Origin of the sequence: Blautia argi (assembly GCF_003287895.1) — a bacterium.
In the GTDB taxonomy this organism is placed as follows: Bacteria; Bacillota; Clostridia; order Lachnospirales; family Lachnospiraceae; genus Blautia; species Blautia argi.
This window is the reverse complement of the sequence record NZ_CP030280.1, coordinates 800,515-1,031,200: the sequence shown is the minus strand read 5'-3', so window position 1 is coordinate 1,031,200 and position 230,686 is coordinate 800,515. Positions and strand designations below refer to the sequence as shown.

General features: G+C 40.8%; 194 protein-coding genes, 5 tRNA genes, 9 pseudogenes and 2 riboswitches (2 of these 210 running past the window's edge). Of the genes and pseudogenes, 27 read left to right on the top strand and 181 right to left on the bottom strand.

All coding sequences use genetic code 11. The features are described from left to right. The 14 genes from rsgA to DQQ01_RS04965 all read right to left on the bottom strand — a co-directional run. Positions 1-764, bottom strand: partial view of a ribosome small subunit-dependent GTPase A gene (gene rsgA / locus DQQ01_RS05030; RefSeq protein ID WP_111918939.1) — the 5' portion only. It extends 115 nt beyond the left edge of the window; only the first 764 of its 879 coding nucleotides appear in the window; it begins with the start codon at positions 762-764; its stop codon lies off the left edge, out of view. 149 nt (positions 765-913) lie between these two features. Next, positions 914-3,127, bottom strand: a complete 2,214-nt coding sequence (pknB, locus tag DQQ01_RS05025) for a Stk1 family PASTA domain-containing Ser/Thr kinase (protein WP_111918937.1) — start codon at positions 3,125-3,127, stop codon at positions 914-916. After that, positions 3,121-3,864, bottom strand: coding sequence for a Stp1/IreP family PP2C-type Ser/Thr phosphatase (locus DQQ01_RS05020; RefSeq protein ID WP_111918935.1), 744 nt, complete (start codon positions 3,862-3,864; stop codon positions 3,121-3,123). The genes pknB and DQQ01_RS05020 overlap by 7 nt, the downstream gene beginning before the upstream one ends. 1 nt (position 3,865) lies before the next feature. Continuing rightward, a complete protein-coding gene (rlmN, locus tag DQQ01_RS05015) occupies positions 3,866-4,912 on the bottom strand; it encodes a dual-specificity RNA methyltransferase RlmN (protein ID WP_111918933.1) in 1,047 nt (348 codons plus the stop codon). Then, positions 4,900-6,264: a 16S rRNA (cytosine(967)-C(5))-methyltransferase RsmB gene (gene rsmB / locus DQQ01_RS05010; protein WP_111918931.1), complete on the bottom strand. Its 1,365-nt coding sequence runs from the start codon at positions 6,262-6,264 to the stop codon at positions 4,900-4,902. Before rsmB ends, rlmN begins: the two co-directional genes overlap by 13 nt. A 3-nt stretch (positions 6,265-6,267) precedes the next feature. After that, positions 6,268-7,200: a methionyl-tRNA formyltransferase gene (gene fmt, locus DQQ01_RS05005; protein WP_111918929.1), complete on the bottom strand. Its 933-nt coding sequence runs from the start codon at positions 7,198-7,200 to the stop codon at positions 6,268-6,270. Then, positions 7,197-7,676, bottom strand: a complete 480-nt coding sequence (gene def / locus DQQ01_RS05000; RefSeq protein WP_111918927.1) for a peptide deformylase — start codon at positions 7,674-7,676, stop codon at positions 7,197-7,199. The genes fmt and def overlap by 4 nt, the downstream gene beginning before the upstream one ends. Before the next feature lie 21 nt (positions 7,677-7,697). Next, positions 7,698-9,929 (bottom strand): replication restart helicase PriA, encoded by a 2,232-nt coding sequence (priA, locus tag DQQ01_RS04995; RefSeq protein WP_111918925.1) that lies wholly within the window; start codon positions 9,927-9,929, stop codon positions 7,698-7,700. Beyond that, positions 9,926-11,401, bottom strand: a complete 1,476-nt coding sequence (locus DQQ01_RS04990; protein WP_111918923.1) for a UDP-N-acetylmuramoyl-L-alanyl-D-glutamate--2,6-diaminopimelate ligase — start codon at positions 11,399-11,401, stop codon at positions 9,926-9,928. The genes priA and DQQ01_RS04990 overlap by 4 nt, the downstream gene beginning before the upstream one ends. Positions 11,402-11,512: 111 nt before the next feature. Next, entirely contained in the window at positions 11,513-12,466 is a 954-nt protein-coding gene (locus tag DQQ01_RS04985; protein ID WP_111918921.1) for a tRNA dihydrouridine synthase, read from the bottom strand. A 66-nt stretch (positions 12,467-12,532) separates the two neighbouring features. Beyond that, complete coding sequence (locus DQQ01_RS04980) at positions 12,533-12,892, bottom strand: YccF domain-containing protein (RefSeq protein ID WP_111918919.1); 360 nt, start codon at positions 12,890-12,892, stop codon at positions 12,533-12,535. A gap of 3 nt (positions 12,893-12,895) precedes the next feature. Continuing rightward, positions 12,896-13,321, bottom strand: a complete 426-nt coding sequence (locus DQQ01_RS04975) for a hypothetical protein (protein ID WP_111918917.1) — start codon at positions 13,319-13,321, stop codon at positions 12,896-12,898. 259 nt (positions 13,322-13,580) lie between these two features. Beyond that, positions 13,581-15,206 carry a sensor histidine kinase gene (locus tag DQQ01_RS04970; protein ID WP_111918915.1) on the bottom strand — a complete coding sequence of 542 codons (1,626 nt, stop codon included), beginning with the start codon at positions 15,204-15,206 and terminating at the stop codon, positions 13,581-13,583. Continuing rightward, on the bottom strand, positions 15,181-15,879 hold the full coding sequence (locus DQQ01_RS04965) for a response regulator transcription factor (protein ID WP_111918913.1): 699 nt from the start codon (positions 15,877-15,879) through the stop codon (positions 15,181-15,183). The genes DQQ01_RS04970 and DQQ01_RS04965 overlap by 26 nt, the downstream gene beginning before the upstream one ends. A gap of 191 nt (positions 15,880-16,070) precedes the next feature. Here DQQ01_RS04965 and DQQ01_RS04960 point away from each other — a divergent pair, with 191 nt between their 5' ends. Next, the gene (locus DQQ01_RS04960; RefSeq protein WP_111918911.1) at positions 16,071-17,933 is read left to right on the top strand and encodes an ATP-dependent nuclease; all 1,863 of its coding nucleotides are present in this window, start codon (positions 16,071-16,073) and stop codon (positions 17,931-17,933) included. A gap of 6 nt (positions 17,934-17,939) precedes the next feature. On the opposite strand, the gene DQQ01_RS04955 is transcribed toward DQQ01_RS04960, so the two are convergent. Beyond that, entirely contained in the window at positions 17,940-21,707 is a 3,768-nt protein-coding gene (locus DQQ01_RS04955; RefSeq protein ID WP_111918909.1) for a phosphoribosylformylglycinamidine synthase, read from the bottom strand. Between the two features lie 259 nt (positions 21,708-21,966). On the opposite strand from DQQ01_RS04955, the gene DQQ01_RS04950 reads away from it, so the two are divergent. Continuing rightward, the gene (locus DQQ01_RS04950; protein WP_111918907.1) at positions 21,967-22,884 is read left to right on the top strand and encodes a LysR family transcriptional regulator; all 918 of its coding nucleotides are present in this window, start codon (positions 21,967-21,969) and stop codon (positions 22,882-22,884) included. An 89-nt stretch (positions 22,885-22,973) separates the two neighbouring features. Here DQQ01_RS04950 and DQQ01_RS04945 read toward each other — a convergent pair whose 3' ends face one another. The 20 genes from DQQ01_RS04945 to DQQ01_RS04855 all read right to left on the bottom strand — a co-directional run bounded on the left by DQQ01_RS04945 (position 22,974) and on the right by DQQ01_RS04855 (position 46,454). Further along, the gene (locus tag DQQ01_RS04945) at positions 22,974-23,120 is read right to left on the bottom strand and encodes a hypothetical protein (protein ID WP_242980586.1); all 147 of its coding nucleotides are present in this window, start codon (positions 23,118-23,120) and stop codon (positions 22,974-22,976) included. Between the two features lie 39 nt (positions 23,121-23,159). Beyond that, positions 23,160-24,104 (bottom strand): hypothetical protein, encoded by a 945-nt coding sequence (locus DQQ01_RS04940; protein ID WP_111918903.1) that lies wholly within the window; start codon positions 24,102-24,104, stop codon positions 23,160-23,162. A gap of 15 nt (positions 24,105-24,119) precedes the next feature. After that, positions 24,120-25,151, bottom strand: coding sequence for a PLAT/LH2 domain-containing protein (locus DQQ01_RS04935; RefSeq protein WP_111918901.1), 1,032 nt, complete (start codon positions 25,149-25,151; stop codon positions 24,120-24,122). Further along, the gene (locus tag DQQ01_RS04930) at positions 25,136-25,504 is read right to left on the bottom strand and encodes a hypothetical protein (RefSeq protein WP_111918899.1); all 369 of its coding nucleotides are present in this window, start codon (positions 25,502-25,504) and stop codon (positions 25,136-25,138) included. The genes DQQ01_RS04935 and DQQ01_RS04930 overlap by 16 nt, the downstream gene beginning before the upstream one ends. A gap of 67 nt (positions 25,505-25,571) precedes the next feature. After that, the gene (locus tag DQQ01_RS04925) at positions 25,572-25,826 is read right to left on the bottom strand and encodes a hypothetical protein (RefSeq protein ID WP_162624249.1); all 255 of its coding nucleotides are present in this window, start codon (positions 25,824-25,826) and stop codon (positions 25,572-25,574) included. A gap of 328 nt (positions 25,827-26,154) precedes the next feature. Next, positions 26,155-28,917, bottom strand: a complete 2,763-nt coding sequence (locus DQQ01_RS04920) for a YidC/Oxa1 family membrane protein insertase (RefSeq protein WP_111918895.1) — start codon at positions 28,915-28,917, stop codon at positions 26,155-26,157. 1 nt (position 28,918) lies between these two features. Next, positions 28,919-30,172, bottom strand: a complete 1,254-nt coding sequence (locus DQQ01_RS04915; RefSeq protein WP_111918893.1) for a CDP-glycerol glycerophosphotransferase family protein — start codon at positions 30,170-30,172, stop codon at positions 28,919-28,921. Position 30,173: 1 nt separating this feature from the next. Beyond that, positions 30,174-30,680, bottom strand: a complete 507-nt coding sequence (locus tag DQQ01_RS04910) for a CPBP family intramembrane glutamic endopeptidase (protein WP_111918891.1) — start codon at positions 30,678-30,680, stop codon at positions 30,174-30,176. 15 nt (positions 30,681-30,695) lie between these two features. Continuing rightward, entirely contained in the window at positions 30,696-31,610 is a 915-nt protein-coding gene (locus tag DQQ01_RS17255; protein WP_330407723.1) for a pyridoxal phosphate-dependent aminotransferase, read from the bottom strand. A 46-nt stretch (positions 31,611-31,656) separates the two neighbouring features. Next, entirely contained in the window at positions 31,657-32,511 is an 855-nt protein-coding gene (locus DQQ01_RS17250) for a phosphocholine cytidylyltransferase family protein (protein WP_330407653.1), read from the bottom strand. A gap of 11 nt (positions 32,512-32,522) precedes the next feature. Then, complete coding sequence (locus tag DQQ01_RS04900; protein WP_111918889.1) at positions 32,523-33,749, bottom strand: DUF1015 domain-containing protein; 1,227 nt, start codon at positions 33,747-33,749, stop codon at positions 32,523-32,525. Between the two features lie 55 nt (positions 33,750-33,804). Continuing rightward, positions 33,805-34,827: an acyltransferase gene (locus tag DQQ01_RS04895; RefSeq protein ID WP_111918887.1), complete on the bottom strand. Its 1,023-nt coding sequence runs from the start codon at positions 34,825-34,827 to the stop codon at positions 33,805-33,807. Positions 34,828-34,857: 30 nt separating this feature from the next. Then, positions 34,858-36,333, bottom strand: coding sequence for a glucosyltransferase domain-containing protein (locus DQQ01_RS04890; protein WP_111918885.1), 1,476 nt, complete (start codon positions 36,331-36,333; stop codon positions 34,858-34,860). Positions 36,334-36,346: 13 nt separating this feature from the next. Beyond that, positions 36,347-36,760 carry a GtrA family protein gene (locus DQQ01_RS04885; protein WP_111918883.1) on the bottom strand — a complete coding sequence of 138 codons (414 nt, stop codon included), beginning with the start codon at positions 36,758-36,760 and terminating at the stop codon, positions 36,347-36,349. A 31-nt stretch (positions 36,761-36,791) separates the two neighbouring features. After that, a complete protein-coding gene (locus DQQ01_RS04880; protein ID WP_111918881.1) occupies positions 36,792-37,727 on the bottom strand; it encodes a glycosyltransferase family 2 protein in 936 nt (311 codons plus the stop codon). After that, complete coding sequence (locus DQQ01_RS04875; protein ID WP_162624247.1) at positions 37,715-40,225, bottom strand: YfhO family protein; 2,511 nt, start codon at positions 40,223-40,225, stop codon at positions 37,715-37,717. Before DQQ01_RS04875 ends, DQQ01_RS04880 begins: the two co-directional genes overlap by 13 nt. Before the next feature lie 9 nt (positions 40,226-40,234). Next, entirely contained in the window at positions 40,235-41,329 is a 1,095-nt protein-coding gene (locus tag DQQ01_RS04870; RefSeq protein ID WP_162624246.1) for an acyltransferase, read from the bottom strand. 112 nt (positions 41,330-41,441) lie between these two features. Beyond that, complete coding sequence (locus DQQ01_RS04865) at positions 41,442-43,670, bottom strand: GH25 family lysozyme (RefSeq protein ID WP_111918875.1); 2,229 nt, start codon at positions 43,668-43,670, stop codon at positions 41,442-41,444. Positions 43,671-43,770: 100 nt separating this feature from the next. Further along, positions 43,771-45,159, bottom strand: coding sequence for a L,D-transpeptidase family protein (locus DQQ01_RS04860; protein ID WP_242980584.1), 1,389 nt, complete (start codon positions 45,157-45,159; stop codon positions 43,771-43,773). A gap of 326 nt (positions 45,160-45,485) precedes the next feature. Continuing rightward, complete coding sequence (locus DQQ01_RS04855; protein ID WP_111918871.1) at positions 45,486-46,454, bottom strand: nitroreductase family protein; 969 nt, start codon at positions 46,452-46,454, stop codon at positions 45,486-45,488. 342 nt (positions 46,455-46,796) lie between these two features. Between DQQ01_RS04855 and DQQ01_RS18505 the strand changes: the two are divergent. Further along, positions 46,797-47,206 (top strand): annotated as a pseudogene (locus tag DQQ01_RS18505) (transposase); the annotation flags it as partial. 105 nt (positions 47,207-47,311) lie between these two features. On the opposite strand, the gene DQQ01_RS04845 reads toward DQQ01_RS18505, so the two are convergent. From DQQ01_RS04845 to DQQ01_RS04805, 9 genes are all read right to left on the bottom strand, one after another. After that, positions 47,312-48,478, bottom strand: coding sequence for a polysaccharide pyruvyl transferase family protein (locus DQQ01_RS04845; protein ID WP_111918869.1), 1,167 nt, complete (start codon positions 48,476-48,478; stop codon positions 47,312-47,314). Between the two features lie 17 nt (positions 48,479-48,495). Further along, positions 48,496-49,539 carry a glycosyltransferase WbsX family protein gene (locus tag DQQ01_RS04840; protein ID WP_330407651.1) on the bottom strand — a complete coding sequence of 348 codons (1,044 nt, stop codon included), beginning with the start codon at positions 49,537-49,539 and terminating at the stop codon, positions 48,496-48,498. 121 nt (positions 49,540-49,660) lie between these two features. Then, positions 49,661-50,698: a glycosyltransferase family 2 protein gene (locus DQQ01_RS04835; RefSeq protein WP_111918867.1), complete on the bottom strand. Its 1,038-nt coding sequence runs from the start codon at positions 50,696-50,698 to the stop codon at positions 49,661-49,663. 27 nt (positions 50,699-50,725) lie between these two features. Continuing rightward, on the bottom strand, positions 50,726-52,564 hold the full coding sequence (locus DQQ01_RS04830) for a hypothetical protein (RefSeq protein ID WP_111918865.1): 1,839 nt from the start codon (positions 52,562-52,564) through the stop codon (positions 50,726-50,728). Further along, the gene (locus tag DQQ01_RS04825; protein WP_111918863.1) at positions 52,548-54,080 is read right to left on the bottom strand and encodes an oligosaccharide flippase family protein; all 1,533 of its coding nucleotides are present in this window, start codon (positions 54,078-54,080) and stop codon (positions 52,548-52,550) included. The genes DQQ01_RS04830 and DQQ01_RS04825 overlap by 17 nt, the downstream gene beginning before the upstream one ends. 46 nt (positions 54,081-54,126) lie before the next feature. Further along, positions 54,127-55,092, bottom strand: a complete 966-nt coding sequence (locus tag DQQ01_RS04820; protein WP_162624244.1) for a glycosyltransferase family 2 protein — start codon at positions 55,090-55,092, stop codon at positions 54,127-54,129. 7 nt (positions 55,093-55,099) lie between these two features. Continuing rightward, the gene (locus DQQ01_RS04815; protein ID WP_162624243.1) at positions 55,100-56,095 is read right to left on the bottom strand and encodes a glycosyltransferase family protein; all 996 of its coding nucleotides are present in this window, start codon (positions 56,093-56,095) and stop codon (positions 55,100-55,102) included. Continuing rightward, a complete protein-coding gene (locus DQQ01_RS04810) occupies positions 56,085-57,089 on the bottom strand; it encodes a glycosyltransferase family 2 protein (protein WP_111918857.1) in 1,005 nt (334 codons plus the stop codon). The genes DQQ01_RS04815 and DQQ01_RS04810 overlap by 11 nt, the downstream gene beginning before the upstream one ends. 22 nt (positions 57,090-57,111) lie before the next feature. Next, on the bottom strand, positions 57,112-58,431 hold the full coding sequence (locus tag DQQ01_RS04805; protein ID WP_111918855.1) for a UDP-glucose dehydrogenase family protein: 1,320 nt from the start codon (positions 58,429-58,431) through the stop codon (positions 57,112-57,114). A 194-nt stretch (positions 58,432-58,625) separates the two neighbouring features. Here DQQ01_RS04805 and DQQ01_RS04800 point away from each other — a divergent pair, with 194 nt between their 5' ends. Continuing rightward, positions 58,626-60,359 (top strand): hypothetical protein, encoded by a 1,734-nt coding sequence (locus DQQ01_RS04800; protein WP_111918853.1) that lies wholly within the window; start codon positions 58,626-58,628, stop codon positions 60,357-60,359. Between the two features lie 54 nt (positions 60,360-60,413). Here the strand turns inward: DQQ01_RS04800 and DQQ01_RS04795 are convergent, their stop codons facing one another. The 25 genes from DQQ01_RS04795 to DQQ01_RS04680 form a co-directional block, all read right to left on the bottom strand. Beyond that, positions 60,414-61,760 carry a hypothetical protein gene (locus tag DQQ01_RS04795; RefSeq protein ID WP_111918851.1) on the bottom strand — a complete coding sequence of 449 codons (1,347 nt, stop codon included), beginning with the start codon at positions 61,758-61,760 and terminating at the stop codon, positions 60,414-60,416. Further along, entirely contained in the window at positions 61,735-62,955 is a 1,221-nt protein-coding gene (locus tag DQQ01_RS04790) for a hypothetical protein (RefSeq protein WP_111918849.1), read from the bottom strand. The genes DQQ01_RS04795 and DQQ01_RS04790 overlap by 26 nt, the downstream gene beginning before the upstream one ends. Before the next feature lie 8 nt (positions 62,956-62,963). Further along, positions 62,964-63,773 carry a glycosyltransferase gene (locus DQQ01_RS04785; RefSeq protein WP_162624242.1) on the bottom strand — a complete coding sequence of 270 codons (810 nt, stop codon included), beginning with the start codon at positions 63,771-63,773 and terminating at the stop codon, positions 62,964-62,966. A 245-nt stretch (positions 63,774-64,018) separates the two neighbouring features. After that, a complete protein-coding gene (locus DQQ01_RS04780; protein ID WP_111918845.1) occupies positions 64,019-65,197 on the bottom strand; it encodes a glycosyltransferase in 1,179 nt (392 codons plus the stop codon). 12 nt (positions 65,198-65,209) lie between these two features. After that, positions 65,210-66,247: a glycosyltransferase gene (locus DQQ01_RS04775; protein WP_111918843.1), complete on the bottom strand. Its 1,038-nt coding sequence runs from the start codon at positions 66,245-66,247 to the stop codon at positions 65,210-65,212. A gap of 7 nt (positions 66,248-66,254) precedes the next feature. Continuing rightward, positions 66,255-67,211, bottom strand: coding sequence for a glycosyltransferase family 2 protein (locus DQQ01_RS04770; protein ID WP_111918841.1), 957 nt, complete (start codon positions 67,209-67,211; stop codon positions 66,255-66,257). A gap of 51 nt (positions 67,212-67,262) precedes the next feature. Continuing rightward, entirely contained in the window at positions 67,263-67,646 is a 384-nt protein-coding gene (locus tag DQQ01_RS04765; protein ID WP_111918840.1) for a glycosyltransferase, read from the bottom strand. Further along, on the bottom strand, positions 67,615-68,412 hold the full coding sequence (locus tag DQQ01_RS04760) for a glycosyltransferase (protein ID WP_111918839.1): 798 nt from the start codon (positions 68,410-68,412) through the stop codon (positions 67,615-67,617). The genes DQQ01_RS04765 and DQQ01_RS04760 overlap by 32 nt, the downstream gene beginning before the upstream one ends. Positions 68,413-68,421: 9 nt before the next feature. Next, positions 68,422-69,606, bottom strand: coding sequence for a beta 1-4 rhamnosyltransferase Cps2T (cps2T, locus tag DQQ01_RS04755; protein WP_111918837.1), 1,185 nt, complete (start codon positions 69,604-69,606; stop codon positions 68,422-68,424). Between the two features lie 14 nt (positions 69,607-69,620). Continuing rightward, positions 69,621-71,030, bottom strand: a complete 1,410-nt coding sequence (locus DQQ01_RS04750; protein ID WP_111918835.1) for a sugar transferase — start codon at positions 71,028-71,030, stop codon at positions 69,621-69,623. Positions 71,031-71,042: 12 nt separating this feature from the next. Continuing rightward, positions 71,043-71,657 carry an MATE family efflux transporter gene (locus tag DQQ01_RS17245; RefSeq protein ID WP_330407650.1) on the bottom strand — a complete coding sequence of 205 codons (615 nt, stop codon included), beginning with the start codon at positions 71,655-71,657 and terminating at the stop codon, positions 71,043-71,045. Then, positions 71,654-72,514 carry an oligosaccharide flippase family protein gene (locus DQQ01_RS17240; protein ID WP_330407649.1) on the bottom strand — a complete coding sequence of 287 codons (861 nt, stop codon included), beginning with the start codon at positions 72,512-72,514 and terminating at the stop codon, positions 71,654-71,656. Before DQQ01_RS17240 ends, DQQ01_RS17245 begins: the two co-directional genes overlap by 4 nt. Before the next feature lie 2 nt (positions 72,515-72,516). Continuing rightward, positions 72,517-73,524, bottom strand: coding sequence for a glycosyltransferase family 2 protein (locus DQQ01_RS04740; RefSeq protein WP_111918833.1), 1,008 nt, complete (start codon positions 73,522-73,524; stop codon positions 72,517-72,519). Between the two features lie 9 nt (positions 73,525-73,533). After that, the gene (locus tag DQQ01_RS04735) at positions 73,534-74,532 is read right to left on the bottom strand and encodes a glycosyltransferase (RefSeq protein ID WP_111918831.1); all 999 of its coding nucleotides are present in this window, start codon (positions 74,530-74,532) and stop codon (positions 73,534-73,536) included. A gap of 8 nt (positions 74,533-74,540) precedes the next feature. Then, entirely contained in the window at positions 74,541-75,647 is a 1,107-nt protein-coding gene (locus tag DQQ01_RS04730) for a glycosyltransferase (RefSeq protein WP_111918829.1), read from the bottom strand. Positions 75,648-75,649: 2 nt separating this feature from the next. Next, a complete protein-coding gene (locus tag DQQ01_RS04725) occupies positions 75,650-77,077 on the bottom strand; it encodes an O-antigen ligase family protein (protein WP_111918827.1) in 1,428 nt (475 codons plus the stop codon). A 23-nt stretch (positions 77,078-77,100) separates the two neighbouring features. Next, positions 77,101-78,198, bottom strand: a complete 1,098-nt coding sequence (glf, locus tag DQQ01_RS04720) for a UDP-galactopyranose mutase (RefSeq protein ID WP_111918825.1) — start codon at positions 78,196-78,198, stop codon at positions 77,101-77,103. A gap of 47 nt (positions 78,199-78,245) precedes the next feature. After that, positions 78,246-79,316: a glycosyltransferase family 2 protein gene (locus DQQ01_RS04715; protein WP_111918823.1), complete on the bottom strand. Its 1,071-nt coding sequence runs from the start codon at positions 79,314-79,316 to the stop codon at positions 78,246-78,248. Further along, positions 79,309-80,532 carry a glycosyltransferase family 4 protein gene (locus DQQ01_RS04710; protein WP_111918821.1) on the bottom strand — a complete coding sequence of 408 codons (1,224 nt, stop codon included), beginning with the start codon at positions 80,530-80,532 and terminating at the stop codon, positions 79,309-79,311. Before DQQ01_RS04710 ends, DQQ01_RS04715 begins: the two co-directional genes overlap by 8 nt. Positions 80,533-80,545: 13 nt before the next feature. Next, complete coding sequence (locus tag DQQ01_RS04705; protein ID WP_111918819.1) at positions 80,546-81,244, bottom strand: sugar transferase; 699 nt, start codon at positions 81,242-81,244, stop codon at positions 80,546-80,548. Between the two features lie 3 nt (positions 81,245-81,247). Then, complete coding sequence (locus tag DQQ01_RS04700; protein ID WP_111918817.1) at positions 81,248-82,450, bottom strand: DegT/DnrJ/EryC1/StrS family aminotransferase; 1,203 nt, start codon at positions 82,448-82,450, stop codon at positions 81,248-81,250. Positions 82,451-82,538: 88 nt separating this feature from the next. After that, entirely contained in the window at positions 82,539-83,642 is a 1,104-nt protein-coding gene (locus DQQ01_RS04695; protein WP_111918815.1) for a DUF362 domain-containing protein, read from the bottom strand. A 30-nt stretch (positions 83,643-83,672) separates the two neighbouring features. Next, a complete protein-coding gene (locus DQQ01_RS04690) occupies positions 83,673-84,716 on the bottom strand; it encodes a ribonucleotide-diphosphate reductase subunit beta (RefSeq protein ID WP_111918813.1) in 1,044 nt (347 codons plus the stop codon). Between the two features lie 83 nt (positions 84,717-84,799). Continuing rightward, positions 84,800-87,064 carry a ribonucleoside-diphosphate reductase subunit alpha gene (locus DQQ01_RS04685; protein WP_111918811.1) on the bottom strand — a complete coding sequence of 755 codons (2,265 nt, stop codon included), beginning with the start codon at positions 87,062-87,064 and terminating at the stop codon, positions 84,800-84,802. A 188-nt stretch (positions 87,065-87,252) separates the two neighbouring features. Continuing rightward, complete coding sequence (locus tag DQQ01_RS04680; protein ID WP_111918809.1) at positions 87,253-87,783, bottom strand: hypothetical protein; 531 nt, start codon at positions 87,781-87,783, stop codon at positions 87,253-87,255. A 152-nt stretch (positions 87,784-87,935) separates the two neighbouring features. Between DQQ01_RS04680 and DQQ01_RS04675 the strand changes: the two genes are divergently transcribed. Beyond that, on the top strand, positions 87,936-89,258 hold the full coding sequence (locus tag DQQ01_RS04675; protein WP_111918807.1) for a uracil-xanthine permease family protein: 1,323 nt from the start codon (positions 87,936-87,938) through the stop codon (positions 89,256-89,258). Between the two features lie 124 nt (positions 89,259-89,382). Here the strand turns inward: DQQ01_RS04675 and DQQ01_RS04670 are convergent, their stop codons facing one another. The 11 genes and pseudogenes from DQQ01_RS04670 to DQQ01_RS04625 all read right to left on the bottom strand — a co-directional run bounded on the left by DQQ01_RS04670 (position 89,383) and on the right by DQQ01_RS04625 (position 103,854). Beyond that, a complete protein-coding gene (locus tag DQQ01_RS04670) occupies positions 89,383-91,743 on the bottom strand; it encodes an N-acetylglucosaminidase (RefSeq protein ID WP_111918805.1) in 2,361 nt (786 codons plus the stop codon). Between the two features lie 181 nt (positions 91,744-91,924). Beyond that, a pseudogene (gene ppdK / locus DQQ01_RS04665) lies at positions 91,925-94,550 on the bottom strand (pyruvate, phosphate dikinase). Between the two features lie 228 nt (positions 94,551-94,778). Beyond that, positions 94,779-95,696, bottom strand: a complete 918-nt coding sequence (locus DQQ01_RS04660) for an aldo/keto reductase (protein ID WP_111918803.1) — start codon at positions 95,694-95,696, stop codon at positions 94,779-94,781. 35 nt (positions 95,697-95,731) lie between these two features. After that, on the bottom strand, positions 95,732-97,072 hold the full coding sequence (locus tag DQQ01_RS04655; RefSeq protein ID WP_111918801.1) for a M20/M25/M40 family metallo-hydrolase: 1,341 nt from the start codon (positions 97,070-97,072) through the stop codon (positions 95,732-95,734). 15 nt (positions 97,073-97,087) lie between these two features. After that, positions 97,088-98,386: an L-cysteine desulfidase family protein gene (locus DQQ01_RS04650; protein WP_111918799.1), complete on the bottom strand. Its 1,299-nt coding sequence runs from the start codon at positions 98,384-98,386 to the stop codon at positions 97,088-97,090. Positions 98,387-98,391: 5 nt separating this feature from the next. After that, positions 98,392-99,570 (bottom strand): helix-turn-helix domain-containing protein, encoded by a 1,179-nt coding sequence (locus DQQ01_RS04645; protein ID WP_242980582.1) that lies wholly within the window; start codon positions 99,568-99,570, stop codon positions 98,392-98,394. Between the two features lie 33 nt (positions 99,571-99,603). Continuing rightward, positions 99,604-99,843: pseudogene (locus DQQ01_RS18360) on the bottom strand (response regulator); the annotation flags it as partial. Between the two features lie 118 nt (positions 99,844-99,961). Then, entirely contained in the window at positions 99,962-100,765 is an 804-nt protein-coding gene (locus DQQ01_RS04640) for a carbohydrate ABC transporter permease (protein ID WP_330407645.1), read from the bottom strand. A gap of 15 nt (positions 100,766-100,780) precedes the next feature. Further along, on the bottom strand, positions 100,781-101,635 hold the full coding sequence (locus tag DQQ01_RS04635; RefSeq protein WP_242980580.1) for a carbohydrate ABC transporter permease: 855 nt from the start codon (positions 101,633-101,635) through the stop codon (positions 100,781-100,783). An 83-nt stretch (positions 101,636-101,718) separates the two neighbouring features. Further along, entirely contained in the window at positions 101,719-102,993 is a 1,275-nt protein-coding gene (locus DQQ01_RS04630) for an ABC transporter substrate-binding protein (protein WP_111918795.1), read from the bottom strand. Between the two features lie 15 nt (positions 102,994-103,008). Beyond that, positions 103,009-103,854: a uroporphyrinogen decarboxylase family protein gene (locus DQQ01_RS04625; RefSeq protein ID WP_242980710.1), complete on the bottom strand. Its 846-nt coding sequence runs from the start codon at positions 103,852-103,854 to the stop codon at positions 103,009-103,011. A 300-nt stretch (positions 103,855-104,154) separates the two neighbouring features. Here DQQ01_RS04625 and DQQ01_RS04620 point away from each other — a divergent pair, with 300 nt between their 5' ends. Next, positions 104,155-105,975 (top strand): sensor histidine kinase, encoded by a 1,821-nt coding sequence (locus DQQ01_RS04620; protein ID WP_111918791.1) that lies wholly within the window; start codon positions 104,155-104,157, stop codon positions 105,973-105,975. A gap of 94 nt (positions 105,976-106,069) precedes the next feature. Here the strand turns inward: DQQ01_RS04620 and DQQ01_RS04615 are convergent, their stop codons facing one another. From DQQ01_RS04615 to DQQ01_RS04585, 7 genes are all read right to left on the bottom strand, one after another. Then, positions 106,070-107,317 (bottom strand): 6-phosphofructokinase, encoded by a 1,248-nt coding sequence (locus tag DQQ01_RS04615; RefSeq protein ID WP_111918789.1) that lies wholly within the window; start codon positions 107,315-107,317, stop codon positions 106,070-106,072. A 126-nt stretch (positions 107,318-107,443) separates the two neighbouring features. Then, complete coding sequence (locus DQQ01_RS04610) at positions 107,444-107,638, bottom strand: hypothetical protein (protein WP_111918787.1); 195 nt, start codon at positions 107,636-107,638, stop codon at positions 107,444-107,446. Between the two features lie 50 nt (positions 107,639-107,688). Next, positions 107,689-109,083 carry a glycine--tRNA ligase gene (locus DQQ01_RS04605; RefSeq protein ID WP_111918785.1) on the bottom strand — a complete coding sequence of 465 codons (1,395 nt, stop codon included), beginning with the start codon at positions 109,081-109,083 and terminating at the stop codon, positions 107,689-107,691. Positions 109,084-109,198: 115 nt separating this feature from the next. After that, positions 109,199-110,065 (bottom strand): YitT family protein, encoded by an 867-nt coding sequence (locus DQQ01_RS04600; RefSeq protein ID WP_111918783.1) that lies wholly within the window; start codon positions 110,063-110,065, stop codon positions 109,199-109,201. Positions 110,066-110,107: 42 nt separating this feature from the next. Further along, complete coding sequence (locus tag DQQ01_RS04595; protein WP_111918781.1) at positions 110,108-111,094, bottom strand: diaminopimelate dehydrogenase; 987 nt, start codon at positions 111,092-111,094, stop codon at positions 110,108-110,110. Between the two features lie 265 nt (positions 111,095-111,359). After that, a complete protein-coding gene (locus DQQ01_RS04590; protein ID WP_111918779.1) occupies positions 111,360-112,544 on the bottom strand; it encodes a phosphoribosylaminoimidazolecarboxamide formyltransferase in 1,185 nt (394 codons plus the stop codon). A 24-nt stretch (positions 112,545-112,568) separates the two neighbouring features. Continuing rightward, positions 112,569-113,282 carry an IMP cyclohydrolase gene (locus tag DQQ01_RS04585; protein WP_111918777.1) on the bottom strand — a complete coding sequence of 238 codons (714 nt, stop codon included), beginning with the start codon at positions 113,280-113,282 and terminating at the stop codon, positions 112,569-112,571. Positions 113,283-113,392: 110 nt separating this feature from the next. Further along, a riboswitch (ZMP/ZTP riboswitch) is annotated at positions 113,393-113,471 on the bottom strand. Positions 113,472-113,597: 126 nt separating this feature from the next. Between DQQ01_RS04585 and DQQ01_RS04575 the strand changes: the two genes are divergently transcribed. Beyond that, positions 113,598-114,047, top strand: a complete 450-nt coding sequence (locus DQQ01_RS04575) for a CYTH domain-containing protein (protein WP_111918773.1) — start codon at positions 113,598-113,600, stop codon at positions 114,045-114,047. 83 nt (positions 114,048-114,130) lie between these two features. On the opposite strand, the gene DQQ01_RS04570 is transcribed toward DQQ01_RS04575, so the two are convergent. Beyond that, the gene (locus tag DQQ01_RS04570; protein ID WP_111918771.1) at positions 114,131-115,147 is read right to left on the bottom strand and encodes an ABC transporter substrate-binding protein; all 1,017 of its coding nucleotides are present in this window, start codon (positions 115,145-115,147) and stop codon (positions 114,131-114,133) included. Positions 115,148-115,247: 100 nt separating this feature from the next. Continuing rightward, positions 115,248-115,511 (bottom strand): toxin PIN, encoded by a 264-nt coding sequence (locus DQQ01_RS04565; protein WP_242980578.1) that lies wholly within the window; start codon positions 115,509-115,511, stop codon positions 115,248-115,250. Positions 115,512-115,709: 198 nt separating this feature from the next. Here DQQ01_RS04565 and proC point away from each other — a divergent pair, with 198 nt between their 5' ends. After that, positions 115,710-116,504 (top strand): pyrroline-5-carboxylate reductase, encoded by a 795-nt coding sequence (proC, locus tag DQQ01_RS04560; RefSeq protein ID WP_111918769.1) that lies wholly within the window; start codon positions 115,710-115,712, stop codon positions 116,502-116,504. A 183-nt stretch (positions 116,505-116,687) separates the two neighbouring features. Here proC and DQQ01_RS04555 read toward each other — a convergent pair. The 9 genes from DQQ01_RS04555 to DQQ01_RS04515 all read right to left on the bottom strand — a co-directional run bounded on the left by DQQ01_RS04555 (position 116,688) and on the right by DQQ01_RS04515 (position 122,544). Next, positions 116,688-116,761: transfer RNA gene (locus DQQ01_RS04555), tRNA-Met, on the bottom strand. 31 nt (positions 116,762-116,792) lie between these two features. Continuing rightward, positions 116,793-116,865 (bottom strand) — tRNA-Val (locus tag DQQ01_RS04550). A 25-nt stretch (positions 116,866-116,890) separates the two neighbouring features. Further along, positions 116,891-116,964, bottom strand: a tRNA-Met gene (locus tag DQQ01_RS04545). Between the two features lie 31 nt (positions 116,965-116,995). Then, positions 116,996-117,068, bottom strand: a tRNA-Val gene (locus DQQ01_RS04540). A gap of 35 nt (positions 117,069-117,103) precedes the next feature. Further along, positions 117,104-117,265, bottom strand: coding sequence for a hypothetical protein (locus DQQ01_RS04535; protein ID WP_207657639.1), 162 nt, complete (start codon positions 117,263-117,265; stop codon positions 117,104-117,106). 224 nt (positions 117,266-117,489) lie between these two features. Continuing rightward, positions 117,490-120,150 carry an ABC transporter permease gene (locus tag DQQ01_RS04530; protein ID WP_111918765.1) on the bottom strand — a complete coding sequence of 887 codons (2,661 nt, stop codon included), beginning with the start codon at positions 120,148-120,150 and terminating at the stop codon, positions 117,490-117,492. Beyond that, positions 120,150-120,830 (bottom strand): ABC transporter ATP-binding protein, encoded by a 681-nt coding sequence (locus DQQ01_RS04525; protein ID WP_111918763.1) that lies wholly within the window; start codon positions 120,828-120,830, stop codon positions 120,150-120,152. Before DQQ01_RS04525 ends, DQQ01_RS04530 begins: the two co-directional genes overlap by 1 nt. Positions 120,831-120,949: 119 nt before the next feature. Further along, the gene (locus tag DQQ01_RS04520) at positions 120,950-121,867 is read right to left on the bottom strand and encodes a sensor histidine kinase (protein WP_111918761.1); all 918 of its coding nucleotides are present in this window, start codon (positions 121,865-121,867) and stop codon (positions 120,950-120,952) included. Next, positions 121,867-122,544 carry a response regulator transcription factor gene (locus tag DQQ01_RS04515; protein WP_111918759.1) on the bottom strand — a complete coding sequence of 226 codons (678 nt, stop codon included), beginning with the start codon at positions 122,542-122,544 and terminating at the stop codon, positions 121,867-121,869. Before DQQ01_RS04515 ends, DQQ01_RS04520 begins: the two co-directional genes overlap by 1 nt. Positions 122,545-122,924: 380 nt before the next feature. On the opposite strand from DQQ01_RS04515, the gene sigG reads away from it, so the two are divergent. Both sigG and DQQ01_RS04505 read left to right on the top strand, forming a co-directional pair. Next, the gene (sigG, locus tag DQQ01_RS04510; RefSeq protein WP_111918757.1) at positions 122,925-123,704 is read left to right on the top strand and encodes an RNA polymerase sporulation sigma factor SigG; all 780 of its coding nucleotides are present in this window, start codon (positions 122,925-122,927) and stop codon (positions 123,702-123,704) included. A 102-nt stretch (positions 123,705-123,806) separates the two neighbouring features. Continuing rightward, positions 123,807-124,643: an AraC family transcriptional regulator gene (locus DQQ01_RS04505; protein WP_111918755.1), complete on the top strand. Its 837-nt coding sequence runs from the start codon at positions 123,807-123,809 to the stop codon at positions 124,641-124,643. Between the two features lie 76 nt (positions 124,644-124,719). Here DQQ01_RS04505 and gnpA read toward each other — a convergent pair. The 4 genes and pseudogenes from gnpA to DQQ01_RS16350 form a co-directional block, all read right to left on the bottom strand. Next, positions 124,720-126,886 (bottom strand): annotated as a pseudogene (gnpA, locus tag DQQ01_RS04500) (1,3-beta-galactosyl-N-acetylhexosamine phosphorylase). A 209-nt stretch (positions 126,887-127,095) separates the two neighbouring features. Continuing rightward, on the bottom strand, positions 127,096-128,715 hold the full coding sequence (locus DQQ01_RS04495; protein WP_111918753.1) for a Na+/H+ antiporter NhaC family protein: 1,620 nt from the start codon (positions 128,713-128,715) through the stop codon (positions 127,096-127,098). A gap of 116 nt (positions 128,716-128,831) precedes the next feature. Further along, a riboswitch (Lysine riboswitch) is annotated at positions 128,832-129,002 on the bottom strand. Between the two features lie 117 nt (positions 129,003-129,119). Continuing rightward, on the bottom strand, positions 129,120-130,088 hold the full coding sequence (locus tag DQQ01_RS16355) for an LCP family protein (RefSeq protein WP_242980577.1): 969 nt from the start codon (positions 130,086-130,088) through the stop codon (positions 129,120-129,122). Continuing rightward, positions 130,001-130,651, bottom strand: coding sequence for a hypothetical protein (locus DQQ01_RS16350; RefSeq protein ID WP_242980575.1), 651 nt, complete (start codon positions 130,649-130,651; stop codon positions 130,001-130,003). The genes DQQ01_RS16355 and DQQ01_RS16350 overlap by 88 nt, the downstream gene beginning before the upstream one ends. Before the next feature lie 171 nt (positions 130,652-130,822). Between DQQ01_RS16350 and DQQ01_RS04480 the strand changes: the two genes are divergently transcribed. Next, complete coding sequence (locus DQQ01_RS04480; protein ID WP_111918749.1) at positions 130,823-131,416, top strand: cytidylate kinase-like family protein; 594 nt, start codon at positions 130,823-130,825, stop codon at positions 131,414-131,416. 60 nt (positions 131,417-131,476) lie between these two features. Here DQQ01_RS04480 and DQQ01_RS04475 read toward each other — a convergent pair whose 3' ends face one another. Genes DQQ01_RS04475 through DQQ01_RS04465 form a run of 3 tightly spaced genes read right to left on the bottom strand, consistent with a single transcriptional unit; the run spans position 131,477 to position 135,288 of the window. Then, a complete protein-coding gene (locus DQQ01_RS04475; protein ID WP_111918747.1) occupies positions 131,477-133,141 on the bottom strand; it encodes an amino acid ABC transporter ATP-binding/permease protein in 1,665 nt (554 codons plus the stop codon). After that, the gene (locus DQQ01_RS04470; RefSeq protein ID WP_111918745.1) at positions 133,138-134,889 is read right to left on the bottom strand and encodes an ABC transporter ATP-binding protein/permease; all 1,752 of its coding nucleotides are present in this window, start codon (positions 134,887-134,889) and stop codon (positions 133,138-133,140) included. The genes DQQ01_RS04475 and DQQ01_RS04470 overlap by 4 nt, the downstream gene beginning before the upstream one ends. A gap of 3 nt (positions 134,890-134,892) precedes the next feature. Then, the gene (locus DQQ01_RS04465) at positions 134,893-135,288 is read right to left on the bottom strand and encodes a YbaN family protein (RefSeq protein ID WP_111918743.1); all 396 of its coding nucleotides are present in this window, start codon (positions 135,286-135,288) and stop codon (positions 134,893-134,895) included. A gap of 267 nt (positions 135,289-135,555) precedes the next feature. Between DQQ01_RS04465 and DQQ01_RS17225 the strand changes: the two genes are divergently transcribed. After that, on the top strand, positions 135,556-135,780 hold the full coding sequence (locus tag DQQ01_RS17225) for a nitroreductase family protein (RefSeq protein WP_308778848.1): 225 nt from the start codon (positions 135,556-135,558) through the stop codon (positions 135,778-135,780). 337 nt (positions 135,781-136,117) lie between these two features. On the opposite strand, the gene DQQ01_RS04455 is transcribed toward DQQ01_RS17225, so the two are convergent. From DQQ01_RS04455 to DQQ01_RS04395, 13 genes are all read right to left on the bottom strand, one after another. Then, positions 136,118-137,029 (bottom strand): hypothetical protein, encoded by a 912-nt coding sequence (locus DQQ01_RS04455; RefSeq protein ID WP_308778849.1) that lies wholly within the window; start codon positions 137,027-137,029, stop codon positions 136,118-136,120. Positions 137,030-137,312: 283 nt separating this feature from the next. Next, a complete protein-coding gene (locus DQQ01_RS04450) occupies positions 137,313-138,143 on the bottom strand; it encodes an acyltransferase domain-containing protein (protein WP_111918741.1) in 831 nt (276 codons plus the stop codon). A 1-nt stretch (position 138,144) separates the two neighbouring features. Further along, positions 138,145-138,819, bottom strand: coding sequence for a deoxyribose-phosphate aldolase (gene deoC, locus DQQ01_RS04445; protein WP_111918739.1), 675 nt, complete (start codon positions 138,817-138,819; stop codon positions 138,145-138,147). Between the two features lie 22 nt (positions 138,820-138,841). Next, entirely contained in the window at positions 138,842-140,029 is a 1,188-nt protein-coding gene (locus DQQ01_RS04440) for a phosphopentomutase (protein WP_111918737.1), read from the bottom strand. Positions 140,030-140,082: 53 nt separating this feature from the next. After that, entirely contained in the window at positions 140,083-140,511 is a 429-nt protein-coding gene (locus DQQ01_RS04435) for a cytidine deaminase (protein WP_111918735.1), read from the bottom strand. Then, a complete protein-coding gene (gene udp, locus DQQ01_RS04430; RefSeq protein WP_111918733.1) occupies positions 140,508-141,290 on the bottom strand; it encodes a uridine phosphorylase in 783 nt (260 codons plus the stop codon). The genes DQQ01_RS04435 and udp overlap by 4 nt, the downstream gene beginning before the upstream one ends. 81 nt (positions 141,291-141,371) lie before the next feature. Continuing rightward, positions 141,372-142,409: a sulfate/molybdate ABC transporter ATP-binding protein gene (locus DQQ01_RS04425; protein WP_111918731.1), complete on the bottom strand. Its 1,038-nt coding sequence runs from the start codon at positions 142,407-142,409 to the stop codon at positions 141,372-141,374. 76 nt (positions 142,410-142,485) lie between these two features. After that, positions 142,486-143,190 (bottom strand): molybdate ABC transporter permease subunit, encoded by a 705-nt coding sequence (gene modB / locus DQQ01_RS04420; protein ID WP_111918729.1) that lies wholly within the window; start codon positions 143,188-143,190, stop codon positions 142,486-142,488. A 10-nt stretch (positions 143,191-143,200) separates the two neighbouring features. Further along, positions 143,201-144,106, bottom strand: coding sequence for a molybdate ABC transporter substrate-binding protein (gene modA / locus DQQ01_RS04415; protein WP_111918727.1), 906 nt, complete (start codon positions 144,104-144,106; stop codon positions 143,201-143,203). Continuing rightward, positions 144,103-145,038, bottom strand: coding sequence for an MOSC domain-containing protein (locus DQQ01_RS04410; protein WP_111918725.1), 936 nt, complete (start codon positions 145,036-145,038; stop codon positions 144,103-144,105). The genes modA and DQQ01_RS04410 overlap by 4 nt, the downstream gene beginning before the upstream one ends. Before the next feature lie 9 nt (positions 145,039-145,047). Further along, positions 145,048-146,013, bottom strand: a complete 966-nt coding sequence (moaA, locus tag DQQ01_RS04405; RefSeq protein ID WP_111918723.1) for a GTP 3',8-cyclase MoaA — start codon at positions 146,011-146,013, stop codon at positions 145,048-145,050. Continuing rightward, entirely contained in the window at positions 146,014-146,508 is a 495-nt protein-coding gene (gene moaC / locus DQQ01_RS04400; RefSeq protein WP_111918721.1) for a cyclic pyranopterin monophosphate synthase MoaC, read from the bottom strand. Next, the gene (locus tag DQQ01_RS04395; RefSeq protein WP_111918719.1) at positions 146,509-147,543 is read right to left on the bottom strand and encodes a molybdopterin-binding protein; all 1,035 of its coding nucleotides are present in this window, start codon (positions 147,541-147,543) and stop codon (positions 146,509-146,511) included. 172 nt (positions 147,544-147,715) lie between these two features. Here DQQ01_RS04395 and ilvB point away from each other — a divergent pair, with 172 nt between their 5' ends. Both ilvB and ilvN read left to right on the top strand, forming a co-directional pair. Then, positions 147,716-149,434 carry a biosynthetic-type acetolactate synthase large subunit gene (ilvB, locus tag DQQ01_RS04390; RefSeq protein WP_111918717.1) on the top strand — a complete coding sequence of 573 codons (1,719 nt, stop codon included), beginning with the start codon at positions 147,716-147,718 and terminating at the stop codon, positions 149,432-149,434. Positions 149,435-149,445: 11 nt separating this feature from the next. Then, entirely contained in the window at positions 149,446-149,955 is a 510-nt protein-coding gene (ilvN, locus tag DQQ01_RS04385; protein ID WP_111918715.1) for an acetolactate synthase small subunit, read from the top strand. Positions 149,956-150,047: 92 nt separating this feature from the next. On the opposite strand, the gene DQQ01_RS04380 is transcribed toward ilvN, so the two are convergent. From DQQ01_RS04380 to DQQ01_RS04355, 6 genes are all read right to left on the bottom strand, one after another. Beyond that, a complete protein-coding gene (locus DQQ01_RS04380; RefSeq protein WP_111918713.1) occupies positions 150,048-151,955 on the bottom strand; it encodes an FtsX-like permease family protein in 1,908 nt (635 codons plus the stop codon). Beyond that, positions 151,952-152,707, bottom strand: a complete 756-nt coding sequence (locus DQQ01_RS04375) for an ABC transporter ATP-binding protein (protein WP_111918711.1) — start codon at positions 152,705-152,707, stop codon at positions 151,952-151,954. The genes DQQ01_RS04380 and DQQ01_RS04375 overlap by 4 nt, the downstream gene beginning before the upstream one ends. Positions 152,708-152,826: 119 nt before the next feature. Continuing rightward, positions 152,827-153,822: a sensor histidine kinase gene (locus DQQ01_RS04370; protein ID WP_111918709.1), complete on the bottom strand. Its 996-nt coding sequence runs from the start codon at positions 153,820-153,822 to the stop codon at positions 152,827-152,829. Further along, complete coding sequence (locus DQQ01_RS04365; protein ID WP_111918707.1) at positions 153,819-154,490, bottom strand: response regulator transcription factor; 672 nt, start codon at positions 154,488-154,490, stop codon at positions 153,819-153,821. Before DQQ01_RS04365 ends, DQQ01_RS04370 begins: the two co-directional genes overlap by 4 nt. Before the next feature lie 194 nt (positions 154,491-154,684). Continuing rightward, a complete protein-coding gene (nifJ, locus tag DQQ01_RS04360) occupies positions 154,685-158,224 on the bottom strand; it encodes a pyruvate:ferredoxin (flavodoxin) oxidoreductase (RefSeq protein WP_111918705.1) in 3,540 nt (1,179 codons plus the stop codon). Positions 158,225-158,382: 158 nt separating this feature from the next. Beyond that, a complete protein-coding gene (locus DQQ01_RS04355; protein ID WP_111918703.1) occupies positions 158,383-158,805 on the bottom strand; it encodes an RrF2 family transcriptional regulator in 423 nt (140 codons plus the stop codon). Positions 158,806-158,980: 175 nt separating this feature from the next. Between DQQ01_RS04355 and DQQ01_RS18060 the strand changes: the two are divergent. Continuing rightward, a pseudogene (locus tag DQQ01_RS18060) lies at positions 158,981-160,614 on the top strand (ABC-F family ATP-binding cassette domain-containing protein). Positions 160,615-160,680: 66 nt separating this feature from the next. On the opposite strand, the gene DQQ01_RS17205 reads toward DQQ01_RS18060, so the two are convergent. The 3 genes from DQQ01_RS17205 to DQQ01_RS17195 are packed head-to-tail and all read right to left on the bottom strand — an operon-like array spanning position 160,681 to position 161,582. Then, positions 160,681-160,944, bottom strand: coding sequence for a helix-turn-helix domain-containing protein (locus tag DQQ01_RS17205; protein WP_334293937.1), 264 nt, complete (start codon positions 160,942-160,944; stop codon positions 160,681-160,683). Positions 160,945-160,996: 52 nt separating this feature from the next. After that, positions 160,997-161,431 (bottom strand): AraC family ligand binding domain-containing protein, encoded by a 435-nt coding sequence (locus DQQ01_RS17200; protein WP_330407638.1) that lies wholly within the window; start codon positions 161,429-161,431, stop codon positions 160,997-160,999. Position 161,432: 1 nt separating this feature from the next. Further along, positions 161,433-161,582, bottom strand: a complete 150-nt coding sequence (locus DQQ01_RS17195; protein WP_330407637.1) for a hypothetical protein — start codon at positions 161,580-161,582, stop codon at positions 161,433-161,435. Between the two features lie 154 nt (positions 161,583-161,736). Between DQQ01_RS17195 and uxuA the strand changes: the two genes are divergently transcribed. Next, the gene (gene uxuA / locus DQQ01_RS04340; RefSeq protein ID WP_111918701.1) at positions 161,737-162,807 is read left to right on the top strand and encodes a mannonate dehydratase; all 1,071 of its coding nucleotides are present in this window, start codon (positions 161,737-161,739) and stop codon (positions 162,805-162,807) included. A gap of 67 nt (positions 162,808-162,874) precedes the next feature. After that, positions 162,875-164,485, top strand: a complete 1,611-nt coding sequence (locus tag DQQ01_RS04335) for a mannitol dehydrogenase family protein (RefSeq protein WP_111918699.1) — start codon at positions 162,875-162,877, stop codon at positions 164,483-164,485. Between the two features lie 55 nt (positions 164,486-164,540). On the opposite strand, the gene DQQ01_RS04330 is transcribed toward DQQ01_RS04335, so the two are convergent. The 16 genes from DQQ01_RS04330 to DQQ01_RS04255 form a co-directional block, all read right to left on the bottom strand. Beyond that, on the bottom strand, positions 164,541-165,914 hold the full coding sequence (locus DQQ01_RS04330) for an MATE family efflux transporter (protein ID WP_111918697.1): 1,374 nt from the start codon (positions 165,912-165,914) through the stop codon (positions 164,541-164,543). Continuing rightward, positions 165,895-166,395 carry a MarR family winged helix-turn-helix transcriptional regulator gene (locus DQQ01_RS04325; RefSeq protein WP_111918695.1) on the bottom strand — a complete coding sequence of 167 codons (501 nt, stop codon included), beginning with the start codon at positions 166,393-166,395 and terminating at the stop codon, positions 165,895-165,897. The genes DQQ01_RS04330 and DQQ01_RS04325 overlap by 20 nt, the downstream gene beginning before the upstream one ends. A 174-nt stretch (positions 166,396-166,569) precedes the next feature. Then, positions 166,570-167,562, bottom strand: coding sequence for a zf-HC2 domain-containing protein (locus tag DQQ01_RS04320; protein ID WP_111918693.1), 993 nt, complete (start codon positions 167,560-167,562; stop codon positions 166,570-166,572). Further along, on the bottom strand, positions 167,555-167,980 hold the full coding sequence (locus DQQ01_RS04315; protein ID WP_242980573.1) for an RNA polymerase sigma factor: 426 nt from the start codon (positions 167,978-167,980) through the stop codon (positions 167,555-167,557). The genes DQQ01_RS04320 and DQQ01_RS04315 overlap by 8 nt, the downstream gene beginning before the upstream one ends. Before the next feature lie 121 nt (positions 167,981-168,101). Then, positions 168,102-169,667, bottom strand: coding sequence for an ASKHA domain-containing protein (locus tag DQQ01_RS04310; RefSeq protein WP_162624240.1), 1,566 nt, complete (start codon positions 169,665-169,667; stop codon positions 168,102-168,104). Continuing rightward, positions 169,664-170,302 (bottom strand): hypothetical protein, encoded by a 639-nt coding sequence (locus tag DQQ01_RS04305; RefSeq protein ID WP_111918687.1) that lies wholly within the window; start codon positions 170,300-170,302, stop codon positions 169,664-169,666. The genes DQQ01_RS04310 and DQQ01_RS04305 overlap by 4 nt, the downstream gene beginning before the upstream one ends. A gap of 87 nt (positions 170,303-170,389) precedes the next feature. Beyond that, a complete protein-coding gene (locus DQQ01_RS04300; protein WP_111918685.1) occupies positions 170,390-171,409 on the bottom strand; it encodes a uroporphyrinogen decarboxylase family protein in 1,020 nt (339 codons plus the stop codon). Positions 171,410-171,427: 18 nt separating this feature from the next. Beyond that, a complete protein-coding gene (locus DQQ01_RS04295) occupies positions 171,428-172,066 on the bottom strand; it encodes a cobalamin B12-binding domain-containing protein (RefSeq protein ID WP_111918683.1) in 639 nt (212 codons plus the stop codon). Positions 172,067-172,097: 31 nt separating this feature from the next. Continuing rightward, positions 172,098-173,513: an MFS transporter gene (locus DQQ01_RS04290; protein WP_111918681.1), complete on the bottom strand. Its 1,416-nt coding sequence runs from the start codon at positions 173,511-173,513 to the stop codon at positions 172,098-172,100. A gap of 21 nt (positions 173,514-173,534) precedes the next feature. Further along, positions 173,535-174,677 carry a uroporphyrinogen decarboxylase family protein gene (locus tag DQQ01_RS04285; RefSeq protein WP_111918679.1) on the bottom strand — a complete coding sequence of 381 codons (1,143 nt, stop codon included), beginning with the start codon at positions 174,675-174,677 and terminating at the stop codon, positions 173,535-173,537. Beyond that, positions 174,674-175,072 (bottom strand): hypothetical protein, encoded by a 399-nt coding sequence (locus tag DQQ01_RS04280; RefSeq protein ID WP_111918677.1) that lies wholly within the window; start codon positions 175,070-175,072, stop codon positions 174,674-174,676. Before DQQ01_RS04280 ends, DQQ01_RS04285 begins: the two co-directional genes overlap by 4 nt. Before the next feature lie 222 nt (positions 175,073-175,294). Then, complete coding sequence (locus DQQ01_RS04275; protein ID WP_111918675.1) at positions 175,295-176,341, bottom strand: substrate-binding domain-containing protein; 1,047 nt, start codon at positions 176,339-176,341, stop codon at positions 175,295-175,297. Between the two features lie 21 nt (positions 176,342-176,362). After that, a complete protein-coding gene (gene metA, locus DQQ01_RS04270) occupies positions 176,363-177,283 on the bottom strand; it encodes a homoserine O-acetyltransferase MetA (protein WP_111918673.1) in 921 nt (306 codons plus the stop codon). Between the two features lie 30 nt (positions 177,284-177,313). After that, entirely contained in the window at positions 177,314-178,801 is a 1,488-nt protein-coding gene (cls, locus tag DQQ01_RS04265; protein ID WP_242980571.1) for a cardiolipin synthase, read from the bottom strand. A gap of 83 nt (positions 178,802-178,884) precedes the next feature. Continuing rightward, the gene (gene ligA, locus DQQ01_RS04260; RefSeq protein WP_111918669.1) at positions 178,885-180,837 is read right to left on the bottom strand and encodes an NAD-dependent DNA ligase LigA; all 1,953 of its coding nucleotides are present in this window, start codon (positions 180,835-180,837) and stop codon (positions 178,885-178,887) included. After that, entirely contained in the window at positions 180,830-181,669 is an 840-nt protein-coding gene (locus DQQ01_RS04255) for a pseudouridine synthase (RefSeq protein WP_111918667.1), read from the bottom strand. Before DQQ01_RS04255 ends, ligA begins: the two co-directional genes overlap by 8 nt. A gap of 195 nt (positions 181,670-181,864) precedes the next feature. Between DQQ01_RS04255 and DQQ01_RS16345 the strand changes: the two genes are divergently transcribed. Both DQQ01_RS16345 and DQQ01_RS16340 read left to right on the top strand, forming a co-directional pair. Next, a complete protein-coding gene (locus tag DQQ01_RS16345; protein ID WP_242980566.1) occupies positions 181,865-182,413 on the top strand; it encodes an N-acetylmuramoyl-L-alanine amidase family protein in 549 nt (182 codons plus the stop codon). Then, positions 182,352-182,996 carry an N-acetylmuramoyl-L-alanine amidase family protein gene (locus tag DQQ01_RS16340; protein ID WP_242980564.1) on the top strand — a complete coding sequence of 215 codons (645 nt, stop codon included), beginning with the start codon at positions 182,352-182,354 and terminating at the stop codon, positions 182,994-182,996. Before DQQ01_RS16345 ends, DQQ01_RS16340 begins: the two co-directional genes overlap by 62 nt. Positions 182,997-183,153: 157 nt before the next feature. Here DQQ01_RS16340 and DQQ01_RS04245 read toward each other — a convergent pair whose 3' ends face one another. From DQQ01_RS04245 to aroF, 8 genes and pseudogenes are all read right to left on the bottom strand, one after another. After that, a complete protein-coding gene (locus tag DQQ01_RS04245) occupies positions 183,154-184,062 on the bottom strand; it encodes an SH3 domain-containing protein (protein WP_111918665.1) in 909 nt (302 codons plus the stop codon). Between the two features lie 51 nt (positions 184,063-184,113). Next, positions 184,114-184,186 (bottom strand) — tRNA-Arg (locus DQQ01_RS04240). A gap of 117 nt (positions 184,187-184,303) precedes the next feature. Beyond that, a complete protein-coding gene (locus DQQ01_RS04235; RefSeq protein ID WP_242980562.1) occupies positions 184,304-185,089 on the bottom strand; it encodes a DUF5688 family protein in 786 nt (261 codons plus the stop codon). Between the two features lie 373 nt (positions 185,090-185,462). Continuing rightward, complete coding sequence (gene efp / locus DQQ01_RS04230) at positions 185,463-186,020, bottom strand: elongation factor P (protein WP_111918663.1); 558 nt, start codon at positions 186,018-186,020, stop codon at positions 185,463-185,465. Positions 186,021-186,104: 84 nt separating this feature from the next. Further along, on the bottom strand, positions 186,105-186,617 hold the full coding sequence (locus DQQ01_RS04225) for a YqeG family HAD IIIA-type phosphatase (RefSeq protein WP_111920824.1): 513 nt from the start codon (positions 186,615-186,617) through the stop codon (positions 186,105-186,107). An 83-nt stretch (positions 186,618-186,700) separates the two neighbouring features. Then, on the bottom strand, positions 186,701-188,065 hold the full coding sequence (locus DQQ01_RS04220) for a citrate/2-methylcitrate synthase (RefSeq protein WP_111918661.1): 1,365 nt from the start codon (positions 188,063-188,065) through the stop codon (positions 186,701-186,703). A 119-nt stretch (positions 188,066-188,184) separates the two neighbouring features. After that, positions 188,185-190,365: a DNA topoisomerase III gene (locus DQQ01_RS04215; protein WP_111918659.1), complete on the bottom strand. Its 2,181-nt coding sequence runs from the start codon at positions 190,363-190,365 to the stop codon at positions 188,185-188,187. Further along, positions 190,362-191,388 (bottom strand): annotated as a pseudogene (gene aroF, locus DQQ01_RS04210) (3-deoxy-7-phosphoheptulonate synthase). Before aroF ends, DQQ01_RS04215 begins: the two are co-directional and overlap by 4 nt. 222 nt (positions 191,389-191,610) lie before the next feature. On the opposite strand from aroF, the gene DQQ01_RS18355 reads away from it, so the two are divergent. The 3 genes from DQQ01_RS18355 (at position 191,611) to DQQ01_RS04195 (ending at position 192,830) form a co-directional block, all read left to right on the top strand. After that, positions 191,611-191,937, top strand: coding sequence for an AAA family ATPase (locus DQQ01_RS18355; RefSeq protein ID WP_330407636.1), 327 nt, complete (start codon positions 191,611-191,613; stop codon positions 191,935-191,937). A 25-nt stretch (positions 191,938-191,962) separates the two neighbouring features. Then, a complete protein-coding gene (locus DQQ01_RS04200; protein ID WP_111918657.1) occupies positions 191,963-192,229 on the top strand; it encodes a hypothetical protein in 267 nt (88 codons plus the stop codon). 247 nt (positions 192,230-192,476) lie between these two features. Then, positions 192,477-192,830 (top strand): hypothetical protein, encoded by a 354-nt coding sequence (locus DQQ01_RS04195; protein ID WP_111918655.1) that lies wholly within the window; start codon positions 192,477-192,479, stop codon positions 192,828-192,830. A gap of 162 nt (positions 192,831-192,992) precedes the next feature. Here the strand turns inward: DQQ01_RS04195 and DQQ01_RS04190 are convergent, their stop codons facing one another. The 8 genes from DQQ01_RS04190 to DQQ01_RS04155 form a co-directional block, all read right to left on the bottom strand. Beyond that, positions 192,993-194,228, bottom strand: a complete 1,236-nt coding sequence (locus DQQ01_RS04190; protein WP_111918653.1) for an ROK family transcriptional regulator — start codon at positions 194,226-194,228, stop codon at positions 192,993-192,995. A gap of 146 nt (positions 194,229-194,374) precedes the next feature. Next, the gene (locus DQQ01_RS04185; protein ID WP_111918651.1) at positions 194,375-195,229 is read right to left on the bottom strand and encodes a DMT family transporter; all 855 of its coding nucleotides are present in this window, start codon (positions 195,227-195,229) and stop codon (positions 194,375-194,377) included. Positions 195,230-195,239: 10 nt separating this feature from the next. Next, a complete protein-coding gene (locus DQQ01_RS04180; protein WP_111918649.1) occupies positions 195,240-196,067 on the bottom strand; it encodes a ChbG/HpnK family deacetylase in 828 nt (275 codons plus the stop codon). After that, positions 196,064-197,431, bottom strand: a complete 1,368-nt coding sequence (locus DQQ01_RS04175) for an MFS transporter (protein ID WP_111918647.1) — start codon at positions 197,429-197,431, stop codon at positions 196,064-196,066. Before DQQ01_RS04175 ends, DQQ01_RS04180 begins: the two co-directional genes overlap by 4 nt. A gap of 52 nt (positions 197,432-197,483) precedes the next feature. Next, positions 197,484-198,146 (bottom strand): beta-phosphoglucomutase, encoded by a 663-nt coding sequence (pgmB, locus tag DQQ01_RS04170; protein ID WP_111920823.1) that lies wholly within the window; start codon positions 198,144-198,146, stop codon positions 197,484-197,486. 4 nt (positions 198,147-198,150) lie between these two features. Then, positions 198,151-199,857, bottom strand: coding sequence for a glycoside hydrolase family 3 protein (locus tag DQQ01_RS04165; protein WP_242980559.1), 1,707 nt, complete (start codon positions 199,855-199,857; stop codon positions 198,151-198,153). After that, positions 199,817-200,566, bottom strand: a complete 750-nt coding sequence (locus DQQ01_RS04160; protein WP_162624238.1) for an MBL fold metallo-hydrolase — start codon at positions 200,564-200,566, stop codon at positions 199,817-199,819. Before DQQ01_RS04160 ends, DQQ01_RS04165 begins: the two co-directional genes overlap by 41 nt. Positions 200,567-200,689: 123 nt before the next feature. Beyond that, a complete protein-coding gene (locus DQQ01_RS04155) occupies positions 200,690-201,538 on the bottom strand; it encodes an MBL fold metallo-hydrolase (protein WP_111918643.1) in 849 nt (282 codons plus the stop codon). 436 nt (positions 201,539-201,974) lie between these two features. Between DQQ01_RS04155 and DQQ01_RS04145 the strand changes: the two genes are divergently transcribed. After that, positions 201,975-202,313, top strand: a complete 339-nt coding sequence (locus tag DQQ01_RS04145; RefSeq protein WP_111918641.1) for a hypothetical protein — start codon at positions 201,975-201,977, stop codon at positions 202,311-202,313. Positions 202,314-202,781: 468 nt separating this feature from the next. On the opposite strand, the gene DQQ01_RS04130 is transcribed toward DQQ01_RS04145, so the two are convergent. Genes DQQ01_RS04130 through DQQ01_RS04120 form a run of 3 tightly spaced genes read right to left on the bottom strand, consistent with a single transcriptional unit; the run spans position 202,782 to position 207,249 of the window. Then, positions 202,782-204,617 carry an ABC transporter ATP-binding protein gene (locus DQQ01_RS04130; RefSeq protein WP_111918637.1) on the bottom strand — a complete coding sequence of 612 codons (1,836 nt, stop codon included), beginning with the start codon at positions 204,615-204,617 and terminating at the stop codon, positions 202,782-202,784. Further along, complete coding sequence (locus DQQ01_RS04125; RefSeq protein WP_111918635.1) at positions 204,610-206,778, bottom strand: ABC transporter ATP-binding protein; 2,169 nt, start codon at positions 206,776-206,778, stop codon at positions 204,610-204,612. The genes DQQ01_RS04130 and DQQ01_RS04125 overlap by 8 nt, the downstream gene beginning before the upstream one ends. A 27-nt stretch (positions 206,779-206,805) precedes the next feature. Continuing rightward, a complete protein-coding gene (locus tag DQQ01_RS04120; protein WP_111918633.1) occupies positions 206,806-207,249 on the bottom strand; it encodes a MarR family winged helix-turn-helix transcriptional regulator in 444 nt (147 codons plus the stop codon). Between the two features lie 240 nt (positions 207,250-207,489). On the opposite strand from DQQ01_RS04120, the gene DQQ01_RS04115 reads away from it, so the two are divergent. Then, on the top strand, positions 207,490-208,032 hold the full coding sequence (locus tag DQQ01_RS04115; protein WP_111918631.1) for a shikimate kinase: 543 nt from the start codon (positions 207,490-207,492) through the stop codon (positions 208,030-208,032). Positions 208,033-208,095: 63 nt separating this feature from the next. Here the strand turns inward: DQQ01_RS04115 and DQQ01_RS18045 are convergent. The 4 genes and pseudogenes from DQQ01_RS18045 to DQQ01_RS04095 form a co-directional block, all read right to left on the bottom strand. Next, positions 208,096-209,461: pseudogene (locus tag DQQ01_RS18045) on the bottom strand (MATE family efflux transporter). A gap of 24 nt (positions 209,462-209,485) precedes the next feature. After that, positions 209,486-210,705 (bottom strand): annotated as a pseudogene (locus tag DQQ01_RS18040) (aminotransferase class I/II-fold pyridoxal phosphate-dependent enzyme). A 59-nt stretch (positions 210,706-210,764) separates the two neighbouring features. Then, a pseudogene (locus tag DQQ01_RS04100) lies at positions 210,765-212,085 on the bottom strand (replication-associated recombination protein A). 9 nt (positions 212,086-212,094) lie between these two features. Then, positions 212,095-212,763, bottom strand: a complete 669-nt coding sequence (locus DQQ01_RS04095) for a polysaccharide deacetylase family protein (RefSeq protein WP_111918629.1) — start codon at positions 212,761-212,763, stop codon at positions 212,095-212,097. A 123-nt stretch (positions 212,764-212,886) separates the two neighbouring features. On the opposite strand from DQQ01_RS04095, the gene DQQ01_RS04090 reads away from it, so the two are divergent. Next, positions 212,887-213,927: an FAD:protein FMN transferase gene (locus tag DQQ01_RS04090; RefSeq protein WP_111918627.1), complete on the top strand. Its 1,041-nt coding sequence runs from the start codon at positions 212,887-212,889 to the stop codon at positions 213,925-213,927. Positions 213,928-214,002: 75 nt separating this feature from the next. Here DQQ01_RS04090 and DQQ01_RS04085 read toward each other — a convergent pair whose 3' ends face one another. The 5 genes from DQQ01_RS04085 to DQQ01_RS04065 form a co-directional block, all read right to left on the bottom strand. After that, positions 214,003-214,773 carry a hypothetical protein gene (locus DQQ01_RS04085; protein WP_111918625.1) on the bottom strand — a complete coding sequence of 257 codons (771 nt, stop codon included), beginning with the start codon at positions 214,771-214,773 and terminating at the stop codon, positions 214,003-214,005. 19 nt (positions 214,774-214,792) lie between these two features. Further along, the gene (locus DQQ01_RS04080; protein WP_111918623.1) at positions 214,793-216,097 is read right to left on the bottom strand and encodes an FMN-binding protein; all 1,305 of its coding nucleotides are present in this window, start codon (positions 216,095-216,097) and stop codon (positions 214,793-214,795) included. Then, positions 216,094-217,062 (bottom strand): RnfABCDGE type electron transport complex subunit D, encoded by a 969-nt coding sequence (locus DQQ01_RS04075; protein WP_111918621.1) that lies wholly within the window; start codon positions 217,060-217,062, stop codon positions 216,094-216,096. Before DQQ01_RS04075 ends, DQQ01_RS04080 begins: the two co-directional genes overlap by 4 nt. Beyond that, complete coding sequence (gene rsxC / locus DQQ01_RS04070; protein ID WP_111918619.1) at positions 217,059-218,438, bottom strand: electron transport complex subunit RsxC; 1,380 nt, start codon at positions 218,436-218,438, stop codon at positions 217,059-217,061. The genes DQQ01_RS04075 and rsxC overlap by 4 nt, the downstream gene beginning before the upstream one ends. Positions 218,439-218,550: 112 nt before the next feature. Then, a complete protein-coding gene (locus DQQ01_RS04065) occupies positions 218,551-219,693 on the bottom strand; it encodes a glycerate kinase family protein (protein ID WP_111918617.1) in 1,143 nt (380 codons plus the stop codon). 219 nt (positions 219,694-219,912) lie between these two features. Here DQQ01_RS04065 and DQQ01_RS18350 point away from each other — a divergent pair, with 219 nt between their 5' ends. Further along, positions 219,913-220,266: a Fic family protein gene (locus DQQ01_RS18350; RefSeq protein ID WP_330407630.1), complete on the top strand. Its 354-nt coding sequence runs from the start codon at positions 219,913-219,915 to the stop codon at positions 220,264-220,266. 219 nt (positions 220,267-220,485) lie between these two features. Here the strand turns inward: DQQ01_RS18350 and rplT are convergent, their stop codons facing one another. From rplT to infC, 3 genes are read right to left on the bottom strand one after another with little or no spacing between them, the layout of a single operon-like run. Continuing rightward, complete coding sequence (gene rplT / locus DQQ01_RS04055) at positions 220,486-220,842, bottom strand: 50S ribosomal protein L20 (protein ID WP_111918615.1); 357 nt, start codon at positions 220,840-220,842, stop codon at positions 220,486-220,488. Positions 220,843-220,884: 42 nt separating this feature from the next. Next, positions 220,885-221,082 carry a 50S ribosomal protein L35 gene (gene rpmI, locus DQQ01_RS04050; protein WP_004223312.1) on the bottom strand — a complete coding sequence of 66 codons (198 nt, stop codon included), beginning with the start codon at positions 221,080-221,082 and terminating at the stop codon, positions 220,885-220,887. A 30-nt stretch (positions 221,083-221,112) separates the two neighbouring features. Further along, positions 221,113-221,607, bottom strand: a complete 495-nt coding sequence (gene infC, locus DQQ01_RS04045) for a translation initiation factor IF-3 (RefSeq protein ID WP_111918613.1) — start codon at positions 221,605-221,607, stop codon at positions 221,113-221,115. 500 nt (positions 221,608-222,107) lie between these two features. On the opposite strand from infC, the gene DQQ01_RS04040 reads away from it, so the two are divergent. Continuing rightward, positions 222,108-223,463: a sodium-dependent transporter gene (locus DQQ01_RS04040; protein WP_111918611.1), complete on the top strand. Its 1,356-nt coding sequence runs from the start codon at positions 222,108-222,110 to the stop codon at positions 223,461-223,463. 93 nt (positions 223,464-223,556) lie between these two features. On the opposite strand, the gene DQQ01_RS04035 is transcribed toward DQQ01_RS04040, so the two are convergent. The 7 genes from DQQ01_RS04035 to DQQ01_RS04005 form a co-directional block, all read right to left on the bottom strand. After that, entirely contained in the window at positions 223,557-223,874 is a 318-nt protein-coding gene (locus DQQ01_RS04035; RefSeq protein WP_111918609.1) for a DUF1540 domain-containing protein, read from the bottom strand. A gap of 59 nt (positions 223,875-223,933) precedes the next feature. Then, the gene (locus DQQ01_RS04030; protein ID WP_111918607.1) at positions 223,934-225,265 is read right to left on the bottom strand and encodes an MATE family efflux transporter; all 1,332 of its coding nucleotides are present in this window, start codon (positions 225,263-225,265) and stop codon (positions 223,934-223,936) included. Between the two features lie 13 nt (positions 225,266-225,278). Further along, positions 225,279-227,255 carry a threonine--tRNA ligase gene (thrS, locus tag DQQ01_RS04025; protein WP_111918605.1) on the bottom strand — a complete coding sequence of 659 codons (1,977 nt, stop codon included), beginning with the start codon at positions 227,253-227,255 and terminating at the stop codon, positions 225,279-225,281. A 394-nt stretch (positions 227,256-227,649) separates the two neighbouring features. Further along, positions 227,650-228,405, bottom strand: coding sequence for a YdcF family protein (locus tag DQQ01_RS04020; protein WP_111918603.1), 756 nt, complete (start codon positions 228,403-228,405; stop codon positions 227,650-227,652). Positions 228,406-228,455: 50 nt separating this feature from the next. Further along, on the bottom strand, positions 228,456-229,595 hold the full coding sequence (locus DQQ01_RS04015) for an MGDG synthase family glycosyltransferase (protein ID WP_111918601.1): 1,140 nt from the start codon (positions 229,593-229,595) through the stop codon (positions 228,456-228,458). A 3-nt stretch (positions 229,596-229,598) separates the two neighbouring features. Beyond that, positions 229,599-230,222, bottom strand: a complete 624-nt coding sequence (locus DQQ01_RS04010; RefSeq protein ID WP_111918599.1) for a glycerol-3-phosphate acyltransferase — start codon at positions 230,220-230,222, stop codon at positions 229,599-229,601. Between the two features lie 4 nt (positions 230,223-230,226). After that, a protein-coding gene (locus DQQ01_RS04005) for a CDP-alcohol phosphatidyltransferase family protein (RefSeq protein WP_111920821.1) crosses the window boundary here: on the bottom strand, positions 230,227-230,686 show its 3' portion. The gene runs 116 nt beyond the window's last position; the window shows 460 of its 576 coding nt (coding positions 117-576); its start codon lies beyond the right edge, outside the window; its stop codon occupies positions 230,227-230,229.

Sequence of the window (230,686 nt, the reverse complement as noted above, 5' to 3'; positions counted from 1 at the left end):
GTATGGGTGCAGCCCTGAAACCTGCACTGTCCCTCATATTTCTGGAATTCCGGGAAATAGTACCGCAGTTCTTCCTTCTCCATATTTTCCACATAAAAGGAAGTAAAACCCGGAGTGTCCATAAGATAAGTGCCCCCGAAAATTTCTATGAGCTGAGAATGTCTGGTAGTATGCCGTCCCCTTCCCAGTTTTTTGCTGATTTCTCCGGTTTCCATGTCAATGCCCGGCGCCAGAAGATTGGCAAGAGAGGATTTCCCCACTCCGGAGGGGCCTGCCACAGTTGTGGTTTTCCTCTGCAGACACTGTTTCAGCTCTTCTATGCCCTCTCCCTTGCTGGCGCTGGTAAACAGCACCTGATATCCGCAGGCTTCATAGCAGTCCCGGATCTTCTGCGCTTCCTCGTTATCTGCCAAATCCTGCTTGTTGATACAGATAAGCACTGGTATTTCCTGTCGTTCCATGGTTACCAGAAAACGATCCAGAAGCGAAAAATTCGGTTTCGGCTCCTTTGCCGCAAAAATTACCAACGCCTGATCAATGTTTGCCACCGCCGGACGAATCAGCATGTTTTCCCTGGGCAGCACATTTATAATATTTCCGGTTCTGTGTTCCTGATCCAAAACCTCAATCTCTACATAATCTCCTACCAGAGGCTTTAATTTTTCCTTTCGGAAAATCCCCTTTGCCTTGCACTCATATATCTGTGTGTCCTCTGCCGCAATATAATAAAATCCGGCAATTCCTTTTATAATTCTTCCCTGCATGTAACCTACCTTATATTTTCAGAACTTTTTATTTTTCCCACATCATCTGCATACTGTACCTATTATATACTTTTTAAAATTTAAAGGCAAGAAAAAAGAATACCCCTTTTGACATAAGTTCCTGTCAGAAGGAGCATTCTCTGTTTTTCTTATTCTACTTCTGTAAAGGTCAGAGGATAAGACCACAAGGTCTGGTATTCTCCATTCTCCTGCTGCTCTGCCAGATACAGAGTTCCGCTTTCCATGCCCTCTTTTCCTACAATACTTCCTACGGAATAATAGCCGCCATTGGAATCAAAATCAATGGGAGAGCCTTCCATAATCACAGTACCTCCGCTGGTTTCATCGCCATCGTCCTGTACCAGACGAAGCTGTACGTTGCCGCCCTGGTAATTGTCCGGCTTTTTCAGCTTTGGCTCTACCGCCGCCCACTGTCCGGCTTCTACTTTGTTTCCATCAGCCGTTGTACCTGCATCGGAACCGGCGCCTTCTTTTCGCACCTTAATGGTAACCGTGGTTCCTTTTTCCACACGGTTTCCTGCTTTTGGTGTCTGTGCATAGACTTCCCCGTATGCTACATCAACCTCATCGCCGTCAACCTCTTCGATTTCTACAATCAAGCCCTGTGCTGTCAGAGTTGCCTCCGCCTCTGATGCATCAATTCCGCGTACATTGGCAACGGATACCATATCGTTTCCTTCACCTGTGCTGACCGTTATCACAACCTCTGTATCCTTTGCCACAGAAGTTCCTTCTCCCGGATTCAGAGAAATAACAGCTCCTACTTCCACGCTGGAGCTCTGTTGCTTTTCTACATTGGTTTTCAATCCCAAATCCTGAAGTGTGGACTGTACATGGCTTAAAGACTGACCCACCAGACCGGAAGGAATGGTCACATTGGTATCTTCCTCCTGAGCCTTTCCGGTGCTGATGTAATATACAACTGTTGTATTTTTGTCTACCTGTGTGCCTGCTGCCGGTTCGGTTCTGGTAATCATACCTTCCGCTACGGCATCAGACGCTTCTTCTCCGCCCTTTTTCTTACCCAGGTTCAAAGCCTGCAGCTCTGTGCCTGCCTGCTCTTCGCTCTTTCCCGTCAAATCCGGAACAGCTACCTTATTTGCTGCTTCGTCTGTCTGCTGCTCCTGCTGTACCTGAGGCTTCTTATCTTCTTTATCCTTACCGCCGAACTTCACCAGTCCTGCTGCAGAAGCTACCATATAAATCAGAATGCAGATAATCACGCCGCCAATAATCAGACCGCCGATAGTCATGGCTTTTTCCAGCTTTGTATTCACTCCGCCTCTCTCGTCATCATCATCGTCGTCTTCCTCATCGTCCTCGTCCTCATCTTTTCGACGATGTTTTCTGGAAGGCTTTTCGTAAATCTCTTCGTCCTCGTCCTCATCGTCATCATCATCTTCCTCCTCATATCTGGAAGAAGCGCTGTATGCTCCGTTCTGAATCTGCTTCATTTCCTCCGGAGTAATCATAATGGTCTGTGCATGATTGCTCAGAGGAGAAAGATTCACAAAGCTGCCGTTTGGATCAATGAGGGAATGCTTTAAGTCATTGATTAATTCTGCCAGTGTGCTGTAACGTCTGTCCGGACTCTTCTGTGTACATTTTAAGATGATTTCCTCCAGACTGTGAGGAAGCTCCGGTACATACTGGGACGGCGCTACCATTTCGTCCTGTAAATGCTTGATTGCAATGGCAACCGTTGTATCTCCGTCAAAAGGCACTCTTCCGGTTACCATTTCATACATGGTAATACCCAAAGAGTAGATATCACTCTTAAAGTCACTGTATCCGCCGCGCACCTGCTCCGGTGAGCTGTAATGCACAGAACCCATGGCATTGGTGCTGATGGTATTGGAAGACGCAACTCTGGCAATACCGAAGTCTGTAACCTTTACCTTTCCGTCTGTTGAAATAATAATGTTCTGAGGCTTGATATCCCGGTGTACAATGTTACGGTTATGGGCTGCCTCAAGCCCCATGGAAACCTGAATGGCAATGCTGGTGGCTTCCTTTACGGTCAGTCTTCCCTTTTTGGAAATATACTCTTTTAAGGTAATCCCCTCAATCAGCTCCATCACAATGTAATTAATGCCCTGGTCCTCCCCTACATCAAACACATTTACTACATTGGGGTGTGCCAGACCTGCTGCCGCCTGGGCTTCTCTTTGAAATTTCCGGATAAAATTTGTATCTGCGCTGAACTCCGGCTTCAGCACCTTCATGGCTACAAAACGATTGAGCTTATGGTCTTTTGCCTTATATACATCAGCCATACCGCCGGAACCTACACGTCCGACAATCTCATACCGTTCGCCTACGATTACTCCCACATTTAACATACTTCCACCTCTTTTGTGTCTGGCTGTACCAGTACCACTGCTATATTATCTTTACCACCGTTTTCATTTGCCAGGGAAACCAGACGCATGCCTGTTTCTCTCAAATCCCTGCTTGTATTTGCAATTCTCCAGATATCCTCATCAGAAACCATGTTGGACAGTCCGTCAGAGCAAAGCAGCAGTGTGCTGTTCTCCTTTAAGTGAATATCAAAGAAATCCACTTCGATTTCCGAACCAATGCCCAGCACACGGGTAATAATATTTTTATCCGGGTGTGTCTTGGCTTCCTCCCTTGTAATTAATCCCCTTCTCACCATCTCTTCTACCAGAGAATGGTCTTTTGTAATCTGAAGAATCTGATCTTCGATTAAATATAGTCTGCTATCTCCCACATTTGCTACATAGGCATAGTCATCAATGACGGTCACGAGTACCATAGTAGTCCCCATGCCTTCCATTTCTTTATGCTTCTTCGCTTCTTCGAGAACTTTCCGATTTGCCTCTTCCACAGCATTGCGGATAATCTTAATGGGATTTTGATTTTCGTCCTCCAAAATCGTATGCAGCAGAATCTGCACCGCATAGCTGGAAGCAAAATCCCCTGCTTTATGACCGCCCATACCGTCTGCAACAACGAAGAGATTCGGCAGATTCCCCACCGGTTCCTCAGAAGCAAATACATAGTCCTGATTCACCTGACGCTTCTGTCCCACATCAGTTACAGAATATGATTTCATCTTACGAGTCCTCTTTCTTATCGATATAACTTTTCCTTAGTTGTCCACAGGCACCGTCAATATCTCTGCCCATTTCCCTTCTAATAGTAACATTTATTTGGTATTTTTCAAGTTTATTTTGAAAATTCTCTATAACTTTTTTCTCGGACTGTACAAAATCCCGCTCCTTTATGGGATTTACGGGAATGAGATTTACATGACAGTTCAGTCCCCGAATCAGCTCTGCAAGTTCTTTTGCGTCCTCCTGGGAATCGTTTTTCCCCCCTACCAGACTGTACTCAAAGGTAAGTCTTCTTCCTGTTTTCTCAAAATAATTTCTGCAGGCGTCCAGCACCTCGGTAATAGAATACTTGTTGGCAATGGGCATCAGCTCTGCCCTCTTTTCCTGATTGGAGGCATGGAGAGAAATGGCAAGGGTAATCTGGAGATTTTCCTCTGCCAGATCATACATACGGGGAACAATGCCGCAGGTGGACACCGTAATATTTCTCTGGCTGATGTGCAGCCCGTTTTCATCAGACAGCATACGGATAAATTTCAAAAGATTGTCATAATTATCCAAAGGTTCCCCGGTTCCCATAACCACTACATTGGAAACCCGCTCCCCGGAAAGCTGCTGTATCCGGTAAATCTGATCCAGCATTTCCGAAGGCAGCAGATTCCTGGTCCAGCCGCCAATGGTGGAGGCGCAGAATCTGCAGCCCATTTTACAGCCCACCTGAGAAGAAATACACACGCTGTTTCCGTGTTTATATTTCATTAATACGCTTTCCACCACATTGCCGTCAGACAGGGCAAAGAGATATTTCTGGGTGCCATCCAGCTTTGAAGTCTGTACCTCCAAAGGCTCCAGTGCGGTCAGCACACACGTTTCTTTCAGCTTTTCCCGGAAAGCTTTGGATAGGTTTGTCATTTCGTCAAAGCTCACTGCCAGCTTCTGATGCAGCCATTCGTAGAGCTGTTTTGCCCGGAAGGGCTTTTCTCCAAGGACTGCTACGGTTTCCTTCAGTTCCTTTAAATTTTGTGATTTAATTTCTATCTGTTCCATTCTGTTTTCCTCTTTAATCTGGCAAGAAAGAAACCGTCGCAGCGGTGTACTCCCGGAAGAAGCTGCAGATATCCTTTTTTCGTCGTTTCTCCTCGCAATTCCTCACAAAGATAAGGGTCCAGACTCTCCAGTTCATAGGGATAATTTTCAATAAACCACTGTACATTGTCCAGATTCTCTTCTTTTGTAATGGTACAGGTGCTGTAAATCAGAGTGCCTCCCGGCTTCACATAGGTAGATGCCTGCTCCAGAATTTTCCGCTGCAAAGCTGCCAGTTCCTGAATTCCTGCCTGACTGATGTTGTACTTAATATCCGTCTTTCGTCCAATCACGCCCAGCCCGGAGCAGGGCACGTCTGCCAGCAGAATATCTGCCTTTTCCAAAGCCTCATAATCCAGCTCTGTAGCGTCCTTTTCTGTCACCACCACATTGAGAAAATTCTGGCGAATGGCATTTTCCCGAATCAAATCCGTCTTCGTCCTGCTGATATCTCTGGCGTCTACCCGTCCGGTTCCTTTTAATTTATCTGCAATACATAAACTCTTTCCCCCGGGCGCTGCACACAGGTCTATGACATAATCCCCTTCTCTGGGGTCTGCCACCTCTGCCACCAGCATAGAACTGACGTCCTGTACCTGAATGCTTCCCATGCGGAAGGCCTCCAGAGCCGGAAGATAGTCGTAATTTTTCAGATAATAGGCATTCTCTACATAGGGCGCCTTCTCCACGGTTACTTTTTGCTTTTCCAGGCTTTCCAGTACAGCCTGCTTCTCCACCAGATGCTCCCGAATCCGAATGGTAGTGGGACTTTCCTCTAAAAAAGCTTCCAGCATTTTCTCTGTTTTCTCAAAACCGTATTCTGCCAGAAACCGCTCCACCAGCCACACCGGCATGGAATACATCACAGACAGATATTCCACGGGCTGGCTCTTTTGCGGAAAACGGATACTGCCGTATTCTCTGGCAACCTTTCTCAACACACCGTTTACAAATCCGGTGAGATTATAGAAGCCTTTCTTTCTTGCCAGCTTCACTGCCTCGTTGCACACCGCGCTGTCCGGTACGCTGTCCATGTACAGCATCTGGTACACGCTGCTTCGTAGCAATTCCCGGATAACCGGCTTCATCTTTCCCGTGGGAACTGTGGAATACTGATTTAAAATATAGTCCAGACGCAGACGATATTCCAGTGTTCCCTCGCAAACTCTGGTAATAAAAGCCCGCTCCTGCTTTTCCAGATACTGGTACTTTTCCAGGGTACTGCGGATAACCAGATGGCTGTGTCTGTCCCCTTTACTGATTTCCAGGAGAATTCCCAGAATCAGTTCTCTTAAGTTTACTTTATTTACCATATTTTATCCTAAAACCTCGTCTTCCAAAACCTCAAAGCCCCGCAAAAAGGAAGAGGTATCCATACGCTTTCTACCCTCAAGCTGCAGCTCCTTTACAGCCAGAATACCGTTTCCAGTCTGTACAAGAAGGGCGTCCTTTTCCACTTTCACAAGCTGCCCCGGCTGTTTCTCGGAAGTTTCCCCTCTTACCTGGGCGCTCCAGATTTTCAGCGTTTTTCCCTGCAGCTTTGTGTAAGCACTGGGCCATGGATTCAGACCACGGATTAACTGTTCGATTTCCTTTGCAGACTTTGTCCAGTCAATATTTCCCATTTTCTTGTCAATCATAGATGCATAGGGAGTAGTGCTCTCCTTGGGCTGTTTTTCTCTCACTGCAGTGCCGTCCTCCAGCTTCTGTAAAACCTCTACACAGAGCTTTGCTCCTGCCATGCTTAATTTGTCAAAAAGACTGCCGCCTGTTTCGTCTTTTTCAAGGGGAACCACTACTTTTTCAATCATATCTCCGGTATCCAATCCCTCGTCCATCTGCATAATGGTTACGCCGGATTCCTTATCTCCATTGATAACCGCCCACTGAATGGGCGCTGCCCCTCTGTAGGCAGGCAAAAGGGAGGCATGGACATTGATGCAGCCGTATTTTGGCATTTCCAGGATTTCCTTTGTGATAATCTGCCCAAAAGCAGCTACTACAATAACTTCCGGCGCAAGTTCTTTTAAGGTTTCCACAAACTCTGCTTCCCGCACCTTTTTTGGCTGAAAAACGGGAATCTCATATTTTAATGCTGCCTCTTTTACCGGTGTAGGCATCAGGGTTTTGCCTCTGCCCTTTGGCTTATCCGGCTGTGTCACCACGCCGACTACCTCGTGTCCGGCTTTTACGATTTCCTCCAGAGTTCCCACTGCAAAATCCGGAGTTCCCATGAAAACTACTCTCATTCGTCGTCCTCCTCATAACTTGTGCGGCGAAGCTCGCCCTCTACCAGTTCTGTATACAGTCTTCCGTGAAGGTGGTCTGTTTCATGGCAGATGGCTCTTGCCAGAAGTTCCTCCCCTTCCAGAATATATTCCTCCATGTTTTCGTCCAGGGCTTTTACCTTTACTACATTAGGGCGTGTCACAGTGCCGGACATTCCCGGAACGCTTAAACAGCCCTCATCTCCTGTCTGGGAACCTGAAGTTTCCAGGATTTCCGGATTAATCAGCACAAGGGGGTCTTCCCCTGTGGTATCAATGACTACAATCTGCTTTAGAATTCCTACCTGGGGCGCTGCCAGACCCACACCGTAAGCCTCGTACATGGTATCAAACATATCGTCAATAAGTTCCCTGATTTTCGGTGTCATTTTGTCTACTTTTCTGCATTCTTTTGTTAAAATACTGTCGCCTTGTGTTCTGATTTTTCTGATTGCCATTTCTGTTCTCCTTTGAATTTCTTAAACATTAAAATCAAATTGTATATAAATGCTCTGAAAGCCTTTATTTACCGCAATATACCGCTCCAGAGCGTCTTTTAACCTGACTAAAGCCGGTCGGCTTTTATGACGCATATAAAGCACCATTTTATAGGAATCCTGTACCTTTGCCACAGTTTCCGGGGCAGGGCCGATGAGAATCAAGTCTTCCTTCGGATAAATCCGTTCCAGATATTTCCTGCAATAGGACATGGCCTCTTTTAACAGTTCCTCGTTTTCACATGCCCCTCTTATGGCAGCCATAGCCGCTGCCGGGGGATATTCCATAAGCATGCGGTACTGAATTTCCTTTTCATAAAATTCTTCATAATTCTGGCTCTTTGCCGCCTGAATGCTGTAATGCTCCGGGTGATAGGTCTGAATCACAGCCTCCCCCGGCCGATTTCCTCTCCCGGCTCTTCCCACTGCCTGCAAAAGAAGCTGAAAGGTCTTTTCCGCTGCCCGGTAATCCTCGCTGCACAGGGACAAATCCGCTGCCAAAACCCCCACTAAGGTGACATTTGGAAAATCGTGTCCCTTTACAATCATCTGGGTCCCGATTAAAATATCTGCCTCTCCCTTTGCAAAAGCAGCCAGAATCCGCTCATGGTCGTCCTTTCTTTTTGTGGTATCCGCGTCCATGCGAAGCACTCTTGCGCCCGGAAAACTTTTCTGCACCAAAGCTTCTATCTGCTGTGTCCCTGCCTTAAACCCGCCGATATAGGGCGAGCCGCATATGGGACAACGCTTTACGTCACGGGTTTCATAGCCGCAATAGTGGCAGATGAGCTTCCCGTTTCTGTGGGAGGTTAAGGAAACATCACAGTGGGGGCATTTCATCACATGACCGCAGGAGCGGCAACTCACAAACCCGGTATAACCTCTCCTGTTTAAAAACAGCATCACCTGCTCTTTTTTCATCAGCCGTTCCCGGATTTTCTCTGTGAGCAGACTGCTGAAGACCGAACGATTGCCTGTTTTTAACTCTTCCTTTAAATCCACCACAGAAACCTCAGGAAGCTGACTTGCTCCATATCTCTCTTCCAGATACAACAGTCTGTATTCCCCTGTTTTCCCCTTATAATAGCTTTCCACACTGGGAGAAGCGGAGCCAAGCACCACCCTGGCGCCTTCCATTTCTCCCCGGCAGATTGCCGTTTCTCTGGCATGATAACAGGGCGTCTTTTCGCTTTTATAAGAATCTTCATGTTCCTCGTCTATGAGAATCAGTCCCAGGTTGGGAAAAGGGGTAAATAATGCGGAACGGGGACCGATGACAATGGAAACCTCTCCCTTTTTTGCCTGTTCCAGCTGGTCAAAGCGCTCTCCTTTGGAAAGACGGGAATTAATAAGAGCCACACAGTTTCCAAAACGCCGATAAAACCGGGATACGTTCTGGTAGGTCAATGCAATTTCCGGAATCAGTACAATCACCTGCTGCCCCTGCTCTAACACATGGGAAATCAGCTTCATATAAACCTCTGTTTTCCCACTTCCTGTCACTCCTTTAATCAGACAGGGGCGGGGATTTGGAGTTTCCCATTCCTGAAAAATCTCCTCACAGACCTGTTCCTGCAAAGGCGTCAGTTTTAAAGGCGACACCTCCTGAACTTCTCCTCTTTTGGCAACCGGATTTCGATAATCCCGCTCCCTTATCACCTGTACCAACCCCTGTTCCCGGAAGCTGCGGATAACCGAAGCCGTGATTTTCAATCTTCCCGTAACATCGCTGTATTCCAGTGTTTCGTTTTCCAGCAGCGCCTGCAAAAGCCGTTCCTTTGCCTTATAATGCTTTCTTTTGTATTCCTCTAAAAGCTCTGCACAGGTTTCTTCTTTTTCCCGCAGACAGAGATACCGTTTCTCCTTTGTCCTTTCCTTCGCTTTTACGGGAAGGACAGTCTTTAACGCCTGGTTCATGGTGGAACCATATTCTCTGGCAATCCAGGCGGCAAGGGAAATCAGACGGGATTCAATTTCCATGCCCTTTTCCTCCACTTTCAGAATGGGCTTAATTCTCTCCGGAGCAATTTTTGCCTCCCCGGAAAGCCCTACAATATATCCAGTTAGTTCCCGCTTCCCGTTTCCAAAAGAAATCCGCACCTGTTTGCCAATCTCTGCCTGCTTCTGCAAAGCCTCCGGCACTTCATACTGAAAGGTTTTATCCAGTTTTTCCTGTGAAATATCTACAATAACATCTGCATAAACTCTGCTCATGAATTCTTTTTATCTTCTTCCAGAATTTCCTGAATCAATACACGCTCGTCCATGGGATATTTCTTCCCTTTGATTTCCTGATAGTCCTCATGCCCCTTTCCTGCCAGAACCACAATGTCCCCCGGCTGTCCGTGATGAATGGCATAAGCAATGGCTTCCTTGCGGTCAATGATTTCCACATACTGTCCTTCTGTTTTACCAATACCCACTTTGATATCATTGATGATTTCCTGAGGCTCTTCGTCCCTTGGATTGTCTGAGGTAATAATGGTTAAATCTGCCAGCTTGCCGGAAACCTCTCCCATTTCGTATCTGCGTAATTTTGAACGGTTTCCGCCGCAGCCAAAAAGACATACCAGACGGTTTGGTTTGTATTCCTTTAAAGTCACCAGAAGACTTTCCAGGCTCATGGCATTGTGCGCGTAGTCAATCATCAGGGTGAAATCCTCTGATACCTTTACCATTTCAATTCTGCCTTTTACCTTTGCAGCCTTCAGCGCCTTCTGAATATCTTCTTTTGAAACACCAAAGTGACGGCATACCGCAATGGCAGTCAGAGAATTGTATACGCTGAATTTACCCGGCAAATCAATTTCCACGGGGAAGTCCAGAAGCCCTTTTAAGTCATAGGCAATGCCAAGGGTTCCCTTTCCTGTCACCAGTCTGGTGTTTTCTGCCCGCAAATCTGCATTTTGGGAAAAGCCGAAGGTTTCCACCTCACAGGTATGTCCCTCTAAAACTTCCTCTACATGGGGGTCATCGCCATTAAAAATGCCCACTTTGCACTGTTTAAACAAAAGAGATTTGCAGTGCAGATAGTCTGCAAAATCCTTATGCTCATTGGGACCGATATGGTCTGGCTCAATGTTTGTAAAAATACCAATATCAAAGACAAAGCCTGCGGTGCGGTGGAGCATCAGACCCTGAGAAGAAACCTCCATAACTACACTGTCGCAGCCCGCTTCTGCCATTTTTGCAAAATATTCCTGCACCAGATAGGATTCCGGTGTGGTATTGGCAGATGGAATCCTGATATCTCCGATAATGGTTTCAATAGTTCCAATAAGTCCTGTTTTGTGTCCTGCATTTTCCAGAATGGATTTCACAAGGTAAGTGGTAGTCGTCTTTCCCTTTGTCCCTGTAATTCCTATGGTTTTCAGCTTCTTTGCCGGATAGTCAAACCAGGCTGCCGCAATACATGCCATGGCGTAACGGCTGTCTTTTACCTGCAGCACGGTTACCTCTTTTGGTACGTCTACCGGATCCTGAACTACCAGCACTGCGGCGCCTTTCTCTGCAACAGAAGCTGCATAGCTGTGTCCGTCAGAAACTGCACCCTTGATACATAAAAACAGACACCCCGGCTCTGCTTTTCTGGAATCGTAGACCACGCCGGTAATTTCTTTATCTGTGGTACCCTGGAGGCATTTATACTCCACATGCTCCAGTAAATCTGTCAATTTTTTCATCATTCATTCCCCTTTCGATTCTGTCGGGTAATTTTAGGTCTTACTATTTAGAATACCATAAAACCAGGCAAAGGGGCAAGTCCTTCGCCTGGTTCAAGTCATATTTTTCCCGTCTTATTGAAAACTTCCCTGAGCGTTAAATTCACACTTTGCAAAAAGCTCGTCGACTGCGTCCCTGTAATCTGAAAGCCGCTGCGCCTTTTTTATTTTTTTCATCTGCTTTTTGTTATCCTCAAACAGATTCCCCATATAAAACCAAAGCTCCTTCATCTTAAACAGCACATTCCGGTCGCCGCTCATGACTTCCCCGTATGCCTGGCACAAGGCATCGTGAAACCTGCGAAGTTCCTGCTTTTCAAGCGCTTCTCCTGTCTGCAGCTCCCTTACCAGCGCCGGGTTGACCAAAAGCCCCCTGCCCAGCATACAGGTATCCACCTTGGGAAACTCCTGTGCAAATGTCCGGCAGTCTGAAAGACTGAATAAATCTCCATTATAACACACCGGATTTTTGCTGTTCTCTACTGCCTCTGCAAACACCTCCCGGTTAGGCGTATTCCGGTAATAATCTGTCTGCACTCTTGGGTGGATAATCAGTTCTTTTATGGGATACTGATTATAAATCTTTAAAAGCTGTTCAAATTCCTCGGGGTCTTCTTTCCCGATTCTGGTTTTTACGGAAATTTCCATACAGGAATTCTGAAAAATCCCGTCCAGAAAAACATTCAGCTCCTCTGTGTATTCCAAAAATCCCGCGCCCTTTTTCTTTGCCGTTACTGTGCCGGAAGGACAGCCCAGATTCAGATTTACTTCCTGATAACCATAATCCTTCAGCACATGAGCTGTGCGGGTAAAGTCCTCTGACCGGTTGGTGAGAATCTGGGGAACCACGGTCATTCCCCGGTTGTGCTCAGGCAAAATATCTCGAATCTCCCGGTCCGTCAGCGCCTTCTTTGGCCCCGGAGAAAGAAAAGGGGTAAAATATTTTTCCATGCCCGGAAAGAATTCGTGATGTACGCTCCGGTAAATATATCCTGTAATGCCCTCCATGGGGGCGAAATAATACTTCATGCTGTGTCCTCCTCGTTTTACGGCAAAAGTATAACACAGTTTTCGTGTTTTTGAAACAGCTTCACCTTAACACACCTCCGCTCCAAACGGCAGCAACGCCAACTTAGCAAGCTTAAACTGCTGCAAACCGAAAGGGATTCCCACAATAGTCATACACAGCCCCACTCCCAACAGCAGATGTTCCAATGCCATAGGCAGACCGGTAATCAGAAGCCAGATGATATTCAAAAGAAAGGAACCTGCGCCTCCCCCATACTGCACGTCCTTCCCAAAAGGGAAAAAACTAAGGGACGCAAATTTAAAACACTGCATACCCACAGGAATCCCCACAATGGTTATGCACCACAGACACCCCATAAATGCCCAGCTTAATCCGCTGACTGCTCCTCCGAACAAAAACCACAGAAAATTTCCCAGACAACCCATATCTTACACCTCCAATTTTCTATACAATTCTTCCAAGATAGTTCTCACATGCAAAATGCCCACCTCAATATCTTCTCTGGCATCTCTAATCTTACTCTGTACCAGATAATCTGTCACAAAACCGTCCAGAAAGAAATCCGCAAAAGTAAGAAAATCTCCGATTTCAATCTGTAAATGCAGGGCTTCTCCCACATCGCTTAGCTCTCTTTGAAATACCTGCAGTTCTTGTTTTGCCTGCTCCAGCAAGGATTCTGCCTCTTTTATCTGAGCATGCTTGATATAGCTGCTGAAAAATCCGCCTGCAAACATATCAAAAATCCCCCATTTTTCTGCACTCCCCAGCTTTTCTCCTGCTCCGTTCAAGCTTTGAAGCGCCTGCTCTCCTGCGCGAATCGCTTCCTGTACTTCCTTCTTCATTTGGTTACACATAAAAAATCCTCCTTCTGTATCAGCAAGTATCTGTGGAAGAGGTGATGAATGAGGAATAAAAAAAGACTTTTATCATGACCTCTGCCACAATAAAAGTCTTGCTTTCTCATTTGCTACGGGTATCTCTCGATACCGGGTGACGGTTACAAAACCATCTTTTACATGTTCTGTCTGTTTGTAAAAGATGTTAAGCTACTCCCTTTTACTTTTGCTTGTGGAAAGAATAACACAAAAAGGGAAAAATTGCAAGCAGAACATTTCATGTTTCTGTACACGGAAATTCCATAATAATCTTAAACAGATCTCCGTCTATCTCTATGTTCAGACTTCCCCCCATATTTTTCACATAGCTGGAGGCAATGGCAAGCCCCAGTCCATGTCCCTTTGTTGTCCTTGCCGCATCTCCCCGGACAAATCGCTCCATAATCTCCTCAGGCGAGAAATTCATTTCATACCCTGCAATATTTTTCATCACTGCCTGTGCCTGATTTCCCTGCTGCTTTACAGAAATATAAATTCTGGTATCAGGAAGGGAATATTTCAAAGCATTTTCCAGGAGATTCTGAACCACGCGGTACATCTTCCCGTTATCTCCCATAAAATACAGACCTTCCTCTGGAAAATCTGTACGGATTTCCCGTTTTTCTTCCTGTATCCGGTCTTCCATATCTGCCAGTATCTGTTCAAACAGCTTCACCATGTCCAGACGCTCCATGTTCAGCTGCTCTGCATTGCTGGTTGCCTTAGACAAATCAAACACGTCCTGTATCATATCCCGAAGCTGTTCCTGTTTTAAAGCAATGACGTCAACATAATCTCTGGCAGTATCGTTTAATTCTTCTTTTTTCAGCAAATCCGTATACCCTATCATGGACGTCAGCGGAGTCTTTAAATCATGGGACATGTTAGTAATTAAGTCCACCTTCAAACGCTCTGCCTGAAGCTGTTTTTCCACACTTTTTGCCATGGAATCACTGACCCCTGCAAGCTGTCTGTCTGTTTCATGGAAAAACGATTTTTCTGAAAGCCGCAATTCTTCCGGTATGGACTCTCCCTCTGACATCAGGGCAATCTGCTCTGCCAGCTTGCCCATATCCCGGAATATACCGCCTTTTCTCCAGGTTCGGATTGTGATTCCTGCCAGCAAAAGGCTGCTCCCTCCCAGTAAGACAGTCAGAAGCGGTGAGGAACTTCTCATTGCATACACAAAACCATATTGATATATTGGAAGCACTGTATAAAAAATCCCCTGTACACAGACAAGTCCCACCAGAAAAACATATCCTCTTTTCTTATTCTGAAGCTGTGTTTCCCAGGGTGTTTTCTCTTTGTAGGTTTTCATTCCTCTCCAGATTGCACTGGTCTGCTTTGTGATTTTCAGACGGATTTTCCGGTATAGCAAAAGAATTCCTGTATAAAAGACAAGACTGACTCCCACGATTTTCAACACAGCCAGAACAATGGATTTTACACTTATCAAAACCATACCGGAAAAATACAGGTCTGCCCCCGGATAACAGACTGCGTCTGCAAACATCACCCCCAACTGCCAGGCGCTCAGCAAAACAACCAGAACTGCCAGTTCTGTGGGAACCCTGTCCACCCGACTTTCTTTTATCTGTTCTTTGGCAGCACATTTCTTCCAGTATAAAAAAGAGAGTGCCAGAAGAAGCAGAAGCGACACGGCTGCAAGCGCCGCTAAAACAGTAGAAGCCATTCTGAACTCTGCACTTTGGTCTTTGGTCCATGCGTATTTCCAAAACTCATGATACCCATAATTCCAAAATTCCATCGCCAGTATCAAAAGCGTCGGAGTCATCAGCCACCCAAAAAGCAAAAAGCCTCCCAGAATCTGTTTCTTATAATTTTTCAATTTTGTACCCAATTCCCCACACCACCTTTAAATATTTTGGATTTTTCGGCGTAATCTCAATTTTTTCCCGAATCCGCCGGATATGTACCATAACGGTATTTTCCACACCGTAGGCCTGTTCCTGCCACACCCGGTCATAGATTTCCTCTGCGGAAAATACATACCCCGGGTGACTCATCAAAAGTTCTAAAATCTTATACTCCGTGGCTGTCAGATGCACCTCCTCTCCGTCCACAGTCAGACTCTTTGTATGTTTATTCAGCGCCAGTCCTCCGTTTACCAGCAGTTCTTCGGAAGACTTTGCTGCTGCCCCAAGGGAAAAATACCGCCGAAGCTGCGATTTTACCCTTGCCATAAGTTCTGCCGTATTGTAGGGCTTTGTCACATAATCGTCAGCCCCCATAGACAGCCCCAGCACTTTGTCGCTCTCCTCTGTCTTTGCAGAAAGCATGATAATGGGAATGTTGTTCTTTTCCCGGATTTTCATCAAAGCTGAAAGCCCGTTCAGCTTTGGCATCATCACGTCCAGAAGAATCAGATGAATCTTTTCCCGCATCAGCATATCCAGAGCCTCCATACCGTCATATGCCCGATAAACGCAGTACCCCTCCAATTCCAAAAGCTTTCCCAGGGACTTTACAATCTCCCTGTCATCGTCCACAATTAAAATGTTGTATGTATCCATTTTCTTTTCCTCTTTGCTTCTCCTCAATTTTATGAGCCTATTATAACAGCAAAAACTGACTTTTTTTGAATGAAATTCTGATATTTTTCTTAAGATTCTGTTTTCGTTTCTTTCTTCTCAGATTCTGTGTTATAGTATTCTTATCTATTTTATAATAACGGTTTTCTATTGGCTGTGAAAGGAGATACCTTATGCAGATTTCTTTTCTTCAGATTAAAAATTTTAAATCTATTCAGAATCTCACCTTTTCCCACATGGAAAACGCCCTGATTCTGGTAGGGCAGAACAGTGTGGGGAAAAGTTCTGTACTGGCTGCCATTGCCGCTGCAGCCGGACAGTATGAAATTCTCCCCTCTGATTTTAATGAGCAAAAGCAAAACATTGAAATTTCCATGTCCCTGATCTTTTCCAGACAGGACTTACATCTGTTGTTCCAAAACAAAAAAGTCAGCCCATACCGACGTTTTGAAACCTGGTTCCGGGATTTTAAAAGCAAACTGCCCTCTTATGAAAACGGAACTCTGACCTTTACCTTTCTGGCAAACCATCAGGGCATCATACGATATCACGACGGTTTTCACAAGCATAACCGGTATATTCAGGAAGTGCTGCCCTCGGTTTATTATCTCAATACCCAGAGGGATTTGGAAACCATTCAAACACACCTGCTGTCCTTTCTGGAAGACGATTTGTTGAACCAGATGCGTATGGACTGCTGTCTTTTTGAGCGCGCCAAGGCCTGTTCCCATTGTTTTTCCTGTATTGGACTGATTAATCAGAAAAAACCGGAGGAATTAAATGCCTTTGAAACAGAAAAGCTTCTGGAATACAAGTTATACCACATGAACTTAAAGGACTTTTCAAAACGGGTAAACGCACATTTTCGAGAAAATAGCCATTCTCATGGCAAAATCTCTTATGAGCTGACCTGTCATACCGGAGATATTTTTCAGGTACAGGGCTATATCCGCCAGCCGAATCAGGAGAAGCCTTCTTCCATCTCCACCCTTGGAAAAGGTATGCGCAGTATTTATCTGCTTTCCCTTCTGGAGGCCTATATGGAAGAAGGCACCCGACTTCCGGCGGTGCTTCTTATGGAAGACCCGGAAAGCTATCTGCACCCCGAACTGCAGAAAATATCCAGTCGGATTCTGTACCGACTGTCCCAGAAATGTCAGGTGATTTTTTCCACCCATTCTCCGAATCTGCTGTTTCAGTTTAACAGTCGGCAGATTCGGCAGATGGTACTGGACAGCCAGGGCTTTCCCTCTGTCCGGGAACACACGGACATTTCTGCCATTTTAGATGATTTGGGATATTCTGCTTCGGATTTGATGAACGTGGATTTTGTCTTTATCGTTGAGGGACGGCAGGACAAAAGCCGCCTTCCCCTTTTACTGGAAAAATATTTTTCGGAAATCCACATGCCGGACAGGGGGCAGTCCCGGGTTTCCATTATTACCACCAACAGCTGTACCAATATCAAAACCTATGCCAATCTGAAATACTTAAATCAGGTGTATTTTAAAGACCAATTTCTTATGATACGGGACGGGGACGGCAAAGACCGGGATATGCTGGTGCGCTCTTTATGTCATTATTACGAAGAACGAAACCGGGAGGATTTGGATAAGCTACCAAGAGTTACACAGAAAAACGTGCTGGTGCTGAAATATTATTCTTTTGAAAACTATTTTCTGAATCCACAGGTTATGACACAATTAGGAATTTTAGATTCTCCGGAACAGTTTTATGAAATTCTGCTGAAAAAGTGGAAAGAATATCTCCACCGTATCCGAAGCGGCAGACAGCTTGTGCAAATACTGGGAAAAGATTTGGAAACCACAGAGGATATCAAGGCACATATGGAGGACATTAAAATTTATCTTCGGGGACATAATCTCTACGATATTTTCTATGGACCCTATAAAAAACAGGAACAGGCACTTTTGCGAAAATATATAGAAATAGCGCCCAGAATCGACTTTGCCGACATTCTGGACGCCATTGAAAAAATCCCCTATTTTGAAAACCGCAAAACCATGCATGCGTAGTAGAGCTTATTTAAAATATTCCACACCGGATTCAAAAATCTTGATATCCTGTTCGCCGTAGATATTCATGGCAACGCCGTCGCCGCGTCTTTCGGAATGTGCCATTTTACCGAGCACACGTCCGTCCGGGCTGGTGATACCTTCGATTGCACAGTAGGAACCGTTTACATTCCACTCTTCGTCCATAGTAATGTTACCGTTTACGTCACAGTACTGTGTTGCAACCTGTCCGTTTTCAAAAAGTTTTTTCAGCCATTTCTCGTTGGCAACAAAGCGTCCCTCTCCATGGGAAGCCGGGTTTGTATAAACCTTACCAAGCTCTGCCTTCTGCAGCCATGGGGATTTGTTGGTTACAACCTTTGTATAAACCATTTTGGAAATATGACGTCCAATGGTATTAAAGGTCAGTGTCGGGGACTGCTCTGTCTGTCCCACAATCTCTCCGTATGGAACCAGTCCCAGCTTAATCAGAGCCTGGAAACCATTGCAGATACCAAGAGCCAGACCATCTCTTTCATTTAACAGACGCATAACTGCTTCTTTAATCTTTGCATTCTGGAAAGCTGTTGCAAAGAATTTCGCAGAACCATCTGGTTCGTCACCTGCGGAAAAGCCGCCCGGGAACATAATCATCTGCGCCTGGTCAATGGCTTTTTCAAAGGTTTCTACAGAATCTCGGATATCTGCTGCGTCCAGATTCTTAAATACCTTTGTGATAACCTTTGCCCCTGCACGTTCAAATGCCTTTGTGCTGTCGTATTCACAGTTTGTACCCGGGAATACCGGAATAAACACAGTTGGCTGGGCAATCTTATGAGAACAGATATGAATATCTTTTGTATCATACACACCTTTATCCATGCTTACGGTTGCATCATCGGTTTCAGAACCGGAGCGTGTCTTAAATACTTTCTCAAGTGGCGCTTTCCAGGTTTCCAGAGCTTCTGCCATAGAGATGCTCATATCTTTATATTCAATGCCTGCGTTTTCGGTCACTTCACCAATCAAAGTGTAAGTCATAGCAAGTTCGCCCACTTTGTCTTCTGCCACTTCGCAAATAATATCGCCAAAGCCTGCGCCAAACAAATCTCTCTCGTCTACATTATGCTCAATTTTCACACCCATCTGGTTACCAAATGCCATTTTGGAAACAGCAGCCGCAATACCCTGACGGTCTAAAGCATAAGCAGAAAGCACGCGTCCTGCCTGAATATCTTCATGAAGTTTTGTATACTGTTCTTTTAATGCTTCAAAATCCGGCAAATCGTAAGCTGCCTTTGGCATACGCAGCCATACCAGCTTGCTGCCTGCTTTTTTCAGTTCCGGTGTAATCACGTCTTTTTGTTTTGCCACGTCTACTGCAAAAGAAACCAGTGTAGGCGGTACGTCGATTTCATTAAAAGTACCGGACATGGAGTCCTTGCCGCCGATAGACGGAAGTCCGAATCCAAGCTGTGCCGCATATGCGCCTAAGAGAGCTGCAAACGGCTGACTCCAACGGTGTGCGTCTTCGGTCATTCTGCGGAAATACTCCTGGAAAGTAAAGCGGATTTTGCTGTAATCACCACCTGCTGCCACGATTCTTGCCACAGATTCTGTCACTGCATAAACGGCGCCATGATATGGGCTCCAGCTGGACAGATATGGGTCAAAGCCATAACTCATCATGGTAACAGTTTCTGTCTTTCCGTTTAATACCGGAACTTTTGCCACCATGGCCTGTGTTTCTGTGAGCTGATATTTACCGCCGTAAGGCATAAATACGCTGCCTGCTCCAATAGAACCGTCAAACATTTCCACTAAGCCCTTCTGAGAACATTCATTCAAGTCAGAAAGGGTATTTAACCATTTTTCTTTTACATCAGAAACTTCTTCTGTATGCTCCAGAACATTGCCTTCTTTGCCCGGAATTTCCACATATACGTCTGTTTCCTGATGTGCACCATTGGTATCCAGGAAAGCTCTGGACAGGTCTACAATGGTTTTTCCTCTCCAGTTCATCAGCAGTCTTGGGCTTTCGGTTACCTCTGCCACCGGAATGGCTTCCAGGTTTTCTTCTTTCGCATAATCTAAGAAAGTTTCCACATCTTTCGGGTCAATCACAACTGCCATACGCTCCTGGGATTCAGAAATCGCAATTTCCGTTCCGTCCAGACCAGCATATTTTTTCGGCACTTTATCCAAATCAATCTTCAGACCAGCTGCCAGTTCTCCGATAGCAACAGAAACACCGCCTGCACCGAAGTCATTACATTTCTTAATAATGCAGCTTACTTCTTCTCTTCTGAATAATCTCTGAATCTTTCTCTCTGTAGGCGCATTTCCCTTCTGTACCTCTGCACCACAGGTTTCAATGGATTCCTCTGTGTGTACCTTGGAAGAACCGGTTGCACCGCCGCAGCCGTCGCGTCCGGTACGTCCGCCCAGTAAAATAATGATATCACCCGGGTCAGAATTTTCGCGGATAACGGCTCTTCTTGGAGCCGCGCCTAAAACTGCGCCGATTTCCATACGTTTTGCCACATAATCCGGGTGGTAAATCTCTTTTACATAACCGGTAGCCAGACCAATCTGGTTTCCATAGGAAGAATATCCGTGAGCAGCGCCCCGCACCAGTTTTTTCTGAGGAAGCTTGCCCTTCATGGTTTCCTGTACAGAAACAGTGGGGTCAGCTGCACCTGTCACACGCATAGCCTGATATACATAAGTACGTCCGGAGAGCGGGTCACGGATTGCGCCGCCAAGGCAGGTAGCCGCACCACCGAAAGGCTCGATTTCGGTTGGGTGGTTGTGAGTTTCATTCTTAAAGTTAATGAGCCACTCCTCTTCTTTTCCGTCTACATCAACCGGCACAACAATGGAGCAGGCATTGATTTCATCAGATTCCTCCTGGTCTTGAAGCTTGCCCTCTGCCTTTAATTTCTTCATTGCCATTAAAGCCAGATCCATAAGGCAGACAAATTTATCATCTCTGTCTTTGTAAATCACCTGACGGTCAGCCAGATATTTTTTATAAGTTTCTTCGATTGGCGCCTTGTAATCCCCTTCGCCAAAGGTTACATTCTTCAATTCTGTGGAGAATGTAGTGTGGCGACAATGGTCAGACCAGTAAGTATCCAACACACGGATTTCCGTCATGGACGGGTCGCGCTTTTCTTCGTTTTTATAATAATTCTGAATGTGCAGGAAATCCTTGAAGGTCATAGCCAGATTCAGGGAATCGTATAATTCCTTTAAGTCTGCTTCTGCCATGTCTGCAAAACCTGTAAAGATTTTTACATCTTCCGGTTCCTCAAAATTTGTCACCAGAGTTTCCGGTTTTTCGGTTTCTGCTTCTCTGGAATCCACTGGATTGATGCAATGGTTCTTAATGGCTTCCAGTTCTTCGTCAGAAATATTTCCTTCAATAACATAAGTAGTCGCGGAACGGATAATCGGCTGCTCGTCCTCTTTTAAAAACTGCACACACTGTACTGCGGAATCTGCTCTCTGGTCAAACTGTCCCGGCAGGTATTCCACAGAAAAAACTCTGTCCCCTTCGTTTTTTTCAAAAGTTTCTTTAAATAAATGGTCAACCGGCGGTTCGGAAAAAACACAGGTACATGCTTTTTCAAATACCTCGTCGGAAATATTCTCAACATCGTAACGAATCAGTACTCTGACTCCTGTTACGTCCTTAATTCCAAGATAGCTCTCAATTTCATGCTGCAATTCTTTTGCCTGTACGGCAAAATCTGTTTTTTTCTCAACATAGACACGCTTTACGCTGCTCATATTGACTCCTTTCTGCCCGACAGGGGCAAATGGTATTTTGCATTGCTTTTTGTATTTCTAGGGATAGTGTAGCATAAGAAACTTTATAAGTAAAATTAATATGACTTATATCTAATATAAGCAAAACTTATTAATTTAATATTCTTTTGACATTCCTTTTCTTTTCTGCCTGATTTGTACGTTGACATCTTTCCTTCCTCTTTATATAGTAGTGTATAGCATACTTTAAATAGGCTATTTTCAGGAAAGGATTTTCTATATGGATATCAGTTTTGAACTTTACAAGGTTTTTTATTATGTCGCTACCACTCTCAGCTTTTCAGAGGCGTCCCGTCAGCTTTACATCTCCCAGTCCGCGGTCAGCCAGTCCATCAAAGCCCTGGAGCAAAAGCTGGGACATGCCCTGTTTCTCAGAAATAAAAAAAAGGTCACTCTGACCCCTGAGGGCGAGTCCCTTCTTCGTCACGTGGAGCCTGCAGTAAACCTTTTATTTGAGGGGGAAAATCAGATTTTAAACTCCCCTTCTCTGGAAGCGCCTCTGCGTATCGGCGCCAGCGACACCATTTGTCGCTATTTTCTGATTCCTTATTTTAAACGGTTTCACAGGGAATTTCCAAATGTGCATATCAAGGTAACGAATTCCACTTCCGGGGGGTGCGTTTCCCTTCTTCACAACAACCGGGTGGATTTTATTGTTGCCAATGCCCCAAACCCTTATCTGACCTCCAAGGATACCTGCTGCGTGATCCGGGAATTTCAGGATATCTTTGTAGCCGGCAAACGCTTCTTTCATCTGGAGGAGCAGCCCCTTTCCCTGGCACAGCTTACCCAATATCCCATTTTGATGTTGGATAAGACCAGTACCACAAGCGGCTTTCTGCAGCAGGTATTTGCCAAACACGGGCTTTCCTTTACCCCGGAAGCAGAGCTTTCCAGCAATGATCTTTTGCTGGATCTGGCAAAAATCGGACTGGGTATCACTGCTGTACCGGATTATGTACTGGAACACCGCAAAAAGGAATTCTATCAGCTTCAGATTAAGGAAAACATTCCCAAGCGAAAGCTGATTCTGGCGTATAATCCACAGCTTCTGACCGCTCCGGCAGCCCAGAAATTTCTGCGGTATCTGGTGCCGGAAACAGAGAAAGAAACAGATAAAATTGAGCCTAAAAAATAATAAATTCTACAGCAAAGGGCTGCGTACTAATTATTTAGTGCCACAGCCCCCTTGCTTTTCCGACTTATCTTCTATACGCAGCGGTCTTTTTATTCCCTTCCAAATACATAGTTCATAAAATCCATAAACTGCTCTTTAGAATATTTCTCTATTTGTATCTTCTGTAGTTCTTCCCATACCTGCTGCTTTTTATAAGGCAAATCTGATATATAAGAACTTCCTGTTCGAATCCTCATATCTTCAAAAATATCTCCCGAAAAAAAGCGGTCCATTTATCACTGGTAACTTTCCTGAAGATTTTTCATCATACGAAGTCTTTCTGCAGGTAATCTCAGTCCGGCTCTTAAAACCCTTCTTTCTTGTCCAGCCTGTGCTGTCCGTACCATATTTTCAGCAATCATTGCATTTTTTTCTTTTTTTGCTCCTTCCAGATAAGCGTGCATCATATCAGAACGCATTTTGTATGCTGTCAATGTTTCCCACTCTACACTCATATCCTGCATCATTTTAAACAATCTCACATCAAATTTTGCCAAATCCTGCTCCATTTGTGCTATTTTTCCTACCAGAGTTGTAATTGTATCCATGGCAGATACAGTGCCAGCCAATGCATAAGAATATATCAGTTTAAACCGGACATAACTTTCTACAATTCTGTCATTCTTCAAAAAACTCTCGTTGGAATATGCAGCAGAATATAAATCCACATGCAGTGTCAACCCTGGCGCAATGGCCTGTGAGGAATAATTATGCTCTGCACTTATCTCCAGCTTGTCACTTAATACATCAAACATTCCGATAATAAAGTTCACTGCTGAAACAGAAGCTAAATTTTTGAAAAATCTGATAATATTTAGCGCTTTTAATACTTCTTCTGACGCTGGTACTGAAACCTTTCCATTTGGAGTTTTATCAATTTCCAGATTTCCCTCTGGTATCTCCCCTTCTGCAACCCCAAAGAAGGCTTCTACCATTTCTTTCACTCGGTTTTTCAACATCGCCACTCCGCATTCTGACATCAGATGATAAGACCACTTATGTCCTTCTGCTACCATAAGCATGTCATAACCAGAGCTGGTATAAAACTCTTGCACTTTCTTCTCAAAGACTTCTTCTTCCCTATTGAATTTTTCTGTCAAATTTTCCTGAATATCCAGTAAAAATTTTCTGAAATCAGCGTTGGCCTTTTCCGCATTTTGTATACTGTTTGATTTTCCCATTTTACCTCTCCTATGTTAATTCAAAGCCTCCCAAAGCTTATCTAATGAAAAAACTTTGCCAAGAGAATTTTTATAAACCAGTTTTCCATCTGTGTTCTGTGTAAGCGGTAAAACGCCCCGCACTCTGCGCCCGATTTTTAATCTGTCACTGCGCTTGATATCAGAGGAAGCGCCTTGCCTTTTTCTCTCTACCTCTACAACGGTTTCCTCATATACAATGGCAAATGTCTGAACTTTGCTTTCTTCTACTGTCACTTTTACAGCGCCGCCATCTTTTGTGTATTCTGTTACTGTATCTCCTGAATTTACAATTTTAATCGTAGTTTCCTTTGACATTCCCTCAGTCATAGAATCCGCCCTTGTTTTTGCAATGGAATATAATGTGCTGTAAGAAAAACCATAACTCAAAGAAGCTTTTCCTTCTCCGCCGCCTTTATCGCCTGCTGCATATCCGCCTTCTATTCCTATGTTCAGGTTATGTGTCATTCCGTTCTCCGTCACTGTACTGGATTCAATTACTTTTGACTTTTCTTTCATAAAAGCCATACTGATTTCATACTCTCCGTTAGGCGAAAGCGTCATTAAATCCCTGCCTCCATACGCCTGAATCAACTTTTCCTGCAGAATAATCTCTTTTAACGGTTTCAAATCCCCCTCAATCAGCCTGCTGTCTTTTCGATGAAATTCCAGGATTGTATCCTTTTTAAAAGTCACCTTCTTATTCACTTCCGGATCCTCTTCCGGGGTTTCCGGACCTTTTCTCTGAATCGTGCACTTATCAAAATACCAGTCATCTAAAAACGTATTGCTTAAACGAAGTTTTATTTTCGTTGGTCTCCCAATATCTTCCCACTGAAACGCTAATCTGTGCTCAGCATTTCTTTCAAATGAATTTCCATTTACCCGTTGTGAAAGATTTATCTCATCTGTATGGACTTCTTCTCCGTCTACTTCTCCATACACTATGATATATACGTCATTATCTGTTCCTGACCACATTTTATTTGCTGTTTTGATGACCAACTCATATTCTACGGTTTTCCCCATATTATTTCTCCTTTTCCATACAATCTGGTTCCCAATAATGGAAGTTCCAGTTCTTCCAACACCTCATTAATCTGCCAGACCAAAGACATTTCTCTGTCCATTTCTGACCTATGTTCCAGAAAATATAACACAACCATATCCATTGGCAATGACTTTGATAACACATAGCCTGCTGTTTTTAATATCTGCTGGATTTCTTCTGTTTCCATTCCAAGTGAAATAACCAATGCTGTCAGACTCTCCTTAGAGGGGTTTCTGTTCGCTTTTATGTAATAAAGCATACGCTCAGTTATATTGGATGCTGCAAACAGCTGGTTCTGTCTTCCGCTATATTGTTCCAATACCTTCTGCATTTCTAACCTTCTGCCGCCTTGTTGTAAAGACAACCCGGCTTTGTTGGCCAGATGTTCCGCCTCTTCGTCAGATAAGCAAAAAATCTCTGCTGCTTTTAATACTGTCAAATACCGTTTTTTTTGTTTGTGTACTGTAGGGATTGGCTGCCCAGTAGGCAATCTGCTGTCTGCTTATACCCATAAGCCTATACACCTCACTCATTGTCTTATAACCATATTGCTCCTTATACTCCTCAACAATTTTTCTGAGACTGTCACAAAAACTCTCTTCCAGAATAAGGGTGTGCTGCTTCAGCCAATTCTTCATTTTTTCATGATTCATATGTAATTCCTTTCTTTTGTCCAAGCTTTCCCGGGAGCTTTTCATTTTCCTGTATTTTGCAACAATCTTGTCACTGTCTGAACTATACCATAGAAAAAATGAAAAAATATGAACTTAATTTTGACACCGGAAAACAAACTCTTTTACTTATTATCCGTAATGGAATTATCAAAAATTATACTGACTGAACAGAAATGCTTTATGAACACCCAATGGTTTCTCTTTTTACACGACCAGGACATATATTACACATGGCTGGGTAATCCATACAAATTACCCAGCCATTCTGCCACTTTCCTCAAAAATTCCCTTTCAGATTTTCCCTAAATTATTCGCTTTTTAACACCCCTTCCTCTTTAATCAATTTCCAGTTTTTATTATCCCTCATATCCTCCTTCACAGAGTACCACCTTCCCGGAAGAAATGTTTTTCCATTATTTACATTCGTATCCCAATCATACGATAACAAAATATACTGTTCATGAGCTGTTTTTTCAGTTGAATCCATTTTCTTTCCTGTAAACGGATTTGTCGGATTTTCAATTAACTCCTTCATCGCCAATGTCGGAACATCCGCATTGGTCATAAATACCTCAGAAGTTGTAAATTCTTTGCTGTTAAAGTCTTTTACCATAAGCAGAGGATTAAAGAAGCTCCTGTCATTTCCATCTTCCAGCATAAATTCATCTGCATGAGCTAAAGGCTGACCATGGTCTGAAACTAAAATAATCCTTGTATTATCATATACTCCGTTTTCCCGTAAAGAATCAAACCATTCCCCTAACTTAAGCAAAGCGGCCATATTCGCATGATAATGTGTTATCTGCATATCATTTTCCATTTTTAAGGTTACTCCATTCACGGTAAAACGATCCTTGTTTTCCATATCATACTCTGTATTGTCCACATGCTCTGCCGGGACATAGTCTGGTGTCTGAAGCAACATCGGATCATGTGTTGTATCATTTGTCATAAACATAAACGTATCTTTTTCTGCTTGGTCTATTTTTGTCATCTCTGACAGATTATCCAGCACATGATACGAATCCATAAAGCTATCATATAATCCGTCTGCAATTGCTGTTCCTGTCAGAGTCTGTCCTGAATAAATTCCATTTGTTTCTGAACCACTATTGCTCTGGTTATAATTTCCCTGGTCATATAAAAGTTCCTGGAAACAGAGTGGCACGGATTTTACAATGCTGTAACAGAAAAATCGTCTTTTATTATTCTGTATCTTTCTTTCCTTAGCTGTTTGGTCAGAAAACTTTCCTTTTGTAATATATGCATCTATATCCGGATATTCATCATAAATACTCAGGTCTGGAATCCACTGATAATTTGCATAAGTCGGATCGCATACTGTAACCTCAAAATCATTCTCATCAAACAGAACAGGCATTACCTTCAAAGCTTCATTCTGTTTTGTCATCAGCGTTTCATCGCTTCTTTTATTCATTTCCATTGGGGTGTATTCATATCCGCCAAATAATGCGGGGGTTCCCACATTTGTAAATCCCCCAAAAGAAATTGCATTTGGATAATAAGTAAATCCTGAAAATGCTTCTTTTAACTCCGGCTTTTCCTGAAAAAGATATGGTATATATGCCCCCATTGCTCTGTCAAGCATAATAACAACAACATTTTTGCCTTTTTGGCTCAAATGAAATTCCGGCATTTTGCTGTTTAATGCAATCTGCTCTTTTACTTTACCAATTTCCTTATTTATGTTGACCATATTATAGACACCCATTCCGCTGACGGCAATCGTTACAATTACCAGCAGATTGAGAACCTGTTTCTTCCAATGCTGTGCAACAAACCAAAGTAATACAATCACTCCCAGCATAAGCAATGCATTCCATGCCTGATCGCGCAGACTAAAATCAAGTCCCTGCTCATACTTCAATTCTGAATTCAGAATTCCCAGATTTTTTCCGAAAAACATGTAATTAACCACTGTGATCCCTGAAAGGATCCAGATTCCCCGGTCAAATAACACTTTTACCGATGGTTTTGCCAACCAATAAAATACCCCTGCCCAAATAACAAAAATTCCTATAGCCAGGCAAAAAGCGCTTACTATAAACCAAAACGGATGGTAGTAATAATTAATATCTATAAATTCCTGTGGAGAAGCATTCATAACTGCTGACGGAATCAAAACACCTGTCAAAACAGACAAAAATATTCCGCCTGCCAAAAAAACCTTTCGATTTGCCTGTCCCAGGTCTGTATAAAACTTACTTTGAATTTTATTTTTAAAGCATGTATAAATAATCGGAAGCTGCAGCAATACACCGCAAAAAACAAAAAATAGCAATCTCTTCGCTGTCGGTACGGGATAGAAGAAGACACCATATACAAAAAGAAAAAGACCCGATATGGAAACTATAACACTCAAAATTTTAGCAGGATTTTTTATTTTATAAAAAATCGTCTTTACTAAAGAAAACACATTATTCAATGTCCAGTAAAATACCAGCCCTGACGGAGATGTATATAAAAACACAAGGAAAAATAAAGCCATTCCATATAACTGTACTTTCTGCTTTATAGAACTTCCCTTTGTGAAAATCACACAGGATATCAAATTAATCGCTGTCATAAGAATAGGCAAAATATTAATCGTAATTTCACCTAATACCAATAATTCATCTGGCTTGGATAAATCAGAAACAGGACCAAAAGACACACCATTTAATAATTGTAGTTCAGAAAGAAAACGATACGCTGCAATAAAAAACGGAATTTCTAAAAATAAGGAAACAGCCCCTCGCAGCACATAGGTAGGCTTATAATTATTTTGCCGATAGTAGGTTTGAAGCATCATCATACGTTCATCTCCTTTGAACGTTTTTTTGATATGCGACACACCATCGCGAAGCTTCATTTCCATATCACGTTCTTCTTCCTGCATGGCATCTGCCCGCTTATACAGAGGAAGCACAAGAAAGTTCATAACCAGGCTTAAAACAATAATGGACATTCCCGGATTATCAATCACCCTGTTTGCAATCATATAAATCACTTCAAACATCAACTGAAGCGGCATCAATAACAAACTGTTTAAAATTTCTCCTAATGACATGTTACTTTTCCTCCTCTGCGGACTTCAACTGCTCATACTTACTCAAAATATAGTCTACTGCCCGCTGTGTTCCTTCTCCTCTGTGTTCCCAGGTTTCTCTGATAACCTCCTGACGTCCCTGTGCATACTTTTCATCAGACAGACAACTGTCTATCATTTCTTTCAAAGAATCCAGATTTTCTTCATTCAATTCCTGCCCGATACGTGGCAATGCCGTAAATGTCCAGTAAGGTGTTTTCAGCCACCATGCGTCATATGGGCCTTTATCAAATTTTGTATCTGTATAAATAACCGGCTTTTCATGCACAAGAGAAAAATCAAAGACAACCCCTGAGAAATCAGAAATCAAAATATCTGCACGTTTCAAAACTTCAAAATTATCATTATCACGATTCCATTCCAGTTTTTCTGAATTTGGATATTTTTCCATCAAAGTATCCAGCATTTCTCTCTCTGAAGTAAAAGACTGCGGGTGGGGACGAATGATAATCGAATATCCCGTTTCTATTAACACGTCTATAATCCTCTCTCCAAACTTTGAAAGAATTGCGCTTTTCCCCCAGGATGGCGCCAGTAATACCGTACGTTCCTTTTTCCCTGACTTTATATCCGCATTCTGAGCCTTATGCAATCTGGCATACATCTCGTCCAAATACGGAATGCCAATCTTTACAATTTCCTTTTCCGGGAGATTCCGAATACTTTCCAGATATCTGACATCTCTCACCTGATATTCCCCCGACAGAAGCAATGCATCATAATAATCCGTTCCAAACATTCGATATCCCGCAATTTCATTTGCCGCATGAAGCATATGTACATAATACTGTACTTTTTTTGAGCGTTTCCACTGATACACATCTAAGCCCGGTGTTGTGGAAAGCACCAAGGTTGCATTTAAAAAATTCAGCTTTGCGAATGCCTTATTATTTTCTCCTATAAACTCTCCTTTTATATGTTCATACGGATTCTTTAAAGCCGGGTCGTCCGGAGAAGCTGTCATATAAACAATATCTACTCCCCTCCTATCAAATTCCCGGCAAAGAGGTTCAAATACTGTCCAATATCTCTTATCATCTGAAAAAATTACAATTGGTATCTTTTTTTCATTCACGTCTGCCTTTTGTCTTCCTCCGCTTAAAAGAAACCTTATTTTTACAATCCAATCTTTTAATAAATAATTTGCTGCACCCAGAATTCCTATAAGAATTGCAAACAGCATACTTCCTGTACCTGGATCAATATAGAGTTTCATCTTATCTTTCTCCTTGCTTGTTCACTTTCTTTTTCCTTCGATACATCCATATCCCATACCCTGCATAAAAAACAGCCGCAGCGCCATAAATCAGCCATTGAATTTCTGATAATTCCAGATTTGCTTCTGTTGATGTAAGATTAATCAACAAATGAAACAGCACACAAAAGAAAATACTCCTTTCCCTGTAAACAATAACGGCAAAGCAAAACCCTATGCACCCTGCACTTATGCACTGTGCAAGCACATAGCCGGGTGAGGCTCCGGAAAACAGATTTATAAAATGCATACCTGAAAATACAAAACTTGTAATCAGGATTCCTCTGAATACTCGATATCTAAAATTCCCTGTCAGTTTTGACAGCAGAAATCCTCTGAAAAAAACTTCTTCCGAAAAAGCAATACCTGCCATCATAAAAAATTCTTTTACGGAAAACTTCCATTCATACAGCATCAGGTTAAGCAGAGGCACTAATAAAACAGGGAGATAAATGATATATTTTTTCATACTTTTTCTTTTGTTTTATTTTAATACTTCTTTTATTGCATCAACCAGTTTCTGATTCTCTTCCGGACGTTTTACTGCAACACGTATATAAGATTTTCCATCAAACCCATTTTTGTTTGATAAATCTTTAATCAAAATGCTGTATTTATCCAATAATTCTTCCGCGAGTTCTTTACTGGTCATAGCACCGGTAAGTTCACACATCAGGTAATTGGCCTGTGAAGGAATCACTCTTAAGTCAGAAATCTGATTCAACATTTCCACATATTCTTTACGGACAACGCGGAACTTCTTCATAGCATCGTCATAATTGGCTTTATATTTTTCAAAAATCTGCATATAAAATTCTGCAAAAGAATTAATATTCCAGATAGAAACATCTTTCTTCATTTTTGCAATCAAATCTAAATCGTCAGACACCAGAAGCCCTAACCTTAAACCTGGTACGCCAAAGGATTTGGAAATACTCTTTATCACGATTAAATTCCTATATTTTTTGATAATATCTTCTTCCAGTAAAGTAGGATTTTCTTCTGTATCTGCAAAATCCACAAAAGATTCATCTACAACAAATCTGATATTTCTGCGCTCTGCCCATTGAGCAATACGAAGCACCTCTCTCTTTTCAATATAGTTTCCGGAAGGGTTATCGGGATTAATCAAAACCAGAATTTGAATTTCTTTATCTTCATAATAATTCATCAATTCATCTGCTGTATATCTGAAATCTCTGTCCTGTATCTGATACGGAACAATATCCTCTTCTTTTCTACGATGGGGATATTCCTCAAAAGTAGGATAAATCATTCCTACTTTTCCCTCTAACCTCTCCATTAAAGCTTTAATCAATTCTGCAGCGCCGTTTCCGACACAAACCTGTTCTCTGCGGAGTCCATAATACTTGGCTCCCAGAAGGCTATTCACATTCATACCCGACGGATAATCACATAATAGCCTGCCGAAATTCGCCTGCATTTCATCTATTAATTTCTGATTTGGATAAAATGGATTTACCAGATAACAGAAATCTATCAGACGGGGATAATCTCCAATACCCACCGAATCTTTTGTTAAACCGTTCCAGCTTTTCTCCTTTTTCAGCAAAAATAGATTCTGCAATATCCAAATCCTGCACATCATCAACCTCATACCAGGCTTCATTTTCCAACCGTTCTGCTTTAATTTCCGGTTTATCCAGCAATGTGATGACCTTTAATACCTGCTCATAGTATTCATTATTTCCGAGTGCTTTGCTATATGCCTCCAAAAAGGGAACATAATGGCTGTTTGAAAACTCCTTACCAAACTTATAAATGTTCACTGTCTTATAGTAATTTGAAATATCACTGAATTTGAAATCCTTTTTTCCTAAAAAGCCAACAATATTATCTTCTTCATCTAATGTCACAACCGTTCCATCCATCCAGCTTTCATATTTGGCTACTAAAGCAAGGCTGGGATAAGGGTTGTCCAATAATCTCTGCAGCACAGCGCTCTCAAAGATAATATCCGATTCCAAAAGCAAAGTATCATCTTCTAAAAGATAATCTTTTGCCAGATACAAAGAATAAATATTATTTGTCTTATAATAAACATCATTATTTACATATTCCACCGGTGTTTGTATATCTAATGTTCCAATATACTCCATTAACTTCTGACCTTCATAGCCTACCACTACTACAATTCTTTCCAGATTTAATGCATCTAATTGAGAAAGGGTTCTCTCAATCATAGTTACACCATTCACTTCAACCATACACTTTGTTGCATTGCTTGTTAATTCCTTTAATCTTTTTCCCATTCCTGCTGCTAAAATAATCGCCTGCATTTTTTCCTCCTCTAAATTTGATGGATAAATAATCCGCTTCTTAACTTGGGTTCAAACCATGTGGATTTTGGCGGCATAAGCATACCTGCATCAGAAACTGCAAACAGCTCTTCGATTGCTGTCGGATACATAGAAAAAGCCACGCCATTTACAGCATCTTTTTCTAATACTTTTAATCCTCTGATTCCTCCCACAAACTGAATTCTCTGATCTGTCCTGGGGTCTGTTATTCCCAAAATCGGTTCCAACACCTTATTCTGAAGAATAGAAACATCTAATCTGCTCACCGGATCTGAAGTATCTGTTTCTCTTATTTTCAATTTATACCAGACTCCCTCTAAAAACATACCAAATGTACCCTTTTCTTCCGGTTTGTACGGTTCTTTGCCATATAACTCCAGCTCAAATACTTCTCTGATTTTTTTCTTAAATTCCTCTGCTGTATATCCATTCAAATCCTTAACCACACGGTTATAATCCATGACATATAGTTCTTCACTTGGAAACAATACTGACAGAAAATAATTAAAGTCTTCGTCACCTGTATAATCCGGACAGGTTTCTCTTCTCATCTGTCCCACTTTGACAGCTGAAGCAGCTCTGTGATGACCATCTGCAATATAAATCTGATTAATGCCTGCAAAGGTTTCTTTTATACCTTCCATATCCTTTTTATTTTCAATTTTCCATACGCGATGTCCCACTCCATCTTCTGCTGTAAAATCATAAATTGGCGCTTCTGTTTTCTTTTTTTCCACAATATCATTGATAGACGCATTTGCTCTGTACGTCAGAAAAATAGGTCCCGTTTGTGCATTACACACATCAATGTGATTTATCCTGTCCAGTTCTTTATCAGAACGCGTATTCTCATGTTTCATAATAATTTTGTTTAAATAATCATCAATAGCAGCACAGCCGACAATGCCTGTCTGAGAACGCCCTTCCATTGTCAGTTCATAAATATAATAGCCAGGCTGTGTATCCTTTATAAATTCGTGGTTATGTATCATTTCCTCTAACGTACATGCTGCCTTCGCATAAACCTCATGACTATAAATGTCAATATCCTCTGCCAGCAATGTCTCCGCACGATCCACTTTTAGAAAGGATTGTGGATTTTTTTTCACTTCTTTTCTTGCTTCCATTCTGTTATACACATCATAGGGAAGCGCTGCAATTTTATGAACCAGACTGCTTTCTGGTCTTACAGCACAAAACGGTTTAATCGTAGCCATAATGTAATCTCCTTCTCTCTTCTTTATTCCTGCCTCGGGCAGCTAAATGGCTAATTTACGGGAATAGTATCTTTCCTCCCGGTATTTTTTTCACTGCCAATACAAGCAATACACACACAGCATATATCAGTATTGTTCCGACCGCCATACCTGGAATACTGTCGTCCTGAACAAACTGAAAAAATTTTTCCACAAAATAAATATGTATTAAGTACACCCCGAAACTGTACTGAGCTATCATTCCGAGAATCTTCTGACCTCGTTCATGGCAAAACTTTTCCCATGGAATATTTTTGCATAGTTCAAACAATCCAATAGCCATACAGAAAGAAAAGCAATATTTATAATCCAAAAACACCTCACTGGCAACTCCATCTCTCACTGTATACCAATCTGTCAGTATCCACATAAAAACAGCTCCTGTAATTCCTCCTGCATAGATGAGATAGCGCACTTTCCTTGAAAACACTGTATGACTCATATAGTATCCAGTCAGGACATACAAGACATACCCTCCTGTTACCGGCAGAAGTAAAGTATCATTATACGGAATCTGTGTCAAAATGCTGCACACTGGCAAAACCGAATAACACAAAAATCCAACACCTATAGCATATTTTAAAATTTTTCTATTCTTTCCTTCTGCCAATACAGAAAGAACAGGTAAAGAAAGATATACTGCGAATAACGGATAAAAAAACCAATAAATTCCAAGAATACCTCCGCTTAAATACTTTCCAATCAAGTCCCGTCCTCCCAGATATTGATGAATTCCGGTTACAAGACCTCGTATCAGAAAAATAGTACTCCAAATCAAAAACGGAACCAATACCCTCTGTATCCTTCTGGAAAATAATTTTTTTGTATCATACTTTTCACGGTATCCCATTAAAGTCGCACCGGTCAGCATAAAGAAAATCGGCACTGCCCAATGTGCCAGAATCTGTACAGCCTCTGTTACCTTCCATGCCGGACTGTCTTCATACTCAAAAAATGAGCCGTGGCAATGCAGCGCTACTACAGCTATACAGGCCATAATATTTAATATATCAAAATAGATGATTCTTTTCTTCTTCATTCCTTCTCCCTTTTCCTTGGTGTATATTTCCTAATAAAGACACAAATGCAGCGTATCCCCTATTAAAACAATCTGCTCGTCATCTAAATAATGCCAGTTTTTCCCCTTAAAATATTTCTCATAAACCTCTGCATCGCTTTCCTCTACAGTCATCTCTCTTCCGGTAAAAATCCGATAAGCATCTGCTGCTGCCCATGAATTAGACATTACCCTTTCATTTACTGCACCATATCCTGTCAGATTATAATAAATTCCTAACGGACTTTCATCTGTATAAATTTTAATTTTAGAAATTTGATTGCCCGTTTCATTTTCATATATCCATACCTGTTGTTCAATATAATTAACATCATAATAGTCAATACCGTTGGAAACATAATGGCTGGTTTCTATCTGGCAAGTATTGAAATATTGAGTTCCTAAAAAAATCCCTGCATATAGAACAACTCCCTGCAGTAATTTCTTTGATAAATTCTCCAAGAGCAACAACAAAATTAAAAGCACTGGAAAACCCGCTCCCAAGACATACACTGTCCGAGGGACAACACTGATATATGCCGTATCCGTCATTAAAAAAGGAGCTACTCCTGCTAAAATAAACACCAAAAATACATATGCAGCATGCAGCAACGCCTTTCCTTTTCGTTTTACTATAATCATGACTAAAACAACCATTCCTGCTACTCCGCATAGTACCAGATACAAGGATTTTGGCATAAAATTAGCTGTAGAAATCAGCAAATCCCCAATTTGCTCCATAGCCGTTTTCAATGCTCCGACAACATCCAGACTTCCTGCTACGCGAGCCGAACCTGCCAACTTTGTCTGAAGCGTATTTGTTAAAGCCGGAACCAAATATGCCATTCCGATTATGATACTGTTTTTTATAAAGTTTTTCACATTGAGAAAGGTATTCTCTGCCAAAAGAATAAGAAGTACCGCTGTAATTCCAAAGGCTCCCTGATGCCCCATAATCCCAAAAATGCCGCAGACCAGTCCCAAAATATAATCTTTTATCTCTCCTCTTTCCAAAAACTTAAGTACCAATCTCACTTCCAAAATATTAAAGAAAATTCCTACGCAGATTGCTCCGGTATACTCGGCAAAAATAAAATATTCTAAAACAAAAAGATTGGAAATCATCATAAATGAAGAAAGAAAAACCAATATATGTTTAATATTCAGAGTTTCTTTTACATGAATTCTTCTCTTTATGATTTCATATAAAAGCAGTTCCGCCAAAGATAAAAAAGAGATTGCTAAAACCCATGATATTGTCTTTTCTGCATGAAATCCAATATGAAACGCCTGACATATTTCGCACAAAAGGGTCATAAGCCATCTGCCATTCTGCCAATACAGCTTAGAAATTTTTTCCCAGCCCCACACTTCTGTTAAATATGTATCCGCTGCGAAATGCTCTACGCAAAAAATACCGTAAAAGCATAAATTAAGTATTGCAAACACTGCCAATAACAAGATTCTTTTTCTTCTTTTCTCTTCCATTTCTTTACCCCATCTACTTTTTAAACACCAGCATTCTCTGCCCCAGATAATTCAATATAACAAAAAGTCCCATTCCTGCCAACATAGAAACATTCCCCTGAACTTTTTCGCTAAATCCTCCTAATGCAAAAGATACAATTGGCTTTGCCAATCCATATGCCAGTAAATAACAGACTGTAATATTTAAGACAAATAGCCCTATCTGTTTCCAGGATTTCTCCTTATTCCGGAATGTAAAATATTTGTTTAAAAAATAACTCACAATGCTTCCTACAACATAATTTGAGGCAGAAGAAATCCAGTAATTTACAGAAAAAATATTGTACAGGATAAACATAAGTCCTGTTCCCACAATTGTATTAATCACGCCTACTATTAAAAACTTAATGGTTGTAATATCGACATATTTTTTTATTTTATCTATCATCGTACCCTCTCTTTCAGCGACTGTTTTCCTTCTAATTATGTATCACCTCAGAAATGATATACACAGGTCTTCTCTTTACTTCTTCATATATTTTTGCGATATAATATCCGACAATACCAAGGCTCATCATAATCACGCTTCCGATAATCAGAAGCAGCAATATCACAGTTGTAAAGCCCTGCACCGCATGTCCCATAAAATACTGAACCAGCGTTTGAATTGCAAGAATCACAGCTCCGAAAAAGGTAAGACCTCCTGCTATGGTCACCAGCTGCATAGGAGCAGTGGAAAACGCAGCTATATTCTTCACTGCATATTTCACAAGCGACCATTTAGACCACTTGGATTCCCCTGCCTCTCTTTCCTGTACATCAAATTCTATCTCTGTCTTTTTAAATCCCACCCATGCAGAAAGACCTCTGAAAAACATATTTCTCTCCGGCATACTCAAAATACTTTTCACTACCTTTTTATCCAGAAGTTTAAAGTCTGAAGCTCTGGACATATCTATTTTCGTTGCCTTTGTCATCAATCTGTAAAATAACTTTGCCCCGGTTTTATAAATAGGATTTTCCTTACCTCTGCTTCTCTTTACACCTTCTACTACCTCATATCCCTGCTGCCAAAGGCTGTACATTTCCACCAGAGTTTCCGGTGGATGCTGCAAATCGCAGTCCATAACAACGCAAGCCTCCCCTGATGCGTTGGCAAGGCCTGCCAGAACAGCTGCCTCTTTACCAAAATTACGGGAAAAATTAATTCCTTTTACCTGTATGGCATCGCTTTTTTCTTTCTTTGCCAATTTGGCAGCTGTACAAATTTCTTCCCAGGTATTATCTTTTGATCCGTCATTCACATATACCAGTTCTGCTGGAATTTCGGCGTTTTCCATGATTTTTTTTATTGCATGATAGGCTTTCATGATATTCACATTTTCATTATAAGCCGGTAAGACTATTGATAACATTTCCTTTTCCTCCTAAAAAACAGATAAACAGTTAAACAACTAATGGACAGCAAAATTCCTTCTATTTTTCCCGGTACTTCATATTCCATTTCAATTTCACATAAGCCAGAAGGCAGATTCAATCCAATAAAGGAATCCAGAGCCTTAAAATATTCTATTTTTTCTCCATTGACTTTTATATTCCATCCCTTTTCGTATGGAATTGTTAATACCGCAGTTTCTGCTTCCCCGCTACTTTTTTCTAATACAATGTTTTCTTTCCTTACTGTTTTTACTTTCAACTGATCAAGCTTTATATCTTCAATAGCACTTTTGAAAACTCCCATATCCAAGGTTCCTGCAGTAATTCCATACTCTTTTTGGTACTGCCCGCTTCCTGCCATAACCTTTATCATCACAGTATCATCTTTTTGGTAAGTTCCCAGATACTCCACCTGATTATTATACCATGTATTTCCTGACACATATTGGTCATTTACATAAATTTCCATTCCTTCCTGACCATTTTCAAAGTATACATACAATGGTCCCGTCTTTTTCACTTTGATTTCCCACTGTGTATAACTGCTCCCATCTGTTTGCTCTGAAAGAGTTTCTGGCAAAACATAGAGCGATACCGGCTTCCCTAAAATTTTTTCATAGAGTATTTCATGGTTTCTCAAAGGACTCTCTTCCCATACAATATCTGATTCTAAATTCTCCGCTCTGTATCCAACTGACAATGCATATGGATTTTTATACAAGTTTCTTCCATCCATAAGATTTTCCTGTATTCGCTCCCCTTCTGTTATACTCTTATCTGAATATATGTATTTGACTCCCATAAGAGCATCTATCGCAAGAATCGGCGAATAAGTAACTAATGTAGTATCTCCCGTATACCCGCATTTTTTCAATAATTCTGCAATTTTCACATTATTCGTAGAGCTGTAATTGGATATAGAACTGTATCCAAAAGCCATTCCTTCATTGTTACAGCCCCCTGTCAGTTGACGCGTAAATGTTTTGTCTATACGGTAATAATCATTATCCTGCTGCTTCAATATATCAACAGACTCCTGCATAATTTTATTATATTCACTGCAAGATGACGCATAAATATTATGACCTTCAAATTCCATATCTGCTTTCTGGTAAAATTCTGTCATCGTGCAAACCAAAATTAATGCATTGGCAAGAAAAATAAATTTCTGCTTTTTTCTTACTTTTTCTAAGAGTCCTACACCTGTAATCACAGCCAGTACTGCACTTAGATAAGCTTTTTCTCTAATACTGTAGCCTTTCGTAACATCCAGCAACAATAAGATTCCTATTATCATAAGAAGCGCATTTCTAACTTCTTTGCCATTCAGTTCTCCCAGTTCCTGCAGACATAAGGCAGCAATGACGACCATAAAAAACGAAAAAATAAAAGCATATCTATAGGTATGTGAAGACGGTATCTTAAATAATGTGAACATATAATTCAGTGGTCTGAAATTAAATATAAGCATAAATCCGCCTAAGTATGCTGCTGCTACATATTTTTTCTTCACTTCTATCTTCTTTGATACAAAAAAGACCGTTGCGGATACCAATACAAAACTTCCGATATAAATAGGAGGATACCCCTCACTCCAGGTTAGTTTATCCGGTTCTAAAAAGAAATCTTTAAATCCTTCTAAAACAGAAAAGCCAAATTTAGGAGTGAAAATAGACCAGTCAAAGGCTTCTCCGTCATTCATCATATGAAGCGTCTGCGGTAAAAACAATACACTGGTACTTCCCACAGCCAATATTGATACAAAGGCAAAACCAAATATGGATTTTATAACCTCTTTTATCTTAATTCTGGTCTTTAAACCAGAATATATCAATTCAAACAAAAAATACAAAACTGCAAAAAGGCACAACATATAACCAATATACCAGTTTGTAAAAACAGCATAAAACAGAGCTATATAATAAAGTCCTGTTTTCCTTTTGTATGTGTATTCATAAATTCCTAAAGCTACCAAAGGCAAAATCAGAACACCGTCTAACCACATAATATTGCTGCATTGCAATATATTATACCCCATAAGCCCATAGCTTACTGAAATAATACAACTATAAAACATCTTTAATTCAAATCTTCTGTTTAAATATATATATGTTGTCATACTGCAAAGCATCAATTTCAATACAATTAAGAGTGTTAAAAATTCTGCCATGTATTCCTCTTTAACAAAGTAACATAATAAATTCAATGGGGAGGCTAAATAATAAGCAACTAAAGAAACTGTATTCCCTCCCTGTCCCATAAAGAAAGAATAAGACGCACTATCTTCTCCATGTAAAACGCCTCTAAACCACATAAAAAAGTCCAAATACTGATATTGCATATCGTTGTATATTAAGGTTTTATCGCCCAGAGGATATATACCCTGCTTCCAAAACACCATTCCCAAAATCAGCAATACAATTCCCATACTGCCGATTCCATATAAAAATTCTTTGTTTTTTTTCAATTTGAACATAAACACATACTACCCTCTCTTTTTCATATTTTTTAAAATACTTTCAATTATTGGTGATATTTTACAAATACTAAATATCTTTACTCGACAGTATTCTATCCCTGCACAGCCTGCATAGATTAAAAGAGTTCCCAAAATCACAACTCCTGTAAATATCAAAGGTGTTTTATTACCGACAGAAGAAAACCTTTTCCATACATATTCTCCAAATAAAGGACTTAAATGTATCAAATATATCCCAAAAGTCAAGCCCGACGATTTCAGCCAAAAACTTCCCTGTTTAATTTTTATCTTACAAAAAAAGCAGAGTAAAAATACGGCTTCCATTATCACTAATGGGGACAAATAGCTGTAAAATATATCTGTACGAACTTCATATTCAAATACCGTCCTATTCAAAATTGTCAATACTAATTTTGTTAAATAAATAAGAATACCGCAACATACTGCCATTCTCAAAAAATATTGCTTTGAATGTTCCTTCCTTTTGAAAGAAATAACAGAATATCCATACTTTCTAATCCCTGCTCCCACTAAATACATAATCGAAAGCCAAAGTGCTGTATATCCTCCTGTTAATCCAAAAGCCCATGTTCCCCATAGTTCTGCTATCCAGGGCATAATTCCAAATATAAGAATCAATCGATATATTAATTTTCTCATTTGGATATACGATAATTTATCTACTATCCAATTAAAAAACGGAATAAACCAAAAAATTGCAAAATATGCAGTAAAATACCAAAAACGCTGACTTAAAACCGGAAAACATGATTTCCATATATCCATTCTACTAACTAATTCAGGCTGCAATTTATTCAAAACTAATATACTTATTACTGAATAACAAAACACCTGTAACCATAGTTCTATAATACGACTGGCTCTACATCTGCTATTCAGCATTACATAGCCGCTAATCATAGCATATATATTAACAGCACAATAGCAAAATCCTTCAAGGAACCAACTTATGTACCAATTTGCTGAAAATGATTCTAATCCTTGATAATTAATTCCAAAATTGAGAATATGCAAAAAGATAACCATAAACATAGATATAATTCTAAGCAATTCTATTCCCATGTTTTTCTCTTTTCTCACGAAACTATTTCCTTCCATATCCAAAACTCTTAAAATTCCATTCCTGTTCCCTCTGTTTTTGTTTAAAGCATTAGAAATAGCCAGCGAAAATAAATTCCACTGGCTATCCTTTCTAATAATAAGGAATATAACTGTCCTCTGTACTTCCAGGTGCGGCAGCTCCTTTATTTACCAATTGTATCTCAATTCCTTCTAATCGATAAGAATATCCACTGGTTCCTGCCGGTTCCCCATTTTTTGCCCAGCCAAGCCAGCCAAAGGTTTCTGCATGCACTCTATAATAAATATCATAATGCTTTGCCATTTCTCCTGTTAGCTTAATCTGTATGGCTTCCAAACGTTTCAACTCGCCAGAAGTTCCGGAAACCTGTCCATTTTTTACATTTTTCAGCCAACCATAATCTTGTACATGAGTATTATACTCTATATCTCCCGTATACTTTTGGTTTGCCAGCTGTATACGAATTCCTTCCAAGCGTTTTGACTCACCGGAAGTTCCCGCCATCTGACCATCTGCCACAAAACTCTGCCAGCCATAATCCTGTACATGGGTACTATATTGTACTACTGCCTGCCGAAAAGGTACATTCGTAGATCCGGGAGCTGACTTGCCCTTTTCTACTAACTGAATCTGAATTCCCTCCAGGCGATAGCTATATCCGGCTGTACCTGCATTTTCACCATTCTTCGCCCAGTCAAGCCAGCCAAAGGTTTCTGCGTGTACTCTGTAATAAATATCATAATGCTTAGCCATTTCTCCTGTCAGCTTAATCTGTATAGCCTCCAGTCTTTTTAATTCTCCCGAAGTCCCTGACATCGCCCCATTAGAAACAAAGTTTTGCCAGCCATAATCCTGTACATGGGTACTGTATGTAATTCCGCCTGAATATTTCTGATTTACCAACTGGATCTTAATCCCCTCCAGACGCTTGGATTCTCCTGATGTACCAGATAAATCCCCATCAAAACTGGAAGACTGCCAGCCATAATCCTGTACATGGGTGCTGTATTGCAAATACGGCTGTCTCCATGGATTTGCCGTATTTCCTGGCGCTGTACCTCCCTTCTCCACCAATACAATCTGATATGCCTGTACATATTTCCCATATCCAACCGTTCCTGCTGTATCACCATTTTTTGCCCAGTCAAGCCAGCCTAAATCCTGTACATGAACACGATAATACAAATCATAATTTCTGGCATACTGTCCAGTCAAACGTATCTGCAGCGCTTCCATTCTTTTTCCTTCCACACCGCTGACCTGTCCGTCCTTTTTCCAGGTATTCTCCCAGCCTTTATCCTGGATATGTGTTCTATATTCAATTCCCGGTGTTGGTATTCCATAATTTTCCAGTCTGATTTTTACGCCTTCCAGTTGTTTGGATTGCCCCTCTGTCCCACTGATAGCTCCATTTCTCACGCCTGACTGCCAACCCTGTCCTTCTACATTTCCCTGATATACTACCTGATTCATATCAACTGTATTCATGAGAAAATTCACATCCACATTTCCATTGATTCCCTTTACACTTCCAGTAGAAGTACATTGCCAGATATCATATTGTCCTTTATACTGGCAGGAAGAATTATACTGTGCAATCCACTTGGACCACGAAGTATTATTAAAAGCTGCATCTGTAAGTTGATTTTCCCACCAGTCCAAATTTGCATAAATACCTGTTTTATATCCGGCTTTAGATACTCTATCGCAAAAAACAGAAGCAAGTTCTCCCTTTTCACGGCTTGACAAAGGCTTTACTTTCTCATCTTCTAAATCATAATATACTGGATAAGCTGGTGAATGTCCCTTTAAAAGTCTGAGAACATGTTCAGCCTCGCTTTTGGCTTTTTCCTTCGTATTGGCATATGAATAAAGATAAACACCATAAGGAATACCCAGACGCTCACATTCTGATATATTATATTCCCAGTATTTATCGTCCTGATTTTTAAGATCGGTTCCGTATCCGCATCTGATGACAGCAAAATCAATTCCGTCTGCCTTTACCTTAGCCCAATCAATCTTCCCATTATGCTCACTGACATCAATTCCTTTTTTAACAGCGCCCTTAATTTGCTCTCCCTTATTGTTTACATAGTAACCATCCACCTTACTCCAGGCATTAGAAATTGCAGTACGGGCATTTCTGCTGATCTCATTCCTATATACAGGTTCTCCCTCTGAATAACGCCAACTGTTTTCTCTGACATCATTTTCCTCTGACTGTATGCTTTCCTTTTGTGCCGCATAAATTTCCATAGAACTCCAGTCTAAACTTACATTCAAAACTGTTGCACAAACAAGCAGGGACAATAACTTCTTTTTTACATTTCTCTTCATGTGTACTATCCTTTTCTTCTTAACGTCCGCATAAACTTCCTTCAAATTTCCGTTCTTATTTTATCATAAGCTTTTCGGCTTTTCAACTCTTGAAGAAACCTCAATATAACCCAATATTGGTTTCATAATCAATAATAATTTTTGCATCGCTTCTCAAATGCTGAAGCAAATAAACCATATTGCTTTCTGGAATGGATATGCAGCCTGCTGTTGTACCCTTTCCCTGACAATGCAGAAAAATAGCGCTGCCCTTCCCCACAACACCTTCTGGATTATAGTCTATAGCAACACAATAATTATATACACTTCCGTAATCTATAATATGTTCTCCTGTTCCTGCAATATAATCAGGAGATTCGGAAATATCTACCATTGTATTATAATATTTATCCGGGCTTCCACCCCAGTAATGGTTTTCTGTGACCTGAAGATATGCCATAGGACAGCCCGGATTTGTTCTAATCCCAAATGGAGTATGTAATCCGTAAATACCAGAAGGACTCTTTTTATCTCCTTCTTTTTCTTTTTGTATTCCTTTTGAACCAGTCCTTCCGATTGTCGCAAAATCTTCCTTCCATCTATCACCATCTTTACTGTACATAGTTACAGATGCATAGGTTCCGTCATAGACAGAAGCTACAACCAACTGAGAACTACTTTTCGCTGCGTCCAATTCTTTTATCCACAAGTCATTTCCCTTATCCACTAATTTAATTTCCAGCCCCTCCAGGCGATAAGAAAGACCTTCTGTTCCTGCTGCTTCTCCATTCTTTACCCAGTCCTGCCAGCCCAGATTTTCTACATGAACCCTGTAATACACATCATAATATTGAGCCATACTTCCCGTCAGACGTATTTTAATAGCTTCCAATCTTTTACACTCTCCGGAAGTTCCCGCCAAACTGTCGTTCCCCACAAAATTCTGCCACCCGTAATCCTGTACATGGGTTGCATATTCGATACCACCTGTATATGGCTGATTCACCAGTTTTATTTTCACACCCTCTAAACGTTTTGATTCTCCTTCTGTTCCACTTGTCTGTCCATCTACTAATGCTGCCTGCCACCCGTAATCCTGTACATGGGTTGTATACTGAATCATGGGTACTTTATAAGCCCCTCTTGTATTTCCCGGAGCAGGATTATTCTTGTCTATCAGACGTATTTCTATTCCTTCCAGGCGATAGCTAAACCCCTCTGTCCCTGCACTTTTTCCATTTCTTGTCCACGCTAACCACCCAAATTCTTCTGCATGAACCCTGTAATATATATCATAGTGTTCTGCCACTTCTCCGGTCAGACGTATCTGAATTGCCTCAAGCCGTTTGCACTCTCCGCTTGTTCCTGACATCTGACCGTTCCCCACAAAGTTCTGCCAGCCATAATCCTGCACATGGGTACGATACTCAATACCGCCTGAATAAGGCTGATTAGACAGTTTTATCCGAATTCCTTCCAGGCGTTTACATTCTCCCTGTGTACCGCTCATTCCTCCCTCTGATTTCCAGTCCTGCCAGCCATAGTCTTGAATATGGGTTTGATATTGAATTTGTGTTGATGATGCATATATAGGGATTGAGTCAAAAGATATCAAATTCTTTCCTAAAAGCAATACTAATATACTTATAATTAAAAGTTTTATGTGTCTAACTTTTTCTTTTATCATTACTCCTCTCTGCTTCAACGTAAATGCCAAATAGGTTTATATTATGAAAGATAAAAAGATAAACTAAAATTCACCCCAAAATTAAGTGCTTACTGTTTTATCGGATAATCAGATTTTTATTGTGTTTTTATGTAAAACTACACTGCCTATCATTTAATAATCAAATAATCTTGTATATCCTTACGTTGAGATTGAGCTACTCTAAATTCATCTTTATAATATCCTATAGCAAGAAATAAAACAATTTTTTCATTACTTGGTATCTCTAATAACTCATGTCTTTTTTTATCTAATTCTTTTCTCTCAGAAGCTTGTAGAAGACAACTTCCCACTCCGTAATAATGTAATGCCAATACTAAATTCATAGCAAATAATGATGCATCAACAATACACTGATTCCTTTCATAACTATCTGTGAATGCTGCATAATTTCCTGTAATTACAAGATACTTATTAACCTCTTGACTAAATCCTCCGCTTCCTTCTAACAAATCTTTTCCAATTATATCATTTATTTCTTTATTTAAATATACATAAACTTTTGCAGATTGGCGATTACATGCTGATGGTGAATTCATTGCCATGGCTACAGCTTTTCTAATAACAGATACATCTACATCTTTATCTAAAAATTGTCTTACTGAATGACGAGATAAAAAGAACTCTGGAAATTCACTATGTTGTGCTTTTTTTAATTCTTCTAATGTTAAAACTTTAACACCGCAATTTTGTTTATCACTATATACATTATACGTTTCTATTTTTTGAGCAAGCTGCTCGTTTTTATATCCTTGCGTTTTAAAAAAATCCAAATATGCTTTTAAGGTTCCCACTGCTTGAGAAATAATTTTAGATTTATTTCCGTATCCTAATTTTATATATTCATCTATATATTCAAGTAATATTTTTATTTTTTCTTGTCCAAATCCCACCCTAGGATTTGATAATGACATTCCCTTCTCTATAATATGCATCTGCCTATGTATTTTTGCCTCCATAGCTATAATATCAGTGTTTTTATAATTACCAAAATTACTTTTTTGATAATTTTTAAAATCACTTAAATAGTCTAAAAGCATTAAAATATCACGTTTCCACTGACCTAACCTTTTTTTCATATATATCCATTCCTTTCGCTTAGGCACAAAACATTATGAAAGTGTTTTCCTGAGCCTATTTTTTCTTTATAATTCTTGTTATAGGGAACTCGGTATACTACAAATCACGGGGCAGTAAATAGACTGTCCAACTTGGGATGACCATATACATATCACACCTTTTCAATCACAAATAAGTACGTCCGTAAGAGCATGAAACCTTATCTTTGTATAAACAATCCCGTTTATGGCTTAGGCGTCCAATCAATGCCGTTTCTCCCTATAATTTTAGCAACCTACCGATTCTGAATCTGAAAGGAGTCCTTATGGCTTTTAAAATCATTTACAAAATCTGCTGTGGCATCGATGGAGGCTTTTCCTTTGGCGAAACACTTATATTCATAGTCTGGTCTTACCCCAACCAACAATGAAAACGCATGAAAGAAAAAATCTGTCCAGGTTTCCAATGCTGGATGCTATATCAAACCACTTTTAGTACAGTGCGCTATCGCTAAAAGTAATAAGCATCCTGAGATTCTTAACCACTATCTCCGTTTCAAAAACGTTACAGTGACAAGAAAGTAATCATTGCCATAGCAAAAATGCTTCTCACTCCACTATACCACATGCTTGAGAATGGCGAAAACTATAATACGGAACTTTACCGAAAATCAAATTGGCCACCCATGAATCGTGAAATCACAATAGAGCAGGCTCTTGTCATAGCACGGAATCAAGGTTACAAGCTCAAGTCAATAACTGCCCAACCTTAACATACTTAATATTCAATTTTTAAAGTAGTCACCGAAAGATGGCTTGTTTGTGATGTAATTAAGAGAATGGATATCCTCTACTTTTCGTTTTCAACCTTTTCCCCTTTATATTTTCTTTAAAAACTCTAACTGTTCTTTAAGTTGAGTTATAAATTTCTCATTTTTCTTCTGCAATATTCCTCTAATAGTTTCTTCATTTTTAACTACCCCTTTAAATTTATCATAAAAATTCTCATAGCAAGACAACTTTTTAGAATCAAATACATATGTTTCATATTCACCAAAAATATCTTGAGCAATTCCTTTCGATTTAATAGAATAGCCTAGTGCCAGTGTTGGAACACCAGAAGAATATGCTGCTATTACGGAATGTGTTCTTGAACCAATAAAAAATCTACATTGAGAAATCAAAAATTTCAGTTGTGAACTATTGTATTTTTTTTCTATTACAATGACTCTATTTTCATCAAAAAATTCTTGTTTTATCTTTTTTAATAGTTGTACATCATTTTCTTCATTCCAATATACATGTGGTATTAATACAACGTCCATTTCTGTACTATCCATTATATTTCTAATAAATCTAACTATGGTTCTGAAATTATCATTCACCTCTAAGCCTTGGTTTGTATAACTACTATAATTAATTCCAATATATTCTTTTTCCTGTGAAAGCTCTAACTCTTTTACATATTCAATAGGTAATGCAAAAGCTGGGTCTGGAAAACGTTTAATATTTGTAAAACCTTTCTCTATCAAATATCTTTCAGTGTAACTTTCTCTCGGAAAAATATAGTTAAACTTTCGTAAAATATTAATTGTATCTTCAGTCAAATGTGCTTTATCAATAGAACACGCCATAAGAAAACATTTCGTCCCTTTTTTTCTCATTTCATCTGTTAAATACTCTATTTTTTTTGCAAGTTCTTGTTCATAGCAAAATACATCTCCTCCCGTTGAAAGCCCAATACTATTCTTATCCACTTCTCTCAATAATTTTTTATACCTATATTTTACACTTCCTAATTTATCTATTTTAAATTTTGTTAAAATCCTAGGAAAAAGGGATCCTATAGGTTTTATTCCAGATATATTAGGCGTATAAAAGACTGATGCATACTGTTCCGTTTTACAAACTTGCTCCTCATCATAATTTTCAGAAAAAATATAATAATCTTCTTTTGAAGTGTTTAATATTTGATATAAAGATTTCGCAGTAGCTTCACATCCTCTATTGCCACTTCCTATATGTGTATATAAATAATATTTCATTTTCCAGATACTCCTTTTTAATATGGAAATTCATTTGTATTAATTAACGCCGTTTTAATTGCTTTTAGTGTTTTTTCTCCGTATTTCTCATCAGGCTCCAAGTATCCACCCTCTCCCCATTCATTCCATGCAAACATAAAAATCATATCTTTTTTATATTCATTTCTAGCATGTATAATTTGTTGTTCTAAGTATTTTTCAAATTTCTCTGGTGTATATCCATCAAATATTCTTGCATACTCTTTATACCGAGGAGTATTATCCCAATCTACAAATGCTCCAGGAATTGATTTTTCATTTTGAGGAAGTGTATGTAAAACTGTTTTCCATACCTTATCATAATTAAATGTATATGTAGAGTATTTAGTTCTTTTAAATCCAAATTTAATAAATGCCCTATTTAATCCTCTTTTTATTAACATTGGTAGTTGTACCTGTAAACTTTTCATTGCTCTATCTGGCTGATATTCTATTCCATAATCAAATAAATACCCTGCGGAATCTGTTTCTATATTATATTCACTTTGTTGAGATATAAAGCATAATCCTTCCAGACCTTCAGCCTTTGCTTTATTATTCCAATATGTAAGCATGTTTTCTAAATTTTCTATCTGTTCTGGTCGATAAATAACCATAATGGGTTTAGAATTCATACGAATATATCTTTTATCTTTAAAAAAAGGTAGAAGATAATTAAAATGTCTATCCCACTCCTTTTCATTACTGTAAGTTTGCTGAATTAAAATCTCTTTACTATGTTGTGCCCATGCCTTTGTCCATGTTTCGTTAGCCCAGCAAATACAATAATTAATTTCAATCGTCGGATCATTTAATAAATTTTCCATTGGCTTCTCCATTAACAATTTTCCATCAAACCAATAATGATAAAAACAAAAACCATACACTCCATTTTCTCTCGCCAATTTAGCTTGCCACTTCAATACATTTGTATCTGTCAAATCATAATAATTATCATTCAAAGGTATTCTTGGTTGATAATGTCCCTTATATTGCGGAAATGCACCTTTTACATTCTTCCATTCAGTAAATCCTTTTCCCACCACTCATCATTTTCGGGAAACGTATGGAATTGCGGTAAATAAAATGTAATAATCTTCATAATCTATTTCTTTTTAACCTTTCTTTTATTTAGTTAAATAATAGTTTTAAATTTGCTGTAATTCATTTTTTTCTTTTAGACGCAATGTAAAACTTAAAATTGAACAAGATATATATCAGAAAAAAACATTTTATCCTCAATAGTAACACTAAAATTGCTGGTTTTTTATCCATTTCATTCAATTTAAGCGTATATATTGCATCTTTAAAAAGATTATTTTCTTGTATTATTTCCCAAGCTTTTTTTCTTTTTACCGAATACTTCTCTTTATTCATAGGGTGACATATTTCTTCTTGCAATATATACAAATATTGCCGTGCAGCAAAATATTTGTATTTTTCCTCTAATTCTGTTTTTTCTACTATCTCCCACACGTTTTCAACCAATTTTTTCATTTGCTCCCCTTTACCTGGATAATATGACAAAATCAATGAACTTTCATTAGTTCTGTAAAAATATCCTACCAATGGAACTAAACATATTTGACTAATATGAGAAAGGTATTTCAAATTAAAACATATATCCTCTCCCCATTTCAAATCATTCGGAAATCTAATGGTAAAGTCATCTATGATTTTTTTTGAATAACACTTTACCCATGGACCATGAAACTGGTATCCTTCTTTAATTAGTTTTTTTATATAAGTCGAATCTACATTCAATATTCCATTTCTAATTTTCTTTACACTACATACATTAATATTATCTTGTATATTTTCAAAAATGTTATCTTTCTCTTTTCGTATATATCTAAAACAAACCAACTCTCTCGAAGAATCCAGTTTCTGAATTATTTTCTCAATGTTTTGAGGGAAAACATAATCATCTCCATCAACAAACATGATAAAATCGCCCTTAGCTTTTTCCAAACCATAATTTCTTGCTGAACTCGGTCCTCCATTTTCTTTTCTATATACATGCAACCTTGAATCTTTATGTTTTAGTAAAATATCATATGTTTTATCTGAAGATCCATCGTCAACAAATATAAATTCTATCTTTTTTATAGATATATTAACAAGACTTTCAACACATTTCGAAATATATTGTTCAATATTATAGCATGGAACTATTATTGACAAAATAACATTTGAACTCATGAACACTCCCTCCTCCAAAATTTATCCTTATTTCAATACTGAATAATTAGCTTTTATTAATATTTTCTCAATATCCTCTGTATTCGTCGCAAGATACTCTTCTGTATCAGAGTTGATTGTATACACTTCGTATCCCCTCTGTTTTAACAAATCCGCCATTTCTACACTATTAACAACAATAATTCCCTTGTCATAACTCATCTTTTTATCATTTATATCTGATAAAGTTATAATTTTTTTATCAAAAAAGCAGAACTGATAAACATAAGATGTTTGATGAGATGAATTTTTCGAGTCACATATCAAAATATTCGCAGGTAATTCATTTTTCCTATCTAGGATTTGCAATGCAGCATATGTATTTTCTACTTCACTAAAACTCTGCTTCATTTGCATAATGTCTTGATAATATCCATCATAACAATATTGATAAATCAAAAAGCACATATAAAATCCTAGAAAATATTTTGTTTTTTTTCTACTGATCATATTCCAAAAAAATATTACTGAAAAAATAATAACTATTGTGCCTGCCAAGTAGGTTCTTAGTCTTGTTGAATCCTCTAAATTATTAATAAATCCAAATGGCAAATAAGCCTCATTCGTAACTTGGTTATGATATATATATGGTAAAATACACACTATCCAATATATATGAGTAACAAAACACGTTACAATTGTTGCTGTTTTAATATTCATTATATCTTCTCTATACTTTATTATATAAGATAAAATTCCCCATATAATAACGCCTAAATATGGACCTGCATAACGAATATAAGTAAATACCTTTAATCCATATGCTTGATTATCCATTCCATTCTTCATTCCCTCAACAGCATATCCTAACCATTCTGAAATAGATTGTCCCAAAATAGTTCCTAAAAAACAGCATGCTGCAAAGCTCAAAACATAAAAATAGGAAACTTTTTTCGCATCGATTCGAAACCTATTCTTTATAACTCGCAAATACTCTCTACATATCCAAACGCACCCAACTAAAACAACGGTACCTGTTACCAGCGAAAAAGTGTTTAACTGTCCTATAATAATATTAAGCCACGCTTGCCAACTTTCCGGAAAAAAAATCAATTCTATCCCGTTAACTGCAATTTGTGTATTAGGAAGCCCTGTCTTTTTATCTGCCAGCCATATAATATCTTGTAGAATATCTACCAATTTTTTCACACATAAATATCCCGGAATTCCTAATATCAAAAATATTCTCATAGAAAACAATGTTCTTTTTTTAGTAACCAAATAAACTATTTGTATAACTGCTGCACTTAACCAGAATATCAAAGTACGTGTATGCAGAGTTAAGCTATATATTAAAATTAATGTAAATATGACCGTAATCATTCTTTTTTTATGATAATCAAACTCACAATTGAGCAACTCAAGTAGGCACCAAATTAGTAACCACATTACTACAATAATAGGTGTTTCATTAAATAACGCTGTATTTCTTGTGACAACTGTATATGATGCAATGATAGATAAAAACATCAGATTTTGTTCTTGTTCTATCCTGAAGTATTTCCTTCCCAGTTTCCAAGCAATACAACCAACCATGGCTTGAAGAATTCCCCATACCCCTATCATAAGTTTATATATTAATATCGGATTTGAAAAAATATAAAATAGAGGAGTAAACAATATCGTAGCGCCAAAACCATAATAGGCAGTTTCTCCTACTAAATCAGACCAATCAAAACCTGCCAAATAAGCCGTCCCTGCAAGTGTCCCTACTTCATCAGCACGAGTACGGAAAGGTAGTGCCTGGCTTGAAAGAATAATACGTGGAATCACACATATTGCCAGCATAATTAAATAATATTTTTTTCGCTTAATTTTCCCCCACATTTTCACTGTCCTTTCTACTAAAACAACGCTTTTTTCCTAAAATTTTATTTAGCAAAATAACAATTATATAACCTACTACTCCTATAAACGCCATAGTAGGAATAAATATTTGCCAATTCATTAATATCACATATTTACTTATTAATTTGTAAATAACTGTAAGAAGCAGCAAGCATAAAATATTCTTTCCTATCGTACCATAAAAAGTATACCATTTCGTTTTTAAAACATAAGCTGCATAAACTGGATTAAAGATTAAATAACGAACTATAAACAATATTGAACTAACCCCCGCTACTGCATACAATCCCAAATTAGTATATTTAATTAAAATAACAACTATAATAATATTAATAAACCCTAAAAATAGACTCACAAAAACTGGTGTTTTTAATTTGTTTGTAACTACGCTTAACTGAGCAATAGAAATTGTCAACATATTGAAAACTGATTGCATCATCATCAACACGGATAAAATCTGTATCATTTCAATTTCATTTATTGTTTTATATGGTAACCATAAAGAATAGAAATGGCTACCAAAAATCATTACCCCAACAATTGGTACACCTAAAACCATTGCCATAACCTGAATAGATTTATTACATGCTAATATCAACTCTTTTCGTTTTCCTTCTGCATATAACTTCACAAAATTAGGAGTAAAAATTACTCCTAATGTTGAAATAGCCAATATTATTGCATTCGGAATAGTCCTTGCAATACCTAAGATTCCCATTGCATCTGCGCCTAACATCTTATTTGTAATAACTGAATCTAAACCAGTCATTAAAATCTGACTCAAATTAGAAATTGCCATCCATATTCCTGATAAAGCCAACACTCTAACACAACCAACATCAAAATTTTTGATATCAAAAGAAAACTCTGGTACTAACTTTTTCGTAAGTTTTATATTAGTTATCGCCAAAAAAATAGTGGAAATAATTGTCGCAAATGCAATATAATACATTTTAACACCAACGCAGTGAAACAATACTACGATAATCAAAAACCGAATAATATATGATATACTATTTCTAAAACCAGCTATATCCAATCTATTAGTTACATATGTACATATAGAAAATACAGTAGTTATCAATATAATAATATAATTCAAAAAAGTTAATATAAATGTTATTTTCACACTAGAATTTAAGGATTCTGGAATGACCAAAATACTTTCCATTTTAGCTACAAAACTCGCACCAATTATAGCTAAAACAACTGCTAATATGCTATTCGCAACTAATAGTGACACATAATATTTATTTGCTTTTTTGTAGTTTTTTTGATACATTTCTATAGTTATAAATCGAGCTGCAACAGAATTTAAAACAGCCGCAATTGTAGAGGCATATGAAACGAAATCATTTGACATTCCCACAAATCCATATGCTGCATCCCCCAGATGCTCACTTAACACTGGAGTAATATAAAAGTTTAATCCTAATGATAATATAAAGGATATACTAGTAAAAAGTAAATTTAACCTCATTTGTTTCACATTCATTGTATTTCCTCAAAACATCTTTGTATTTTATAATAAAAATTTTCATCTATCGTTTTTTACTTATCATATAAATTTTTCTAAGGATAATATGGCCTCCAAAAGTACCCACAAGCAAAATTTTATTTCTCATTCTTACTTTTCTATCAAGAATTACACGTATTCTATATTTACAAATTAGATTTTTCAATTCGCTATATTCTTTTGGATTTTCCTTGGAAGAATCGATTTGAACCCAAAGGTGCAAACAACTCCATAGTAATTTGGATATTGCTCCATTATACAACTGAGGGTAGTTATGCTTAATATATATAGAAAATTCTAATGATTGTTGAACATAATCCATTTTTCTTTTATTAAATTGACTTCTAACAATTCCATCGCTCCTATAAAAATACAAATAATGTATTTGTCCACCACACACCATTTTCTCAGAGTTTTCTAATAATTTATAAAATGTACTTTCATCTTCGTATAACTTTCCATTTGGAAACCGTATACTTTTAAATAATTGTGTTTTATAAAGTTTAGCCCATGCGCTTGTAGTAACGCCTTTCTGATAACATAATCTTTCTAACGCCTCTTCTCTACTGTATATACAAATTCCACATGGTTTGGTCAATTCAAATTCATAATTCTCTTTGTTTGATTCTAAATGCTTACATGCAGAAATATCTGCATCTACGGTTTCTATCAGTCCATACAAATATTTAATATAATCCTTTGAAACATAATCATCGCTATCAATAAAGCTTACATATTTACCGCAAATATGTTCAAGGCCAAAATTTCTCGCATCTGATAAACCTCCATTTTCTTTATGAAAAACTTGTATCCTACTATCCTTCATTGCATACCTATCACATATTTTCCCTGAAGTATCAGTAGAACCATCATCTACTATAATAATTTGCAAATTACTGTAACTTTGATTTAATATAGAATCTAAACATCTCTCTAAATATTTTTCAACATTATATACAGGTATAACTACACTAATTAAATCTGTTTTCATACTAATTTTAACCCAACTTCCATTTTTTATAATGTTCCCGTATACATCTAGCAAGTTCTTTTGAATCACCTCTACTAACAAAACTATATGTTTCATCAAACAATTCTTTATTTGCCTCGCTAGTCCCTAAAATCATTTCTTTCTTCATTGCTTGATATATATATGCTTTTCCCGGTATTGTTCTATTTGCTTTATTTACTGTTGCTGAAAAATGTCCCGCTAAGCACAAGTCGCTAAAAGCAATATATTCTGAAAGAGTTTCCTGTGATAACCACTCTATATATGTAACAGTGTCTAACTCTACTCGAGAAAAATTTTTATTAGTGGGACCTATAATAATAAATTGTATAGACTTTTCTTTGTTTAAGTATTGTATAGCTTCCATTACAACATCTACACCTTGAACGGGTAAAATTGAACCAAAATACAACACTACATATTTATCTTTATATTCTTCGGGTTTTTCCACAAGTCTTGGATAATAAATATTTTTATCCGCTTTCAAATAACATACAAATATATTTTTTTCATTTGCATTGAATTCTTCAGCAAAATAACTTGCGTGCGTTTTCGTATCTGCTACAAGATAATCTGATTTCTTTACAGTATATATATCTATCATTTTACAAAATTTGGCTAGAATAGAATCTTTTTTTATTTTTTTTCTATCAAATACCAAGGTATCATAAATTGAAATAAAAAAGTCAGTAATGACAATATTCTTTCTAAATTTCCAGGGAAATAAAAGAAAAATCATTTGCGCCATAAATCCGACAAAAATTATATCGTATTCCTTGCTTTGAACTTTCAATAGTTCTTTAGCTACGTCTACAATACGTTTAAAATATTTTTTATTTTGGCTAGCAATCACATTTGTATACGAAGCCTTATTTTTTATGATTTCTATTTCTTGATTAACCCTTATATAATCAAGATTTTTTGTTGCTATATACAACACTTTCTTCCCTTTTAAATAATTATTCAAATCTGCTTCATTTCTCATCAGGCATCTTTTCCTTTTTATCATTATCTTTGTTTTTCCTCAACTCTTCATGACCCTTACCATAATCCATTTTTCTCAGTTCAAATTGAATATCCTCTAATAATTTTCTGTTCGCTGAAATCACATCACCCAATAACCCAATAGATTCTGTCACCACCGCAATAATAATCAGCATGGTGCATAATAAAAGAGATTGTACATGCCCTGCTCCATTGCCATTAAAATAATATATAAGAAAACGAATTCCCAAAGCAATACCTGTAATGCCAAAAACACCCGCTATACATGAAAAACAATATAATGGCTTATACATCATCAACGCTCGTCCAATCGTCAACATAGATTTTTTCACATATCCAAACATACTACTAAATAATCTGGAAGGTCTTAACTCAGCATTCGTTCTAATAGGTATCGAAGTAACTGCCATTTTCTGTCTTCCTGCCTGTACAATCGTTTCCAACGTGTATGTATACTCATTAATAACGTTCAGACGCATAGCGGTATGTCTGCTATAAGCCCGAAATCCACTTGGTGCATCAGGAATATCTGTCTTTGATGCCTTTCTCACTACCCAACTGCCTAGATGTTGCAGCTTTTTCTTCAAAGGCGAAAAATGTTCTGTCTGGTCAATAGGGCGTTCCCCTACAACCATACCAGCTTCTCCCCTTAAAATTGGCTGAATTAATTTTTCAATATCCGCTCCGCAATACTGATTATCCGCATCTGTATTGACAATAATATCCGCTCCGTTCCTCAGACATGCATCCAAGCCTGCCATAAATCCTCTTGCCAGTCCTTTATTATTACGAAAGCTTACAATATAATTAACTCCCCAATTTCTAGCTACTTCTACAGTATTATCTTTACTTCCGTCATTAATAATCAGATATTCAATAACATCTATACCGTCTATATGTTTTGGCAAATCATTTAAAGCTACTTCTAATGTTTCTGCTTCATTATAGCAAGGTATCTGAATAATCAGTTTCATATATTTTTCTCTCTTTCCCTCTTTAGTTTTCCTTATATAAATTTGGATTTATTGTTTTTCTACCAATAGAATCATATGTAATCTTTGTATTTTCAAAAGCACTTAAAGAATAGCAATTTCTTCCATCCAAAACAATTGGACACTTCATCAATTTTTGAAATTTCTCCACTTCAAAGTTTTTCACACTCTCCCACTCAGTCAATATCAAACAAATATCTGCACCTTCAATGGCTTGTTCTATACTATCACAATACTGGATTTTATCAGGAAACCTTTTCTTAAAATTCGCTGTGCCTACTGGATCCCAGATACGAACATGAGCTCCATCCTCTAAAAGTAAAGGAACATTAACCAGAGATGGGGCCTCTCTCAAATCATCTGTTCCGGGTTTAAAAGTACACCCCAGAATCGCAACATTCAAAAACAGAAAATCATGATAGTATTTTTTTGCTTTCTTTATCAATTTAAATTTTTGATTCTCATTCACCTCTATAGCCGCACGAATTGTTCTTATTTCATTATCATTAAAATTTGCTAACCAGTTCAATGCCTTTGTATCTTTTGGAAAACAGGAACCACCATATCCAATTCCTGCCTTCAGAAAACGATTCCCAATTCTACCGTCAAATCCCATTCCTTCTGTCACTTCTTCAATATCTGCCCCTACAACTTCGCACAAATTTGCAATCTCGTTAATATAGGATATTTTAAGAGCAAGGAAATCATTAGAAGCATATTTTATCATTTCTGCACTTCTTCGTTCCACTACAAGTTTAGGTGCATCAAAATCTTCATATACTTTTTGGAGAACCTTTGCCGGATATTCTTCAGTCACACCAATTACAATCCTGGAAGCATGAAGAGTATCATGTACGGCTGTTCCCTGAGATAAAAATTCTGGATTTGACGCCACATAAATTTTCACATCATTTATCTGCTTATCATGAATATAAGACTCTATTTTATCATTTGTGCCAATCGGAACAGTAGATTTCAGCACAACTACACAATGTTTTTCCGCATTTTGTGCTATCTGTTTTGCCACTTCATACACATAGGCCAAATTTGCAGAACCATCATATTTTTCCGGTGTTCCCACCCCTATAAAAATCACATCTGCATCTCTGTAAGCTTCTTTATAATCTGTTGTAAAACTTAAGTTTTTCACACTCTGTGCCATCAATTCTTGAAGACCAGGCTCATAGATAGGAGTTTCTCCCCTTTTCATTTTCTCCACTTTTTTCTCATCTACATCTACACACGTAACCTGATGTCCTTTACTTGCCAGACATACCCCTGTAACAAGCCCTACATATCCAGTACCTGCAACTGCTATTTTCATAATCTTACATTCTTCCTTTTTCTTTTTTACTCATGAGCACAAATACCCACTTTTTTAGTTTATCATATTTTTCTTTATAAATCTACATTCTCTCCTATTTTTCAACATACTTTTTGTGTATTTATTCCTATTGTTTCTATTGCTCTTTTTCCCATAGATATGTTATAGTAATAAAAAATCAAAGGAGTATTTTCATGCAACGTATAAATATCAAAAAGTTTTTACTCTCTCCATATTGTCTTCTGTTTATTTGTAGTATCGTCATTTTTTTTCTGTCAACATACAGAATTTCAGATTTAATTCAACCTTCTGTGCTTAATGACGAATTTGGATATTGGGCAAACGCTGCTCATCTTTTTGGATATGATTGGTCTGGGGTTGCCTCTATGTCTCCATATTACTCCTATGGATATAGTTTATTACTAACGCCCTTTTTTATATTAGATTCTCCAAGCCTCATGTATCAGCTTGCTCTTATTTTAAATGCTTTTTTTTATATTTTCAGTTATCTAATATCTTATAAATGTGCTAAACAACTTGTTGAGAATCTATCACCCTCCATGCTTGCTTTGATTTGTATGATTCCTGCTCTTTATAGCAACAATCTTTTACAAGCTCATTTCACATGGACGGAAGCTCTTTTATACCTTTGCTTTTGGATTCTTTTCTATTTAATTTTACAAATTGAAAGAAATCCCAAACCCTTATACTTTGTTTCAACTGCTGTAGTCAGTATATATATGTACACTGTTCATCAACGTACTGTAGGTGTTTTAATTGCTTTAATTCTCAGTCTACTTATATGCAAAGTGTCCAAAAAAATATCTTTAACAAATTTATTTTATTTTTCTATTCCCTTTGTAATTTGTTTTCTACTTGCAATATTAATAAAAACTGACTTTAAAAGCAATGTTTGGTCTTTTGTATCTGCTGATTTGGCAAAAGCCAATGAATACAGTGGGCAGTTTCATAAAATTTTTTCTATTTTAACAGATTTTGAAACTTTTTTATATGCTACAAAGGGTTTTTTGAGTAAACTGTTTTACCTTGTTTCTTCTTCTTGCTTAATTTTTGTTTTTGGAATGTTTTATTTTATAAGAAACTCAAGAAAACATTCGCGAAATTTACTCTTAGGTATGTTTTGCCTGCTTAGTCTTCTTTTTACATTAGGAATTAATACAGTATTTTCAGTAAAAACCTTACGAATCGATGCCATTTTATATGGACGTTATACAGAATTTCTCGTTGGTCCCTTCCTTCTATTTGGCATTTTATTTTTACTAAACACCAAAATTTCTTGGAAATACATTCCTGCTTTTACTATATTCATGTTCCTCATAGCTTTTTTTATTAAAGATTATCTCCACGAGGGCAGTGACTATTTAGGAGCTATGAGTGTAGGGACTAGCTTATTTTATAATATAAAAACAGATCTGTTCATGGTCCGGTATGCAGTAATCGTCCCACTGACTTTAGGAAGTATTATAATTATATTTAAAAATATAATTAAAGTAAAATATATTCGTTTTTTAGCATTTATCCCCTGTATTATCTTTTGGGTTTTATCTGCTAATAATGTATTTGAAAACTGGGTTATGGTTTGGCAAAAAGCCGCATCAGAATTAACTAATATTACTTCTGCCATTCGGGAAACAGATAATAATTATCCTATATATTTTATTTATAATGAAAATTTTTATGGAGATAATTGGAATGCCGAACGTATTCAGTTCCTTCTTCCTGAAAAAAATATTAAACGTATTACTTATGACGATTTAGATTCTGCAGAAGGTGATTACTACGTCATTCATCTTTTAGAAGAGCCTATTGATAGATCAAAATTTTGTAATATTGCTACTGGCGCTTATTTTTACTTATTTGTTCCAGTTCAAAGTACTTTATCTGATTATTCTGCTAGTAATCCATAAAAATAGTAGAAGGAGAATTCTTGGACTAAAATTATTCTCCTTCTACTATTTTATCTATCCTTTTGTTTTTTCATCATACTCTTCCTGACTAACGACTTTAACATCTTTTATTTTCTCAATCTGCCAGCCATTTTCACTTTCTTTTAATTTAAAATCTACAGCATAAATTTTCTTAGCCAGCCAAAAATAGCCTGTGCAGGATTCCTGATTCCATTCCACGACCTTCATCAAATCAAGATAAAACATGTTTTGTGGGTTGATCTGTGTGACAATCTGATCGGCTGTCTTCCCTATTTCTCCCAAAGTTCCTGTGAGTTCTTTTCCTTTGTTCAGAATTGTATAATAAAAATATTGAATATTCTTTGCTGCTGCTCCCTGCTGCTGAATTTTCTCTGCTGTCAGTGAATCTCCCTCCTGCAATACATCTGTGCAGTAATAATTCATAACAGTACTGACATCTCCTTTTTCAATGTTTTTTATGAATCCTTCCATTAAATCTCTGGGATTTTCTCCATAGGCATTATTGCTGACTCTGTAATTTGCCGGAAGAACCACTTCTTCTGTATCAAGCAAATTTTCGATTTTTTTCTTATTTTTTTCTCTTTGCTTGTATTCTGTTTTATAATTCTTATCATACAATTTTTTTTCTAACTTATTAATTGTACTTTTATCAGAGCTTTCTTCTGTACTGGATTCAGAAGCCAGGAAATAAGCCTCCTCTGATGTCCCTGTCAATCCGGAAGTAACCTTTAATACTTTCCAGTATCCATAGTATTTCGCTAATGTAATTCCTGATATATAATTTCCCTCATCATTCTTAAGATTCACCTGCATTTCACATACAGCTTCAGCTCCTGTACTTTCGCAGATATTCTGTTTTTTTACCTCATAAGAAGGTTTCAACTGCTCTGATGCCTGTGCATATTCTACACCTGTAACTTTTCCTCCTCCTGCTTTTTGGTACTCTTCTGCAAAATCTTCGAACATTTGCGTATAGTAAACAGTCAGTTCAGCCGATGCCAGAGGAAAGTAGTCTGCATACTGTTTTGCTGGTGCTATCATAGTATCATTAGAAACTGTTTTCTGATTTTCCAATAGTTTTATCACATCTGCCTTTGTCCCCAATTCATCAATAGGAAATCCTCTCAATGCCTTATCCAAATCTTGATTTTCTACTGCCTGAAAAAAATATTTTACAATATTTTCTGTATCTGTAATGCCTTCTACATTTGATTCCTTCTGTAACTCCGCTGTCTGGATATCATTCACCACCTGCTCTCTGGAAGCCAGAATTTTATACCCAGCAATACTCCCTCCCAAAATCAGTAGAAAGAACAGAAAAAAAATACCAACACCTATGATATAACTATGTTTTTTATAGTCGTTCCATTGTATTTTCATCTTCCAGCCTCCTGCTTTTTCTCGTTGTCCCTTTTATAGATAAATCTGCCAGCAATACCAACCAAAACGGGTTATATGCAATACTTACCATATGATGTTCTACCATACACTGAACTGCAACAAGGGCAATAATCCATAACAATACCCACTGGTGATTTCTATAACTTTTAATTCCTATACACAGCCAGACAAATAAAAGTACAATTAGCATCAACAGTCCGAACTGAAGCAGTATATACAGATAAGAACTATCCAAAAAGAAATAGTAATCTACATCTTCTGTGGTGCTTCCCAGTCCTATCATAGGAATATCCTGTCCCCACAGCGTAAATCCGAAAATATCAATTCCTTTCTTACCCAGCCTCAGCCTGCTGCTCAAAGCTCTATCAAGAAATGATATGACTGCATTATCCGGAGAATACAGCATGGTCAGCCAAATCATAACAGCTGCACAGATTGTTCCGGATCCCATAAGCAGTGCAGAAATCCCTCTATGCATATGATATGATTTTCCCTTCTTTTCAGCGCTGTTTTCCAAGCATTTATGAACAGCAAAAATCACTGCACTACCCAATATACATATCGTGTTCAGTCGCGCGTCACAAAACCAGTATACAACTCCTCCTAAAAGGCCAAAAACTCCTAATTCTATATAAGTAATTCTCTTCCCCCTTAAAAATCCCCAGCACAAAATCAAATAAAAAATATGTGCAGAAAAATCTGTAGGATAATTAATACCGAAAGCATACCGTGTTCTTCTTCCTTCCTGAATATAACTCAGGTTCTCTACATGCCCTGTAAGGGAACAGATAACAGTTCCAAGCAGTAATACCAATATCATGGCTGTATATACTTTGATAATTTTTCTAAAGGAAATATCTTTTGCCCCTATCATAAGCACTAAAAGATAAATATATTCTTCATACCCGTTTCTTTTAAACGCCATTTCAAAAAGAACATATAAGCCTAGAATAAATACTATATCCTGAATCTTACACCTTTTTGAATATGCAAGACGGACTAAAATAAATCCCGTGAGCGCTGTATATAAATCTGTATAAAAATGTTCCGGCCATGTTATCTGAAACATGGTTGTTCCCAGAAAAAAAAATGCAATGTATGCAGCAAAAACCATTAAATATAGATTTTCTAAAATCTCTTCTATCTTTTCTCTTCTAATAATCTTTTCTTCCATTTATCTTCCTATCCCTGACTCTGTATTTGTTCTGCTTTTTCAATTGCCCTTCTCATAAAGTCTCCGGTTCTTACGGCTTCTGCCATTTTTCTGATATTTTCTTTCATATCTGCATACTGTTCTTCTGTGATTCTTCCAAGAACCGCTTCCAGGTCTGCCAGATTTTCAATAGAAATCCCTATCTTGTTTTCTTCCACAAATCCGGCTAATGCCGCTTCTTTCCATATCAGAATAGGTTTCTCTGATGCAATATATAAAGATACTTTATGCGGATTATTGTACTTGACATATTCTCCCGTAGAACCGGCACAGGTTTCTGTTTTCTGTCCGTCCCATACTAAACCAAACTTTCCAGACATCTTGCCCGGAAGAATGTCTGGAGGATATGCGCCCTGATGCTGAAGATTTTCTACTGTCTTTTCTGACTTATAATGAATTCCATAAAGATTTATTTTCAGGTTCGGACATACTTGTGCCAGTCCGTATATATATCCTGATTTCTTTTCGTCCAGATTTCCGGCAATCACAATATCTGCAGCTTCCTTTTCTTTTTCTGGTTCCGGTTTTGCATCTGTCAAATAATCGAATACTTCCAGACATACTATCTTCTTTCTGTCTACTCCATTTTGTTCTATAAGATACTCTGCCATTTTGGAATTATGTACAATAAACACATCGCCTGTTTCGTACATAAGGTGATCCAGCTTTTGAAATAACTCTCCAAACTCTTTAAACATCTTTCTCAGAGATTCCAGGTCATGTATAATAAATATGACTTTATAGCCTTTCCATTTTTTTGCGTTGTGCATCCATTTCATATATCGCGTTCCAATATACAGTGGATGCTGAACTACTAAAGTATCTTCTTTTTTCAAGGAAAAAAATTTAAAAAATTGCAGCTCATTCTGAATCTTGCCTAAGATCCCCTTTGCTTTCTCACAGCGATGAATTCTCAGCAGTCTATAATTCTTTTTTGTTAAAACTGTTTCACAGTCTTTCATTGCCTTTGAGCCTGCATGAAAATCTTCCCCTATATCTAAATGTAATAAAAACCTGGCCATACCTACTTCCTTTCCTTTAACAGCTTGTCTAATTTCTTCATTTCTCCTGCAAAATCCAGATTTTCATTTTCCAGATTTCCTATTATTTTTTCTGTGTGTTCCTTTCCCTGAAGAATCCCTTCTATTCTCTCAGCAAAGGCTTCTCCCTTCAATATCTCCAAATATCCGTTGATTCCTGTTTTGATCTGCTCTCGGTTGCTGGGAATATCAGATGCCACGATTATTTTTTTCAAAACTCTTGCCTCAAAAATGGTTGTTGCATACCCCTCATGTCTGGATGGCTGAACATAAAGATTGCAATTCTTTATATAGGGATACGGATTCGATTTTTTACCTAAAAAAATAATATTTTTTTCAAGCCCTTTCTTTTTTACAAATTTTTCAAGTTCCTGTCTGAGATTTCCGTCCCCCATAAAAAACCATTGAAACGCTATGTTTCGATTTTTCAATATTTCTGCTGCTTCAATTGCTACATCATACCCCTTTTGTTCCTCCATTCTCCCTATGGTAAGAATTTTCCGATTTCCTCTGTATCTCTCATCATTTAATGCATCATCCGCCATTCTTTTGATTCTCTCTGTATCTGTCACATTATAAAAAACTTCCGCTTTTTCTTTGTACTCAGGGAAGTTTTTCAAAAGGCTTGTCTTCACTGCCTGAGAAACACAGAATATTTTATCATATTTTCCAAGGTAGCTTACTACTTTATACAGCCACCAAATATTTTCATCATGAATCCACATAGCCTTTTTCTTTGCTTTTATGCACTCTGCTCCATATGCAGTCAAAAAATAACCATATCCATGAAAGTCCAACAGCAAATCATATTCTCCTTCAAGAGGAGATGTATACTCCAATATTTTTTCATAAAGATGATTTTTTTCTGCATTCTGCTTATATTTAAAATAATAATATTTTTTTTCAATCTTTGCAGCCAATGTTTTTATACTGTCTGTTTTTTCCTTTCTCCCACTGACAAAAATTCTGTACTTGCTTTTCGTAAATAAAAGTTGTTTGATCTTAACGGTTCCAGGTACTTCTTTTAACAGCGGTCCTTCCTTTGTAATCGCCAAAACTGTAATCTGATATTCTTCCGGGTTCATCATTTTAAGAAGAGAGTTTAAGGCTGCTTCTGTTCCCCCTATAGCAAAAGAATTGGTTAATATTAATACCTTTATCATATTCTGCCCTCTTTACTCCAACTCAACAATTCTCTTAAGCATAGCACTGAAAGTATAATTTCTTTCATAAAATGCTCTGGTATGTTCAGGTTTCCATTTTCCTGACAGGAAGCTGTCTATTTTTTCAGCCAGATCCTGGGAATTTCCGCTCTCAAAAAAAAGAACTTCTTTTTCCGTTACATAGTCCTCTACCGCACTGATTCTGTTTACAATCACAGGAACATTTTCTGCCAATGCCTGAAGCATAACCATATGACCCGCAGACAATTCTATGTTTTTTAAAGATAAAATCAAACATTTGGCCTTTCCCAAAACCATTCCAAAATTTTCCACAACCACATCAGAAATCAATTTCACATGTTTTGGCAGCTTATCTGGAAGTAATAAAGGATTTGTTGCTATACATAATGGCAGCTTTTGATTATCTTTCATAATTTCATAGGCATCTAACAGCGTCTTATAATCTCTGTTGCTTCCGCCGCCTGAGAAAAGATATTCTTCCGGCAGTTTCCCATAATATTGCTGGTTTTCAAAATAATCCATACCAAAAGGTACAAAATAAAATTTATTTTTCACCCCAAAAAGTTCACTGTAATAGTTTACTTCCCGAGAACCATACACTACAATCCGATTCATGCCTTCCATTGCTTTTAAAGTAAACTTTTTTCTCATATTATAATAAAGTTTGTTTTTCTTTTCTTCGAACAGAAATCCACACATAGTCAGGTTATATTTTTTCTTTTTATTCTTATTTCCCAGAAAAATTGCAACAATAGGATTAATACATAATACATCACAATTTTCTGCTTTTTTATAAATTTTGCCTGCAAACTGATAGGACAATCCCCAATATAAAAGATGCTGAAGTGCCTTTCCTATAAATTTCCAGCTTCTCACACGACGAATTAATTTATTTTCATAAGTCGTATATACCACTTCAATATCTGCATAATTTTCCTGAAGATATTCTTTTATTTTTTTTTCCTTTTGTATATATTCTTCCCGATCCAACACCAGAATTAGTTTGTTTCGTTTGTTTTCGTTTGTCATACTTTCATCACTTTCTAAAATAACTCACCAGTTTTAAAGGAACATATGCAATCTTAAATTTTGTCTGCCATTCTGAGTTCAGATAATACCAGCCAGTCTTTTTCAGGTGGCCGATGATCTGATTCATAGCATTTTTATCTGCCTCTTTATGATATTTTACTGTCATTTTAAATAACAGCATACATACAGTTGCCAAATAGTTATATGCAGCTTTCTTTATTCTTTCGCTAGCAAAAGTATCCCATGCTTTTTCTATCTCATCAAAGGATTTCAACATAGTATATCTTCGCGGATTATACTGATCTGATCTGGTCGCGCCAAAGCCTGTTTCCTCATAGAAATAACAAACCCTGGAATCATATACAGCTTTTCTTATATGCGAAAAGTACAGAGAACAAAACAACAAGTCTTCACATATAGAAATCTCAGGATTCAGCAACAGTCTTTCTCCTTTGATCACCTCTGTCCGAAACATCTTATTGCACAGAAAGCCCTGATAAGAATCACGATAAAAAAGCCTGCAGATAGCCTCTTCTTTGTTTAGAACTTCGCATTCCCCTTCTATTTCATTTTCCTGTAAACCATTTCTTTTATAATTGCATATAGAAACATCAATTTGTTCTTCTCTCGCCATATTTAGAAACAAGCGTTCTATCATATCATCGCTTATAAAGTCATCGCCATCTACAAAAACCAGATATTTCCCTTCTGCCTTTTCAATCCCCAGATTTCGGGCAGACGATACCCCTTGGTTCATCTGATGAAAAACAAAGATTCGATTGTCTTCTTTCTCATAACTTCTGGCAATGGAAAGGGAGCTATCCTCTGAACCATCATCTATTATAAGAATCTGCAAATTTATATAGCTTTGTTTTAAAATACTTTCTATACATCTTCCCAGTTCTTTTTCTGCATTATATACAGGTATGATAACACTTATCAAATCTTTTTCTATTTGCTCCATTTTCCGTCTTCCCCCAGTACCCCGACATATATTTCTAATAACTGTTTCACATTATCTTCGGGTACATATTTTTTTTTCATAATCAGTCCTGGCATTTTGTCCCATTTCCTGCACTTTTTCAGGATTTTCCCAAAAATTCATTATAGCTTCTCTGAAGCCCTGAATATCACCCAAAGGGATTTTTATTCCATTCTTTCCGTTTTGAATCGCCTCTTTGAAAAAACCAATGTCTGTTGTAATTAAAGGAATTCCCAGACTTTCTGTTTCTATTGCCACCATGGAGCAGCCTTCATACCAAATAGAGGGCATCAGAGCAAAATCTGCTCTCTCTGCTATAGCCATACACACCTCATGAGGTACATACCCAAGATAAAATACATTTGCTTTCTTGTCTGCCCACACTCTAAACTCTTCTTCTAATGGTCCCCCGCCCATCACTACGAGGGGGAATATCTTCGATTGTATCCCAAACCTTTTGAAGTATCCGAATGCCTTTTTCTTCCCCTATTCTCCCGTAAAATACGGCAAAATGTTCAGGAAGCGTATAGTTTTTTGGTATTTCTGCTACAGAGAGTCCTGCGTCGGATACAAAGTTGTATTTTTTGACAATTTTCTCTTTATCAAAACCAATATTCTCCAGCAATTCAATCTGCTCGTCATTCAGACAAATATATTTATCAATTTGTTTATAAAAGGATTTTTTGATCCTATGATATTTAAAAATAGTTGCCACTACTAAAGACATAAACCTGGAATTTTTAAAACAGCCATACTTGACCATTCTGAAATATTTTCCATCGCCGCAAAGATTACATATTTTTCCATTCCTTAAAGACGTTGCGCAAGGACAGATAAATCTGGTGTCATGCAGCGTCGCCACTACTTTTACCTGATATTTCTTTGCTGCATACAAAATAGACGGAGAAAGCAGTGGAAAAAAAGTATGCACATGCATAATATCCGGCTTCTCACGTTTTATAAGTTCTTCTATTTTTTTATAATTTTCAAATGACCACATCATGCCAAGTGTCATTAATATTTTCCCGACTGCCCCAGCCTGATCAAATTTATCATTAATAACAGTATAGGGGATAACCTCTATCCCCTTTTGCTGCAATAGCTTTGTTTCATTTTTAAATACCTGATCATCTCCACTGGCAGAACCGGTTCTGTGAAGATTATGTACAACTAATATTTTCATCTATTCTATCTACCTTTTAAACACTTTCTCATATCTGTCCACAATAATATCCCAACTATATTCCTGTTCAACTCTTTCTTTTGCTTTTTTCTCCAGTTCTAGGATTTCCTGCTCTTTCATCTTATCTGCCTCTTCTATTACTTTTGCCAGATTTCCTATTTCCTTGCTCCAGTATAAAGCGCCATCTTCTCCTACTTCTCTGTTAAATCCCACATCCAGAAGTAAATTCAGCTTTGTACTCCCAAGAGCTTCTAACAAACTGGGGTTTGTACCGCCAACTTCATGTCCATGAAAATAACCATACGCATTTTCACGTATTTTCTTCAATAATTCACTGTCATATACGGTTCCCACAAACTTGATTCTTTTATCTTTATCAAAATGAGTAGTTTCTTTTAACTTCTGATAAAATTTATTATGTTCCACGCCTGTGATAATCACAAAATCTTTATCCGTTTTAGAACACATAAATTCTCTGACCATAGTTTCATAATTATTTTCCGGTACAAATCTTCCCACTACCAAATAATACTTGCCCGGTTTTACCTGTTTTTCCCGGCACCAGGATATCCATTTTTTATCCTGATCTTCTAATTTGGATTGCTTGGTTTCCGAACCATATGCAATAAAAGTGGTCTTTGGCTGAAATTTTCTGTAATCTTCCTGTATATATTTTTCTATATTCTTACTGTCGCAGATGAGCAAATCTGCATGTTTTACCATATATTTTTCAGATATTTTCCAGTATTTTCTTACAGGAAGACTCCATTTTGCCCGTTTCCACTCATGTCCGTCCGGATTTACATACAAAGTAACTCCCAGCTTTTGCAACTGTTTTTTATAATAGCCAATAAACGGTCCTATTCTGCATGCTAAAATATAGATAATTACATCTTCTAATCCTTTCTTTCTAATATAGCGAATACAATACCTCAATGCCTCAATATCATAAACAACAGCTTTTGCCGGTCCGATATTTCTCGGTGTTACATAAAAACAGTTTGCATCATTATATTTAAAAGTCCTGGGCATTGTATCATACACTTCTTTTGTGGGAATACAAGATACATAATATTGTATTTCTTTATCTTTTCTATATTTTGTCAGATTCTCCACAAAAGATTCAAATCCGCCATATTGTGCGGGGATTCCTTTAGAACCGATAATAAACACATGTTTTTTCTTATTTTCCATCTTTTTTTCTCCCTTTACACAGACCCTTTTCCAGTCAAAACTACTTTTACTGTTTCCAAAAGAATTCTGATATCCAATCCTATATTCCACTCTTCAATATATTTTTTATCTAAGGCTACTACTTCTTCAAAATCCACAATATCACTTCTTCCACTGACCTGCCACATTCCTGTTAATCCTGGTTTTGCAGCCAGACGAACTCTATGGTGTGTTTCATACTGTTCATATTCGTCTACTGTGGGCGGTCTGGTTCCTACCAGGCTCATATCGCCTTTCAATACATTGAAAAACTGTGGGAACTCGTCCAGTGATGTTTTTCGAATAAATTTTCCAATCGGAATAATTCTGGGATCATCGTCCATTTTAAACATCAGTCCCTGCATTTTATTTTTTTCCATCAGTTCTTTTTTTCGCTCTTCTGCATCTGGATACATAGAACGGAATTTGTAAATCTTAAATTTTCTTCCATTCCGTCCTACTCTTTCCTGAGAAAAGAACACAGGTCCAGGACTCTGGATATAAATAATAGGAGCAAGAATAATGGTTAAAATTCCGGTTAATATCATTCCAATAATTCCACCTGCGATATCCATCAGCCTCTTAAGAAACAGCTGTCTGGAGTCTGCAAATTTAATACTGGAGGTAAGAACAGCAAATCCACCAAAATTTTCCACCATGGATGTTTCAGAAAGCATATCATTGTTTCCCAGATTATAATGTGTTGTCAATCCCATCTCCCTGCAGGCAGACAGAATTCTCTTTACTAAAGGATTTCGTGTGCTGCAATCCAGAAACACTTCATCTACAATACTGTTTTGAATCCCCAAAATTGCATCTTCTCCACAGGAAATCACCGGAATTCCTAATATTTTTTCTATATCTGTTTTCTCTAATAATATAATCCCGCTAATATAGTAATTTTTATACTTTTGTTTTTCCAGCTCTTCAATGGTTGTTTTTACTTCCCGCCCTGTAGAAACAAGAATCAATTTCTGCAATTTTTCTTTATTCCTTAAGACTTTTCTAACCCACAATTTTAATAAGACTCTTCCCATATATGTAATCATTATAGCAAGTATCCAGAGTCTTAAAAAAACTGCTCTGGAAAAAACCTCAGAAGACTTTGTCATAAACAAACTTGCAATCACAATACCCAGAACTACTGTAATCTGCAATACAACTCTTTTTGCCTCTTCAAAATATCCTCTTCTGATAACATCTTTATAACTTTCTAAAAAGAATCCTGCACATAATTCTATCAGGGCCAAAATAACTCCCAAATCTTTATATGCTTCCAATTTATAAGGAAAAATCCACCCATGTCTAATCATAAAAGAAATCACATAGGCGATCTGAAGACATATAATATCTAAGACAATAAAATCCCAGTGTTTCCACCAGCTGCTTTTCTCTGTCTGATACATATTTTTCCTCCTCTATTTTTTTCTTTTCAGCATATTAATCCCCATTTCCTTCATTTCCATAATCAAAGGCTCTTTCATCAAAAGAAGGCTTCCTCCATAAAGAGCAAAAAATACGATTGCCTCCGCTGCCATAATTACTAAACGCATAAAGGTGGAGCTTCCATCAAAATTCATATTTACTTTTAACAAAATAGCCCCCGCGCTTCCTAAAATTAGTGCTGCTATAATTTTGAAATACTGGATATTCTTCAATAATCCTTTCAATATATCTCTTAAATATATGAATTGTACAATCACAACTATAGTTTCTGCCATAACTGTTGCAAATGCAGCTCCTGTAGACGCATATCTGGGAATCAATACCAGATTCAATGTAAAATCCACAACTGCTCCGGCTACGATTGACTTCAATACTTTATCCTCCTGCCCCATAGGGGTAAGAATCTGCATCCCTGTAATATTAGACAGTCCAATAAGCAAAAGTGTTATCATTAGCAGCTGCATAGGCAAAATTGCCGGTAAAAATGCATCTCCTGATAAAATCAGAATGGATTCTTTTGCAAAAATCATAAAGAAAATCATCATTCCTGTTGCTGCTACTGTAACAAACCGAAAAGCTTTTGTCACAGTATCTTAAAGGCTTCCTGCTCTCCTTTTTCTATGTAAAAAGACATTCTTGGAAGCAAAACTGTGCCCAGAGAGGTAACTAAGTTTACCAACACCGTCTTAATTTTAATTGCTGCATTATAGATACCAGTATCCCAATTTGTCTTCATCAGCCAGAGCATAACCATGTCCAGATTCAAATAAATACTGGTTGCTGCAGACATAAAGAAAAATGTAAACAGCGGTTTCATGTGTCTTTTAAAATCGTAAAATTCTGTCTTTTTTAATGACACATATTTTCTCATATTAATAAAATTCATAATGCCAGATCCGTAGCTGGAAATTGCACTAATTGCCCCATATTTTAAATAATCATCAGGTGAATGAATCATGGCGAACATCAATATGATTCCCAAAACCTTAAAACTCAACGAACAGACTGTAATATAACTATACTGTTCCAGTGCATTATACAACCATTGCATTCCCATGGTGTTTAATATAATAGATATACTGACTACCATTAAGAGCTCTTTCTGCCCATTGAATTTTGGTACAACTGCAAGACAGCCAAAAAAAATCAGATATATAGCTGCTGTTGTTACTGCATTAATGATCAAAAGTTCCTGGACGGTCTGCGATAACTTTGCTTTATCGTCTCTTACCCGTGCACAAGCTCGAATACCATATGTAGGCACTCCCAATGAAGCAAACATCGTAAAGTAGGAAACTGTTGATAATGCTGCCGCTACATCTCCGCTTCCTCTTACTCCTAACACTCTCGATATGTATGGGAATGTAATAATAGGAAAAATAACAGACGATAAAGTCAGCAAAGCATTCATAATAAAATTGAATTTAATAGAATGTGTCTTCATATCTAATCTTCTCCTATGTGATTCCGTTTTTTACACATTTTTGCAATCCACGGATAGCATTTAAAATTCATCTTCCGAAATAAGCGAAGCGTCCCGCTTTCTTCACCAGAACGATGGTAAATCTCCGGGCTGGCTGCTTTTAATGCTCTGTCAAATTCCATAAATTTCTTTTTCATCTCTTTATCTTTCTCTGAGAAACTCATGAAAATCGTAATCTGATCTCCCACCATCTGAGCAATTCTTTTTCCAATATAATCTATTTTTTCTTTTTCACCATATTTCTGATATTTATTAAAAAATTCTGTCAGGTGCAAAATAACATCTATATGATTCTGCATATGTTTCTGATATCCTGCCAGACTCACACTCTGGGTTGTAACAGCCAGACGATACATATACACAAACAAATTCAGATACTGTACGGTTTCCACATAAGGCACTGGATATAAAATATATTCAACGTCCACATAAAAGCAGTGTTCATCTAAACGAATCTGATTCTTTTTTAAAATTTCTGTTTTGATTACCAAAGGGTGCATTCCTATTTGCTTTACCTGGGCTGCTTCTGAAAATTTCCAGATATCCTTTTTTTGAAATTCCCGATATTCCCTTGGAGTTTTTTCTCCGGTTTTATCATTTACTTCATAATAATTTGTGACAATATAGTCTGCATTACAGGTTTTTAAAGCCTTTACCAACTTTATGAAGTCTTCTGTATATACCCAGTCATCTCCATCTACAACCTTGAAATACTTTCCTTTTGCCTCCTGTATTCCCCTGTTAATGGTAGAACCATGTCCTCCGTTTTCTTTGGATATCACGCGAAAAGTATCCGGATATTTCTCTTCATATGCTTTTCCTATCGTTGCTGTTCTGTCTTTTGAACCGTCATCTACAACAAGTACCTCTATGTCATTTAAAATCTCATCATCTATAAAAGAATCCAGGGTCTGCTGTAAATACTTTTCCACATTATAAGAAGGAATTGTAATTGTCAGTATTTTTTCCATAGTTTCTCATTACTCCTTTTTCCAACTGTCTTTTTGCTTTCTGGCGCCGGATAGCAGATTCATAATTCTGTACCATTTTCTCCGCATAAGAAACAGCAAAATTTTATCTTTACCTGACATTTGTTTTATGTAAGGATTCTTAAACATTTCCGGATAGTTCTTCAAAGCAAAGCTTCTGAATTCCTTTAGCCACATACTTCCTGTATCTGCCAGAATAATCTCTTTGGAGGGAACAAAATATCCGTGTTCGAAAAATAAATATTCCATTTCTTTTTCATAGCGCTGTTCCTCTCCCTGTTCCTGAAAATATTCTTTCAAATAACTCAAAACATATTTTCTATCCTGATAACTTCTTTCAAAATTATTACTTCGCATAATGGAACCTTCTCTCAGCATATAAAAATATAATGGTTTGTCCCCTACATATGCAATCTTCTTTGCCTTCAAAATCAAGCGCGGAGTTGTTGCCAAATCTTCATATTGAATTTTCTCAGGATAACGGATACCTGAGCAATCCCAAAATTCTTTTTTATACATTCTGCACCAGGCAGCCGGTGTCTTAAGAATCAGTTCAGGGGTTGTTTTGACATTCGTACTTTCCGGCAAATCAAAATGATACAAATCTCTCCGTCCGGTATCCTCTTCTACAGATTCAAAATCAAAAATAACCATATCTGCATTTTGTATTTCTGCACACAAAACGGTTTTCTCCACCAAATCCGGAGCCACACGGTCATCTCCATCTACAAAGAACAGATATTCCCCAGACGCAGTCTGAGCGCCTTTGTTTCTTGCATCACTCAGACCTCCGTTTTCTTTATGAATCACTCTGATTCTGCTGTCCCTCTTTGCATACTCGTCGCAGATCTTGCCACTGTTATCCAAAGTTCCATCATCTACCAGAATAATTTCCAAATTCTGATACGTCTGTACACACAGACTTTCTATACAATTCTTTATATATTTTTCTATATTGTACACAGGTACAACAATACTGGCCAGCTTCATTTTTCACCTTATCCTCTTATTAACTGTATCTGTTGTTCTTTCAAATCTTCCAGGCTGTATTTTTTCGTTTTCTCTATCCAGGAAACAGAAGTTCTGTCCATGTTTCTATGTTGTAAAATAAAATCAGCCCACTTTTCCGGTGTATCATGCAACGGTAAAAACCAACAATTTCCTGTAATTGCTGCTTCCTGCGTTACATTTTCGCTCATAAGACAGGGCAGTCCTGTACATTGTGCTTCTATACTGACGGTCGGTAAACCTTCAAAATAAGAAGGAAGGACAAAAAAATCCATTCCCTGAAACAGCCTGTTCACATCTTTCCGGAATCCCAGAATTCTCACACTGTCTTCCATACCCCTGTCCTTCACTATATTTTTTACCATTTCCAGGCGTTCCCCCTGTCCTGCCAGCACTAAAACAGACTCCGGACATTTTGCTTTCAATTTTTCAAATATATCAATCAAAAAGTAGTGGTTTTTGGGATAAGAAAAATTTCCCACATGGCCTACTACAAATTTATCTTCTAAATTCAGTTCTTTTCTTACTTGCTTTCTGAGTTCTTCATTATATGTATACTTTTCTAAATCCACTGCATTAAAAATGGTTTGAAATCTATTGCTTTCCACAATCTTCTTCGGAAACAACCAGACTCCCGCCTTTTTAGAACAGCCATAATATTCTGTAGCTATTCTGTACAAAAATGTTCTGCAAATTCTATGTATCCCGTTAAAAATCATTCTCTTTATGTGATTCTCACAGTCATTTCCACTGGAATGACTGTGAATCATAATCCGTTTTACCTTACAGCTTTTTGCTGCCAAAGCTGCTATGCAATCAATTGCTGTCGAAATATTCAGATATACCATATCGTATTTCTGTTCTTTTATAATCCTGCAGACCTGGCGGTACTGGGTTATTGGATGTTTTAAATTTGCAATAGCAAAAATACGGGAATGGTATTTCTTTAAATATTCTTCCAAATCAGCATCTATTTCATTTGTCAGGAAGTCTATTTCTACCTCTTCACCTGCTGTATTCTCAAGAAAATTCAACAGATACTTATCCACTCCTCCGCCATTTCCATCCATAATAAACCCAACCAGCATTTTTTTCATCTCTATGGCTCCGCCTTTCCTGTCTTTCTGCAATAATGTGCAATATATCCGGCAAAACTCCATAAAATAAAAGTCCCCGGAGAATTTGTGTATAATCCTTCTAATAAAAACACCATGGATACACCAATGGCTAACACACATGCGCTTAAAACTGCTATGTAATCCCGATCTTTTTCTTCTATTTTTCTTATTACTTTTGCCCACAGCAGGAACAGCAATAGGATAAATATCAGGAAAACTCCAATTCCTAAAATCCCCTGATACGCCAGAATATTGATAAATTCATTATGCAGACTGACGTAATTCGTTCCCTGAGAATTATGAACCGCATATGTTTCCGGCAAATTTTTCAAAACATATGGAATAAAGGAATTGTAACCAACACCTAACACTGGACTGGTTTTCCAGACCTCCACTCCACTTTCCCACAAAGCAATACGTCCATTCGTAACATCTTTTTCCAGATCCTGCGCCCGGCCAACCTGCTGTTGTTTTTTACCGTTTGTCTTATTTTTGTCAGCATGATTCTGAACTCCATTTTGGACGGTGTTCTTTTTCGCTTCTATTTCATTAATCTGTCGCTGTATTTCCGTATTATATTCTTTTTTAATACCAGAGGTTCCTGCAAGAAAGACAACGGAAAAAAACACTGCAATTATCATTCTTACCAGGAATTCTTTCACAGCTTTCTTCTTGTAAACAGTATTCAAAAGAATCCAGAAAACCGCAGATATAATCATTGCCACTTCTGCTGTTCTTGAATCGCTGAATACAATATACAGATAGCTTAAGACAACAACTCCTGCGTACGGAATCTTTTTCCAGGTTTTATATCTTCTAATGTAAAACACACACAATAAAATAACTACCACACTAAATACGCTTCCGTAATTGGGGTCTGTATACACTCCCCACAGCCTTCCCCATTGGAAGCCGGCCAGCATCAATTCTCCTGAAGCAGTAAACCACTTTTCATGGTACAACTGACTCATAAGGAATAAACTCGCTGCTGAAGAAATTGCATTCCATACAATTAATATATGAGAAAAAAGAATAAACTCTTTTTTATATGCTTCTGTGTTTCTTTTTGTATCACACATATATAAAAGAAAAAACAGAATTCCTGTCCATATCAGCCACTTAATATCCCCACTTACCTGTCCATATTCCCTATTTGCCAGAATAGTGACAAAGAAACTTACACAAAACAGAGATAACACTGCTAAATACGGCGTTTTTATATAATCCTTCCAGTAAATGATTCTTCCCAACAGAGTCAGTACACCCAATACCAAACACGCTTTTACCAAAAACGGCTGCACTGGAGAATCATACAGAAAGGAGTTAAATGTCACGAGTCCCAAAAGCAGATAGCTCAGCTTAAATGCCCATTCCAGATATCGAATATACTCCTTTTTCACAAACTTCATTATAATCCCCTTGTCTTTTCTTCTTATAATTCTTTTTCCACCAGTTTAAATGCAGACTCAATTACCTTGTCCATATCATAGTATTTATATTCTGCCAGTCTTCCTCCAAACAGAACCTTTGTTTCTTTCTCCGCCAGTTCTTTGTATTTCTGATACAGACTCTGGTTCTTCTCATCGTTAATGGGATAGTAAGGTTCCATACCCTCCTGCCAGTCTGCCGGATACTCCCTTGTAATGACAGTCTTCGGCTGTGTGCCGAATTCAAAATGCTTATGTTCAATAATTCTGGTATAAGGTGTTTCCCTGTCCGTATAATTTACCACAGCCACTCCCTGATAATTCTCTTTATCCAGAGTTTCGGTTTCAAATTTCAGACTTCTGTATTCCAGCTTTCCAAAGCAGTAATCATAATAGGAGTCAATGGTTCCTGTGTATAAGACTTTTTCCCCCAGAGCGTTATACTTTTCTCTGTTTTCATTATAATCCACACCTGTTTCCATATCACAGCCCGCAAACAGCTTGTCAATCAGCACATTGTAGCCGCCGATAGGAATCCCCTGGTATAAATCATTAAAATAATTGTTGTCATAGGTATATCTTACAGGAAGTCTTTTAATAATGAAAGACGGTAAATCTTTACAATCTCTTCCCCACTGTTTTTCTGTATATCCTTTGATAAGTTTTTTGTAAATATCCTCGCCTACCAGACTGATGGCCTGTTCCTCCAGATTTTTTGGCTCTCCCTTTACACTGGCTTTCTGTTTTTCAATAATCGCTTTCGCTTCCTCCGGTGTGCTGATATTCCACATTTTGCTGAAGGTATTCATATTAAAGGGCATATTATACATTTCCCCGTGAAAATTTGCCACCGGAGAATTGGTATAGCGGTTAAACTCCACCAACGAATTGACAAATTGCCATACTTTTTTATTACTGGTATGAAAAATATGCGCGCCGTATTTATGAACATGAATATCTTCCATATCTTCACAATAGAGATTTCCTCCAATGGTATCTCTCTTTTCTACTACCAGACATTTTTTGCCTGCTTTCATGGCATGATATGCAAATACGCCTGAAAACAATCCGCTTCCTACTAAAATATAATCATATTTTCTCATAAATCTTTCCCCTTCTATTGTTCTATAACTGAATTTCTTTTCTGAATTTATCTGTTAGACTTTACCTTAGAATAGACCATGGGAAGTCCGCTTCTTATGATATGTACTGCTCTTGCAAGGGTGGTGCATAAAAATACGGATTTTCGCTTCATGCAAAAGAGTGCAAACTTCAACGCTTTGCTATCTCTTGCTCTTGCCTTGGGCATCAGTTTTACAAAAAGCCTGTCCGCAAAAACAGTTTTGCAAAATGCCTTTCTGTCCCTGTGGTTCATTTCTGCTCTCTTGTCACAGTTCCTCTCCAGAGCTGACAAAATATATCTGCCATAAAGACTTCCCAGAATCGCACAGGTTTCCTCTGTATCGGTGTGCCAAAGCTGCTGCTGCTCATAGAGCATGGCAATTCTTCTTCTGTGAAGAGGATAATAATCCGGTACAAATTTGGTAGTCAGACTGCCTTCCATACGCTTTGCATAGTGATAAGGTACAATATCCAGAACATTCATGGATTTTATATCATTGCAGAACTGAATATTAAATACAATATCCTCAATCAGACGAACGGTTTCATACTGTAAGCCTTCTCTTCGTATATGTTCCAGACTGTAAAACTTATTCCAGGCATATCCGTAAATAGTTTCCTGTTCCAGACGGATAACCTGTTCCCTCATTTTCTGCTGACCGGACAGGTACTGTCTTTTCGGACAAATTTCGTGAGTATAGCTCAGCTTTCCATCACGATCATAATATTCCTCTGTATGCCCTATGATTGTCAGTTCTGCCGGATTTTCCCACAAGGCATCATAAACCTTTTGCAACACATCAGCTTCTACCCAGTCGTCCGGATCCATAAACCAGATATACTGCCCCTTTGCATGGCTCATTCCAGTATTTCTGGCAGGGCTTAATCCCCTGTTTTTCTCATGATGAAACACACGGATTCTGTCATTTTCTTTTGCCAGTTCTTCTGCCAGTTCTCCCGTTCTATCAGGAGAACCGTCTTCTACAATCAAAAGTTCCCAGTCAGAAAAGGTCTGTGCTTCTATACTTTTTACTGCCTTTTCCAGATATTTTTCTACTCCATAGGCTGGCATAACCACACTGAAAAATGGTTTATTCATCTCCTGTCAACTCCTCAATCAGTTCAATGATTTTCTTATAAGACTCAGGACGGTCAAATTGCTCTTCTGCGATTTTTCTTGCTTTTCTTCCCATCTCTTCTCTGCCAGCATTGTCCTCATACAACTTTTCGATGGCATCTGCCAGAATTGTCACATCTTCCGGCATAATATTAATGCCAAAGCCATCCTTCTCTACCTTTTCTCTGAATTCAGGGCTCATACAGGTATTAATCATAGGTCTGCCGGCTGCCAGATAATCTCCGATTTTCGTAACAATGCTCTGGGGCGCTTTTTTCACAAAAGAGTTTACCAGAATATCTGATTTTGCCAGATAAGCCGCCATTTTCGGATAAGGAGCATAGCCCACAAACTCTACATTTGTACAATCCTGTTCTTTTGCCAGAGTTTCCAGTTCTTCTTTTAAAGGACCTCCTCCCAGAATTTTTATTTTCATCTGGTCTTTTCCCCGATTTAAAAGCTCTTTTCCTGCCAGCACCATGGTTTTGATATCATAGCTTGTTCCAATGGTTCCCGCATAAGAAATCCAGAATTCTCCCTCTTTCTTTTCTATCTCAGAGCTGTATTCTTTTACACCGGCATCAAACTCTGTAATCTCATTTCCCACATAAACCGTTTTCTTCGGTACATGCAGCATCTGGTTTTTCAGCGGTCTGTCCCTGTACTCATCAGAAGTTCCGATAATACCGGAAACCAGAGAATAGACCTTTTCTGCATCTCTTTGCAGGGGATAAAAGAGAATATTGCTTATAACCGGAATATCCAGTACCATGTGCATGGCTTCAGGCCACAAATCGTTTACGTCCGGTACAAAAGGAATCCCCTTTTTCTTCGCATATTCTGCCGCTGCCAGCGCTACATCATTTGGAGGAATCTCACAGTAAATCAAATCATAGTCCCCTTCTTGTTCCAGCAGCTTTGTCAGATTCTTTGCTGCAATCCGGTGACTGTGGATTCTTCGCAAATCAATATTTTTCTTATATCCCGGCTCATAGATAAATTTCAAATTAAATTTATAATCCTCTTTTTTTATTTCATCAAGCTTTCTCTGGGCTTTTTCCCAATGCTGAAAAGTAGTTGTAATCAAATCCACCTGATATCCTGCATCAGAAAGAAAATCTCCGATATACCGAAAACGGCTGTAACCTTTTTCATTATCCAGTTTTACGCCCATAGAAATTACCGCTATCTTTTTCATAGTCATCTCCTGTCTATTTTATTACTGCCAGTACCGTATCTATCATAACCTTAAAGTCTTCCAAAACGCCAAAAGATTTCAAATACTTTAAATTGTATTTCATTTTCTCCGGAAGAATATATTCCACATAAATCTCATCTGTAGTCTTCCCTGTACTCCGGCTGTATTTATCCAAAATTTCGTCTTCGTCTTTGTAAACAATACTGGTTCTGGAAGTGATTCCTGCCGGAAGAAGCAAGGTAGCCATCATTTCCGGTGTATAACAATCCACATATTTCTTTACTTCCGGTCTTGTCCCTACAAAGCTCATATCTCCGGTCAGTACATTAAACAGCTGCGGCAGCTCGTCTAAACGACACTTTCGCAGTTTACTTCCCATTTTTGTGATTCTGGAATCCTGTCCCGTTGTCACCAAAGGACCTTTTTTATCTGCATCTGTTACCATGGTACGGAATTTAAAAATCCGATAAGTTTTCCCGTACTGTGTAATTCTCTCCTGACGATAAAAAACCGGTCCTTTGCTATCCAGTTTAATGCATACTGCCAGTATCAGCATTACCGGTGACAAAAGAACGGTCATACAAGCCGCCAGAACCACGTCCAAAAAACGTTTGGCACCAAGAGCCCCACGTTTTTTGGAAAGTTCTGTATAATATTTTTTTACTTCTTCCTGTTGCATTTTCTTCGGAAGACTGTCCCAATTTTTTAACATGGCTTACAGTTCCTTTACAATTTTTCTGAAGGTCGAAATGACAAATTCTATCTGCTCATCTGTCAGACGCGTGTACAGCGGCAGTGTAATTTCATTTTCAAACATATGGTACGCATTTGGAAAATCTTTGATGTCAAATCCCAGATTCTTATAGGCTGTCATCATAGGTAACGGTTTGTAATGCACGTTTGTGGCAATTTCTACTTCTGCCATTTTTGCGATTACCTCATTACATTCCTGACGATTTCTTCCATTTAAACGTGTCAGATACAAATGTCCGCTGGAAGTATGGTGTTCACCATAATGTTCCAGAACCTCTATGTCCAGGTCTTTTAGGCCTTCATTATACTTCTCAATAATTTCTTTTCTTCTCTGTAAAAGCTGGGGATAACGCCGAAACTGTGCCAAACCCAAAGAAGCCATAATATCGGTCATATTGCACTTATAATAAGGCGCCACAATATCGTATTCCCAATTCCCCAGTCTGGTCTTTGCCAATGCATCTTTATTTTGCCCATGCAGAGATAAATCCATGTACTGCTGATAAATCTCGTCATCAGAAATCCCGGGAATCGTTCTCCAAACTGCTGCACCACCTTCTGCAGTAGTCAGATTCTTCACTGCATGAAAAGAAAATCCGGTAAAATCTGCAATTTCTCCCGCCATTTTCCCTTCCCTGGAGGCGCCAAAGGCATGGGCAGCATCTGCCAGAACTGCAATTCTTCCCAATGCCTCCTGTCTTTCATTTGCCGGGTGATAAAGAGCCTTCTTCTCTTCTGCTATCTGAAACAGTTCTTTATAATACGGATACACAATACCTGCCAAATCTACAGCAATGATTGCCTTCGTCCTCTCTGTGACCGCTTCGCGCACCTGTTCCGGATCCATATCATAGGAACCAGGAATCGTATCCACAAGCACAGGGATAGCTCCCACATGGCAAATCACACTACAGGACGCTGTGTAGGTATAAGCTGTAGTGATTACTTCATCTCCGGGACCGATTTCCATAATACGAAGGCTCATCTCCAAGCTTGCGGTCGCTGAATTTAAGCAGGCTGCTCTTTTTGTGTGACAATACTCTGCAATTATGCTTTCAAACTTTTTCGTCTTCGGACCGGTTGTAATCCAGCCGCTTTTCAGAGTATCTATAACTTCTGCAATTTCTTCTTCCGTGATATCCGGAGGGGAAAACAATACTTTCATCTATCAAAATCTCCAATTTTATAATTTTCTATTAAACTGCATTTAACGTCAACTTTATTATACCCTGTTTTTTCATAAAAGCAAGCCATTACAAAATGTTTTTCATAATATACCCCTTCAAAAACTCATACACCGCCCCTTCCGTAGGCGGACACCCCTCCAACGAACACCGAAATCCTCTGGTACAATTTCCAATCCCCAGTTCCCCGGCCTGTCCTCTGTAACCCTGTCCGATACAGATTTTCTCCTCCAGCCTTTCAAGAAGCCCTTCCTCCTTCAGTTTTTGCAGAGCAGGCAGCAAATATCCATAGCAGGCGCTGCAGGATTCTACTTCCTCCACCGCGTCTGCCAGTTCTACCACTTTTCGCTCTTTTGGGTGATACTCTCCCTGCACAGGCTGGTTCAATTCCCGAAACTCTGCCAGATGCCAGTCAGAAAGTCCTACGCCCAATTCATCGGCCATGGTAATATAAGGCACTTGTTCTACTTCATATCCCATGAGATGACACACATAGGCATCACACAAAACCGGGTCTGCAGCCGCCATAATCCGATTCAACACCACAGGATTTCCTCCATCTTCAAAGTCCCAGTCCCCGCAGATGTTATCTACCACAACAAAATCCTGACGAATCCCTGCGCTTAAATGGGCGATGGGCTTATGCAGCCCCATGGCATGAAAACGACGCTTTTCTACATTTGGTAGAAGTCCCTTCATATTTTTCAGGGCGCAGGTGATTTTAGTCTGGCAATGCCCCTTCATTACCGGAACATTAATAAGGAAATCCAGCCTTATCGCCTCCTCACAGACTTTCAGATCCAGCCCGGCACAGTCAAAGACTTCCCAGTCATCTTTTTGCAAATCCAGAAATTCCACCTGATATTTTTCCGCTAAATCGTAGTATCCGCAAAGACGAGCTGCATCTTCTGTTTTATCTCCCACCCAGGAACCTTCCAACATCACAAGATTCCCAAAGCCGTGTTCCTGCAGGTATTCCAGAATCCCTGCCACGATTTCCGGGTGAGTAGTTGCCCCCTGGGACGGTTCTGTAGGTGCTACCAGATTGGGCTTGATTCCAATACGACACTCCCTATGGGGAATCTCCCCCCACAAATTGGCCTCTTCCAAAAGCTGTTTTGTCATTTCTTTGTAATTTGTTCCATAAATCGCCAGAATTTCGTTTTCTCTCATTTCTTTTTCCTTTTCCTAATTTACACTGTTTTATAAATCGTCTATCAGCGCCGTGCTTTTTGCATAGGCGGTACTTTTCGCCTCAAAGAAATCTGTCTTTACCATATTGGCATTGGAATAACGGCTGACCCAGCGCATACTTTCCGGTTCTTTTTCATACCCCGGATAAACAGGCTGAAGTCCGATTCCTGTGGCGCGAAGATTTGCCAGATATTTCACATAGGCGGTTATCATGTCCTTGGAAAGACCTGAAATCCCATCGCCAATAACATAATGCCCCCATGCAATCTCCTGCCTGGCGCCTTCTTTTATCATTTCTTCTATAAGTTTTATATTTTCCTCTGTAAAAAGCTGTGGTTCTTCTTTTTTCAGTTCCAGAATCATGTTCCGAAACAGCCACAAATGGGTGTTTTCGTCCCGGTTAATATAACGGATTTCCTGTGCAGACCCCGGCATTTTTCCATTGCGGCTGAGGTTATAAAAAACCATAAATCCACTGTAAAAATAAATCCCTTCCAGAATATAATTTGCAGTCATCACCTTTAAAAGGGTAAGGGAGTCCTGTTTTTCCTGAAACTCATTGTATAAACTTCCGATAAAGGTGTTCCGCTGCAGCAGATGTTCATCAGACTTCCACTGATACAAAATTTCATTTCTCTTTTCCGGACTGCAGATACTATCCAGCATGTAGCTGTAGCTCTGACTGTGGACACATTCTTGAAATGCCTGTATGGAAAGACAGAGATTTATCTCGTTTGCTGTAATATATTCACTGATGCAGGGCAGGTTTGCGGACTGTATGGAATCCAGAAACACCAGAAAACTTAAAATTTTATCATATGCCTGTCTTTCTTTTAGAGTCAGCCTCTCGTAATCCTTTTTGTCCTGAGAAAGATTGATTTCCTCCGGTATCCAGAAATTATTCATTGCCTGTCGGTACCAGTCGCTGACCCAGGTATAACGCATATGATTAAAATCATTCAGATTCGTGGTATTTCCTCCAATCATACGCCTTTGCTGCACTTCTGTATCGCCGTTTGGATTAAACAATGGTTTTTTCTTTAATTTTGTCATATTTTTCTCCGCTTCTTTCATTATAATATAGGTTTTCTGTTCGCTCAATAGCCTTTCTGTCTCTGTTTCTACAGATATCCCAGTCAGGACGCACAGCTTTCACATTCCTTTACCTCCAAGGATTTACTCCGCACATAATAAATTGTTTTCACTCCCTGCTCCCATGCTTCCAGATAAAGATGAAAAAGCTGTCGCAGAGTATATTGATTTGTAATGTAAAGGTTCATGCTCTGTGCCTGGTCAATATGTCTTTGCCGCACTCCGCAGGCGCGGACACTGAAGCGCTGGTCTATTTCATGGGCGCTTTTGTAGTAATAATACGTATCCACAGACAATTCCGGCGCCACCCGAGGGAGCATGCTTCCTTTTTTCTCTTCTATAAAGAACTTCTTCATCACCGGGTCAAGACCCGCAGTGGTTCCTGCCAGAATACTGGTGCTGCTGGTTGGCGCTGCTGCCAGGAGATAGCCGTTTCTCATGCCTCCTTCTGCTGCTCTTTTTGCCAGTGTTTCCCACTTTTCTGAGGTATAGCCCCGCTTTAAAAAGTAAGCGCCATTCTGCCAGTCACTTCCCTCAAAATACGGATAAACCCCCTTTTCTTCCGCCAGATTGACGCTCGCAGAAATGGCAAAATAATTTATTTTCTCAAAAATCTCATCTACAAAGCGTAGATGCTCCTCACTTTCCCAGGAAATCCCTCTTTTTGCCAGCATATGATGATAGCCACTGACGCCCAGACCAATTCCCCTGTACTTTTCATTTGTAATCTTTGCATAGGGTAGCGGATAAAAATTCAAATCAATCACATTGTCAAGCGCCCGTACAGCGGTCTGAACCAGATTCTCCATATAGGCGTCATTTTCTACCGGAATTCTGCCAAGAGAAAGGCTCGCCAGATTACAGACTACAAAATCTCCCGGTCTTGTGACAGAAACCACCACGGTATCTCCCTCTCTGGTCTGGATTTCCCTGGATACAGATTCCATGGAAGACAGGTTTTGCGCAATTTCTGTACAGAGATTGGAACAGTAAATCATCCCCTTATGGCCATTGGGATTTGCCTGATTCACAAGATCCCGGTTAAAGGCAAAGGGCGTTCCTGTTTCTGCCGCAGATTTCAGAATCAGGCGTACAAGTTCGCGAATGCTCATGCTTCTTTTGGCAATTCTGCTGTCCCGTACACACGCTTCATACCTGTGTTCCCATTCTTCCCCATAAAAATCCTCCAGATGCCAGCCCTTAACCTGAAAAATTTCATGAGGGCACATGAGATGCCAGATCTGCCCCATATCCTCTCTGGCTTTTTTCCAGAATAAATCCGGATAGCAGACCGCGGGAAAAATATCATGAGCCTTCATTCTCTCATCTCCGTTATTGGTTCGTATCTGTAAAAATTCCGGTAAATCTCTGTGCCACGCATCCAGATAAACAGCAGCAGCTCCCTGCCGCATACCAAGCTGATCCACTGCCACTGCCGTATCGTTTACCAAACGCAGCCAGCGAATCACACCGCCTGCTGCTCCCTGAAATCCACGGATACTGCTGCCGCTTGCCCTTACTTTTCCAAAATACAGGCCCATGCCCCCACCGAATTTGCTAACCTGGGCAAAATTGTCCAGACTTCTGTAAATACCCTCCAAACTGTCCGGCACTGCATCAATAAAGCAACTGGAAAGCTGGTGATAAGGCTTTCTGGCATTGGAAAGTGTAGGGGTTGCCATAGTAACCTCCTGCCTGCTCAGCATGTCGTAAAACCGCTGTACCCATTCCATGCGACTGCTTCCCTTTGCCTGCGCCTGCTTTTCCTTCATGGCAAGATGAAGGGCAATGCCCAGATACATTTCCTGAGGTGTTTCCAGCGGAACATGTCCTCTGCTGCGGATTACATATCTTTCCAGCAAAAGCTTTAATCCTGAAAAATTAAAAAGTTTATCCCGCTCCGGCTTCAGCATAGCCTCTGCCTGCAATACCTGTTCTCTGGTATAGCTTTCCAGAATATAAGAACCATATAGTTTTTCTTTTGTGAGATATTGAAGCTTTTCATAAAAATTCTTAATTTTTCTATGCCTCATTTCCCGTTCCAGCTCTTCGTGAAATTGGAACAGCAAAAGCCGTGCGCCAATAAATTCCCATTTCGGTGCAATTTCCTCTGTCAACTCCACAGCGGCCCGAATCAGAAGTTCCAGCTTCTGATTCTCTGTCATGCCGTCGCCTGCCAAACTTGCAAAGCGCTCCAACAATCGCTCTAATGCATACTCCTTTTGTGGAAATTCTCTTTCTATATTCTCTAATACAGTTTCCAGTCTTGTATTGTCCGAAAACCATGTTCTCCAATCTACTCTGTCCATTCTTCGTTCTCCCTTTTCATCATACTATATCTAGTGTTTCTGTCATCATATCATACTTCATATATTAATACTAGAGTTTTTTAGTTCAGTATTTAAAAATAAAAACTGCTGTACAAAACAATTCCGGCCTTCCCTGAAAAATGGCAGCTCTTACGCCCTCCATTTTCCAGGCCGTCCCAAATCTGTTTTTATACAGCATCTTTTGTTTTCTTCTCCCGCTTTGCTTCCCAAAGCCTTATAACCTCTTCTTTTTGTTCTTTATCCAGAAACAGATAATAAACACCTCTGTTCTGCAGTTGTATAGACAGCCCAAAGGATACTTTTTTCATTGCCCGAATATCTGTATAGAAAATTTTACTGAGATTTACCCTTCCTCCTTCTCTGGAATAAATTTCCAGAAAATCCTCATACCATTTGTACTCCAGCTTTATACTGCCCTTATTTAGTCGTTTCTCCAACTGTTTTTTCGCTCTGATTTCCATAGCCCATGGAATCAGAAAGCTGGCCAGCAAAAGCACAATTCCGATTTCCACTCCGGTAAGAAAAACCGGTTTTTCAATAAAACTCCAAATCAACAGGCAAAACCCTGCTCCCAATCCAAAATAACGGGCAAAAATTGCCAGCATGCTTTTGCTTGTTTTAGCAATCAATCTAGCATTTGCCTGAGTTTCTATCTGCAGCAGAACCGTATTCTGCGTCTTATTATTTTTCCTCTTCATAGCTTTTTCCCCTTTTTTCGTGCCTTTTCTGCTCTATCATATAATATTCTCCTGTTTTTTTCAATGTATCTGCATTTTTTTCTTTACGCCACGACAAAAATTGTGTAAAGTAAAATTGAAAAAAATGTCTTATACACTCAGGAGGATATCAAATGTCACAGACAAAAGCATCTATTTTTGAATCTGACGGCATACCTGCATTTTCCAAGGCCCTGCCTCTGGCTCTGCAGCATGTGGTTGCCATGATTGTAGGTTGTGTCACTCCGGCAATTCTCATCTCTGATGTTGCCGGTCTGGACGAGAGAAATAAAGTGATTCTTGTCCAGGCAGCATTATTTGTATCAGCCATCAGTACCCTGCTTCAACTCTTTCCTATTTTCAAGGGGAAGAACTTTCAGTTAGGTTCCCGGCTTCCTGTTATTATGGGTATCAGCTTTGCCTATGTTCCCAGTATGCAGGCCATTGCGGAATCCTATGACGTGGGAACCATTCTGGGCGCCCAGGTGATAGGCGGACTTGTGGCTATTTTCGTAGGCTTTACGATTCGCAAAATCCGGGTATTTTTCCCACCTATTGTCACAGGAACTGTAGTATTTACCATTGGTTTATCCCTATACCCCACAGCCGTAAAATATATGGCAGGCGGCGCTTCCAGCCCGGACTACGGTTCCTGGAAAAACTGGCTGGTTGCCTTTTTCACTCTGGCTGTGGTAATTGGCTTAAACCATTTTGCCAAAGGTACTTTAAAGCTTGCGTCTATTTTAGTGGGTATTATCGCCGGCTATATTCTGGCAGCCTGCTTTGGACTGGTAAATTTCTCGGACGTTTCTTCCGCAGGATTTTTCCAGCTTCCCAAACCACTTCACTTTGGCCTGAATTTCGAGCCTTCTGCCTGCATTGCCATTGGCGTGCTTTTCGGAATCAACTCCATTCAGGCAATTGGCGACTTTTCTGCCACAACGGTGGGCAGTATGAACCGGGAACCTGAAACAAAAGAACTTCAGGGTGGTATTGTAATGTATGGTATCAGCAACATTACCGGCGCTCTTTTTGGCGGTCTTCCAACCGCTACCTTTAGTCAGAATGTGGGAATTGTTACAACTACAAAGGTAATTAACCGCTGTGTTCTGGGACTTGCTGCCGTAATTCTTATGATTGCCGGATTTGTTCCGAAATTTTCAGCCCTTTTAACCACAATTCCGCAGTGCGTTCTGGGAGGTGCAACGATTTCTGTCTTTGCCTCCATTGCCATGACCGGAATCAAGCTGATTATGCGCCAGGAAATGAATTTCCGCAATTCTTCTATCGTAGGACTTTCCGTAGCTCTGGGTATGGGCATTACACAGGCTGCTGATTCTCTTGCAACTTTCCCTGCATGGGTGACAACCATTTTCGGAAAATCTCCGGTTGTAATTGCAACTTTGACAGCAATCCTGCTGAATCTTATTCTTCCAAAGGATGAAAAAGCGTCTTAACGGTTGTTGACAGCTGCACAGGCTGCCGCAAATCGCGCAATGAGCCGAACTGAAAAACAGCCCCGCAAAAAGAATTTTTCAGCTTTTTTGCTGTTTCATTCCTTTTGCGAGGCTTGTTTTATCACTATTTTTTCTTTCTGCTCTGATATGCACCTGCGCCAATCAGACCGGATACGCTTAAAAGTAAAATCCAGAAGCCTGTCTGCAAATTATCTCCTGTTTTTACACTTCTCCCGTTCACCTTTTCAGAATCTTTCTGTACAGATTGTTTCTCCGCTTTTTGCCCTTCTATTTTCTGTCCTTTCACATAAGGCTCCTTTGATTCCTCTGACCGGGGCGCTTCCGGCGTTTCTTCTCCCGTTTCGGTTTGTTCCTGTTGCGGCACCTCCGAATTCTCTACCCGGCTGTCTTCTCCGCTTCCTTCCAGTTCCGGGCTTTTCATAAGAGTAATCATAGCGTCTGCCGTTATGCTGGCATCTGCTTTTAACGAAACTCTTACCAGCAATTTATCTGCTGTTTCGTCCTGCCCCAAAGTCAGTTTTCCATTGCTGTCAACCACTGTCTGCGCACTCTGTTTTCCCAAAACCTCCCACAATAATTCAGACATTTCCTGATTCTTTATCTCCGCCTGAAACTGCTGACTTTCTCCCGGTTTTAATTCCACGGTATCCGGCGTTACAAAAAGTGCTGCCGGCTTTATTTCTTCTTTTGGGGAAACTGTTATTTTCTGTATTGTTTCCTTTGTTACAACTCCATAAGTATATTGAATCCGCAATTCTGTATCTGAAAGCTGTAAAGGCTTTTGCGAATACATGATTTCTGTACTTATGTCATTTTCTGTGCCATCGCTCCATTTTGCCATGACCTTTATTCCCTCTGCTTCAAAAGCTTCTCCCTCTGTATAAACAGTTTTCACAGGTGGATTTACAATTTTTATGGAGTCCAGAGTTTTCTCTGCGGGTATATTTTCCCCCTCGGTTTCCGGCTTCTGAGGCGGTTGCTCCTGCTGCTCTTCCCCCGTCTGTTTCGTACTGACCACTGTCAGATAATCGGCAGACATATATGCATACATGGCATCAAAATGATAGGCTCCATTTTTCTTTACTACTGTATTTCTGCCCTTATCTAACACTGCATCACTCTGGATTTCATAAAATCCCTCTTGAGGCTCCTCCTCTCGCAGCAAAACCACATAGTTTGCCGCCTTTCCTGTCTTGTAAAGGCGTGTTGAGGAGGCGTTTCGTTCTTTTCGAACGTTTACAGATAAGTGCTTTCCCGGAATCATTTCCTTTACAGCCAGTGTATGGGCATTTGCATCTTTTTCTCCCATAGCACTATCCAGACGCCACACAATATTTGCCGCCTTTTCTCCCCAATAAGGGTCAGAGGCATATTTCACATTCAAACCACTGGCTTTATTTCCTAAAAATCCTCCATGATACCGATAATCCTCCGGATAAAGATACCCTTCGGAAATCCAGCCCTTTGCAAAGTCCTTGATGCATGCCTCCACACTGCTATATTGGCTGGCATTTTCTCCCGGCGCTGCATCGGTGGCATTCAAACCAAATAAGTTGTTTTTTTTCTGACTGATACTACTTTTCCCCCAGTTACTTTCATTGGCTGCAATTCCTGCCATAAGAAGCCCCTGCACTCCATATGTATTCTGATTTTTCACAAGAGCTTCTCCGATACTTTTCATCTTGGAATCCGGTTTCACAATGGTATCCAGTGCTTTATTCAGTTCTTCTGCCGTATACGCAGATTTGCTTCGCATAGGCAGATATTGGAAGTAATTGTAATAAGCTTCCTGTGGATTTACAGAATTTGTGCGCTGGTCTGCACGGTAATCCTGTACCATAACACCATAATGTGTATAAAAATAATGTCCATCATAGCTGTAATATACTGTACCGGGTTCTAAATATGATGGCGCCGGACCATTATTCAGGCTTGTGGCATATCCCGGAGTTGTCATATCCTGCACAATATGATGCAATAATTTTCCGTCCTTTACCTCATAACAACTGACTGCCTTTACCTGGGACAGATTTACCACCTGCACCTCGTCTTCTTTTACCCAGCCCACTACGCCGGAAAGCATAAATTTATATTTGCCATTGGCAGACCCCAGATACACCGCATCGGCGCCATAAGCCCCATTGGTATAACCGGGATTTGCAGTTTCCTGCTCAATAAACTCTGTAATTTCATTATTTTTTGTCCGAAAATTCACTACCTGAGGTTCTCCGCTCCTGGTTTTCTTGGGTCCTGCAGGATTTTCAATCAACTTTGCCGAACTGTCCGCATCTGTGATATTTCCCTCATCGTCCATAGAAGTAATATGGTCTTGCCCTGATACATACTCATTTTGTAATTTATCTGTCTGAGGCTCTGCTGCCAGAGCAGAATCCGAAAAATACCAGACTCCCGAAACACCCAGACAAAATGCCAGCCCCCAGGCCAGCAATTTTCCCTTTCTCATTCGTTTCCCCTTTCTCTGTTCAAATTCTCTGATTATCTCATTAAATGTAACATATTCTTAATATTTCCGCAAGAAAATCTCCTGTTTAAAACAAAGATAAGAGGATTTATGGCATAGAAAAGCCCCACGGAGCTTGTACATAAGCTTCATGGGGCTTCTTTCCTACATATAAAACAATTTATTACTTATTATTGATTGCAGCCTGCGCAGCAGCGAGTCTCGCAATTGGCACACGGAATGGTGAGCAGGAAACGTAGTCTAAACCAATCTTATGGCAGAATTCTACAGAACTTGGATCACCGCCGTGTTCTCCACAGATACCGATGTGTAAGTTTGGATTTACAGGTTTACCTAATTTGATAGCTGTTTCCATTAATTTACCAACACCGATCTGGTCTAATTTAGCAAATGGATCGTTTTCAAAGATTTTTGCATCATAGTAAGCTTCTAAGAACTTACCAGCATCATCACGAGAGAATCCATAAGTCATCTGTGTTAAGTCGTTTGTACCAAAGCAGAAGAAGTCAGCATTTTTAGCGATTTCGTCAGCTGTTAATGCAGCTCTTGGGATTTCGATCATTGTACCAACTTCGTAGTGTAATTCAACACCGGCTGCTGCGATTTCAGCGTCAGCTGTTTCAACAACGAATTTCTTAACGTATGCTAATTCTTTTGTATCGCCAACAAGTGGGATCATGATTTCTGGGCAAACGTTCCAGTCAGCATGAGCTTTCTGTACGTTGATTGCTGCACGGATAACAGCTTTTGTCTGCATCTTGGCAATTTCTGGATAAGTAACTGCAAGACGGCATCCACGATGTCCCATCATTGGGTTGAACTCATGAAGAGAATCGATGATTGCTTTAATCTGTTCAACTGTTTTGCCCTGAGCATCTGCTAATTTCTTGATATCTTCTTCTGTTGTAGGAACGAACTCATGTAACGGCGGATCCAGGAAACGAATAGTAACCGGGTTACCTTCAAGAGCTTCGTATAATTTTTCGAAATCTCCCTGCTGTTCTGGAAGGATTTTTTCAAGAGCAGCTTCTCTTTCTTCTACTGTTTCAGAACAAATCATTTCACGGAATGCATCAATTCTGTTACCTTCGAAGAACATATGCTCTGTACGGCAAAGACCAATACCTTCTGCACCAAGCTCACGAGCTTTGATAGCGTCTGCTGGAGTATCAGCGTTTGTACGAACTTTCATTGTTCTGTATTTGTCAGCCCATCCCATAATTCTTCCAAATTCGCCGGCGATTGTAGCGTCTACAGTTGGGATAATTCCATCATAGATAGCACCTGTAGAACCATCCAGAGAAATGCTATCTCCTTCATGGAATTCTTTTCCGCCTAATGTAAATCTCTTGTTAGCTTCGTCCATTGTGATATCACCACAACCGGATACACAGCAGGTTCCCATACCACGAGCAACTACAGCAGCGTGAGATGTCATACCACCACGAACTGTCAGGATACCCTGAGCGCTCTTCATACCTGTAATATCTTCTGGTGATGTTTCCAGACGAACAAGGATAACTTTTTCTCCTCTTGCAGCCCATTCAACAGCGTCATCTGCTGTGAATACGATTTTACCGCAAGCAGCTCCCGGAGATGCTCCAAGTGCTTTGGACATTGGTGTTGCAGCTTTTAAAGCAGCAGCATCAAACTGTGGGTGAAGCAGTGTATCTAAGTTACGTGGGTCGATCATTGCAACTGCTTCTTCTTCTGTTCTCATGCCTTCATCTACAAGGTCACAAGCGATTTTCAGAGCAGCCTGAGCTGTTCTCTTACCGTTACGTGTCTGCAGCATGTACAGTTTACCGTGTTCCACCGTAAATTCCATATCCTGCATATCTCTGTAATGTGTTTCCAGAGTTTTGCAAACTTCTTTGAACTGTGCAAATGCTTCCGGGAATTTCTGTTCCATTTCGGAAATGTGCATTGGAGTACGAACTCCGGCAACAACGTCTTCACCCTGTGCATTTGTGAGGAATTCTCCGAACAGACCATTTTCTCCTGTAGCCGGGTCACGGGTAAATGCAACACCTGTACCACAGTCATCGCCCATGTTACCGAATGCCATCATCTGTACGTTAACAGCTGTACCCCAGGAATATGGGATATCGTTGTCACGACGGTATACGTTAGCACGTGGGTTATCCCAGGAACGGAATACGGCTTTAACAGCTCCCATTAACTGCTCTTTTGCGTCTGCAGGGAATTCTTCACCGATTTTTTCTTTATATTCAGCTTTGAACTGTCCAGCCAGAGTCTTTAAGTCTTCTGCTGTAAGTTCAACGTCAAGAGTAACACCCTTTTCTTCTTTCATTTTGTCGATAAGTTCTTCGAAATATTTCTTACCAACTTCCATAACTACGTCAGAGTACATCTGGATAAATCTTCTGTAGCAGTCCCATGCCCAACGAGCATTTCCTGATGCTGCTGCCAGAGTTTCAACAACTTCTTCATTTAAACCAAGGTTCAGGATAGTATCCATCATACCTGGCATAGAAGCTCTTGCTCCTGAACGAACAGATACAAGAAGTGGATTCTCTTTATCTCCGAATTTCTTTCCTGTAACTTCTTCCATTTTAACGATAGCTTCCATGATCTTGTTCCATGATTTCATCGTTAATCTTTCTTCCATCTTCATAGTACTGAGTACAAGCATCTGTTGTAATTGTGAATCCCTGTGGTACTGGAAGACCTAATTTTGTCATCTCAGCAAGGTTTGCACCTTTACCACCGAGAGTGTTTCTCATGGATGCGTCACCTTCGGTGAACATATAAACCCATTTTGCCATTTTGAACATTCCTCCTAAAAGTAGATACTAGAAAAACAAATTGTTCAATCTTTATTTTCCCCGGTGCGGACAAGCCATGCCCGCACACAATCTATTCTATCATAAGAAGTGATATAGTCAAGCAAGATTTGTTAATTTTTTTACAGGTTTTTGCAATTTTTCCGTTCATTCAGAACCCATATCAATACTTTTTCCGTATAATTTCTTATAACGAAACGCAATTTCATATTACGGAAGGATTTTTCCTGCTTCCATATATAGTGCATACCATTCATCTCTTGTTAATTTTATATCAGAAGCTTTACAAATATCTATTAACCTCTGCTTATTGGTTGTTCCGACTATAGTCTGTATTTTTGCAGGATGCCTTAAAATCCATGCTACTGCAATTGCATTATTGGTAACATCATATTTTTCTGCCAACTCATCAATTTTTTTATTCAATTCTGGAAATTTTTCATTGTTTAAAAATACGCCTTCAAACATACCATACTGAAATGGAGACCATGCCTGAATTGTAATTCCTTTTAATCGGCAATATTCCAAAATACTACCATCTCTATTAGCACCGGCTTCACTATGTATGTTCACATGAATTCCAGAATCTATAATATCACAATGAGCAATGCTAAACTGCAACTGGTCTACCATTATTTTTCCATTACAATATTTATTCAAAAATTCTATTTGCATTGAATTTTCATTACTTACTCCAAAATACCGTACCTTACCGGATTCTTCCAAAATTCTAAATGCCTCTGCAACCTCTTCTGGTTCCATCAATGTATCTGGTCTGTGAAGCAGCAGTATATCAAGATAATCTGTTTTCAGACGCTTTAAACTTGCATCAACAGTTTGTAAAATATGCCTTTTTGAAAAATCATATGCTACTCCCGGGCGAATACCACACTTTGACTGCAAAATTATTTTTTCCCTCAAAGTACTATCCATTGCTTTTCCAAAAGCCGCTTCAGCCTCTCCTCCTGCATAGATATCTGCATGGTCAAAGAAATTTATTCCATTTTCTAATGCTGTTTCAAGCAATTCCCGTATCTTCGCTTCACTTTTCAGTTCTGTAATCCGCATACAACCCAGTCCAATTTCAGGAATTTCTAACTCTGTACGTCCCAATTTTATTCTTTTCATACCAATTTACCTCCAATATCGTATTCTCTATATGACTATTTACTTTCAAAATAATGACTAATATTAACCATGGCATACACATAAATTTCCAACGCTTTCTCTAACTTTTTTATATCCTGGCTCTCATCTGCACTATGACAGGCACCATGTCCCTGCGGCAAATCCAGATGAGAAATTTCCAAATTCATTCCAGGACCAAAACCTACCGCATTCGGAATTTTTCTTGCATAAGTTCCTCCACCCATAATATAAGGAGTACAATCTGCTCCCGGCATTCGTTTTCTGTATATATGAGTAAGCATGTCTACCATATCATTCTCTGGACTTATATAATACGGCGGACTATCTTTAAATTCTTTTATTACATATCCATACTTCTTCATAAGAGATTCTAAACGTTGTAAAATTTTTTCTATACTCTTTGTCACAGGATACCGTATATCAATTTCCGCTTCTATTCTTTCATTTTTCAACTCTGCTGTTCCAACATTACAAGTAAGCGTTCCTGAAACTTCATCTTCGCAATTTATTCCTGCTTTTTTTCCGTACCCCTCCTCTCCTAGAATAGCTAAAAATTCAACAGCTCTCTCTTCTGGTAATTGTTCTGTCAAATGCTTACACAATATGCCTATCGCATTTTTGCTTTTTCCGGGAAATGCCGCATGTCCAGCAATTCCTAATGCCTCTCTTTTCTTGCCGTCAAGCAGAGCCCAAGCATAATCAGGAACTGAATTAGAGGAACTTCCTCCTTGTAAATATTCTATCCTTTTATCCACAATAGAGGACTGAATCTTGAGTTTACATATCCCTTTTTCTCCACAACATACAGGAAAACTACAATCTGTTACAATAGAAAATTCAGGAATACCCGCCATCTTTAAATAGTACTCAACCTCCTCCATTCCTTGTTCTTCATTACACCCCAGAATCTGATGAAAGGTCACTGTTGGAGTAAATCCTACTTCTTTTAGAAATCTCATAGCATACAAAAACGTAATAACTGGCCCCTTGTTGTCTTGCACCCCCCGGCCTATAAGGAAATTCTTCTTTCTGGTACACATAAAGGGCGGATAAATCCAATCTTCTCCTGCTGGAACAACATCAAGATGTCCCCATATACCAATCTTTTTTTCCCCGCTTCCAAAAGATGTTTCTACACATCTATTCTCATAATTTTTTATCGAAAATCCCCAATTTGTACAAATCTCCTCCATCTTTTTTAAAACCTTTGTACAGTAAATTCCGTAAGGATTCTCTTCATCACCTTTTTCTGATATACTTGGAATTTCTACTAGCGCTCTGATATCCTCAAGCATTTCTTCTTCATGTTTCTGAATCCAGTTTTTCAATTCTTGTATCGTGAATTTCTCTTCCATTTTTTCATATACTTCCTATATTTTTTGTTTTTGCAACATCATCTTTAAAATCATACGATTTGTATTTTTCATTCCAATATTGCCTAAAATCCCCAGATTGGACAATGTTGCTTCTACATCTTCACATACAATCCCATCTTGACCTCCTGCACCTTTTCCATTCAAAGCCATATTAGCGGCTCTTACTGCTGACTCTACGGCCGTAGCAATTTTCAAGGCACAACCAGGTTTTGCTCCGTCACAAACCACTCCTGATATATCTGCTACCATAGTAGAAACTGTATGACACATTTGCTCATAGGTTCCATCTTTCATAAAAATAATGCCACAACCAACTCCCATAGCTGCCGCAATAGAACAGCCGCACAATACTGATAATCTTCCCAAATATTGCTTTGTATGTATCGTAAATAGTATGCTGAGAGCTGCTGCTCTTCGTATTTTATCCTGTTTAATCCCTAGTTTTTCACCAATTTCTATAATTGGAACGGTAGCCGTAATACCCTGGTTTCCACTTCCTGCTGTACTTACAACCGGCAGTTCACAGCCTGACATTCTGGCATCTGCTGCTGCTGCTGCCATAGCAGATGCATAGGTTGCGATATCACCACCGATTAATCCTGTTTTTTGTCCGTGCAGCATAGAATATCCAACTTTTAATCCATAATTTCCTCTCATTCCTTCTCTGGCAATCGCCTGATTCGTTTGAAGAATCTGCTCCAGAAACTTCAATTCTTCCTCTGGTACAGACTTTACAAAATTAACAATTTCTTTCAATGTCATATCGTAATTTTCTAAGTTCTTTTGGCTATTTTTTTCGTATAGTTCCTCCGCCTTCCTTTCAAAAATCTTTTTTCTATCTCGCTCTAATAATACCAAATTCTGATGATTTTCTTTTATTACTGCGCGAGCATAATGATTTTTTGAGGTGACCTGTGCCTCTACGTATACCTTTTCTTCTGTTTCTGCCAAATCAATAGATATGATATTTTTTTTAACCATCTCCTTGGCTTTTTGTATTTCTATATCCGAAATACCATTCAAAACCATAAGACCTTTCTCAGGATTTTTTCCAATACTCCCCATTGCAGCTGCAATGGAAAAACCTGACATTCCTGTTCCCGGGATTCCTACATTCATTCCATTTTTCAGAATATACGAACTGACTATAATTTTAATTTTTTGTACTTCTTCTTCTAAAACTGCTGCTGCATATGCTGCCGCCAGAGCTACTGCACCTGGTTCCGTACACCCTAGTGCCAATGACGTTTCATCATGAAGCAATGAAAGATACTTTTCCTGTTTTTTCTGCATACATTTTATCCTTCTCCTCTCTGCTTCTCATTCCTGTACTTTTTCGGAGTCATGCCTGTTTCCTGTTTGAAAATACGAATAAACTGTGATGTGTCATTATATCCTGTTATAAGAGCAACTTCTGTTACTGAACATGTACTTTTCTGAAGCAATTCTTTTGCTTTTTTTAATCGAATTTGTTTTAGATAAACCGAATAACTTTCTCCCGTTTTCTCTTTAAAAAGATGACTTAAATATGCCGGATTCATAAAAAATACTTTCTCCGCTAACAATTTTACAGTAACATCTCCGCTGCAATTCTCTTTTGCGTAATTTTTCATGCTCTGAATAATTTCATCAGTCCCTCCTACTTTCTTTTTCCTTGATATACAACAAATCTCTTTTGTTTTTTCTTCCATTTCCCTGTGAATTTCCTTTATAGAATAAAAATCTAAAACTTGAAAATGGTACAAAATACCTGATACCTGATGATAAATCAAAGATATCTGGGTCAGAAAAACTTCTAAGCTTTTTCCAGTTATCCTTTCGCCATTTTCTATATCTTTAAAAATTTCATTTAAAATACTACAGGCTTTCTCTAAATTTCCCTTTTCCAATGCTATTTTATATCTTTCTTTCTGAACCTCTCCCATACAATAGTTTCTTTTAGAATTCTGGCTAACAATCTCAAATAACAGCAGCTTATCCTTGTAAAATACCTTGTATTCTAAAGCTGATTCCGCTTGTTCATACGCCTTTTTTATTTCGACTTCTTCTGTACATATTTCGCTAACGCCACACCAACCCAATTTTCCAGCTTTTTCCATACTTTTTATAAGATTTCTCTGACGGAAACCTGTTTGACAATCTGCACACATCACTATAATATACTTATAATTTTGTATCTTAAGCAAACGAAATCCGGTAAACAAATTTTCTTCATCTGACTGACTTAGCCATTCATATAATTGTCCCGTTTCAATCTCCTGCCCCTTTTCACAATATAGTACCATCACTTGAAATTGTCTGAAAATCCTTCTAAAAATATTTCGGTTCACAAAATCTTCTATATCCTTATCTGAAAAAATTCTTTCATAAATATAGCGAGTAAGACTATCTTCTCCTGTTCTGACCTCTTTTTCTTCCTTCTGCTGTTCTTCATTTTCCAGCCTTCCAATGCATTCTCTTAATTCTTTATCCTCCACTGGTTTTAAAAGATACTCCTGCACTCCAAATCTCATTGCTGATTTTGCATATTCGAAATCAGCATACGCACTGACAATAACAACCTTGGTTTTTAACTCCTGTTTCCGCATTTGTTTTAAAAGTTCAAGCCCGTCCATAACCGGCATACGAATATCTGTGAAGACTATATCTGGTTTCTCCTGCTGTATCACATCGATTCCCTGTTTTCCATTTATAGCTTCCAAGATTTTATACTCTTGCGATTCCAGGCACTCCTCCAGCTGCTTTTTCATTGATTTTCTGGCATAAATCTCATCTTCAATAATCAATATCTTTCTCATCATGCATACACCTCTTCCGTAAATCAGTAAGTCAATTCTTTATCCCTTCACCGACCCGGCAGTTAAACCTTTAATAATATGTTTTTGTCCGAAAACAGTATACAATTAACATAGGCAACATAGACATCAGATATGCTGTAAAAGCCATTGTATAATCAAATGAATATTCTGTCTTAAAGTTATACTGAAACAGAGGCAATGTCCAATTTTCCTGTGACCTATTTAAAATCAATAATGGAAGCATAAAATCATTCCATATCCACAACAAATCCATAATAATTAAAGTTGCTATCATGGGTTTGACTAACGGAATTACAACTTTTGTATAAGTCTGAAACACATTACAGCCGTCCATATACGCTGATTCCTCAATCTCGTAGGGAAGCCCTCTGATATAATTCACAAATAGAAACACTCCTTGTGTTAAACTAAAAGCTGCATATAACAAAATTAACCCCTGCCTGTTCAAAAGATTTAAATTTGTCATCAATTTTGTCACAGGAAGCATAATGACTTGAGAAGGAATAAACAGCCCCATCAGCAGGTAAAAGTAAATACCTTTATAATACCTCTTTGTATAATTTCTGGCAATTGCATAAGAAACAGCAGGAACTAAAATCAAAATCAAGCTGACTGAAATCACAGAAATAATCAAAGAATTAACTGCAAATCCCCAATAATTACTATTTGAAAACAGACTTTGAAAGTTTACAAAATTAAGAGAAGATGGAAATGAAAAAAAATTTCTTCCTGCTTCCTCTAAAGTTTTAAAGGAATTGATTACAACTAAATATAAGGGCACAAGAATAAGCCCTAATCCTGCCAGTAAAAATAAATTTCTGGCAATTTTCCAACCAAAACCTTCTCTTTTCATTCCTGTACCCCTCCTTTACTTGTCAATTTCATCTGTGTCAATGAAAAAACAGCTACAATAACAAACAATACACAAGCTTCTGCATTTGCTACTGAAAACTTCATATTTTTTGAATGCATCATTATAAATCAAGATTCCTATAACTTCGGTTGCTCTTACTGGCCCTCCACCTGTTAATGCAAAAGGAAAATCAAAAGAAGTAAAACCTTGTTTTACCATCAAAACCAAATTCACTGTCAATGTCGGAATCAAATAAGGAAACGTTATATAACGAAATCGTTCAAAAACAGTTGCTCCATCTATTTTCGCTGATTCATACTGTTCATCAGGAATCTGCTGCAATCCGGCTATAAAAATAACTGTAGGAAGGGCAACAGCCTGCCATATGTGAACAAAAATCACAGCCAGAAGTGCTGTATTTCCTGTCATCAATACACTTTGCGATAACCAATCTATTCCCAGAGCTTTTCCTATCAAGGGTACTACTCTGTAAAAAAGCTGATCCCAAATAAGTGCAATAGTAATACCACCTATCATAGCTGGTACAAAAAATACAGATTTCATAAAAGTCCTGAATTTTCTTAATGAGTTTAAAGAAACTGCCAACAACAAGGATAAAACAATAACCCCTACTACCAGCATAATACTATAAAGAACCGTAGTCTTTAAAGAGTTCCAAAAATTGGGATTTTTAAAAAGAGCTTCATAATTCTTAAACCCTATCAAATTAAATTCAGGAGACATTCCGTCCCAGTCAGTAAAACTATAACGTACTCCACTTATTACAGAATAAACGTAAAAGAAGCTATACAAAATCACAGGAACTATAGTAAAACTAAAATAAATTGCTCTTCCAGATATTTTCTTCATACCGCTTCTCCTTTCTGAAGATATTTTAATGTCCGATTTTTAGAGGCAACAATCAAAGAGGAGTGCTGCCTCTAAAAAGACTTCTATTCTGCTGATGTTACCGCTATCGAAGTATCCATCTGGTTTAGATAATTATCAATATCTTTGTCACTCCAGAATCCCTGTGTTACATTATACAAATCTGTCACAATATTATTGTCAATTGTTGACGCCATCCAGTCATGAACCTGTCCTGCATTAATTAAATCCATCATAGGTTCAATTCCTTCATAATTCGGAGTTACCCCAGTAATACAAGAGGGAGCCCCATCATGATTACAAAAGGTTTGTGCATTTTCTGTTTCTGCCAAATAATCCAAAAATCTATATGCTGCTTCCTTCTCTTCTTCTGAAGCTTTTGCTGATACACAAATAGCGGCGTCTATACCTGATAAAGTGTTTGTAGTTTCCTGTGTTTCATTTGGCAGAGGAAATACTCCTATCTTCAAATCCGGATTGGCAATCAGCAATGTTCCTCTGGCATAAGACCCTGTAATACACATTGCATATTTTCCATTCGCAAAGTTTTCCCAGCAGGTTGTATCTGCCAGTCCAAGAACGTCTTCATTTGTATATGAAAGTAATTCTGCAGTTTTTTCTGCAACTTCTCTAAATCCTTCATCATTTTCCAGTTTTTCTTCTCCACTGACCGCGCGCTCAATTGCTTCAATTCCCTCTGGATCCCAAGCCACTGTCATACATTGGAATCCATGTCCTACACGTCCTGGATCCTTGCCCATTAATCCAATAGGTGTAATAGATTTTTCTTTTAAAGTTTTACATACTTCCAGAAATTCCTTCCAGGTAGTTGGAACCTCCAGATTATTTTCTTCAAATATTTCTTGATTATAATATACCCCCATATAATTACGACTATATGGAAGAGCATAATACTTTCCATCTTTCTGTTTTGTCATCTCCAAAGCGGATTCCTCTACATTTTTAAGGCACTCCTGTTCTGACAAATCCTGGACATAACCATTTTCTACCTTCTGCCTAAACTGCTGCTGCGTCGGATAATCAGAAAACAAAACTGGTATATCTCCAGAAGCAATTCTAGACGTCAACACAGTTCCGGCATCAGGAACCGTATTCATTTCAATCCGTATATCAGAATTTTCCTCATTAAACTTATCTATAATAGCTTGATATCCCTTTTGCGGACCCTCTTCCATTTTTTGCTGGAAAAATTCAATTTCTAATACTCCGTCATCTTTTTTTCCGTTTGTTTTTTCCTCTTCTGGTTTTACTCCACTACTGCAACCAGTCATACTAATTGCTAAAATCATACTTAATACTGCTGCTGTTCTTTTTCTCATAAAAATCTCCTCCTATCACTGTCTTTTATACTTATGCGCCGCATACACAGCTGTTTTAATATAATCAAGACTAATATTCTCCCCTTGGATTGTACAGTCCGCACCAATCATAATGCCTTTTTCTCCGAATCTTCTTAGAACTGCTTCCACTTCTTTTTCTATTTCTTCTTTTGGACCATTTAATATGTTTCCTTTATTATTCAATCCGCCTAAAACAGCCCTTTTGAAAGAATCTCGCCCTTGCTCCAAACTATAAGCATTGTCTTTCACAGACCAGTTTACCAAGTCACCTGGATAATCCGTAAACCAATCCACATGCGTTTTAAATTTATATTCTGGTTCACCACAGATATGAAGTATGTTATATTTCCCCTCTTCTTTTTCTGCTACATGTAAAATCTGAACATCAAAAGGCTTTACCAATGTTTCCCACTGTTCTTTTGTAAAGCGCCCTTCTTCTCCAAATTGTGCAGAATAGTAAATACCATCTGCTCCTGCTTCAAGATAACCTTTGGCCCATTTTTCCAAGCCTTCCGCTAATACACCAATTCCATACGCAACCGCTTCTGGTGCCTCTTTGCTATATTTCATAAGAACATCATCGCCAAACGCAATACTAGCTGCTTTAAAAGGGCCAAACATTGTCTGAAATATAAGAACTTCGTCTTTTACTTCTTCTCGGATTTTCTTAATAACCGCAGATAGCTTTTGAAACTCTTCAGAATCCGTTCCTTTAATTTTAATGTTGTACCAATCTTCCGCACAATGAATTTCCCCTTCAATTGGATACATATAATCCTGCATAATTTTTATAATATCCATATCTGTTTCTCTGTATAGCTTTAAATGTGCCTCTGCCATTTCTTCCACTGTATAATCTGACTTGTAATGAAACCAAAAGCCTGCCGGAATCTTATCCGGGATTTCATTGTTCATAACTGCTTTTACACGTTCTACTTTGTTCATATTCATTTCCTCCTGAACTTTATTTTTTATAGTTTCATTATAGTAAAGGACTTACTCTAAAAATAGAACTTATCTTATAAAAAAAATAGTATTTCTATTTGTTTTTTATATATTTTATTCATAAATCTGTTTTTCTCTTTTTCAATAGTTTATAATAATCCATAAATCAAATATATTATTTTAGGAGAAATTTATATGAAAACACACTTTTTTTCTTATCGAACACAAATATTTATTGCTTCGCTACTATTACTTATTATTCCTTCAACAATTTTAGGTATTACAGCTGCAAACCAAACCGCTTCAACCGTCAAAGAAGATTTCAGTCAAACAATGGAAACCATTCTGACTCAAACAGACCTTACTTTAAATACACTTTTGAATGATGCTACAAAAATTGCAGATATGCATATTCTAAACAATGACATACGAAAAGCTCTTATTACTGACTATGACAATAATCTTCTTGCCTATTCACAAGACAGCAGTATGTTTACTAAACAGCTTATACAAACCAACCGCTTGAATTCAAATGTTATATCCTGTCTTTTTCGCAGTAGATATGATTATACCTTTGAATATAATATTTTAAATGCCCAAACCCATAAAGAAATTTTAGAAAAAATGAACTCTTGGGAGGAAAAAGCTCTTACCTCTAATTATCATACTTATTTTGCACCTATTCAGGATTCATTTATCAGTGGAAAAAAGATTTTACCTATGGTCAAAATTCTTTATGATGGATATACTTTCAAAGAAATTGGAAGCTGTTATGTAGGAATTGATTTTTCCTCTGTAGAAACTATTTTTAATTCCGCCAAGACTCCCGGTAGCGTTATTATGATTTTTAATTCTCATAACACACTGGCTTATTGCTCTGATTCCAAATACATCAACTCAGAAAGTTCCCAGATTCTTTTCGATGAACTTTCTAAATTCAGCAAAAACATACCGGAAAATGATCCTATACAAACCCAAACCATATCTGTCGGTAAAGAAAATTACCTTGTCAATGGTTGTTTGAATCAAACTACAGGTTGGCACATTGTGCAGTGTTTAAACAATAAAAATATTACACAAGCTTATCAGCACAATTTGCTAAATTACTCTGCAATTTTTGTTTTTACACTATTACTCGGATTAATCCTGGCTCTCTTTCTTTCACGCAGCTTGACGCACTCAATCACTTTGCTCTGTCAACAGATGGACTCTCAAGACCTCAATAGTTACAAAGAGATTTCTGTTGATGGTAAAACTTCAAATAGAGAACTGCAAAAACTTGTAACCAGTTTTAATCATCTGAATAAGCGTCTTACCGAAAGCCTGCGCCAGAATTACACCAGTAGACTCAGTGAGCAGAATATGTATATTCAAATGCTTCAAACGCAAATTAATCATCATTTTTTATACAATACCTTAAACAGTATTAAATCCATTGCAGATATACATAACGAACCAGAAATCAAAACTATTGCTTCCTGTATGTCCGAATTGCTCCGTTATAACCTGAAAAAAGTTCCTGTCGTTTATCTGGAAGAAGAAATACAACAAATTTATCGATATTTAACCATTCTGGATATCCGTTTTCCAAGTAAATTCACATTTGATTGTAGTATACCTGATGATTTCTATTCTTTAGAAATCCCTGCATTCCTTTTGCAGCCCCTTGTGGAAAATTCCGTAGAGCATGGTTTTGCACAAATGGAAACCGATTGTCGTATTAATCTAAGCGCAAATCTGGAAGATGGAATTTTACACTTTTTTCTTATAGATAACGGTTCTGGTATTAAACCTGAACGACTAAAAGAAATTCTATATTCTTTGGAAAATGAAAAAAGCCATATAGAGAATATGCAACAAAACCATCACTTTATTGGATTGTTAAATGTTCATCAACGAATTCAAAGTTATTATGGAAAAAAATATGGACTCTCTATAGAAAGTGTAGTTGAAGAAGGAACTATTGTTGACATTCAAATTCCCTATATGAAAAAACCAGAACTTCCAAATATTTAACCAAAAAGTAAGTCAGTCCGAACCCCCATTCGGACTGACTTTCCCCATTTTTTGTATTCCCATATTTCTATAAAAACTTCTCTCAAAAACGCCTTTATTTCTTCTTCATTTTCAAAACCAGATGACGCGGCAGACCATTTACCATAATCGGCTGATAATCTCCCTGAATCAGTGGTTTAATATAGTCCACAAAATCTTTTGTCACATAATTTGCCTCCCGGTTCAGCCACTCTCTCGGAACCAGTTTTTCTTCATTGGCAATTCTGTGTACGTCATAAATACCGGTAGCGCTCATATACGGGTCATCGGACACACGGTCAATGACAATCATCTTTCCGGTGTCACCTTCGTCTGCTGCCTTCACCGCAGCTCCGCCTACCATAAATGCCTCGTCAATATCCACACGGGAAGCCATATGAGAAGCACTTCTCTGCAGTGTGGAAAGCTCTACGGCTCTGGTCTTGCAACCGCACTCTGCTGCCAGGAAATTTGCCAGATAGGTAGCTGTTCCCTGAAGCTGTTTATGTCCAAATGCATCTACATAATCGCCTACGCTACCCAGTTCACAGACATAGCGTCCGTCCTCCAGCTTAATTCCCTCCGAAACTGCAATCACGATGGAAGATTTTTTCTTCAAAAGTTCTTTCACTTTCTTTAAAAACTTTTCGATATCAAAAGGAATCTCCGGCAGGTAAATCAAATCTGGTCCATCGCAGTCTTCCGTCTTTGCAAGAGCCGTTGCTCCTGTCAGCCAGCCTGCATTTCTTCCCATGATTTCCATAATGGTAATCATGTTCTTTTTGTAGGTAAGCCCCTGCGCGTCACGAATGACTTCTTTGGTAGAAGCGCCGATATATTTGGCTGCGCTGCCAAAACCAGGTGTATGGTCTGTAAGCGCCAGGTCATTGTCAATGGTTTTCGGCACACCTAAAAACTTCTGGCTCTGCCCTGTGAGAATAGCATAATCAGACAGTTTTTTAATGGTATCCATAGAATCATTACCACCAATGTAGATAAAGGCTTCAATCTCCAGTTTGTTTAAAATCTGGAAGATTTTCTCATAAATTTCCCTGTCCTCATGAATTTCCGGCAGCTTAAAGCGGCAGGAGCCCAAAAATGCAGAAGGTGTTCTTTTTAAAAGCTCAATGTCAAGCTCAGAATGAATTTGCGTAGACAAATCCACATACTGTTCATCTAACAGTCCCTGTATGCCGTGCAGCATACCATATACCTTATCAAACCCACGCTCAATGGCATTTTTGTACACGCCTGCAAGGCTGGAATTAATTACCGAGGTAGGACCGCCGGACTGTCCCACAATAATATTTCTTTTTTTCGCCATTTTGTCTTCTCCTCCTTCTCGGAAAATGAATCTATCGAAGATTATAACAAAAAAAATCCATATATTCAATAGATATATGGATTTTTGCATATTATTTTTCTGTTTTTTTCAACTTTTTTATCTATTTCATACAACTTTCCTCTTTATCAAGCAACCGACAGGAGGATTTTCTCTTTCATAATACATCAAAAGAGGCTGAAATTCCTGATTCCCGAATTGACCGGTGTGCAATATTGTCCCCACTGCCAGAAAATCTACCGTATACTTCTCCTGCAAAATCTCTTTTGTCCACAGTTTTCCCCGAAAAACAAAGACCGCCACACAAAGGTTTCCTCCTCTTCGTGTAGCGGTCTTATAAGTCTCAAAACTAGTTAAAATGTGAATTTTTCCTCAAAATAAGCCTTTAAATCTTCAATCTTGATTCTTTCCTGTTCCATGGTATCTCTGTCGCGAACGGTTACTGCTCCATCAGTTTCGGAATCAAAGTCATAGGTTACACAGAAAGGTGTTCCGATTTCGTCCTGACGGCGGTAACGTTTTCCGATATTTCCTCTGTCATCAAACTCACAGTTGTATTTCTTTGATAACTGCTCAAATACCTTTAACGCGCCTTCATTCAATTTTTTGGAAAGAGGCAGCACACCAATTTTCACCGGTGCCAGTGCAGGGTGGAAATGCAGCACAGTACGCACGTCATTTTTCTCTGCGTCCAGAACCTCTTCATCGTAAGCGCTGCACAAAAATGCCAGTACCATACGGTCTGCGCCCAGAGAAGGTTCGATAACATATGGAATATATTTCTGGTTTGTTTCATCATCAAAATAGGTCATATCCTGTCCGGATACATTCTGGTGCTGTGTCAGGTCATAATCCGTTCTGTCGGCAATGCCCCAAAGCTCGCCCCAGCCAAATGGGAAGAGGAATTCCACATCAGTGGTTGCCTTGCTGTAAAAGCTCAGTTCTTCTTTATCATGGTCACGGTAGCGCACTTCTTCGTCTTTTAAGCCCAGACTGTGCAGCCAGTCCAGACAGAACTGTTTCCAGTATGCAAACCATTCCAAATCTGTATCCGGTTTACAGAAAAATTCCAGTTCCATCTGCTCAAATTCACGGGTACGGAAAGTGAAGTTACCAGGTGTAATTTCATTACGGAAAGATTTACCAATCTGTGCAATACCAAATGGCAGTTTCTTTCTGGAAGTTCTCTGTACGTTTTTAAAGTTTACAAAGATACCCTGTGCGGTTTCCGGTCTTAAATAGACTGTATTTTTTGCATCTTCAGTAACACCCTGGAAGGTTTTAAACATCAGGTTAAACTGACGGATATCTGTAAAGTTGTGTTTGCCGCAGGTCGGACATGGAATCTGATGCTCTTCGATAAACTCTTTCATCTTTTCCTGGCTCCATGCGTCTACGCTGCCTTCGATTTCAATGCCTTTTTCTGCACAGAAGTCCTCAATAATCTTATCTGCACGGAAACGCTCATGGCACTCTTTACAATCCATCAACGGATCTGAAAATCCGCCTAAATGACCGGAAGCCACCCATGTCTGAGGATTCATGAGGATAGCACAGTCTACGCCTACGTTGTATGGGCTTTCCATAACAAACTTCTGCCACCATGCTTTCTTTACATTGTTTTTCAGTTCTACACCCAGGTTTCCGTAGTCCCATGTATTTGCAAGACCACCGTAAATTTCTGAACCCGGATATACGAATCCTCTGGATTTTGCAAGTGCAACAATCTTTTCCATTGTCTTTTCCATTATACAATCTCCTCTATCTCTGCATTTTTGTAAAATCATTGCTATTTTTACTGATAGGGACTATTATAACGGTTAAATCTTATCTTTTCAACCTCTAAAGAAGAGTTTTTCCAACCTAATAGGTTTCCTTCTGATAAAATCTCCCCACCAGCGTATCTGTTTTCACCACATTCACAAAAGCATGAGGGTCTGCCTCCATAACTTTTTGTGTCAGCACCTTTGCTTCCATGGTGGACACCACAGAGTAAATCATTTTCCGTTTTTCATTGGAATACATGCCTGTTGCCGTAAATTCTGTAGCGCTGTGATTTGTCACCTCATAAATAGCCTGGTATACTGCCTCCGGCTCATCGGTAATGACAAACAGCGTCACCTTCTTATACGTCTGGTAAAGCAGATGTATCATCTGTGTGGAGGCGTACTGGAAAATAATAGAATACAGCGCCTTGTCCCAGCCAAACAGATAACCCGCAACCAAAAGCACAACTGCATTTGCCAGTAAAATATAATTCCATACATCTTTGTTTTTCTTTTCCGCAAAATAAATGGCAATAAAATCGGTTCCTCCTGTGGAAGCGCCGCCAATCAGGGCAATGCTGATTGCCACACCGTTAATCAGTCCGCCGAAGACACTAATAAGCAAAATATCCTGGGTAATCGGTATGGCGGGAACCATGTCGGTCAGAACACTGGTCGCCACAATCATAAGGCTGGTAATCACCGTAAACTTCTTTCCAATCGCCTTAAAGCTGATAATCGCCGGAATTGCATTCAGGGCAAGACTAATAGGCGAAAACGGTACGGCAATGTCAAAAAAGCGGTCGCAAATAGTCTGAAACAACAGTGTCACACCATTAAAACCGCCGGGATACAAGCCCCCTGCCCGCACAAAGGTCTTAATGTTCACCGCCATAATCACGGCTCCGATTAAGCCGAAAATGATTCGCTTTGCTTCTCTTTTGGTATCTATTTTAGGATTCACTGTTTTACTCTCTTTCCTTTTATTCCCATTCTCCCTACTCGTTTACAGCATATGAGCCCGCAGCTCTTCCGGAGTCTGTAAGCTTAAATATGCAGGTGCCACGTCAAACACAGTCTTGCAGCCTGTCTGTCCTTCCAGACTCATACGATAAGCAGCTCTTGCATAAGCCACAATAACAGAGGAAGTAAATTCCGGATTGGAATCCAGCTTTAAGCTGTATTCTACTACATGCTGATGTTCATCTTCCCAGCCTGTGCTGCCGGTACGAATTACAAAACCGCCGTGAGGAAGTCCTGCATGGCTGGCTGCCATTTCTTCCGCTGTAATAAAATGTACAGTAGTATCGTATTCATCGAAATAATTCGGCATGGTTTTGATTTCATGTTCGATTTTTGCCTTATCAGCGCCGTCCTCTGCTACAACAAATACTTCTCTTGTGTGCTTCTGGCGTGTGGAAAGCTCCGGATTTTCTCCGTTTCTCACTGCCTCCAGCGCGCTTTCTACCGGAATGGTATACTGTCTTGCATCTAAAACACCTTCAATTCTTCTCACAGCGTCTGAATGCCCCTGACTCACGCCTTTGCCCCAGAAGGTATAATCCTTACCACCCGGCAAAATTGCATTGGCATACAGACGGTTTAAAGAAAACATACCCGGATCCCAGCCAACAGAAATCATGGCTGTATGATTTCCTTTTTTTGCAGCAGCGTCTACAGCTGCAAAATGTTCCGGTATTCTTGCATGGGTATCAAAGCTGTCTACTACATTGAAATGCTGTGCAAATTCTGGTGTCTGTACCGGCAGGTCTGTAGCGCTTCCGCCGCAGAGAATTAACACATCAATTTCGTCCTTCATGCTCACTGCCTGATCCACATGGCAAACCTTTGCTGTTTCTGTAAGAATCTTCACGTCTTCCGGATTGCGGCGGGTAAAAACAGCCACAAGTTCCATATCCGGATTGTGTTTTACTGCACACTCCACACCACGACCCAGGTTTCCGTATCCTAAAATACCAATTTTAATACTCATGTCACACTCTCCTATCTGTTGTAGTCTCTGTTTGCCCTTTCAGAATATATCAGATACGCTTTCTTTGTCAATGCCCCAATAAAAAAAAGAGAACGGATACCCATTCCCTTTTCTCTGGTAAATTGATAAATTTTTCGGTCTTTGACACAGCTTTCAGACTCTAAGCTCAAAGCTGTGCCAACCTGTTTTTTGAAAATGCGTCAATTTCCCGGATTCCCGGGGTCTGTATCCGTTTCCTTTTCTATATTTCACAAAATTTCTGTTTTTAGTGGTGGAACAGACGAATTCCGGTAAATGCCATCACCATGTTGTATTTGTTGCAGGTATCAATCACTGCATCATCTCTCACAGAGCCACCCGGCTGTGCAATGTAAGACACACCGCTCTTTTTCGCGCGTTCAATATTGTCAGAGAACGGGAAAAATGCATCAGAGCCAAGGGTGACATTCTGCAGCTTATCCAGCCATGCTCTCTTTTCTTCTCTTGTGAAGACCTCCGGCTTTTCTGTAAAGGTCTTTTCCCATGCGCCGTCAGCCAGAACGTCCATATATTCCTCGCCAATATACACATCAATGGCATTATCTCTCTCTGCGCGGGTAATGGTATCCTTAAATGGCAAGTTCAGCACCTTCGGACACTGTCTTAACCACCAGTTGTCTGCCTTCTGTCCTGCCAGACGCGTACAGTGTACACGGGACTGCTGTCCTGCGCCTACGCCAATGGCCTGTCCGTCTTTTACAAAGCATACAGAATTGGACTGTGTGTATTTCAGAATAATCAGAGAAACCTTTAAATCTCTCTTTGCTTCTTCTGTCAATTCTTTATTTTCTGTAACAATATTGGAAATCAATTCATCATCAATGGCTAACTCCTGGCGTCCCTGCTCAAAGGTAATGCCAAAGACCTGTTTGCGTTCCAATGGAGCCGGCACATAATCCGGGTCAATCTCGATGACATTATAATTTCCTTTTTTCTTCTGTGTCAAAATCTCCAGAGCTTCCTCTGTATACCCCGGCGCAATAACACCGTCGGAAACCTCTCTCTTAATCAGCAGCGCGGTATCTTTGTCGCACACGTCGGAAAGGGAAATAAAGTCCCCAAAAGAAGACATTCTGTCCGCACCTCTGGCTCTTGCGTAAGCGCAGGCAATAGGAGAAAAGTTTTTCCAGTCCATGTCATCTACCCAGTAGATTTTTGCCAGTGTTTCTGTCAGAGGAAGTCCCACAGCGGCTCCTGCCGGAGATACATGTTTAAAAGAAGTTGCTGCCGGAAGACCTGTTGCTTTCTTTAAATCTCTTACCAGCTGCCATCCGTTAAAAGCGTCCAGGAAATTAATATAGCCCGGTTTTCCTGATAAAACTTTAATTGGCAGGTCGCCATTTTCTTCCATATAAATTCTGGAAGGTTTCTGATTTGGGTTACAACCGTATTTTAAAGCTAATTCTTTCATAATAATTTTCTCCTTTCCTATTTCTTATTTATTTTTATTTACAATTCTGGTTTCATATTTGCCTGTTTCAATATCAATGAAGCGAACAAACAGAGAAACCTTATTTTCTTCATTTAAACTTGTCCACACCTGCTCTGTAAACGCATCAATATCGTTTGGGATTCCCACCAGCTTTGGCTCTCCTTCAAAGCTTGGAAGAGGATTGCCGTCATGCATATAAGTGTGGATAAAATGTCCTTCTCCTGCCACCGGATTTTCATATGCAAAGGTATAGCGGTTGCAGGCGTCCGGATTTCCATTGTTGCTCTTTAAAATAGACATTGCATAGTTATATCTGCCGTTTTCCAAATGCATCACGCCGGAAATACGAGGTGTGTAGTTTGGTCCGTCCGGTTCAAATTCACGACTTCTCAAAGACTGCTCAAAGGTCATCTGTTTGTCCATACCTTCGTAGATGGTATCTGTCTGGTCACCGTTTGTCACAATGGTTTTATTGCCCAGTACGCGTACCGGCGCATAAATAATCAGGCTTGGGTCTGTTAATTTAGAAGGGTCGAATGCCTGTGTACGGATTCCTTCACCTTCTTCTACGAATACGCGGTTTCTGCTGTTTTCACTTCTGCCCATAATAAAATAAGCGGCAACAGCTTTTTTTCCGTCTTCTGATTTTCCCAGCACAATTCCTCTGCCCGGATATGCATTGCTCTTTAACTCTTTTTCCAGTGATAACATTTCCATGAACTTATCTCCTTTTCCTGCTGTTCTAAACTCACTCGGAACTTTTCCCGGCTTTTCTTAATTTTTCCCAAAAAGAGTTTTAAAAAATAAGAAAAAGCCCACTTTCCGAGCATATTCGCCCAGACGGTCGGCTTCTGTGGCTTATACTCCCCGTGGTCATTTCCACTTCCGTCAGTCATATAAGCACTTAAAACATACCATTTAAAAAAAGGGTTGTCAATCCCTTTTTTTCTCCCACCTTCCTGTGGCTTGCTTTTTGCATTTGAACATTATATGATATTTTTAATACTTCATCAGGAAAAGGAGAAAACAATCGTGGAAATTGAACGTAAATATCTGATTCATGAACTCCCAAAGGATCTGGAAGCCTTTCCTTCCAGGAAAATTGAGCAGGCTTATCTCTGCATTGCCCCGGTTGTGCGGATCCGCAGACAGGACAACGACTATTATCTCACCTATAAAGGAAAAGGCATGATGATGCGGGAGGAATACAATCTGCCTCTGACCCGTGAAGCTTACGAGCATCTACGTACAAAGGCAGACGGCATTATCCTTTCCAAGACCCGGTATCTGCTGCCCCTACCTAAAGGACTCACCATCGAGCTGGATGTTTTTAACGCCCCTTATGAAGGTCTGTGGCTGGCAGAAGTGGAGTTTTCCACAGAAGAAGAGGCAAACAGTTTTGTTCCTCCTCAGTGGTTTGGGGAAGATGTAACATTTTCTACTGCTTATCACAACAGTGTACTGTCCAGAGGAAAAAAATAAACACAGAAAGACCATCCTTTAGGGTGGTCTTTCTACTTCTTACAGGTCAACCATTCTTGAGTGATTGTTGCACTTTCAACTCCTTACTCTTCAGCCTTCTTGGCATACTCGGTAAGCACCAGCTCCTCATACGGAACTCTCTTTTCCAGTTCTCCAGCGCTTTCCAAGATATCCTGCAAAAGCTCAAAGCTTTTCTCCTCAAATACAAGATTGTCTTTCCAGGTATCCTGTTCCTGATAACGCTTTACAATGGCAGTAATGGTTTCCAAATCATTTTCTTTAAACTGTGGGGCAATAATAGAGGCAATTTCTTCCGGCGTATGGGTATTTACATAATCCATGCCTTTTTGCAGAGCTTTTACAAATCCCTGTATCACTTCCGGGTTCTTCTCAATATAGCTTTCTCTGGCACTGTAGGCCGTATAAGGAACATAGCCGGATTCTACACCGCAGGATGCCACTACATATCCGGCGCCTTCCTGCTCAAGCATAGTGGCAGAGGGTTCAAATTCAATACTGAACTGCCCCTGCCCTCCGGCAAAAGCTGCCGCTGTAGAGCCAAAGTCAATGCTTCTGTCAATGCCCATATCTGTATCCGGATCCATGCCCTTTTCCTTCAAAATATACTCAAAGACCATTTCCGGCATACCGCTTTTACGGCCTCCCAGAATATCCTTGCCCTTCAAATCTGTCCACTCGAAGTCTGGCATTTTTTCTCTTGCCACCACAAAATTCCCGGCTCTCTGCGTAAGCTGGGCAAAGTTCAGCACCTTATCCTGAGCCCCCTGCTGATAGGCATAAACCGTTGCCTCTGACCCCATAAAACCAATATCTGCATCACCGGATAAAAGAGCAGACATCACCTTATCTGCTCCAAATCCTGTAACCAGCTCCAGCTTAATTCCCTCATTTACAAAATATCCCTCTTCGATTGCCACATACTGCGGCGCATAAAAAATGGAGTGTGCCACCTCGTTTAAGGTCACTTTGGTAAGCTCCTCTGTTTTTTCCTGCCTTTCTCCCTGCTGAGCTTTGCAGCCTGTAAACCCCATGCCCAGACACAAAAGCATTGCAAAAAGCATGCTCACTTTCTTTTTCATGATGCTCTCCCCTCAATTCTAAAATCTCAAAAGGCTGCATAGTGCGGCAGCCTTCTCCACACTTTATTTTATGATAGGAAGGGAAAGCCCGTGACATATGCTACAGCTTTGGCGCCTGATTTTCTTTTTCCTTCAGATATTTTTTTACCCCCTCCACATCTGTATAGGCAAAATGACGCAGTTCATTTTCCGCCAGTTGTCCCAGCTCCTCCAGGTCTGAACTTCCGGTAAACGGGCAGATGGGCTTTAATTCCTCTTCCGTAAGCCCCAGTTCCTCCATCTGTTCCTTTGTAATGTACTGGCTCACCTCAATTTTATTACATGCTTTGCAGTGATATACTGTAAAAATTTCTTTGCTAATCATACCATTGACTCCTTTTCTCTTTTGTGCCGTTCTTTTTGGCTCTGTCCTTTATTTTAGTCTATTTCCGCCTTTTTGTACAGATAAAACCCGGTGAAATCCACAGATGCCACAGGATTTCTCCAAAAATCCATGCTGAACTCTTCTCCGGCAGGAAAACCTGTGCTAAAATAAAGATAAAAACAGAAAGGATAATTTGTTATGAAATTAGGTTTTATTGGCTGCGGCAATATGGCGTCTGCTATTATTTCCGGTATCCTGGAAAAAGGACTTGTAAAGAGAGAAGATATTTTTGCCTCCACAAAATCGGAATCCTCTGCCAAAAGAGTGACAGAAGCCCTGGGCATTTCCTGTTCTACAGATAATCTGTCTGTGGCAAAAGAAGCGGACTATCTGTTTCTGTGTGTAAAACCCCAGTTTTGTGCTGATACAGCAATAGAAATCCGAGATTTCCTCTCTACGGAGCAGGTGTTGGTTTCTGTTATTGCAGGAAAAAAACTGGACTGGCTGCAGGAACAATTCGGTGCAGATAAAAAAATTCTCCGTACTATGCCAAACACACCTGCTATGGTAGGAGAAGGTATTACCGGAGTCTGCCCTAACGAACTGGTTTCCAAAGAAGAAATTCAGCAGGTGCTGACCCTGCTTCGCTCCTTTGGACGGGCTGACGTGGTGACAGAGCCTATTCTCGACATTGTAGGGTCTGTCAGCGGAAGCTCCCCTGCCTTCGTATTTTTATTTATTGAGGCTCTGGCTGACGGCGCTGTAGCAGAGGGTATGCCAAGAAAGCAAGCCTATGAATTTGCGGCTCAGGCTGTTTTAGGAAGTGCCAAAATGGTCTTGGAAACAGGCAAACACCCCGGTGAATTAAAGGACATGGTCTGCTCCCCTGCCGGAACCACTATTGAAGGAATTAACGTGCTGGAAAAAGAAGGCATGCGAAGCGCTGTTATGGACGCTGTGCGAGCCTGCATCGCCAAAACAAAAAAACTGTAAAAAAAGAGCAGGGACACCCTTTTGAAGCAATGCGGCGGTTTATACGCTTTTGCTTCTCCTGGATTTCTCCCTGCTCTTTCATTTGAGTTTTTTTGTACATTATAAAACGGAAAAAGGGATTTTCCCGCAAAACAAAATCCCTCTCCACACAATTTCCACTATGCAAAGAAGGATTTTCTATAGTAGCGAGAGGGGGATTCGAACCCTCGACACTACGGGTATGAACCGTATGCTCTAGCCAACTGAGCTATCTCGCCATATCTGTTTTTCTGTTTTTTGGCAAAAGAATGGGACCTATAGGGCTCGAACCTATGACCCTCTGCTTGTAAGGCAGATGCTCTCCCAGCTGAGCTAAGATCCCATTTTATTTTATGTCTTTCGACAAATAGCGAGAGGGGGATTCGAACCCTCGACACTACGGGTATGAACCGTATGCTCTAGCCAACTGAGCTATCTCGCCATATCTGTTCCTCTGCCTTTTGGCAAAAGAATGGGACCTATAGGGCTCGAACCTATGACCCTCTGCTTGTAAGGCAGATGCTCTCCCAGCTGAGCTAAGATCCCGTTCTGTGTCAGCCTCATCGCTGACTGCTTTGCTATTATATACTGGAAATGCATGATTTGTCAACACCTTTTTTCAAATTTTTTTCAAAAGCTTCAAAATTTTTAAATTTCCTTATTTTTAAGGCAATTCTCGGCGAAACTGCACTGCGAAACAATCCCGCCAAGAATAGAAGAAGAAATATTTCAATCTCCCCCACAATTTTCTCCCAAAATTCATCAGATACAGGAGCCATTTTCTCAACGTCAGAGAGAAACACCATATTCTGACATAAATCTGATATCCCGGATTCTTCCGGCATTCAATATAATCATCTCCTCGATAAAATCCCTGAAGGACACCTAAAATCTGCTGTTTTCTATGGTTCCATTGTTCGCTATAGTATAGCTTTCCCAAATACGTTTATCAAGAAGGAAGAAATCTTTACTGCGTTTCCCTCATTCTCTCCACCACGCTCTTCTTCTGTGTCTGTCCATAGGCAATAAGAGAAATCGCAGCTGCCACCAATGCGAATACCGGAAGCATAAGGAAAAACGGCACGGCTGTATAACGATAAGCAAAGCACATAATCACATCATTTAATGCTCCCACAAGAAAAGATGCCCCAATGCTGCCGACAATTACACTGATGATTCCTGAAATCCCCAGATAGTACCCACTTTCCCATAAGAGCATGGTTCGTATCTGCTCCTTTGTCATGCCAATACTTTGCATCACTGCCAATTCCTGCTTTCTTGCCAGAATTCCGGTCAGCATAGAATTAGCAAAATTCAAAATTCCGATTATGGCAATCACAACGCACAAACCATATCCCACAGCAGAAACGCCCTCTATCATACCGGAAAATTCTTCCCTTACACTGTTCTTTGACAGATAGCCCATGGAGGGATTTTCCTCCTCTGTATAATCCTTCAGATACGCCTCAAAGCTCTCTGCAAACTCCGGCTCTACGGTATAGGATTTGGCAAACATGGTCGCTTCCGGGCTTTGTTTGATTTCTTCTAAAGGAAGAATGGTTGTAATGCTGTTTGTTGAAAAAAAGTGTATGTTCATGCTGGTAGGAATATTTTCCACCACTGCCATAACTTCGTATTCCTTTTTTTCCAGATTCGTGAGAAAGGTACCTATGAGTTCCTGGTTTTCATCATATACCATTTCCTGTTCTGTGTCTTTCGTGGGCGTTTGCAATATAATTTTATCTCCCGGTTCATAACAACTGTCCCCAACTTCTGCGTTTTCCAAAAAAGTCATCTGCTCCAGGAGTACATATTTCCCGCTTCTGAATTTCTCTGCATCAATCTCCCCTTTAACCGGCTTCAAATTTTCCAGCATATCTTCGGAATAAGCATAGCGCCTTTCATCTAAAGCCAATTCTCCTCTTCCCATTTTTTCCCGGTCTTCTGCCCTGGCTTTATAATACAAACCCTCTTCTAATTTTCCCTCTTTATCCAACTTTTGAAACTGCTTCTGCCCTTTTTCAGATAGAATATGCTCGGAATTCAATGTCCATAATTCCGATTTTCCAGAAACGCCCTGCCAGGTATCGGCGCCCTGTGCATATGCCTCGTCTATCCGGAAATCCAATTCTCTTGGCGCAGCAACGGTCCAATTGGCATTTCCAATCATATAATCCCCATAAATCCGTTCTTCCAGATATTCATCAATGCGAAAACTACCCACTGCTGTCATCACAATTTCCAGCAAAATCACGCTCAGGGAAATGGATAAAATTACAAGGACGGTTTTTTTCTTGTTTCTTCCCAGATTGGAAAAAGCCATTCTGGCAATTTTGGCGCCTTTTTTTGATTTTTTACTTCTTTTCCTTTTCAGAGTCCCTTCTGTGTAACGCACTGCCTCAATGGGAGATACATTCCCGGCGATTTTTGCCGGTTTCCTGCAGCTTATCATTACAGTCGCCAAAGAAAACACGCCACCGAAAATCAAAATCCAGAAATTAAAATAAAAGCCGCTTTCTCCTGCATATGTCCCGCCTTTTGCCAGTATGGGAACCAGGAACTGTCCTCCCAGATATCCCAAAACTGCGCCTATAGGAATTCCCACACCACACAATTTCCAGACCTGTCTGTACACCAGCTTCTGTAGCTGCTTTTTCGTGGTTCCAATGGTTTTCAGTAATCCGTAAAACCGAATCTCCCGCAGAATGGAAAGCTGAAAAATATTATAGATAATCAGATATCCGCTAATCAGAATCACAAAAAAAGCTGCAACAAAAAGCACCACAGTTTCCATATCCAGACTTTCCGCTCTGGAAGACATATACGCCCAGTTGACGCCATAACGGATAACCGGACTCTCAGATTCTTTGTTGTCCGCATCACTCTCCGGTGTGTAGCCTGCATGCTCAATGGCTGCTACTACTTTATCCTCAATATTTTTAGAATTTTTAAAGTACAGATTTCCGTTTACCAGCCCCTGAATATTCCCGGTATTCTCATAATTCTTCTGAAAATCTGTTTCTGTATAATTTCCTTTGACCTGATTCCAGTATGCTTCTGAAATATACACCTGGCTTGCATGGGAAATTTCATCTCCCTGATACCAGCCGCAGAGAGTGAAATCGTCCTGGATTTTTTCTCCCATAAAGGTATATTCCAAATGCACAGTGGCTCCGATACGGGGATTAATTTTCAGTTCCTTTAAGGTGATGGTATCCATCACCACGTCTGTTTCCTGTTTCGGATACGTCCCCTCCTCCAGATTCACAAACGCTCCTTCGATTTCTTCCAGGCTGCCCGGCATACGAATCTCTGCCTGTCTTTTTTTCAGATTATCTGCCTGCCCCAAAAGAATGTTATAAGAGGACGAAGCCACTTCTGCATCTTTGGATATCTTTTCATACTGTTCCATGGTGACGCCCTTTAACCCTGCATGAAATTTTCCCCCTACCTCCCGCATGGTCTGCTCCTGTATCATTTGCATCATGCCAAAGCCCATGGAAAAAACAGCGGTAAACAAAAGGGTAGTCAGACAGATTGCCGCAACTGCAAAAAAGTTTCGCATACGACTTTGTTTCATGGTTCTTTGAGATAGTTTTTTTATAACCTTTTGATTGTTATTTTTCATCACTGCTCACCTCCGGACTTCATAAGTTTGCCGTCCTCGATATGAATAATCCGGTCGCATAGCTGTGCCAGCGCTTCAGAGTGGGTAATCATGACAATGGTCTGGGAAAACCGGGAATTGGTCAGCTTCAAAAGCCCCAAAACCTCCTGAGAAGTCCGGGAATCCAGATTTCCGGTCGGTTCATCTGCCAGTAAAATACTGGGCTTTGAGGCCAGGGCTCTGGCAATGGCAACTCTTTGCTGCTGTCCGCCGGAAAGCTGATTGGGCAGACTATACCGCTTGTCTTCCATTCCCAGGGTACGGATAATTTCGTCTACATACTCTTTATCCGGCTCTTCTCCGTCCAGTTCCATGGGCAACACAATGTTTTCGTACACATTCAGCACCGGCACCAGATTATAATTCTGAAAGACAAACCCAATGTTGCGCCTCCTGAAAATCGTAAGCTGGGTTTCATTCAGGGAGAAAATATCCTTTCCACCTACAAAAACCTTTCCGTCTGTGGGATAGTCCAGCCCACCCAGCATATGTAAGAGGGTACTCTTACCGCTGCCGGAGGTACCTACAACTGCCACAAATTCTCCTTCTTCTACAGTTAAACTTACGCCGTCCAGGGCCTTTACCCGATTTACACCTTTTCCATAATATTTTTTCAGATTTTCTGTTTTTAATATTTCCATATGTCAGCTTCCTTTCTTCTCTCTTTACACTCAGTTTACAAAAGAAATCTGACATACCTCTGACAGCTGCGAAAAAAGTCCTGACAAAATTGTCAGAACTTCTCTTTACATGGTTTTTTCTATTCCTTCAGAAGCAGAAACACCGAAAAACAGGCGCCTCCATCTCTTCCTTTTGAAACCGTGATATATCCCTTTTCCCTTTGCAGAATCACCTGTGCCAGATATAGCCCCAGACCGCTGCCCTCTTGCTGCTCTGCCTGCTCTCCTCTGTAGAACCGTCTGAAAATCCGGTTGTATTCCTCTTTGGGGATTCCGGGACCCTCATCTGTGATTTTCACATTTGCATATAATTCCATAACCTCTGTTTCGATAGAAATCTTACTGCCTGCCGGACTGTACTTTACCGCATTTTCCAGAAGATTTCCAATGGCCTCTGCTGTCCATTTGGGATTATGGCAGCACACACACTCCTTCAGTCCCTGGGTTTCTATGGAAATCTGTTTTTCTCTTGCAAGGGCATATACCGAACTGATACTCCTTGCAAGAGTTTCCACAAGGGACGCAGGAAAAATGTCAAAAACCAGAATTCCCTGCTCAAGCCTGGACGCCTTTACCAGAGTTTTCATCAGCCACTGCATTTTCTCTGCCTGCTCCTGATTTCTCAGAAGAAACTGTTTTTCCTCTTCCTGACTGAGCCTTCCCTCTTTTAAAATTTCTGTATTCAGCAAAATATTGGCAAGAGGTGTCTTTAACTGATGAGAGAGATTGGATAAAAGCTCTGCCATTTCCTGCCTTTCTTTTCCTGTCTGCTCTTCCTTTTGTCTGCTACGCTTCAGAACGCGGCACAGACGGCTGAGCAGCTTGGATTCCATGGTTTCCCGATTTTCTCCTTCTACCAGTTCTCCCGTCTTTTCAAAAGTATTTAAAATATTTGAAAAAAGGCGAAGCTGACGGCGGTAATACAAAAAACTTCCTACCCCCAGGCAAAGTCCAACCCCTGCCACAGACAGGCAGAGGATTGTCATGGCTGTCTGCATCACGCTTCCTCCCACAGATATCCAATACCGTGTATGGTTTTCACCTGGGCAGTACACCCTGCTGCCTCCAGCTTTTTCCGCAGCCGCCCAACATTTACCTGTAAAGTATTTGCATTGACATACCGTCCTCTCAAATCCCAGACTGCCTCCAGAATCTGATTCTGGGTCAGCACCTGTCCCCTGTTTTCCAAAAAGAACTTTAAAAGCTTAAATTCTGTCATGCTGCACTCCAGTTCCTCCCTGTCCACCAGCACCTTCATCATCTTCAGATCCATACACAAATTCCCGGAAGCCATACGATTTTCCCTGCTTTCCCCTTTCACCTCTCTTTCTAACAGTTTTTTCAGACGAAGCTTTAAAACTGCTATGGAAAAAGGTTTTGTAATATAATCATCTGCACCGCTTTCCAGCCCCAGAAGTTCATCTGTTTCCATATCCCTTGCGGTTACCATAAGCACTGGAGTTCTTGCTCCTTCCCGAATCCTCTGACACAACAAAAGTCCGTCCATATCCGGCAAATTTAAATCCATTAAAACTGCCCCTGGACCCTCTTTTTCAAAGAGCCGCAGGCCCTCCTTTGCTGTCCCTGCCTCCAACACCTCGTATCCCTCCTGAGCAAGAGAAAACGAAATACCGGTACGCAGCCCTTTATCGTCCTCTATAATTAAAATTTTCATATATATCCATTCCTTTCGCTTCGCTCAGGCACAAAACGTTATGAAAACGTTTTTCTGAGTTTATTTTTTCTTTATAATTCCTCTTATAGGGAACTCGGTATACTACAAGTCACGGGGAAATGAGTGGGCTGTCCGGCTTGCCGGATAACCGCTGGCAAGAATGCTTCTGGCTGCATTATACCACATACTTAAGAATGGCGAAAACTATAATGCGGAACTTTACCGAAAATCATACCATGGGTTTTCCTGATACACAAGTCTGTTTCTTTTTGTCAAGGACTAAAACTTTATGAAATTTTCCCGGCTTTGGTATATTGTTTCCTTTCCGTGAGAATCCTTCCTAATAGACACTGAAATTACAGAATTGGAGGATTCTTGCTATGGCACTCAACAAAGTGGAAATCTGCGGCGTCAATACCTCACGCCTTCCCATTCTCACCAATGAGGAAAAGGAACAGTTGTTTACGCGTATTAAAACAGGTGACATGGAAGCGAGAGAACGGTACATTAAGGGAAATCTGCGGCTGGTTTTAAGTGTGATCAAGCGCTTTTCAGGCAGCAGCGAAAATGTAGACGATTTATTTCAGATTGGCTGCGTAGGACTTATCAAAGCCATTGACAACTTTGATACTACCTTAAATGTAAAGTTTTCCACCTACGCAGTTCCCATGATTATAGGTGAAATCCGGCGCTATCTCCGGGACAATAATTCTATCCGGGTCAGCCGTTCCCTGCGGGATACCGCATATAAAGCTATATACGCCAGAGAAAACTATATAAAACAACACCAGAAAGAGCCTACCATTACAGAAATTGCCGAAGAAATCGGTATGGAAAAGGAGGAAATTGTCTATGCTCTGGACGCTATTCAAAGTCCGGTAAGTCTATACGAACCAGTCTACACCGAGGGTGGGGACACGCTGTATGTCATGGATCAGATCAGCGATAAAAAAAATAAGGAGGAAAACTGGGTGGAGGATCTGTCTTTAAGAGAAGCCTTAAAACGCCTGGACGAGAGGGAAAAGAAAATCATTGAAATGCGCTTTTATGAAGGACGGACACAAATGGAGGTGGCACAGGAAATCGGTATCTCCCAGGCCCAGGTCAGCCGTCTGGAAAAACATGCCTTAAAGGCCATGCGAGCCTATCTGCGGCCATAGGAAAATACGATCCCTTCCTATGCCTTTTGGAAAATTCCTTGTATCTCCTCGCGGAAAACAGTATAATACAACTATCAAAAAGAAAAGGAATGTTTCTGAATTATGAGCAATCAACGATATTCTCTGGACTTCCACAGCCTTGTGCGCCCGGAAGCCCAGCTTTTATATGTTACCTGCGCGACTTCTGACAAGGATTGGCACAGTCTGGAGCATGCCCACTCTTTTTCTGAGCTTTTCTTTGTCACCCGTGGCAATGGTTTCTTCCAGATTGGAAGTAAAAAAATACCGGTTCAAAAAAATGATCTGATTTTTATCAATCCCAATGTCCCACACACAGAGCTTGGCAACCGGGAAAATCCCTGGGAATACATTGCCCTGGGAATTGAGGGAGTACAGTTCGGCCATACAAAAAAAGGAACGCCCTATGACTACAGCCTGTTCTCCCTCTCCCCGGAGCAACTGGAAATGAAGAGTTATCTGGACACCCTGCTAAGAGAGGTGCAGACACAGCCTTTAAATTACACGGCTGTATGCCAGAATCTTCTGGAGCTGATTCTCCTCTTGCTTGCCCGAAGTACCAGACAGGAAATTTTAAACGCGCCTCAGCAGAAAACCACACGGGAATGCAAGCTGGTGGAACAGTATATCAACGAGCATTATGCAGAGGATATTACGCTGGAATTTCTCAGTTCTCTGGTACATATTAACAAATATTATCTGGTGCATGCCTTTAAAAACTATAAGGGGGTCTCTCCTATTAATTATCTCATAGGAAGAAGGTTGGAGGAAGCCCGGTATCTGCTGGAATCCACCAATTATCCGGTAGCAAAAATCGGAGAAATCACCGGGTTTTCCTCCCAGTCCTATTTTTCTCAGACCTTTAAAAAAATTGTGGGCATTTCCCCCAACGAGTACCGGAAAAGCACAGCCATCCTGTAAAAAGGCTGCCGCATGAAACAGGAATCCGGAATATCCTCCGTATCCATTCATGCGACAGCCTCTGTCTTACTAAGTCTTAAATTTCATACCACTTAATTTCATTCGCTTCCAGATGCAGGTCAAAGCTGCTTCCATCTCCTTTATAAACCGTGGTATCCTGCGGTTCATAAGTGTTGTTTACCACACAGTATTTTCCGTTCTTCACATAAGCATGTACTTCTACATTGTAGTTGTCAGAAAACCATTTGTGCAGGTTTTCCTCATCATGAGAAGCCCAGATAATGGCACGATAAAGCACACGGCTGTTTTCAAAGCTGTATGGAAGTCCGCTGATGTACACGCTTCTTCCTTTTCCGAATTCATGGACAGCCATCTGTACTTCTTCGTTGGTCTGCTTGATAATGGTTGTTTCCGGTAAAGCATAAATAAACTTCTGACCCTCTCCAAAATCAATCTCACCCCCTGCAGTCCTCTGTAATAAAGTGTTCATGCTCTTCCCAGTTGTATTTATCTGTATTCAGAGTAAATCCTGTTTCTTTTTCCACACCCATAACACCTGCCAGCTGGAAGTAACGTCCCTCATGCTGATAAGCAGTCGGTTCGCCTACGCCGATAAAACCTCCGCCATTATAGATAAATTTCTTCACTGCAGTTACGATAGTTTCATCTGCCCAGTTTTCGCCGCCTGTATAGGCTGTGTAAGCGCCGCCTACGTTTAATACTACATCAATGTCGTCTAAAATCACCGGATTTTCTCTGATATCATCAAAACTGATAAACTGTACGTCAAACGGTGCGCCGCTCAATGCCTCGATAATTCCCGCATAAGAATAATTCTGCTTATAGTAAATCGCGTGATGTACCATATGGTTGCCCCATGCACGCATTTTACCCCAACTGTTTAACACTGCCACCTTCTTGATGCAGTATGGAGTGGTTCTCTTAATATTTTCATACAGGGTACGGAATTCGTTGCATACGCTTTCCACATAATCAATAAATTCCGGGAACTCCATAGCCAGCTTTAAGTATCCTCCATAGCCGATACGGTCAATGGGACTTCTCAAAATCGCACGTCTTGCAGTTACCCAGTTGACTTTTGCTTCTTTTACCGGATCGCCGCCTTCATGGAAAGTATCTGGGAAGAAGTAAGGAAGAAAACGTCCCTCTGTATATTTTACGCCCTTAATATCGCTGATAAGGCGCAGAGTAGAACCATTTCCTACACTTCCTACAACTGCATCCAGTCCAACACTCCGGAATTCGTCCATAAAAGGTTCCATGCCAATCCAGTGGTCACCCAGGAACATCATAGCCTCTTTGCCGCACTCATGAGTAATATCTACCATTTCTTTTGCCAGCTTTGCCACTTCTCTTCTCTGGAATGCCTGAAAATCCTTAAATTCTTTGGAAGGAATACGATAGGTATTGTTCATATACCCCTGGTCAATGATAAATTCCGGGCGGAACTTATAGCCCACCTCTTTTTCAAACTGTTCCAGAATATAAGGACTTACAGAAGCAGAATAGCCATACCAGTCTACATATTTTTCTCTTGCCAACTCATCAAAAATCAGGGTGAACTGGTGGAAAAAGGTTGTATAACGGATAACATCTACATGAGGATTGTCTGCAATAAACTTGCGCAGACGTTCCATAGAATACGCTCTTGTTTTTGGCTGACGTACATCAAAGGTAATCTGCTTTTCAAAGTCTGTCCAGCCGTTTGTCACTGCATTGTACATATGTACCGGATCCCACATGATGTATGCCAGGAAGCTGACCGTATAATCATGAAATTCCTTTGCATTGTGAATGGTCACGTCTCCTGTTTCCTCGCTGTAATCCCATTGGGAAGCTTCCAGAGGTTCTCCTGTGGTGCGGTCAATGACTTCCCACCAGCGAGTAATGTCATCATGGGAATTCACCTTTAACATATCCGGGTACAAGTGATTCATCAAATGAATAGACAGCTTGCTCTCCACTGCTGTATAGAAAGGAGTCATAATGTACATCTGCTGGATTTCCTCCGGGTTTGCCTTTGCCCAGGCATTATCCTTTCTGGTAGTGTAATAGGTAGAATATACCTTTGCATCAACATTTTTCAATTCTTCCGGATAATCAGTTCCATCACAGTCACGAATGGCATCAGCACCCCATCTTTTCACCAGCTCCAGAGTTTCCGGCACCACGTCTACATCTGTGGGAATAGTGACACGTCCTTTAAAATTTGTTTCGCTCATCTTTGTTCTCCTTTCGCAAATCGGGCTTTCTTTTATACTCTTAGAATATACAAAATTTTCAAAAATTGCTAGGGGCATGTTGCTGGAAATTTTAGATATATTGCTTTTTTTCTTTATAGTAACAAAAAAATGAGTATATGGCAGATACCGTGTTTTGCCCCTTTGAGGGCGCTGTTTCTGTATTGCCATACACTCATCTATCTAACTTCTTATGCTCTGTTCTTTGTACCTGTCCTTTTCTTAATGACAAGCACAGTACCCAACATCAGTAAAATTCCTGCCGGAAGGGAAATCCAGGCAGTCTTTACAAATCCTGCAATAATATAAGTCACAAAGGAAACCCCGGCTGCTGTAAGGGCGTAGGGAAGCTGAGTGGTTACATGATTCACATGGTTGCACTGCGCTCCTGCTGACGCCATAATGGTTGTATCAGAAATCGGAGAACAGTGATCTCCGCATACAGCGCCTGCCATACAGGCAGAAATAGAAATAATCATCATCTGAGGATCCTTTCCCTCAAAAACTGCGACTACAATGGGGATTAAAATCCCAAAAGTTCCCCAGGAGGTTCCGGTTGCAAATGCCAGTGCACATCCTACCAGGAAAATAATCGCTGGAAGGAAGTTCAAAAGCCCTCCTGCTACAGATTCCATGGCCTCTGCTACAAATACATCAGCTCCCAGGCTGTCTGTCATGGCTTTCAGCGTCCAGGCAAAGGTCAGGATAAGGATTGCCGGAACCATGGCCTTGAAGCCCTCCGGAATACAATCCATACAATCCCGAAAGGACAGTACTCTTCTTGCTGCATAGAAAATCACAGTAAAAACAAAGACAAAAAAACTTCCGATAGACAACGCCAGAGATGCTTCACTCTGAGAAAAGGCTGTCACAAAATCCGTGCCACTAAAAAATCCCCCAGTGTAAATCATACCCACAATACAGCAGATAATAAGAAGCACAATGGGAACAATCAGATCAATAACCTTTCCTCTGGGATTTGGCTTTACTTCCTCTGTTTCCTCGTCCACTCTTTTTCCGCAGGTATAAATATCTCCCTTCAGAGCATTGGCTTCATGAAGAGCCATAGGACCGAAATCCACCCGCATCAGTACTAACGCAAACATCATCAGAATTGTGAGCAACGCATAAAAGTTATAGGGGATTGCCTGCATAAAGATTGCCAGTCCGTCTTCTCCCTCTACAAAGCCGCTGACTGCAGCAGCCCAGGAGGAAATCGGTGCAATAATGCAGATAGGCGCTGCTGTGGCATCAATGAGATAAGAAAATTTTGCCTTTGACACATTGTGCTTATCTGTAACCGGCCGCATAACACTTCCCACAGTAAGACAGTTAAAATAATCATCTACAAAAATCATAATACCGAGAATAATCGTGGCAATCTGCGCCCCGATTCTGGTTTTGATATGCTTTCCTGCCCATTTGCCAAAGGCCGCAGAGCCCCCTGCCCGGTTCATCATGCACACCATGGTTCCCAAAATCACCAGGAAAATTAAAATTCCCACATTGGAAGGATCAGAAAGCACCTGAATAAATCCCTCGTCTATGAGCTTTAAAACTGTTCCCTCAAACTGAAAATCTGTGGCAAACAAGGCTCCTACCAAAATTCCCACAAACAGGGAGCTGTAAACCTCCTTTGTAATCAATGCCAGGGCAATAGCCACCACCGGTGGAATCAGGGACCAGAAGGTTGCATACATCTGAGATTTTGGTGCTTCCTCGGAAACGCCAAATACGGTCATAGTCATGAAAATCAGCAAAATTCCAAAAGTAAACAGGGCTGCTGTGACTTTTTTTCTTCTTTTCGTCATTATTTATTCTCCTTTTCTATAAGTATGGGGGTGTAAATCCCATAAGAAAAACCATGAACGATATACCCCCGCAGGGAAAGCGCTCATGGTTTGCCAATAAACATATGACTGTGACCAGTGATGATAGCGCTCCACATCGTTGTGACAGTACGCTGCATATTCTGCAGTGTCCCAGAAGAAAAACCCCGGGCAGATTTTCCTTCTTCGGCAGTTTCCCCTTTCTTCCTCTGCGGCTGCCCTGCCTTTTACAGAAGAATACTCTTGAAACCTGCGCCTCTATCATGTATCGTCCCTGGCTTACGCCAGAAATGTTTTTCTTATTCTGTTTTTAATATAGCACGATTTTTTCGGTCTGCCAAGACCTGTTTTTTCTTTTCTGACTTTGGTGAACTCCACAAAAGGCTCTACTGTGGAAGCTGTCCGCCGTCCTTTACGGTCTGCATCAGTGCCTTAATGCTGTCTACAGAGGTCTGATCCGGCTGCATAACATACAGCGCTGTTCCTGGCATAGAATAACAATACTGGCTGTCCCCTGTACCCTCTGCTGCCACAGATTTAATAGTCCAGTCGCCACCGTTATTTAACTGACTCTGAATCAGCTTCTGAATCTGCTCCATGCTCATATTGGTTTCTACGCTGTCACTGACCTCCGAGATCAAACTGGGAGCTTTTACCAGCATTTCCGGTGTCAGCATTTTTTTAATCATTGCCTGAATAACTGCCATCTGGTTCTTTCCACGCTGGTTATCACCGCCCGGAACATTATAACGTTCTCTTGCGAAAGCAAGGGCTTCCTTTCCGTTAAAGTGATTGGTTCCCTGCTGTACATTAATAATTGCGCCGCCATCGCCATTTGTTGAAAAAGCATATTCAGATTCCACATCAACCCCACCCATAGAGTCAACGATAGTAATCAGGGAAGTAAAATTCACCCTGGTATAAAATGGAATTTCAATGTCATAAATGTTTTCCAGTGTTGCCATGGATTTGTCCACACCATAAATTCCTGCATGAGTCAGTTTGTCTCTGCTGTCCCCGCTGACACCCGGAATGGTTACATAATAATCTCTCGGTGTACTGGTTAAGAGAACCTGCTTTGTCACAGGATTTACCGTTGCTATAATATTTACATCGCTTCTGCTTTTTGCAGATACCGGTCCGTATACATCAATACCACTGATATACATGCTGAAGGTTTCATCTTTTACATTAACCTCGGCTGCCTTGCCCTGTACCAGCTGACTTGCCTCATCTTTTGTTTCAATGCTGTACTGTGCAATTACCTTCACCTGACTGCCATAGCCTTCGTAAATCTCTTCCAGAATGCCGCCAAAGCCCTCGTTGTAGACAATGGCCTGTACGCTTCCGTCCAAAAGAGCTGCTGCCTGTGTTCATTCAGGCTCTTGTATTCTGCAGTCATAACCTCTGCTCCGGCATCTTTATTTACGCGATCCATTGCTGCATCGATATCCGCTGCGTCTTCTGCATGCTGGATACCATAAATATATTCACCGGTATCTTTTACCTTTTGTGCAGGGTCATCGCTTCTGACTACAACCAGCATACTGTTAACCTGTTTGCCCAGTGTATCGCCACTGATATCCTGTACTGCACTGTGGGTCTGATACATATAAACTGAACCAAAAATCAGCACTGCTGACATCAGAACACTGACGAGCTTACTGACAATAGCTTTTCCTCTGGTAACCACCTGCATGGTAAACAACAGCGCTGCAAATACCAGAAGGATTCCCGCCAGACCTGCCAGATACTTGGTGGGAACCATACCCAATCTCCAGGTAAAGCCCATAAACACAAGTGTCGCAAGAATCTGAATGCCAACCAGTATTTCCCCGGCAATCCGAAACGCTTTTTGGATACGTTTCTTTTTTCGCTTTGCCGGACTCATCTTTTTTCCGCGATTTGTATTTTCCATATGCAATTTCTCCTCTTTTCTTTTGCCTACCGGTATTTCCCGGCAGCGTCACAGTTCCTAATATAATATAAATCCACCAAAAAAGCAACCTTCCCATGGAATTTTCACTATATTTGTGCTATAATATTTATATAATTATAGATTGGTTTTACACAGCAAGGAGGGATTTCTATGACTCACCGTATTATTACTATTAACCGTATGTATGGAAGCGGCGGAAGACTTCTGGGAAGAGCATTGGCTCAAAAATTGGGGATTCACTTTTATGATAAGGAACTGATTCGTCTTGCCAGTGAGGAAAACGATATTCCTTATGAAGAGCTTTTAAAGGTAGATGAAAAAAAGGCAAACCAATGGCGTCTGCCCATTAACGAACAGATGCAGATGCAGCCTCAGTATCATTTTCACCCCATGAATGACGTGCTTTTTGAAACAGAGTCTAAATTATCGAAAATCTTGCCAAAAGAAGATTGTATCATTGTAGGACGCTGCGCGGACTATATTCTGGGAGATAATTGTCTGAGCCTGTTTGTCTATGCCCCTTTTGAGGAACGTGTCAAAACGGTCATGGAACGGCTGGGAAGGGAAGAAAAAAGCGCTCGTTCTCTTGTGAAAAAAATGGATAAAACCAGAAAATCCTACTATGAATTTTTCACAGACCGGAAATGGAACGATATGGAAAACTACCAGCTCTGCATTGACACCAGCCGTTTCTCTCAGGATTTCCTGCTGGATATGCTGGCTGATGTATATAAACATCTGTAATCAGATTTTAGCCGCATGAAACAGCAGCATTCCTTTCTGCTGTTTCGTGCGGCTATCTTTTCAGGACAATCTTCCATTTTCCATTTCGTATATTTTATCTGCAATCTTCATGGTAGACTGCCTGTGGGAAACCAACACCACCGTTTTGTTTTTACACTCCTCCCGCAATGCTTTCAGAATGATTCCCTCATTTAAGGAATCCAGGTTGCTGGTAGGCTCGTCCAGCATAAGAAACGGGGCGTTGTGCAAAAATGCTCTGGCAATACCGATTCTCTGTCTTTCTCCGCCTGAAAGCGTATCACCCAATTCTCCAACCTGGGTGTCATAGCCCTTTGGCAGAGCTTTAATAAATTCATGCAGGGAAGCCTTCTTTGCTGCCTCTATTACCTCTTCTCTTGTAGCATCCGGCTTTGCTACCCTGATATTGTTTTCCAAAGAATCATGAAACAGGTAGGTTTCCTGTGTTACATAGGATTCCATATTCCGCAGATTTTCAGTATTGATTTCCCGGATATTCCTTCCTGAAATCCACACTTTTCCCTGCTGCACGTCCCAAAAGCGCATAAACAGCTTTAAAAGCGTAGATTTTCCGGAACCGCTTCTTCCATGGATTCCGGTAATCATTCCTTTTTCCGGTATAAGACTATAATCCCTTAAAATCACCTCATCTTTGTAGGAAAAGGTTACATGCTCACAGCCTGCATTCTGAAATTCTACTGTTTCTTTTCCTTTTACTTCCTCTACCTGAGGGGTTTCTTCCAAAATGGAAAGCACTCTCTCACCGCTTGCCAGAGTTTGATTCAGATTATTTGACAGATTTGCCAGGGCTACCACCGGACCAAAAGAGCCCATCATGGAAATGGTGCAAAGCAACACTGCTTCCTTATCTATACTGCCTCTAGTATACAAAAATACAGTAAAAAACAACATGCCAAAGGAGCTTAACAAAATGATAAGATTGGTCACAGCCCTTGTGTTTCCCTCCATACGACTGAGCTTTTTCTGCAGAACACCTAATTCCACTGATTTTTGGGACATGCCTTCTCTTCTGTCCTTTTCCTGATGATACTGTATGGTTTCCTCCAGTCCCCGCAGGGAATCCAGCACATAGCTGTTCAGATTTCCAAGCCCGGTCCGAAACTCCATTCCCGTCTGACCGCCCTTCTTTCCATTCCAAAGAGGAACGCCCACGCCTACCAGCAAATAGGATATCAAGGCCCAAATACCTGCATAAACATGGTAATGTCCAAGAAACAGCACCATAATCAGGGAAGTCAGAAAACCAATGGCGATGGGGGAAATAGTATGAGCATAAAATACCTCCAAAAGCTCAATGTCATTGGTAATAATGGAAATCAGATTTCCCTTGTCCCTGCCTTCCAGTTTGGCAGGACACAGCCTTCTTAAAGCATCAAAAACCTTATGGCGGATAATGGCAAGGAGCTTAAAGGCAATATAATGATTACATGCCTGTTCTGCATAGTGTAAGATTCCTCTCAGCACTGCAAGCACTGCCATAAGAACAAACAGACTGCCCACGGAAAGCCCTGCGATTCCCTTTCCCATAAAGCCATATACCAGACCGCTGCCTGCCAGGATACTCAGGAAAATAGCGCATAAAAATCCTGCCACACCCAGTAAAATCGCTGCTGCCATGACATGCAGCAAAGGAAAAATCAAACCGATAAGCTGTCCCATAACCTTAATTCCGCTTCTTCTTTTCATGCTGTTTTTCCCCTTTCTTCTTTTTCCAATCCGTATTTTTCCAGATTCCTCTGGGTGTCATACATTTTTTTATAAACACCGCACAGGTTCAGAAGCTCCTCATGCTTTCCCTGCTCTGCAATTTTTCCGTTCTTTAACACATAAATACAATCTGATTTTTTCACATTTGCCAATCTGTGAGAAATCAGAAGCACCGTTTTTGTTTCTGCCAGCTTACGAATCACTTCCATAATAATTTCTTCGCTTTCCATATCAATATTGGAGGCTGCCTCGTCAAAAATGTAAACAGGTGTTTCATGGAGCAGGGCTCTGGCAATGCAAAGACGCTGACACTGCCCGCCTGAAAAATTGCTGCCCTTTTCCTGAAGAACCGTCTGAAGACCTTCCTGCTGCTTTAAAAATTCCCAAAGATTTACTTTTCGAAGTGCTTCCTCCAACTGCGCTCTGTCTGCCTTTGGATTCCCCATGCGAAGATTTTCTTCCACGGTTCCTTTAAAAAGATAGCTGTTGTGGCGCACCATGGTAATATGCTGCATCAGACTCTGCTCCTGAACCTTTGACAGCTCCTTTTCTCCCAGATAAATTTTCCCTGTATAGCCCCTGTTTCTTCCCATAAGTAAAGAAGCAATGGTGCTTTTCCCACAGCCGGACTCTCCCACCAGAGCCACAAAGCTGCCCCTGGGAATATGGAAGCTTACCTTATCCAGGATTTTCCGCTCTTTTTCATAGGAAAATTCCACATCCTCAAAAGAAATGTCCAGACAATCCCCGGACAGCTGTTCTGTTCCCTTCTCTTCCTCCGGCATGTCCAGTAACCGGAAAATCTTATCACTTGCTGCCATTCCATTCATGGCAATGTGGAAAAAAGACCCCAAAAGACGCAGCGGGATAAAAAACTCTGACGCCAGAAGTATTATGGTAAAAGCCCCGGAAAAGCCCAGATTTCCCGCCAGATATTCTTTTATAGTCACAATCATTCCGATGGCTGCGCCGCCGTATGCCACCAAGTCCATAACACTGATGGAATTTAACTGCATGGTCAGCACCTTCATGGTAATCCGGCGAAACTGCTCAGCTTCCCTGTCCATCTCCTCTGCCTTCTGACTGTCTGACTGGTAAATTTTTAATGTGGTTAAGCCCTGAAGATTTTCCAGAAAGCTGTCCCCCAGTTCTGTATAACTTCCCCAGTATTTGTTCAAAAGCTTTTTTGCAAATTTCTGTACTGCCACAATGGAAACCGGAATCAGAGGAACACAGACAAGAAGTATTCCGCTTGCCTTAAGATTCACAAAAGACAGCACTGCAAACAAAGTAAACGGCGCCAGAAGGCTATAAAAAAACTGAGGAAGATACCTTCCAAAATAGGTTTCCAACTGCTCCACACCCTCGGCAGAAAGCTGTACCACCTTTGAGGTGGCTATTTTTTCCCGATAAGAATTTCCCAGCCTTGTAAGCTTATCGTATATTTTTTCTCTTAAAACTCTTTTTACATCTATACTTGCCAGAAAGGAAGCTTTCGCTGCCTGCCTTTCACAGAAAAAGCGCACCAGAATGGAACAGACGCAGATAAAGGCTGTTCCTGCCAAAAGTTTTGTGCTTACACTTTCCTGTATCAGGCCCTCCAGAAGAAGTCCTATGGCAGATACTGCCAGAATCTGAGCCAGTAATCCCAGCCACTGCCAGAGAACATTCTGCAAAATATATTTTTTAGAATCCTCCAGCAAATGAATCAATCGTTTTTTAATCATCTTTTATACCTCCTGTGCCGGGACGGTTCCCACACCTTTTGTAAAATAAATCATATGAAACAGCCATACAGCCCCCAGAATCACTCTGCCTGCAGGTACGCTGTCCATAAACCAGAAACCAGCTCCCATAAACACTGTCATGGAAGCCATTACTGTAATTTTCGCTCTTTTGGTCATAACCTTTTTCTCCATAAATGGCTCTAAGTGCTGTTTATGCAGCTTTGTGGAACGGAACCAGTTCTCCACTTTCGCAGAGCTTCTGGCAAAGCAAAAAAGTGCCAGAAGGAGAAGGGGAACCGTGGGAAGTATGGGCAGCACAACACCTACAGCGCCCATTCCCATACTGGTACCTCCCAACAGAAGCCAGAATATTCTCTTTATTTTCCTTAATTTTTTCATAAATCCTCCATATGTTAGTCTTGGCTTACTGTAATCTTTAAAAAATGACTGTCTGTAACATTACAGCAGCCCTTTTATCCCGTATATGGCGTTTTTACGCCAGTTAGTTTACATTAACTTTATAGCACATGAAATAACTTCTGTCAACAAAATTTTCAATTTTTATTTTTGCTATTTTCTTTTTTCTATGATAATCTAAAGATATGCAGTCCGGCAGCTTCTTTTAAAAGCCGGTATCTGTGTAATCGGAAGGGAGGATTCTAATTTATGAACACCATTATTGAAAGCTTGCATAACCGCAAATCAGTCCGCGCTTTTACTGAACAAAAAATTTCCGTGCAGGACAGGGAACAGATTCTTCTTGCCGCTACCCAGGCTCCTACTGCCGGAAAGCAACAGATGTACACCATTCTGGACATTACAGACCAGAATTTAAAAAACATTCTATTGTACACGAAAATGTATACAAAAAAGCGGACGAAAACATCTTAAAGGCAAATCTTCATGCAGACACAGGCAGTCTATCCTTTGAAGAATGGACAAAACGCTTCTGCAAACGGAAATATCATTCTGATTTTGCACTGGAAATGACGCGCTCCATTGAAGAAGGTATGAAAGCATTTCGGGAATAAAGGATTGTGATACTTTGTGAAAAACAATCCCGGTACAGCAAAAAATAAATTTCTGCTATGTTTGCCACACCTCCCAAATAGATAATTAAACGGGTCAACATGACGATTATTTATTACTTGCTATACCGGGATACTGTATCATTTTGCGAAATGTGCTACTGCCGTACATGCGGAAACCATGGCAGAACCTCCAAGACTTACAACTTCCGGTCTGCGTTCAGTTCTTCTATTACCTTCCGGATTGCCTCTTGGGATTCCTCTAAATCCTCCGCTATTTCTTTTATTTTTTTGCCTTTTTTCAGTTTCTTTTCCACAATTTTCCGAAGCATTTCCTGCTCACCCTCTAGTTTGCCTTCTATTTTTCCTTCTTTTCTGCCGTCCTCCCAGGCTTCTGCACGCTCCATTTTTATATGTCTTTCCTGGTCATATTCAAATATACTCATATTTTTTGCCTCCATCTTGTTCTTTTCCAAAAACTTTCGGAGAATCCCCTCCTGAATGCATTCTTCAATTGCTCTGTCCACAGCCTCTTCCAACTCCATTTCTTTTGCATACTTCCTGACTCTTGCTGTATACTCTGCATATTCTCCCAACGTCTGACTTGTCGCTAAAAGCTCCCTGTTATGACCACAGTTAATATTCAGCATAACTGCTTCCAGTTCCAAATTATATTTCTCCGCTTTTACAGAATACAGGTCTGACAGTCTTAAAATTTTTTTATCCGGTTCCTCCTGCTCCCCGTTATAAAAAATCATAAAATACGGCAATGGAAGTTCCACAGCCTTTGTTCCATACAGATTCATTTCTCTGGTAATAGAAGAATACAGACTGGAAATATATAACAAAAAGCGCACAGGTAAATTCGGACTGTAGGTAGACTGATGCTCATACAATGACAGTCTGGAATCAATGAGAAAAGAAACATCATTTTTCATTGACATATAAATGGCATTCTCCAACGTATTAATTTCCAGCATTTCCGGATTTGTATAATGCTTCCCACTCACTGCATTATACAATTCCAAAAGATTCTGTTTGTCCTCAAACAGCATTGTAAAAATCGTGGATTTATAAGTTCTGTTTACTGCACTTTTCTGATTCATTTCCATAAATAAAATCCTCCCTTTCTATGCAGAAGGTCTTTCTGGATTTTAAATCTGGTACATGACTTTAGAATCCACCGCTTATACTGAAACAAATAAAAACCTCTCTGCAATTTCCTGTTTTTGAAAATAAAAGCATTGAGATTTTCTTTAGATAGGATATTAGAATTTCAGATACGGCAATGCCGAAAGAGATATCTTAGAATCTTGAAAATATAATGCTTTCTTGTAATTCTACCACATCTTCTTCGTCATTGCCAATATTCATTTTCACGAATTTTCCACGGTCTTATTTGTGCAGTCTTCCAAAAGCTTCTCCCACTTTTCCGCTGCTCAGAAGATATGCCTTCATTTTTTTCTGCAGGGAAGTATCCTCCGGTAATTCCTGCAGCGTATTCCCCTTTCTTTTAAAAACCCATTCCAGCACAGCATTGGAATTTGTATCTTCTCTTTCTATCTCAAAGAAAGACTGAAATTCCAAAATTCTGGAATGTGCAGGCAGTAATTCTGTCAGTGCAGGGCTTAACAGCCAGGAATAGCAGGTGTATTCTGCCTGAGCATATTCCGGATAATAGGTTTCAAAAAACTCCTGTGCCAGCTTAAAGGAAACTTCTACCTTATCCCTGCTGATATCCGCATCAGAAGGAATATGCACGGAAATTGTCTTTTCTTCTCCCTGCCTGCACATTTCGTACTCCAGTTCTCCCAGTCTGAACAGCTGCATGGAAAGCTGTCGTTCAGTCCAGAAATCCCGGTCAAATCCATAGTTTCCATAACTGACTTTATGCTCATTTACAAAACGCGGGAAGCAGTTCATAGTTTCCACAAAAATACTGTCCTCTATTCCCTTTTCTCTGTAAGCCTCATAGGTGTATCCACAGGCTGTCAACATAACAAGCAACATTTTCAGACCGCTTTTATCCGGCTGCAGTACCTCTTTTAAACTTTCTCTGGCCGCTTCCCAGCAATGGGGATTGACAAGCTTTGTTACCTGTTTTTGAAAATCCCCGTTTAAAAGCGCTTCCAAATCCTCCGAATTGGGGTTTGCTGCGATTTCTAATTCCTCCAGCGCTTCTTTTGGAAATGCAAGAAGCGCTGCAATTTCTCTCCAGGTTTTCACTTTATCTGCCCTCTTTTCCCCTCTGTTTTTCTTCCTCCAACAGTTTAATCAATCTGCTGGTTCCCAATCGGTCTGCCCCAAGAGCCAGAAATTTCTCTGCGTCCTCCACTGAAGAAATCCCGCCTGCTGCTTTGACCTTGACCTGCCTGCCCACACACTTTCTCATCAGTTCCACATCAGCAAACGTTGCTCCACCTGTGGAAAAGCCTGTGGAAGTCTTAATATATTCTGCCCCTGATTCTGTTACAATCCGACAAAGCTCTGTTTTTTCTTCTTTTGTAAGCAGACAGGTTTCGATAATGACCTTTAAAAGTCTTCCGTCACAGGCTTCTTTCACTGCCCGGATTTCCCCCAGAATCTGTTCATATTCCCCTGCTTTTACCATACCCAGATTCACCACCATGTCTATTTCATCTGCACCATTTTCCACGGCATCTCTGGTTTCAAATACTTTCACGGTTGTGGTAGTATTCCCGTTGGGAAACCCAATCACAGTGCATATTTTCATCCGGTTTTGCACAAATTCCTTTGCTTTTTTCACATAGCAGGGCGGAATACATACAGATGCCGTATGATATTGTATGCCTTCTTCACATATCCTGCGAACCTCTTCCCAGGTTGCTGTCTGCTTTAACAACGTGTGATCCAACCTGCTTGACAATTCTCTTTTTTCCATGTAAGCTTCTCCTTTCGCTGTCTTATAATAGTTGTTCTAAAAGGGAAGTTCCAATGGTTCCCTCCGGCATCTTCACCCCAAAATTTTCTGCAATGGTTGCTCCAATCACTGCAAAAGTCGGGCTGACACCCAGATTCTTCCCTTCTTTCATGGAGGGAGAGTAAGCCAGAAACGGAACCTGCTCTCTGGTGTGGTCTGTGCCTGTGTAGGTAGGGTCATTTCCATGATCCGCAGTAAGAATCAGCAAATCATCTGTTCTTAATACAGAAAGCAGTTCTCCCAGCTTTTCATCAAAGCGTTCCAGTTCTTCTGCATAGCCCTGCACATTTCTCCTGTGCCCCCACAGAGCGTCAAAATCTACCAGATTGGTAAAACACAGCCCTGTAAAATCCCGTTTTGCAAGGTCTATGGTCTGTTCCATACCATGCACCGAACTTTTGGATTTATTCGATTCTGTCAGTCCCTGCCCATCAAAAATATCATAAATTTTCCCCACGGAAATCACGGAAAATCCTGCCTCCTTTAAACTGTCCAGAGCGGTCTTTCCATATGGTTTTAAAGCATAATCATGGCGGTTTGCCGTGCGTTTAAATTCTCCCTTTTTCTTTCCTACATAGGGTCTTGCAATGACCCGTCCCACCTTCCATTCGTCCCGCATGGTCAGTTCTCTGGCAATTTCACAGTAACGATACAGGGTTTCCAGTCCCATGGTTTCTTCATTTCCGCAAATCTGCAAAACCGAATCCGCAGAAGTATAAACGATCAGCTTTCCTTCCCGGATTTCCTGCTCTGCCAGCTCCTCCAAAATCTCCGTACCGCTGGCGCTTTTATTTCCGATAATGGGTCTGCCTGTGCGTTTTTCCAGCTCCTGAATCAATTCTGGAGGAAAGCCGTGTTCCGTAAACGTCCGGAAAGGCCGGGTCACATGAAGTCCCATCATTTCCCAGTGTCCGGTCATGGTGTCCTTGCCACAGCTTTGCTCCTGCAATTTCATGTAACAGGCAAGGGGCTTTTGCACCGGGGAAACACCTTTTAGCTGATGCAGATTTGCGATTCCCAGTTTCTGCAGATTTGGAATTCTGAAATTTTCTTTCTGTTCTGCAATATGTCCCAGGGTATCTACCCCAACATCTCCATACTTTTGGGAATCCGGCATGGCTCCAATTCCCAGGGAATCCAGTACAATGGTAAAAATTCTCTGATACCTCATAGCAACCCTTCCTTTCTACTTCTTCTTTTCAATAAACTGTGCTGCCCCTTTTTTCAGATACTTTCCAGATTTTTTCCTGAAAATCCCTGTGGAAGTAATTCTTCTAAGGTATATTCTTCCCAGGTTTTATCTCCTTTTCCAAGCAGAATCTGAAATTCTTTTGGACTGCAAAATTCCATAAGCACCTGTCTGCACACACCGCAGGGAGCGGTGAGCGAAACAGGTTCTGTTCCTTCCCTACCACCCACAATGGCAATTGCCTGAAACTCTCTTATGCCTTCGGAAACTGCCTTAAAAACAGCGGTGCGCTCTGCACAATTCGTAGGACTGTAAGCAGCATTTTCAATATTACAGCCTGTGAAAATTCTGCCGTTTTTTGCAAGCAAGGCAGCTCCTACCTGAAATCCTGAATACGGCGTATAGGCAAAGGTTCTTGCCTCTAACGCCCGCTCCACTAAAGTTCTTTTTTCCTGTTCTGTCATACGCTTTCCCTGTCTTTCTGAATCAAAAGGCGGATTCCCTCTATTGCTACGCGAATCGCCATATCTGTGTCGTGCACAATGGGATTTTCAAGTCCCCGTTTTTCCCGTTCCTGATTTCCCATAACCAGTAAATCCGTTCCTACCCGCACTTTTAAATAGTTTCCCACAATAAACAATGCGGCAGACTCCATTTCCGAGGCTTTACACCCCATACGCAGCCAGGCTTCCCATTTATTTAAAAGCTCATAACTCACCGGCTTTGTTTCCGGCTCATGCTGCCCGTAAAAGGCGTCCTTGCATTCCACCACTCCGGTGTGATACGTGCAGCCGCAGCGCTTTGCAGCCTCTACCAGTGCATTGGTTACCTGCAAATCCGGGACTGCCGGAAATTCAATCGGTGCGTATTCCTTGCTGGTTCCTTCCATACGAATCGCTCCCGTTGCAACCACCAGGTCACCGCCCTTTACCTCTAAGTCCATACCTCCACAGGTACCTACCCGGACAAAGGTATCCGCTCCACATTGCACCAGCTCTTCCAGAGCAATGGACGCAGAAGGACCGCCAATTCCGGTAGAGGTAACACTGACTTTTTCCCCTTCCAGGTATCCGGTATAGGTTTTATATTCCCGACTGTCTGCAACCAGAACAGGATTCTCCAGATATGCTGCAATTTTTTCACATCGCTTGGGATCTCCCGGCAAAATCACATAACGCCCTACGTCCCCTTTGCAAATCTGTAAGTGATATTGAAGTCCTGCTTCTCCTGAATAATTTTGCATAATACCAGCTCCTCTCATAAGAATTCTGACTTTTTATAAAAAAGATTATACCATTTCTTTTACGGAAAAGAAACCTTTCTATTACTCATACAACAACAACAGCTTCTCTTCTTTCAAATATAACTTTTCCGGAATTCTTCCTGCGCTCTCCCACAAATATCTGGAAACCTTCCAGTCCATTCTCTGTTTTGCCTCCTGATTAGGCAAAAATGAAAGATTGTACTCAAACATATCCTCTGTCACAACAGGACAATACACAGGAAAGCACAGGCAATTCTCTTCTTCTTTCATAAGAAATTCGTGAGCGCGGATTGCTACTGCCTTTACTCCTTCTAAACTATGAGTTTTCAACCGTAAATTCATGCCCCAGTCCGGCACAAACGCTGTACTCCCTTCTTTTTGCACTATATCTGCAATATTCTTACACCCGGTCAGACGAGCTGCTATTTTGGTCTGAGGATTTTGAAACAAAGCCTTTGTCTTTCCCTGTCCCACAATCCTGCCTCTGTCCATAACTAACATTTCCTCGCTCATGCGGTAAATTTCGTCCCTGTTGTGGGACACCAGAAGCACGGTTCCGGGATATTCCTTCAAAAATTCCAGCATTTCCCTTTGCAATTGATCCCGCAAATACACGTCCAGAGCAGAATAGGGCTCGTCCAGAAGAATCATCTGCGGTCGGCATATCATCATTCTTGCCAGAGCGGTTCTCTGCTGCTGTCCTCCGGAAAGTTCCCCCGGAAGACGTTTTTCCAGTCCCTTTAAATGAAATTTCTCTATAAACTCTGCCGCTCTCTCCCTCTTTTTGCTGCGGTTTCCCGAAAGTCCTGCCATAATATTCTCTTCCACTGTCATGGTTGGAAAAAGAGCATAATTCTGAAACAGATATCCCACCCTTCGATTCTGAGGCTTTTCACAGATTTTCCGTCCCGTGTCCAAAAGGGTTCTGCCTTCAAACACAATTTTCCCCTTATCCACGCTTTCTACCCCGGCAAGACTCCGCAGCAGAAGGCTCTTTCCGCTTCCTGATGCTCCCAGAATACCAATGCGGCGACTTTCGCTGACAAACTCCACATCAAGACGAAATTTTTCCAGACTTTTCTCTATTTTTACTTCCATAGCTCACACCTTTCTTCCGCAAAGAATAAAGAATCTCGCCTGCGAAATTCTCCGCCTGTGAGATTCTCTGCTGCCATTACCAGCGTTTCCTTTTATTTCTGCCCTTTCCGGTTGTCAAATTCATAACAATTAAAATAACAAAAGCTGCTAAAAACACAAGTCCCACCCAAAAACCTGCGGTAATATAATCCCCGTCCTGAATAACCATGGCAATTTTCTGCGAAATGGTGCCTGTCTTTCCGGGAATATTTCCTGCCAGCATGGAGGTTGCCCCGTATTCGCCCATGGCTCTGGCAAAGGTCAGCACTATCCCCGCTGCCACTCCTGGACCTGCTGTAGGAAGCGCCACTTTCCAGAAAATTTTCGTTTCTGACATACCCAGTGTTCTGGCTGCATAAATCAGATTGGGGTCTACCTGCTCAAAGGCGCCTCTTGCATTTCGATACATAAGAGGAAAGGCAATTACCACAGCAGCTATCACGCACCCTGCCCAGGACTGTATGATTTTAATATCAAAGGAAGTATATAAAAAACTTCCCACCGGTCTTCTGGTACTAAACAAAAGCAACAGGAAAAATCCCGCTGCCGTAGGAGGCAAAACCATGGGAAGGGTCAGCAAACTATCCAGAAAAGCTCTGGTTCTCCCACTGACCTTCATTGCCCTTGCCGCTGCGAAAACCCCCAGAAAAAGGGAAAAAAAGGTAGCAGCGATTCCCGTTTTCAAAGAAATCCAGAGAGGACTCCAGTCTAATTCCCTCAATATCTGTAAAACTGCTTCCATGGCATCTCCTTTACTCTACATTGGTATCAAAATAATAGCTTTCAAACACTTCCTTCGCCTCATCAGAAAGCACATAATCCAAAAATTCTCCGGCTGCCTTTACCTGTCCTTCATCTGCCTCCTGATTCTTCACCTGGCAAATAGGATAAATCACATCTCCTGTCAAATCATAGCTGACAATTTCCAAAACCTTTACCTTGTCCTCATATCCATAGGTATCGGAATAGTACGTTGTTCCCACCTCACAGGCGCCTTCTGTCACAGCAGTAAGCACCTTACTTACATTATCCTGCTCACTGATTTCCACATTTCCAAGCGCTTCTGACACCTTCCTGGTTGTAATTTCAGAAACATCTTCTGCCTGGGGCAGAATTTCCAGGTTCACCAGAGCCTGCCGTGTATATTTTCCTACCGGTACACTGCCGCCTGCAAGTGCAATGCTTTCTGCTTCCTGCAGATTCTCTAAACCTGTCACCTTGGTTTCACTATCCTTTAAAGTCAGAAGTACCACCTGATTGTTCACCACATTATGGCGGGTTCCTTCCAGAACAAATCCGTCCTGCTCTAACTGATCCATTTGTTTCTGAGCAGCAGAAAAGAAAATATCACAGGCATACCCCTCTTCAATCTGGGTCAGCAATTTTCCGGAACTGTCGGCATTGTAGACAATTTTCACCTCCGGGTGTACTTCATGATACTTTTCTGCCAGCTCTGTCATGACTGTATTTAGGCTGGCTGCAATAAACACCTGGATTTCCTCTGGCTCCTCTTTCTGCGCTTCCGGTTCTTGTACAGCTTCCTTCCTGCTCCCGGCATCTTCCTGTTCTCTTTTCTCCTGGCTTTCCTTACTTCCACAGCCGGCCATTCCCATTGCTATACAGCAGACCAGAATAAATGCTGCCATTCGTCTTTTCATTTTCTTGCACATTCTCCTTCTGTTCCCCGCAAAATGCCCAGCCCGTGTCCCAGCACTGGCAAAATAAATTCCAGAGATTCCTCCACTGCCTTTGGACTACCCGGCAGATTTACAATCAGAGTTCCCTTGCGAATTCCGGATTCTGCCCTGCTTAACATAGCACGTTTTGTAATCGTCATGGAATATCCCCGGATTGCCTCTGCAATGCCTCTTGCCATGCGGTCACACACTGCAATGGTTGCCTCCGGCGTCACATCTCGTCTGGAAAAGCCTGTACCTCCTGTGGTAAGCACCAGATTTATCTGCCTTTGATCTGCCAGACGTATAAGCTGATTCTCAAGAGGCTTCTGTTCATCGGAAAGCAACAGAGTTTCCTCCACCTGATATCCTGCTTCCTTCAGCATTTTCACAATCAGCGGGCCACTTTTATCCTCCCGTTCTCCTTTTGCCCCTTTGTCACTTAAAGTAATCACCGCAGCCGTATAAGGCCTCTTTTCCTCTAAGGGTAAAAGTTCTGCTTTATCACCGGTTTTGATGCTTCCGCCTCTAAGAACTCTGGCAAAAACCCCTTCTCTTGGCATAATGCATTCTCCCATACGCTGGTAAATCTGGCAATGATTATGACATTCCTTTCCAATCTGGGTCATTTCCAGTATAGCCGTTCCAATGCAAAAGCGGCTTCCCACCGGAAGCGCTGCAAAGTCAAAGCCCTCTACCACAAGGTTTTCTCCAAAGGCTCCAAATTCCACCTCTGCTCCTCTTTCCCGAAAGGCTTCAATCTTCTCCACAGAAAGCATGCTCACCTGACGATGCCAGTTTCCACCGTGAGCATCACCTATAATTCCCCATTCAGGCGTAAGTTCTGCCTCTTTTACCTGAGTTTTTGCGGTTCCCCGCACCTTACTGATACAGATTGCTCTGACAATTCCCATTTCTGTCCTCTATCCTCCTATTTTCCACATATCCCGCTGCTCTGTTACCTGCTCTGTATGCTCAAAGCAATGAGAAAGCGGTTTTTCTTCTATTGCCTTTTTCAAAAGTTTCCCTATCTCTTCCCTGTTTTCCTCTCTTACCGCTTCTTTCAAAGAAATACTATCCTGATAGCAAAGACAGGGCTTAACAAGTCCCTCTGCTGTCAGACGCAGACGATTGCAGTCTGCGCAAAATTTCCCGTGTATCGCACTGATAAACCCTATGCTGCCCTGAAATCCCGGAAAACGATAATATACGGCAGGGCCGTTTCCATGAACCCGGCTATCCTTTGCTGCCTTTCCAAAGAGTTTCTGCATGTCTTCCAAAAGTCTGAGATTAGAAATCCCCTCTGCTCCCTTTTCTTCTCCCAGAGGCATTTTTTCAATAAAACGCACATCTATGCTCTGCTTTTTTGCCAGAAGCGCCAGTTCCTTCCATGCTTCTTCGTTGACTCCGGGCATCAGCACCGTATTGGTCTTTAAAGGAACCGGAAGATTCCCCATGACTTCCAGTCCCTCCAAAACCTGTGAAAGCCGGTCAAATCCTGTCATCTCCTGATAGGTGTTCCTGTCAAGGGTATCCAGACTGACATTCACCCCGTCAATGCCCGCCTCATAAAGCTCCTGTGCTTTTTTTGCAAGCAGTACGCCATTTGTAGTAAGGGTCACTTTTTCTATACCGGGAAGGCTCTTTATCTCTCGGATAAGTTCTGCACAGTCCCCACGCATGAGGGGTTCGCCTCCTGTGACTTTGATTTTTCGGATTCCCAGCTTTTCCCCACAGCGACAGATTTCCAGAATCTCCTCTCTCTTTAAAAGTTCTTCTTTCGGCAGCCAGCAGGGTTCCTTTGGCATGCAATAGCTGCAGCGCAAATTACAGCGGTCTGTAATGGAAATCCGCATATAATCCACTGTTCTTCCAAATCCGTCTGTCACCTACTGCTCCCCGCTTTCCTCTGTTCTTATAAATGTTCCGCTTTTTCCGCCTGTTTTCTTTATCAGACAAATATTTTCAATCAACATGCTTTTATCCACTGCCTTACACATGTCATAAATGGTCAGAAGCGCGGTACTGACTCCGGTAAGCGCCTCCATTTCCACTCCTGTCTTTCCCACAGTCCGCACCCTGCAAAGTGCAAACACTGCGTTTTCTTTCAAATCCGGGTAAAACTCCATTTCCACCTTTGTCAGGTTCAGCACATGACACAGGGGAATCAGTTCCGAAGTCTTCTTTGCTCCCATAATCCCTGCAATTCTGGCGACTCCCAGTACATCTCCTTTTCCCATCTGTCCTTCCATAATCTTTTGCAGACACTCCGGACTCATGGTAATCTTCCCTCTGGCTGTGGCTTCCCGGACAGTTTCCTTTTTGTCACTGACATCTACCATGACTGCTTCGCCCAGGTTATTAAAATGTGTAAATTCTCCCATTTAAACTCCTTTCCCGAAACCGCAGTTCGGATACGTACACTGAGGACAGGACAGACACAATCCGCCTTCTCCTGCGCGTATAAAATCTTCTTCACTAAGCCGTTCTCCTGTCAGAAGTCTTGGAAGTACCAAATCAAAAATAGTTCTCTTTGCATACATAACGCAGCCGGGCAGTCCCAGTACCGGAATCTGCTTTTCCCCATGCTTATAATAAGCCAGCAAAAACATGGCGCCGGGCAACACCGGTGCGCCATAGGTCACAATTTCCGCTCCTGTATTTTTAATAGCAAGAGGCGTTCTGTCGTCCGGGTCCACGCTCATGCCTCCGGTACACAATACCATATCCACACCTTTTTCTATCATTTCCTCAATGGTTCCTGTAATCACAGCATTGTCGTCCCCGGTCAGAGCATGCTCGGTTACTTTTACTTGATATTCTGCCAGTTTTTCCTCGATTACCGGCGTAAAAGTATCTGAAATTCTGTTTTTTAATACTTCGTTTCCCGTGGTGACAACGCCTGCTGTTTTACACACATAGGGCAGAATTTCAAAAATCGGTTTCTCTCCTGCCGCCTTCCTCGCTGCTTCCATTTTCTCTTTTTCAATAACCAGAGGAATGATTCTGGTACCTGCCAACTTATCCCCTTTTTTCACCGGAAAATTGCTGTGGCGGCTGGCAATCATCATCTGCCCCAGGGCATTTACTGCATAAAGGGCATCTCTTCTTATTTTCAGAACTCCGTCCATATCTGCTATCAGCTCAATCTTTCCTTCCTTGATTTCGCCTCCGTGCATATGCTCCCCTTTGCAGAGTTTGTAAAGAATTTCTGCCGCCTCATTTTCGTGCAGCATATTTTCATTATTTTCCCATATATAAACATGCTCTTTTCCCACGCTCAAAAGCACGGGAACGTCTTCTTCCTGAATCACATGACCTTTCCGAAATACCGCGTCCTTGGTAACGCCTTTGATAATCTGTGTAATATCATGACATAAAATCTGTCCTACTGCGTCTTCTGTACGCATTAATTTCATTTGACGATTCTCCCTTCTGAAGCAAAATTATTTTCTTTCTCTATTTTAATGCATATTCTTCGTTCTGTCTATCTCCTTCCCATTTTCTGTTGACAAACCCCTCTGCCCCATTTTATAATAGTCTATAACTTTTACGCTGTGATGTTTTAAAATGCAGGGAGGGATTTTATTTATGAAACAAATTTCAGGAAACCGGCTGTTGGTAAAAGCCTTAAAAGAAGAAGGCGTTGATGTTCTCTTTGGGTATCCGGGTGCGTGTACCATTGACATCAGCGATGAACTTTATAAACAAAACAATTTAAATATTGTACTTCCCCGACACGAACAGGCTCTGGTACACGAGGCAGACGCTTATGCCAGGACTACGGGAAAGGTAGGGGTCTGTCTGGTTACCAGCGGTCCCGGTGCAACCAATCTGGTTACAGGACTTGCCACTGCCAATTATGACAGTGTTCCTCTTGTATGCTTTACCGGACAGGTAGCGCGGCATCTCATTGGCAATGACGCCTTTCAGGAAGTAGACATTGTAGGAATTACCAGAAGTATTACCAAATACGGGGTAACGGTGCGAAACAGAGAGGATTTAGGGCGCATCATCAAAGAAGCCTTTTACATTGCCCGTACCGGACGACCCGGTCCCGTACTTATTGACCTGCCAAAAGACGTTATGGCAGAGCTTGGCAGCCCGGAATATCCCAAAACTGTAAATATCCGGGGCTACAAGCCCAGTTCCGGCATTCATATGGGACAGTTGAAAAAATCTCTGAAGCTTCTGCAGAAAGCCAAAAAACCTCTGTTTCTGGCAGGAGGCGGTGTCAACATTGCAAAAGCCGGGGAGATTTTTACAAGAGTTGCAGAAAAAACACAGGTTCCTGTGGTAACGACCATTATGGGAAGAGGCGCCCTTCCCACTACACACCCGCTGTTTATCGGAAATCTTGGAATGCACGGGGCTTATGCTGCCAATATGGCTGTCAATAGCTGCGACCTGCTATTTTCCATTGGAACCCGCTTTAATGACCGCATTACCGGCAAGCTTCACGAATTTGCACCAAATGCCCAGATTGTCCACATTGACATTGATACTGCTTCTATTTCCCGAAACATTCATGTGGATATCCCCATTGTAGCGGACGCAAAAGAAGCTCTTACCAAAATAGATGTCTACGCAGAAGCCTGCAATACGGAAAAATGGCGAAAAGAAATCTATGCATGGCAGGAAGAACACCCTCTCACCATGAAGAAACGTCCGATTATGAGCCCTCTGGACATTATCGGAGAAATCAACCGCCAGTTTGAAAAAGCTATCCTTGTCACAGATGTAGGGCAGCACCAGATGCTGGTCAGCCAATATGCGGAAATCACGGAAAAGAAAAAACTGATTATGTCCGGTGGACTTGGCACCATGGGCTATGGACTCCCCGGCGCCATTGGCGCCAAAATCGGAAACCCTGACATTCCTGTTCTGGCAGTTTCCGGAGACGGAGGTATGCAGATGAACATTCAGGAGCTGGCTACCGCTGTCTTAGAAGAACTTCCGGTAATTCTCTGTATTTTTAACAATGAATATCTGGGTATGGTGCGTCAGTGGCAGAAGCTGTTCTACGGCAAGCGCTACTCTATGACCAATCTTCGCGCCGGCGCCCTCTCAAGACGCACAAACGGAGAGGAACTGCCCCCTTATACTCCGGATTTTGTGAAACTGGCGCAAAGCTATGGCGCAGATGGTATCCGTGTCACCAAAACCGAAGAAATTGCACCTGCCCTTGAACGGGCAAAAAAACACACAAAAACACCTACGGTCATTGAATTTATTCTTGACCCGGAGGAAATGGTGTATCCCATGATTAAACCAGGGGGAACACTTGCAGATATGATTATGGATTGTTAGGAGGCCGGACAATGGAAAAAGGAATGAAAAAAAGATGGATTTCCCTTTATGTAGAAAATCAGGTAGGCGTACTTTCCAAGATTTCCGGGCTGTTTTCCGGAAAATGCTATAATTTGGACAGCCTCACTGTAGGAACCACAGAAGACCCTACGGTTTCCCGTATGACTATTGCCACGGTCAGCGACGATGAAACCTTTGAGCAGATAAAAAAACAGTTAAACCGTATGGTAGAAGTAATTAAAGTCATTGATTTTACCGATATTTTCATTCGCATGAAAGAAATTCTTTATATCAAAGTCAGAGATTGTTCTCTGGAGGAAAAAATAGAACTCTTTCAGATTGCCGAAACCTTTAAGGGAAGAGTGATAGACCGGGGACGGGACAGTCTGCTTCTGGAATTTGTGCAGACAGCCGCCAAAAACGACGCGGTGGTAAAATTATTTAAGGACGAATTTAAAAACATCGAGGTGGTACGCGGCGGAAGCGTGGGAATCGAATCCATCAGCATGACTGAGCGTTAAATCCGTAAGGGACTGGCACGAAATACAGACAGTATGTTCCAATATACTATCTGCATTTCAGAATCAGTCCCTTTCTTTTTCTTAAAACAGGCTTAAAACAATCTCTTTCTCGCTGTATGCACAGACAGCATACAGATAATGCTAAACAGAGCCAGCACAATCCCTGCGCTCCAGATATTGACAGAAAGCAAATCCTCTCCCATCACATTTCCCAGCGCATGCACGGAAAACCAGGAGGTCAGCACCATGAGCACAAAGGGACAATAATACGTAAAACAGATTTCATTGCGTACGGATTTTTTCAATACGCTTTTCTGGATTCCCATTTTTTCCAATACTCGATACCTCTCCCTGTCCTCATAAACTTCGTTTCCGATTTTCAGAAAAAGTATGCTGCCTGCTGCCAGCACCAGGGTGACAAACATGAATTGACACAGAGAATACATGATCCGAATCCAACTATCCCCATTGGTCACGCCCTGAGAATAATTTACTCCTGTTGTATACTGTCCACTTTCATTCTTTTGCGCCAGAGTATTCAAATAAGCTTTTGAAGCCTCTATGTTCTTGGGATTTTTCAGTCTGTAATTATACAGATAGCTTTTCACCCCGAAATTCTGCAGTTCCTGAAAGGTTTGGTCACTGACAATATACAAATCTGCGGAAGTTTGCATGGTACCCAGGTACGGCGTCTTTTCTTCTGCAATTACATCATAAGTCTTTTCTCCTATCTGCTGTTTTCGTTCTTCTGAAGACGTCCCTATAAGACTCATAAGAATTTCATGCTCTAATTCAATCACCTCATGCTCCTTTAAATCCTTATAGGGAAAAGGAAGCCCAGCTGCTTTGGCGCCTGCCTTTATCTGGGAACAGGAAATAACACCGTGCGGAATCTGATCATACTGGGAATGCAGCAATTCTGAATCCAGAAGCAGGATTTCATAGGTATTCCAGTAATCCAGTTCATTTTCCTGCTCAATGCCCTCTGCAATCGCCTCTCCGTCCTTTGGTTCCATACTCACAACCTGACAGGTATAAGTTTCATCAAAGGCATGTATTTTTTCATACCGCTGTTTCATGGCAATGGAAAATGCCAGAACCGTGACTGAACATATCATAAGCACGGTTACCATGGCATAAGTTCTGTAATTTTTCTTTATCCGAAAAACCAGACTGTTTACCCAAAGCGTTCTCTCCTTTTTGTAAAGGAATTCCTTGTTTCTGGTCATCCTGCGAAGAATTGCAGGAATCAGTCCGGAAAACAGCAGGTACACTCCTGCAATAACCAGTATGACTGCCAGAAGCGCATGATTCAAAGCATCTATTCCCTTTGTATCCCAGGCCAGATAATATCCTGTCCCCAGAATCCCCACACCTGCCAGAATCCGAATCCCTGTCACGATTCCCTTTTCCGGTCTTATTTCCTTTTGCTTTGCTCCAGAAAGCAGATTCAGCACACTGCTTGTTGCCAGCGTATGGTAGCTTTTCAAAATCATTAGACCATAAACTCCGCCAAACATGGCTGCAGTTACCAGAACAGGTTTCATGCTGAAGGAAAAACGCACATCAACACTGATTTCCGACAACCTGAAAAGCAGCATCTGAAACAGCTTGGAAAACAAAATCCCCGCAACAATTCCCGATATCAGAGAAAACAGACCAATAAGCGCTGCTTCCAGCGCATACATTTTGCCGATGCGCTGATTATCCAGTCCCATGAAAATATAAATACCGATTTCCTTTTTCCTCTGATTCAGAAAAACATTGGACGCATACCATATAAAGAAGAACAAAAAGACACCAAACACAACAGAAGCTGCCTGCACAATCATATCAATATACTCTTTTTTATAATCCATTAAAACGTCCATGGAATCAGAATACACTACATTTTGAAAATTAAAAAAGACGAACACGGAAAATGCCAGAGAAACCAGCAGCATACCATACTCTCTGATACTTCTCTTAAAATTTGAAAATGAAAGGCTCCAAAGACTCATTCCTGATCACCTCCCATGACTGCCAGCATGGACATGATCTCCTCATAAAAAGCTTTTCTGCTGTCCCGGCGATTCAGACGGCTGTGGATTTTCCCATCCTTTAAAAAATACACCTGTCTGGCATAGCTGGCTGTATAGCCATCATGGGTTACCATTAAAATCGTTGCCTTTTCCTCCTCATTGGCTGCCTTCAGACAGCAGAGTAAATCCCGGCTGGAACGAGAGTCAAGAGCTCCTGTGGGTTCGTCTGCAAAAAGGATTCTAGGCTCTGTAATCAAAGCCCTGGCGCTGGCTGCTCTCTGCTTCTGTCCCCCGGAAAGCTGATAGGGATATTTCCGCAAATGGCTTTCCAATCCAAAGGCACAGGCTCTTTGCTGCACTTTTCGGAGGATCTCTCCGGTTTTTGCTCCGTTTAAAGAAAGGGGAAGGGCAATGTTATCCTGCAGAGTCATATTGTCCAACAAATTGTATTCCTGGAAAATAAAACCGATTTTATCTCTCCGGATAAGAGAAAGTTGTTTGTTGGACATTTTGGTAATATCCTGTCCTTCCAGCAAAATTTCCCCTCTTGTAGGCTTATCCAGAGTAGACAGCAGATTTAAAAAGGTGGTCTTTCCAGCCCCGCTGGGTCCCATAATAGCAATGAAATCCCCTTCAAAAATATCCATGCTGATATCCTGAAGCACCGAAGTTTCATAGCCTTTTCTTCCATAGCTTTTGTAAAGATTTCTGATTTCCAATATTTTATTCATATTCTCTTACCTCCCTGTCTGTTCTTATCTTACCAGACAGAGTCTGAAAAATCCTTTCATCTGGATAACAGTTCCCAGTCTAATCTTACTTTTTTGTTAGAAATCCTTACTCCGAACTTTTATGGCAAAAGCAAATGGTCCGCATTATCCTGAAACCGAAGGAAAAAGCAGGTCTTCTCTCCTTCTACGGAAGAAACTTCCAGGGAAATACAGAGAAGCTCTGCAATCTGCTTTGCAAAAGCCAGTCCCATACCAGTGGAATGATAATCCCCCTTACGCAAAGTTTTCCCCACATATCCCTTTTCAAAAATATAAGGCAAATCCTCCGGCGAAATTCCCATTCCATTGTCCTCTACCATAAGTCGGACTTCTCTCCCTTCCTTTACAGCGTGAAAAGAAAGACAGGGCTTTTCCTTCCTGTATTTCACTGCATTTGCAAGAAGCTGATCCAGCAGATAGACCAGCCACCTTCTGTCACTGTAAACAGAAATCCCCTGTAAATCCAGTTCCAGCTCAAACTGATACTCTATGAGAAAATAAGACTGATTTTTTACGGCTTCCTTTACTGCGTCCTGAAGACCAAACTTTTCCATGCGCACATCATGCCGGGGTTGCTGCAGCTTGCTCCCTGTAAGGACTGTATGAAGCAGTCTTTCCAGACGCATGATACAACTCTGCATTTCCTTTCTAAGGGCTGTATCTGTATTTCTCTCATTCATCAGACGAAGGGACGCCAAAGGCAGCTTTGCCTCATGGGACCACCTGGAAACATAATCGGAAAGCTCTTCCAGCCTTCTGGTGTATTCCTGCACCTCCTGCTCTTTTTCCTGCTGCTGCTGACAGACATACGTATACAGACCTTCTCCCAAAATTTTTTCCTCTTCCTCCTCTGAAAACTCTCCCGGATTTCTGAAATATTCCTCCCGCTGCTTCCATACATGAAAATCCCGAAGAAGCCAGAAAAAACTGAAAAAGAAAATCAGAGTATTCAAATAGAGAATATCTGCTCCCAAAAGCGCCGGAATACATAAAAACACCAGATACACATTTACAAAGCCCCATAGACCGCCTAAAATCAGGAAACTTCCCCTTCTCTGCTTCAGATATCTCTTCATTCCAGATAATACCCCTTTCCCTTTCTGGTGCGAATACAGGAAATCCCGCCTGTGTGGTCTGCAATCTTTGCCCGCAGTCTGGATACCAGTACAGTCAGAGAAGCGTCTGTCACGTATTCATCTGTACTCCACAAATACCGCATCAGCTCCTCTCTTTCCACTACATTTCCCTTATTCTCTGCCAGAAGACTCAGTATCCGGTTCTCTGATTTTGTCATCTCAATCATTTTTCCCTCATAAAGTAATACTCCCTGATTCCGGTCATACACCAGATTTTCCCTAATGTACTCCCGGTCTGCCTGGGTATATTCATAGGCTCTGCGAAGAAGGGAGCGTATTTTCACCAGCAAAAGCTCTGTATCAAAGGGTTTTTCTACATAATCATCTCCCCCGGATACCATTGCCATAACCTTATCTGCATTCTGATCCCGGCTGGATAGAAACAAAATGGGAGCTCTGGAAAATCTGCGGATTTTGCCGCACCAGTAAAACCCATCATAAGATGGCAGGTTGATGTCCATAAGCACCAAATCACAGCCACTCTGTTCAAACTGCTTATCCACCTCCTGAAAACACTCCAGATACAGAGCGTCAAATCCCCATTTTTCACAAAGTCTGACAAGCTCCTTTGCCAGGGTAATATCGTCCTCCACAATCAAAATTTTCATGTAAATCTCTCCTGTTCTGTCTGTCCCTTTTTCTTATTTTCCTCTATCTTACACGTTTTTTCTGCTTCTTCCTACCCTTTTGGCAAACCTTGCAAAAATGTTGTTTTACCAAAAGGACTCCCTCCCCGCAGTCACCTGCGGGTGGGAGTCCTTTCAACCGTTTGGACACATTTATAACATTTCAGTTAATGGAATTACTCTTCTGTTTTTCCGTACAGAGTAACCAGTTTGTTCAGATATTCGTATCTTTCCTTAGCTTCAGACTCATTCTTAGCAAACAGTCTGGCTGCTTTTTCAGGATTAGAACGTTTCAGAGAGTTGTAACGAACTTCTCCGTCCAGGAATTCCTGGTATCCTTCTTCAGCCGGTGCTTTAGAATCCAGAGAGAATTTGTTTTCTGCAGCTGGATTGAAGCGGAAGTTATGCCAGTATCCACATTTAACAGCTAATTCTTCTTCTGTCTGAGCTTTGCTCATACCTTTCTTAATACCATGGTTGATACATGGAGCGTAAGCAATGATCAGAGATGGTCCCGGATATGCTTCAGCTTCTGCGATTGCTTTTACAGTCTGGTTAAAGTCTGCACCCATAGCAATCTGAGCAACGTATACATAACCATAGCTCATTGCGATAGAAGCCATATCTTTCTTCTTCACTTCTTTACCACCAGCAGCGAACTGTGCAATAGCACCTGTTGGTGTAGATTTAGAAGACTGTCCACCTGTGTTAGAGTAAACTTCTGTATCGAATACCATTACGTTGATATCCTGTCCGGAAGCTAATACGTGGTCAACGCCACCGAAACCGATGTCGTATGCCCAACCGTCACCACCGAAGATCCACTGAGATTTCTTAGCTAAGAAGTCTTTATTCTTAACGATGTCTTTGCATACGTCACAGTCGCATCCTTCTAATACTGCAACTAATTTATCTGTAGCTGCACCGTTTGTAATTCCGCTGTTGAATGTATCTAACCATTCCTGGCAAGCTGCTTTTACTTCTTCAGAAGCATTTTCACTAGCCATTACGGATTCAACTTTTTCTTTTAATCCGCCACGGATAGCTTTCTGTGCTAATAACATACCATATCCGAATTCAGCATTGTCTTCAAATAAGGAGTTAGACCAAGCTGGACCTTGTCCTTTTGCATTTACAGTATATGGTGTAGATGGTGAGGAGTTACCCCAGATAGAAGAACATCCTGTTGCGTTTGCAATGTACATTCTATCACCAAATAACTGTGTGATTAATTTAGCGTAAGGTGTTTCACCACAACCAGCACAAGCTCCTGAGAACTCAAGTAATGGCTGTTTGAACTGAGAACCTTTTACTGTATTTTCTTTAAATTTAGCAATAACATCTTCTTTCACTGGCAATGTTACACCATAATCGAAGAATTTCTGTTCGCCTGCATTTTCTTCCATGTTTGCCATAACAAGAGCTTTTGCACCCTTCTTACCTGGGCAGACATTTGCACAGGAACCACATCCTGTACAGTCGTAAGCAGATACAGTCATAACGAATTTGTAATCAGCCATACCTGTCATAGGTAATGTTCTCATTCCTTCCGGAGCTGCTGCTACTTCAGCATCTGTCATAGCAACCGGACGGATTACAGCGTGAGGACATACATATGCACAGCGGTTACACTGGATACAGTTTTCCGGCTGCCATACCGGGATATCTACTGCGATACCACGTTTTTCGAATGCAGAAGAACCTGATGGTGTAGTACCATCCACATAATCTTTGAATGCAGATACAGGTAATGTGTTACCTTCCTGAGCATTTACTTTTGCCTGGATATTGTTTACGAAATCAACAACATCTGCACGTCCGCCTTCAGCATGAGCCATGAATAAACCTTCATCAGCACAATCTTTCCAGCTTTCCGGAACCTGAATTTCAACAACCTGTTTTGCACCTGCATCGATAGCGTCATAGTTCATCTGAACAATAGCGTCACCTTTTCTTCCGTAAGTAGCTTTTGCAGCAGCTTTCATTAATTCGATTGCCTGCTCTTCCGGAATGATGTTAGCCAGCTTGAAGAATGCAGACTGAAGAACTGTATTGATACGTCCGCCAAGTCCGATTTCTTTACCAATCTTAATACCATCAATTACATAGAATTTGATGTTATGGTTAGCGATGAATGCTTTTACCTGTCCTGGTAAGTGTTTTTCAAGACCTTCCATATCCCATGGACAGTTCAATAAGAATGTACCGCCATCAACTAATTCCTGAACCATGTTATATTTGTTCACATAAGATGGGTTATGGCAAGCAACAAAGTTTGCCTGTTTGATCAGGTATGTGGATTTGATTGGGCTCTTACCAAAACGAAGGTGAGACATGGTAACACCGCCGGATTTTTTGGAGTCGTAATCAAAATATGCCTGAGCATACATATCTGTATTATCACCGATAATCTTGATGGAGTTTTTGTTAGCACCAACAGTACCGTCAGCACCTAATCCCCAGAATTTGCAGTTGATGGTTCCTTCTGGTGTTGTAACAAGAGGAGCGCCAACTTCAAGAGATAAGTTAGTAACATCATCAACAATACCGATTGTGAATTTTTCTTTTGTTGTGTTTTCGTATACAGCAACGATCTGAGCCGGTGTTGTATCTTTAGAACCTAATCCGTAACGTCCGCTGAAGATTGGTGTATCGTTGAATTTTGTGCCTTTTAATGCAGCAACAACATCTAAGTATAATGGTTCGCCAAGAGCACCCGGTTCTTTTGTTCTGTCTAATACAGAAATCTGTTTTACAGTTTCAGGAATAGCGTTTACTAATGCTTCCGCGCAGAATGGTCTGTAAAGACGAACTGTAACAAGACCAACTTTTTTGCCTGCTGCCATTAAGTAATCGATGGTTTCTTCGATTGTTTCACATGCAGAACCCATAGCAATGATAACGTGTTCAGCATCTTCAGCACCATAGTAGTTGAATAATTTGTAGTTTGTGCCGATTTTCTCATTTACTTTATCCATGTATTCCTGTACTAATGCTGGTAATGCATCATAGTATGGGTTACATGCTTCTCTTGCCTGGAAGAAGATATCCGGGTTCTGAGCAGAACCTCTCTGACATGGGTGATTTGGATTTAATGCATGTTTACGGAATTCATCAACAGCATCCATATCTACCATATCTTTTAAATCTTCATAATCCCATGTTTCAATTTTCTGAATTTCATGAGATGTACGGAATCCATCGAAGAAGTTGATGAATGGAACTTTACCTTTAATTGCAGAGCAATGAGCAACTGGTGTTAAGTCCATAACTTCCTGTACAGAAGATTCACACAGCATAGCGCAGCCTGTCTGACGACATGCATATACGTCAGAATGATCTCCGAAGATAGACAGCGCATGGCTTGCCAGGGCACGAGCAGAAACGTTGATAACGCCTGGTAACTGCTCACCGGCGATTTTGTAAAGGTTTGGAATCATCAACAGAAGACCCTGAGATGCTGTATATGTAGTAGTCAGGGCACCTGCTGCCAAAGAGCCGTGAACTGCACCAGCAGCACCAGCTTCAGACTGCATTTCTGTAACCTGTACTTCCTGTCCGAAAATGTTCTTTCTTCCCTGTGTTGCCCATTCGTCTGTGGCTTCTGCCATTACAGATGAAGGGGTAATCGGATAGATAGCCGCAACATCTGAATATGCATATGAAGCATGAGCTGCTGCATGGTTACCATCCATGGTTTTCATCTTTCTAGCCATTTGATTTTTTCCTCCTTGAAAATTGTTGTTATTTTAACAATATTCCACTTCGCTCACGAAGTCTATATAAAATTATAGCACGATTTCAAGTGCATGTCCATTTGTAAAACAGAAGAAAATCAAATGTTTTCCCAAAAAAACATGCACCTTGTCACTTTTTATTCTTTTTCTTCGGAAACCGTCCCTGCCATAATTTCCCCAATAGATTTTGCAGATAATTCCTTCAGCAAAACATTCTGGATTCTTTCCAGTTCCTTATGTACTTTGCAGCCACAGTCCTCCCGGTTATGAACACAGGGCTTACCGGGATTCATACATTCAATCATATAAAAATCCGGTTCCACTGCCAGATAAATATCCAGAAGCGTCAGTTCTTCTATGGAACGCTTTAAAGCATAACCTCCATTGCTTCCCCGGAAGGATTTTACAATATCCTTCTTTTCCAGCTTCTTCAGTATTTTATATACAAATGCAGGCGTAAGCCCCTCCTGTTCACAAACCTGGTTGACACACATTTTTTCGCCTTTTGCCAGGGCGCGTACAATTCTCACACCATAATCACATTCTCTTGTAATCAGCATACTCTTTTCCCTTCTTTTGTCGTTGATTCTTCCTATATAATGATAATTATAACTATCTGTACTGTATTTATCAAGTATTTTTCGCAAGAAACACTTGCAAAATCCAGGTTTTACGGTAAAATAAAAGAGATTACGCATTAAAATTGTTTTTGATTAAGCGAGGTATGAATAAAACATGATTGCAGCAAATAATGTTACATTACGAATCGGTAAAAAAGCACTGTTTGAAGATGTCAATATTAAATTTACAGAAGGAAACTGCTATGGTCTGATTGGTGCCAACGGCGCCGGAAAATCCACATTCTTAAAAATCCTTTCCGGACAGTTGGAAACTACCAATGGAAATATCACGATTACACCGGGACAGCGTCTTTCCTTCCTGCAGCAGGATCACTTCAAATACGAATGCATTCACAGTTCTGGATACGGTCATTATGGGAAATCAACGCCTTTATGACATTATGAAGGAAAAAGAAGCTATTTACGCAAAAGAAGATTTCACAGATGAGGACGGTATCCGTGCCAGCGAACTGGAAGGGGAATTTGCAGAAATGAACGGCTGGGAAGCAGAATCTGATGCCGCTATGCTCTTAAACGGACTGGGCATTGACACAGATTTACACTATGCTCTCATGGCAGACTTAAAGGGAAGCGAAAAAGTGAAGGTGCTTCTTGCACAGGCGCTTTTTGGAAATCCGGATATCCTGCTTCTGGACGAGCCTACCAACCACCTGGATTTAGATGCCATTGAATGGCTGGAAGAATTCTTAATCAATTTTGAAAACACTGTTATTGTGGTATCCCATGACCGTTATTTCTTAAATAAGGTCTGCACCCACACCGCAGATATTGATTACGGCAAAATCCAGCTCTATGCCGGAAACTATGACTTCTGGTATGAGTCCAGCCAGCTCCTCATCAAACAGATGAAAGAAGCCAACCGCAAAAAAGAAGAAAAAATCAAAGAGCTCCAGGAATTTATTTCCCGTTTCTCTGCCAATGCTTCCAAATCCAAGCAGGCAACTTCCAGAAAACGCGCGTTGGAAAAAATCCAGTTGGATGATATGCGTCCTTCCAGCCGTAAATACCCTTACATCGACTTCCGTCCAAACCGCGAAATCGGAAACGAGGTGCTTATGGTAGAGGGTCTCTCCAAAACCATTGACGGCGTAAAAATCCTGGACAACCTGACCTTTACCCTGGGACGTGAGGATAAGGTCGCTTTTGTAGGTGGAAATGAACGTGCAAAAACTGTACTTTTCCAGATTTTAATGGGTGAAATGGAACCGGACGAAGGTACCTACAAATGGGGTGTAACCACCCACACAGGCTTACTTCCCAAAAGACAGTACAAAGGAATTTGACAATGATTTAACCATTGCAGACTGGCTCACCGGATATTCTGAAATCAAAGATGCTACTTATGTCCGCGGTTTTCTCGGACGTATGCTCTTCCCTGGCGAAGACGGGGTGAAAAAGGTCCGCGTACTTTCCGGTGGTGAAAAAGTAAGATGTCTGCTGTCCAAAATGATGATTTCCGGGGCAAACATTCTGATTTTTGACGAGCCTACCAACCATCTGGATATGGAATCCATCACTGCCTTAAACAACGGTATGATGAAATTCCCGGGCGTGATTCTCTTTGCCTCTCATGACCATCAGATTGTACAGACCACCGCAAACCGTATTATGGAAATCCTTCCAAATGGTGTGTTAATTGACAAGATTACCACTTATGACGAATATCTGGCAAGCGATGAAATGGCAAGAAAACGTCAGGTATATACCATGACAGAGGAAGACAACTAAAAGGCTTTCTTGTACTCAAAAGGCTGTGCATCAGGAATATTCATACTCCTGATGCACAAATATTGTCTATATATGGGTAGGCTTCTCTTCTCTCATTCCTATCTGCATTTTTGAATCCTTATACTCCTTTGGCGAAATCCCAAACTCTTTTTTAAACGCACGATAAAAGCTGGAATAATCCTTAAATCCAAACATGAGATATGCCCGGCTGATGCTGATATTTCCCAAAATTGCGTCCTGACAGGCAGCAAGGCGTTTTTTCATAATATACTGGTGAATGGAAATGCCGGTATTTTCTTTAAAAATATGGGCAATATGATATTTACTCACATAAAATTCCCCTGCCAGAAATTCCAGGGATAAATCCTCCTCCAGATGATCGTCAATATACTGCAGAATATTCCGATAAAGATTCTGATCCCCTTCTATTTTTCCCGGATTGTTTTTTTTCATATGCCATGCGGTTTAAATGCAGGAGCAGGTCACAGATATTAATAAAAATACGGGCCTCTTTTCCATATCTCTGCGCATGCAGCTCCTCTATCAAATGAAAAATTTTAGATTGGATTCCGGAAAATTCCACCGTACTGTTGTGATAGACGTACTGCTTTTTCTCTGCTGCACACTGCACCAGATAATAGTAATCCTCTGACATCTGGCGCAGACGCTGGTAATATTCTACGCTAATCCAGAACACAAAACGGCTGTAGGGCTGATCCTGGTCATGAATCACAGCCTTGTGGGGAATTCCCGGCGGGAGAATTACCACATCTCCCGGCTCCAGTCTGTATAGTTTGTCCCGAATCTGAATAGACACATTACCTTCCAAAAAAAAAATACATTTCATAATATTTATGTATATGACTGTCCACATTGCCCAGATGACTGTCACTGTAGTAATAAATTTCATAATCCCTTGACAGCATATACTGTCGTTTCAAAAACTCAGTTTTATAGTTTTTCTTCATTCTATGAATACTCCTTTTTCTGTACTCTGTATTTATTTTAATACAAAACCGCAACTTTTACAATATATACAACAATCTTATCAATAGGAATTTTTTTTCAGATTATCTATAATAATAACTATAAAAAATACATGCGAAAGCGAGGAACTCTACTATGGAAATGACTATGCGCTGGTACGGCAAAAAACACGACACAGTAACTCTGGAGCAGATTAAGCAGAGCTGCTATGTAAAAGGTATTATCACTACTCTTTATGACAAATTACCGGGAGAAGTATGGACACTGGACGAAATCCTGGCAATGAAGAAAGAAGTAGAAGACGCAGGGCTTCACCTGGCAGGTATTGAAAGTGTAAACGTAAGCGATGCAATTAAAACAGGTGCACCGGAAAGAGATAAAGACATTGCGGCTTATATCGAAACACTGGAAAATCTTGGAAAAGCAGATATCCACATGGTTTGTTATAACTTCATGCCTGTATTTGACTGGACAAGAACAGAGCTTGCCAGAGTAAGAGAAGACGGTACTACAGTTCTTGCTTACAATCAGGACACAGTAGACAAAATGGATCCGGACAACATGTTTGATTCTATCAAAGATAACATGAACGGCACTGTAATGCCAGGCTGGGAACCGGAACGTATGGAAAAAGTAAAAGAATTATTTGAGCTTTACAAAGATATTGATGAAGACAAGTTATTCGACAACCTGAAATATTTCCTGGAAGCAATTATGCCGGTATGTGATAAATACGACATCAACATGGCCATTCACCCAGACGATCCGTCCTGGAGCGTATTCGGACTGCCTCGTATTATCTCCTCTCAGGCAAAATTAAAACGTATGATGGAAATGGTTCCAAACAAACACAACGGCGTAACCTTCTGCATGGGATCCTACGGAACAAACCTGAACAATGACTTAATTGACACAATCCATATGTTAAAAGGCAGAATCCACTTTGCACATGTAAGAAACCTGCGTTTCAACGACGGTATGCGTGATTTTGAAGAAAGCGCTCACTTAAGCTCTGACGGAACCTTTGATATGTATGCAATCATGAAAGCGCTGCATGACACAGGCTTTGACGGACCAATCCGCCCTGACCATGGACGTATGATGTGGGGCGAAAAAGCGATGCCGGGCTACGGCTTATATGACCGCGCTCTTGGAGCTGCTTACCTGTGCGGCTTATGGGAAGCGGCTTGCAAAGAGTCCAAATAAGACCAAAATCCGATAAAAAATCATTATAAAGTTCTGTGATCGCAAAAAGCGAGGAAGGGAAAATATTATGAAATTAACTTTAGAAGGTCTGAAAAATACACAGGAATGGGAAGCAGCAGGGATTGCACTTCCTTCCTATGATGTGGAAAAAGTTGCAGAAAACACAAGAAAAGCTCCTACATGGGTACACTTTGGCGCAGGAAACATTTTCCGTATCTTTATCGGCGGACTGGCTGATACACTTCTTGCAAAAGGAGAGGCTGACAAGGGAATCACCTGTGTGGAAACCTTTGACTTTGACGTTGTAGACAAAATTTACAAACCATACGATAATCTGGTACTTGCCGTTACTTTAAAAGCAGACGGTTCTACAGATAAAAAAGTTCTTGGCTCTCTTACAGAGGCCATTAAAGCACAGTCCAATGTTCCTGAAGAATGGAATCGCTTAAAAGAAATTTTTGTAAATCCGGGACTGCAAATGATTTCCTTTACCATTACAGAAAAAGGTTATGCGTTAAAAGGCGCTGACGGAAATTTCTTCCCATTTATTCAGTCAGACATTGACAATGGTCCTGAAAAGGCAGGTTCTGCCATGGCTGTTGTATGTGCGCTGTTAAATGAACGTTACAAAACAAACAAAGCTCCTATTGCTGTAGTATCTATGGACAACTGCTCTCACAATGGTGAAAAACTGCAGAACTCCATTCTCACCATGGCAAAGGAATGGGCTGCAAAGGGCTTTGTAGAAAAAGCCTTCGTGGAATATCTGTCTGATGAAAAACAGGTTTCCTTCCCATGGTCCATGATTGATAAAATCACACCAAGACCGGCAGATTCTGTATGTGAAGATCTGGAAAAAGCAGGAGTAGAAGAAATCGCACCTGTGATTACTTCTAAAAGAACTTATATCGCACCTTTTGTAAACGCAGAAGGACCACAGTATCTGGTTATTGAGGACAAGTTCCCCAACGGAAGACCTGCCCTTGAAAAAGCTGGCGTTTACCTGACAGACCGCGATACCGTAAACAAAGTAGAGCGTATGAAGGTTACGACCTGCTTAAATCCTCTGCACACAGCTTTGGCTGTATACGGTTGTGTATTAGGCTATACCCTCATTGCAGATGAAATGAAGGACGAACAGTTAAACAAACTGGTTCATGAAATCGGTCCTGTAGAAGGCATGCCGGTTGTTACAGACCCCGGTATCCTCTCTCCTGCTGACTTTGTAGACGAAGTTATCAATGTGAGAATCCCGAATCCATTTATGCCGGATACTCCACAGCGTATTGCAACCGATACTTCACAGAAGGTTGGTATCCGTTACGGAGAAACCATTAAATCTTATGTGGCACAATATGGAGATGCAAAGAAATTAACAGCCATTCCTCTGGCGATTGCCGGCTGGTGCAGATACCTCTTAGGTGTGGACGATGAAGGAAATACTTTTGAGCGTTCCGCTGACCCAATGCTGGACGAGCTGACAAAAGCGCTGGAAGGCATTGAGGTTGGAAATCCTGCTTCCTATAAGGGACAGTTAAAATCCATTCTCTCTAATGCAAATATTTTTGGTATTGATTTATATGAAGCCGGAATCGGTGAAAGAATTGAAGAAATGTTCTTAGAAGAAATTGCCGGAAAAGGCGCAGTAAGAGCCACATTGAAAAAATATATGGCATAAACTGACAAAAATTTAAAATATACAAAAAGGCTGCTGTTCCTACAGCAGCCTTTTTTCAGACTTCCTTTCTCTCCGATCCCATATGCTTAAATTCTCTTATAATAAAGAAAATGCAAAGCACAGCAGCAATCCCGTCTGCCACCGGAGCTGCAAACATAACACCCTCGATTCCCATAAACACAGGAAGGATCAAAAGCAAAGGCAACAAAAAAATAATCTGTCTGGTAAGGGATAAAAAGACACCTTTTCCGGCTTTTCCAATGGATGTAAAAGTATTTGCCGTAATGGGCTGAATTCCATTGATAAAAGTAAAAAACATATAAATGCGAAAGAACTTTTCCGCAAACAGAAAATATTCCTCGCTTCCTGAGCCAAAGATTCCGATAATCTGCCTTGGCGCCAACTGAAACAGCAGAAACGCCACTACGGAAATTCCAATTGCTGCTGTCACTGCCTTTTTATAGGCTGCTTTTACACGGTCATACTTTCCTGCCCCGTAATTAAAGCTGATAATTGGCTGGATTCCCTGGGAAATTCCGATAACAATAGCAAAGAAAATCATTCCCACCTTGGAGATAATCCCTGCACAGGCGAGAGGTATGTCGCTTCCATAGGAAGACTGTCCCCCGTAATAAGTCAGAGTATTATTCATAACAATCTGTACAATCATCATAGCAAGCTGGTTACAAAAAGGCGCAACTCCAAGGGAAATAATGGGAAACCAAGCTGCTTTAGACGGAATCAAAGTCTTCAAAGGAATGTGAACCGTCTTAAACCGGGAAAGATATGTTAAAACCATAATTCCTGACACAACCTGTCCGATAATAGTTGCCCAAGCTGCACCTGCAATTCCCATGTCCAGTCCAAAGATAAACAGAGGATCTAAAATCGTGTTAATAACAGCCCCTGTCAACGTACAGATCATGGAAAACTTCGGACTGCCGTCTGCACGAATCAGATTACTGCCTCCGGTGGTCACAATCAAAAACGGAAATCCCAGAGAGGTGATTCCTGTGTACGTTAAGGCATATTCCAATACCTGGTCTGTAGCCCCAAACGCCAGCATCATAGGATTTAAAAAAATCTGGGCAAGAATGCAAAGCAAAATTCCCAGGGTCAGCATCATTCCAATCGCCCCTCCGGCAAATTTAACTGCTTTTTCCTTCTGATTCTTTCCCATAGAAAGGTTAAAGTTTGCAGCGCCTCCGATTCCGCACAAAAGTGAGAGCGCAGTACAGGTAATACTCAGAGGAAACGCCACATTGGTAGCTGCATTTCCCAGCATTCCCACACTTCTGCCTATAAAAAACTGGTCTACAATGTTATAAAGCGAACTTACCAGCATGGCAATAATACTGGGAACCGCAAATCTGGTAAGCAACGTGCCTATAGGTTCTGTACCTAACGGATTATTCTGATTCTTCTCCATACTTTTCCCCTTTCCTCCTCTTTTGTAATGTTTCTTCTTTTTCTTCTCTGGCATTTTGAAGCACTTCCCTGGAATGAAATGCCATCTTTTCAATTTTCTCTACCATATTCTGCTGCTCCTCCTTTGGCAGCACAGACAGTACCTGGGACCACCACTCTGCCAGAGCATTTCTTAATTGGGGAATCAACTCCTCTCCCTTTGGGGTAAGACTGATAGCATAAGACCGCCCATTTCCTGCTCCTTTTTTTCTCTGTATCAAGCCCTGCTCCTGCAGCTTTTTCATAGTTCGTACCGCCAAAGCCTCATCTACTGCCATATTTTCACACATTTCCTTCTGGCTGCTGCCCGGATAGGCAGACAGATAAAATAAAAAATTATAGCTGGAATAACCAATGCCGTATTCCTTCATCTTCTGAATCATATATTTCTGTTCTCTTCGATGGAGAATGGCAATGCTTCTTCCCAATACGCGATTTTCCATATTTCCTCCTTATTCCTGACAAGTCAACTATATTATAAAGAGATAAAATTGACTTGTCAAGAATACAGGGACATTTGAAAAGAACTGTATAAACAGGAAAAAGGCAAAGCCGCATAAAGCAGCCTCACCTTCTTCTATCGCTCTCTCCATTTGTTTTTCATGCTTCTCTCTATTTTATATTTTTCCATTTCTTTTCGCCAGTCCTGTGATAAACAGAGCAACACTGATTCCCCCGCCTAAAATCAAGGCTAACACAAAAATATTTCCGTTCACACAGTCTGTATCTGTCCAGTTTGAAAAATCTGCAAAAAGAATGGTAAGTTGTTTCTTATGCTCTATAAAATATCCGCACACATCATTCGCAAACACAGTCCATATACTGATGATTCCGACAATGAGTCCCGACTTTATCCAGACACTGACCGGAAGATATCTCGCAGTTAGAAAAATCAGCCATATGCCCACCATAAAAACAATGGCAACAATATAACCGGTTCGCATGCCTTCCATATCTCCTGCATGATTGCAAACTTCAAAAATAGTCAAAAATAACCAGAATGTATCCCATACCATCGTTATCAACGCTTTTTTGTCAGACAGTACCACAGGCAGCGTCAAATTTCTGATTACCAGAGGAAAAAGAACAATGGACAGTCCGAAAATCGTAGGTATGGACCATAAAACAAACTCCCCTCCGCCATTCATTCTGTCTACGAAAAAGAAAATCGCCAATAACGCCAAAATCCCTGTTAAAATACTTTTCACAAATCTTTTCTGCTGGGACATAAGCGGAACCACAGTCAGGGCTGCCACAAGCAGCATAGAAGCCGTCAATACTGCGAATACACCTAAATCCCCGCCGCTGCTCATGGATACGAAAAAAGTAATGACAATGGGAATGAGAAGCAGCAATGCAATCACAGCCCCGGCTTTATACGCCGCATTTCTCTCCTTTTTTGCATGTCTTTCCAGCACACTCTCGGATTCCTTTTTCAGAAGCGTATCAAAGGTGTTATTTTTCAATTCTGCATATGTTTTCTGACATTTCTCACAATCGGCCAAATGCTGTTCCACGAACTCTTTGCTTGCCTGGGTGCAGGCGTCGTCATAGTAAAGAGGCAGTAAATCCTGCACAATTTCACATTCCTGAAACTTATTTTTATTCATTCTCCTCAATCCTTTCCTGAATTTTTATTCTTGCCCTGTGGTAAGTAACTCTTGCCCAGTTTTCTGTTTTGCCGAAAATATACCCGATTTGGGAGAATGGCAATTCTCCAAAAACTCTCAGCTGAAATACTTCCTTATAGGGCTCCTGCAGTTCGTGAAGAACAAGATGAATCCGAAGAGCAGTATCTTTATCTTCTGCCTCTGCTTCTATATCTACAGACGCTGCCGAAGCCACTTCATCTAATTCTCCGGTTTTTGCATTCCTCCTGCATTCATCAATCGCCAAATTCTTTGCAATCCCACACAACCAGGTCAGTTCCTTTGACTTTCCTTCAAATTTCTTTTTGGCTGTCATGGCTTTGAAAAAGGTATTTTGTGTTATCTCTTCCGCAAGAGACTGATTTTTCACCATTGTCATGACATAAGAATATACCTGCAGGTAATAGGAATGATATAATTTTTCGTAATTCAGAACTGCTCACCTCCTTTTACATAGGTTAGACGGGGAAAGGACGAATTCGTTACAAAAATTTTAAAATTTATTTTAAGGTAAAATACAAATACTCCATATAGAACTCCTGAAACTCTTTATCTCCTCCCAGATTAATCTCCTGTACCATATCGGTCAGTTTCCGTAGCTTTTTCCATTCTGCATTTTGAAATAAAAGCTTCTTTGCTCCTGCAAGCGCAGTATTTCCCACAGGTTTTATTTTTCTTGATAATTCTCTCGGAAGCATACCTATTCCTATAGCCTTTTCTACGTTTACATAATAGCCAAAGCCTCCTGACAGGTATACATTTTCTATATCTTTATAGGTACTGCCAAACCTCTTCAAAAGTACTTCAATCCCTGCTCTCACTGCTGATTTTGCCAGTTGAATCTCCCGAATATCTTTTTGATTTATTACAATAGGATTTTTTCCCCTTTGTTCATCTAAAAGAAATCCATTATCAAAGTACGGCTCCTCTAAAAGCCCTGTTTCGTCTATTATCGCTTCCTTCACCAACTCAAAAACAGCCTCTAAAACCCCACTTCCACAAATACCAAGTGGCTCTTTTCCATCAATGGTTTCCAGTGATTCTATTTTTCTTCCCTTCATATCCACCTTACAAATTGCACCCGGAACACTTCCTATACCGCATGAAATGTTTCCTCCTTCAAAAGCCGGACCTGCTGCAACAGAAGTTACCAATATCTTTTCCCTGTTACCGATTGCCATTTCTCCATTTGTTCCCAAATCAATAAACAAATTTGTTCCCTCTTTTTTCTGCATTTGACAGTAATATAATCCAGCCGTAATATCTCCGCCTACAAAAGCAGAAAATCCGGGGATAATTTTCACAGAACACTTTAAACCGCTATTTGGAAATAATTTCTCACTGTCTGTCCTGACTGCCCCTGTGTTTACCGGAATAAAGGGTGCCACACCTAACGTTTCACAGGAATATCCCAATAATAAATGTATCATGGTTGTATTTCCGGAAATTATAATTTCCTCTACTTTTTCTTTTAAAATATCCGCTTTTCCTATCAGTTCTGAAAATCCCACTTCTAACGCTTCTTCTATTTTCTTTTGCAGCTGTTCTCCCCAGCCATGATTTGCTGCATCTATTCTTGACATAACATCTGCACCATAGGAACGCTGAGGGTTTAATCCTGTATAAGCGGATATGGATTCTTTCTTGCTCTTTTCCAAAAGCTGCATAGCTATCGTAGTTGTTCCTATATCTACTGCAATTCCGAAATCTGAATCTTTCCTGTATGCAGTTCCATTATAAGGTTTTTCTTCTGTTTCTGCTACCACTTTTATTTTTTGTTCTTTTTGCATATACAACTGAATCACCGCTGTTTCTCTGGGATAAGCTGTACAGGCAAGACGGTATCCGTCTTCTAACTCTTTTTCTGAAAAAGTTTTACGGTCTTTATCTGAAGGCTCTGTTTTTCCCTTGAGAAATTTAATTTTACATTTTCCGCAAATACCCTTTCCCCCACAAAGGGCGCTGATTTCTGCATTTGCCAGAAGTAATGCCTGCATAATACTCTTTTTTTCCTCACATAATATCTGATACTGCTTCTCTTCCTCTAAAACTGTTATTCTTATCATCTTATTTTCCTTAACCTGCATTTCAAATTTTTACATGCTTTACAGTCATGATCTACCTTTTGCAAACAAATATCCTCTGTCAATACAAATACAAGACAAATTGTTTTAATCGGAAAGAACATCATACCTTTTGAAAGCTGTATACCCAATTTTTCTGTATTTGTAAAAGACATCACTCTTTTGTGTACTGACATCGGAATATCTGCCGGCGCTTCCAATCGCCTTTCAATACCAAGATTTCTTTTTCTGCACTCTTTTATCAGAATTTTTTTCCATTCTTCTTCCATGGTAAACAAACAGGAATCTGCCATTGCATCTATTAACATTCCTCTCAGATAATCTCCTCTCTGAAATTCCTGCACACTGAATCTGCTGATTTCCTCTCCGAGCGTATACAAAACAACTGCTACGGGTGTTTCTTTTTCCAGCTTTAATTCCGGTATGATTTCTTCTGCCTTATAAAATTGAATACACCCTTTTGGACAAATAGACGCCTCTGCCTGAGAAAAAACTTCCTGGTAAATTCCTTCTGTTTCCTCGTAAACCGGACTGTCTGGAAAACATTGCAATATTTCCATAGTCAAATGTTTATCTATTCTTTTTCTCTGTCCTTCTAAATATATTTCTTTCATCATATCTCTTTCTCATACTTTCTTAATATAGAGAAAAGGAACTGACTCTGCATTTGCAGGACAGTTCCTTTTCTTTTACATGCAAAGGTTTTATTTGTTTTGATGGTAATATTCTTCCACCCCGTCGAAAAAAGCCTGAATATTATCCCAGCTTGAAAGAGGGGGAATATCACACCCGGAAGAAATAATGAAATTTGGATAGGAGCTGCATTTTTCTAAAAGCTCCATGGTCGCCTCTTTTACTTTGTCAGGCGTACCATTTCTGAAATATCCTGCCGGATCCAAATTTCCCATTATAAGAAGTTCACAAGGCGCTTTTTGCAGCATTTCTTCCATATCTATGGAGTTCCCAAAATGCAGTACCTTACAGCCATTCTTTGAAATAGAATCAATCTGCTGAATGGTACAGTTCCCACAATTATGATAAATCACAATAAAATCATCCGTCTGGGTTGCGTCTACTATTTTCTTTACATAGGCACTGGAAAATTCTTCTTCAAGAGCGGGGGAAAGCAAACCTGCCAGAGGCTCTGCCATCACAACTCCATTTGCTCCTGCTGCTTTATATGCATTAATATAATTAATCAGGAAACCGGAAGCTTTTTCCAAAACTGTATGTACCATATCCGGCTCATCATAGCAATAAATCATTGCCTCTGTAACGTCCATCAGGCGCCCTGCCAGAGAAAAAGGGCCAATCACACCTGCAAACACAGGTCTGTCTTCTATAAGTTTTACCGCTTTCTCAATAGCGTCTACATAAATCTGGGTTCTTCCTGCTCCTATTTCGGGGATTTCCAATGCTTCTGCCTCTTCTTCGCTGTTCACAATACTTCCAATAATTGTCGGAACCTCATCATCAGCAAAACGCACAGAAGAACCAAACGCCTCTGCCTCCAGAGAAAGATCCATCATACTGACAGAAGCCAATGCTTCTGGTGTAGAATCTGCCACTATTTTCATAGCTTCTGCCTGCAGGTCACTGGAACTTACCAGTTCCTTTACTGTAATTCCCATTTTTTGAATAGCAGGAAAAGATAGCACCAAAAATCCCTTTTTTTCCTTTGTATTTTTCAGCTCTTCAACCCATTTTTTCATATCCTGTTTCATAGGTTTTTCTCCTTTTCTTTACGCTGCTGTTACTGCGCGTTTTGCCACTTCTGCTGCCGTTGCTGCATCAGGGGTATAATAATCTGCGCCAATTTCTTCTGCAAATTCTTCGTTTACCGGTGCGCCGCCAACCATAACAATATATTTATCTCTTACATTTTTTTCTTTTAATAAATCAATATTTTCTTTCATTTTTCCCATGGTAGTAGTAAGGAGTGCAGACATACAGATAATATCTGCGTTTTCCTCCTCTGCTTTCTGAAGGAAGGTTTCCGGAGCCACGTCAATTCCAATATCCACCACGTCAAAGCCTGCACCTTTTAACATCATTACTACCAGGTTTTTTCCAATATCATGCAAATCGCCCTGCACAGTCCCCACAATTGCTTTTCCAATCGGTTCATTTCCAACCTCAATAAGCTTTGGTTCCAAAATAGACAGCCCTGCATTCAAAGCTCTGGCTGCTACCAGCACCTCTGGTACAAATACTTCATTTCTTTTAAATCTTCCTCCGATAACTGTCATTCCTGAAAGCAAACCTTCATTTAAAATATCTTTTGGATTTACTCCTTCTTCCAAAGCCTGCTGTACCAATGCTTTTACATTCTTGGCTCTTCCTTTTTGTAAATATTCTGAAATTTCATTTAAAATAGACATGATTTTTCCTCCTGTATTTTCATGTAACTGCTTAGTTTTTAGCCTGGTGCCTCTTTTGGGCATTTTCAATCTGAACCTTCATCATGGTTTTTCCGTCCAGTGGATAGAATTTCATCGAAATCAGGGAAACCACATGACACACCGCCGGAATCACAAACATACAGATTAACAGGGTTGTCCTTAGGGTTCCTTCTGCCGGAACATTTGGTGTGATAACCTTATCCCCATATCCGGCAATGGCAAGAGCTACTCCTAAAATGAAGGTACTCAAAGAAGAAACAAATTTATCTGCAAAGGAAAAGAGGCTTCCTACCATTCCCGGAATATATCTTCCGGTTCTGTACAATTCATAATCTGCACAATCTGCAATCATCGGATTTGACAAATAAACCGATACTGTTGCTGCTGCTCTTTCCAGCATAATCATAATCAGCAGTGGCATTCCGTAATTTGCATCTGGACGTAAAAGCAAAATTCCACCAATGCAGATTAAAGAACATACATTGGAAATCACATAAATTTTTTTCATGCCTTTCTTTCTGGCAATAATCGGTCCTACTGTAGATGCGAGAATCGTAGGAATAATTGCTGCTGTTGCCAGTGTTCCCTGCAAGGAACTGTTTACCAGAATATTGGCATAAAAATATACTACTGTAGAATTGTAAATCATCCAGCCGATTTTCTCTGTATTTGCAGAAATCATAAGATAGCGAAGTCCTTTGTTTCCAACCAGAATCCTTCCGAATTCTTTAAAGGAAAATTTAGCATCATTCTTCTGACCAAAACCAAAGTATTCTGTTCTGTCTTTTTCCCAAATTCCCAAGATAGCAAGCACAGTAAAAAATATCTGAATTCCTACTGCAATAAACACGATCTTCTGCCATACAACAGGATTTAAAAGTCCGCCCTCATATTTTGGTGCCAGCATAGTTGTCAGGAAAAAGCTCAGTCCTGCATTCACCAAAGAAGAAGCAATACTGTCGGAAATTGTAAAGACAGGTCTTTGTTCCGGGTCATTTGTAATCGCAGTTTGTCCACCCTTAGTAACACAGGTCTGACATGTATATCCAATAACATACAATGCATAAAATCCAATGATATAAATCAACTTTGCCACAGACGGAAGTGTGCTGGGACAAAAGAAGATTGCTATCATAGACACATTCATAATGACAGAACCAATCACCATATAAGGTCTGTATTTACCAAATTTTCCATCTGTCTTATCTATCAGGAATCCTACAATAGGGTCTGTAAGTGCATCAAAAACCCTCATGCCTGTGGCAATTCCCCCCACCAGTACAGACGCCATTCCTAAAATATTTTGTGTAAAAACCATAAAAAATGCCATCATGGCTAAATTTGTATTTGTTGCAGAATTGTTAAAAGAAAAAAATACAACCTGCCACAATTTTGCTCTGTTAATGTCTTTTTTATTATTTTCCATTACTCTTCCCAAATCCTTTTCTTATTCGTATTTTGCTGCTGCCCTAGCTCCCTTTAATAAAGCCTTTACATTTTCCAAAGGTGTTCCTACTTCCAGATAATCGGAACATGCAAATATATAGTGGCCGTTTTTCTTACCTGTCATCATTTGTTTATATGCCCTCTCTTCTACCTGCTCCGGTGTTGCCTCTTTCAAGAAATGTACCTGGTCGAAATTTCCGGACAGAATTAAATCCTCTCCAAAATATTCCTTGGCTTCTGCCAAAATGCTATCTCCCTGAGGAGCTTCTGCAACCGTTTCCCATACTGTAATCCCCAGTTTTTTATATTCAGGATAAAGAACCTTGGCATTTCCACAATTGTGATAAATCGTAGGTTTGCCTGCTTTTATCAAAACATCTAAAGCTCTTCTTTCATAAGGAAGCACATATTCATCAAAATAATCGGCTCCCATAATCGCACCATTTGCAATATTTCCCTGAATGCCCACAGCATCAAAGGCACTTTTTGCATAAATTTCATGTTCCTCTGCAACCATGTCTGTAAAGAAATTCATATATTCTTCATAATATTCCTCATCTGCCAGCGCATCACAAAGCATGTCTTGTACATTCATGTAAGTAGAAACCAGATTATAAACACCCCCAATAGACCATGGACATGTAATTCCCAAATCACCTACTTCTTTTCTTGCAATTTCGCCCTGTTGGATAATATATTCCTCATCTTCTTTTGAATGTTTTGGACAATTTTTCTTAAAGGCAGCAAAATCCTCTTCGTCTTTGATTAAGTATTCCACTGTGCTGAAGTGAATACCTGTCAGTATATTCTCATTATAAGGAGCTGCTTCTACCTGTTCCATAGTTCTTTCTGGAGTTACAATCCGGGTTCTTCTGACATAGTTATCTCCTTCTCTTGCTTCCTTTACAGATACCTGCCAGTTTTCTTCGCTTCTTTGTAAAAAATATGGGATTGCATTAATATATTGTCTGGTAATCAGATCAAATCCCAGCTCTTTTGCCAACTGGACAGCGTCATAAAGTCTGCTGGTATCTTTCTTATCAAAATAGTAAGAAAGATACTCCTCCTGTACAAACGGGCTTACCGGTACCTCATCCGGTATTTCTCCTCTTAATACACATAATAATCGTTCTCTTGCGTTCATTTTCTGTTCTCCTCTCTTATAAAACTTTTAATGTTTTTCATTTCTTCTTCTGTCATTGGTTTGTTTGTGGTATGTTCCATATTCCGGTTTTCTGTAATTAAAACCTTGCTTTGTTCTGTCAGAATAAGTACATGAGGTTCTCCGCATTCCACCATATACATCTTATCCTGTTCCAGCCTTTGCTTTTTTAATTGTCCGTCTTGCTGCTGTACGACAAGGTATCCTGTTCCCTGCAATAACGTAAATGTTTCCTGTGAGTCCATATGCATACCCCATTGAGTTGCAGCCCTCATACCATTTACAGCCTCTTCATACACGTGATAAGCAATTCTCCAGTTCTCACTTTCAAACAGCACACCAAATCCCTTTTTCCCTTCTAAGCTATATTCTTTCATCGCTCCCTCCATTTTTATAACGTTTTTCTATATTGTTTTACTAAAACGTTTTATTTATTTTAAGAATATACTCCATTTTCTCTTTTGTCAATAAGTTGTTTTATTTTCTACACTTGTGTTAAATATAGCTTCTCTGATTTATTAAATTTGCACAAAAAAAAACTGGATAACCTTTTTACAAAAATTATCCAGTATCAAAACTTTGCCCTGATTGTTTGTTTTTTATGAAATATAAAAAGAATAATTATTTTTCATCACAATTCCCACAGGCAGATAAATATTTTTCTCTTCCAATTCTGAGCTTGCTAAATAACGGTAAAGAACCTCCACCGCTTCCCTTCCCTGCTCCACTGTTGATTGATAAATAGATGCCTTAATAATTCCTTTTTGAAAATATTCCTCCAATTCATAAAATACGTCTGTCCCAATAAGGCACACATCCGTACGATTCATTTCCTCTAAGACCTTACATATAGAATAGGTATTTCGTGCCGTGCAGGAAAAAATACCCGCTATAGATTCCTCCTGAAGCAGCTTGCGGCAAGGGTCAGCAATTTCATTGCTGCCGAATCCTTCTACTAAAAGCAAACGTCTGGAATCACCATGTTTTTTTTCATATTCAAGAAAACCTTCTGCATAGTTTCTATTGCTGTATATTCCTTTATTTCCAGTCAAAACTATGATTTTTCCGTCCTTTTTTTCACACACTAAATCCAGAAATTCAGCGGCCAATGCCCCTGCAATCTCATGTTTGATTCTCAGGCTGCAAAGACAGCCATGCTTTTCACTATAACTTGAAACAGCAACTACCATAATTCCCTGTTTTTGAAAACGCCTTACCCACATTCCGGTTTCATCATCATCGACTACTGTCACGATGCCTCCAACCTCTCTTAAATCAGAATCAAATAATTCCTGCAGTGCTAAGGAAATTTTACTCAAACCATATTCAGATTCTATATAACGAAATTCCACTTTATATTCTTTCAGCTTTTCTGCTGCTTCTTTAACACCTTTCCAAATTCCCCTGAAAAAAAATCTTTCATCGCCTTCACACTTTGGCAATACCACCACAATCACCATTGGTTTACGGTTCATAGACGCCGCCACTGTATTAATCTGGTAATTTGTCCGTTCAATCTCAGCCAGCACTCTCTGTCTGGTTTCTTCCCCTACTCCTTCTTTTCCATAAATCACCCGGTGTACAGTTCCTAAAGATACCCCTGTATTCTGTGCAATTTCTTTAATCGTTACTTTTTTATTTTTCATATAATCCTCCAGACTTCCACCTTAAAACGGTGTCCCATCCAAATCATACGGTGTGCACTGGTACACGTAATAATTCAGCCAGTTGGTATACAGATTATTCGCATGAGATCTCCACAAAAGCAAAGGTTTATTCTCTGCATTATCCCCAGGATAATATCCTTTTGGCATATCAATGGGCAGACCTTTTCCTAAATCCCTCTTATACTCTCCGTCCAGAGTAACACGGTCATATTCCGGATGCCCCATGACGAAAATCTGCCTTCCCTCTTTTGCCATAGCCAGAAATACTCCTGCCTCTTCGGACTCTGCCAGCACCGTAAGTTCCGGACAGTTATGGATATCTTCTGCACGAACCTCTGTGTGACGGGAATGCGGCGCCAGAAACACATCATCAAATCCACGTACCAGAGGAATTTTCCGGTTCTGCACCTTATGGGCAAAAAGCCCAAACACTTTATGATCCATCTGATGTTTTTGCAGACCATAATGATAGTACAGTCCTGCCTGGGCTGCCCAGCACAGGTAAATCGTAGAGGTCACATTATGTTTGCTCCACTCCATAATTTCTTTCATTTCTTCCCAGTAATCCACCTCTTCAAACTCCATCTGTTCTACCGGTGCTCCTGTAATGATCATCCCATCAAACTTGTGGGCTTTTACTTCCTCAAAGGTCTGATAAAATTTGTTTAAATGGCTGGTAGCTGTATTCTTGGCTGTATGGCTGCTGACCATCATAAAAGAAACATCTACCTGTAAAGGCGTATTAGACAGAGAACGCAGAAGCTGCAGCTCTGTTTCCTCCTTTAATGGCATCAGGTTTAAAATCAAAATCTGTATAGGACGAATATCCTGATGCACAGCTCTTTTTTCGTCCATAACAAAAATATTTTCCTTTTCCAGAATCTCCTTTACAGGCAAATCACTCTGTATTTTAATCGGCATTTCTTTCTTCCTTTCTGTTTCATTTTTCTTTTACATTAAAGGTGCAAACATACGAAGCACCTTTCCAATGACACGCATGTACAGCTTTTGCTTCTTATAATCTGCTGCCTGCATTTTCATACATTTTTTCAGCGTATCCTGAAAATCCCGCTCTATGGCAGCAATCTGGGAATTTTCATACAAAAAAGCTCCGCACTCAAAATGATGGAACAGGCTTCTGTAATCCAGATTAATGGTTCCTACCACTGCCTTTGCATCATCTGCCACAAATACCTTTGCATGTACAAAGCCCGGCTCATATTCATAAATCTTCACACCAGCTTCCAAAAGTTCATTGTAATATGTTTTTGCCACTGCAAAAGCATAGATTTTATCCGGTATATGAGGCATAATAATAGATACGTCAATACCTCTCTTTGCCGCATACGTCAGCGCCATAATCATTTCATAGTCCAGAATCAGATACGGCGTCATGATATGTACATAATGCTGAGCAGTATTTAAAATATCCAGATACACCTTTTTTCCCACGCGTTCCTTACCGTAAGGGCTCACTTCATAAGGTATGACAAAGCCATCATTGGCCATGGAAAACTCCTCCGGAGTTTTGTATTTCAAATACTCTTCTTCTTTTGTTTCTGTTACATTCCACATTTCCAGAAACATGTAGGTAAAACGTTCCGCAGCCTTTCCCTTCAGCCGCACAGCTGTGTCCTTCCAGTGTCCAAAGCGCACCTTCCTGTTAATGTATTCGTCTGCCAGATTCGTTCCTCCGGTAAAGGCAACCTTACCGTCAATCACCATAATCTTTCTGTGATCCCGGTTGTTGTAATAAGTGGAGAAAATTGGCCTGATGGGTGCAAACATCTTGCACTGAATTCCTTCTGCCTGTAGCACCTTGGGGTAAAAATACGGCAACAGTGCCAATACGCACATGCCGTCATACATAACCCGGACCTCCACGCCGCTCTTTGCCTTCTCTTTCAGAATTTCCAGAATGCTGTTCCACATTTCTCCTTCTTCCACAATAAAAAACTCCAGGAAAATAAATTTTTCAGCTTTTTTCAGTTCTTCCAGCATATCCTCAAACTGATAATCCCCCAGAGGATAATAGGTCACCTGCGTGTGATCATAGACCGGACAATTATCGTACTCTTCCATATAGTCTGCAAAATGCCCCATCTGAGGATTTTTCTCCTTTAAACGCGCCTTGACAGCTATATTCTGAGGTGCATACTGCTTTGTATAGGCAGACAGACTCCGCAGACGGCGAAACAGCATTTTCGTTCCCAACTGAGTATCCACATAAATATAGAACAAAGCCCCAAATACAGGGAAAATAATCAGGGGCAGCATCCACACCAGCTTAAATTCCGGACTTCCGCTGCTGTTAAACAAATGCAGTACCACACTGACACTTAAAATCACAAAAATCAAATAAAAAATATAACTGTATTCCCTAAGCCACACATAGATAGAGGTAAGAAGGGCAAACTGAATCAAAAAAGCCAGCACCACAATCAGCGTTCTTCCAAAAAATAATGGTTTTTACACCCTTCATTCCCTTTTTCTTAATTTCGCTTGTTTTTATCATAGGTTTTTCACTCTCCTGACAATTTCAGAAAATCTGCTTCTGCTAAAATCGGTATTCCCAGTTCCTTAGCCTTTTTATTTTTAGAAGAATTAGAGGTTGTATCATTGTTAATCAGAAAATCCGTCTTTTTTGTCACACTTCCTGTCACCTTTCCACCTCTTTGTTCAATATATTCCTTCAATTCTGCTCGATTGGAAAAATGACTCACGCTTCCGGTAATGACAAACTGCTTTCCGTCCAAAGAAAGATTTTCCTCCCGTTTCACTTCTTCCAGTTCCAGATGTGACAGCAGATGCTTTAATTTTCTTATGTTTTCCTCATCTGCAAAATAGTCTGTGCAGGCCTTTGCAATCACAGGGCCGATTCCTTCAATGGCGCTGATATCCTCTGCAGAAGCCTTTATCAGCCGTTCCATGTCATACTGAAACTCTTTACAGATAAGTTTTGCATTTGCCAGTCCGATATTAGCAATTCCCAGACTGTACAAAAGGCGGGGCATGGTTGTATGCCGGGCTGCTTCCAGGCTTGCCATAAGATTTTCAAAGGATTTTTCCCCAAATCCTTCCATTTTAATAATCTCGTCCTTATACCTGTCTATCTCAAAAATATCTCCAAAATCCTTGATAAAGCCCTTTAAAATAAATTTTTCCAGGGTTGCCTCAGAAAGCCCGTCAATGTTCATGGCATCTCTGCTGACAAACAGGGTAAAGGATTTAATTTTTTTTGCCTGACATTGGGGATTCATACAGTACAGAACCTCTACGTCATTAGTTTTCTGTACTCTTGCCTCTTTTTTGCACACAGGACAGGTATTGGGAATTTTCAGGTTTCTGCTTCGGGTCAGATTTTCCGCAATCTGAGGGATAATCATATTTGCCTTATACACCTGTATTTTATCTCCGATTCCCAGCTCCAGCTCTTTCAAAATACTGATATTGTGAACACTGGCACGGCTCACTGTAGTTCCCTCCAACTCCACAGGGTCAAAAATCGCCACGGGATTAATCAGGCCTGTCCTTGATGGACTCCACTCAATTTCCCGAAGGGTGGTTTCCCGAAGCTCGTCCTTCCACTTAAAGGCATAAGCATTTCTTGGAAATTTAGCAGTGCTTCCCAGAGAATCTCCGTAAGCAATATCATCATACAAAGCCACCAGACCGTCTGAAGGAAAATCATTTTCTCCTACCTGATAAGCAAAATAATCCATGGCTTTATCCAGAGTTGCCCCTGTCACTGCCCGATATTCTACCACCTCAAAGCCCTGCTCCTTCAGCCATAAAAACTGCTGCTCTCTGGAATTTTTAAAATCCACACCCTCTGCCTTTACCAGAGAAAATGCGTAAAAATTCACATTTCTTTTTGCAGTAATTTCATTATTCAACTGGCGCACAGAACCACTGCACAGGTTTCTGGGGTTTTTGTATCTGGCATCAATATCTTCAATCTGTGCATTAATCCTCTCAAAATCAGAATAGGTAATAATCGCTTCTCCCCGCAGCACCAGCTCACCCTTATATCCTATCTGCAGGGGAATATTTTTAAACACTCTTGCATTGTTGGTAATAACCTCGCCCACAGTTCCATTTCCTCTGGTAACTGCCTTTAACAGTTTTCCATCCCTGTAAGTCAGCACAATCGTAAGACCGTCCAGTTTCCAGGAAAGCAGGGTCTTATGTTCTCCCATAAACTGGCGCAGCGCCTCGATATCCTTTGTCTTATCCAAAGAAAGCATAGGCGTTTCATGTGCTTCCTTAGGCAGCTCCTCCAGCGCCTCATATCCCACAGAAACTGTGGGACTTCCTGCCAGAGTGATGCCTGTCTTAGCTTCTAATGCTGCCAGCTCATCATACAGCTTATCATATTCAAAATTGCTCATGATTTCCCGGTCTTCCTGATAATATGCCTTCGCAGCTTCTGTCAGAAGAGGAATCAGCTCTTTCATTCTCTGCATGTTATCCATTTTTCTTTAAACCTCCGTTTTTGCCTGCTTTTCCTGTTTTCTTTTTCCATGAGGAAGGGGTTCTGTATTTACCTGCATTTTTCACAGGCTTTCCCCCTGCATATCTTTCCTTCTCTCTTCCCTCTTGTCTTGATTTTTGACTCTTTTCCAGAAGCTTATGCAATTCGGACAGTTCCTCCTGTGTTGCCTCCCGATATTGCCCTACCGGAAGTTCTCCCAGTTCCAGATTCATAATGCGAACTCTTTTCAGCCGCTTCACCTCATATCCCAGATATTCACACATACGTCGTATCTGGCGATTCAAGCCCTGGGTCAGCACAATGCGAAATTCCGTATTTCCCACACGCTCTGCCAGACATTTTCTGGTAACAGTTCCCAAAATAGGAACCCCCTCTCTGATTTTCCGCATAAATTCTTCTGTCACTGGCTTATTCACAGTCACTACATATTCCTTTTCATGGAAATTTCCTGCTTTCATCAGCTCCTGCACCAAATCTCCCTGATTTGTCAAAAGCAAAAGTCCCTCTGAATCCTTATCCAGCCTGCCAGCATAATAGACACGCAGAGGATAATTCACATAAGAAATCACATTTTTCTTTACCCGCATGTCTGCAGTACACTCAATTCCTCTGGGCTTATGAAAAAGCAGAAGCACTTTTCTTTCCTGCCTCTGAATTTCTTTTCCATCTATGCATATACGGTTATGCTCCTCCACCTGGCTTCCCAGCATGGCAGGCTTTCCGTCAATGGAAACTCTCCCCGATTCCACCAGCCGGTCCGCCTCCCTCCTGGAGCATACCCCTGCATCACTCAAAAATTTATTTAAACGCATATTTTCCCTCATTCTTATCAATCTGCAGCAGCAAGCCGATAGTTCTTATCGGCTTGAATTGCACAACGTGCAATTATTATACCATATTTCCCCCTCCAAAGGAAAGTTTTCTTGGGAAGCGGTTGCTATTTTCCACGGATTCAAGTTATAATAGTAAGGAAAACAAAAATTTCTACAGACAAAAGAGGAGATCTCATGAAGATAACAAAAAAAGGTGTTTTTCTTACTGTGTTTATCCTTCTTCTAGGCGGATTTCTTATTTTGGCTCCTTCTTATACTTTTGTGGCAGTGAAAAATATGATGACAGCACATGAAAACAGAGAAGAAGCTTTAAAAGAAGACCACTGGGTTTATAATCAGACAGGGCGACGCTATGTTTACCACGATGGTTCTGTCATTCAAAATGACAGCAAGGTGCTGGACAATGTCACTTATTATTTTGACGCAAAAGGCTATGTCAAAACCGGATGGGTACAGGACAAGGGCAAGCTTTTTTACCGAAGCCCTGACGGTTCTCCTGTTTCCGGCTGGTTTGAAGACGAAAACGGGAAATATTATCTGGAAAAAGACGGTTCCCCAAAAATTGGCTGGGCAGACATTGATAAGAAAAAATATTACTTCCAGAGCAACGGCGCTATGGCAACCGGAATGATGGAAATTGAAGGAAAGCAGCATTTCTTCCATGAAGACGGCAGTGTATCCTCAGGCTGGACGGACTACGAAGGAAAGAAAATATTACTGTGATGACACCGGTGCTTTCACACTTGGCTTTAAGGATATTGATGGCAAAACCTATTTCTTCCGGGAGGACGGTACCATGGCTACCGGCTGGATTACAAACGGCAAGGCTCGCTACTATATGAAGGAAGACGGTTCTAAAGTAACCAATGCATGGATTGAAGAAGAAGGACAGAAGCATTTTGTAGACAAGGATGGCAAAGAATTAAAAGGCTGGATTACTGTAAGCGGTAAAAAATACTTTATTAATGATGACGGTATTCTGGCAGGTTCCGGCTGGCTGAAACAGGATAATAAATGGTATTTTATCGATAAAGATGGCAGTTCCAGAACCGGACTTTTCCAGGAAAGCGGCAAGTGGTATTTCTTGACTTTAGAAGGCGAATTAAAAAACGGCTGGGTAGAACAAAACGGCAAAAAATACTATCTTGCAAACTCACAGCTTATGACAGGCTGGAGAAAAATCGACAATAAACAGTATTATTTCAATGAGGACGGTACCATGGCTACCGGTTGGATTACCATTGATGGCAAGTCCTATTTTCTGAAAGAGGACGGAAGCCTGGATTCCAAGGCAGTGAAAAAATAGCCAAAGAGAGAACCTTTACTTTTGGGTCAGGGTTCTCTCTTTTCTGTTCTTCGCCATGATTTTTGTGTTACAGAAAGTTTCCAAAACGCAAAACACCGACAGGTTATTATCCCTGTCGGTATCCACGTCCTTTCTTCAATTTCACATTACTTTTATCTTACTGCAGCAAATCTGCATATATATAAGCTTCCTGTCCTTTATACTCAACCTTAATCCAGCCATCTGAACTGTTTTCCAGTTTCTTCACCTGTTCTCCTGCTTCCAGTCTTCCTAATATCTGTGAACTGGTATTGGCATCAGCTCGGACATTACAACTCTCCTTTGCAGTAAGCATATCTCCATTATCTGCCATCTGTGCTGTATTGACTTCCTGACCCAGCTTTTCCTCAAATGCCTTTAACTCTGTATCCGATGCAATTGCCTCATTCAGCTTTTTCTCTACTTCTTCAATCAGAACCACAACATCTTTTTCCTGTCTGGTCTTTTCAATACATTCCTGAACCTCGGCATCGCTGCTATCATTGTGAATCCTGTATTCTCCGTCCTTGTCCTTATAAACATAAAGTTCTGACAAGCCCGGCGCTGCTGTCTTTATGTCCTTAAACTTCAAATCATAGGAAGCAAAAACAACGTAACTGTCTTTCTCCAGTCCCGGTTTGGTATAAACCACAACATTTTCATAGCTTTCGATATAGGATGCACTGTTTACCTTTGCCTCATCTGTGGAACTAAAATTGTCAGTCAGCGCCTTCATCTTGGTGACATCTTTCTGTCCCCATGCTGTATAAAAGGACTCAATCAGGGCATTTACTTCAGGGTATGCATTCTTTTCAAGAGCATTCTCATCTTCCTGTTTGGCAGACTTTTCTTCCTTTGCCTTATCGGAAGCTGTGGAATCTTTCTTTTGCTCTGTCTTTTTTTCCGTATCCTTTGCTTTTCCTTCAGAGGAACCGCCGGTCAAAGCCCGGATTCCGAAAAACAATACGACAAGAACAAGCAGAATTGCCAGACCCAGAAGAATATACCTCAGATTATCTGAGAGCCATTCTCTGAAATTGTCTAACATATCTTTCCTCCTTATATTCCCTTATCCTTATGCTCTCCCCAAAGCACGAAACACACCCGGAGGGAATCGAACCCCCGACACGTGGTACCGGAAACCACTGCTCTATCCCCTGAGCTACGAGTGCCTGTGATTGTTACATCTTGGTTATCATACCACACATTTTCCAAAATGTAAAGACCTCTACTCATTTTTGGGATATGCCGTCCCATTTTCTGCAAAAACAGGACGGTCCTCCCCACTTCTACATCATAAGCGCCTCCTTTTCCCTGTCATAATAATAAACTTCATAGGAAAGAATCTCCTCCTCTTCTACCTGGTTTTCATTGACTTCTTTTACCATTCGCTTTAATTCCATACGGGAATACTGTCCCATATCCGGAACCAGAATACATTCATGAACACTGCTTGGCAGGATATAGAAATTGTTTCTCAAAAGGCCTGCAATATGCTTTAAGGCATGGGGATAGAGGATAACCGCTGCCCCAAAGTATTTTTCTTTGTTGGTAAGCACATACATCAACTCATCTCTTTTAAAGGACGCTGGGTCATTGCCGCTGAGTTCTGCTATCAGGGCTTCCATGCCCTGCAGCGTATAAGGCAGCTTTTTACCGGCATTTACCACAGCGTCCTCCAAAAGGCGGTGTTTGGTAATCCCCCAGTTTTCCAGATTAGCGTCCCGAATTAAAACCGTGGCGCCGTGAAAGCTGCCGCCCTCTACACGGTAATAAAAGACCACTGCCAAATCCAGATATTTTATATGAGGCATCTTTTCCAGACGCTTCTCATTCATTTTGTAATTAATCAATTTATAGTAAATATTTTTTCTGGCAATTCCATAATCCTCAAAATCCTTGAGAGAAAAATCCACAGCATTTCTCTGCTCCTCCTCAAATTCCAGAATTTCCTCTGCCAGCTCTTCCATAGAATCCCCATTTTCCCACTTTTTGTAAAATTCCGCCGGGTAGAACATAGGCGCCATACTGCTGTCTTCCCTGTGAATCATCAGTCCGTCTAACATCACCCCCATTGTTTTTCTCAATTTTACGCAGAGAAACCTTTGTCTTATCCCCGGCCATTTCCTTTACAGCCTGTAAAAGCTCTTTTTTAAATGTTTCATACCCCATAGTGCATATTCCTTTCTTTGTTTGATTTCTATAAATCAGCGTGGGAAATACACCTGGACAAACTTTCCCCGCTGCTTTATACACTTTTTGTTTTGCATTTTACCTTGCGTGTGGAAAATCCTTCACGAATGTGTGTGAAATTCATAAAAATAAGAAATGTAAATAGAATTTTAAATTTTATTTCTTTACTGCCATGCCGACAGCACCAGAAAAACTTCTGATGTCTGCCGACACAGCCTGTTTTCATAAAACTGTCCCTTTTGTCTTTTATGTGGCTTATACTCTGGACAGATATTCTCCTGTTCTTGTGTCGATTTTAATTACATCGCCCTGGTTTACGAACAGAGGTACATATACAGTAGCGCCTGTTTCTACAGTAGCAGGTTTTGTTGCACCCTGTGCTGTGTTTCCGGCAAATCCCGGCTCTGTATCTGTGATTTCCAGTTCTACGAATAATGGCGGTTCAATCGCGAATACGCTTCCGTTATAAGAACATACTTTTACGTTTTCGTTCTCTTTTACGAATTTCAGAGAATCGCCTACAGTATCCTGGCTGATAGCAATCTGATCATAAGTTTCATTGTTCATGAAGTTATAGAGATCGCCGTCATTGTATAAATACTGCATATCCACACGTTCAATACGAGCCTGTGGGAATTTTTCAGTTGGTCTGAAAGTTTTTTCAATAATTCCACCACTGATAACATTTTTTAATTTTGTTCTAACGAATGCAGCACCTTTACCTGGTTTTACATGCTGGAATTCCATAATCTGTACTACGTTACCATCAATTTCCAGTGTAAGACCGTTTTTAAAATCGCCTGCTGATATCATAATGATATTCCTCCTTATTTCGTCCATTGGGAAAACCCGTATTTTTTCCACTGTACTTCATTTTATAATACATTGAAGCAATTTTCAACTGTTTTTTCGCTTTCTTTGCTCTTTCTTATAAAAATACAGGACGATTTTCTCCAGTTTTCTCTTTAATACAATCTGAATCTCTTCTTTTGGGTGAATAGGCTTTACCAGAATATTATAAATCCCGGTTCTCTTTGCCCCATACACATCAGTAAAAAGCTGGTCGCCCACAAACACCGTGTTCTCAAGTGTGGTTCCCATCAACTCCATGGCCTTCCGATAATTTTTCCGTGAAGGCTTATGGGCATTTTCAATAAAGTGCACCTGAATATTTCTGTTAAAGGAGCTGACACGCTCATACTGATTATTCGACAGCAAACAACACTGAAATCCTGTGTTTTTCAGCCTTTTAAACAGAGCCTCTGCCCTCTCATCTGCCGGCTCTCCATGAGGAACCAGTGTATTATCAATGTCAAAAATAACTCCTCTGTACCCATTTTTGTAAAGAGCTTCAAAATCTATGAGATAAGTAGAATCCAGATATTCATCTGGAAAAAATTTCCGAAACATACTTTCTTCCTTTCCTGTACCTGCTGGATAAAGCAGGGTGTTTTCTCTATGGTAACAGGTACAGGCAGGGTTTGTCAAATTATCTATCTTCTGTCCTTTAAAGGCTCATAAGTCTGCTCTTCCAGTACGTTTTTATAAGCCGGACGGATAATTTTATCTGTGTTAATCAGTTCCTCCATGCGGTGTGCGCTCCAGCCCACAATACGGGCAATGGCAAACATAGGAGTATACAACTCTAACGGCAGTCCCAGCATACTGTAAACAAAGCCGCTGTAAAAGTCCACGTTGGCGCTGACCCCCTTATAAATACGGCGTTCTCTTGCGATTACCTCCGGGGCCAGACGCTCTACTTTAGCATAAAGCTCGTAGTCCTTCATTCTGCCTTTTTCCTCAGCAAGCTGGCGGACAAATTTCTTGAAAATCTGGGCTCTGGGGTCGGAAATGGAGTAAACAGCATGCCCCATACCATAAATCAGTCCCCGTTTATCAAAGGCTTCTTTATGTAATAATTTTGTCAGATAATCCACAATCTCCTCTTCATCTTCCCAGTCCTTTAAAGTTTCCTTCATATCCTGGAACATACTGACCACCTTAATATTGGCGCCACCGTGCTTTGGTCCCTTCAGGGAACCAAGGGCAGCTGCTATGGCAGAATAAGTATCCGTGCCAGAAGAAGATACCACATGCGTAGTAAAGGTGGAGTTATTTCCTCCGCCATGTTCCATATGCAGTACCAGAGCCAAATCCAGAATTTCTGCTTCCAGAGATGAGTATTTTTTGTCAGGACGCAACATCAGCAGAATATTCTCTGCGGTAGACAGATTTTTTTCAGGATTATGGATATAAAGACTGTCGTCCAGATTGTAATGTTTATGTGCCTGATAGCCATATACGGAAAGCATGGGAAAAACACTGATAAGATTAATGCACTGGCGCAGAACATTGGGAAGGGAAATATCTTCCGGATTTTCATCATAGGAATACAGAGTCAGCACACTTCTGGAAAGAGTGTTCATCATATCTCTGCTGGGTGCTTTCATAATCACATCCCGGACAAAGTTTGTGGGAAGTGTTCTCTGTGTTGCCAGAATCCTGCAGAAGTCCTTCAATTCTTCCTGATTGGGCAGACGTCCGAATAAAAGCAGATACGTTGCTTCCTCAAAACCGAAACGTTTTTCGTCCAGAAAGCCCTTGGTCAAATCCTCCACATTAATTCCCCGGTAATACAACTCGCCTTCACAGGGAACCTCTTCACCGTCAATCACTTTTTTTGAAACAATATTGGAAATCTGGGTCAGACCTGCCAAAACGCCCTTTCCGTTAATATCACGAAGTCCCCTCTTGACATCGTATTTCGGATACAGGGACGCGTCGATCCGGCTGTTTTCTTTACAGATTTCTGTAAGCATTTCAATTTCCGGAGTAACATTCATATTAAAATCAGACATTTTGATTCCCCCTTATCTTTTTTCACTTTAGCGTGATAATATTTTACCACACAGATAAGGGGGTGACAAGAAAATTTTTTGTTAAATTTTTCTGAATTGTTTCTTTATTTGAACTTTTATTACTTGAGATTTAATTTTGCCAGGGCATCGGCAAACGCATTGTTTATCGGCTCCTGGGCTTCTTTTTTCTGTTTGTTCAGATAGCGCTGTACGTCCTTTTTGCTGACACCTGCGCCTTCTTTTTCTCTTCTTTGCCGGAAGCTGGAAAGCTTTTCCTTGTATCCGCAGGTATTACAGATAAAGGTATCTTCTTTCCCTTTTACATACATCTCCATTTTTCTGTGGCAGTTGGGGCATCTGGCATTGGTTAGCCTGGAAATCGTTTCTCTATGTCCGCATTCTCTGTCCTGGCAGACCAGCATTTTACTGTTTTTACCGTTTACGGACAACATACGTTTACCACACACCGGACATTTGGTATTCGTCAGATTATCGTGGCGGAAGGTTCCCTCTCCAGTCTTGATTTCCCGGATAATCTCCTCTGTATAACCCCGGATTTCTGTGAGGAAACGATCTTTTTTCAGTTTGCCTTTGGCAATATCAGAGAGCTTCATTTCCCAGTCTGCCGTAAGCTCCGGCTTCTTCAAATCCTCAGGAACCAGCTCTAAAAGCTGTTTCGCCTTAGAGGTCAGATAAAGATCGTTTCCTCTTTTTTCCATCAAAAAGGTATGGAACAGTTTTTCAATAATATCCGCCCTTGTGGCAACGGTTCCCAAACCGCCTGTTTCCCCCAGGGTTTTTGCTGCTTTTGCGTCTGCATGTTCCAGATATTTCACCGGATTTTCCATTGCAGACAAAAGTGTTGCCTCGGTAAAAGGCGCAGGGGGCTTCGTCTTGCCTAAAGTCAGTTCCGTTCTCTCGATTTTCAGTTTTTCTCCTTCTTTTAAATCTGAAAGTTTCTGAAAACCTTCCTCCTCCTGGTCTGCAAAGCCGTCCTCATAAACCGCCTTCCAACCCGCCTGCTTCACGATTTTCCCTTTTACCGTAAAGGTTTCTCCCGCTGCAGTGGCCTTCATGGTAGTCTGCTCATACTCAAAAGGCGGATACAGAACGCTGAAAAATCTCCGCACTACCAAATCATAAATCTTCCGCTCTTCGTTTGTCATATGGTCTAGCTGTACAAACTGTTCTGTGGGAATGATTGCATGGTGGTCACTGACCTTCGTATCATCTACAAAGGACTTGGATACCTTCACGGGCTTCATGGAAAGAGACCCTGCAATGGAACGATAAGGGCCTACGGCACAGGCTTTCAGTCGCTCCTTTATGGTTGGCACAATATCACTTCCAATATACCTGGAATCTGTTCTGGGATAAGTCAGTACCTTATGGTTCTCATACAGACGCTGCATAATATTCAGGGTTTCCTTCGCAGAAAAGCCAAAACGTTTGTTGGCATCTCTCTGTAGTTCTGTTAAATCATACAGTCCCGGCGCATAAGTTTTCTTCCGGCTTTTTTCCACGGAAACTACCTGCAGCAAGTCTGCCTGCACAGCCCCTTTTCGCTCTTCCATGGCTTCCTTCTGAAAAGAACGTGGGCTGCCGCTTTTCTTATCCTGCCATACCCAACGGGCCTTTCCGGCAAGAAGCGTCAATCCATAGTAATCCTGCGGCTTAAATTTTCGAATCTCTGCTTCTCTTGCCGCAATGATTGCAAGGGTCGGGGTCTGCACACGGCCGCAGGACAGCTGAGCATTATATTTACATGTCAAGGCTCTGGTAGCATTGATTCCCACCAGCCAGTCGGCCTCTGCCCTGGCAACTGCAGCGTCATAAAGGGGGCGGTACTCTCTTCCGTCCCTCAGATGCATAAAGCCTTCCCGGATTGCCTTATCTGTCACCGAGGAAATCCAAAGACGCTTTATGGGCTTCTGGCAATGGGCTTTCTCCAGAATCCATCTGGCAACCAGCTCCCCTTCTCTTCCGGCGTCCGTGGCAATAATAATCTCTCCCACATCTTTGCGGTAAAGCTGTGTCTTCACTGCCTGATACTGCTTTGCGGTCTGCTTGATTACCACCAGCTCCATTTTTTCCGGCATCATGGGAAGGACTTCCATCTTCCATTCTTTGTATTTTTTATCGTACTCTTCCGGGTCTGCCAGGGTGACCAGGTGTCCCAGCGCCCAGGTTACAATATAGCGTTCCCCTTCCAGTGCACCGTTCAGTTTTTTGCTGCATTTTAAAACACGGGCAATATCCCTTGCCACAGAAGGCTTTTCTGCTAAAACCAGCGACTTCATACGCCTGCCTCCTGCATATCCTTTCCAAAGAAAGCCGTTGTCTTTTTCACCTTTTCCATTAATCCGGCAAAGCTTTCCGGTGTCAAAGACTGTTTTCCGTCACACAGGGCTTTTTCCGGATTGTTATGTACTTCAATCATCACGCCGTCTGCGCCTGCTGCAATAGCTGCCATAGTCAGAGGCTCTACCATAAAGCGCAGTCCCGCTGCATGACTTGGATCTACAATTACAGGCAGATGGGTCTTGGATTTCAACATGGGAATTGCAGAAATATCCAGGGTATTTCTCATAGAAGTTTCAAATGTACGGATTCCCCTTTCACAGAGAATGACCTTTTTCGTTTCCTCCTGCCATAATATATTCTGCGCTCATAAGAAGTTCCTCCAGGGTATTTGCCATTCCCCGCTTCAAAAGAATGGGCTTATCTACCTTTCCCAGTTCCTTTAAAAGTTCAAAGTTCTGCATGTTTCTGGTACCTACCTGAATCACATCTACGTCCTCAAACAGCGGAAGATGCGCGGTACTCATGATTTCGGTTACAATGGGAAGTCCGGTTGCTTTTTTTGCCTCCAAAAGCATCTTTAAGCCCTCATCTCCCAGTCCCTGGAAAGAATACGGAGAAGTCCTGGGTTTAAAAGCGCCTCCTCTTAAAAGACCTGCTCCCGCCTTCTGTACATCAAGGGCAACCTCGGTCATCTGCTCTCTGGTTTCCACAGAGCAGGGACCTGCAATTACCTGAAAAAATCCTCCGCCGATTTTTCTGCCTGCCACCTCTATGACCGTGTCCTTTGGGTGCATATCTTTATTCGCCTTTTTGTATGGTTCCTTGATTCTCTTTACAGCAGCTACTACGTCCAACGCTCCCAGCCACTCAGCGTCTACCTCTGTAGTATCTCCTACCAGACCGATAAGAGATGTATTTATGCCATCAGAAAGATGAAGCTGCAGTCCCATTTGAACAAGTTCCTGTTTCAGGGCTTCTACTTTTGTTTTTTCTGCCCCTTTTTTCAATACGATAATCATGGCTTTTTCCTCCTGTTTTTTACACTGCAAAAGTAGCCTTATCATATATCTGTACCCTGAATTTGTCAACAGCATTTTAATAATTTAAAGCGTGTAAGTGCATAATTTTTAAATCCCTGTAAAAACCGCCTTTTTGTATTGTGATATCTCCTGTCTTATATTATAATTATTTTAAGAATTTATCTATTTTTTCAGAATTTTTGCAAATAATGGGAAAAGCATATGGAAAATACAACCAGACTCCACAGCCAGTTGGCGCATAAGGTCATTCAGGAGGTGCAAAAAGCCGTCATTGGAAAAGAAGATCCCGGTGTAGAAAAAACCACTATGGCACTTGCCTTTCCCAGAGCTTTAAGCCTGAAAGAAAAACGCCTGACCTTTACCCCTGATGTACTGCCCAGGGACGTACAGCGTATTTTTACCGACGTATGCGTATATCGCATTTTCCTAACCTCCAAGGCGCGAATCAGCCAGGTAAGCGCACGTTCTGTTCTGGAAGAAATTTTAAAAACGGTTCCCGCGCCTTCTGTACGAACAAAACCGTCCTGAAAAATCGGAAAGGAAGATGTGTATTATGGCCGTTCATTTTCTCACGTTTATCGCTCTTTTCCTCTGCCTGTATCTGGCAGTTTTATATCAGAACCTTGCTGCCTGTGCAGTCTTTTTGTTTCTGGGCATTTATCTGATACTGGCGTTTTGTCAGCTTTTTTATCTCTCCCGTAATCTGCAGTTTGAGATTGTCCGGACATCTGCCTCAAAATCTCCCATGGCTGAATCTGTCTCACCATCTGTAATTTACAAGAAAAGCCCTGTCAGACACAGAAGCTTACTTTCTCTGTAAGAGTAAAGGGGGAAACACAGCTTTGCGGCACACTGGAAATTAAGCGCCGGAAACGACTGTCTTTTGGTTCGGGACCTGGGTATACCGGAAAGCTTTCTCATGCGGACGGAAACGGATTTTGATTTCTGCACCACCCTTTTCTTAAATACAAAACTGGAATTTTATAAAAACAAAAAGCCGGAAAGTCTACAGGCTTTACCTCCCATTTAAGAGAGCAAAGACAAGACAACGACAGAAAGGAGAAGCCATGAAAAAAGGGAAAAACACACCTGTTCGGATTCATATAAACCCTGTTCCCTCCCCTGATGGGTCTGTACCTTTTGCAGGCTGGTTCTGCCTGTTCTTTTTCTGCGATCTGGGATTCTTTTTAAGCTGTAAGGAAATCCACGGTTCTTCTGCTTCTCTCTTTCTCTGCATTGTTGCAATTTTGATTCTTTCTCTGTACTTTACCCTGTGGACAGCAGCCCTTGGGCTGGACAGAAAAAGGGCAGGATTCCGATTCTCTGGGCAGTTCTTCTTCTCCTGTGCTGCAGACGGAGCGGGAATTTATCAGCACCTCTGCGCCTGTTTACCTCAGAGGTTTTACCGGACACCAGTATGAAAAGGCCAACCCCATATGAAGTGAAGGGGTTTGGCTTTTTTGTTTTCCTTATTTATTTAAACTATTCCACCGGTCAGACCGCTTCTCTGCTCCCCTTCCCACAAAAAAAGGCACATATCCCGTGTCATGTACACGATGGTATGCACCTCTGATATTGATTACTTATTTTCTGATCCACTCTTCCTCCTGAAAAAACTTACAAACCATGACCTTTGTTGCTCCTCTCATTTGCAGTGAAATCAAAGGTCTCATATCATATCTTATTTCAAAAGAATCTGAAAGTTTGCTTTGAGGATAACATCTCATAGCCTCCCACAAACATTCTTCAAACCACTTCCCTCCTCTTGAAAAATTCCCCTGAAAAATAACTACTTCTGGATCAAAATTCACTACAATGTTTTGTAAAGCCGCACTAAATATCCACGCTGCTTTTTTTACAATTTCTCTAGCAAAGACATCTCCCTTATTTGCTTCACTAAAAATATCCATTAATTTCAAGTCATCCCGAAATTCATAGAGGCTGCTTTCTCTAAGCTTTTCCTTTTGTGCGAAAACATTACTTACTATAGTTTTCTCACTTATCTGATTTGAAAATAATGCTGTATCTGCATTCGTATATGGTTTCACATCTGACTGCGAAATAACCATCATTCCTATCTCACCGATCATTGAATTTCTACCATGTAAAATATGACCCTTATCAATATAGCATGCTGATACACCAACATCTGTATAAAGCACAGCCACACGTTTTTGTTCATACGCAGGATTATCTAATACTTCCGCACAAGCTGCCATCCTTGCTACATTATCAATCGCAATCTCCTTTTCTGGAAATCTTTCCTGAAGCATCTCCTTTAGAGGAACATTATACCCCCACTCTGGCGTCAATGCGGAATATTGAAGAACCCCTGTGGTTATATCCAAAAATCCGCCCATACACAGGGATACTCCATATAACAGTTCACGCCCATCTTCTACTTTTTCAAATAATAAATCAGAAATATACTCTACCTTATCAAAAAAAGTATTCACATCTTCCTTCCTGTTATATGGTATATATTCTTTTGCAATCAAATTATTCTTCAAATCATAAAGAGATGCAACCATTTCTTCGGCACACAATCCAATACATAGAATATAACGTTTCATGCAAAAACAGAATAATTCTGGTTTCTTTCCTCCAATTTGGGTAGAATCTCCTTTTCCTACTGATTTTAAAAGTCCACACTCTGTAAAATGATTAATGGCTTTCATCACTGTTGCCCTGCTGATTCCAGTCATCGCAGACACATCATTTGCTGAAAGAGCTTCTTCTCCACGGAATGTATTTAATATTGTAAGATAATTTTTTTGCCGAAGTGTTGTTGGAAGTGCAGCCTTTCTCTCTTTCTCCACAGTCTTCTGCTCCTTTCAAATCATAGTTATGCATACATAATACACTAAAATAAGTTATAACACAGTTATTATATTTTTGTACAATAACCATATTATAACTTATCTTTTTTTGTTGTGCCACAAATTTTATATCTATTTACAGCACACTATTTTTTCCAACGAAACAATAAAAGCCCTGCAAGAATCAGCACTCCTCCAATTCCATTTTGAAAGGATAATGTTTCTCCAAGTATCCAATATCCCAGAACCGTTGCAATGAATGGTGTCAAAAACATAAAATTGCTGACACTGGATGTCTGTGGTGCAAGACTTAATGCTTTTGCCCAGCAAACATATGCAACTGCACTTGAAAAAATCCCCATAACACCTATACACACCCACGATACCGTTGATAGCACTCCAATCACACGCCATCCCTTTGGAGCAAATATGCACAGAAAAAGGAAGCCACAAAAAATGCTATATACAGATACCTGAAGTGCCGTATATCTTTGTGTTAATTTTCTTTGAACCAGATTATAGAAGCTTAAAATCACTGCTGCTCCCAGAAGCCATAGTGTTCCTGATGTTATTTCCATTTTCCCTGGTTCAAAAACTAAAATCAGTACACCTGTAAATGCAAGAATAATCCCATTCCACTGCACCCTCATAATCTTTTCTTGCAACAGAATTCCCGAGAGAATAGCTGTGAACAGCGGAACTGCCGCAATGATTGTACTGCTCACAGCTGATGTTGTCTTTGCACATCCCAGATTAAAGCATACCGTGTACAGAAAAAAACCGAGCCCGCCACTTAAAAAGAACCACGGAATATCTTTCTTTGCTGGTAATGACAGCTTTTTCCAGCATACAATTACCAGCAAAACACTTACAGCTATAAAATATCTCAAAAATGCCAGTTCAAAGGTGGATATTTCCTGCATGACGATTCCCGTCAGTACATTAGAAAAAGCCCAGCATGTTACCGTGATCAATGCGTAAATTGAATATTTTTCTTTCATAGCAGGCCCTTCAGAAGTTCATAGCTGCAGAAAGAGTTGTATCTCCCTGCGGAGCAGCCTCTGTGTACTTTATTCTTTTAATTTCCAAGCTTTCGCAAAATTCCTCCAGTTTTCCACTGTTTGAAAGCTGCTGCTCCGCTTCTCTTTGGCAAGCCACTCTATTTCCGGTAAGCACCTGATTATAAAACAACTTTGTTTCTTCGGAATATTTTGCCGGATGAAGGATATTAATATACTGCTTACCTTCTTCAAAACCCTCAAACCACTTATTATATGCCTCTGCATCCTTCTCTAAGGATTCACTCCCGTCTAACACCGGCTGATGTTCCTGTGCGAAAGTATAGAACCACCGCTGGTCAATCAGGCCTTTTTTTCTTGCAAACTCTGTAAGGGCTTCTTTTAACCCTGGAACAACTGCATCTGGAAGCATATGGGTATCAATATACTCTACTGTCAGTCCAAAAGTGGTTAATTTATCCAGCTGTGCTGAAATCTCCCGGATACACTCTATCGTCTTTGGCATTCGTTTTTCAAAAAGCATCGGATGCATTGCAAATTTCCCCTTTTCATCTACAAGCGAAGAAATTTCTTTTGGATTTAAAATGCTATGATAGTCAATCTTTTCCCACTCACTGTTAAGCGTTGCATGGAGCCCAATACAGATACTTTTCTTTTTTCTTAGTTCTTCCAGTTCTTTTGCATCCTTTTCAATATATGGTGCTACAGCCATGCAAGATACATTTTTAACATAATCTCCTTTTTTTATAGCCTGAAAAATTGCACCATCTGCTGCAAAAGCACTCCCAAAGTCATCCATTCTTGTAATCAGATTTTTCATGCTTCCTGCCCTTTTCTTTCTTCAAGTTCTTTCATAATGGTATCATATTTTTTATCAAGATCGTATATGTAGATGATTGCGAATTCAATGATGGTAAACACAAGCGGAACAAAAAGGAATAACCCTGATACACTTCCGATTGCCTTTTCTGACTGTACAGCGGCCATTCCACTGAAACCAGCAATCGACATAATCCCTCCTAATAAAGCAGTAACCAGCCCCTGTCCGACTTTCTGTCCTGCACCATTCGCCCCCATCAGAGCCGCCTGGCTTCTAATTCCGGTTTTCCAATGACCATACTCAATTGAGTCTGCAAGCATTGGCTGATACATAGTTGCTGCACAGCTCTGTCCTATGCTCTTCATTACTGTCGCAGCCAAGATTACCGGCATAGATTTGGGAATCAATATAATTAAAATACACCCAATCATCTGAATCCCTACTCCGCTTAACATAATTGTTCTCTTTCCAAATTTTTGACTCAAAGGAAGAAGTACAAATCCACAGACCAGAAGCGGCATGGTATATGCCATATTCATAACACTTGCAATATTAATATCTCCAAGAATATACTGTGCATAATAGGTATGCATCTGAAGACTTGCCACATATGCTCCGGCTCCGACAATTACGATGCCAAGAATTTCAAACCAGTATTTATTTTTCAGAATACTCTTTAACACAACAGCAAATGGAACCTTTGCTTCTTTTTCCCCAACAATCTTATCTGGATTTACACGTTCTTTACACACAATTCCTGTTACAAAAAGGAAAATTGCACTCAGCACAGAATAAATACATGCTGCGATAATCCATGCCTTTTGATTTCCTCCCAATTTTGTTACAATCCCCAATGTAACACTTGAAATAATGATAGTCATAATACTCTGTCCAATACTACTCCATACAAACAGCCCTGTTCTCTGCTTCGTATCTCTTGTCATGTAAGTAGGAAGACTAATCACGGCCAGCTGCATGATTGTATAAATGACAGTCTGTGAAATATTATAACTCAGGAACACATAGATCAACTGTCCTGTTGTACCTACTTCCGGTACCGTAAATAAAGTTAAAATACCAATTGCTCCAAATATTGCAATCCTCAAGACCCATGGACGGCATACACCATATTTTGTTCTTGTTTTATCAATAATACTTCCAAAAATAAGATCTGACACACCATCAAAAATCTTGGAAACAAGAATAATCCCTCCTATCAGACCTGCATCAAGCCCTATAACATTCGTATAAAAATACACAAGGAAACTTGAAATCAGTGCAAACAGCGGCACTCCTCCCATTCCACCAAGCATAAATGCAATTTTTTCTCCGATTCCTATCTTTTCTTTATATTTTGTTTCCATTTTTCTCCTTCATACACCTTGTATGCAACCTGCACTTCACTTTTACCCTTTGCTACTTTACACAAAATAATACTTCTTCTACTATTTTTTCTGGTGTCCAGCCTTCAAATCCGGCGATTACGCCGTCTGCTTTTCTGAGAATCTTTGCATCCCCAATCCCAACCGTTTTCATTCCACCTTTGTGAGCAGCTTCAATTCCTGCCGTCGAATCTTCAAACACAATACAGTTTTCTGGATTAATATGCATCTTCTTTGCACCTTGCAAAAAAACCTCCGGATCTGGTTTTGCCTTCGTCACCATCGTTCCGTCAACGATCACATCAAAGGCCTTTTGTAATTCCAGCCGTTCTAAAATAAGCTTGGAATTCTTACTTGCTGATCCTAATGCAATACAATCTCCCCCCTTCCTGATTTTTTCCAGAAATACTCTGACCCCGGGCAGCACTTCATCCTTTTTCATCTGTTTTATATAATCGACATAAAGCTTGTTCTTTTTCTCACACCATTTGGCCCGTTCTTCTGATTTCATATCTAATCGATTTCCGACTTCCAAAATAATTTCAAAAGATTTTTCTCTGCTGACGCCCTTCAGCCTTTCATTTATTTCTTCTGTAAATGGAATCTCTAATTCATCTGCGATTGTTTTCCATGCCAAATAGTGATATTTGGCTGTATCTGTAATTACTCCATCTAAATCAAATATAAATCCCCACATCGTTTTATCTCCCTTGTCCGCAAAATGCATCAACCGGACTCTTTCCTTTAAAATCACTTCTTCCGCACAGCTTATCTATCAGTGCTTTTCTTGTAAATTCTGTATTACAGTATGTATTAATATAAGCAGGAATCATTGGTGCATCCAGCAAATGATATGGATTTGCTGTACTAATCATGATTGTCGGTACTTCTTTTACAAACCATGGCTGGCTGTTACTTCCATGCATGGTATTCCATGCCAGACGGTTCGTCACATAGTTACTTTTATTTTCCATATCTACAACATAAACAACCAGATCATATTTTTTCTTAAACTCTGATACTTTCTCTGCCGCAAATCCTTCTGGCGGATCTTCCTCATAAAGTTTTACGCAGAATCCTTCCTTTTCAAAAAGCGATACATACTGCTGTTCAAGCAGTTCACGATTATCATTCGTAAGAATATGTAAATAAATTTTCGGATATTTTCGTGGGTCCAACGGAAGGATTTCCTCTTCTTCTTTTACAAGCGTAATTCCCCTGTCCGCACAGTCCGCAGCCATCTTACGATGTGTTTCGCATCCTATCACTTCATCTTCACACTTCTGAATAAGTACCCCGTTTTTCTTTTTTTCAGATAATTTCAAAGCCTGTTTCAATCCAAGAATTCTTTTTACCGCCTCATTTAATCGTTTATTACTGAGAATCCCTTTTTCGTATCCTTTTAACATGAACTCAAAATCTTCTTCCAGCGATCGGTTAAACAAAAAGATATCACAGCCACTCTCTATTGCTGTCGGTACAGCAAGTTCTCTCGGCATTGCACTGCAGAACCCGATCATTTGAGTCGCATCTGTTGAAATCACACCATTAAAACCAAGCTTTTTGCGAAGGAGTTCCTGTAGGATTACAGGTGAAAGTGTAGCGGGCCGAATTATTTCTGTGCCCTGTCCAAATTCTTTTTCGTAAGCCGGAAGTGCAATTTGTCCCACCATAATTGACAGCAGTCCAGCATCTATCAGGCTTTTATAAATTTTCCCATAGGATTCATCCCATGCTTCACAAGATAAACTATTGATACTCGTAACAATATGCTGGTCTCTTTCATCCACACCATCTCCTGGAAAATGTTTTGCTGCCGCTGCCATACCATTTTCCTGTATTGCCTTTACATACTCTAAAGCCATCTTTCTGACACGTTCTGGGTCAGAACCATAGGTTCTGATATTAGTGATCGGATTACGAAAATTAAAATCAATATCTGCGACCGGAGCAAATGCCCAATTGCATCCGCATGCGGTTCCTTCTTTTGCACAGACAGTTCCCAACTCATAAGCCCGCTCCGGTTGTTCTGTTGCTGCCACTAACATCTGACATCCGTAATCCGTTCCATCGCCTGCGATTCCTGTACCGCCACTTTCCAGATTTGCAGCAAGCAATAGTGGAATTTTGCTTTCTTCCTGCAGATATCTGTGCGTTGCTGCCATATCGCTCCCGTTTTTTACCGCACGATACATCATTCCGCCAACATGCTTTCCCAAATACTCTTTTTGCAATTCATCTCTTTCCTCTGTCAGACCAATGGGACAAAATAATTGTCCAATCTTTTCTTCCAGGGACATATTCTGCATCGTTTGCTCTACCCACTTAATCTGTTCATCCGACAAATAAAATGGCTTGACTTTTAAATCAATCATTATGGTACACACTTTCTTCTTCTGAAAATACAAAAGAAGCGACTCCTTTCTCTACTCTGTATAATTTTCCATAGTTCAGAAATGGATTTGGAACTGCCTGATTGTCTGGCGGAAAACCAAATCCAGCGGTATTCGCAAGTACCTTTGCTGTTCCATTGATAATTTCTTCATCCAGTGCGATGTAATCATTCAGATAATCATCGGGATACAGTGGCAATCCATTATGTGCCGGCCAGATCCAATCGTAATCTTTTCTTTTTGCTTTCAGTTTATACATATTTTCTCTATGTCTTTTTGCAAGTTCTTGCAAACTAATCGCTTCGTTACGGACAAATAAAATTACCTGCCCAGCCTCAATTTCATCTCCTCCAAATAAACTTCTGGTTTTTCTATCCAGCAATGCAATACTGCCTTCGCTATGAGCAGGAATCGGAATCACTTCTACTTTCCGTTCTCCCAGATCAATTTCTTCTCCTCCTGAAAGAAAATGAATCTTATAATCCGGATAAAGTTTTTGTGCAAACCATTCTTTATAGATTCCCGCAAATGGTTCCTTCGCATGGACTGATGCCTCCTTTGTCATCCAAGCCTCAGGCCAACAAGCATTTCCACCGGTGTGGTCAAAATGTCCATGCGTGTTCACCACCATAATTTCCTTCTCTGTTATTTCTTCAACCACTTCACGCACATTGCCTTCACAGCTACAGGTATCAATCAGCATTGCCTTTTCTTTTCCGATCAAAAGGTAAATGAAATTTCCCCATCCATCTGTAATGCACCAAGTGTCTGGCATAATTTTCCATTTTCCATATATTTTTCCGTTTTCATTCACATTTGTATTTTGCATCATATTTACCTCCCTCATTTATGCATTAACTATTTTTTGTGGATTATAAATGATATTGGCTATCCCGCCATCTTCCCTCATTTGATTTTCCAGCATTTTGTGAGCTACTTTATAATCACCTCCCATAAAAAAATGAAAATCTTCTTTATCATCCATTCCATTTATAACCTCATTACAAACTTCTATCATCTGTTCCAATATTTCTTTTGGAATATCTTGTCCCGGTCCGTGCGAAAGCCAAATGCTATCATACAATTCTTCATTTTTTTGAAATTCTATCAGCACGTTCCTGTAAGTTTCCACAGATTCCGCCTCTGTATCAAATAAAAAGACGCTTGGATTGCATGCATCACCAAATAATATGCTTCTTTCTTCACAAAATAGCATGCACATACTCCCTGGAGTATGACCTTTCATTGATAATGCCTGTACGGTTATTCCTCCCAGATTAAATTTCATCCCTGACTGTAGTTCTTTATAAGAACCCCCTCTTGTTCTTTGAAACTCAAGCGAACAAATCTCCTTCTCATCAATTTCAGGATGCAGCATTCCTACGGTAATCTGCGTATATGCTTTTCTATTTTCTAAACTGCAATGTGTCAATGACAGTTCCCAATCTGAGCTGTTCAAATACACTTCGTGAAACTGATCTGCCCCTCCGGCATGATCCATATGCCCGTGTGTGCACACGACAGTCAATGGTTTTTTTGTAAGTTGTTCTACATACTCCTTCAGATTTCCAACCCCACACCCGGTATCAATCAGAAGTGCCTTATCATCCCCCTCGGCCAGATACATATGTGTTCCTGTACATTCTGTTATTCTTGTAACATGTGGTGAAATCTTTTCCGAACTAAAAATTTCCATTTTTTCTTCTCCCTTTTTAGTTACGATATATTGTTTTATAACTTAATTTTATAATATACTTTCATTTCACAAAAAGTCAACTATTATTTTTGTTTCTTTTCCTTTTTATGAATTTATACCAGTTTTCAGCACTTGCTTTTGTCAACTTTTTATATACATAAATCAAATAGCACGTAGAATTTCAAATATATTCTAAGGAAAGATAGGCTGGAAAATAGAATGCTGCTTTTCTATTTTCCAGCCTATCTTGATCAATTCCACAGAACAACTTCATGTGGAAATCTCTTATATTTTTGCTCTTCATAAACAATATTTACACGAATAACCCTGCAGGGATTTCCGGCAGCTAAACTATATGGGGGAATGCTTCTGGTTACAACACTTCCTGCCCCAATCACGCTTCCTTACATTTCTTTCCTCCGGCAAAAATGGATGCATGGGCGTTGCCAGGGTAACATTTGGCCCAATCGGCGCCGATGTGCCAATAGGTATGACTGTTGGGGACAGCAATACACTCTCTCATAGTGCCTACACTTCCTTAACCAGTACCTGCTATCCTCTTTCCCTGGATTCTGCCCATGTTTTAGAATCCCCGGACCTTACTGACCAGCTTATGGAGGAGGTAAAAACCCTGCCTGTATATTCCTCTTTTCCCAAAAATCCGGGCTATCAGGATATCCGGGCTTCTGCTGAGGAAATCAAGAGTTTTCTCTCTTCTCACGCAGTCTATAGCCTGGAGCTTTCTTCTGTTCCCCAGGGAGAAAATCTGCTGTAACTATTCCTCTACGAAGAAAAAAAGGACTTTTGCGTACATTTTGCCACAGCAGGCACTCTCCTCTTCCGCATATATGGAATCCCTGCCCGGTATGTCAGCGGCTACGTCATAGCCCCGGATAATCCTGCCTCTGACCATCCTTCTGTGCAGAAGGAAAAAGACCAGACCCCCACAGAAACACCAAAAGACTCTAATACAGAAAAAAGAGCATTTTTATCTGTTATGACAAAAATACTCTCTTTCTTCCTTCTGTTTTTGCTTTTTAGCGCTCTGCTCTTTTCCCTGTTTTGTTTCCGCAGAGTCTTTCTCTGTAAAAAACGCATGGGCGCTTTCTGTGCCTCCAAAGATGAAGCTTTTTTCTGTGTATTTAACAGCATTCTGGACTTATGGAGCGCAGCCTTTCACCTACCTGCCCCAAAAAGCAGAAGCTCTATTATCTTTTCCTGCGTGTCTTCTGACAGGAAGCCCTCAGACTGCCTCTGCCTTTTCAAACTGGCTGTTATACAGGTTTGCATAAAAGCCCTGTGCAGCCAGCAGACTTTCATGGGTTCCCTGTTCAATAATATCCCCATCCTTCATAACCAGAATCAGGTCAGCGTCCCGGATTGTGGACAGTCTGTGTGCAATAACAAAGCTGGTTCTGCCTTTCATCAAATTATCCATTGCCGCCTGAATCCGTTCCTCTGTTCGGGTATCTACAGAAGATGTGGCCTCGTCCAGAATCAAAATCTTATTATCTGCCAGTATTGCCCTTGCAATGGTAAGAAGCTGCTTCTGTCCCTGAGAAATATTGCTGGTTTCCTCATTTAATTCCATCTGGTATCCGCCGGGCTGTGACATAATAAAGTGATGGGCATGGGCTGCTTTTGCTGCTGCAATTACTTCCTCATCTGTAGCGTCCAGTCTGCCGTACCGGATATTTTCCATGATGGTGCCATGGAACAGCCAGGTTTCCTGAAGCACCATACCGAAAAGTTCTCGAAGCTGAGGACGATTGAAATCTTTCAGGTTATGCCCGTCAATGAGAATCTCCCCGGAGTTTACATCATAAAAGCGCATCAAAAGTTTAATCATGGTAGTCTTTCCAGCTCCCGTAGGACCTACAATGGCAACCTTCTGTCCGGCTTTTACTACGCCGTTGAAATCATGAATAATCAGGTGATCCGGGTTATAGCCAAATGCCACATGCTTTGCTTCTACATTTCCCTCAATATGACTGATATCCACAGGATTTTCTACTATCTGGTCTTCCTCTTCCTCGTCCAGAAATTCAAAGACACGCTCTGCTGCTGCCGCAGAGGACTGCAACATATTTGTCACCTGGGCAATTTGCTGAATAGGCTGTGTAAAGTTTCGGATATACTGAAAAAATGCCTGGATATCTCCCACCATGACTTTTCCTTTAATTACCATAAAGCCGCCTAAAAGGGCAACCATAACATAACCCAGATTTCCCACAAACTGCATAATAGGCATCATCATACCTGAGAAAAACTGGGAACGCCAGCCAGAGGTGTACAGCTTTTCATTGGTTTCCTCGAAAGTACGGATAACCTCCTCCTCTTTGTTAAATGCCTTTACCACATTGTGACCACTGTAAATTTCCTCCACCTGTCCGTTTACTTCCCCCAGGTATCTCTGCTGCGCCTGGAAGTATTTCTGGGAGTGCTTCATCACCTTCCCGATAATCAGCATGGACACCGGCAAAATCAGAACTGCTGCCAGAGTCATATACACATTAATGGAAAGCATCATAATAAACACCCCTACCAGCATGGTTACTGAAGTAATGAGCTGGGTAAAACTCTGGTTAATGCTTGCCTGCAAAGTATCCACATCATTAGTGATTCTGGAAAGGATTTCCCCGTGGGTTCTGCTCTCAAAATATTTCATGGGAATCCGGTTGATTTTTGCCGAAATATCTTTTCTCAGGTTGTAGGTTACATTGTTGGAAATTCCAGTCATAATCAATCCCTGGATAAAGGAGAACAGGGCGCTGACCATATACAGCCCCAATACCCACAAAAGAATGGCTGCAATCTTCCCAAAATCAATACCGCTGCCGCCATTGATTTTAGACACCAGACCTGTATACAGCTCTGTGGTTGCCTTTCCCAAAATCTTTGGCCCGATGATACTGAATACTGTGCTGCCAATAGCAAAAACAAACATACATGCCATTTGCGGGCGATAGCGTTTCATATAGGAAAGCAGTCTTTTCATGGCTGTTTTAAAATCTTTTGCCTTTTCTCCGGACATACCGCCGCCATGTCCTCCCATATGGCCTCTTCTTGCATTACTCATCTGCCAATTCCTCCTCTGATAACTGTGATATGGCAATCTGACGATAGACCTCACAGGTTTTTAAAAGTTCCTTGTGGGTTCCCTGTCCCACGACCTTACCTTCGTCCAGCACCAGAATCTTATCTGCATGGAGAATGGTACTGATTCGCTGGGCAACAATCAGGGTTGTAGCGTCCTTTGTTTCCTTCTTCAAGGCCCTTCGAAGCACCACGTCGGTTTTGTAATCCAGAGCAGAAAAGCTGTCATCGAAAATATAGATTTCCGGCTCTTTTGCAATAGCTCTTGCAATGGACAGACGCTGCTTCTGTCCTCCGGATACGTTGGAGCCGCCCTGGGCAATGGCTGAATTTACGCCTTCTTCCTTTTCCTGGATAAAATCCCATGCCTGTGCAATCTGGGCTGCCCGTTTTACCTCGTCCTGTGTCACTTCTGGCTTTCCGTAGCGGATATTGGAATCAATGGTACCGGAGAACAGCACACCCTTTTGCGGCACATAACCGATTTTCTGCCGCAGATCATGCAACTTCAGGCTACGGATATCCACACCGTCCACCAGAATTCTTCCTGAAGTCACGTCAAAGAAACGTGGAATCAGATTTACCAGAGTACTCTTTCCACTTCCCGTACTTCCGATAAATGCCACAGTTTCTCCCTTTTTCGCATGGAAATCAATGTCTGTCAGAGATTCCTCGTCTGCTCCCGGATAGGCAAAGCCCACATGCTCAAACACTACATCACCTTTTAACTCTTCCTTTGTTTCCTCTGTATGTTCAGGGTCATGAATGCTCACTTGTGTTTCCAGAACTTCGTTAATACGGGTTGCCGCTACCTTTGCACGGGGAATCATAATGGACATCATGGTAATCATGAGAAATGCCATAATAATCTGCATAGCATACTGCATAAATGCCATCATATTTCCAACCTGCATAGTTCCGTCATTGACTGCGTGAGAACCGTTCCATACAATCAGAACCGTAACGCCGTTCATAATCAGCATCATCACAGGCATCATAAAGGTCATACAGCGGTTTACAAACAGGTTTGTCTTTGTCAGTCTTGCATTTGCCTCCTCAAACCGTTCTTCCTCATGCTTTTCCCGACTGAAGGCACGGATCACCGGAACACCGGTGAGAATTTCTCTGGATACCAGATTCAGCTCATCGATCAGATACTGTAGTTTTGTAAATTTCGGCATGGCAATTTTGAAAAGCAGCGCCACAAACAGCATAATCACCACTACCGCAAGCCCCAGAATCCAGGTCATGGACGCATCGGTCTGGAATACCTTATACACACCGCCGATACCCAGAATAGGCGCATATAGCACAATACGGAACAACAGCGTAAAAAGAAGCTGTACCTGCTGTACATCATTAGTACTTCTGGTAATCAGAGAGGCTGTAGAAAAATGGTTTAATTCCTCTCCTGAAAAAGAAATAACCTTTCTGTACACATGATTTCGCAGATTCTTACCAAGGGTTGCTGCCACCTGGGAGGATAAGAAAGTCACCATAATGGCTGCTCCCATGGCAAGAAGCGCCAGTCCCAGCATTTTCAGACCGCTTATGAGAATATACTGTGTCTGCAAAGCGTCCATATCCTTTCCCTGCGCCTTGTATTCTTCTTCCACAAAGAGAACTGCGCTCTGTGTTACAATGGATTCCGGCATTTCCTCAAACTTTTCCGTCATTCCCTCTTTCATGGCACTTAACTGTTCCTTTGGCATCTGGGCAAACACTTCCAGAAGCTTGGCTTCCTCTGGAACCTGCAGCTGTTCTTTTATCTTTGCAACCTCTTTGGAGGAATCGTCCCACAATCCGCTGACAACCATTTCCGGGATTCCCAGAATCTGATTTAATTCTTCCCGTTCTTCCCTGGTTATTTCCTTTAACCGGTAAATATCTCCGTCTTCCTCATAAGACGCTTTTACCTTTTCGCTGTCCTCTTCCTCCAGAAACAGAGAAATCTGCTCCATGGATTCTTTTCTCAGGGTATCCGGCACTCCGTCCTCAATGCCCTTTTGCTGAATTCCCACGTTGACAATTTTAGACGTGTAATCCGGCAGGGACAAATCGCAAAATGCCTGGACAAATAACAGAAGGATAATCATGACAATATAGTGCCACCGCTCCTTCATGTAATGAAACATTTTTAACATAATGTCCTCCTTTTCTGCCTCTTGCTTCTATAATGTTCTATCTTCCTCCAGATTTGCAATCATCTGGTCAAAAAAACGCTTCATCAGGCACATTTCACTTTCAGAAAAGCCCTGAAAAATCATTTTTTCATTTTGCTCCACACAGGTTCTCACCTTTTCTATGAGTTCCCTCCCTCTCTCGGTCAGATAAATGCGGATTCGCCTCTGATCCTCCTGATCGCTTCTTCGCTCAATCACGCCTGTCTTTTCCAGACGCTTCATGGAAACAGCCACTGTTGCTGCACTGATATGAAGGTTTTCGGAAATTTCCTTCTGGCTCATGCCCTCCTTTTTTTCCAGTTGACACAGCAGAGGAATCTGCTTTGGGTGAATCCCAATTTCACTGAACAGACAAAAGGTATTGCGGAAATACAGATGTGTCAGCTTTACAAACTTGCTCTGAAAGCTATCATCTTTTTTCTTATCTGTCATGCCGCTTCTCCTCTCTTTAGTTAGTCGACTAACATATATTATGGCACATTCTTCTAAATTTCAATATATATTTTTTAATTTTACATTTTTTTTATAAATTACTCCCAAAAAATTAATTAGTTATCTAACTGTATAATTTCTCTCTTGCACCCCTGGTTTTGCCCTGCTATAATAAACATAATATTTTCACAATTTAAATTAAAAAAGTATTTAATCTGAAGAAAGGCAGGCTTTCACTCTATGACACCGAATAAAAAAACACACGTCTTCCCTTTTAATCTCATACTCATTGGTTTTATGGGCACCGGAAAAAGTACGGTTGCCAGATACCTTGGCAAAACACAGCATATGGAAATCATCGAAATGGACGAAGAAATCGCCCATAGAGAAGGAAAAAGTATTCCGGATATCTTTGCTGAAAAAGGAGAAGCTTATTTCAGAGATCTGGAATCCCATCTTTTAAAAGAACTGCAAAGAGAAACAAACCAGATTCTTTCCTGCGGCGGCGGCATTGTGCTACGCCCGGAAAATATCACACAAATGAAAAAAAACGGGAAGGTCATACTCCTCACCGCCAGCCCGGAAACCGTACTGGAACGGGTAAAGCATGACAATTCCCGCCCTGTCCTGAAAAACAGGAAAAACACAGAAGACATTGCCCGTCTTATGGACGAACGCAGGGACAAGTACCTGGCAGCCGCGGATTTGGTTATTTCCACAGACCACAAAAGCATTTCTCAAATCTGCGAGGAAATCCTGACAGAGGTATCCTGCTTCTGCTAATCAGTTAATTGCTCTTATCTCAGGGCTGTCCCACAAAACAGGAGATAAAGTAATCGCTCTGCTTTACCCCTCTTTTTGCTTTCCCTTAGAAAGCTCCGGCAAAACTACGCAGAGCATAGTGACAAAGCATGCAATTCCTCCGATAAAGTTGGATATCGGCTCTGCCAGAAACACGCCGTCTGCCCCCAAATTTGCCACATAAGGAAGCCACAGGGTCAGCGGTATGACAATGATTGCTTTGCGAAGCAGAGAAAAAAAGATTGCCTGCTTTGCCTTTCCAAGAGCCGTAAACACACTTTGCCCTGCAAATTGCAGGGACATAAAGCAAAAGCCAAAGAAATAAATCCGCATGGCAGGTACTCCCAGTTGTAAAAATTCTTCTCCTCCGTTAAACAGGTGGATAAAAAATCCAGGCAGCAAAAGAGTGAAAATCCATGCTATAGTGGTATATGCCATACAGCCCACAGACATAATCTTAATACCTGATCGCACTCTTTTGTATTCCTTGGCCCCATAGTTAAATCCCAGAACCGGCTGCGCTCCCTGACTGAAGCCCTGCGCCGGTACGCTTAACACCTCGCGCACAGAGTTTACAACAGTCATAATCCCCACATACACATCTCCGCCAAAGGACTGCAGGGTTACATTACATACCACCTGTACCGCGCAGTTGGTTGCTGCCATAATAAAACCAGAAAGCCCAAGAGCCAGAATTTCCTTCATACAGGAAAGCTTTGGCTTCATATACTGCTTCTGCAGCTTTAAAAGAGTTTTCCTTCCCCCGCAGAAACGACACTACCCAAAGGGCAGACACTGCCTGGGAAATCACCGTTGCTACTGCCGCACCTTTTACTCCCATATGAAATCCAAAGATAAACACAGGGTCTAAAATCAAATTTATCACTGCCCCGATGAGAACCGTACACATACCAGTCCGTGCAAAGCCCTGACAATTAATAAATCCGTTCATGGACATGGTTATCATAACAAAAACTGTCCCCAGAAGATAAATCCCCAGATAGTCATTGGCATACCCGAAAGTATCCTTACTTGCCCCGAGTGCATACAAAAGAGGCTCTTTCACAAAAAATCCCATAACCGTCAGCACGATTCCGAGCACCAGAGTCATGAGAAAGGAATTTCCCATAATCACTTTTGCCTTTTCTGCATTTCCCCTGCCTCTTTCAATGGAACAAAGAGGTGCGCCTCCTGTACCAATGAGAAAAGAAAACGCCATAATGGCAGTAATGACAGGAAAGGCAACCCCTACTCCGGTAAGGGCTGCCGAGCTTGCGCCGGGAATCCTGCCAATATAAACCCGGTCTACAATATTGTAAAGCACATTGATGAACTGTGCCAGAATCAGAGGAAGGGACAGCCGGAAAATATTTCCCAGCATGCTTCCTCTGGAAAAGTCATGCTCCTCCATTTATATCACTTCCTCATATTACCTTTACTTCTGTCTATAAGTTGACAGGAAATCTGCCAGCTTATCCGCCGCCTTTCCAAGCACCTCTACATTAGGCAGATATACAATGCGGAAAATGATCTGGCTTGCCCCAGTTAAATCCTTTGCCGCAGGTAACCAGAATTTTCTTCTCATGAAGCAAATCCAGAGCAAATTTTTCGTCATCATAAATGTTGAATTTCTCGGTATCCAGTTTTGGGAAAATATAAAAAGCTGCCTTTGGTTTCACCACGGAAATGCCTGGTATATCCTTAATGGCGTTGTATATAAATTCTCTCTGCTCATAAATCCTTCCCCCCGGCACCAGATATTCATTGACGCTCTGGTATCCGCCAAGGGCTGTCTGCACCACTGCCTGCGCCGGTACATTGGAACAAAGGCGCATGTTGGAAAGCATGTTTAAGCCCTCTATGTAGCTTTTTCCTTTCTCCTTTGCACCGCTTAACACCAGCCAGCCGCAGCGAAAGCCTGCTACCATATGGGATTTGGAAAGTCCATTTAAAGTGGCACAGAACAAATCCGGCGCTAAAGAGGCAATAGAGGTGTGTTCAATGCCGTCCATAACCAGACGGTCATAAATCTCATCAGAGAAAATCATCAGCTCGTGCTCTCTTGCTACGTCCACAATCTCCTGCAGTACTTCTTTTGGATACACCGCACCTGTAGGATTATTGGGATTAATCAGCACAATGGCCTTTGTCCGGTCTGTGATTTTGCTCCTGATGTCCTCAATATCCGGATACCACTCAGACTGCTCATCACAAATATAGTGTACAGCCTTGCCTCCTGCCAGAGTAACGCAGCCAGTCCACAGGGGGATAATCCGGGGACGGCACCAGAATTTCATCACCGCTGTCTACCAGTCCCTGCATTGCCATGTTAATCAGCTCACTGACTCCGTTTCCTGTATAAATATCGTTAATAGACACATTGGGGATTTTTTTAATCTGACAATACTGCATAATTGCCTTCCGCGCTGCAAAAATTCCTTTTGAATCAGAATAGCCCTGACTCTCTCTCAGATTATAAATCATATCCAGAATGACTTCCTCCGGGGCTGAGAACCCGAATGGCGCAGGATTTCCGATGTTCAGTTTTAAAATATCAATGCCACTCTCCTGCATACGGTTCGCTTCGTCCAGGACCGGCCCTCTTACGTCATAGCATACATTGTCCAGTTTTGATGATTTCTGAAATGTTCTCATACCTTTGCCCTCGTTTTCTTTTTTATAACAATAGATTTTATCACTTTAGTCTGGGAAACTCAACTATTTTCCTGAATCTTTCGGAAATATTCCTGAATCTTTTCCTCGTATCCGTTGTCTGTAGGGCGGTAAAAAAACCCTTCCCTCCAGCTCAGAAGGCAGATACTGCTGCTTTACGTAATGATTGGGATAATCATGGGCATATTGATATCCAATACCATGTCCCATTTTTGCCGCCCCTTTATAATGAGAATCCTGCAAATGTACCGGCACCGTTGTTTTTACCGAACGCACTGCTTCTAAGGCCTCATCAATAGCCAGATACGCTGCGTTGCTCTTTGGCGCACTTGCCACATAGGTAACTGCCTGGGCAAGGGGAATCCGTGCCTCCGGCATACCAAGACGCTCTACTGCCTGGGCTGCCGCCACTGCCACCTGCAAGGCCTGCGGGTCTGCGTTTCCCACATCTTCTGCAGCGCAAATCATAATTCTTCTGGCAATAAATTTGATGTCTTCTCCTGCATACAGCATTTTTGCCAGATAAAACACAGCTGCGTCCGGGTCAGAGCCGCGCATACTTTTAATAAAGGCAGAAATGGTGTCATAATGGTTATCCCCTGTTTTGTCGTAGCGCACCACCCGTTTCTGAATACACTGGGACGCTGTTTCCAGATCAATATGTATCTTCCCGTCTTCTCTTTTTTCCGTTGTCAGAATTCCGAGTTCCAGGGCATTTAAGGCAGCTCTGGCATCTCCTCCTGCAATATCTGCCAGAAATTCCTTTGCGTCCTCATGAAGCACTGCCCCATAGCTTCCCATTCCACGCTCCTTATCTGTCACGGCACGTTCCAGAAGTCTGCAGATATCCTCTTTTTGCAGAGGCTTTAATTCAAATACAATGGAGCGGGAAATCAGCGCACCGTTTACCTCAAAATAAGGATTCTCTGTAGTGGCGCCGATTAAAATCAAGGTGCCGTCCTCCACAAAAGGAAGCAGATAATCCTGCTGGCTCTTATTAAAGCGATGAATCTCATCTACAAACAAAATGGTCTTCTTCCCATACATGCCAAGGTGCTGCTGTGCTTCTTTCACCACCTCTTCCATATCTTTTTTTCCTGCCACAGTGGCATTAATCTGATGAAACCGGGCGCTGGTAGTGTTGGCAATCACCTTTGCCAGAGTGGTCTTTCCGGTTCCCGGCGGGCCGTAAAAAATAACGCTACCCAGCTTATCCGCCTTAATGGCGCGGTAAAGCAACTTATCCTTTCCGATAATATGTTCCTGTCCGGCCACCTCTTCCAATGTCCGGGGGCGCATACGGGACGCCAGCGGAGATTCGTTCTCCAAAGTCTGTTCCTTCATATAATCAAATAAATCCATATGGTTCTCCTATTCCAACAGCAGTTCTTCTACTGTAACAAATTCATATCCCTGCTCTTCCAGTATATCTGCCACCTGCAGCGCAGCATCTACAGAAGACTGAAAAATATCATGCATTAAAATAATATCACCTTCCTGCACATCTTTCACTACCCTTTTCACAATTTTTTCCGTATTTTCTGTGGTCCAGTCCAAAGAATCCACGTTCCAGGATACCGGAAACATAGTAATCTGAAAATCCAGGTTCTGTCTCCATGCACCAAAAGGCGGACGGACAAAAGAAGGACAGACTCCTGTATTTTCATAAATTTTATTACAGGTAAGCAAAATCTCCTCTTTTGCCTGGCTTTCTGAAATCTTCTTTAAGTTTACATGGTGATAGGTGTGATTTCCAATGAGATGCCCTTCCTTTTGCATACGCTTTACCAGCCCTTCGTTTCCCTCTATATTCTTTCCAATAAGAAAAAAGGTAGCCGGAATCTCCCGCTCTTTTAATCCGTCCAGCAATTTCTCTGTATAAATACTATGCGGGCCATCGTCAAAGGTCAGGGCGATGCGTGGGTGTTCTTCGTCTAAAAGTTCTCCTGCTGTTTCCTGCGCTTTTTCCATGCCTTTTCCTCCGGACAGGAAGACTGCCAGAAACAGGAGAACACAGACTGCTGTTATCCACTTTTTCATACTCTTTTGCTCCGATTTTCTCTGTTTTTAATACTATATGCAAAGTATCCTCCCTCTTGACAGAACTCCTCTTCTCCCTTTACAATAACCTTTGCATCTTGACCAAAACAGTAAGGAGTATCTATGAAAACCAGAAAATCAAAATTTATTACCTGCTGCATACTGGGTCTTTTGGTTCTGGCTCTGTTTGCATTTTTCTATGCCAAAAAGAAGCCTGCTGCTGAACCCGTATCTGCAACAGCCTTTAAGCTAAATACCATTGTCACAGTCACCCTCTATGATTCCAGGGACCAGAAGCTGGCGGAGGAAGCCGTGGCTCTGTGCGACAAGTACGAAAAGCTTTTCAGTCGCACCTTAAAGGACAGTGAAATCTATCAGCTCAATCACGGCACCCTTCCAAAACAGGGAAATGCCTTTGTACTAAGCGAAAAAACGGCTGCACTCATTCAAAAGGGGCTGGAATACGGAAAACTTTCTGACGGGGCTTTTGACATTGCCATTGAGCCGGTATCCTCTCTTTGGGATTTTACCTCTGAAGAAAAACGAATCCCTTCTCACGAGGAACTTAGAAATGCTCTGCCTCTGGTGGACTACCGGGACGCAGAATTAAGAGGAAATCTGCTGACTTTTAAAAAGGACGGTATGGGACTGGATTTAGGCGCTATTGCCAAGGGATACATTGCAGATGAAATCAAGGTTTTTCTCTTAGAAAAGGGCGTCAAAAGCGCCACCATTAATCTGGGTGGAAATGTTTTGTGCGTAGGGGAAAAGCCGGAAGGCGTACCTTTTAAAATCGGTATCCAGAAACCTTTTGCAGACCGCAGCGAAACCATTGCTGTCATGGAAATCACAGACAAATCCGTGGTATCCTCAGGGATTTATGAGCGGTATTTTGAAAAAGACGGAACCTTTTATCACCATATTTTAAATCCCAAAACAGGGTATCCCTATGACAACCATCTGGTATCTGTCACCATTATTTCAGACAAATCCGTGGACGGTGATGGACTCAGCACTTCCTGCTTTGCACTTGGTCTGGAAAAGGGCATGGAACTGATAAACAGCCTGCCGGACGTACAGGCCGTGTTTATCACTGATGATTATGAACTACATTACAGTGAAGGGTTTAAAGACAAAATTAAAATCAAGGCAGTGGAAAAATAATTCCTATGGATCAAAAAACAGAGCAGACTTTCTCATATGATAAGTCTGTTCCGTTTTTTTTGAAATTATTTATGTTTAATAAATACTCAAAATCATATAAATGAATCCCATTGCCAACATTTCCACCGGAAGGCCTTTATACGCCCTGCTGGTCCGTGCAAATTTCAAAGTTACTTTTACGGACATGAACAAAATAATCGGTACTGCAATGGTCCAAATCTGTCCTAAAAGCGCTCCAAAGCTCTCCATGGCAAAGGGACGCATAAACACTGCCAGGGGAATCACCACCAGAAGGCTGTGTGTATTGGCGCTTTTTTTCTTCAGGACTCCATTGGTAAAGGCAAGCGTCATACCTGCAGTAAGGAAGCCAAACATAGTATCCTGAAAAATCTTAGACTGAAATTCTGCCTGACAAATGCTGTTTTCAAAAATTGTTCCCGCGCCGAAAAATTCCCTTGCAACAGCCAGAAGAATCCAAAAACCCCAGGCAATGGCAGTTTCCCAGAAAAGTTCTCCATACTCTCCGTCAATAGCTCCTGTCAGCACATGTTTCACTATGAAAAGTCCTAAAATACAGGTCATAATCCACATTCCTGTATTGTCAACCGGAATTCCAAGAGCCGTAAATCCAAGAAGGAATACAGAAGCACACACCGCTACGGTTCCTATGCATACACATAAATACAGACTCCACTCAGGAACCCAGTCTTTTAACAGATTTCTCAGAGCTTCTGCAAAAACAGTTGCCAGGATTACCAGAATTCCTGCTGCAAAGGCCTCTTTCATTCCCGCGGAAAACAACACGATTCCAAAAGCAAACGCTTCTGCCGGATATTTTAACTTCATATTGTATCCTCCGCTTTTCTTATTTCACTGTCTGTAAAAATGCATAAGCATCATTAATTCCTGTTACCGCTGCTGTGGAAGAAATGGTAGCGCCGGACACTGCATCTACCTGTGTTCCTTCTGCCGGAGTTTCTGTTTCCTGCTCTTTTGTTTCTTCTATTCCGGCAGCCTGGTTCAGACACTGCTGTGCCAAATCAACGAATCCTCCTACGGAAATACTCACGCCTGATACAGCATCGGTTTTCCCCTGTTCATTCAGTTCTGCAAAATCTAAAGACTGATTCTCTACCAGAGCTGCTGCCATAGCCTCTGCCTGTTCTTTCCAGGTTGGACCGTTTTCTGTCATCACATATTCTCCGCTTTCAGACAATACGCTCTTCTTGCTTCCGTCTTCTCCTACAGACTCCCATACCACTTCTGTAATTTTGCCGTCTTTTACGGTCATATTTACCTGGTCTGTATAACCATCTGCCGGCTCACCTTTTGCCTCATAGGTTCCGTCCTGTAAAACCGGTGTTTCTGTAATGCCGGCAGCTTCTTTCATACACTGTTCTGCCAGATTCACAAATCCGCCTACGGAAATGCTCACGCCTGATACAGCATCGGTTTTTCCCTGCTCATCTAATGCTGCAAAATCTAAAGACTGATTCTCTACCAGAGCTGCTGCCATAGCTTCTGCCTGTTCTTTCCAGGTCGGACCGTCTTCTGTCATCACATATTCTCCGCTTTCAGACAATACGCTCTTCTTACTTCCGTCTTCTCCTACGGATTCCCATACGACTTCCGTAATCTTTCCGTCTTTTACAGTCATGTTCACCTGGTCTGTGAAACCGTCCATTGGCTCACCTTTTGCCTCATAAGTTCCATCTGCAAAAACAGCGCCTTTTAATTCCTCTGTGCTGTTTTTTTCCTGGCTGTCGCCTTCCAGCTTCATGCCCGGCAGAACCACTGGAGCTTTTACACCCTCAAACTGGCTTAAAAATTCTGCATCTGCAATCTTCGCACCCAGACCCTCTGTTTCATTCTGTTCTGTCACTTCTGCATTTGTCACGGTTTCCCCTTTTTCATCAAAAGAAACCTTCATCACAATATCGCTGGCATAGCCTTTTTTCTTCACAGTAACCACATAACCCTTATCTGTTTTTACCGCTTTCTGAATATTTTCAGCGCCTTTCGTATCCAGCTCTTCCAGAACCTTTGCTTCCTTGGACGCATCTCCTGCTCCTGTATCCTGTGCCAGTGCCTTTGAGCCTAAAATCACTCCAAAAGAAAGAGCTGTCACAACAACCAGGGCAAGAAGCCCTTTTACATTTTTATTTTTCATCGATTCTTCCTCCAATTTAAGCCTCTTTTTTCTGAAATTCCATATACATGCTTTTGATACACGAAGGACAACATTCCTGCCATACAGTTTGCTGTTAAAATACCAAAGCAGATTCCTTCCGGATAAACGCTGAAAATTCGAATTGCCGCAGTAATAATACCTGCTGTGACTGCGTAAAGCAGTTTCCCTCTTCTGGACACAAAAGCATAGTCAGATAACATATAACACCCTCCCATAATCAGTCCGCCTCCGAAAAGATTCAGAAGAATATCTCCTGTAAATAGTCCCTCCGGACCAAAAATAAAGGTCAGCACTACTACTGTTCCAATATAAGTAAGGCATGCTTCCGCATTAACAATTCCCTTATAACACATATAGGCAAAACCAACCAATAACAATAGTTTACTGGTTTCTCCCATAGCTCCCGGCGTTTCTCCCAGGAACATCTGCAGATAGCTGTAGCTCTGCTCTCCTCCTGTTTTTACCGCGCCTAAAACCGTAGCCGCAGATACGGCGTCTGTTTCTAAGGTTCTTGGGGCAACATACTGCATAACCGCACCCGGCCAGGCAACCATGGTTAAAAGTCTTCCCATTAATGCCGGATTGACAAAGTTATTTCCGATTCCTCCAAACATCTGCTTTACAACCAGAATACTGAATACATCTGCTGCCACAAGCGTCCAAACAGGAACCGTAACCGGCATGTTCAATACCAGTAAAAGTCCGGTAACCACAGCGCTGAAATCTCCTGCTGTTACCTGTTTTTTCGTTAATTTCTGCCAGAAAAACTCTGTAAGAACACACACGGTAATGGAAAGCCCTGCCAAATATAAAGCTCTGATCCCAAAAAAGTAAATCGCGCCAAGAAGCGCCGGAACCAGAGAAATTGACACATTCATCATAACATTTCTGGTAGTCCGCTCTGTACGGATATGAGGTCCGTTTATCACTCTTGTCTGACTCATGCTTTCTTCACCGCCCTTTCCCGCATTCTCTGTTTCACCATATCTCTTGCCATTCTGGTCCGTACAGAAAGTTCTCTTTTTGCCGGACAGGTGTAAGAGCAACAGCCACAGGCAATACATTCGCTGGCGTGAAGCTGTTCGCACAAATCATAATCTTCTTCCAAAAAGGCATATTCAATCTGATAAGGAACCAACCCTGCCGGACATACATTCGCGCAGCCTGAGCAGCGGATACAAGGCTGCTCCTCTTCCTGTCTGTCAGGCAATACCAGAATACCGGAAGTATTTTTTGTCACATAGAAAAGTTCTTCTTCCCCATTCCAGTCAGAAGCCACACAAGGCCCTGTCATGGGTCCGCCGGCAATAATCCGGTTTTCTTTTACTGTAACGCCACCGCAAAGTTCCACTAATTCCTTTACTGAAGTGCCCACAGGTACCAGATAATTGCCCGGCTCCTTTACACAGCCTGTCACTGTAACAGTCCTGCGAATCAGAGGAATTCCTCCTAAAACCATATCTGCGGCTGCCTTTGCAGTTCCCACATTGGAAACAATCACGCCTACATCAGCCGGAAGTCCGCCCTGAGGTACTTCTTTTCCCAAAACAGCCTGGATAAGCTGCCGTTCCCCACCCTGAGGATATTTTGCAGGTAATTCTACAATCTCCAGATTCCGGACTTCTTTTATTTTTCCGTCCTGTCGTGCAGCCTCCAAAATCTTCCGAAGACTGCTGATAGCCTCCGGTTTATTATCTTCAATACAAAGATAGGCTTTCTTTGCTCCTGATGCCTTTAAAAGCAGACAGATTCCATTTAAAATTCCGTATCCCTGCTCTAACATTAAGCGGTAATCACAGGTGAGAAAAGGTTCACACTCTGCGCCGTTAATCAAAAGGCTGTCAATGGGCTTGTCTGTTTCATATTTTTTATGAGTGGGAAATCCTGCGCCGCCCATACCGGTAAGACCGCCGTCCCGGACACCTGCCAGAATCTCTTCTCTGGAATACTTCTCCGGACTTACCATCTCTGACTCATATGCCTGGGGTTTTCTCTCCATTTCCCCTTCACGTTTCACAATGCACCCCAAAACCATACGATTTTGCTGGCACACCTCTTTTACTTCCAGTACCTCTCCGCTTACGCTTGCATGAAGAGGCGCTGCCATAAATGCCTCCGGCTTTCCAATCTGACTTCCTGCGGTGACCTTATCTCCCGGCTTTACCAAAAGAGAGCATTTGCCTCCAAAGGACTGTTCTGCCAGAATGGTTACTGTTTCAGGCCAGTATTCACGGACAGGCAGATGCATGGTCATGGCTTTGTCATAACCGTCTGTGGGGTGGATTCCTCCGGGGAATCCGCTTTTCTTCTTCTTCCACATGTTCTGTCTTCCTCCAGTCACTTTCATTCGTTAAATAATTGACATGCCTTCATAAGATAACATATCGGAGAGATTTTGGCAAGATTATTTTTCTATCCATTTTCTGTATTTTTTACTTCTTTACAGCAATTCCGGCTCTCAGAATACGAAACATGCGCTTTGCGGCGTCCCTATACAGGTCTTCTGCCTGTTCCAACGCCTCTTCCAGCTCCATAGGTCTGTTCTGTGTTGTCATAATACTGTCAATTCCACATGCGTAAACAGTTTCTGCTCCCTCTCCCATGGAACCGGCAAGAGCCAGCACAGGCAGGTTCTGTTTCTTTGCATAAAATCCGATGCCGTCCAGTACCTTTCCACAGGCAGACTGTCCGTCAATCCGCCCTTCTCCTGTAAGAATCAAATCTGCATCTGCAATTATGGCTTCAAAATCCACCATTTTCAGTATCGTCCGGATTCCTGACTGCAGCCGGGCATTGCAGAACGCCAGTAAAGCGGCGCCCATGCCGCCTGCCGCACCTGCACCGCTGCATTTGGACACCTCATAACCGCAGATTTTCTCTATGAGCGCAGCATAATGCCGCATTCCTGTTTCCAGACGTTCCAACTGCTTTTCGTCCGCCCCTTTTTGCGGTCCGAAGACATATGTTGCTCCCCGACTTCCCAAAAGGGGGTTTGTCACATCACACATGACACAAAAAGAAGTCTTTTTCACTTCTGACATCAGATTGCTGCTGTCTATTCTTTCTATCTCCTGTAAGGTTTCCCCTACCGGAATGAAGCTCTTACCGTTTCTGTCATAAAACTTCACCCCAAGGGCAGCCAGCATACCTGCGCCGCCATCGTTTGTGGCGCTTCCGCCAATGGAAACCGTAATGTTTTGATAACCGTTCTTCAGGGCATCTTTTATCAGCTCTCCTGTTCCGTAGGAAGTGGTTTTCCCTGCGTTTCCGCTTTTATAGGGAATCAGGGTGATTCCTGACGCCTGCGCCATTTCAATGAGAACTGAATCATTGTCTAAAATCAGATATTCTGCCTCAATGGTTTCCCCTAGAGGATCTGTGACCTGACAACATTTCAACCGTCCCCCGGCTGTGCCGTATACTGCTCTTATGGTTCCCTCGCCTCCATCTGCGATAGGGACTCCTACGGTTTCTGCTCCCGGGAATATTTCTTCTGCTGCCTGTTTTAAAAGGGCAATCTGCTGCTCTGAGGAAAGGGTTCCCTTAAAGGAATCAGGTGCAAATACGAATTTCATGGTGGGGTTCCTCCTTTTTAACTCTGATTATAAAAATCAAACTGTTTGTATTTTAACATATCTAAAAGAAAACGACTGATGCTATTATTATCCATAAAATTTGCGTGGCAATAATAATAATGAATCCTTCTCTATTATAAGGGCATACTCTCTTATTATAAAGAAGCTGGCAAACAGGAGCTTTACCTGAAACAGCGCCCTGACGAGCTGGAAAAACTAGTGGAAATTGCAAAGATTCAAAGTACCGAGGCTTCCAATGCGATTGAAGGTATTGTTACAACGAACACTCGTCTCAGACAACTGGTGGAAGAAAAAACCACTCCCAGGAATCGTAATGAACAGGAAATAGCCGGTTATCGTGATGCAGTGAATATCATACATGAAAGCTTTGACGCCATTTCCATTTCCCGGAATTATATTCTCCAGCTTCATAAAATCATGTATCGCCACATGAATAATCCTGTGGGCGGACGAACAAAACTGTGCAGAATTATATTAGTGCAACCTATCCTGACGGACACACCGAAATTCGTTTTACTCCGCTCCCGCCCTATGAAACGCCAGAGGCATTAGTAATTTTGAACTGGAACCACTGATTGCCCAAAATAAAGCCTTATATTATGATGCGCTAAACCAGTCACAGTACAGCTGGCATGACGGCACTGAGGACGTTGTTCCATTTATCAAGTATATCCTCGGTACCATTCTTGCTGACTGTATGCAAAAATCTTTTATAGTCTAAAAATACCCCCGTAAACTTTCACATTTACGGGGGTACTGACACTCACTTTATTAAGCTAATTTGGATTTCGCAAGTTCTGCTAAAGAAGCAAATCCCTGTGCATCGTTGATAGCCATATCAGCTAACACTTTTCTGTTCAGGTCAACATTTGCTAATTTTAATCCGTACATAAATTTGCTATAGGATAAACCGTTCATTCTTGCAGCAGCATTGATACGAGCAATCCATAACTGTCTGAACTGACGTTTTCTCTGTTTTCTACCTGCATAAGAACTTGTCAAAGCTCTCATAACAGACTGTTTTGCTACTCTGTACTGTTTGGAACGAGCGCCTCTGTAACCTTTAGCCAGCTTTAATACTCTATTGTGTTTTTTCTTAGCGTTTAATCCGCCTTTAATTCTTGCCATTCTTAATTTCCTCCTATATTAAACATACTTACACACAAACGATTAGATGTAAGGTAAGATTTTCTTCATGTTCTTTACATTAGTTGCATCTGTGATAGCTGCTTTTCTGAGATTTCTTTTTCTCTTCTGAGATTTCTTTGTTAAGATATGGCTCTTGTAAGCTTTATTTCTTTTTAATTTACCTGTACCTGTTGATTTGAAGCGCTTTGCGGCTGCTTTCGTTGTTTTCATTTTTGGCATGTTTATGTCCTCCTTAAACTCTTTTTCTTATTAACGTTTTTCTGTCAAAAACATAGTCATGCTTCTGCCTTCTACCTTTGGTGCTTTTTCCACAACAGCAATGTCAGACAGAACCTGAGCAAACTCTTCTAAAATGTGCTTGCTGCTTTGCATATGTGCCATTTCTCTCCCCCGGAAACGCAGAGTAACTTTTACCTTATTTCCTTTGGTCAGGAATTTTCTGGCATTATTGACTTTCGTGTTCAAATCGTTTTCCTCAATATTCGGGGATAAACGCACTTCTTTGATTTCTATGGTTTTCTGTTTCTTCTTAGCTTCTTTTTCTTTTCTTGCTAATTCGTACTTATACTTGCCATAATCGATAATTTTACAAACCGGCGGCTTCGCTGTAGGAGCAATTTTTACAAGGTCCAAGCCCGCTTCCATTGCATGTTTCTGCGCATCTCTTGCGGACATAATGCCCATCTGTTCTCCGTCTGCGCCTATAAGACGTACTTCTCTGTCTCTGATTTGTTCGTTAATCATTAAATCGCTAATAGTATTGCACCTCCACAAATATTGATAAACCACATATTTTGAACCTGTTTTAAAGAAAGAATAAGAATCTACAGAGCAGTTTCCTGTGCCTTCCTGCTATTGCAGAAAGATATAAAAAAAGTGACTAATCTGCAAGTTCTGCATACTACCCACTGTTTATCCGCATAAGAAAACGCTGTGCGCCTCATTATCTTCATATAAACCATAGTCACTTACTCGTGCTAAGGTGAGAGTGGATACTCTGCTTTCTTTTTCTTCTTCAGACCTACACATCATAACATATCCATATTTGAAATGCAATAGTTTTTTTCTTTTTTATAGTTTTTATATTTTCTTTATTTTTTTACAGAAAATTCTTGTTTTTTTTCAAATTCAATGGCATAATGGAATTTATATTACGGTCTCAATACCGCGTTGAAGTGGTATAGAAGCGGATATACCATAATATAATCTGAAAAACTATGATTTTAAGAAAGAAGGAGAGGTTTATGGACAAAAAAAGAGGAAGCTTTTCTAACAAAATGGGATTTGTTCTTGCCGCAGCAGGTTCAGCCGTAGGGCTTGGAAACCTCTGGCGCTTTCCCTATCTGGCAGCCAAATACGGGGGCGGTATTTTTCTGCTGGTATATCTGATTTTGGCAGTTACTCTGGGCTTTACCCTGATGATTACAGAAATTGCCATTGGACGAAAAACAGGGCTCAGCGCTGTAGGCGCATTTAAGACTCTGGATAAACGGTTCAGCTTTGTGGGATATCTTGCCTGCATTGTTCCTTTTATCATCACTCCGTACTATTGTGTCATCGGCGGCTGGGTAGTAAAATATTTTGCTGCATTCTTAAGCGGACAGGGAGCTGCTGCTGCCGGAGATGAATATTTTAACGGCTTTATTTCACAGCCCGTATCACCGGTTTTCTGGTTTGCACTCTACATTATGATTACCGCTGTTGTGGTTATCTTCGGAGTGGAAAAAGGTATTGAAAAAGCCAGCCGGATTATGATGCCGCTTTTGATTGTACTGACTATAGGAATTGCCCTTTTCTGTATCACCAGACCCGGGGCCGGAGAGGGACTGAAGTATTACCTCCTTCCTGACTTTTCCAGATTTTCCGCTACCACGGTGCTGGCAGCTATGGGACAGCTTTTCTATTCCATGTCCCTTGCCATGGGTATTATGATTACCTACGGCTCTTATATGAAGAAAAACAGCAGTCTGGAAAAATCCGTACGCCAGATTGAAATTTTTGACACAGCCATTGCTTTCTTGGCAGGTCTTATGATTATTCCTTCTGTCTTCGTATTTTCCGGTGGGGACGAAGCAGCTCTTGGAAAAGGACCTTCTCTGATGTTTGTCACCCTTCCAAAAGTTTTTGAAGATATGACACTTGGCAATGTTATCGGCGCTGCATTTTTCCTTCTGGTACTTTTTGCAGCTCTGACATCCTCCATTTCCTTAATGGAAACCAATGTTTCAATTATACAGGATAAATTGGGATGGGGCAGAAAAAAATCTACCGTTGTCGTAACTGTTTATGTATTAATTTTAGGCTCTATTGTATCTCTGGGATTTGGACCATTGAGCTTTATCAAGCTTCTGGGACTGGGACTTTTAGACTTCTTCGATTTCCTCAGCAACAGTGTGCTGATGCCGATTGTGGCAATTCTCACCTGTATCTGCATCGGTCATTTTGTAGGCTCTAAAACCGTGGAAGATGAAGTGGAAATAAATGGTGCTTTTAAAGTGAAGAAATTCTACAGAATTATGCTGAAATGGATTGCTCCTATTTGCCTGGTACTGATTCTTTTCTTTGCTGTATCCGAAGCCATGGGCTGGATTAAAGTCTGATGACGAATCTGGTGTGGCAGGTATAGAAAGGGCGGTATACAGGAAAGCTGAAAAAATGCTTTTCCTGTATACCGCCTTTCTTATCTTATAGATTTATTTTGCTGTAAAACTTCCACATTTGGTATCGTCGCATCTGCATGCAGAAGATCCTGCAATGGTAATTTTATCTGCGCTGCAACGTTCCTGGCTGTTAAATACACAGTCACATGCCTTACAGTCCACATCAATGCTCTTACAGGCACAGCCTGTTTCTTCCCGGTTAGATGCTCCTTCTTTTCGCTCTGTAAAACTTCTGCAGCAGGTTTCATCTGCTTTTTCTGCAGTTCTTCCGTCTACCAGAATATCTCCCTTGGAACAGTATTCTTCTTTGTTATATACACAGTTTCTGGCTGTACAGCTTAATAATGGCATAACACTACCTCCTGAATAAAAATTTATTTTCAGTGATAGTATTTTCTCTTCTGCTGTTTTTATTCTGCTTTTTTATTTTCTTTTATTTTTTTCAAAAGCAAAGGCAGTTCAAATACCAGCATGGCAATCCAGCCCACCAGATATGCCACCGGAAGCCCCTGGATTCCCATATGGAAAAGATACACAAAGAAAAGAGCAGAAAGCACACGAAATCCCATGTTCATCATACTGCTCCACAGGGTCACTTTTAAATCCCCGATGCCTCTGAAATATCCCTGTACGCCGTTGGTAACTGCCGGCAGGATATAGATAAATGCAATGAGGTGAAGATAGGATTTTCCAAGAGTCAGAACCTTTGCATCATTAACAAACAATCCCATAAAAAAATCAGCTCCGAACACACAGGCAAGACCTATAAATATGCCGTAAATCACTTCCAGCACCATGCCCCAGCGAAATCCCTTCCAGATTCTCTCTTTTTCTCCTGCGCCGTAATTCTGCGCCATAAAAGAGGTCATGGCAGAGGCAATGCTCTGCTGGGGAACAATAGCAAAATCATCAATCCTATTCACAACTGCAAAGGCAGCTACCACAGAAACCCCCATGGTATTTACCACTGCCTGGATTCCGATTTTGCCAAGCTGTACGGAAGCCTGCTGCATAGCGCTGGCCCATCCGTAGCGAATGGTTTCCGCAAACTGTCCTTTGTCAAATACCAGCCAGTCCCGTCCCAGACACAAGATGCTGACCTTTCTCTTAATATACAGCCCGCACAAAAGACTGCAACATGCCTGACTGATGACTGTTGCCGCTGCACAGCCTGCGCTGCCCATATGAAGCACCAGCACAAAAAACAAATCCCCCAGAATATTAAGCACAGACGAAAACACCAGAAAATATACTGGTGTTTTGCTGTCGCCCAATGCCCGCAGGGTATTTGCATAAAAATTATAAATAAACGTAAATATCAATCCGGAAAACACAATCCGCAGATACTGAGAGGCCAGAGGAATCAAACCCTCCTCCACCTGTATCAGCCTCAGAAGCCATGGCGCTCCTGCGATACAGAAAAGAGAAAGCACAAGAGAAAACACACAGCCACCTATCATTGTTGTACTAATCTGTCTTCTCAGGCGGTGCATTCTCCCGCCTCCAAACTGCATACCCATGAGAATGGAGGCACCCATACACATTCCGTTAATAAACAAAATGGCAAAAGTCATAAGAGGGTTACTGCTTCCTACAGCCGCCAACGCTTTCGTTCCCACAAACTTTCCCACAATCATACTGTCTGCTGCATTGTAGCAAAGCTGGAACAGGTTTCCCAGCACCAGGGGAACGGCAAAGCCGGCGATCTGCGGTGCTATGCTTCCTTTTGTCATATCCTTCATAGCACTGTTTTACTTATTTTTCGATTCTCTTTCCTTCTGCGTCCACTTCAATTTTACGGATCTCTTTTGTACGAATTTCTTTACAGATTGCAGCAATAAATTCATCCAGAGATTTCTGGCCTTCATCGCCCAGGTAGCGACTTCTTACAGACACAACCTGTTCTTCCTCTTCCTTGGCGCCTACAACCAGAAGATACGGAACCTTCTGCAGACGTGCCTCTCTGATTTTGTATCCGATTTTCTCGGAACGGTTGTCCACACTGCTCCGGATTCCGTTTGCCTTTAACTGTGCCTGTACTTTTTCTGCATAATCCCCGTATTTTTCGGAAATGGGCAGTACGCGTACCTGTTCCGGACACAGCCAGGTTGGAAACAGACCTGCATATTTTTCAATAAGCCATGCCAGAGTTCTCTCATAGCAGCCCATAGCAGTTCTGTGGATAATACCCGGACGTTTCTTTTCCCCGTTTTCGTCAATATAGTACATATCAAACTGTTCTGCCAAAAGAGCGTCCCACTGAATGGTAATCATGGTATCTTCTTTTCCGTATACATTCTTGGCATTGATATCTACCTTTGGTCCATAAAAAGCTGCTTCTCCTACATCTTCTACAAACGGAATATTCAGTTCTGTAAGAATCTGACGGATATGATTCTGTGTTTCCTCCCATACATCTGGTTCTCCGATGTATTTCTCTTTATTCTCCGGATCCCATTTGGAAAGGTGGTAAGTTACGTCTTCCTCCACACCCAGAGTTTCCAGACAGTGTTTAGCCAGAGCCAGACAGCCCTTGAACTCGTCTACCATCTGGTCTGGACGCATAATCAGATGCCCCTCGGAAATCGTAAACTGACGCACACGGGTCAGACCATGCATTTCACCGGAATCTTCGTTTCTGAACAAGGTAGATGTTTCTCCGTAGCGAATCGGCAAATCTCTGTAGGAATGCTGTGTTGCTTTGTATACATAGTACTGAAACGGACAGGTCATTGGACGCAGAGCAAATACTTCTTTGTCCTTTTCCTCATCTCCCAGTACAAACATACCGTCTTTATAGTGATCCCAGTGACCGGAAATCTTGTATAAATCGCTTTTTGCCATAAGAGGTGTCTTTGTACGGACATAACCCCATTCGTTATCCTCCAGGTCTTCAATCCATCTCTGTAACTCTTTTAAGATAATCACACCCTTTGGCATAATCAAAGGAAGTCCCTGTCCGATTACATCTACGGTTGTGAATAATTCCATTTCTCTTCCCAGTTTGTTATGGTCACGCTTTTTTGCTTCCTCCATCTGGGTCAGATATTCATTTAATTCTTCTTTTTTGCCAAAAGCTGTTCCGTAAATACGGGAAAGCATTTTGTTTTTCTCATCACCTCTCCAGTAAGCGCCTGAAGAAGATGTAAGCTTAAAGGCCTTCACACCTTTTGTACTCATTAAGTGAGGACCTGCACACAGGTCTACAAAATCTCCTTGTGTATAGAAAGAAATCTCTTCTCCTTCAGGAAGATCTTTAATTAATTCTACTTTGTAAGGCTCCCCTTTTTCTTCCATGAATTTAATAGCTTCTTCTCTTGGAAGGGTATAACGCTCAATTTTAGCGCCTTTTTTGATGATTTTCTTCATTTCCTTTTCCAGTGCGTCCAATTCCTCACGGCTGAAGGACTCATGGTCAAAGTCATAGTAAAAACCAGTGTCAATAGAAGGTCCGATTGCCAGCTTAGCTTCCGGGTACAGATGCTTCACTGCCTCTGCCAGCACATGAGAAGCTGTATGGCGAAGAGCTGCAAGACCTCTTTCATCATTTGCTGTGAGAATATTTACTTCACTGTCCTTCTCCACAACTGTTCTCAAATCCACAACCTCACCGTCTACTTCACCTGCACAGGCTGCCCGTGCAAGCCCTTCGCTGATATCCAGAGCAATTTCATACACGGATTTACTCTCTGCATACTCTTTTTTTGAACCGTCTTTTAATGTAATAATCATCTTTCTTCTCCTTTCTTAGCTGCTGCAGAAGGCTTTCATTCTCCGCCTGCGGCGAGTCGCATCAAGAACGCCTTTTTCTGTGAATCAAAAAATCCCGCCCCCCTGCAGTCCATTTGACTGCAAGGGACGGGCGTAATGTCTTTGCCCGCGGTTCCACCCTTCTTGTTCAGGAAATACCTGGAAACCACTTCATTTTGATGATAACGGAATCACCGGACCGGATTGGGGTCACTCAGAGGTAGTTTTCAAATGCTTCTGTGACAGAACGCTCTCAGCCTATGCGCTCCTCTCTGTGACCTTTCACATTTTACTCTTCTCGTCAACGTGTTTTGATATCTTTTATGTTTTCATATTATAACCTTCTTTTCGGCTTTGTCAACCTCTTTTTGCTTTTTTACAGATTTCCCGCTGCCCAGTCCTTCAAAACCCCAAAAAACTCCCGCACCAAATAATTTACCTGTAAAAATCCGCTGCTCTTCGCCGCAATCCCATATATCAGAAGGTCTGTCTTTTTCTTTGCTATGGCAGTTCCCCGATACAGATGAAAATTGCTGGTAACAATGCCAACCCGGCACGGCTGCTTTGCTTTTTTCCAATCCTGCTCTAAAAGCTGATAAGAAAAAGCAATATTCTGCTGTGTATTGATGGACTGGTTCTCTTGTATCAGACGAAGAGGCACGATTCCCCTATGTACCAGCTCCTGATACATACACGCAGCCTCCGAGATTTCTTCATTTGCCCCTTTCCCACCGGAAAGAACGGCTTTTGTTTCCGGATTTTCCTTTAAATACTTCTCTGCCTCCGAAATTCTGTATGCCAGAGATAAACTGGGACGTGCTCCTTTTACCTGTGCGCCCAGCACAATCAGATAGTCCAGATTTTTCTCAGCCTTTTGAATCATGGCCTTTGCAATCCGGGCTTCCACAAAGAAAAACAGACACAGAAACAAAGCAGTTAAAAGCAATAAAATTTTACAGAGAAAAGGAGGAAGAAAGATTTCAAAATGCAATGCTCCCCCTAAAGCCAGAAAGACCATTCCCAGCAGCATCCACAGCAAAGGAAATCTGGAAGACAATCCTGCATACCACACAATCCCCATAAAATATCCCAGACAAAGAATCCCTAAAATAAGAAACAAAATTTCTGCCATAAACGTCCTTTCTTCTAAAGCCTTATTTTTTCAAAGCCTGACACCTTTCCTTATGCCTCTTTTCTGCAGACCTCCTGTCCCGCTGTCCCTGCTTCCAAAAGCTCCACAATTTTTTCCGCACTGTCTGCCGGTATCACCTGCTTTTGCGCTTTTTTCATTTCCGCTGTTTTTTCCCTGTCCTTTAAAAGCGCTCTGCCCTTCCGCATCTGTGCCTCCATGCTTCTTGGCGCCAGAGAAAGTCCATGCTTTACAAAAAACTTCTTATTGGCAGTTTCACACCCTGGTATGGGTGCAGTATGCACAATAGGAATCCCGGATACCGCTGCCTCTGTGGATGTCAGCCCTCCGGGTTTTGTGTAAATCATATCGCAGGCTTTCATATAAAGCGCCATCTGCCGGGTCTGCCCCACAAGAAAAACAGCTTCTTCTTCCCTGAAATTCTTTTTCATTTTCTGGAAAATTTTCTTATTGTTTCCGCAGACAACAGTCAGAAACTCTCCCTCTTCTCTTGTCCTGCAAAACTGCTGTGTCAGCTTTTCCAAATCACCTGCCCCCATGCTTCCACCTATTAGAAGATAATGGATTCCCTCCAAAGGCAGATGCAGATACTCTCTTGCCTTTCTCTTATCTGCTTTTTTGGAAAATTTTTCACTGACAGGGATTCCTAAAGGCAACAGCTTTTCTCTGGGTATCCCCCTTTTCACACATTTATCCACCATTTCTTCATGGGCAACCACATAATAATCACAATCCGTTTCCTCCCAGAAGGGAATACAGGTATAATCTGTCATAATGGCTGCAGTAAAGGGTATGTGAAATCCATGCCTTTTCATATAGGTAATGGTTTCTGCCGGATATAAATGGGGCATCAATATGGCGTCAAAATGCTCTGCTTCCAGATAAGCGCCCAGATACTTTCCCATTTTTCCATTTACATAATAAACGGGGGATTTCCTCATAATTCTGCTGGCAGCCATTCCTATCTGATACACTGCCCCAAAGACATGGGGCATCTTTTTTACAGTGTTGACATACACATCTCCTACAGTATCAGATACCTTCTGCCCTGCCAGGGTCAGATAATCAAACATGACTGCTTCATGTCCTTGTTTTTCCAGTGCTTCTTTTACAGCAAAGCCTGCTGCATCATGTCCTCCTCCTGTTTTACAGGATAATATCAAAATTTTCATATATTAATTTCTCCTAAGTCCAAAGCGTATCTGCCTTGCTCCTCTGTCTTTTAACTCTGCCATATGTTTATCCAGTACAATACAGGAAATCAGAATGCTTCCTGCCACCACTGCGGGGCTCAAGTGAAATACCAGACCGCTGATAATCCAACACAGATAGGTGATCATAGTTCTGTATCCATGAGGTTCCAGCACAATTACAACCGTAAACAGAAGATACCAGAAGACCAAAATCCAAAGCCCAGTAAGCATGGGATATAACCCCAGAAGAACGCCAAAGGTCACGGCAATTCCCTTTCCGCCCTTTTTTCTTCCACCCAAAAATGGAAATGCATGCCCTAAAACGGGTGCAGCCATAATAAGGGCAAAGCCCAGCCCTTCCCTCATACCTCCCATGGCCTGATAAGCCAAATGTACAGGCAGAAACCCCTTTAAAAGGTCACAGACCAATACAGCGCTTCCGCAGGCAGCGCCTCCATAAAAGAAGGCATTGGCAGTCCCCGGATTTCCGTCGCTGCTTAAGCTTCGGACATCAATTCCTTTAAAAATCCTGGGTATGAGATACCCAAACATCAAGCTTCCCAGGAAATATCCCAGAACACTGTAAAAAATCACTTCCATTGCCATATGCTCACCTGTTTTCTTCCTTTTTCCAGCTCTGGCGCATTTTCCAAAACTCCGGAATATAAAGAACCAGCGTTACCGTCATAATAAAAATTTCCAGATAAATCAGAAGATTGGCTGCATTTGGGGAAATCCCGGGAACCAGAACCAGAATACACAGCACTACAAACAAGCTGGCTGTACAAACCTTTCCGAACCATTTTGCTCCGTCCAGCTTTACACCATGGCGAAGATGAATCAGTCCCATAATTGCCATAAATCCTTCCTTTACAATCATAAGCGCCACCAGATAGCGCATGGCTTCATAGCGAAAAGCAAGGCACAGGGCAATGGCGCCGTGGGTCAGCTTATCTGCAAAGGGGTCCAGAAATTTTCCGAACTCGGTTATCATATTGAATTTTCTGGCTACCTTTCCGTCCAGGAAATCCGTAATTGTAGAAATCAGCACAATTCCTGCCGCAAGATAA

Bases quoted from the DNA above. Each gene is read 5' to 3' on its own strand.
- DQQ01_RS04815 (WP_162624243.1), bottom strand. From the start codon at position 56,095: ATGAGAAATGAAGCAGATTTGAATAATTATTTAAAAGGGAAGAAAGTG.
- DQQ01_RS04620 (WP_111918791.1), top strand. From the start codon at position 104,155: ATGAAAACACACTTTTTTTCTTATCGAACACAAATATTTATTGCTTCG.
- DQQ01_RS16345 (WP_242980566.1), top strand. From the start codon at position 181,865: ATGAAGATAACAAAAAAAGGTGTTTTTCTTACTGTGTTTATCCTTCTT.
- ligA (WP_111918669.1), bottom strand. From the start codon at position 180,837: ATGGATAACATGCAGAGAATGAAAGAGCTGATTCCTCTTCTGACAGAA.
- DQQ01_RS04375 (WP_111918711.1), bottom strand. From the start codon at position 152,707: ATGAATAAAATATTGGAAATCAGAAATCTTTACAAAAGCTATGGAAGA.
- rlmN (WP_111918933.1), bottom strand. From the start codon at position 4,912: ATGGAACAGATAGAAATTAAATCACAAAATTTAAAGGAACTGAAGGAA.
- DQQ01_RS04845 (WP_111918869.1), bottom strand. From the start codon at position 48,478: ATGAAATATTATTTATATACACATATAGGAAGTGGCAATAGAGGATGT.
- DQQ01_RS04880 (WP_111918881.1), bottom strand. From the start codon at position 37,727: ATGTTATCAATAGTCTTACCGGCTTATAATGAAAATGTGAATATCATG.
- DQQ01_RS04800 (WP_111918853.1), top strand. From the start codon at position 58,626: ATGCAACGTATAAATATCAAAAAGTTTTTACTCTCTCCATATTGTCTT.
- efp (WP_111918663.1), bottom strand. From the start codon at position 186,020: ATGATATCAGCAGGCGATTTTAAAAACGGTCTTACACTGGAAATTGAT.
- DQQ01_RS04530 (WP_111918765.1), bottom strand. From the start codon at position 120,150: ATGAAAAATAACAATCAAAAGGTTATAAAAAAACTATCTCAAAGAACC.
- DQQ01_RS04985 (WP_111918921.1), bottom strand. From the start codon at position 12,466: ATGAAGTATTATTTCGCCCCCATGGAGGGCATTACAGGATATATTTAC.
- DQQ01_RS04725 (WP_111918827.1), bottom strand. From the start codon at position 77,077: ATGAAGTTTGTGAAAAAGGAGTATATTCGATATCTGGAATGGGCATTT.
- DQQ01_RS04525 (WP_111918763.1), bottom strand. From the start codon at position 120,830: ATGGAAATATTAAAAACAGAAAATCTGAAAAAATATTATGGAAAAGGT.
- DQQ01_RS04290 (WP_111918681.1), bottom strand. From the start codon at position 173,513: ATGGAAAATAATAAAAAAGACATTAACAGAGCAAAATTGTGGCAGGTT.
- DQQ01_RS04765 (WP_111918840.1), bottom strand. From the start codon at position 67,646: ATGGGCGGGGGACCATTAGAAGAAGAGTTTAGAGTGTGGGCAGACAAG.
- DQQ01_RS04475 (WP_111918747.1), bottom strand. From the start codon at position 133,141: ATGAAAAGAAGAAGCGGAATTAAGGTTATGGGACAGCTTATCGGTTTG.
- DQQ01_RS04125 (WP_111918635.1), bottom strand. From the start codon at position 206,778: ATGTTAAAAATGTTTCATTACATGAAGGAGCGGTGGCACTATATTGTC.
- DQQ01_RS04940 (WP_111918903.1), bottom strand. From the start codon at position 24,104: ATGGGAAAATCAAACAGTATACAAAATGCGGAAAAGGCCAACGCTGAT.
- moaC (WP_111918721.1), bottom strand. From the start codon at position 146,508: ATGGGAGAATTTACACATTTTAATAACCTGGGCGAAGCAGTCATGGTA.
- DQQ01_RS04960 (WP_111918911.1), top strand. From the start codon at position 16,071: ATGCAGATTTCTTTTCTTCAGATTAAAAATTTTAAATCTATTCAGAAT.
- DQQ01_RS04895 (WP_111918887.1), bottom strand. From the start codon at position 34,827: ATGAAGAAGAAAAGAATCATCTATTTTGATATATTAAATATTATGGCC.
- DQQ01_RS04275 (WP_111918675.1), bottom strand. From the start codon at position 176,341: ATGAAAAATAAAAAAGTAACGATTAAAGAAATTGCACAGAATACAGGG.
- DQQ01_RS04935 (WP_111918901.1), bottom strand. From the start codon at position 25,151: ATGGGGAAAACCGTAGAATATGAGTTGGTCATCAAAACAGCAAATAAA.
- DQQ01_RS04365 (WP_111918707.1), bottom strand. From the start codon at position 154,490: ATGAAAATTTTGATTGTGGAGGACGATATTACCCTGGCAAAGGAGCTT.
- DQQ01_RS04830 (WP_111918865.1), bottom strand. From the start codon at position 52,564: ATGTGGGGGAAAATTAAGCGAAAAAAATATTATTTAATTATGCTGGCA.
- DQQ01_RS04810 (WP_111918857.1), bottom strand. From the start codon at position 57,089: ATGAAACTGATTATTCAGATACCTTGCTATAATGAAGCAGAAACATTA.
- fmt (WP_111918929.1), bottom strand. From the start codon at position 7,200: ATGAGAGTAGTTTTCATGGGAACTCCGGATTTTGCAGTGGGAACTCTG.
- DQQ01_RS04065 (WP_111918617.1), bottom strand. From the start codon at position 219,693: ATGAAATTCGTATTTGCACCTGATTCCTTTAAGGGAACCCTTTCCTCA.
- DQQ01_RS04480 (WP_111918749.1), top strand. From the start codon at position 130,823: ATGACTCACCGTATTATTACTATTAACCGTATGTATGGAAGCGGCGGA.
- DQQ01_RS04435 (WP_111918735.1), bottom strand. From the start codon at position 140,511: ATGACAGAACAGGAAAAAAGAACTTTAGTGGAGCGGGCGTTAGAGGCA.
- DQQ01_RS04320 (WP_111918693.1), bottom strand. From the start codon at position 167,562: ATGAATAAAAATAAGTTTCAGGAATGTGAAATTGTGCAGGATTTACTG.
- DQQ01_RS04615 (WP_111918789.1), bottom strand. From the start codon at position 107,317: ATGGCGAAAAAAAGAAATATTATTGTGGGACAGTCCGGCGGTCCTACC.
- rsxC (WP_111918619.1), bottom strand. From the start codon at position 218,438: ATGTGGAAGAAGAAGAAAAGCGGATTCCCCGGAGGAATCCACCCCACA.
- DQQ01_RS04040 (WP_111918611.1), top strand. From the start codon at position 222,108: ATGGACAAAAAAAGAGGAAGCTTTTCTAACAAAATGGGATTTGTTCTT.
- DQQ01_RS04750 (WP_111918835.1), bottom strand. From the start codon at position 71,030: ATGTATCAGACAGAGAAAAGCAGCTGGTGGAAACACTGGGATTTTATT.
- DQQ01_RS04180 (WP_111918649.1), bottom strand. From the start codon at position 196,067: ATGAAAAATCTGATTACAAGAATGGATGACTTTGGGAGTGCTTTTGCA.
- DQQ01_RS16340 (WP_242980564.1), top strand. From the start codon at position 182,352: ATGAAGACGGCAGTGTATCCTCAGGCTGGACGGACTACGAAGGAAAGA.
- DQQ01_RS04410 (WP_111918725.1), bottom strand. From the start codon at position 145,038: ATGGGAATTGTCAGAGCAATCTGTATCAGTAAGGTGCGGGGAACCGCA.
- DQQ01_RS04770 (WP_111918841.1), bottom strand. From the start codon at position 67,211: ATGGAGCAAATAGAAAAAGATTTGATAAGTGTTATCATACCTGTATAT.
- DQQ01_RS04565 (WP_242980578.1), bottom strand. From the start codon at position 115,511: ATGATTAGCAAAGAAATTTTTACAGTATATCACTGCAAAGCATGTAAT.
- DQQ01_RS04680 (WP_111918809.1), bottom strand. From the start codon at position 87,783: ATGAAGAGGAAAAATAATAAGACGCAGAATACGGTTCTGCTGCAGATA.
- DQQ01_RS04285 (WP_111918679.1), bottom strand. From the start codon at position 174,677: ATGAACGCAAGAGAACGATTATTATGTGTATTAAGAGGAGAAATACCG.
- DQQ01_RS04965 (WP_111918913.1), bottom strand. From the start codon at position 15,879: ATGGATACATACAACATTTTAATTGTGGACGATGACAGGGAGATTGTA.
- DQQ01_RS04860 (WP_242980584.1), bottom strand. From the start codon at position 45,159: ATGAGCGGTACACAGGGAGAATGTAAACGCCTGGAAGGAATTCGGATA.
- DQQ01_RS04185 (WP_111918651.1), bottom strand. From the start codon at position 195,229: ATGAAAGAAAAATATTCAATTTACGCATTGATCACGGTAACATGCTGG.
- DQQ01_RS04790 (WP_111918849.1), bottom strand. From the start codon at position 62,955: ATGGAAGAAAAGATTATTAGAAGAGAAAAGATAGAAGAGATTTTAGAA.
- DQQ01_RS04330 (WP_111918697.1), bottom strand. From the start codon at position 165,914: ATGGAGAAGAATCAGAATAATCCGTTAGGTACAGAACCTATAGGCACG.
- DQQ01_RS04015 (WP_111918601.1), bottom strand. From the start codon at position 229,595: ATGAAAATTTTGATATTATCCTGTAAAACAGGAGGAGGACATGATGCA.
- DQQ01_RS04650 (WP_111918799.1), bottom strand. From the start codon at position 98,386: ATGCAGAAAAAACAGGAAAAGTATCTTTCATTGCTTCATGATGAAACG.
- DQQ01_RS17225 (WP_308778848.1), top strand. From the start codon at position 135,556: ATGAACACCATTATTGAAAGCTTGCATAACCGCAAATCAGTCCGCGCT.
- DQQ01_RS04195 (WP_111918655.1), top strand. From the start codon at position 192,477: ATGAAAAAAGGGAAAAACACACCTGTTCGGATTCATATAAACCCTGTT.
- DQQ01_RS04630 (WP_111918795.1), bottom strand. From the start codon at position 102,993: ATGAGAAAAAGAACAGCAGCAGTATTAAGTATGATTTTAGCAATTAGT.
- DQQ01_RS04280 (WP_111918677.1), bottom strand. From the start codon at position 175,072: ATGAAAGAATATAGCTTAGAAGGGAAAAAGGGATTTGGTGTGCTGTTT.
- modB (WP_111918729.1), bottom strand. From the start codon at position 143,190: ATGGAAGCAGTTTTACAGATATTGAGGGAATTAGACTGGAGTCCTCTC.
- DQQ01_RS04155 (WP_111918643.1), bottom strand. From the start codon at position 201,538: ATGGAAATTTTTAGTTCGGAAAAGATTTCACCACATGTTACAAGAATA.
- DQQ01_RS04900 (WP_111918889.1), bottom strand. From the start codon at position 33,749: ATGGCTACGATTAAACCGTTTTGTGCTGTAAGACCAGAAAGCAGTCTG.
- priA (WP_111918925.1), bottom strand. From the start codon at position 9,929: ATGAGCAGAGTTTATGCAGATGTTATTGTAGATATTTCACAGGAAAAA.
- DQQ01_RS04455 (WP_308778849.1), bottom strand. From the start codon at position 137,029: ATGGAAATGAATCAGAAAAGTGCAGTAAACAGAACTTATAAATCCACG.
- DQQ01_RS04200 (WP_111918657.1), top strand. From the start codon at position 191,963: ATGGCCGTTCATTTTCTCACGTTTATCGCTCTTTTCCTCTGCCTGTAT.
- DQQ01_RS04495 (WP_111918753.1), bottom strand. From the start codon at position 128,715: ATGACGAAAAGAAGAAAAAAAGTCACAGCAGCCCTGTTTACTTTTGGA.
- DQQ01_RS04955 (WP_111918909.1), bottom strand. From the start codon at position 21,707: ATGAGCAGCGTAAAGCGTGTCTATGTTGAGAAAAAAACAGATTTTGCC.
- DQQ01_RS04740 (WP_111918833.1), bottom strand. From the start codon at position 73,524: ATGGAAAAAATACTGACAATTACAATTCCTTCTTATAATGTGGAAAAG.
- DQQ01_RS04855 (WP_111918871.1), bottom strand. From the start codon at position 46,454: ATGAAAAAAAGGTTAGGTCAGTGGAAACGTGATATTTTAATGCTTTTA.
- rpmI (WP_004223312.1), bottom strand. From the start codon at position 221,082: ATGCCAAAAATGAAAACAACGAAAGCAGCCGCAAAGCGCTTCAAATCA.
- nifJ (WP_111918705.1), bottom strand. From the start codon at position 158,224: ATGGCTAGAAAGATGAAAACCATGGATGGTAACCATGCAGCAGCTCAT.
- DQQ01_RS04255 (WP_111918667.1), bottom strand. From the start codon at position 181,669: ATGCGTTTAAATAAATTTTTGAGTGATGCAGGGGTATGCTCCAGGAGG.
- DQQ01_RS04795 (WP_111918851.1), bottom strand. From the start codon at position 61,760: ATGAAAATACAATGGAACGACTATAAAAAACATAGTTATATCATAGGT.
- metA (WP_111918673.1), bottom strand. From the start codon at position 177,283: ATGCCGATTAAAATACAGAGTGATTTGCCTGTAAAGGAGATTCTGGAA.
- DQQ01_RS04505 (WP_111918755.1), top strand. From the start codon at position 123,807: ATGAGCAATCAACGATATTCTCTGGACTTCCACAGCCTTGTGCGCCCG.
- DQQ01_RS04465 (WP_111918743.1), bottom strand. From the start codon at position 135,288: ATGAAAAAATTAAGGAAAATAAAGAGAATATTCTGGCTTCTGTTGGGA.
- DQQ01_RS04030 (WP_111918607.1), bottom strand. From the start codon at position 225,265: ATGAAGGATATGACAAAAGGAAGCATAGCACCGCAGATCGCCGGCTTT.
- DQQ01_RS04520 (WP_111918761.1), bottom strand. From the start codon at position 121,867: ATGCAGACAGCCATGACAATCCTCTGCCTGTCTGTGGCAGGGGTTGGA.
- DQQ01_RS04305 (WP_111918687.1), bottom strand. From the start codon at position 170,302: ATGATGAAAGAAATATATTTAGAAGGACAGAGAAAAAGAATAGATAAA.
- DQQ01_RS04325 (WP_111918695.1), bottom strand. From the start codon at position 166,395: ATGGAAAATCGCGTATTGGGAAGAAGCATTGCCATTCTCCATCGAAGA.
- pknB (WP_111918937.1), bottom strand. From the start codon at position 3,127: ATGTTAAATGTGGGAGTAATCGTAGGCGAACGGTATGAGATTGTCGGA.
- DQQ01_RS04950 (WP_111918907.1), top strand. From the start codon at position 21,967: ATGGATATCAGTTTTGAACTTTACAAGGTTTTTTATTATGTCGCTACC.
- rplT (WP_111918615.1), bottom strand. From the start codon at position 220,842: ATGGCAAGAATTAAAGGCGGATTAAACGCTAAGAAAAAACACAATAGA.
- DQQ01_RS04760 (WP_111918839.1), bottom strand. From the start codon at position 68,412: ATGAAAATATTAGTTGTACATAATCTTCACAGAACCGGTTCTGCCAGT.
- DQQ01_RS04700 (WP_111918817.1), bottom strand. From the start codon at position 82,450: ATGAAAGTATTGTTTTCCCCTCCGGATATCACGGAAGAAGAAATTGCA.
- DQQ01_RS04085 (WP_111918625.1), bottom strand. From the start codon at position 214,773: ATGAAGTTAAAATATCCGGCAGAAGCGTTTGCTTTTGGAATCGTGTTG.
- DQQ01_RS04605 (WP_111918785.1), bottom strand. From the start codon at position 109,083: ATGGAAAAGACAATGGAAAAGATTGTTGCACTTGCAAAATCCAGAGGA.
- DQQ01_RS04120 (WP_111918633.1), bottom strand. From the start codon at position 207,249: ATGACAGATAAGAAAAAAGATGATAGCTTTCAGAGCAAGTTTGTAAAG.
- DQQ01_RS04515 (WP_111918759.1), bottom strand. From the start codon at position 122,544: ATGAAAATTTTAATTATAGAGGACGATAAAGGGCTGCGTACCGGTATT.
- DQQ01_RS04020 (WP_111918603.1), bottom strand. From the start codon at position 228,405: ATGGCAGAAATTTTGTTTCTTATTTTAGGGATTCTTTGTCTGGGATAT.
- DQQ01_RS04655 (WP_111918801.1), bottom strand. From the start codon at position 97,072: ATGGAAGAGAAATTCACGATACAAGAATTGAAAAACTGGATTCAGAAA.
- DQQ01_RS04115 (WP_111918631.1), top strand. From the start codon at position 207,490: ATGACACCGAATAAAAAAACACACGTCTTCCCTTTTAATCTCATACTC.
- sigG (WP_111918757.1), top strand. From the start codon at position 122,925: ATGGCACTCAACAAAGTGGAAATCTGCGGCGTCAATACCTCACGCCTT.
- DQQ01_RS04095 (WP_111918629.1), bottom strand. From the start codon at position 212,763: ATGAAAAAGTGGATAACAGCAGTCTGTGTTCTCCTGTTTCTGGCAGTC.
- DQQ01_RS04670 (WP_111918805.1), bottom strand. From the start codon at position 91,743: ATGAGAAAGGGAAAATTGCTGGCCTGGGGGCTGGCATTTTGTCTGGGT.
- DQQ01_RS17250 (WP_330407653.1), bottom strand. From the start codon at position 32,511: ATGCAGGCGATTATTTTAGCAGCAGGAATGGGAAAAAGATTAAAGGAA.
- DQQ01_RS04875 (WP_162624247.1), bottom strand. From the start codon at position 40,225: ATGTTCAAATTGAAAAAAAACAAAGAATTTTTATATGGAATCGGCAGT.
- DQQ01_RS17195 (WP_330407637.1), bottom strand. From the start codon at position 161,582: ATGAAGAAAAACTATAAAACTGAGTTTTTGAAACGACAGTATATGCTG.
- DQQ01_RS04690 (WP_111918813.1), bottom strand. From the start codon at position 84,716: ATGACAAAATTAAAGAAAAAACCATTGTTTAATCCAAACGGCGATACA.
- DQQ01_RS04835 (WP_111918867.1), bottom strand. From the start codon at position 50,698: ATGAGTTCAAATGTTATTTTGTCAATAATAGTTCCATGCTATAATATT.
- DQQ01_RS04625 (WP_242980710.1), bottom strand. From the start codon at position 103,854: ATGGCAGAGGCACATTTAAAGCTATACAGAGAAACAGATATGGATATT.
- DQQ01_RS04300 (WP_111918685.1), bottom strand. From the start codon at position 171,409: ATGAAACAGGATATGAAAAAATGGGTTGAAGAGCTGAAAAATACAAAG.
- DQQ01_RS04635 (WP_242980580.1), bottom strand. From the start codon at position 101,635: ATGAAGAAAATATCTGGAAGAGCAATTTATTTTAGTTTTACTATAGTT.
- DQQ01_RS04220 (WP_111918661.1), bottom strand. From the start codon at position 188,065: ATGTCTGATTTTAATATGAATGTTACTCCGGAAATTGAAATGCTTACA.
- DQQ01_RS04175 (WP_111918647.1), bottom strand. From the start codon at position 197,431: ATGGAAACAAAATATAAAGAAAAGATAGGAATCGGAGAAAAAATTGCA.
- DQQ01_RS05020 (WP_111918935.1), bottom strand. From the start codon at position 3,864: ATGAAATCATATTCTGTAACTGATGTGGGACAGAAGCGTCAGGTGAAT.
- DQQ01_RS04890 (WP_111918885.1), bottom strand. From the start codon at position 36,333: ATGGAAGAGAAAAGAAGAAAAAGAATCTTGTTATTGGCAGTGTTTGCA.
- DQQ01_RS04335 (WP_111918699.1), top strand. From the start codon at position 162,875: ATGAAATTAACTTTAGAAGGTCTGAAAAATACACAGGAATGGGAAGCA.
- rsmB (WP_111918931.1), bottom strand. From the start codon at position 6,264: ATGGTAAATAAAGTAAACTTAAGAGAACTGATTCTGGGAATTCTCCTG.
- DQQ01_RS04590 (WP_111918779.1), bottom strand. From the start codon at position 112,544: ATGAAAGAATTAGCTTTAAAATACGGTTGTAACCCAAATCAGAAACCT.
- DQQ01_RS04130 (WP_111918637.1), bottom strand. From the start codon at position 204,617: ATGAGTAATGCAAGAAGAGGCCATATGGGAGGACATGGCGGCGGTATG.
- DQQ01_RS04865 (WP_111918875.1), bottom strand. From the start codon at position 43,670: ATGAAGAGAAATGTAAAAAAGAAGTTATTGTCCCTGCTTGTTTGTGCA.
- DQQ01_RS04715 (WP_111918823.1), bottom strand. From the start codon at position 79,316: ATGAATAAACCATTTTTCAGTGTGGTTATGCCAGCCTATGGAGTAGAA.
- DQQ01_RS04925 (WP_162624249.1), bottom strand. From the start codon at position 25,826: ATGAATCATGAAAAAATGAAGAATTGGCTGAAGCAGCACACCCTTATT.
- DQQ01_RS04380 (WP_111918713.1), bottom strand. From the start codon at position 151,955: ATGAGTCTTTGGAGCCTTTCATTTTCAAATTTTAAGAGAAGTATCAGA.
- DQQ01_RS04780 (WP_111918845.1), bottom strand. From the start codon at position 65,197: ATGATAAAGGTATTAATATTAACCAATTCTTTTGCTATAGGGGGAACA.
- infC (WP_111918613.1), bottom strand. From the start codon at position 221,607: ATGATTAACGAACAAATCAGAGACAGAGAAGTACGTCTTATAGGCGCA.
- DQQ01_RS04395 (WP_111918719.1), bottom strand. From the start codon at position 147,543: ATGAAATTAATGCGTACAGAAGACGCAGTAGGACAGATTTTATGTCAT.
- glf (WP_111918825.1), bottom strand. From the start codon at position 78,198: ATGAGAAAATATGATTATATTTTAGTAGGAAGCGGATTGTTTTCAGGC.
- deoC (WP_111918739.1), bottom strand. From the start codon at position 138,819: ATGGAAAAAAGAGAATTGTCAAGCAGGTTGGATCACACGTTGTTAAAG.
- DQQ01_RS04080 (WP_111918623.1), bottom strand. From the start codon at position 216,097: ATGAAAAATAAAAATGTAAAAGGGCTTCTTGCCCTGGTTGTTGTGACA.
- DQQ01_RS04075 (WP_111918621.1), bottom strand. From the start codon at position 217,062: ATGAGTCAGACAAGAGTGATAAACGGACCTCATATCCGTACAGAGCGG.
- DQQ01_RS04295 (WP_111918683.1), bottom strand. From the start codon at position 172,066: ATGTCTATTTTAAATGAAATTTCAGAATATTTACAAAAAGGAAGAGCC.
- pgmB (WP_111920823.1), bottom strand. From the start codon at position 198,146: ATGTGGGGATTTATATTTGATTTAGATGGAGTAATTACAGATACAGCC.
- DQQ01_RS04785 (WP_162624242.1), bottom strand. From the start codon at position 63,773: ATGAAATGGATGCACAACGCAAAAAAATGGAAAGGCTATAAAGTCATA.
- DQQ01_RS04710 (WP_111918821.1), bottom strand. From the start codon at position 80,532: ATGAAAAAGATAGCGGTAATTTCTATGGGCGTAAAACTGGATAATGAA.
- DQQ01_RS17255 (WP_330407723.1), bottom strand. From the start codon at position 31,610: ATGAATGTGAATAGCCTTCTGGGAGCCAAGTATTATGGACTCCGCAGA.
- cps2T (WP_111918837.1), bottom strand. From the start codon at position 69,606: ATGGAAAATAAGAAAAAACATGTGTTTATTATCGGTTCTAAAGGAATC.
- DQQ01_RS04370 (WP_111918709.1), bottom strand. From the start codon at position 153,822: ATGAAGAGATATCTGAAGCAGAGAAGGGGAAGTTTCCTGATTTTAGGC.
- DQQ01_RS04930 (WP_111918899.1), bottom strand. From the start codon at position 25,504: ATGCAGAAGGTATTGGAACAATATAGCGGAAGACAGAACCAGCTGTTT.
- DQQ01_RS04470 (WP_111918745.1), bottom strand. From the start codon at position 134,889: ATGATTAAAAAACGATTGATTCATTTGCTGGAGGATTCTAAAAAATAT.
- DQQ01_RS04310 (WP_162624240.1), bottom strand. From the start codon at position 169,667: ATGATAAGAATAACAGTTTTAGAGGAAGAGAAGCAGTATCAGATATTA.
- DQQ01_RS04355 (WP_111918703.1), bottom strand. From the start codon at position 158,805: ATGCTGATTACAAGAGAATGTGATTATGGTGTGAGAATTGTACGCGCC.
- DQQ01_RS04990 (WP_111918923.1), bottom strand. From the start codon at position 11,401: ATGATGAAAAAATTGACAGATTTACTGGAGCATGTGGAGTATAAATGC.
- DQQ01_RS04585 (WP_111918777.1), bottom strand. From the start codon at position 113,282: ATGGAAATGTTATCACTGGAAAAAGAGTTAAAGAGCAATGCATATCCG.
- DQQ01_RS04145 (WP_111918641.1), top strand. From the start codon at position 201,975: ATGGGCGTTGCCAGGGTAACATTTGGCCCAATCGGCGCCGATGTGCCA.
- thrS (WP_111918605.1), bottom strand. From the start codon at position 227,255: ATGATTATTACATTAAAAGACGGTTCAAAAAAAGAGTATGCAGAGAGT.
- DQQ01_RS17240 (WP_330407649.1), bottom strand. From the start codon at position 72,514: ATGAAGACACATTCTATTAAATTCAATTTTATTATGAATGCTTTGCTG.
- DQQ01_RS04660 (WP_111918803.1), bottom strand. From the start codon at position 95,696: ATGAAAAGAATAAAATTGGGACGTACAGAGTTAGAAATTCCTGAAATT.
- DQQ01_RS04595 (WP_111918781.1), bottom strand. From the start codon at position 111,094: ATGAGTATTAAAATTGGTATTTTAGGATACGGAAACCTGGGTCGTGGT.
- DQQ01_RS04315 (WP_242980573.1), bottom strand. From the start codon at position 167,980: ATGACAATGGTGAAAAATCAGTCTCTTGCGGAAGAGATAACACAAAAT.
- DQQ01_RS18355 (WP_330407636.1), top strand. From the start codon at position 191,611: ATGGAAAATACAACCAGACTCCACAGCCAGTTGGCGCATAAGGTCATT.
- DQQ01_RS04775 (WP_111918843.1), bottom strand. From the start codon at position 66,247: ATGACAAACGAAAACAAACGAAACAAACTAATTCTGGTGTTGGATCGG.
- proC (WP_111918769.1), top strand. From the start codon at position 115,710: ATGAAATTAGGTTTTATTGGCTGCGGCAATATGGCGTCTGCTATTATT.
- DQQ01_RS04975 (WP_111918917.1), bottom strand. From the start codon at position 13,321: ATGTGTAACCAAATGAAGAAGGAAGTACAGGAAGCGATTCGCGCAGGA.
- DQQ01_RS04010 (WP_111918599.1), bottom strand. From the start codon at position 230,222: ATGGCAATGGAAGTGATTTTTTACAGTGTTCTGGGATATTTCCTGGGA.
- DQQ01_RS04640 (WP_330407645.1), bottom strand. From the start codon at position 100,765: ATGAAAAGAGAAGGTTTTGGTTGGAAAATTGCCAGAAATTTATTTTTA.
- DQQ01_RS04825 (WP_111918863.1), bottom strand. From the start codon at position 54,080: ATGAATGTGAAACAAATGAGGTTAAATTTACTTTTTACTAGTATATCC.
- DQQ01_RS04735 (WP_111918831.1), bottom strand. From the start codon at position 74,532: ATGAAGCTGGCCAGTATTGTTGTACCTGTGTACAATATAGAAAAATAT.
- DQQ01_RS04945 (WP_242980586.1), bottom strand. From the start codon at position 23,120: ATGAGGATTCGAACAGGAAGTTCTTATATATCAGATTTGCCTTATAAA.
- DQQ01_RS04730 (WP_111918829.1), bottom strand. From the start codon at position 75,647: ATGAAAAAAATGCTGGTTGGGTTTATTATGGATGGAAATGGCGGAGGA.
- DQQ01_RS04705 (WP_111918819.1), bottom strand. From the start codon at position 81,244: ATGTTAAAAAATTGGGACAGTCTTCCGAAGAAAATGCAACAGGAAGAA.
- DQQ01_RS04570 (WP_111918771.1), bottom strand. From the start codon at position 115,147: ATGAAAAAGAAAGTGAGCATGCTTTTTGCAATGCTTTTGTGTCTGGGC.
- DQQ01_RS04090 (WP_111918627.1), top strand. From the start codon at position 212,887: ATGAAAACCAGAAAATCAAAATTTATTACCTGCTGCATACTGGGTCTT.
- DQQ01_RS04035 (WP_111918609.1), bottom strand. From the start codon at position 223,874: ATGCCATTATTAAGCTGTACAGCCAGAAACTGTGTATATAACAAAGAA.
- DQQ01_RS04235 (WP_242980562.1), bottom strand. From the start codon at position 185,089: ATGGGGGTGATGTTAGACGGACTGATGATTCACAGGGAAGACAGCAGT.
- DQQ01_RS04440 (WP_111918737.1), bottom strand. From the start codon at position 140,029: ATGAGGTATCAGAGAATTTTTACCATTGTACTGGATTCCCTGGGAATT.
- DQQ01_RS04885 (WP_111918883.1), bottom strand. From the start codon at position 36,760: ATGATAGATAAAATAAAAAAATATGTCGATATTACAACCATTAAGTTT.
- DQQ01_RS16350 (WP_242980575.1), bottom strand. From the start codon at position 130,651: ATGGAAAATACAAATCGCGGAAAAAAGATGAGTCCGGCAAAGCGAAAA.
- DQQ01_RS04915 (WP_111918893.1), bottom strand. From the start codon at position 30,172: ATGAAACTCTATATTGATCCAGGTACAGGAAGTATGCTGTTTGCAATT.
- DQQ01_RS04675 (WP_111918807.1), top strand. From the start codon at position 87,936: ATGTCACAGACAAAAGCATCTATTTTTGAATCTGACGGCATACCTGCA.
- DQQ01_RS04910 (WP_111918891.1), bottom strand. From the start codon at position 30,680: ATGAAAAAATATATCATTTATCTCCCTGTTTTATTAGTGCCTCTGCTT.
- DQQ01_RS04920 (WP_111918895.1), bottom strand. From the start codon at position 28,917: ATGTCATTAGGAGAAATTTTAAACAGTTTGTTATTGATGCCGCTTCAG.
- DQQ01_RS04685 (WP_111918811.1), bottom strand. From the start codon at position 87,064: ATGGACAGAGTAGATTGGAGAACATGGTTTTCGGACAATACAAGACTG.
- uxuA (WP_111918701.1), top strand. From the start codon at position 161,737: ATGGAAATGACTATGCGCTGGTACGGCAAAAAACACGACACAGTAACT.
- modA (WP_111918727.1), bottom strand. From the start codon at position 144,106: ATGAAAAGACGAATGGCAGCATTTATTCTGGTCTGCTGTATAGCAATG.
- DQQ01_RS04215 (WP_111918659.1), bottom strand. From the start codon at position 190,365: ATGAAGTCGCTGGTTTTAGCAGAAAAGCCTTCTGTGGCAAGGGATATT.
- DQQ01_RS04805 (WP_111918855.1), bottom strand. From the start codon at position 58,431: ATGAAAATAGCAGTTGCAGGTACTGGATATGTAGGGCTTGTTACAGGG.
- def (WP_111918927.1), bottom strand. From the start codon at position 7,676: ATGGCAATCAGAAAAATCAGAACACAAGGCGACAGTATTTTAACAAAA.
- DQQ01_RS04225 (WP_111920824.1), bottom strand. From the start codon at position 186,617: ATGTTTCGGAAATTTTTTCCAGATGAATATCTGGATTCTACTTATCTC.
- DQQ01_RS04820 (WP_162624244.1), bottom strand. From the start codon at position 55,092: ATGAAAACAGATTTAATTAGTGTAGTTATACCTGTATATAATGTTGAA.
- DQQ01_RS04695 (WP_111918815.1), bottom strand. From the start codon at position 83,642: ATGAGAGAAAACGAAATTCTGGCGATTTATGGAACAAATTACAAAGAA.
- ilvB (WP_111918717.1), top strand. From the start codon at position 147,716: ATGAAACAAATTTCAGGAAACCGGCTGTTGGTAAAAGCCTTAAAAGAA.
- DQQ01_RS04245 (WP_111918665.1), bottom strand. From the start codon at position 184,062: ATGTTAGACAATTTCAGAGAATGGCTCTCAGATAATCTGAGGTATATT.
- DQQ01_RS04425 (WP_111918731.1), bottom strand. From the start codon at position 142,409: ATGGAAGTAAAAATAGAGAAAAGTCTGGAAAAATTTCGTCTTGATGTG.
- DQQ01_RS04980 (WP_111918919.1), bottom strand. From the start codon at position 12,892: ATGGGTTGTCTGGGAAATTTTCTGTGGTTTTTGTTCGGAGGAGCAGTC.
- ilvN (WP_111918715.1), top strand. From the start codon at position 149,446: ATGGAAAAAGGAATGAAAAAAAGATGGATTTCCCTTTATGTAGAAAAT.
- udp (WP_111918733.1), bottom strand. From the start codon at position 141,290: ATGCAAAATTATTCAGGAGAAGCAGGACTTCAATATCACTTACAGATT.